The organism is Desulfomicrobium escambiense DSM 10707, assembly GCF_000428825.1.
GTDB classification, from domain to species: domain Bacteria; phylum Desulfobacterota; class Desulfovibrionia; order Desulfovibrionales; family Desulfomicrobiaceae; genus Desulfomicrobium; species Desulfomicrobium escambiense.
In genome coordinates, this window is sequence record NZ_AUAR01000003.1 from 57,672 (window position 1) to 254,755 (window position 197,084).

Sequence of the window (197,084 nt, forward strand, 5' to 3'; positions counted from 1 at the left end):
GCGCTTTGACGACGAGGTCGACCTGGCCATGCTCATGAAGGAGAGCTCCCACTATTACCACAACATCATCCTGCCGTACTCCCAGCGGGTCACGGCAGTGCTCGACGACGTGGCCAAGATGGGCCTCGAGATCGACATGATCGCCCCGGACCACGGCATCATCTGGCGCTCCAACGTGCCGCTCATCCTGCAGGCCTACCGCGAGTACGCCGAGCAGCGGCCCAACACGAAGGCCGTCATCGTCTACGACACCATGTGGCACTCCACGGAGAAGATGGCCAAGGCCATCGCCGAAGGGATCATGGAGGAGGGCGTGTCCGTCAAGATCATGGCCCTCAAGCAGTACCACCACAGCGACGTCATGGGTGAACTGGCCGACGCCACGGGCATCGTCTGCGGCTCGCCGACCCACAACAACGGCATCATGCCGCTGATGGCGGACTTTCTGACCTACATGAAGGGCCTGCGCCCCGTGGGCCGCGTTGGAGCCGCCTTCGCCTCCTTCGGCTGGAGCGGCGAGTCCCTCAACATCCTGACGGATTGGCTCAAGTCGGCCAAGGTCGAGGTCGTAGAGCCGGGCGTGAAGGGCAAGAACGTGCCCGATCACGCCAAGCTGGCCGAGTGCAAGGAACTCGGGCGTCAGGTGGCCAGGGCCATCAAGGCCAAGGTCGCCGAGGCCGAAGCCTAGGAATGGATATGGCACGGGGCAGGGAACTCAAACGGCGCATCCATGACCTCCTGGCCGGCGACGGCTGGGAGGACGGGCTGTCCGGACTGGCCGAACTGGGCCAGCAGGCCGTGGCACCGCTGTTCTCGGCCCTGTGCAGCTCCTCGCCCCTGCTGCGCTGGCGGGCCGTGACCGCCTTCGGGACGGTCGTCGCCGCGCTGGCCGCACGCACGCCGGAAAAGGCGCGCGTGGTCATGCGGCGCTTCATCTGGAGCCTCAACGACGAGTCCGGCGGCATCGGCTGGGGCGCGCCTGAAGCCATGGCCGAGATCACGACCCAGAGCCCCCTCGTGGCCGCCGAGTACCACAACCACGTCCTGGCCTACATCCACGAAGACCACTGCCGGCCCGACTGCTACCTGGAACACGCCCCACTGCGCCGCGGGGCGGTGTGGGGCGTGGGCCGGCTGGCCCAAGTCCGGCCGGACCTGGCCGGTTCGGCCGAACCGGATCTGCTCTGCGCCCTGGGCGACTGCGACGCGGGCATCCGCGGCCTGGCGGCGTGGGCCTGCGGCCTCCTGGGCCTCACCTCGGCCCTGCCGCGACTGGAGGCCATGACCGCAGACGCCTCCGCTCTCGAAATCTATCGCGACCGGGCCCTGGCGGAGACCTCCGTCGGGGCGCTGGCCACCGAAGCCATCACGCGGATCACGGGTTCATCACCCGCACACAACTAAAGGAGACTCACTATGGATGTGCTCATGTTATCCAGGCTTCAATTCGCCATGGCCACCATGTTCCACTTCATCTTCGTGCCCCTGACCCTCGGTCTCTCCATTCTGGTGGCCATCATGGAGACCAAGTACGTCCGCACCGGCGACGAGATGTACAAGCGCATGACCAAGTTCTGGGGCAAGCTCTTCGTCATCAACTTCGTCTTGGGCGTGGTCACGGGCATCACCCTGGAGTTCCAGTTCGGCACCAACTGGTCGCGCTACTCCGAATACGTGGGCGACATCTTCGGGTCGCTTTTGGCCATCGAGGCCACAGTGGCATTCTTCCTCGAATCCACGTTCCTGGGGGCCTGGATCTTCGGCTGGAACGTGCTCTCGCCCAAGATGCACGCCCTGTGCATCTGGCTGGTGGCCGGCGCGTCCAACCTCTCTGCCCTGTGGATCCTCATCGCCAACGGCTTCATGCAGAACCCCCTGGGTTACGTCATCCGCAACGGCCGGGCCGAACTGGCCGACTTCTTCGCAGTGGTCGGCAACCCCTTTGCCTGGCAGCAGTACGTGCACGTCCTGAGCGGCGCCTTCGCCCTGGCCGGCTTCTTCGTCATGGGCGTCTCGTCCTGGCATCTGCTCAAAAAACAGAACGTCGACTTCTTCACCCGCTCCTTCAAGCTGGGCATGGTCTTCGGCCTGGTCTTCTCCGTTCTCGTCGCGGTCCAGGGCCATCACCACGCCCAGGAAGTGACCAAGATCCAGCCCGCCAAGCTGGCGGCCATGGAATCCCTGTGGGAAACCCATGAGGACGGAGCGCCCATGTACCTGCTGGTCGTGCCCGACGAAAAGAACGAGAAGAACGCCGTCGAACTTTTCGGCATCCCCGGCGGCCTGTCCTTCCTGGCCCACAACGACTTCAAGGCCCCGGTCCAGGGACTCAAGGACTGGCCGGCCGACGAACGCCCGCCCGTCATGCTGACCTTCCTGTCCTTCCGGGCCATGGTGGGCCTGGGCACCCTCATGCCGCTCCTGTGCATTTGGGCCTTCCTGCGCCGCAACAAGCTGACCGAGACGCCCAAGCTCCTCAAGGCCATGCTCTTCGCCATCCCCGTGCCCTACCTGGCCATCGAGGCGGGCTGGGTCGTGGCCGAGGTGGGCCGGCAGCCGTGGATCGTCAACGGCCTCATGAAGACGGCCGACGCAGTCTCGCCCATCGTCACATCCCAGGTTGCCTTCTCCCTGGTGGCTCTGACCCTGCTCTACGCCCTGCTGGGGGCCGTGGACATCTACCTCTTGTTCAAATTCGCCAAGAAAGGCCCGGCCGAGGCGTAACCGTTCGGATCACAAGGAGGATTGACTCATGCTCGAAACCATCTGGTTCCTACTCTGGGGTGTGCTCTGGGCCATCTACTTCATTCTTGACGGCTACGACTTGGGCATCGGGACCCTGCTTCCGTTCCTCGGCAAGTCCGACACGGACCGCCGCATCATGCTCAACTCCATGGGCCCCTTCTGGGACGGCAACGAGGTCTGGCTGATCACCGCCGGCGGCGTGACCTTCGCCGCCTTCCCCAAGGCCTACGCGGTCATGTTCAGCGGGCTCTACACCCCGCTCATGCTCCTGCTCTTCGCCCTCATCATCCGCGGCGTGTCCCTCGAATTCCGCCACCAGGTCGACAGCCCGGCCTGGCGCAGGGTCTGGGACTGGGGCGCGACCATCGGCAGCTTCCTGCCCGCCCTGCTTCTGGGCGTGGCCTTCGCCAACATCTTCATGGGCCTGCCCCTGGACGAGAAGGGCGTGTTCCAGGGTAACCTGCTGACCCTCCTGAACCCCTACGGCCTGGCCGGCGGCGTTCTCTTCGTGCTGCTCTTCGCCATGCACGGGGCCCTGTGGCTGACCATCAAGAGCGAAGGGGATCTGCAGCGCCGCGCGGCAAACCTGGCCCGCAAGCTGTGGCCCGTGCTCGTGGTCCTCATCGGGGCCTTCGTGGTCCTGACGGTGATCTACACCAACCTGCTGGCCAACTACCTGACCAACCCGCTGCTCCTGGTGCTGCTGGTCGCTCCCGTCCTGGCCCTGCTGCTGCTGCGCCAGCAGATCGGCAAGGAGGACTGGTGGTTCGCCTGGGGCCTGTCCGCGGCCATGATCACCGGCCTGACCCTCTTCGGCGTGGTCGGACTGTACCCGGCCCTGCTGCCTTCGAGCATCAACCCGGACTACTCCATCACCATCGCCAACGCCGCCTCCAGCACCCTGACCCTGTCCATCATGCTGGGCGTGGCACTGGTCTTCGTGCCCATCGTGGCCGCCTACCAGTTCTGGCTGTACCGCACCTTCTCCCACAAGGTGACCGAGAAGGAACTGGGGCACGACGGCGCGTACTAAGGCCGCAACCTGTCCAGACCAACAAGAAAAGGGTGGCCTCGCAAGAGGTCACCCTTTTTCGTTGCCGCCGAATCGGACGGACGGGACGAACGGAGCCGGCGGCCGGAACCCGGCGTCAGAACACCCTGGCCGCGATGAGGCTGCCGGAAATGAAGACTCCGATGGTCGCGCCCAGGTTGGCGAAGATGACCACCAGCAGGATGCGGCTGACCGGGTTGGCCCAGAAACCCCTGACAGTCATGACGCTCGAGGGCAGCTCTTCGAGGTCCGAGACCGTGGGCTTCTTGACCCAGGCCTGGACCAAACCGGCCACCCAACCCGCAGCGATGAGGGGGTGCAGAGTGGTCACGGGCGCGGCCAGGAAGCTCGAAAGGATGGTCAGCGGATGGCCCAGGGCCGCCAGGGACCCGAGGGCCGCGCCGACGCCGGTCACCAGCACCCAGATGGAGAGGGCGTCCACGGAGGTGTCAGCGCCGCCGCGGAAAAACCCGATGACCAGCAATGCGACGAAAAAACCGGGCAGCCCCCATTTCCAGAAGACGCCCCACCTCGACGGCGGCGGCAGTTCCTCCAGCGGGGCCAGGTCGACGTCGTGTCCGAAGTGGAGCTGCATGCCCGGCACGTGCCCGGCGCCGACCACGGCCACGACGTTCTCGCCCGGGGCCTTGCGGATCTTCTGGGCCAGATAGATGTCGCGCTCGTCGATGAGACGCTCCTTGATCTGGGGGAAGTTCTCGGCGAAGGCGCCCATGATGGCGGCCAGCTGGTCCTTCTTCTTCATGTCCTCGATGAGGGTCTTGTCCACGTCGTCATCGACGAAGATGCTGGTCAGCATCTGGGTCAGGAGCTGGCACTTTTTCCAGAAGCCCAGGAACCCCCAGACCCGCTTCAAGGTGACCTGCACGTCGCGGTCGGCCAGGACCAGGATCGCCCCGGTCTCCTCGGCCAGACGCACGCCCTCCATCATCTCGGCGCCGGGCTGCACGCCCAGCTTGTCGCCGATCTTGCGGTAGAAGGCCTGCAGCACGAGCTGGATCATCAGGAAGACGGCCTTGCCTTCCTTGATGACCTTGTAGATATCCATGCGCTTCCAGTCGTCGCGGCGGGTCATGGCCTGATGGCGGGCCGGGCAGAGTTCGACGCAGATGGAATCGGGCCGGACGATCTCCACCGTCCGCCGCACATCCTCGACGCTTTCCTGGGAAACGTGGGCCGTGCCGACGAGGAAGAAGCGCTTTCCCCCCTCCTCGACCACGGTCACGCTTTCGGGCAGATTTTCAAATTCCACGGAATACCTCATGGGCCAAGCCCCGGACAACGTCCCGGCCAGAGCCCTGTTGCGTGATCAGGATGGGTTCCGTTATCCGGCAGTCCGGGGGAATGCAAGCCCGCCGGGGGCCCGTTGCAGGTCCGCAACATTTTTCCTTGTCAAATCGCGCACCCTGAAGCATGCGGTCACATGCAGCACCCGGAGAAGACATGACCACGAGCGATTTCGACCGGCGCATGGAGCGCGCCCCCTACTCGACCATCTGGAACCTGGCCTGGCCCCAGGTGGTCATGATGTTCTTCCACTTCCTCATCGGCTTCGTGGACGTCTGGGTGGCCGGCCGCATCGGCCGCGAGACCCAGGCCTGCATGGGCGTCATGAGCCAGGCCATGTTCTTCTTCATGGTCGTGGCCATCGCCCTGGCCAACGGCAGCGTGGCCGCCATCAGCCAGAGCTCCGGAGCCGGGCTGCCGCGGCGCATCCAGCGCTTCGTCGGCCTGGGCGTGGGCCTGGGCGTGGTCACGGGCCTGGCCATCCTGATCTTCGGACTGTGGTTCGACGAGCGCTTCCTGAACCTGCTACAGATCCCGCCGGAGCTCATGCCCATCGCAGGGTACCTGCTGGAGGTCAGCCTGTACCTCATGCCGGCCTACTACGTCTTCACCATCACCAACGCCTTCTTCCGGGCCCAGAAGATCGTGACCCTGCCCCTGTATTCCATGATCCTGGTCACGGGCGTGAACACCCTGGGCGACCTGGGGCTGGGCCTGGGACTGTGGGGGCTGCCCGAACTCGGCTACAAGGGCATCGCCTGGGCCACCTTCGGCTCCGTCGTCTGCGGCACAATCTACAACGTCGTCATGCTGCACCGCTGCGGCCTGCTCTGCGCACAGTGTTTCGCCCCGTGGCGCTGGACGCGCCTGGCCCTGCCCTACCTGATCAAGGTCGCCTGGCCGGCCGGGCTCATGCAGCTGGTCTGGCATTCGGCCTACATGGTCCTCTATGCCATCACCGCGAGCCTGCCCGAGGGCAGCGTCGTGGCCATGGCCGGCATGAGCGCCGGCGTCCGCGTCGAGGCCGTGCTCTTCCTCCCGGCCATGGCCTTCAACTTCACGGCCTCCATCCTCGTCGGCCACTACCTGGGCCAGGACCGCCGGGCCGAGGCCAAGCGCGTGGGCTACCGCATCATGGCCGTCGGCGTGGCGGCCATCAGCGTCTTCACGGCGCTCCTGTGGACGGTCGTCGGGCCGGTCACGGCCTTCATCGCCCCCGACCCCGAGGTGCAGGCCGAGGCCGTGAACTACCTGGCCTGGAACATGACAGCCCAGCCGCCCATGCTGGCCGCCATGATCCTGGGCGGGGCCTTCACCGGCGCCGGCGCAACCATGTACCAGGCGATCATCTTCGGCACTTCGGCGTGGCTTGTGCGCCTGCCTCTGGCCTACGTGCTGGGGCACGTCGTGCTGCGCTCGTCCGACGGCGTGTGGATGGCCATGTTCGCCTCGGTGCTGGTGCAATGCGGCACCATGTTCTACTTCTACCAGTTCAAGGACTGGTTCCGCTTCACCCTGCGCAAGAACAGGAGGCCCGCGTGAGCGAATTGCCCGGACACTACCTCGGCTCCGTAGCCAACTACGCAGCCGACACGCCCTGGGACCTGGAGTATTCCCTGACCCTCGACGCCCACGGCCACTACCAATTCTATTCGCGCAATTCCGAAGGCCTAGTCCGCCTGCGCCATGCCGGGACATCGGGGCGCGCCTTCGCGCAGTTCGCCGTGCAGAACGGCTTCGACGTCGACGATCTCCAGCGGGACCTGCGCTACATCGACAGCGGTTTCGCCGCAGACTTCTCGTCCTTCATGGATCAGCGCAACGCCAGGGCCTGAAGCCATGACTGAAGCCATCGAAAGGACGCCCCCGACCGTCCCCGCCGTCAGGAACGAAGCTCCCCGCCGCGACCAGGACCGCTCGTCCCCGACCCCGGCCGAACCCAGCCGCCCGACCCAAGATCCGCACAAGGGCTCCCTCGTAGACGTCTTCGTCTGACCCGCCCACGGCCAAGAAAGAATTGACGCTCCAGACAGCCCTGTATATTTGAAAAAACTCCCTGCCCGGGTGGTGGAATTGGTAGACGCCAGGGATTTAAAATCCCTTGTTCCTTGCGAGCGTGCGGGTTCGAGTCCCGCCCTGGGCACCATGACAATTCATAAAAAAAACGGATGGTTACCAAATGGTAAGCATCCGTTTTGTTTTTTCACCAGAAAAAACAACCATCCTAAAATACCCTATTTAGGCACTATGGCCTGCCGAGCCGTTTCGAACCACTCAATCTCTTAGGATTACACGGCAGGACATGAGGAACAATAAAGCCATCCCTGAAGCGTACACTGTCCTCAGGGTACTGATCATACGAAAACTGGAACGTTATGCGGTGACCAAAAAATCGCCGTTTCGGGGCGTCAGGCTAACGCCAACGCATGCACATCACTCCGCCGCTGTAAAGGATGAGGGAACCTCCCAGGCCCATGCTGGACGCCGTGCCTGCGCAACAGCCAATCAATCCGATGGTTGCAATGACAAGGGGAAATGGCTTGTAGATGAAATCCGGCAACCAGACTCGCATCGAAGACCTCACTGATTCGTTTCGCCCGGTTTGGACATGACGTTTTCCACTCTCCGTCATCATGTTATGATCGATTCAGGCATTCATTCCGACAAGCACGACAAAACCATCACGGAATCCCATACAGAACAACAGGCTATTTTATCAAGCATAAAATAATATTTTCGAATGTTTTTTCGCGGAACATTTATACAGATCAGAATTGTTTGATTACTGATTCCGGTGACAGAAAATTTCTCGATAATCAAATCGGTCACGCCGGGGTACACCGTGGACTCGAAGACCACCACGGCCCCCGGCTTCAGGTTGCGCCCCACGATCCTGCTCGCGCTCTCCACCGGCGAAAGGTCGGGCCGCCTGTTCCGGCCGATGGGAGTCGGCACGGCCACGATGACGAAATCCGCATCCTTCAGGCGCGAGGCATCCGTAGTCGGCTCGAAATGCACGGCCGCCGCAAACCCGGCGGCGTCCACTTCGCCCATGGTGTCGATATGCTTTGTGTAATTGGCGACCTTCTGCTCGGACAGGTCGAAGCCGATGGTCTTGAATTTCTTGCCAAACTCGATGGCCAGAGGCAGGCCGACGTATCCTAGGCCGATGACGGCGATGGTTTCTTTCATATGTGCGCGTGGTGAAGCGTGAATGATATGAGGGGTAAAGGCGGGATGCTTTCGTGAACCCTTTCGCCCGCCGGCCGTGCGTCCGGCAAAAACCGACGCTCCCCCGATTTCCAATCAAACCGCCGGGATAATACAAATCCCGTGCCAGCAACTCCCAGCCTCCAGGCAGCCGGAAAGCCGCGCCACGAGCGGGTTTTGCGCTTCATTTCGGCCGGGCGCGAGACGCTCGGCCAGTCTGATTTGATTGGACTGGGCGAGAAAGGCAGTGGCGGGAAGGCGGAGGCGGCGGGGAAGGCAGCGACTCGATGACGTCTTCACGCATCGCTGCCGCTGCATCTGTCGATGGTCCGCGCTCCCCTGGAGCGGTTTCGTCGCGGCCTTCGATGTTTGTGTCCTGAGGCGGGGCCGTGGTCAGCGGCGAATTTTTCTCCCGAAACCCAGCAAACCGAGCAGTCCGATGCCGAGCAGAAACACGGAGGACGGCTCCGGGACGGCGTTCACAGGCGGCGCCGACGATATGGCCCCGATCGCATCTATGTCGGCCCCGACCGTCTCGCCGGTCTGAGCGCCTTCATTGCCGTCATCCGTCAGTCGAACGTATGAGAAATAGTCCGTCTGATCCCATCCGAAAAAATCGATGTCGATTCCTGAAATGCTGCCGAATACCTTGCCGACGTCATACCACATAATGCTGTCTTTGCTGATTGCGACGAACGTATCCTCCACGTCCGGCCCGATTTCGAATATCCACAAATCCAGGTTCGCGTCTCCGCTCCCGGTCAGGGAATTGTCCGTGAATCGAAGCGTTATGCTCCCCCCGTCACCGAGCGAGACATAACCGAGCGTGGGGCCTTCCGGATAGTCCGGAATGCCTACGGCTTCCAACGGTTCGAGATAGGCCGCCCCCGGTTGCCCGCTATTCACGACGGGATCGAAGGAGAACACCGCGTCCGCGAATGATGCCGCACCGTCGGGGAACTCTACCCCGTGATAGAGCGCTGACCACGCGACACCCGTGACACCGAGCACGAATATGAGTGTCGCCAGAAAAAACGATACCTTTTTCATGGCCCCCTCCTTTGAGGAAAATGGAAACATGCCGGGAAATTCCACCCTCTGCGCATCAATAACCATACCGATTTGCAACGCACCGACATGATTCACAATTATAAGAACAGCGCAGAACGCGCATCGAGCATCTGTAAAAATTCACGACCGACGGCCATGCGCGCTTTCACGGCCATGTTCTGTAACCGCTCAAGAGATACAGCGTGTTAGGATATGCGGGACGGGAAATGGCCCTGGATATGCCTGAAAAAGAGGCCCCGACCGATTGTAAGATTTTCGATACGGATTCTTGGAAGATATGCCTATGCGCCTCTCCCGCGCCTTTGGCACTTCTCCCGACCTGTGGATGAACATGCAAAAGACTCGGGATCTATGGGAAGCAGAACACGAGCGCACCGTCCGGGAGACCTTGAAGCCTTTGCCCGGAGTGCACGGTGTCAGCGCCGAGACTGTTATAACGTAGCCAGAGGGTCTTCCTATCGGCGCAACGGTCTGAAGGGGATGGGAGAGTGACATATCTCAACCGTTATCCTCGCCTCCATCCCAAATACGTACCAAGCCGAATTTCCTCACATTGCGGACTGTGGCAACTCCCGAATCTGGCCTGAGCACATTGACACGCACTAAAAAAAAGTACAGAGAGGGCTACATGGCATGGTCGGTTACCTTTACCGCGAAGGTGGCAAAAAAATGCAGGACGTTGCCTTTAGGAGTCAGGAAATCCCTAGTGCTGCTGGCGGCAGAGATCGAAGAGCGCGGCCCTGTCCGCGGCGATTGGCCCAATTATTCAAAACTCGGTCCCAGACGCCACCATTGCCACATAAGAAGAGGACGACCAACTTACGTTGCGGTGTGGGAAGAGTGTGACGGAAGCGTTAACCTTATCGAGATCACTTATGTTGGCACACACGAAAAAGCCCCTTACTGAAAGCATCACGATCTGCCTGACCGGCCCTGTACGTAGAAAAGAAGAACTCCTGAACAAAATTGCGGACACGGGATTTTCGGTTCGAGAGGATTCCGCATCCGTCCCCTGGCGCGAAGCCCTGAACGTATCGCAGCAGGATCTCCCGGGCGCATTTCTTGCCGGGGCCAGGTTCAGGGAAGGGTTGACCCAGGAGCAACTGGCCGCCGCAACGGGAATCCCCAGACGGCATATTTCGGAAATGGAGAACAACAAGCGCCCCATCGGAAAGAAGAACGCCCGCAAGCTGGCCGAAGCGCTCCATGTCGATCCGAGGGTCTTCCTGTCTGCGTAACGGAGGAGAGGGGATGGAGGCAGAGTCTAAGCGCGAGGGAGTCTACTATCATTGCTGTCGTTGTCTCTCTCGAGGAAGAGGTAGGCAGGTCAGTTGTTCCTTGCCGACAATCAGCCCGGGTCTCTGAGACCAAAAACCAACCAATTATTATATTCAATAGCATGACATCTTTAACAAAAAAATCATACTGAGATCCCTCGAAATCCCCAATCCGCCATATTCCCGGCATCCTGCAGTCCGTACCTGGCCGGCTCTTCGGCGAGCGCATGGCTTGCCGGCCTTACCACTGGGGCATACCCGCCGCCTGAACAGCCCTGATAGATGCACTGTCATGTAATGACCCGCCTTCGCTATGGCAGCCCCCACAGCGAACTTCAGTCCGTCAACCCGCGGGAGCCGCAGGGGGAGCCCCGCCGCGGTCATTCCCGCCCGGTGTTTTCCCCCGTGTCCCCGAGCGGCTCGGCAGGGACTTTCGAAACCAGGATCTTGTCGATCCGCTGCCCGTCCATGTCCACGATCTCGAAGCGGAAGCCCTTGTGGATGAAGGAATCGGCTTCGACCGGGACCCCGTCGAGGTGGTGGAGCATGAAGCCGCTGACGGTGTTGAAGGACTGAACTGCCCGGTCCCCGTGCACGTCGAGGCCGAGCCTGTCGAAGACGTCGTAGAGCGGCGCGTGGGCATCGACGAGATATGAGCCGTCCTCGCGCTCCAGGATTTCGGGGTGATCCAGGGGGTCGTCCCGGATCTCTCCCACCAGGGATTCGAGGATGTCCGTGGGCGTGACGAGCCCCTGGATGTCCCCGTACTCGTCGATGACGATGGCGATCCTGTTGCCGGTTTCCTTGAAGCTCCGGAGGAGGGACAGGGCCGGGAATGACTCCTGGATGAAGATCGGCTCCTGCAATGCGCTGCGCAGGCCCTCCGCGTCGGCTCCGCACCCGTAGAGATCCTTCACGGCGACGAAACCGGCCAAATTGTCCGGGGAGCCGTCGACCACAGGGTAGTACGAGTGGTTGGCCTCGCGCATGACATCCCCGTTCTTCTCCGTCCCGTCGTTCAGGTCGAGGTGCACGATGCGCGAGCGGTGGGTCATGACGGCCGACACCCGCAGGTCCGCGAAGCGCATGACGCGGTGGAGCATGTCCTTCTCCTGCGCCTCGATGACGCCGCGCACCCGCGCCTCGTCGATGACGGAGCGGACGTCGTCGTCCGTGAACGCGTGCCCGTCGTCGCGAATCCCGAACAGCCGGCTCAGGGCCCGGACATTGTGCGAGATGACGGCCACGACGGGCCTGGCCGCAATCTGCACGACCCTGATGACCGGGGCGATGGCCTTGGCCGACGCGTTCGGGGAAAAGAGGGCGATCCGCTTGGGCAGAAGCTCCCCGAAGATGAGCGTCAGATAGGTGATGGCCGAAACCGTGACGAAAACGGCCACGCCTTCGGCCATTTCCGTGGACAGGCCGGCGGCCCCGGCGATGCGCGCCGCGAGAAGCTCCGAAATCGTCGCGCCGCTGAACACGCCCGTCAGAATGCCGATAAGCGTGATGCCCACCTGGACCGCCGACATGAAGCCCTCGGGGTGTCCGGCCAGTTCGAGGACCATGGCCGCCCTGGCGCTTCCCCTCCTGGCCTCCTTCTTGAGCTGGTGCCGCCGGGCCGTCAGCACGGCGATCTCGGACATGGAGAAGACCCCGTTGATCCCGATCAGCAGGACGATAAAGCATATTTCGAAAACGAGAACGGACATTCGTCAGCCTCACTGTTGCAGTGCTTGAACCGCCCCTCGTGGGCGCCGCAACCCTACATATGACCTCTCCCGGATTTCGAGGCAAGACGCACCCCACCGCACGGACGGCATTGCCGGGCCGCGACGGCGCTCACGGGCCCGCATCCGGCGAAACGTCTCACACGGGCCCCGGCGTCACAGCACCTCGGCCCGGTTCACGCGATGCGACGTCGCGAACGACGCTCGCACACCGCATGCAATACAGCGGGCATTTCTCAACAAATCTCTTGTGTGCGGATTTTCGCTCGTGTACACATCGCAAAATTAATTTCCCATATCGATCATCATGCAGCGCTGAACGATAACGCATCACATTTTACGTCATTGCGCCGCAAAACGATCATCATTACCAATACACAACCAGCGAAAATGCTCCCGGCGAAAACAACACCTCTTTCAGCAACATCATTCAGCGCACAACCGGCAAACTCATGAACATGAAAATCAGAACCAAACTCATCCTTGTTGTGTTCCTTCTGTGGCTCTTCGGGTCGGCGCTTCTTGTCCTACTGTCATACGACACCGCCAGGAAACAGCAGATAGAAAGCATACGGACCCGTGTCCGCGACTATGCCGCCCTGGGCGCCATGAGCATCCCGGCCGAAGAGCACGCCCGGCTTCTCGCGCCGGAGGACGAACAGGGCGAGGCCTACGCCCGGATCGCCGATACGCTCCGCGGCATCAAGGCCAACAGCTCGGACATCCAGTTCGTCTACACGTTCAGGCGCAGCGCCGACGGGTCCATCGTCTTCGTCGTCGATGCCGACGAGGAGGAAAAATCCCACCTGGGCGACGTCTACGACGACCCCACCCCCCTCATGGAGCAGGCGGCCCAGAGCCTTGCCGCGCCGGAGGTGGAAAAGGACTTCTACGAAGACCAGTGGGGGACGTTCCTGAGCGCCTACGCGCCCATCAAGACCCCGGACGGCAGGCTGGACGCCGTCCTCGGCGTGGACATCTCCGCCGGGAGCGTCCGGGCCATGTCCATGACCCTGCTTTGGCACATGGCCCTGTGTTTCGCCATCATCACGGCAGCCATGATCCCCGGCATCATCTTTTTCGCCAGGAGAATGGTCCGGCCCATCGCCGACTGCGTGGATTTCACGGGCCACCTCGCCCAGGGGGATTTTTCCCGGGACGTCCCGGACACGCTCCTGGCACGCATGGACGAGATCGGCGACTTGGGGCGGGCCTACGGGTCCATGATAGCCAATACCCGGGGTCTGCTGCGCAACATGCAGGAAGGGATGCAGACCCTCGCCGCCTCCGTGGAGAACTTCTCCGCCTTTGCCGCCCAGACCACCTCCGGCATCCACGTTCTGTCCGACAATACGACGGCCGTGACGGCCGCGGCCCGTGAAATGAACGCCGGCACCGTGTCCGTGGCCGCGAGCATGGAACAGACATCGACCAACCTAGCCTCCGTGGCCGGCGCCACCGAAGAGATGACCTCGACCATCGCCGAGATCGCGGCAAACTCCGAACGGGCCCGCGTGACGACCGATAGCGCCTCCGCCCAGGTCGAAAGTTTCGCCAGGGTGCTGCGGGAGCTCGGCGCTTCGGCCGACGAAATCGGCAAGGTCACGGCGACCATCGCCGACATCTCCAGCCAGACCAACCTGCTGGCGCTGAACGCCACCATCGAGGCGGCCCGGGCCGGCGACGCCGGCAAAGGTTTTGCCGTGGTCGCCAACGAGATCAAGGAACTGGCCCGCCAGGCCGCGCAGGCCACGGACGACATCAGGGCCAAGATCGAGTCGATCCAGGGCGCGACGGGCAGCGCCGTGGCCAACATCGAGGGCATCGTGCGGATCATCGACGACGTGAACAGCTTCGTGGTGTCCATCGCGGCGTCCATCGACGAACAGTCGGCCGTGACCCGCGAACTGGCCACGAACATCGCCGAGGCAACGGGCGGGGTCCGGGACGCCAACAAGCGCACGGCGAACATGTCGGCCGCCTCGGGCGAGATCGCCGCGGACATTGCCGCGGTGGACGCCGTCGCCTCCGACATCCGCTGCGGCTGCTCGCAGGTCCAGGACAACCTGGCGAATCTGACCAGGCTGGCGGCGCAATTGCGCGAAATGGTCGCACGCTTCACCATCTAGGCAGCGGGCTCAAAAAACGTACGCCGCGTCCGGTCATACAATGACTGGACGCGGCGTCATGCGTGTCCGCAACAAGAAATTCCTGTCGAGCGAGACCCAAGCGGGATCAGACGGCCGTTTCCTGGGGCTTGTCCTGCGGCTGGGGCTTCGGGGTGGGCCCGGTCCCGTTGTGCGGCTCGACCATTTCGAGCCATTCCAGAAACGGCATGAGAAAGCGCATGAACTCCCCGACAGGCACGCCCTTGTCCTGCAGCCAGCGAAAGAAGGCTTCGGGGATACCGGTCAGCTCGGCAGCCATGCGGATACCGTCCTCGCGCCAGCCTTCGAGCTTCGCATCCTTTTCCGGGTCGGCTGCGGCCAGGACGATCAAGCCGTCCAGGCCTGTCCGGCTCGCCCCGGAGGCACGTTCACCCCAAGACCAGGACTCGGACACGGCCTGCGAAAAAGCGCCCAGCGCAGCTTCAGGCACGATGCGTGGAACGGGTTGACCGCGTTCCGCCTGGCCGCCTGAAGCAGCCATCGGCTCCCCGGAATCGTCCCAAGACACGGCCGCAACGCCCACGCAGGCGACGATGAGCGCGCCGGCGAGCAGACGTCTCGGCCAGCCCGCACCGCCATGTCGGTGGGAGATGTTGTATTCCTGCAACGGGCCGCCTTGGCGGGGTGTCTCCTTCATGCTTCCTCCGGTGTTGAACGATGCTCAGCTCCGCATGCGGCGCTCCCACTGGAAATCGCGGCTGGTGACCACGTCTTCCATGCGCCGAAGCCTCCGGTCCAGGCTCTCGAACTTGCGTTTGATGCGCTCCAGGGCGCCGGTTCTGGAGGTGGAATAGGAATCGTAGAATTCCTGCTCGTCGGTGTTGCGGATGGGCACCACGGGCTCCATCTTCATAACCAGGGCCGCGATGAGGTACAAGAGCCCGACGGGCCAGATGCCCGTGATGAGGAACAGGACGACCACGATGGCGCGCAGGAGTCCCACCGACAGGTCGAACTGCCTGGCAAGCCCCGAACACACGCCCAAAAACATCCCGTCGCGCGCGCGGTACAGCCTGCGCCGTTCCTCGATGGGCCGACGCCAGCGCGAGCCGAAGCCCCTCTCGCGGCCCATGCGGCGGCCTCCGTATCCGTATGCCTTCATGACTGCTTCTCCTTCTCCAGCAGGATCGTCTCAAGGGTCTCGATGCGCTCTTCCATGCGCGCCAGGCCCTGATACATCTCCTGGATCATCTGCGCCTCGCTTTCGCCCCCTTCGCGGCCAGTGCGCGTGAACAGACGGATGATCCCGAAGATCACCGCGCCGATCAGCAGCAGGCCAGCCGCCATGAGGATGACGAAAAAGCTCAAGAGATGTTCCATGCGCGTACTCCTTGGGTGTTCGTTCATGCGTAGCCGAAGCCGCCGCCCGAGCCAAACACATTTTCACGAACCGTCATTTCTGTCTGGAGGAGCGCATGGCCGCCAGCTGCTCCTCGATCTCGTCCCCGCCTTCGAGCAGCGCGAACGCCTGTTCCAGATCGCGCCCGCGGCGCGGCGCCGCCAGCTCGGCCTCGGCCTCCATGCGCTCGATGCGCTGCTCGAACTGGTCGAAGCGCATGAGCACCCCGGCGGACTGCGCGCGGGTGGCGTTGGCGCGGGCCTTCAGGCGCTGATCGGCGCGGACCACGCGCTTGGCCAGGCTGCGCTGCCGCTCCTTGGCCGATTCGAGCTTGGCCTCCAGAAGATCGATATCCTCGCGGGCCTGCTCGATGAGCACGGAAAAGCGTTCCACTTCGCGCTCCAAGCCGTCGCAGGCGCGCTCGGCCGCGAGCTTTTCGGCCAGGGCCTCGCGGGCCAGATCCTCGCGGCCCCGGTCCATGGCCAGGCGGGCCCGCCCATCCCAGAGACCGACGCCGGTGCGAGCCTGATCCTGCTCGCGCACGATGCGCTTCTGATCGGCCATGAGGCCGGCGCAGGAGGCCTTCAAATCCACAAGGGTTTCCTCCATCTCCTGGATCATCAGCCGGATCATCTTTTCGGGCTCTTCGGCCCTGTCCAGCATGGAATTGATGTTCGCGCTGACGATATCCTTGAACCGGGTGAAAATGCTCATCTCGTCCTCCCATGATGCCAGTTGCTGTCTTCGATCGCATCTGACTGAGCATGGCTCGTGCCATGGCCGGCTTATTCGCAACACCCTGGAATCACGTTACTCCGGAGAATCATCCGCAAGGACGAGCGGCGATTTATTGCAAAATTTGGCTAAATAAGCCATCATATGGTCATGAGTACCATATTGAGACATCCGCCTCTGGAAGCCCTCGGACAATCCGACGCGTTCCTGCACTTCCAGGAACGCCTGTCCAAGGTCGCGCGCGTGGACCGGCCCGTTCTCATCATCGGGGAGCGCGGGACCGGCAAGGAACTCGCCGCGGCGCGGCTGCACTACCTGTCGCCGCGCTGGCAGGCCCCCCTCGTGACGCTCAACTGCGCGGCCCTGGCCGGCTCGCTCCTGGACTCCGAACTGTTTGGGCACGAGGCCGGGGCCTTCACAGGCGCCGTGTCCAGGCGCAAGGGACGCTTCGAGAACGCCGACGGCGGCACCCTCTTTCTGGACGAGATCGCCAACCTGTCCATGGAGGCCCAGGAAAAGATACTGCGCGTAGCGGAATACGGAACCTTCGACCGCGTGGGCGGCGGCGCGCCCGTCGAGGTCAGCGTCCGCCTGATCGGCGCGACCAACGCCGACCTGCCGGCGTTGGCCAGGGAGGGGAAATTCAAGGAGGACCTGCTGGACCGGCTGAGCTTCGAGGTCCTGACCATCCCGCCCCTGCGCGAGCGCGAGGGGGACGTGGAACTGCTGGCCGGACACTTCGCCACGCGCATGGCCGTGAACCTGGGCCTGCCGGAGCGCCCCGTCTTCTCGGACGAGGCCATGGCGGCGCTGCTGCGCCATGCCTGGCCGGGAAATGTGCGGGAGTTGCGCAACGTGGTGGAGCGGGCCGTCTACCGGGCCGAAGACATGGCAGTGACCGATGTGGACTTCAACCCGTTCGGTTCGGGCACCAGGGCAACGGCGCACAGGCCGTTGCCGACGCCCCCGGATCACGCCGCCGGCAACGAGCCGCGCCTTGCAGACCTTGGCCTGCCGTTGCCGGAGGCCCTGCGCGAGGTCGAGGCATCCTACCTACGCACCGCGCTGGAACGCAGCCGTCACAACCAGAAACGCGCCGCGGAACTTCTCGGGCTGACCTACCACCAGTTCCGGGGCTTGTTCCGCAGACTCAGGGATACGCTGTGACCGCCCGCGCCGCCGGACCCAAAATGCTCATCAGGCGAGAGCGCACAGGCTATCACCCGAGCACACTGACGTCGCTGACCGTTGAGCACGGGACATCCCCACAGGAGTCCCGTCACCGTCATCGCGAGCGCAGCGCGGCCTGGTCGGGCAACGCGCGAGATCCATCTTCGGCTTGCAGCGAAATTTCAACCAAAAAACAGTGAAAAACTGGATTGCCGCGTCGACGACTTCTCGCAATGACTGGCGTCCACGATGAGCCATCCCAACTGAACGAGTCCAAAAGCCGACCTGTCGCGACGCACAAGCCCATGGACGCGCGACCCGGTTGCCAAAAAAAAACCGCCCCCATGAGGGGGCGGTTTGAAACTCGTCCTGGCATTCCGGCCGGGATCGAAGAACCTGGCCGGAAACAGCGGGAACTAGTTGGCGGTAGCCTTGAACTCGCAGCGTCTGTTCTTGGCCCAGGCTTCTTCGTTGGCACCGGCGACAGCGGGACGCTCTTCGCCGAAGCTCATGATGGTCAGCCTGGTGGGCTCGATGCCCATCATGACCAGGTAGTCATAGGCAGCGCGGGCGCGGCGCTCGCCGAGAGCCATGTTGTATTCGTTGGTGCCGCGCTCGTCGCAGTGGCCTTCGACCAGCAGGGACAGGGCCGGGAAAGACTTCAGCAGTTCGGACTTCTCGGTCAGGATCTGGCGGGATTCCTCGGTCAGATCGCTCTTGTCGAAGGCGAAATAGATGCGGTCGGCGCCGATCTTGTCGATGGCCTTGAGCTGGGCGTCATTCACGCCGCTCGGAGCGGCGGCGGAACCTTCGCCGGCGCCGGAGGCGGTGGTGCCCGCCGGGGTGGAGGCAACTTTCTTCGCACAACCGCCGGCCATGGCCAGCGCAAACACCAGCATCAACAGTACAGTCAACTTCCTCATGAGATTCCCCTTTTTGCAAAAACAGTTTAAATTGTGAGAATGGAATAAATCGATGCGTGGGAAAGTACACTATTTCTTTTTCGTTGAATAGATGGAATCTGCATGGTTGCCGCATTTTTTTGTCCGGGATGGCCCGCAGGCGCACGACCCGGGCCAGTCGGGCGGGGGAGATGGACAAACTGCCCGGCAATGAGGGCTCGCCGTGTTTTCGGCAGCTCATCCTTGCAATGATTTTCAGCTGTGGTAATTTCTGTGCATGGAACAGACCATACACACAAATGAAATAATTACCGGGAGGTAGAGCCATGAGCATGTTCAAGAGAATTCTCTGCCCTGTGGATTTTTCGGACGCCAGCGCGGCCATCGCCAGGACGGCCCGCGAGTTCGCCCTCAAGTTCGGCGCCGACGTCCTCGTGGTCTACGTGGCGCCGTCCATGATCCAGTACGAGATCTTCGACCTGCCCGCGGCGTCCCTGCCGCAGCTCGTCGGCGACATCGTCAGCGGCGCGGAGAAGACCATGGGGGACTTCGTGGCCAAGCACTTCGAGGGCGTCAGCGCCACGGGCAAGGTCGTCAGCGGCGACGCGGCCGAGGCCATCGTCAACCTTGCGGAAGCGGACAAGGCGGACATCATCATCATGGCCACCCATGGCCGGCAGGGCCTGAACCGTCTCCTTTTCGGCTCCGTGGCCGAGAAGGTGGTCAAGACATCCCCCGTGCCGGTCATGACCCTGCGCCCCGAATGATTTCCACCCTGCGGCCTTCGGGCCGCAGGGCCCCTTTTCCATGGACACCGGCTCTCCGCTCTCCCGCCTGCGCTGCCGCTGCGGCACGCCCTGCGCCGTCTGCGCGTATGTCCTGACCATGCTCGGCGTGGCCTGGGCCGTACTCGGCGGCGCGGAAACCATGGGCTATAACTGGCAGTGGTACCGTGTCCCGCGGTTCATCCTGCTGCCCGACGGGAGCCCCGGACCGCTGCTGCAGGGGGCGGGCGTCACGCTGCTGGTCTCGGGCCTGGGCCTAGCCGGCGCCGCGGTCCTCGCCCTGGGCACGGCGCTGCTGCGCCTGTCCGGCTCCCTGGTCGGCCGGGCCCTGGCCCGCGTCTACCTGGAACTGATCCGCAACACGCCCCTGCTGGTCCAGATCTTCTTCATCTACTTCGTCCTCGCCCCGGCCGTGGGCCTCGGTCGCATGGCCTCGGCGGTGCTGGCCCTGTCGCTGTTCGAGGGGGCCTACGCCTCCGAGATCATCCGCGCCGGCATCCTCGCCATCCCGCGCGGGCAGTGGGAAGGCGCCCTGAGCCTGGGCATGACCAGGGGCGCCATCTACCGCCAGGTCATCCTGCCCCAGGCCCTGCGCAACATCCTGCCGCCGCTGACCAGCCAGGGCGTGTCCCTGATCAAAGACTCCGCCCTGGTCTCGACCATCGCCATCTACGACCTGACCATGCAAGGCCAGGCCATTGTGGCCGAAACCTTTCTCAGCTTTGAGATCTGGTTCGTCGTTGCCGCCATTTACCTGCTTTTCACCGGCATCCTGTCGTCGCTGGCCAGACTTCTGGAAAGGCAGTCACCTACACCCCATCTGGAGGACTCATGTACAGAATGATCCTTATACTGCTGTGCAGCCTGATTCTCGGAACGTTTCCCGCAGACGGGCGGGCCGCAGAAAAAAGCGTACTCGACCAGGCCCTTGAGCGCGGGGTACTGCGCGTGGGCTTCGACACCTTCGTGCCCTGGGCCATGAAGGACAAGAACGGCGAGTACATCGGCTTCGAGATCGACGTCGCCCGGCGCCTGGCCGCGGACATGGGCGTGCAGGTCGAGTTCGTGCCCACCAAGTGGTCGGGCATCATCCCGTCGCTGCTGACCGGAAAGTTCGACATCATCATCGGCGGCATGGGCATCCAGCCGGCCCGCAACCTCAAGGTCAACTTCAGCAACCCCTACGAGTTTTCGGGCATGTCCATGGTCGCCAGCACGGCGGCCGCGCCGGGGCTGTCCGCCCTGGCCGACTTCGATAAGCCCGAGATCGTCCTGGCCGCCAAGACCGGCGCCACGTCCGTAGCCGCGGCCAAGAAGCACATGCCCAGGGCTACGGTACGCATGTTCGACGACGAGGCCCAGGCCCTGCAGGAGGTCCTGAACGGCCGGGCCCACGCCATGGTCGCCTCGGCCCCCTTCCCGGAACAGCAGGCCATCCGCAACAAGGACAAGCTCTACCTGCCCCTGGCCGGGGATACGTTCACCAAGGAACCCATCGGCTTCGCCGTGCGCAAGGGCGACGCCGACTTCCTGAACTTCCTGAACAACTGGATTCTGGTGGCCGAGTCCGAGGGCTGGCTGGCCGAACGCTATGACTACTGGTTCAAGACCGTGGACTGGGAAGCGCAGATCAAGTGAGGCCAGCAACGCGCCCGGATTCCGCAGGCGCGCCCCGCTCGGGGGGGCGCCGCCGGCCGGGCCTGAACCGGCTTGATTTCGTTTTGCTGGGGCTGCTGACGGCAGGTCTGGCGTTTGTAGTCTGGCGGGTGCAGGCCCTCGGCGGCGCGGCCTGGGAATGGCACGTGCTCGGGCACTACCTGCTGCGGGAGGACGGACGTCCGGGCCTGCTGCTCCAAGGCGTGTTCACGACCATCCGTCTGACATGCTGGTCCGCCGTCATCGCCCTGTTCCTGGGCGTGTGGGCCGGCATGGCCCGAACAAGCCCCAGCCTGTACCTGCGTCTGGTGGGCGGCACCTATGTCGAACTGTGCCGCAACCTGCCGCCCCTGGTGCTCGTCTTCCTGTGCTATTTCTTCCTGGCCGACCGGATCGCCCCGGCCATCGGCTTGCAGGACGCCCTGCGCACGGCCCCGGAGTGGGTCAAGGCCATCGCCGGCGTGCTCGTCGGGCGCATCGATCAGGTCGACGCGTTCGTCACGGCGGCGTTCACCCTGGGGCTCTACGAAGGCGCCTACGTCGCGGAAATCGTGCGCGGCGGCGTGTCCTCGGTCGGCGCGGGACAGTGGGAGGCGGGGCGCGCCCTGGGTTTCCCGCGCCCGCAACTGCTGCTGTTCATCATCATGCCCCAGGCCGTGCGGAACATGATCCCGCCCCTGGCCGGCCAGATCATCTCCACCATCAAGGACTCGGCCATCGTCTCGGTCATCTCCATCCAGGAACTGACCTTCCAGGGCATGCAGCTCATGGCCACGACCTACCTGACCATGGAGGTCTGGACCTGCGTGGCCCTGCTGTACTTCGCCCTGACCTTCTCCTGCTCCCTGGCCGCAACCCGTCTGGAACAGCGCCTGCAAAGAAGATACACGGTCTGATCGCCACCCCTCGCTCATGGGTTGGCGAAGAACGGCGGCAGTCCAAAACCCGCCCGGATGTAAGGCAAGCGATCAAAGCCCCTCTGCTGCCCATGAGGATGAACCGACCGGCGGCCGTCCAGAACGCGTTCTGAACGGCCGCCTAGAATTCGCAGCGGACGCCGGCGTAGTACCCGCGCCCGCTCACGAACCCCTGCAGGCCCGCCGCATCGGCGACACCCGTGTGCGGATCCGCACTGAAGACGTTGTACACATCAAGCAGTAAGCTCACGGTCAGGAGCTCTTCCTTGAGGACATCGAACTCCAGGGAGACATCCGTGATAAGTCCGCCGGATATGACGCCCCCCCTGTAGGCCTGGTTGTAACCGCCATCGGCGTTGAGCCACTGGGAACTCTCGGTCGTCGGCTTGGACGCCGTGGTCCCGTAGGGCGTGTCTGCCGCGACGCGCTTGTCGGCCACCAACCCGGTTGTGGAATCCCGCCACCGGGAAACGCAGTTGAGGCGCAGGCGCTCGTCGTAGAAGCTGCCGAGCCAGTCCAGCGTCACGACCAGCGGCGCATTGAAATCATCCGCCGGCAGGTCGCTACGGGCGATAAGCTGGCCTTCGTAGTAGACCCTGTCGTAATCGTACGGATAGCCGCCAGAGATCAGATTGACATTCGTGTCGCCGTCGTACGCGCCATCGAACGTCTTCAACCGTGACTTTGTGGCGCCGAGTGTCACCGTATGCGTGCCAAAGCGCTCCGTTTCGAACGCCCGGGACAGGCTGGCGGTTATGCCGTCATACGTGCTCTTGCCGTCATTGGTCAGCTGGTAGGTCTCCTTGTCTTCTGTCTTACTGACCAGCTGATCCCGGTGATCGCGGTGCACCAGTTCAAGCGAGTAGTCGAATCCTGCCGCCATGCCGCCGAATCCGCCCATGAGCTCATCCGAATGGGGGGTATCCAGCCCCCTGGCCTCGTAGTTCCGGTCATTGCCGACGACAAGGCGCTGGATGCCCGTAACGCGGTTGGTCGACGTGGTGTAGTTCGGCCTGTAGCGGTCAAATGCGTAGGCCCTCAACTGGCCGCCGTAATAGCGGCTGGCTCCGGCCACCAGGGTCAGGGTCCCGTCGCCCATCGTGTCGAGTTCCGCCTTGAAACGGGGAGCGAAGTTCCTGTTGAACGAGAAATCGTCGTAGTCGAGCCGCAGGCCAGGAGTGAGGGTCAGCCGCCCCCATTCAACTTCGGCCTGGAGATAGCACCCGACGGTGTTGAGCGTATTTTCTTGGTTATACTCGAAATAGTCGATGACCGTCGCGGTCTTCGCGGTCAATCCTTCGACTCGGGCGGCCTCGTTCCACAGGTTCGTCGTCACGTTGGCGACGTCAACTCCTGTCGATAGGCGCCAAAAAACATCGCCAGTGGCCAGTTCCGGCAGTTCGAGTTCCAGGCCCGCATCCAGATTGCGGTCCCGGGAGGTGCCATCCCCCACCCCTCCGCGCTTCTCGTTCGTCAGCCCGTCGCTGTACCAGACGTTGCTCTTGGAGTCGCGGCTGAACCCGCTCTGCGCATATGCGACCCGCCCGGTCAGGGTGCCCCAGTCCGCACGCACCTTGGCCGAGCCGCCCAGACGCAAGGCTTCGTTCCCCATCGCCCAGTCGCTGTCGAGCCATGACGGTCTCCACCGGGCCTCGGAATACGGGGCGTAGGTTGCGTCCAGCGTGATCGTCAGATCCGACGCGGGCTCCAGGAGCGCCTTGGCGAAAAAATTCTCGCTCGTGCGATGCTGGGAGCGTTCGCTGTACCCGTCAGCCTCTTCGTATCGCAACGGGATGTCCGACCATCTTCTGGCATAGGCGAACAAAAGGGACAAACTGTCCGTCACCGGCCCGTCGGCCGACGTCTGCAAACTGTGGATACGGAACTTGGGCTGATTCTCCGCCGAATCCGAATCCTCATCCACCCCCCTGAGATCGAACCATTCACTGCGCGTATGGCGTCCCTCGACAAGAGCGTGCCACCTGTCCGTACGAGGCCGTCTGGTTTCGGCGTCCACGACTCCGCCGATGAAATTGCCGTATTTTACCGGCACGTTGCTCGTGTACACCGTCACGGAATCAAGCAGGAGTTCGTCATGAAAAAACGTCTGGTCCGCGCCGCCCACGTCCAGGTTCGTCCAGCTCGGGACATCACCGTACTTGTCGATCCCGGACGGATCGAACGTGTTGCTGACGCTCATGCCATCGACACGAAAGTTGTTCTCATAGGGTTTGGCGCCGGAAATGGAGACTCGCGGCGGCCTGACCTCACCCATGGTCAAGGAACCGGATTCCTCGTTGGAAAACTGCACGTTCGGCAGGACCTTGAGGGCTTCCGTGATGGTGCCCGTTCTCGAGGGCATGGACTGCAGTTCAACCCCCTCGATGGTCGATTTGCCGACCACGGGCCTGTCCGCGACGACATTGACCGCATCGAGCCTGTACACAATGCCCACATCACCTGTTCGATTCTGCCCCCCCTCCGTGTCGGGGTCTTCCACGTTGTCCGCTCCGGTCCCCCCCCCCTGAACCGGGAGGGGCGACTCTTCGGAAAATGCGGTTGCAACAGGTCCGGCCACGGCAAGCAGCCAAAGCGCCAGAAGTGCCGCACCGAATTTTTTACGCACGTTTTTCTCCACGAGGCCGGGGGGGCCTGGATTTGGCCACTCGACACGCCCTGTTGCTTGAGGCATGAGTAGAAAATTCACAATTACGAATGTCATACAAAATATCAATAGCAATGCGCACCCTGATTTTTGCCCTCGTCCTGATCATTTCGCCCATCGCCGCAGGCGCGTTTGAGGACATACCCTTAGGCGTGGACCAAATCGATGTGTCCGCGAAACGCGCCAGTTTCAACACCGTCATTGGCGCCGCGCAGGATTCCGACGGCTATGTCTGGCTCGCGGCCCTTCCCGGATTGTACGTGTATGACGGCAATCTCGTGCGTCCCGTCCTGGAGGACATTCTCGGGGGCACCCGCATCCGATCCCTGCATATCGACTCCGGCGACACGCTCTGGCTGGGCACCAACTCAGGGGTTCTCGCGTATTCGCTGAAGACACAGACCGCCCGTTGGCATCGCGCGACGAACTCGACCTACGGCCTCACCTCGGACATCGCCCACACCATGTACGAGGACTCGAGGGGGACACTGTGGGTCGGAACCGCTGACCGGCTCGCCAAAGCCGGCCAGCAGGGGGCGGAGGCGCCCTCTACACTCCACCGCTACGAGCCGTCCTTCGGCAGGTTTGAACGTGTCCAGGGCCTTGGCTTTTCCGCGGACACCAGCCCGGCCATCCTGGATATAGCCGAAGACGCCCACCGCAACATGTGGCTGGCCACGGACCGGGGACTCTTCCGACTCAACGGGAACCAGGGACCGGCCACGTTCGTGCCCCTGTCTTCACACGAAGAGTATTCCGCAAAAAAGATCGGCTTCGATTACGCCGGCAACCTCTGGGTCAGCGTCTCGAAACGCGGCCTGTGGACGCTTCCGGCCGATGCGCCCATGACGGAACTCCACAGGGAGACCGAAATCCCGGCGGATCATATCCAGGATCTTCTCGTCGATTCGGACGGCGACGTCCTGATTTGCAGCAACAAGGGGCTGTTCCGCTATGCGGCCAAGGAAAGGAGTTTTTACCGGCATCCATTCGTTTTTCCGGGACAACCGCGCCAGAATCCCGAATACATCATGTCCATCCTGGAAACGTCGTCCGGCAACCTCTGGATCGGGACCATCAACCAGGGCGTCCTGCGTCACACGGCGCATCCCGGCGCCAGGATCACAAAGCTGACCGCGCAGGCCCGGGGTGCAGGACAACCCCCCGCAGAGCTTTCCGACATCATTCATGTCACCTCCGCTCGGGACGCCAGGATGTATGTCAGCCCCAAGAGCGGAGGCATTTTCAGGTCGAGTGGCCCCGTCACGCTCAACAGGCTGAACTATTCATCGAAGATCGAATTCGAAACGGTCCTGGCAAAGTCCAGGGTCAAGTCCATGGACTGGGCCCCGGACGGCTCGCTTGTTTGCGGGCTGCACAACGCCGTGCTGCGCATAGCGCCGGATGGCGCCAGGGAAAACCTCCAGGTCGAGCCCAACCCCGAAGCCAGCTTCTCCGACAAGGATATCGAACACCTGGCCTGCATGGGCGACGGACGCGTCTGGTTCGCCACGAAATTCAAGCTTTTTTCTTGGAAACCAGGCACTTCTGAAGAAAATCCAGAGGACCTGGATCTTGAAGGCGGGTCGATCACCTGCCTGCAACGCTTCCAGGACAGCGTCTGGATTGGCCACGGCCGAAACGTCACCGTCATCGACACGGTGTCCGGAAAGCGGACCAGGCTTGACGTCCCCCCGGCAGCCTGGGCCGACAATGCCACCATCAAGGGCATCCTGGTCGAAAACCCTGCAACGGTCTGGCTCGCCACGACAAAGAACGTCATGCGTTTCGACATGCGCACCGGCAGTCTGACGCCCATACTTACGGCAGCCCAGCAACGGATCCCCATGGCCCTGTCCCTGTGGCGAAACCCCGATGGCGCCATCTGGCTGCATACCCAGGAAAAAGTATACAGGATTTCGCCGGGCTCGGAACGGGGCGAAGAAGTGCTGCTCGGCGCGGACCACCCGTCCGTCAGCATTTCCGCCGGCCCGGCGCTCGTGGCCGGACAGGTCCTCGCCTACGGGCACTCCGACGGGCTGCTGCTCATCGACCCCCAAAGAATCGACAGGAGCGCGCGAATCGCCCCGAAAATATCCGATGTCCGCATTTTCGGCACGTCGCTGCCGGCGACGCGGCTCGGCAGAATACCCGAGCACCTCGATGTCGACCATTACCAGAACTATCTGACCTTCACCTTCACGCTGCCCGAAGCGAGCGCGTTCCGGCCTCCCCGCTTCTTCTACTTCCTGGAGGGCGTGGATTCCGCCTGGAACGACGCCGGCTCCCAGACAACCGTCAGCTACGCCCACCTCAAGCCCGGCCGCTACACCCTGCATGTCAAAGACGGATTCGACGGTGAGCACATCTCTTCCCTAGGCATCGACATCCGAGCGCCGTGGTGGATGACCACCTGGGCCAAGGCAGGGTACGCCCTGGCCTTCGTCCTGGCCCTGCTCACGGCCTCGCGCGTGTTCACCCACGTGCAGACAACGCGGATCCGCAAGGAGATGCTCGAAACCCTCGTCATGCAGGACCCCCTGACCGAGGTGCCCAACAGGCGCAAGTTCAAGGAGGTGCTGGCCGCGGAAAAGAGCCGCTGCAAGCGCAGCAACCATCAGATCTCCGTGCTCATGATCGACATCGACTTCTTCAAGGGGTTCAACGACCGTTTCGGTCATCAGGCGGGGGACAAGGCTCTGAAACGGGTGGCGCAGACCGTGAGTTCGACCCTCAGGCGGCCAGAGGATTTCGTGGCCAGGTTCGGCGGTGAGGAGTTCGTGGTGGTGCTGCCGAGTACGAACAGGACGGGGGCGGAGCGCGTGGCCCAGAAAATTCAGGACGCCATCTTCATGGCCGACATCCCCTACCCCGGATCACCGCTCTCGGACAGGATCACCCTGAGCATCGGAATTTCGACCTTCAGTCCGCAAAGCGACCTGCACATCGACTCGGGGCTCTTCTCGGCCGACCAGGCCCTCTACCAGGCCAAGCGCAACGGCCGCAACTGCGTCTTCTACAAGGACCACTGCCTGGCCCTAACGCCCGTGCGGCAGTGACAGGAAGTCGTCCATGCCGCACAGCCCGCAGGCCTGACAGCCGTCCTGCGGGCATGGCGGCGTGACCATGCCGCGCCGGTACTTGACCCACTCCGAATACAGAAACTTCCGCGACACCCCGATCTCCAGCCGGTCCCACGGGAAAACCGCATCGCGGTCGACGTGGCGGCTCAAAACGTCGTGGACCAGGGCATCGTGTTCCCGCATGGCCGCTGGCAAGCCGATTTCCGCAGCGCGTTCCAGGCAGGGGAAGATTTCCTCCCCGCCGCGGGCCAGAAACATCTGCACCCGGGCCTGGGCCGGATTTTCCCCGGCAAAGCGCATGCCCTTGTGCCGCCCCACGATCGCCTTGAAGCGCTTCATGGCGGCCTTGAGCCGGTCTTCGTCGGGCGTGTCGGCCCACTGCAGGGGAGTCCAGGCCTTGGGCACCAGGCAGCTGACCGAAAGGGAGACAAGCTCCACACCCTTCTTGCGCGCGCCCTGGCCGGCCTTCCGCGCCGCGTCTATGCAGGACATGAACTCCTCGAACTCGGCCCAGTCCTCCTCGCCCTCGTCGGGCCAGCCCGTGATCATGTAGAGTTTCAGCGTCCCGAACTGCAGGCGGCTGATGCGGGCCACGGCCTCCAGGAAGGCCTCCTCGGAAAAGTGCTTGTTCATGGCCCGACGCAGACGGCGGCTCGCGCCCTCCAGGGCCAGGGTCACGGAGCGGGTCCCGGTGTGCCGCAGGAAACCGAGCAGCTCGTCCGTAAGGCCATCGGCCCGCAAGGAGGACAGGGAGAATTTGACCTTGCGCTCCGCCAGCCAGCGCAGGAAGGGGAGCAGGTCCGGCCAGTCCGTGAGCGCCGTGCCCACGAGGCCGACCTTGTGCGGTTCGCAGCGTTCGACAATGTCCTGCAGCACGGCCATCTCGGCGTGTCGGGGCGGCTTGTAGATGCTCCCGGCCGCGCAGAAGCGGCACCCGTACGGGCACCCGCGGTTGACCTCCAAGAGCAGCATGTCCCTGAACTGGGCTTCGGAACTGATGAAACAGGAAAAGGCCGGACGGCCCAGCACGTTCGATGAGCCGACGACGGCCCGCCGCACGGGCTCCGGGCTTTTGCCCGGAACCAGGACTCCCGGCAGGGGCGCGATGGCATCCAGGACGGAATCCTTCCCGCCGCCGTCGATCCATGTCCTGGCGATGCGCTCCACGACATCGTCAAGGCCGGCTTCGGCTTCGCCGACAAAAAGTCCATCCAGGGCGGGCAGCATGGGAAATGGGTTCAGAAAGGCCACGGGGCCGCCCGCCAGGACCACCGGCCAGGACGGGCGCTGCGCCGCGCGGACGGGGATGTCCGCATCCAGCAGCAGCTTGAGCGCATTGGGGAAGTCGCCTTCGAAATTGAGGCTGAAGAGAACAAGGGGGAAGAGGCCCAGATCGCGTCCGGAGTCGACGGACCTGGGCCTCGGGGAAGTGGAATCCCAGAAGAAACGCTCAACGGCCAACCGCTCGTTTGCCGCGAGCAGCCTGTAGACAACCTGCCACCCCAGGGTGGAGAGGCCGTGCTCCGCGGCCTCGGGGAACACGAGGGCCACGGGCAGCCGCCCGCCCCAATCCCTGAGCGGAGGGGACGAACGACCGCAGTACAGCTCGGACACACTCACCTCCTGGCGCGCAGGCGTCTCGGGTCGGGGAGGACCCTAGTCGGCCTGCATGCGGATGAAGGAGGGAATCTCGAATTCCTCCTCCTCGAACAGGAACTCGGCGTCATCGCCGCCGTTGACGATCTTGCGCGGCTCGTGGCGGCGATCTTCGACACCGGGCTGGCTTCTGGCCGCGCGGATGTAGGTCGGGACGCTCAGGTCGGCGGCGTCGTTGACCGAGATCTTGCGGGTGCGCGGGCGGATGATCAGGCCCTCGCTTTCGGCGGACTGCCGCCCTCCGGCGGGCGCGGGACTGATGACCGAAATCTTGCCACCCTTCTCCACCGGCACGTTGCCGTCCTGGATGCCGGTGGCGATGACGGTGATGCGCATCTCGTCCACGCAGTCCATGTCGAAGACCGTGCCGAAGTAGATCTTGGCGTCCTCGTGGGCGGCTTCATGCACGATGCTGGCCGCCTCGCTGACTTCCTCGATGGTCAGGTCCGGGCCGCAGGTGATGTTCATCAGCACGCCGCGGGCGCCGTCGATGGTCACGTCCTCCAGCAGCGGGCTGGTGATGGCCTTCAATGCGGCCTCGCGGGCGCGTCCGTCGCCCGAGGCGATGCCCGTGCCCATCATGGCCAGGCCCATCTCTTCCATGACGGCCTTGACGTCGGCGAAGTCGAGGTTGATGAGGCCGGGCACCATGATCAGGTCGGAGATGCCCTTTACGGCGTGAAAGAGGACCTCGTCGGCCTTGCCCAGCATGTCGACGAAGGAGGCCTTCTTGGAGGCCAGGGTCAGCAGGCGGTCGTTGGGGATGGTGATGATGCTGTCGACGATGTCGCGCAGTTCCTTGATGCCCCGCTCGGCCTGCTGCTGGCGGCGCTTGCCTTCAAAAAAGAACGGTTTGGTCACGACCGCCACGGTCAGGGCGCCCATGTCCTTGGCCACCTGGGCGATGACCGGGGCCGCGCCGGTACCCGTGCCGCCACCCATGCCGGCGGTGACGAAGACCATGTCGCAATCGCCCAGCACGTCGCGGATCTGGGACTGGCTCTCCAGCGCCGCGTCGCGCCCCATGTCGGGGTTGGCGCCCGCGCCCAGGCCCTTGGTCAGCTTGTCGCCGAGCTGGATCTTGAACTCGGCCTTGGAGTGCTTCAGTGCCTGCATGTCCGTGTTGGCCGCGATGAAGGTCACGCCCTGCATGGCGGCCTTGATCATGTTGTTGACCGCGTTGCCGCCGCCTCCGCCCACGCCGATGACCTTGATCAAAGCATTGTCTTCGCGTTCGATTTCCAGGAAATCCATACTTCCCCCTAAAACGTTGACGTTGTTCCCTGTCTCCGATTTCCCCTTGTCCCCGATGCCACTCAACTGATGTCGGCGAACCACTTCTTCATGCGCGCCAGAATGGAGTGGAAGATGTTCTTGTCGCGGATGCGGATCTTGTTGTCCCGCCCGTGCTTCTCCGCGCCGTAGAGCAGGAGTCCCACCGCCGTCGCGTACATGGGACTGTCCACCACGTCCTTGAGCCCGCCGACTCCGGCAGGCGAGCCCGTTCTGGTCGGCAGGTTGAAGACCTGCTCCGCCAGTTCCTGTATCCCTTCGATGCGCGACGCGCCGCCCGTCAGGACAACGCCCGCGCCGATGAGCTTCTTGTACCCGGACCGGATCAGCTCCTGGTCCACCAGCGCCAGGAGCTCCTCCATGCGCGGCTCGCAGATCTCGGCCAGGACCTGCCTGGTGAGTTTGCGCGGCTCGCGCCCTCCGACGCTGGGTACTTCGATGATCTCGTCCTTCCTGACCAGCTCGGCCAGGGCGCACCCGTACTTGATCTTGATCTTTTCCGCCGCCTGGGTCGGCGTGCGCAGACCGAAGGCGATGTCGTTGGTCAGGTTGGTCCCGCCCAAGGCGATGACCCCCGTGTGCTTGATTGAATTGCCGTGAAAGATGGCGATGTCCGACGTGCCGCCGCCGATGTCGACCAGGGCCACGCCGATCTCGCGCTCCTCGTCCGTCAGCACGGCCTTGGAGGAAGCGAAGGCCTCCAGCACGATGTCTTCGACGTCGAGACCCGACTTGTGGCAGGACTTGACGATGTTCTGGGCGCTGGTCACCGCACCGGTCACGATGTGCACCTTCACCTCCAGGCGCACTCCGGCCATGCCCAGAGGATCGGCGATGCCCGACTGGTCGTCGACGATGTACTCCTGGGGCAGGATGTGGATGACCTCGCGGTCCAGGGGGATGGCCACGGCCTTGGCCGCGTCGATGACGCGCTCGATGTCGCGCGCCGTGACCTCGCCGCCCTTGACCGCGATGACGCCGTGGCTGTTGAAGCCCTTGATGTGGCTGCCGGCGATGCCGGCGTACACGGCCCTGATCTCGCAACCGGCCATGAGCTCGGCTTCTTCGAGGGCCTTCTTGATGGACTGCACGGTCTGCTCGATGTTGACCACCACGCCCTTGCGCAGGCCCGTGGACGGGCTGGTGCCGATGCCGATGATGTCCACCACCCCGTCGGTGCCCACTTCGCCCACGACGGTGCATATCTTGGTCGTTCCGATGTCCAGACCGACGATCAATTCAGACTTGCCCATACTTTCCCTCGTCTCCCGGCGCAGGGCCGGCATGAAATCCTAGAGTGTTTGATCCGCGTTCAACCTGACCCAGGCCCGTTCCGGCGTGACGAACATCAGGGCCGCGCGGCCGAGCTCGCCCCGACCGTCCAGGTCGGTCCACAGTTTTCCCAGGCACGCCAGGGTGGCGCGCAGATCCGTCCCATCCAACTGTACGAGAACCCTCGGTCTTTCCAGAAAAATGCTGAACTGTTCGTCGCTGTCCTGACGAAGCCAGGCGATCTGGCTCATGCCGAAGGGCAGCGCGTTCCGCGAAACTTCCTCCACCAGCCGGCGCACGCCCGGCCCCACCGGGACGCCTTCCTCCTTCTCCAGAAGGGGCAGGGAGATGAACTTCTCCACGCCCACGGCCACGAAGGGCTGCCCGCTCGCGTCGGCGTAATAGAGCTGCTCGTCGCGGCGGACCAGGAAGGCCGGTTCGTGCTCCCTGATCTCGATGGTCAGGCCGTCGGGCAGGATCCGCGTCACGGACACGCTCTCCACCCACTCGCTGGCTGCAATGCGGCGCTGCACCTCGGCGATGTTGATGCCGAGCACGTTCTGTCCAGCGCTTACGCCGCCCAGGGCGGCGATTTCATCGGAACTCAGACGCCGGCCGCCCTCGATGTGCAGGTTGGCAAGGGCAAAGAACTCATGGGCCGTGACCCAGCGGTAGGACAGCAGGATGGCGAAGCTGACCGCCAGGACAAGGGAAATGCCCAGCGACCACTGAATCAGCGCGAACACGGTGCGTCCCAGGCCCAGGAATACGCCGCCGACCACCGCGCCCGTCTGCACGGGTTTGCGACGCTCGGTCCTGCGGTGTACGTTCCTGCGTACTTTCTTGCCCAGTACGGCCGTGCTCATGTCCTTATGCCTTGTCCTCAAGATAGTTCTGCCCCACGGTCCAGATGCTGCCTGCGCCCAACGTCAGAAAAAGGTCGCCCTCGCGCAAAATCCCGCCAAGGGCGGCCTGCATGCTCGCGAAGTCCTCGAAAAACTGCACCGGCGTGGAGGTCACCTGCCTGATGGCCTGCGCCAGGCTCTGGCCGCTGACCCCGGGGATGGGCGATTCGCTGGCCGGGTAGATCTCCGTCAGCAGCAGCTGGTCCACGCCTTCAAACACCTTGGAGAACTCGCCGAACAGGGCCTTGGTCCGGGTGAAGCGGTGGGGCTGGAAGGCCACCACGAGCCGCTTGTGCGGATAGCACAGCCGCGCCGTCTCCAGGGTGGCGGCGATCTCCGTGGGGTGGTGCCCGTAGTCGTCGACCACGAGTACGCCGCCGCGCTCGCCCTTGTGCTCGAAGCGCCGCCCGACACCGCCGAAGGCGCCAAGGCCCCGGATGATGTCTTTTTTGGGCACTCCCGCCTCCATGGCCACCCCGATGGCGGCCAGGGCGTTCAGCACGTTGTGCCGCCCGGGGTGGGTCAGGGAGACCTCGCCCCAGAGGTCACCTCGATTGTAGACCCTGAAGCGCGACCCCGCCTCGCAGGTGATGATCTCGGCCCGCAGAGCGTTGCCCTCCTCGAACCCGTAGGTCAGCACCGGCCGGCGCACGCGCGGCAGGACGGACTGCACGCCCGGGTCGTCGCCGCAGACCACGTTCAGCCCGTAGAAGGGGACGCTGTTCATGAAGTCGACGAAGCTGTCGCGTATCTCATCGAGATCCTTGTAGTAGTCGAGATGGTCCGCATCGATGTTGGTGACGATGGACATGCGCGGCAGCAGGCACAGGAAGGACCCGTCGGATTCGTCGGCCTCGGCGATGAGGTAGCGGCCCTGGCCGAGCATGGCGTTGGTGCCGTAGGCGTTGAGGCGGCCGCCGATGATGACCGTGGGGTCAAGGCCGGCCTCCATGAAGATGGTGGCCAGAAGCGACGTGGTCGTGGTCTTGCCGTGTGTGCCGGCCACGGCCACGCCTGTCTTGAGGCGCATGAGCTCGGCCAGCATCTCGGCCCGCGGGATGATGGGCACGCCTTTGGACCGGGCCTCGACCAGTTCGGGGTTGTCGTCGCGCACCGCCGTGGAGCGGACCACGACCTGCGCGTCGCGCACGTTCTCACGGGCGTGGCCGGCGTGCACCGTCGCGCCTAGGGATTCGAGCCGCTGGGCCGCCGGACCCTTGACCAGGTCGGAGCCCGAAACCTCGTAACCCAGGGTCAGGAGCACCTCGGCGATGCCACACATGCCCGCGCCGCCGATCCCCACCATATGTATTCTCTTGATCTTCGATTTCATGCTCACCTGTGTCCGCCTCTCTGCCCGGCAAGTTCCAGGAGCTGCTTCACCACTCGCTCGCCGGCGTCGGGGATGCCCATGTCGCGCGCGGCCCGGGCCATTCTGGCCAGGGTTTCGGGCATCTGGAAGAGATCGCCCACCGCCGCGGAAAGATTCAGTTCGTCCAGCTGCCGCTGCTGAAAGACCAGGGCCGCGCCCGCCTTCTCCAGCGACCTGGCGTTGTTGAGCTGATGGTCGTGGGTGGCGTAGGGGAACGGCACCAGGATGCTCGGTTTGCCCGCGGCCGTCAGCTCGGCGATGGTCGTGGCCCCGGCCCGGCAGATGACGAGGTCGGCGAACCGGTAGGCCTCGTGCATGTCGGAGATGAAGGGCTCCACCCGCGCCTGCGGGTACTTCTGCGCGTAGGCCGCCTTCACGGTCTCGAATTCGTCCTTGCCGGTCTGGTGCCAGATGCCCAGTCCCAGGTTCTTCAGCCCGTCGAGCTCCCGCAGCATGAAGCTGTTCAGGGCCGATGCGCCCTGGCTCCCGCCGACGACCAGGATGTTGCGGCCGAGCACCCGCGGTTCGTCCCGCAGACGGCGGATCTCCGCACGCACGGGGTTGCCCGTCAGCACGGCCGGGGGCGTCGAAAAAGCGGGGGCGTCCATGTCCTTGAAGCTGACCAGGACGCGACCCACCCTCTTGGCCAGCACCCGGTTGGTCACGCCCGGCACGCTGTTCTGCTCGTGGATGGCCGCGGGGATGCCCATGAGGGAGGCGGCCAGCGTGCAGGAGAAACCGGCGTACCCGCCAAGCCCCAGCACGACGTCGGGCCGGAAGGACCGCAGAAGCTTCCAGGAACGCAGCAGGCTGCGGCCCAGCCACCAGGCCGTGGACACGCTCTTCAGGCCCCTACCCACGACGCCTTGGGCCGGCAGGGCCACGAACTCGATGCCCGCCCTGCGCACCCACTGTCCCTCGGGACCCTTGGTGCCGCCGACGAACAGCACTTCGCAGCCCGGGACCATCTCGCGCACGGTTTCGGCCACGGCCAGGGCCGGAAAGATGTGGCCGCCCGTGCCGCCGGTTGTCAGGATGAGCCGCTTCATGCCTTCACCTTTCGCGACAGGTTGAGCAGCACGCCCGCGCAGAAGAAACCCGCGACCAGGTGACTGCCGCCGTAGCTGACGAAAGGCATGGGCACGCCCTTGGGCGGAATGGCGCCCATGACCACGCCCATGTTCAGGATGCTGCCGATGACCAGGATCGCGCCCATGCCGAAGGCCGTGATGCGGTCGTGCATGGACTCCTGCCGGATGCTGATCAGGATCGCCCGCCACAGGATCACCCCGACGAGGATGATGACCAGGGAGATGCCCACGAAGCCCAGTTCCTCTCCGATGACCGACATGATGAAATCGTTGTGCGCCTCGGGCAGGAAGAAGAGCTTCTGCTTGCCTTCGCCCAGACCCTGGCCAAGCCAGCCGCCCGAACCCAGGCCGTAGAGGGACTGCACGAGCTGGTAGCCGGAGTTCTGCGCGTCCTTGAACGGGTCGAGGAATGAGAAGACGCGCCGGAAGCGGTACGGAGAGTTGACCACCAGCAGCGCGGCCGACACGAGCCCGAGCATACCGGCCGAGGCCAGGAAGATGATCCGCGTTCCGCCCACCAGGCACATCAGGAAAAGCAGGGCCGACAGGAACACCGCGCCGCCGAAATCAGGCTGCAGGAGGAGCAGGAAGCACAGGCCGCCGGTCATGATGATGGGCGGCAGGAATCCCACGCTGAAGGTTTTGACCAGCTCCTGCTTATTGGCGAAGAAATAGGACAGGTAGAAGACGAGCGCGATCTTGGCCGCCTCAAGGGGCTGAATGGAGAACGGCCCGAGCCTGAGCCACCGGCTTGCGCCGCCCGCCGTGGTCGAGAAGGGCGAGAAGATCGTCAGGATCAGCAGGCCTGCGGCCAACAGCAGCCAGATGTACGTGTTGCGGTAGAAGAACGCCATGTTCGAGCGCGCGGCGAAAATCAGCACCGAGAACCCGGCGCTCATGAACAGGACCTGCTTCCAGAACAGGGCGTACTTGTCGCCATAGACCTTCTCGGCCATGATCCCGCTGGCGCTCAGGACCATGATCAGGCCCAGGGACGCCAGGCTGATGACCGCGCCCAGCAGGACGATGTCGTAACTCATGAGCTGCTTCGCCGCTTCGCGTTGGGTGATCTTCATGCCGTTCCCTCCACCCATTCGCGCACGGCGCGCTGGAAGGCCTTGCCCCGCTCCTTGTAGTTGGCGAAGAGGTCGAAGCTGGCCGTGGCCGGGGACAGGAGCACGCACTCGCCCGGCCTTGACTCTGAAGCGGCCCGGAACACCGCCTCTTCCAGCGTCGGATCCCAATGAATCTCCAACCCGCAGCCGGACCAGGCTTTTTCGAAAATTTCCCGCGACTTCCCGAACAGGTAGATGCCGCGCACGCGCTCGCGGATATGCGGCAGCACCGCGCCCAGGTCCCCGCCCTTGAACACCCCTCCGGCCAGCAGGCGCACGGGGCGGTCCTGGCTCTTCAGGGCGGCGATCATGGAATCGATGGTCGTGGACTTGGAGTCGTCGACGAACGTGACATCGCGATGCTCGGCCACGGCTTCCAAACGGTGCGGCAGGGACGCGAAGCCCTCGATGCCGTGGCGCACGTCGTCCTCCCTGAGGCCCAGGTGACGGCAGGCCAGGTATGCGGCCGCCATGTTCTCGCGGTTGTGCTCGCCGGGCAGGCCGGGGCAATCGAACCTCCGGCTGGCCACGAAATAGACCCGGTTCGCCTTGGTGAAGGAGCGCCCTTCCAGCTCGTCCTTCATGGACAGAGGCGCCACGGCCAGGTCCCGCGCGTCCATGTGCCCGAACATGCTGAGCTTGGCGTCGAGGTACTCCTCCATGGTCTCGTGGTAGTCCAGGTGGTTGGCCGAAAAATTGAGCAGCACGGCGACATGGGGGTGGAAGGATGGGGAGTTCTGGAGCTGGAAGCTCGACACCTCGAGCACCAGGACATCGGCCCGATCCCCACCCATGACATAGTCGCTGAGCGGAGTGCCGATGTTCCCGCCGACGAAGACGCTGCGGCCGTTTTGTTCCAGAATGCGGCCGATGAGCGTGGTCGTGGTGGTCTTGCCGTTGGTTCCGGTCACGGCGACGATGGGCTCGGACACGAACCAGCTGGCCAGTTCCAGTTCAGACACCACCTGCGCGCCCTCGGGCAACAGGGGGGCGACCTTGGTCCGGGGGATGCCGGGGCTCAGCACGACGAGGGTCGCGCCCTGGAAATCTTCGGGCCTGTGCTGCCCGCCGCGGACTTCGAAACCCTGGTCCGCCGGGACGGAGGCGGCCACGGACTCGCTGCGCTCAAGCAGCCGCACCGTGGCGCCGAGGCGGACCAGCAGGCGCGCGGCCGCGATCCCGGACGAACCCGCGCCAAGCACCACTGCCGTGTGCCCGCGAAGCTGATCGCCGTGAATGAACTCGCGCATGACCGTCCTACCTCAGCTTGAGCGTTCCCAGAGCCATGACCGCCAGGAGCAGCGACAGGATCCAGAAACGGATGATGATTTTCGACTCGTGCACACCCTTCTTCTCGAAATGGTGGTGCAAGGGGGCCATGCGGAAAATGCGTTTGCCGCCGCTGACCTTGAAATAGCCGACCTGCAGGATAACCGACAGGGTCTCGACCACGAACAGACCGCCCACGACGACCAGCAGCAGTTCCTGCTTGCACAGCACGGCGATGAACCCGAGGGTGCCGCCGATGCTCAGGCTGCCCACGTCGCCCATGAAGACCTGGGCCGGGAACGCGTTGAACCACAGGAACCCGAGGCCCGCCCCGACCATGGCCCCGCACAGGACCGCCACCTCGCCCACGCCGGCGATGTAGGCCACCTGCAGGTAGTTGGCCATGTTCACATGCCCGGCCACGTATACGAAGACGGCGAAGCACCCGGCCGAGACCACGGCGGGTCCGATGGCCAGACCGTCCAGGCCGTCGGTCAGGTTCACGCCGTTGGAGGCGCCGATCATGACGAACACGCCGAAGGGCACGTAGAACCAGGACAGGTCGGGGTTCACGTTCTTGAAGAACGGCACCATCAGCTTGGCGGAATATTCCGGGAAGGAGACCAGGAGCGTCACCGCGCCGATGCTGACCACGAGCTGGCCCAGCAGTTTGGCCCGCGCCGAGAGGCCGTCGTTGTGCTTGCGCACGACCTTCAGGTAGTCGTCGGCGAAACCAACGGCCCCGAAGCCCACGAAGACCAGGATCGTCAGCCAGACGTACTTGTTGGTCAGGTCGCTCCACAGCAGCACGCTCAGCAGCATGCAGAACCCGAAGAGCAGCCCGCCCATGGTCGGGGTGCCGCTCTTGGCCTGATGGTCCGGCCCTCCCTCCTTGATGTACTGCCCGAACTTCAGGCGGCGCAGCCAGCGGATGCACAGGGGGCCGATGATGATCGACAGGATGAGCGCCGTCAGCATGGCGTAGATGGAGCGGAACGTGATGTAGCGGAACACGTTCAGCATGCTGATCTGGTCGCTCAAGGGGTACAGCAGATGGTAGATCACGCCCAGGCCCTCTCCATGAAAGAATAGTATTGCTCCATCCTGCACCCGCGCGAACCCTTGAAGAGCATCACGCCGCCCTCGCCGCGCAGAGACGCGACGGCCTGCAGCAGTTCCTCTCCGGAGTTCACGGCCGAAAACACGCCATGATGCTCACCCAGGCCGGACTGCACGTCCGACACGTGGCGGCCATGAAAAAAACAGTGCGTGGCCGAGGTGGAAGCCACGAGGGCGCCCAGTTCGCGGTGGGCCCTGGCGCTGTCTTCGCCGAGTTCGCGCATCTCGCCCAGGACCAGGACCAGCCGCTGCCCCTGGGCGATCCGCTCGGCCTCGCGGATGGATTGCGCCATGGAAACGGGGTTGGCGTTGTAGGTGTCATCAATAAACAGCCACGCACCCACCCGATTCTGCACGAAACGCTGCGCCACAGGGCTGAAGGCAGCCAGGCCGGCCTCGATGGTCCGCGTCGGGACGCCGAGTTCCAGAGCCATGGCCGTGACCGCGGCCACGTTCTCGGGCACGTGCACCGTGGCCGAGACGTGCAGGCGGATATCCCGGCCCTTGGCCCGCAGGGCGTAGAGAATGCCGTCCGGGGTGTTCTCCTGACCGGTGCAGGAATAGTCGGCATCCGCGCCGCAGCCCGAGAATGTGAACTGCCGCAGGGAACGTTTCGCGCACTCCGTGGCCAGGAGGGGGTAGTCGGCGCTGACGCAGGCGAACCCGCCGGGCCTGACGTGGTCCAGCAGAACGCTTTTCTGTTCGGCCACGCCGTGAAGACTCCCCAGACCCTCCAGGTGACACCCGCCGATGTTGATCAAGAGCGCTGCGTCCGGGGCAAGGATGTAGCCGAGTTCATCCATGTCGCCGGGACGGCTGATGCCAAGCTCCAGAACCCAGAAATCTTCCTCGCCAGACATTTCGAGGATGGACAGGGGCAGGCCGATCTGGTTGTTCAGGTTGCGGAAATTCTTGGACGCCGAGCTGTGCAGGGACAGGACCTGCGCCAGCATCTCCTTGACCGTGGTCTTGCCGGCCGAACCGCTCACGCCCACGACCCGGGCCGCGGTGCGCTCGCGCCAGCTGCGGGCGAGGCGCCCAAGGGCCAGTGTCGTGTCCCGCACCAGGAGTACCGGCACGGGCAGTTCCAATGGTGTGCTGGCAACCACGGCGACAGCGCCGTTGTCCACGGCCTGGCGGGCGAACTCGTGCCCGTCGAGCTTCTGGCCGACGATGCAGAAAAAGAGGTCGTCCGGCTGCACGGCGCGGCTGTCGATGCTGACCCGCCGGATCACGCGCTCGTGATCCTGGTCGATGCTCGCGCCCATGGCGGCGGAGATATCCTGCAGGGTCATATTCATGCCAGGTGCTCCAGAACTGCTTCGAAATCCGAAAAATGCCGCTTCTCCGTGCCCACGATCTGATAGTCCTCGTGACCCTTGCCGGCGATGAGCAGCGCGTCGCCGGGCCGCATGGTGTCGATGGCCAGCCCGATGGCCTTGCGGCGGTCGGCCTCGCGCAGGACCTGTCCGGCGCCGTTCAGCCCCGGTTCGATCTGGTCGAGAATGGACTCCGGGTCTTCGGTCCTCGGGTTGTCCGAGGTCACGACCACCACGTCGGCGTGACACGCCACGGCCCGGCCCATGAGAGGACGCTTGGTGGCGTCGCGGTCCCCGCCGCAGCCGAAGACCGTGATGAGACGAGCGAAGCCCATGGCCTTCAGGGCCACGGACACCTTTTCCAGCGCGTCGGGCGTGTGGGCGTAATCGACGAAAATATCGAGGCCGCGATCGTTGGGCACCCGCTCCAGCCGCCCGGGAGCGCCGACGGCGTGAGCCAGGCATTGCAGCGCTTCGACGTCCAATCCCAGCAGGAGCCCTGCACCCATGGCCGAGAGCAGGTTGTAGGCGTTGTGCCGGCCGACTAGGGGAGTCTTCAGCTCGAACCCCGCATCGCCGTGGCTCACGGCCAGCTGCATGCCCCACGAGCCGAAAGACCTGATCTCGGCCCGCAGCTGCGCGTCAGCGGCCTCGATGCCGAACCCGAGCAGGTCGGGACGCGCAGCCTTGAGGCGTCGGCCGTACTCGTCGTCCATGTTGACCAGCCCCGTGGCGCAGCGTTCCTCGCCCAGGAACAGGCGGGCCTTGGCCTCGAAATACCGCTCCATGTCGCCGTGGTAGTCCAGATGGTCCTGGGTCAGGTTGGTGAAAATGCCGACTTCCACGGGCAAACCCGCCAGGCGCTGCTGATCCAGAGCATGGGAGGACACCTCCATGACCAGGCACTCGACGCCGTCGCGCGTCATGCGGCCGACCAGTTCGTGCAGGTTCAGACAGTCCGGGGTGGTCATGGACGCCGCAATGTCCGTGCCCGGCCAGGAACAGCGCACCGTGCCGATGAGGCCTGCGGGGATGTTGTTTTCCCCCAGCAGGTGATGCACCAGATGGGCTGTAGTCGTCTTGCCGTTGGTGCCGGTCACGCCGATGACCCGCGGCAGGCGGTCTTCCGTACCGAAAGCCGCGCGCGCCAGCAGGCCGAGGGCCTTGGCCGGGTCGGCCACAGGCACAAAGGCCACGCCCTCGCGCGGCGCCACTGCGGCGGCCGGGCCGTGCACCACGACGCGCGCGCCGCGGGCCACGGCGTCGTCGATGAAGCGCGCGCCGTCAACCTTCGTGCCGGAAAGCGCGACAAAGACGTCGCCGGCCTGCACCCTGGCCGAGTGGGTGCGCAGGCCGGTTCCGTTTCTGAGCTTGTCCAGCACGTCTTCAAAATTCATGTCGATGTCCTAACCTGGTTGATAGGCCAGCCAGAGCTGACACTGCTTGTCCGCCGGCCATTTCTCGCCGGGGAGGGGTTTCTGTTTGCCGACGATGACGCCCTGTCCGCTGATCCTGGGCACGATCCCGTGCCCCACCAAAATTTCCAGCGCTTCGCGCACGGTGGCGCCCTGCAGGTCGGGCATGGCTTCGGCGTCGGCCGCGATGATCGGCTGGCGCTCCACTGGGGCCGCGAAACGCTGCGACTGGGCGTGCGCCTGGGCGACCTGTACCGCCGGCGGTTCCGCCGGGGCCGTCAGCATGCCCGTCGCGGTCAGGAGCTGCACGCCGACGTTGCGCACCTCCGGGGCCACCAGCACGCCGCCGTAGTGCCCGGCCTGCGGCTCGTCAACGAGCATGTAGACCAGGTAGCGTGGCTTCTCGGCCGGAAACACCGCGACGAAGGAGGCCACGTACTCCCCGCCGTAACCGCCCGTGGGGCTCGCCTTCTGGGCCGTGCCCGTCTTGCCGGCCATGCGCACGCCATCGATGCGCGCCTGGGTGCCGGTTCCATCCATCTGCACCACCTCTTCGAGCATGGCCATGACCTGGGAGGTCACTTCCCGATCAAAAACGCGCACGCCCTCGACGGGGCGGTCGGGCTCGTACAGCAGGCGCAGCGGGATGCGCACGCCGCCGTTGGCGATGCACAGGTAGGCCCCAGCCATCTGCAGCATGGTCACGCCAAGCCCCTGCCCGAAGGCCATGTTCGCCAGTTCGACTTCGCGCCACTGACGGGCAGGCCTGAGCAGTCCCGCCGACTCCCCGGCCAGGGGCAGGCCCATGGGCCGACCGAAACCAAGCGCCTGCAGGTACCGGCTGTATTTCTCCGCCCCCATGGCCAGGCCGATCTTGGCCGACCCGATGTTGCTGGAGTAGCGGACGATCTCGTTCACGGTCAGGTTTTCGTACTTGTGCGTGTCCTTGATGCGGCGGCCCTTGAGGCTCCACTTTCCGTTCTCGCAGTAGAACCTGGTGGTGGGCTGGCAGACCTTTTCCTGCAGCGCCGCCGCGACCATGATGGGCTTCATGGTCGACCCGGGCTCGAAGATGTCCACGGCGATGCGGTTCTTCCACTCCCCGCTGGCCTTCTGCACCGAGTTGGGATTGAAGAGCGGGTAGTGCACCCAGGCCAAAATCTCTCCCGTGGGCACGTTGACCACCAGGGCCATGCCGGTCTTGCCCTTGGCCCTGGCCACGCTGCGGGCCAGGGCGTCCTCGGTGGCCAGCTGCACCTGGCTGTCGATGGTCAGCCGCAGGTCCTGGCCGTCGAAAGATGCCCTGTCCTCCCCTTCGATCGAGGACAGGCGGTTGCCGGCGGCGTCGCGCTGGACCGTGTACTTGGTCGAGGACGGGGTGAGATGGTCGTTGAAGGCCTTCTCCAGACCCTCGATGCCCTTGCCGTCCATGTTCACGAAACCGAGCAGCTGCCCGGCCATGTGCCCCTGCGGGTACTGGCGGGAATTCTCGGCCTCGAGGTACACGCCGGGCAGGCCTTCCTCGCGCACGGCCGAGGCCTGCGCGTCGCTGATCTTCCTGGCCACCCACACGAAGCGCTTCTTGGTCTTGAGCTGTCCGGCCACGTCGCCGGGGTTCAGGCCGAGAATCTTGCCCAGTCGCTGGGACACCGCCCAGACGTCGCCGACCTCGTTCGGCCGCACGTAGACCGACGGACTGGCGATGGACTTGGCCAGCAGCAGGCCGTTGCGGTCGAAGATCTCGCCGCGCTTGCCCGACACCGTCTCCGAGGCCCAGTACTGCCGGTTGGCCATCTTGGCATATTCAGGCCCCTTGATCACCTGCACGTGGTAGGCGCGCGCCCAGAGTCCCATGAGGGCCAAAGCGAAAAGGACCCCGGCAAAGATGATCTTGCCGCGGCTCCAGTCCCTGGGTGGTTTGCTACCTGTCTTGGCCACGATTGCCTCGCCTATTCCTGCAGAGTGCGGATCTGGTCGCGGTGCGGCGGACGCAGCCCGGCCCCTTCGGCCCTGGCGCGCAGCGTCGGCGGCGCCAGCAGATACTGGCGCTCCACCTGCAACTTCGAATGCTGATCCCGCTTTTCCTGAAGTTCGCGCTCCAGGGTCTTGAGCTCATAGGCCAGGTCGACCCTCTCGATGTTGACCCAGACAAGCCCCAACCCCAGAACGATGGTCATCACGAACACGAGTCCCAGGCCCAGATACCCCGAGCCCAAGCCCTTCACTCTCCACCCCCTGCGATACGCTCGGCCACGCGCAGCTTGGCGCTGCGGCTGCGGCTGTTGGCCCGCATCTCCTCGTCTCCCGGCAGCTGGGGCTTGCGGAAAGGCAGGCGGAGCCTCTTCTCGTGGCCGCACGTGCAGACGGGATACTCCCGCGGACACAGGCAGCCGGTGCTCTCCGTACGGAAGGCGCGCTTCACGATGCGGTCCTCCAGGGAGTGGAAGGAAATGACGCAGATGCGCGCGCCCGGGCGCAGGTAATCGACGACGCGCGCCAGAAAATTCTCGACCTCTCTCAGTTCCTGGTTGACTTCCAGGCGCAGGGCCTGGAACGTCTTGGTCGCGGGGTGGTTGCGGGCCAGGGCGCGGCGCTTGGCCGGGTAGGCCGCGGCCACGATGCGGGCAAGCTCCAGGGTTGTCTCGATGGGGGCCTTTTCCCTGATCTCGACGATGGCGCGTGCGATGCGCCCGGCCATGGGCTCCTCGCCGTAGTCCCACAGGAGCTGGCGCAGACGTTCGAAGGAGGCGCCGTTGACGATGTTCGACGCGGGCTCACCGCCTGACCCCGGATCCATGCGCATGTCAAGGGGCCCGTCGTGCAGGAAGGAAAACCCCCGTTCGGGGCTGTCGAGTTGCAGGGACGAAACCCCGAGATCGGCCACGACGCCGTCCAGGAAGTCCCAGCCGACCTCCCGCAACGCGCCGGAAAAATTCTGAAACGAGGTGTGCGCCAGATGCACGTTCTCCCCGTAGCGGGAGAGCCGCTCGCCCGCCTTCTGCAGGGCCTGCCTGTCGCGGTCCAGGCCCAGAAGGTGCGCCTGGCCGCCGGTCATTTCCATGAGCCGCGACGCATGGCCGCCAAGGCCAAGGGTGGCGTCCATGTAGAAGCCGCCCGGCTTGGGGTCGAGCCAGTGCATGACCTCGTCGATCATGACCGGGATGTGTTCGGAGTATGCGTCCATGGGCCCCTTCGGATCAGAACCGGAGTTCAAAGCCGTTGCCGGCCAGATCGTCCATGACCTGGTCGAAATTCTCCTGCATGGCCGTGCGCTGCGCCTCGAACCGCCCCAGGTCCCAGATCTCGAACTTGCGGCCCACGCCGGCCAGGACGATGTCCTTCTGCAGTCCGGCGTAGCTGCGCAGATGGGGCGGGATGAGGACGCGGCCCTGCTTGTCCAGGGTCACCTCGACGGCTCCGGAGATGAAGAACCGGTGGAAGTCCCGCACGCGACGGTCGGCCATGTTCAGCTTGGAAAAACTCTGCTCGATCTGCTCCCACTCGGGCAGGGGGTAGGCGGCCACGCAGTCGTCGAAATTCGTCAGGATGAGCTTGCCCTCGGGCGACTGGGCGAACACCTCGTCGCGAAACTCCGGGGGCAGCATGAGCCGCCCCTTCGGGTCCTGCGTACGATGTGAATGCCCTCTGAACATGCCCAGCCCTCACCTTTTTCCACTTTTTACCACTTTTTACCACCCTTACTCACGCACCTCCCGGAGAGTCAAGCCATTCCACCACTTTTTGCTCAAGTCGGGAGCGAAAAAATGCGGCCATCTCCCTGCGCCGATGCGGCGCGCTTTCGCGGGCTAAGCGGGATACGCCGCACCGCGCCCCTTCGCCGCGCCCAGCCTTCGGCGAGGCGCGCCTGACACTTGCGTCGGGATGCGACCGTTCGTGACGGTCGACGCAAAAATTTCCGCCGCTCCCACTCAATTCCTTGACTCGCAATTTTGAGAGGCATATCCACTGGAGTGGAAAAGATAACCTATGCTCTGCGGTCAGAAATACCAGATCCATCGCAGTTCATGATTTTCGACATGCACGAATGCAGATTCGGACATGCCGAGAGGATGCAATGCGTCACATGATGGACTCTTCCACAAGCCATCCTGAAATGACGCAACGCAATTCTTCGAATAAATAGAACAAACAGGACATTGTTCCCGACGTACACGAATGGACATCGCTGTTCTTCTCTCTTGCGCAGCAGCAGGGATGCTTGCAGGAATCGGTGCAAGTCATTCCTTTCCACGCGGGTGGCTGACCGCCACTCTCGGAGGCACAGTGTGCGCCCTCCTTGCCGCGGGTCTGGTCCTGTCCGGACAACCCGTTTGGGAGTGGCGCAGCGCATGGGCGGTCGGGGGCGAGCGTCTGCTCGTGCGACTCGACGAAATCAGCGCCTTTTTTCTGCTCCTGCTCGGCGTCGTCGGATTTGCGGGCGCAATCTACAGCCGTGGATACTGGAACGAAGGCCGTCACCCGCGCTCGGCCCGCTCCGGGCGGCTGTGGTGGAACGCGATGCTCATGAGCATGGGGCTGGTGCTGACGGCCGGCAACGGCCTGCACTTCCTCCTGGCCTGGGAATGCTTCGCCGTGAGCGCCTATTTCCTCGTCACCCTGGACCGCGCGAATCCCGAGGTCCGCGCCGCAGGCTGGATCTACCTGGCCGCCTCCCACGCCGGTACCCTGGCGCTCTTCGCCCTTTTCTCCACCCTGGCCGCGCGCACGGGGACCTGGGAACTGGGGCCCGTCCGCCATCTCGCGGACCTTGCCCATCTCTTCTGGCTTGCGCTGCTGGGTTTCGGCATCAAGGCCGGCGTCTTCCCCCTGCACATCTGGCTTCCCTCGGCCCACGCCAACGCCCCCAGCCACGTTTCCGCCCTCATGTCCGGCATGGCCCTCAAGATGGGCGTGTTCGGCCTGGTCCGCTTCGGGTCCTGGCTGCCCATGCCCATGGGCGCGGGCTGGGTCGTGGCCGGACTGGGCTGCGCCAGCGCCGTCCTCGGGGTCGCCTTCGCCCTGGGGCAGCACGACCTCAAACGACTGCTGGCCTACCACAGCGTGGAGAACATCGGCATCATCCTCATGGGCCTGGGCTTCGCCATGATCGCCGCATCCCAGGGCCGACCGGAGTGGGGCGTCCTGGCCCTGGCCGGCGGCCTGCTCCACGTCTGGAATCACGGACTCTTCAAGGCCCTGCTCTTCCTGGGGGCCGGCTCGGTGCTCCATGCCGTGGGGACGCGCGAAATGAGCCGTCTGGGGGGCCTGTGGAAGGCTATGCCCTGGACGGCAGGATTTTTCACCCTCGGGGCCATGGCCATCTGCGGCCTGCCGCCCCTGAACGGCTTCGTCAGCGAATGGCTGGTCTTTTCGGGCCTGTTCGACGCAAGCCGGCATCAGACCGGGGCGATCCTGGGCGCGGTGCCCGCGGCCATCCTGCTGGGGGCCACCGGCGCCCTGGCCCTGGCCTGCTTCATCAAAGTCTGCGGGGTCGTCTTCCTTGGCGCGCCCCGGACCGAGGCCGCCGGAAAGGCGCACGAATGCGGTCCCGGCATGCGCGGGGCCATGGCCGTCCTGGCGGGCGGGTGCCTGGTCATCGGCCTCGCACCGGCCCTCCTCTGGCCGACGCTCATGCGCGTGGCCACGGCCTGGTTCGGACTCGCGGCGCCCCTGGACATCCCCAACCGTCTGACGCCGCTGGGCACGGCCCATGTCCTGATCGCCCTGCCCGCCCTGGCTGCCGGGGCCCTGGCCTACCGGCTCCTGCGGCAACGCACGGCCCGGGCCCTGACCTGGGATTGCGGCTACGCCGAACCCACGCCGCGCATGCAGTACACCGCCGGGTCCTTCGCCGGCATCATCACCGGCTGGTTCGACTGGATTCTACGGCCCATGGTCCACGAGGACCCGCCCGCGGATTTCTTTCCGGCCCATGCGTCCCGGACCTCGCACACGCCCGAGACGGTCCTCGAACGGGTCGTCAGCCCCTTCGGGCTGGCCATCCTCAGGCTTTCGGATCTGGTCAGGGGCTTCCAGCACGGCAGGACCCAGGCCTACATTCTCTACCTGTGTGCGGCCATCCTCGCGCTGGCCCTGGCCATCCCCTTCAGCGGCGGGACGGCGCCCTGATCCATCAACCTCCACGCATCGATAACAGACATGTATCTCAACCTCATTCAGATCGCCGAGTCCTTTGGGGTCTCGGAACAGCTCGTCCTCGAGTGGGTCAGAAACGAAGGCATGCCCCACGTGCATGACCGCGACCGCATCCTCTTCGAGCAGGACCAGGTCATGACCTGGGCAGCCCGCAACGGGCTGGCGGCCAACACGGGCTTCCTCGCCCAGCCGACGCCCGCTCTGGCCTCGAACCTGGACCTCGCCGCATTGGCGCGGCGCGGCGGAATCTGGCGCGACGTTGCGCCGGACGGCCTCACAGGCGTGCTCAAACGCATCGTCCGCAGCCTGCCGGGCGTCCAGCCCGCAGTCCTCGACATGCTCGCCCACCGCATCTGCACCCCGGAAGGGCTGACCATGGCCCCGACCGGCGGGGGCTTCGCCCTGCCCCACCCGGCCCGCGGCGTCTTCCTCGGCGAAGCCTGCGCCCTGGTCGCGGTCATCCTGCTGAACGCCCCTCTCGAAGGGACCAAGGGACCGGACAAAATCCCCGTCACCCGGCTGCTCTTCTTCATCTCGCCCACGCCGCGCCTGCATGTGGACATGCTCGGCCTGCTGGCCCGCAGCATCGCCTCGGGCGTGTTGAGCGCGGCGCTGGACCAGGCTGCCGACGACGAGGCCCTGCAGCAGGCCCTCATCGAAGGCAGCGGACACGCCGTGCCCTTGAGATCCGGAGGGAGACGATGATCTCCGCATTGCTCGGAACGGCCGCCCTGGCCCTGGTCCTGGCCTGCGCCCTGGGGGCGCGTCCGCGCCTCTGGCTTGCGCTCAACAGCCTCGGCGCCCTGGCCGGCCTGGGCTCGGCGGCAACGGTCCTGACAGGCGGCCGGGGATGGGCCTTGAGGAGTGCCCTGACCCTGGGCGGGGAAAACGTCTTCTTGACCCTCGACGCCTTGAGCGCCCTCTTCCTGACGCTGGTCTGCCTGGTGGGCGGACTCGGGGCGCTCTATGCCTCGGAATACTGGCCCGACGAACACTTTCCGCGCTCCGCACCCCGGGGGCGGTCGTGGTGGAGCGCCCTCGTGCTGTCCATGGGCCTGGTCCTGACCTGCGCCAACGGGCTGCACTTCCTCTTCGCCTGGGAAGCCTTCGCGCTGAGCGCCTACTTCCTCATCACCCTGGACCGGGAGCGCTCCGAAGTGCGCCGGGCCGGCTGGCTCTATCTGGCCGCCTCCCACGCCGGGACCATGGCCCTCTTCGCGTTTTTCTCGGCCCTGGCCGCTGGCGTCGGGACCTGGGACCTGGGACCCCTGCGCGACCGGCCCGACCTGGCCCCGCTCTTCTGGCTGGCGCTGGTGGGCTTCGGGGTCAAGGCGGGCATGTTCCCCCTGCATATTTGGCTGCCCTCGGCCCACGCGGGCGCGCCGAGCCACGTCTCGGCCATCATGTCCGCCGTGGCCGTCAAGATGGGCGTGTACGGCATCGTCCGCTTCTCCGGCTGGCTGCCCGTGCCCGACGACGCGGGTTGGGCGGTGCTCGGCATCGGCTGCGCAAGCGCCCTGATGGGCATCGTCTTCGCCATGGCCCAGAACGACATCAAGCGCCTGCTGGCCTACTGCACCGTGGAAAACGTCGGCATCATCCTCATCGGCCTGGGCCTGGCCCTGCTGGCCGCTGCCCACGGACACCCCGCCTGGGGGCATGTCGCCCTGGCCGGGTCCCTGCTGCACGTCTTCAACCACTGTCTGTTCAAGACCCTGCTCTTCTTCGGCGCAGGCTCGGTCCTCCATGCCACGGGCACCCGCGACATGAGCCGCCTGGGCGGGCTGTGGCGAACCATGCCGTGGACTGCGGCCCTCTTCGCCGTCGGCGCGGCCGCCGTGTCCGGCCTGCCGCCGCTCAACGGCTTCGTCAGCGAGTGGGCCATCTACCAGGGCTTGCTCAAAGCCGTGGCCCAGAAGGGCGAGACCTTCGGCGTGCTGCCGGCCGTCATCGTCCTGGCCGGGACCGGCGCCCTGGCCCTGGGCGCGTTCGCCAAGGCTTCAGCCATCGTCTTTCTCGGCGCGCCCCGCGGCAAGACCTCGGGACACGCTGCCGAATTCGGCTTCGCCATGCGCGCGGCCATGGTCGTACCGGCAGCCATCATGCTCTGCGTCGGCCTCATGCCCGGCTATTTTTTTAATATGGTGCAAGCATGCATCGCGGCCTGGACGCCGCAGTGGGCCCCTGCCGCGCCCCCCATCCCGGTCCGGGCCATCGGCGGGGCGCACACGGCCCTGGCCTGCGCCCTGGCCGCCGCCGCGATCATCGCCCTGCGCAAGGTGCGGGCGGGCGGCATCCGCCGGGGACCGACCTGGGACTGCGGCTACGCAGCTCCGAGTGCGCACATGCAGTACACCGGCGGGTCCTTCGCCGGCATCGTGACCGGCTGGTTCCGGTGGGCCCTGCGCCCCGAAAGGCGCATCCGCCGGGTCCGCGGCTATTTCCCGGAATCGGCCCTGGCCCTGGAGAGGGTCCCGGAAACCGTTCTGGAAAAGGGGATCGAACCCGCCGCCAGAACCGTCATGCTTCTGGCCGACGCGGCGCGGAGCCTGCAGCACGGACGACTGCACCTTTATATTCTGTATGTATTCCTCGGGGTCACGGCGCTGGGGATGCTGGTCTTCCAGGGAGGGATGTGATGTCCGCGATCATGGATATTTTGCTGCGCCTGCTGGCCTGGCTGGTCCTGGCGCCGCTCGTTCCCGGCGTCATCAACAAGGTCAAGGCCTGGGTGGCCTGCAGGCAGGGACCGCCCGTGCTCCAGCTCTACTACGACCTGGCGCGCCTGTGGCGCAAAGGCGTGGTCGTCAGCACCCTGGCCTCGCCCGGCTTCGTCATCGCACCGGCCGTGGCCTGGGTGGCGGTGGTCGGCGCAGCCCTGCTGCTGCCCCTGGCCGGGGCCGGGACGCCCGTATCCTTCGACGGCGACGTGCTGCTCCTGATCTACCTCTTGGCCCTGGCCCGCTTCTGCACGGCCTGGGGCGCCATGGAAACGGGATCGGCCTTCGAGGGCATGGGCGCGGCCCGCGAGGTCAGCTACGCCGTGCTGGCCGAGGTCGGCATCATCACCGCCGTCCTGACCCTGGTGGTGCAGTCGGGCAGCATCTCCCTGTCGTCCATGTTCGCGCCGCTGCCCGGCCCCAGCGCGGCCCTGCTGGCCGTGGGGCTCTTCATCATCCTGCTGGCCGAAAACTGCCGCGTGCCCTTCGACGACCCCAATACGCACCTGGAGTTGACCATGATCCACGAGGTCATGGTCCTGGACCACAGCGGGCCGCCCCTGGCCATGATCCTGCACGGCGCGTCGATCAAGCTGATGCTCTTCGCCGCCCTCCTGGCCCAGACCGTGCTGCCCCTGGCGGAACTGCCCCTGGCTGCGTCCGTCGCCGTCCTGGCCCTGGCCGTCCTGCTGACGGCCGTGGCCGTGGGTCTGGTGGAGTCCCTGACGGCTCGCCTGGCCTTCCGCCGGGTGCCGCTCCTGCTGACCATCGGTTTCCTGTTCTGCCTCTTTCCGCTGCTGCTGACATGGATGGGTGACATATGAACGATTCCCTCAATCTCCTCATCGGCCTGGCCATGGGCCTCAACCTCCTGGCCCTGGGCACCAGCCGGCTGCCCGTGCTGATCCGCGCCGTGGGCGCCCAGGGCGTGCTCTTGGGGCTGGTGCCGCTGGTCCTCGAAGCCCACGAACTGGACTGGCGCCTGGTGCTCATCACCCTGGCCACCGTGGCCGGCAAGGGCTTCCTCATCCCGGGGCTGCTGCACCGCGCCATGCGCACGGCCAACATCGCCCGCGAACTGGAACCCTACATCGCCTACATCCCGTCCCTGCTGCTGGGGGCCGGGGCGACCATCGCGGCCGTGTCCCTGGCCCGCCACCTGCCGCTCCTGCCAGAGCACGCCGGGACCCTGCACGTGCCCGGGGCCATCGCCCTGATCCTGACCGGCTTCATCCTGCTCATCGGCCGGACCAAGGCCATCTCGCAGGTCTGCGGCTACCTGATCCTGGAAAACGGCATCTACCTCGCCGGCCTCCTGCTCATCCGCTCGACCCCGATCCTGGTGGAGTTCGGCATCCTGCTCGACGTCACCGTCGGCATCTTCGTCATCGGCATCATCGTCGACCGCATCCAGCGGGCCTTCGATTCCCTGGACACACGCAAACTCACGGCGCTGCACGAATGAACTCCATGCTCCTGATCCTCATCCCCGTGGTCGGCGCGGCCCTGGCGGCCATCTGGCCCGACAGGCGCACGCGCCCCCTGCTGCTGCCCGCGGTCGGCGCCGCGCACTTCGCCCTGTGCCTGTGGCTCATGGCCGCACCGGCGGCCGTGGACCCGGCCGCGTGGCTGGCCTTCGACCCCCTGGCCCGGGCCATCCTGCCCGGCGTGTCCCTGCTCTTCCTGGTCTGCGCCTGCTACGCGGCCAGCTACCTCCGGCTCAAGGAGCAGGGAAACAGGGTCTTCGTCGCGGCCCTGCTCCTGGTCCTGGGCCTGCTGAGCGCGGGGCACCAGGCCCGGCACCTGGGCATCCTGTGGATCGCCACCGAGGCCGTGACCCTGGCCTGCGTGCCCCTGATCCATTTCACGGGCACGCCGCGCGCCTTCGAGGCGACCTGGAAATACCTGCTGGTGGGCGGAACGGGCATCGCCCTGTCCCTGCTCGGATCCATCTGCCTGGGCTACGCCTCCCTGCACGGCGGCGGGTCCGGCGACATCACCTTCACGGCCCTGCTGGCCCACGGCCCGAGCCTGTCCAAAACCTGGGTCCTGACGGCCTGGGTCCTGCTGCTGGTCGGGTACGGCACCAAGATGGGCCTGGCCCCCATGCACACCTGGAAGCCCGACACCTACGGCGAGAGCCCCGGCCTGGTCGGCGCGCTGCTGGCGGGCGGGGTCACGTCCGTGGCCTTCACGGCCATCCTGCGCGTCAAGTCGGTCATCGACGCGGCCGGGGAAGGGGCCATGGCCGACCGCAGCCTTCTGGCCCTGGGCCTCTTCTCGACCCTGACCGCGGCCCTCTTCCTGCTGCGCACACGGGATTTCAAGCGCATGCTCGCCTATTCGAGCATCGAGCACATGGGCATCCTGTGCATCGCCTCGTCCTTCGGCAGCGCCGGGGTCTGGGCGGCCCTCTTCCATGTCTGGAGCAATGGCCTGACCAAGGGCACCCTCTTCCTGAGCGCCGGCAACCTGCAACGGGCCGCGGGGTCGGCCTCCATGGACGACGCGCGGGGCATGTCCAAAATCCTGCCGCACAACTCCAGGCTCTTCGTCGCGGGCATGTTCGCCATCACGGCCTGCCCGCCCTTCGGCCCCTTCTTCAGCGAACTGCTCATCGTCCGCACCGGCCTGGCGGGCGACCACCCATGGGCCATCGGCCTTTTCCTGGTCTGCCTGCTGCTGGCCTTCTTCGGGCTGTCCCACGTGGTTTTCGCCATCGTCGACGGCCGGCCGCGCCTGAAGAAGCCCGACCCGGCCCACATCCGGGAGACCGCAGGCCTCGTCCTGCCGCCGCTGGCGCTGCTTGCCGCATCGCTCTGGCTCGGCCTCTTCACCCCGGCCATCCTCAAGGATGCCTGGTCCGCAGCAGTCCTTCAACTCTTCCCACTGCCATGAACACACTCGCACCGTTTTTCTCCTTCGCCAACGCATCCAGAGTCTCCTGGGCCTCGGTCCCGGTCTTTTCGGTGACCAAGCTCGTCCGCCTGACCGGCGAACTGATCCGGGGCGGCGCGCGCCTCGTGGCCTGGTTCGGGGTCCCGGACCATGACGAGACGACCCTGGTCGCCATCCTGGCCATGGACGACGACAGCATCCTCGGCGTGGCCCGCAGCGAACCCGTCAGCGGCTCGTACCCGTCCCTTACGCCCAAATACCCCCAGGCCCATCTTTTCGAGCGCGAGGCCTGGGAACAGCACGGGCTGGTCCCCGTCGGCCACCCGTGGCTCAAGCCCGTGCGGCACACCAACGGCGACGCGCCGGCCAACGCGCCCTTCTTCCGCGTGGAAGGCGGCGAGGTGCACGAGGTGGCCGTGGGGCCGGTCCACGCCGGAGTCATCGAACCCGGGCACTTCCGCTTCCAGTGCGCCGGCGAGGAGGTCATGCATCTGGAGATCGCCCTGGGTTACCAGCACCGCGGCGTGGAGGATGCCCTGGCCGGCGGTCCCCACCGCGGCACCGTGTTCCAGATGGAGGCCGTGGCCGGAGATTCGACCATCGCCCATGCCACGGCTCACGCCATGGTCATGGAGGCCCTGGCCGGCGTCGAGGCACCCCTGCGCGCCCAGTGGCTAAGAGCCGTGGCCCTGGAACTCGAACGACTGGCCAACCACACCGGCGACATGGGCGCCCTGGCCATGGACGTGGCCTTTCTGCCGACCTCATCCGCCTGCGGCAAGATCAGGGGCGACTTCCTGAACCTCACGGCGCTGCTGTGCGGCAACCGCTTCGGCCGCGGCCTGGTCCGTCCCGGCGGGTGCATGCACGACCTGGAGCCGGAGCGCCTGGCCACCCTAGTCGAACGGCTGAAAACCCACATGGCGGATGTCGAGCAGGCCATGGCCTGGTTCTGGGACGCGGCCTCGGTGCGCGTACGCTTCCGTAACGTCGGCGTCGTGCACCCGCCCCAGGCCGTAAACATAGGGCTGGTCGGCCCCGCGGCGCGGGCCTGCGGGCTGGTCCGGGACGTGCGCTTCGACCACCCGGCGGGTTGGCACCGCTTCTCCCAGGCCCCTGTGGCGGTCTGGCCCAGCGGCGATATCTTCGCCCGGGCCCGCGTGAGGTCCCTGGAAGTGCAGCGTTCGGGCCGCTATCTTTTCGAACAGCTGGCCGAACCCGTGGACGGCGAACTGCGCACCGCACTTGGAGCACCCCAGCCCGAAGCCCTGGCCGTGGCCCTGGTGGAGGGATGGCGCGGCGAGGTCTGCCACGTGGCCCTGACGGGCCATGACGGACGCTTCCGGCGCTACAAGATCAAGGACCCGTCCTTCCACAACTGGTCCGGCCTGGCCCTGGCCCTGCGCGGCACGGCCGTCTCGGACTTTCCCATCTGCAACAAGAGCTTCAACCTGTCCTACTGCGGGTTCGATCTGTAAGGGGAGCGCTCATGTACATTTTCGACACCCTCATGAACCGCATGCGCCGCGGCTGCCAGACCATGGCCTACCCCCACGGCCCGGCCCCGGCCCTGCCCGACCGCCACGGCGGCGCCCTGCGCCTGGATGCCTCGGCCTGCCCGGCAGGCTGCGACGCATGCGCCGAAGTCTGCCCCACGGGCGCCATCTCGCGGCAACCCGGATCGAGCACGACATTGGACCTCGGCCGCTGCCTGTTTTGCGGGGCCTGCACCAAGACCTGTCCCCACGGCGCCGTGACGCGCACAAGCGACCACCGCCTGGCGGTGCGTCGCCGGGACGACCTGCTCCTGGGCAAGCCCGGCGAGGAGGAGCTGCGCCTGGCCGAAGCCCTGGACAAAAAGATGAAGAGCCTCCTGGGACGCTCCCTGCGCCTGCGGCAGGTCAGCGCCGGCGGGTGCTGCGCCTGCGAGGCGGACATCAACGTGCTCGGGACCATCGGCTGGGACCTGGGCCGCTTCGGCATCCAGTACGTGGCCTCGCCGCGCCACGCCGACGGCGTGCTCATCACCGGCCCCGTGACCAAGGGCATGGAGCTGGCCCTGCGCAAGACCTGGGAGGCCGTACCCGAGCCGCGCATCGCCATCGCCCTGGGCGCCTGCGCCATCAGCGGCGGGCCCTTTATCGGCCACCCGCAGCACAACGGCGGGGCCGACCCGGTGGTGCCCATCGACCTCTACATTCCCGGCTGCCCGCCTCACCCCCTGACCATCCTCGACGGGTTCCTGCGCCTGCTGGGGCGCCTCGAAGAACAGAAAGGCTGATCTTTCGGGACGCAACTCCCTGGAAAAAGGGCGCAAAAAAGGGCCGGGATCGCTCCCGGCCCTTTTTTGGGCTATGGCAAATCTGCTTAGTACATGCCGCCCATGCCGCCCATGCCGCCGCCGGGCATGGCCGGAGCAGCCTCTTCCTTGGGCTTCTCGGCGATGGCGCACTCGGTGGTCAGCAGCAGGGAGGCCACGGAAGCGGCGTTCTGCAGGGCGATGCGGGTCACCTTCTTGGGGTCGATGACGCCGGACTTGAGCAGGTCTTCGTACTCGCCGGTGGCGGCGTTGTAACCGAAGTCTTCCTTGCCGTGGCGGACCTTGTCGATGACCACGGCGCCTTCGACGCCGGCATTACCGCAGATCATGCGGATGGGCTCCTCGATGGCGCGGCGGATGACCTGCACGCCGGCGGCCTCGTCGTCATCGGCGGGCTTCACGGAATCCAGGACGGCCTGGCAGCGCACCAGGGCGACACCGCCGCCGGGCACGATACCCTCTTCAACGGCGGCGCGGGTGGCGTTCAGGGCGTCTTCCACGCGGGCCTTCTTTTCCTTCATCTCGGTCTCGGTGGCGGCACCGACGTTGATCACGGCCACACCGCCGACGATCTTGGCCAGGCGCTCCTGCAGCTTCTCACGGTCGTAATCGGAGGTGGTCTCCTCGATCTCGTTGCGGATCTGCTTCACGCGGGCCTTGATGGCTTCGGCTTCGCCGGCGCCGTCGACGATGGTGGTGTTTTCCTTGTCGATGACCACGCGCTTGGCGGAACCGAGCTGGTTCAGGGCGATGCTTTCGAGCTTGACGCCCAGGTCATCGGACACGACTTCGCCGCCGGTCAGGATGGCGATGTCCTGCAGCATGGCCTTGCGGCGCTCGCCGAAGCCGGGGGCCTTGACGGCCACGACCTGCAGGGTGCCGCGCAGCTTGTTGACGACAAGCGTGGCCAGGGCTTCGCCTTCGATGTCCTCGGCGATGATGACCAGGGGCTTGCCCATCTTGGCGGCCTGCTCCAGAACGGGGAGCAGTTCCTTCATGTTGGAGATCTTCTTCTCGTTGATGAGGATCAGCGGGTTGTCCATTTCGCAGACCATCTTGTCGGGGTTGGTCACGAAGTAGGGGGACAGGTAGCCGCGGTCGAACTGCATGCCTTCGACGACGTCAAGGGTGGTTTCCAGGCCCTTGGCCTCTTCAACGGTGATGACGCCTTCCTTGCCGACCTTGCTCATGGCCTCGGCAATGATGTTGCCGATGGTGGAGTCGTTGTTGGCGGAAATGGTGCCGACCTGGGCGATTTCCTTCTGGTCGCGGGTGGGCTTGGCCAGCTTGTCCAGGCTCGCGATGACGGCCTCGACGGCCTTGTCGATGCCGCGCTTGATGGACATGGGGTTGCGGCCGGCGGCGACCAGCTTGATGCCCTCGTGGAAGATGGCCTGGGCCAGGATGGTGGCGGTGGTGGTGCCGTCACCGGCGATGTCGGAAGTCTTGGAGGCAACTTCCTTGACCATCTGGGCGCCCATGTTCTCGAACTTGTCTTCCAGTTCGATCTCCTTGGCCACGGTCACGCCGTCCTTGGTGATGATGGGGGAGCCGAAGGACTTTTCGATGACGACGTTGCGGCCCTTGGGTCCGAGGGTGACCTTGACGGCATCGGCCAGGGTGTCCACGCCCTTCTTCAGTCTTTCACGGGCCTTGGCGTCGAACTTGATAACTTTAGCAGCCATGTGTGCGTCTCCTTATGTAATGAAAGATTAGGCTTCGATAACGGCGAGGATGTCGTCCTCGCGCATGATGAGCAGTTCTTCGCCGTCGATCTTGACTTCGGTGCCGGCGTACTTGTTGAAGATCACCTTGTCGCCGGTCTTGACGCCCATGGGGATCTGCTTTCCGTCATCGGCGACCTTGCCGGGGCCGGCGGCAACCACTTCACCCTTGATGGGCTTTTCCTTGGCGGAGTCAGGGATGATGATGCCGCCTTTGGTTACCTGTTCCTCTTCGAGACGCTTGACCAGGATACGGTCGTGCAACGGTCTGAGCTTCATGTTTTCCTCCAAGATGTTTAAGAATTGCTTCCGAATAGATAAAATTTCTGGCACTCTTCACCAACAAGTGCCAACACGCGGGCCTGTTCGTTCCTCGCCGGTCCGCGCAAGACAGAGGCCCAAATAATCCCTGCCCCGGTGAAGTCAAGGGCGACCGCGCAAAAAAATTTCATGTTCATCCGGATTTTTCCGCGGCCGGCCTGCGCGTCTTGTGATTCCGGCCGAGGCAGGCTATGGATTTCGCCTTGAAAACGCGTCCCGATTCGATCAGGGACGACACCGCAGACAAGGACACGCCCATGCTCGACATCAAATTCGTTCGCTCCAACACCGACGACGTCAAGGAAGGCCTGCGCAAGAGGCGCAGCAAGCTCGACCTCGACGAGTTCCTGGCCATCGACCAGAAGCGCCGCGACCTCCTGCTGGAGGCCGAGGAGCTCAAGGCCCGCCGCAACCAGGCCTCGGGCGACATCGCCCGCATGAAGAAAACCGGCGAGAACGCCGACGCCCTTCTGGCCGAGCTCGGGGCCATGTCCACCCGCATCAAGGCGCTGGACGAGGAACTCAAGGACATCGACGGCCAGACCGAGCAGTGGGTCATGTCCATCCCCAACGTCCCGCACCCCTCGGTCCCCGAGGGCGTGGACGACTCGGACAACGTGCAGGTCCGCACCTGGGGCGCCAAGCCCGAGCTGGACTTCGCCCCGAAGGAACACTGGGAACTGGGCACGGCCCTGGGCGGCCTGGACTTCGAGACCGCGGCCAAGATCACGGGCAGCCGCTTCGTCCTCCTGAAGGGCTGGGCCGCGCGCATGGAACGGGCGCTCATCAGCCTCATGCTCGACGTGCAGACCATGGAGAACGGCTACGACGAGGTCATGCCCCCGGTCATCGTCAACCGCGAGAGCCTCATGGGCACCGGCCAGCTCCCGAAATTCGAAGAAGACCTCTTCCGCCTGGGCGACTCCAACTACTACCTCATCCCCACGGCCGAGGTCCCGGTGACCAACATCTACCGCGACACGACCCTGGCCGAAGGCGCCCTGCCCATCGCCCACTGCGCCTACACGGCCTGCTTCCGCTCCGAAGCCGGCTCCTACGGCAAGGACACCAAGGGCATGATCCGCCAGCACCAGTTCGACAAGGTGGAGCTGGTGCGCTTCGTCCACCCCGACACTTCCTACGACGAACTGGAAAAGCTGCTGGGCCACGCCGAGAGCATCCTGCAGAGGCTGGGTCTGCACTACCGGGTGGTCACGCTGTGTGCCGGAGATTTGGGCTTTTCATCCGCGAAAACTTACGATATAGAAGTTTGGTTGCCCGGTCAGGACAAGTATCGCGAGATCTCGTCCTGCTCCAACTTCGAGGACTTCCAGGCCCGCCGGGCCGGGATCCGCTTCAAGCCGGTGGCCTCGAAGAAGAGCAGACTGGTGCACACCCTGAATGGCTCTGGTCTGGCCGTCGGCCGAACAATGGTAGCGATTCTGGAGAATTACCAGCAGGCCGACGGGTCGGTCATCGTCCCCGAAGCACTGCGTCCGTACATGAACGGACAGGAAAGGATCGAACTGAAAAAAGGATGACTTTCCGGCTTGACAAGCAGATGGCCCGACTATAGAAGCGTCTTCTCTTTCGGGCCGTTAACTCAGACGGTAGAGTATCTGCCTTTTAAGCAGAGAGTCGAAGGTTCGATCCCTTCACGGCCCACCAAAACCTTGCGTCCCCATCGTCTAGTGGCCTAGGACGGCGGCCTCTCACGCCGCTAACAGGGGTTCAAACCCCCTTGGGGACGCCACTTTTTTTTCTGACGCGGTTCGCGTCCCCATCGTCTAGCTAGGTCCAGGACACCGGCCTTTCACGCCGATAACAGGGGTTCAAATCCCCTTGGGGACGCCAAATATTTTGGGCGATCGTTCAACGGCAGGACAGCGGACTCTGACTCCGTCAATCTTAGTTCGAATCTAAGTCGCCCAGCCACGTCCCCATCGTCTAGCTAGGTCCAGGACACCGGCCTTTCACGCCGATAACAGGGGTTCAAATCCCCTTGGGGACGCCACAAGAAAGCAAGGTCTTTCAGCGCACGCTGGAAGGCCTTTTTCTTTGGCTCACATCGCAGCCACATTTTCCAAAAGTCGTCGTCGCTCGTTCCCGAAAATCCGCCAGAAGCCGTCTCGACACCGAAGCCGGACCAGGACGCCCCCCCCTTCCGGCCGGGCAAGAGCTATCGGTCTCCCTCACGGTTACGCAACAAAACCCTCCTCCCTCGTACAGCGCGGCCCTTTGGCCGGCACAGGCCTTACGCCACCTGCATTCTCCGCTCGACGCCAAGTCCCCCATGGCGTATGTAAGGAGATTCGTTTCGTTCCCGATGGTTCGCCCTGAAACTTGCCCACGAAAATCAGGCAATCTCCGGGCGTCATGGCCACACCCAAACCATGCAGGCCGCTCTGGCGGCTTTGCCCAAAACAAAGCGAGGCAACCGTGCACAACATGCCGACACATCCCGTACTGCAACACCGATGGGCGGTGCGGGATGGCCGCGAGGGAAAGGCCCTTGTCTACTATGGGCTGCGCAATCCTCCCTATCATCACGAAACGGTCTTGGTCGTGCCGGACGCTTTGGGCGACGCCCTGACAGGACTTGACGGTACAAAAACTCTGGACAGCCTACCGGGAATCGTGCGCGAGAGCGACGAATTCCGCTACCTGCTCACGCAGGGGATCGTGGTGGATAAAACGGACCAGCGACAACCATCCACGGCCGAGCGCAAACGGGTCTGCACCCGCTGCGTAACCGACGACCATCTCCTGCCAGGGCTGGAATTCGATGCCCGCGGCGTATGCGCCTTCTGCCAGTGCTATGAACAGGCCGAACGGGAAGGGGGGACCGCCGGACCTCGCAACGCGGTGGATGAGGAGACGTTGCTGTCCATCGCCGCCAAGAACAAGGACTCCCGTTTCGACGTCATGGTCCTTTGCACCGGAGGCAAGGATTCCACCTATCTGCTCTGGTATCTGGCCAAAAAGCTTGGGCTGCGCGTTTTGGCCGCATCCTGGAACATGCCCTACACCAACGACACCTGCCGCAGAAACATCCGCCGCGCCCTTGAACTGCTGCCGGATGTCGAACTGGTGGAACGGACCCTGCCCGCAAACGCCATCCGTGACGCCATGCGCTCCCAGTTCGGCCACGTGGGGGTACCGTGCCTTTGCCCGACCGTGGCCCACATCCTCTTTTTCCCTCTTGCCGCCGAAGAACGGATTCCGATGGTCATGCAGGGCGTCGAAGAAGTCCAACTGGCGGTCATGAGCTACGTCATGCGCAACCTGCAAAACGAAAACGGGCAGTCCAGTCCAACTCTGTCCATTCGCGAGCAGACCCTGCAGTTCCTGGAGATGGTGGCAAACACTCCCGAACCAACCGCGCCTTTTTCCCTGACTGCGGATTTTCTCCACTATCAGCGCGCTATCCGAAACAGCCTCGGCTCGATTTACGCTCCCCTTGATCGCCTGCTCACGCGGGCCCGGCAGGACGAATCCGCTTTTGTGCCGCAATTCCTCCGTTTAAAGACAAATGCACTGTATGGTTCATGGAGCGAGGTGGCCGCGCTCATGCACAAGGAAATGGACTGGGAAATGCCTCCGGGACAGAAAGGATTGCTGCATACCAGCTGCCGCATCGAAAAAGTCAAGGACTATTGCCAATTCATGCGTTTTCAGAACATGCGCACCACCTCGTTCCCGCAATCCATCGTGGAAGTTGGCGCAGGGGTCTATTTCGGCCTGCTCTCCCGCGAGGAGGCGCTGGGCGAGTTAAAGGAACTCGGCTACTGTCGTGAACCCCAGGTGATGACCGAACTGCTCGATGATCTGGGCATGACCGATGACGATCGTCACAATCATGGGGAAACCGTTTTCTCCCTCTGCAACTGCGTAGCGGGCCTTCGGAGTAAAGTATGACCGCGGAATTTTTAAACCGGGCCGAACCCATTTTTACCGAGGCGGGCTTGGAAATCCTGCGGAACAAAGTTGTCGCCATCGCCGGCCTGGGCGGCGTGGGGGGCGGCGCATTCCTGGCGCTGGTCCGCTGCGGGGTGACCCGCTTCAGGTTGGCGGAAAACGGCGTGTTCGACCCGCCGGACATGAATCGACAGGCCGGAGCCTTTGGCCAGACCCTCGGATGTTTCAAGCTCGATGTGTACGTGGAGCTGGCCCGATCCATCAACCCCAGCCTGGAACTGGAATGCTTTCCGGAAGGAATCACCGGAGGCAACCTCGACACATTCCTGGCCGGCGCCGACGTGTATGTCGGCGTCATCGACGTGGAAAAAGGCTCTGACGTCAAGGCGATGACCCCGCCTCTGCTGCACAAGCACGGTCTGCCCATGTTTACTTGCGGGGCCATCGGCTTTGGCGCGCTGCTGGTAGGCCACGAGCCGGGCGGCATGATGCCGGAAACCTTCTGGCAGCTCGTACAGGAACAGTCCAACGGCAGCCAGGGTTTGCTGCCGCCTTTTTTGGGACGCCTGTTCAACCGTTCGGTCATGGATCGCATCGCCGAGGGCAACGCGTCCGGCATTGTCCCCACAACGGCCATCGGAGGATTGGCGGCGAACACCCTGCTGGCCTGCGAGGTCCTCGTCTGTCTGCTGCGGGGAACCGGCCTTGTAGACCGCGAACCGGTGTTTGCCCCGCAGTTTACCATGGTGGATTTCCTCAACCAAAAACTGGTCGTGGGCGATGTGCGGCCAGGAGCATGACGCCGGCACCTTCTCGTGCCGGGACAACGGATTCCGCTGGGAGCCAAGGAGGTGCATGTGGGTCGCGAGGAGCTGATCCGAAATCTGCGCGAGTCGCACCGGATGATCGAACCCGGCCAGGACGTCACGATAGATTTTTTCCGTCCCGAGGACGCCCAGGGAGTGGCGCTGGCGTACTATGACACATATGGCGACACATTTCCGCTGGAACATGTCTACAACCCCGAGGAAATCACCCGCCGTAACGCCACGGACGACCACCACACCGTGGTCGCCCGGACACCGCGAGGAGAGATTGTCGGGCTGTTCGGGATATTTCGCCACGCCCCGAATCCCGGCGTATACGAAGCCGGGCAGCTTATGGTGCTGAAAAGTTATCGCAATAGGCACATCAGCACGCAATTCAACGCAATGGCCCTCGACACCCTGCCCAGGAAGCTGCGAATACCCGTGATCTTCCTGGAGGCAGTGAGCAACCATGTGATCTCCCAACGTTTCGCCCAAGACAGGGGCTTGGTGTTCACCGGACTCGAAGTAGAATGCCTGCCGGCCAAGGCCAACGGCGCATCGCGGAACATCTCGCTTTTCCCGATGTTCAAGGCGTTTGAAAACGCCGCCTGCGAGACGCACCTACCCGAAGCATACCACGCGTTGTGCACGGCATTGTATGCGGAGTTGGGCCTCCCCCGCACATTCGCGCCGTCGGTGGCTCTTGCGGGAGCCACGCTGGCGACTCCTTTTTGTCTCCCGGAGAGCGGCTTGCTGCGCCTGACGGTAACCCGGGCCGGCAGTGATTTTGACGAAGCCGTTCGCGCAGCAGAGGCCATCATCGATCCTCGCGGCGTGGTCCAGATCTTCGTGAACCTTGGCGACGCAGCCGCTCCCCAGGCTGTGAACGTTCTGCGACGTCGGGGGTATTTCCTTGGCGGACTGCTGCCGTACTGGTTCGGCTCAGACGGCCTGATCATGCAGAAAATCGGACAGGAACCTGACTGGGATACCATCCAATGCGCTGACCGCAACGCCACCGCCATGCGCGACATGGTCCGCAAGGATTACGAACGCGCTCAATGCCGGTGCCCCAGACAGGCCTGACCTACGGATAGGCAAGAGTTTGTGAATCATCCATCCTTCCATCACTGCAGGGAGAGATTCCAGATGAAACGATTCGTCCTGATCACAGCGTTGTTTGCGTTCAGCCTGCTCGGGACTCATACTCCGGCTGGCGCGACAGGGAATTTCAACCAGTTCATCGGATTTGGCGACAGCACACTGGACAGCGGGTATTTCCGGTATGCTTCATCGGGCAATCCGGCCGTGGATGCAGCACTTCTCTCCGCCATTGCGGCAGGAGCCCAGGGCGGATTCGCCGGGCCAGGGGTGATGACCTCCACCATGTTGGCCGGACGGTTTGGCTTGGACGCGGAGCCAATCAGCGCCGGTGGGAGCAATTACGCCAACGGGGCCACCTATACGGCGCCCCTGCGCTCCTCCGAAGGCGTCGCGTATGCTTCCGGCAGAATGTCAATTTTTGAAGACATCCCTCTTTGCCATTGAACGAGAGTAGAGCGTTCCTGGGCTCTTCGCCGTTCAAAAAGGATCCCCTGGCGAACAGCAAAAAAACGGCTTTCAAGTCCACACAAAAACCACACGTCCACAGGACTTTGGGGCGTTTTAGGACTCAAGGGTTTTTATTTTTTCAAAGTATTTGAAAGGATTATGAGAATCTGTTTCATCGGCTTGGCTTCTTTCACGCCGATAACAGGGGTTCAAATCCCCTTGGGGACGCCATCTTTTCTCTCGCAGGCCCCGGGCTACCGCCCGGGGCCTTTTGCGTTCTCCGCCCGCCCCGAACCCTTCCCGACAGGCAGCGTCCGAAATCCCGGCAACTTTTGACGCGTACCGTCAAATTGTTTATCGTCGTCAGTGCCGGCGCACCTGTCGCTGCCAGACCCGGACTTCAAACACGGAGAACAACCATGGACCCAACCCGGCTCATTCCCCAATCCCTCCCCATCCCCGTGGAGTGGGGATGGTTCTACCTCTTCCAGGTATCGACCTTCATCCTCCACATCCTGGTCATGAACGTCATGCTCGGCGGGGCCATCATCGCCCTGGTCCACCATCTGCGCGGCAAGAAAGAAACGGAACCCCTGACCAGAACCATTTCCGTGAAACTGCCCTTCACCGTCGCCTTCGCCGTCAACTTCGGCGTGGCGCCGCTGCTCTTCATGCAGGTCCTCTACGGCCAGTTCCTGTACACGAGCAGCGTGCTCATGGCCGTCTACTGGCTGGCCGTCGTCGGACTGGTCATCGCCGCGTACGGGAGCGCCTACATCTACAACTTCCGCTATGCATCGCTGGGCGGACTGAAGACGGTGTTCATCGGCCTGACGGCGCTGAGCCTGTTGGTCACGGGCTTCATTTTCACAAACAACATGACGCTCATGCTGAACCCCGAGAGCTGGACGGCGTACTTCGACAACCCCGGAGGGACGATCCTCAACCTTTCGGACCCGACGGTGCTGCCGCGCTACCTGCACATCGTAGCCTCGTCCACGGCCCTGGGCGGGCTGGCCCTGGCCCTGCTGTACCAGCGCCGCAAGGACGACCCGCAGGCCGGCCGCTGGGTGCGGCACGGCATGAACTGGTACGCGTTCTCGACGGTGGCCCAGATGGCCCTGGGCCTGTGGTTCCTCACGTCCCTGCCCCAGCGCGTCTCGCACCTTCTGCTGGGCGGGTCCCTGCCCCACACCCTCATCTTCGCGGCGGGAGCGATTCTCGGGATCTTCAGCATCAGCAACGCGCTGCGCTACAACGTCCGCACCACCGCCATCATCTCCGTGACCACCATCTCCCTCATGGTCTACCTGCGCGACATGGTCCGGGACGCCTACCTGAGCCCCTACTTTCAGGTCAGCGACCGCGTCGTGACCGGAGAATACTCGCCCTTCATCCTCTTCGTCCTGACCCTGGCGGCCGGGCTCGTCATCATCGCCTGGATGCTCAAGACGGCGTCCACCGACACGGAGGTGCGCTCATGAACTTTCCGATCTGGGACCTCCAATGGGCCGGCGGCGGCCTGCTCATCGCCATGATTTCCGTCTTCCACGTCTACATCGCACATTTCGCCGTGGGCGGCGGCCTTTTCCTCGTGCTCACGGAACTGCTGGCCTACCGGCGACAGTCTCCGGAAATCCTGGCCTACGCCAAACGGCACACCAGGTTCTTCCTGCTCGTGACCATGGTCCTGGGCGGCATCACGGGCGTAGGGATCTGGTTCATCATTTCGCTGGTCGCACCGGCAGCCACGTCGAGCCTCATCCACACCTTCGTTTTCGGGTGGGCCATCGAGTGGGTCTTCTTCCTGGGCGAAATCGTGTCCCTGCTCATCTACTACTACACCTTCGGCAGGATGGGCAGACGCAACCACCTCGCCATGGGCTGGATCTATTTCTTCTTCGGATGGATGTCGCTCTTCATGATCAACGGCATCATCGGCTTCATGCTCACTCCCGGCGACTGGCCGGCCACAAGGAGCTTCTGGGACGGCTTCTTCAACCCGACCTTCTGGCCTGCCCTGGCCTTCAGGACCTTCATCGCCGTGATGTTCGCCGGGCTTTACGGCTTCGTCACTGCCACATGGGAGAAGGACGCCCCGACCCGCGAGGCCATGGTCCGCTACAGCGCCCTGTGGCTTCTCCTGCCTTTCGCCCTGCTGCTTCTGTCGGGCTGGTGGTACATCCAGGTCCTGCCCGCAGGCCCCAAGGCCATGATCCTCGGGGCCAACCCCGAAATCGTCCCCTTCCTTGAGGGTTTCGTCCAGATCTCGGCCATCCTCTTCGTCGGCGGCCTGATCATGGCGATCAAGATGCCGGCCACTGTCAAACGGCCCATGGCCGTGGCCCTGCTCGTCGTCGGCCTCATGTACATGGGCTGCTTCGAGTGGATGCGCGAGGCCGGACGCCGCCCGTACCTCATCCACGGGCACATGTACTCCAACGCCATCCTGGCCGGGACCGAGGACGCCATCGCCGCGCAGGGCTTCCTGGCGACCTCGGGCTGGAACCGCTACCAGGAGGTCACCCCCGAGAACGCCGTGGAAGCCGGGCGGGAGATCTTCCGCGGCCAGTGCTCGTCCTGCCATTCCATCGGCGGCCCACTGAACGACATCAAGCCCCTGACGGCGGCATTCGACCAATTCGGCATGGAGTCCATGATCCGGGGCATGGGCACGGTCCACGCCTACATGCCGCGCTTCGCGGGCACGGCCCGGGAGCGGGAAGCCCTGGCGTCCTTCATCGTGCAGAAACTGAACAGCCGGACGCCCGCAGCCGATCCTCCCGCGCCGCCAGCTTTGGCAGGGCCGGAAATTCCGCCCTTTGATGCGGAAAACGGGGAATATGTGCTGCTGGCGTGGTGCACGCTTGGCGAAAAGTGCATCTCGGACTGCGACGCGCATTTCTCCTTTCTCCCGCCCGGCAGCGTCCTGACGGCCCAACTCGTGCGTCGCGACCCGCGTCCGGAGATCGTGACCCAGGGCGTGAAGATCTCCTACATCCCGCCCGCGGGCTTCGAAAACCCGAGCAAGCACGTGGACTTCTGGAAATACGCGCCGTCGCTGGTCGGCAAGGAACTCCCGGAAAACGTCAGCGCCAAGGGGCTCGGCCTGTCCGGGGACATGAAGCTCAACGAAAAGAACCTGACCTTCGTGGCCGACGGCATCCCTGTGCTGCCCTACACGGACGACGGCGGCGTCAACCCGTACCCCGTCTTCACCATCGAGGCCCGGGACGCCGCCAGCGGCGAACTCCTGGCCACGACCAGGGTCGTGGCGCCCGTGTCCACGGAGATCGGGTGCAAGCACTGCCACGGCGGCGAGTGGAGACGCGACGACGTCACGGGCATCTCCGCCGCGACCGCCTCGGACGTCCTGGCCCGCCACGACCGCCGGCACAAGACCGACCTCCAGGCCCAGGCCGCGAGCGGCCGGCCCGTGCTCTGCCAGAGCTGTCACCCCGACCCGCTGCTGAACGCCGCAGGCCGCCCGGAACTGCTCAACCTGCCGACGGCCATACACGGGTTTCACGCCAATTACATGACCGGCATGGAGGGGGCTCAGGCCTGCCGCGCCTGCCATCCGGAAAGCTTCACCCGTTGCGCCCGCGGCGTGCATGCCACGCAGGCCGGGCTGACCTGCGTCAACTGTCACGGCACCATGGAGGACCACGCCCTGTCCCTGCTCAAGGCCGAAAAAGAGGCGGGCAAGGCCAAGGCCGAACGGCTCATGCGGCACGTCAGGCCCAGACTCGTGGCCACGGTGGATGAAATCGTGCCGCGCCAACCCTGGAAGGACGAGCCCGAGTGCCTGACCTGCCACGTGGACTTCGCCCCCCCGCAGGGCGACCAGGCCTTCAACCAGTGGGTGCGCGGCCCCGAGGGGCTCTACCGTACCCGCACCGACGACGCGGGGCTGATGTGCGAGGCCTGCCACGGGCCGACCCACGCCGAATACCCGGCCGTGAACCCGTTCCACCCCGACCTCGACGCCATCCAGCCCCTGCAGTACCAGGGCGCGCCCGGCCCCATCGGCTCGGGAGGCAACTGCGCCGTGTGCCACACCGAGGAAATGCTGGACGAGTTCCACCACCCCAACATCCTGGGCGGCAACTGATGAACCCGTCTGCCCGGACCGGACACGGTCCGGGCAGACGCCTTTCCGGAAAGGTGCGACTCCAGCGCACCTGCCGCCGCGAATCAGAATTTCCTTTACCCTCCCGCGGCCTTGGGTTAGCCTTCGCGCAAGGTTCCACCGGAATCCCGTCGCGCCCGACGCTTCCCCCCACACAGGAGAACCGCCATGACGTATCTCCCCTGCGTTGGATGCGGGTGGTGCTGCATGCACGATCAGTGCACCGACTCACTGCGTCGGCACGGGTATCTGCCGCGCTGTCCCGAGCTTTTCTGGAGCGACGAGGCCGGGCGCTACCTCTGCCGGACCATGCTCGAAGGCGATACGGGAGACGCGATCAGGCGCAACCAGCATACCGGCAAAGGATGCTGCGCCCCCCTCAATTCCTGGCGCATGGACGTCCACAACCGGGACACATGAAACCGCATCGACCGGACCACGCATGAGCCACGCCTCGCCCGAGACGGACACGTCAGCCGAACCCGTCAGGAAAATCCCTTCCCCCAGAATGATGAGCGGGCAGCTCACCGTCCTGACCATCCTGGTGGCCATGGTGCCCCTGGTGTGCCTGGGCACCCTCGGCTACGTCTTTTACGACTCGGCCTACAGGACCAATGCCCGCGCCGTCCTCGGCAAACAGGCCATGAGCGCGGCCCAGAGCGTGAACGCCTTTCTCGAAGAGAAAATCTCAAACCTCCGCCAGGAGGCGGGGACAGCCGGCTTTGCCCAACTGTCCGATCCGGCCCGCCTGCGCGACAGGCTGCACATGCTGCAGGACGCCTACCAAGGGGTCTTTCTCGGTCTCGATGTCCTCGACGCCTCGGGCATGATCGTCGCCGACACCGGCCCCACCGCGGCTGCAGCCGACGCGCCGTGGTTCCAGCAGGCCATCAGCCGGCCGCAATTCATCAGCAGCCTCGGCATGAGGGACTCCCAGCTCTTCATCACCGTGCGCGTCGCCTCGGGTCAGGCGCCCTGGCTCCTGCGGGCGCACCTGGACCCGGCGCAGATCGACGACAGAATCCGGATCTTTCAGCCCGCCGGGCCGGGCGGCTCGTTCTTCCTCGACCGGCACGGCGCGCCCGACCCGTCCGCGAGCGGAACGAGCACGCGGGAAACGACGGCGATCCTCGCCGGACAGGTCTTTCCCGAAGGGCGGCCCGTGGTCATCGAAGCGCGCGACGACAGAAACGAAATGCGCATGTACGGGTGCGCCCCGGTCAAGGCCTCGGGCGGCATCCTGGTCATCCATCAGGCCATGGACGATGTCCTGCGTCCCCTGGTCAATGCCCGCATGCTGGGGCTGGCCATCGTGCTCCTCGGGGCGGCCGGCATCGTCGCCACGGCTCTGGCCCTGGCCCGCCGCACCGAGCAGCGGCTGCTCAAGGCCGAGCTCACCCAGCAACACATGCAGCGGCAGCTGGTCGAGGCCGGCAAGCTCGCAGCCATCGGCGAACTGGCCGCAGGCGTGGCCCACGAGATCAACAACCCCCTGGCCATCATGATGGAAAACGCCGGCTGGATCGAGGACCTGCTGTCCTCGGACGATCCCTACAGCGTTGAAAACGTCACGGAAATCCGTTCCTCGCTGCAGACCATCACCATTCAGGGCCACCGCTGCAGGGAGATCACGCACAAGCTCCTGAGCTTCGCCCGCAAGACCGACACCACCGTGCGGGCGGTGCGGGTCAACCCGCTGCTCGAAGACATCGCGGGCTTCGCCCGGCAGAAGGCCAAATACCGGGAGGCCGAAATCCGGCTCGCCCTGGACCCCGACGTCCAGGAGGTCTCGGGTTCCCCCACCGAGCTGCAGCAGATCCTCCTCAACCTGGTCAACAACGCCATCGACGCCATCGACAGGCCCGGCGGTCTGGTCGAACTTCGCTCCCTCCGGGAACCCGACGCGGTCTGCATCACCGTCAACGACAACGGACAGGGCATCCCCGCCGACGTCCTGCCCCGCATCTTCGACCCCTTCTTCACCACCAAGGCCGAGGGTCAGGGCACGGGCCTGGGCCTGGCCATCTGCCGAGACATCCTGTCCAAGATGAACGGCACCATCAGCGTCGAATCGACGCCCGGCAAAGGCTCCGCCTTCAGCATCCGCCTGCCCCTGCGGGACGAGGTATGACACGCGGACAAAACACCAGGGCCTTTCTCTACCCTGCCTATTTGACTCGACTTATTTCTGCGGATAATAGCCTGGCGAATCCATCAACCATCTCTGTGGAGCCCTCATGTCCGAGGCCGGCACGACACGTCAGACGTCAGCTCACGGCGAGCTCATCGACATCCTCATCAAGGAAGGCCTGCTGACGGAAAAGCAGGCCGTGCATGCCTCCAGGCTGCGCAGCAAGCTCACCCGTTCCAAGCCGCTCCTCGAAATCGTCAAGGAGCTGGGCTACGTCACCGACGAGCAGGTCACGGCCGCCATCCGCAAGAACAAGCTGTCCATGCGCATCGGCAGCCTGCTGGTGGAGCTTGGGCTCATCAGCGAGGCCGACCTGGAGTCCGCGTTCCAGATCCAGCGCGCAAGCCAGACTCCGCAGAAGCTCGGCGAGGTGCTGGTCAAGAACAACTTCATCAAGGAATTCAAGCTCCTCGAAGCGCTGTCCTTACAGCTCGGCTACCCGTTCATCGACCCACGCTTCACCAACCTGGATCTTTCCCTGCTGCATCAGGTTCCCTCGACCTACCGCGCCAAGGGTGCGTACATCCCCATCGGGCGCGTCGAGAACAGAATCGTCGTGGCCTTCGCCAACGTTCTGGACCAGGAGGAACTGGACGAGGCCCGCACCATGTTTCCCGAGGGGATCAGCCCTGCCATCGCCACCCGGGAGGCCATCGTCGAGGCTTACCAGCGCTTCGAACGCGGGGCGCAGTCGCGGGAAACGAGCGAGGAGGACTCGGCCGCGGGCATCGTCGAGCGCATCATCCTCGACGCCATCGATTTCAATGTCAGCGACATCCACATGGAGCCCCTGCCGGACCGGCTGCGCGTGCGCTTCCGGCGCGACGGCGTGCTCGAACCGTACAAGGAGTTCCCGCGCGACATCATCCCCAACATTTCGAGCCGCCTGAAGATCATGTGCAAGGCGGATATCGCCGAGAAGCGCCGCCACCAGGGCGGCCGCATTCTCTTCGAGTATCCGGGAGGCGAGCTCGACATGCGAGCCTCTTTCTACGTGACCATCCACGGCGAGGCCATCGTCCTGCGCCTGCTGAACCGCCAGGGCAACCTCATCGACATCACCGGCATCGGGATGTACCCGAAGATTCTCAAGCGCTTCATCGAAAGCGCCCTCTCGCGGCCAAGCGGCGTCGTCATCGTCACCGGCCCAACGGGCTCGGGCAAGACGACCACGGTCTACAGCTGCATCCACCACCTGAACACGCCGCTTCTGTCCATCATCACGGCCGAGGAGCCCGTGGAGTACGTCATCCCGGGCATCTCCCAGTGCTCCATCGACCCCAAGATCAACCTGACCTTCGAGGAGACCCTGCGCCACATCGTGCGCCAGGACCCGGACGTCATCCTCATCGGCGAGATCCGCGACAACTATTCGGCTGAAGTGGCCGTGCAGGCCGCCCTGACCGGGCACAAGGTCCTGACCACCTTCCACACCGAGGACTCCATCGGCGGCCTCATCCGCCTCATGAACATGGACATCGAGGCCTTCCTCATCTCCTCGACCGTGGTCAGCGTCGTGGCACAGCGCCTGCTGCGCCGCGTCTGCCCGGAGTGCTCCAAGCCCTACAAACCCACGCCGGGCGAACTGCAGATGTTCGGGTACACCCAGGCCATGGTGCAGGGCGCGAACTTCCGCAAGGGCGCCGGCTGCTCCCACTGCCGCTACACGGGCTACCGCGGACGGGTCGCGGTCTTCGAGCTGCTCATCCTCGACGAGATGGTCCGCAACGCCATCCTGGAGCGGCGCACCAGCTTCGACATCCGCAAGATCGCCCTGGAGAGCGCGGGGCTCGTCACACTGTTCGAGGAAGGCCTGGTCAAGGCTTCCGAAGGCATCACCTCCCTGGAGGAGGTCATGCGCTGCCTGCCCCTGGTCCTCAAGCCCCGCTCCCTCGAAGAAACCCGCCGCCTGCTCGGAGTCTGAACATGAACCAGGAAAAATCCTTCCTCGACAGCCTGAAGGAGCACGTGGTCTCGGGCAAGGCGCAGCTACCGGCCTTCGACCGCACGGGCCTGGCCATCCAGGAGGAGATGGCCAAGCCGGACCCGGACATGCAGGCCATCGAAAAGCACATCCTGCGCGACCCGGCCCTGACCAGTCAGCTGCTCAAAATGGCCAACTCGTCCTTCTACCGCGGCATGCTGGAGATCACCACGGTCCGCAACGCCATCGTCCGCCTGGGCCTGGCCGAGGTGTCGGGCCTCGTGACCATGCTGACCCAGAAGAAATCCTTCGCCACCCAGGACCCGTTCATCCGCGAGTACATGGACGAACTCTGGATCCACTCCGTGGCCTGCGCCCTGGGCGCCAAGTGGATCGCCAAGGAATGCCGGCTGCCGAGCAAGATGAACGAGGCCTTTTTCGCCGGTCTGCTGCACGACATCGGCAAGGCGTTTCTCCTGCTGGCCATCTCCGACATGAAGAAAAGCGGGGAGCTTGGCGAAAACGTCCCCCGCACCTTCATCGAGGAGGCCCTGGACTCCCTGCACGCGGCCCTGGGGGCGCAGCTCCTCAAGGCCTGGAACCTCCCGGACGTCTACTGCATGGTTGCCAGGCACCATCACGACGAGGACATGCAGGACCGCGACGTCGTCCTGCTCATGGTCAGCCTGGCCAACAAGGTCCTGGCCAAGGCCGGCATCGGCATCACCCGCACCCCGGACATCGACTTGGCCACCAGTCCCGAGGCCATCCAGCTCGACCTGTCGGAGATCAAGGTCGCGGAACTGGAGCTGACCATGGAGGATTACGTGGCCTTCATCCAGGAAGGGGAAGCCTAGCTCCGCCGAACTCCCCCAGCTCAAACAGATCGGGCCGGCTCCTGTCATGGAACCGGCCCGTCTCGTTTCTACCAGCCGCCGCCTCCGCCGCCGCCTCCACCGCCGCCCGAGGAGCCGCCCCCGCCCATGCCCGAAGAACTCCCCGGAGCGGAAGAGGCCGAGGACACGGCCGACGACACGCCGCTGCCCAGGCCCGTCGCGAAGCCGCCGGGGTGCAACGAATTCCAGTGGCGCCCGGCATACCACCCCGGCTCGTACCCCGCCCGGCTCAGGATGTCGGCGAACCGTTCGCCCCACTCGTTCTCCACATCCAAGGCCATGGCGTAGGGCAGGAACTTCTCGAAGAGTTCCGGCGTCTCGTCGGGCGGGTGGATGAAATTGAGGCGGTCCTCCTCGGCCACGGACAGGTAGAGCCGAAACCCCTCGATCTCGTCGAGGACGCGGCGGCCGGCCTGGGTCGGGGCCTTGAGCAGCTCGTAGAAGACGGCGTTGGTCAGGATCATCCCCAGAAAGACGGCGCCAGGCGCCAGGCCGGTCTGGCTGAGCAGGAAACTCAGGCCCATGACCTCCCCGCCCAGGAAAGGCAGGGAAAAGGCCAAAAGCGCCATGGCCCCGACCTTGCCCATGACGCCCCGCGCCTGCCAGGCGGCAAAGGCTCTGCGCAGCAGCGTGACGCAGCCGAAGGTCCAGCCCGTCAGCCAGACGCAGAGGAAAAGAACCACGGGCGGAACGTCCGCACCGAAGGCCATGGCCCCGACCGTGGCCAGGGTGATGACCACACCTGGGGCCACCCAGCCCGAATTGGCCAGGAAATACGTAGAGGACAGCTCCTTGCCGAGCTTGTCCTTCATGGCCTGCCGGGCCCGGCTCACGACCTTGTGGTTGGTGTTCTTAAGCTCCACGGAAGGGCCGGCCTTGCGCAGCTCGTCCCAGACCGCCCGCTCTCCGGCGGACAGATCGGCAGGGGCCCGCTCGGCGAGTTCGAGCCGCACGCTGGCGTTATCCGCTATCCTGAGACCGCCCTTGACCGCGATGTTCACGATGCCCGCCGTGAAGGCCGTGTTGTCGAATTTCATGCGCCACAGCATGCGCACCATGGCCGGCGAAAAACCCTTGGGCGGGGCGAAGCGAGGGATGATCACGCCCTTGGCCGGGTCCCGGCCGACCCTGAGCCAGGCCAGCAGGTAGTAGGTTAAGAGCAGGGCGGCCCCGAAGCCGACGAACGCAAGGCTTCCGCCCTCGGCCATGATCGTCTCGGCCACGCCGGGCGCAGGAGGCTCGGTCACGAAGCCCTTGGGCCAGGACACCGCGATGGTCAGGCCTTCGCCTGGAGCGTACGGCCGGGACGAGTCGAAGACGACGCGGTTCTCACCGGCCGCGAAATTCCGGCTATCCGTGCTGCCCTGGGGTCCCTCGTAGGCCACGGCCTCCAGGGACGCGGCCCCGCCCGGCAGGTGCACGACGCAGCCGACCCGGTCCAGGGGCAGCCGCCAGCCGTTGCCGTTCACGTTCCAGTAGAGCTCGTCGTGATCCCGGAAGAAGCCCAGCTGGCGGGTCGTCGAGTAAGTCAGGGTGTACGTGTAGGTACCGGGCGCAAGGATGACGTCCTTCTGCCCGATGTAGATCGCCACGCCGTTGGACCTGCTTTCCGTGTGGTAGGGCTCGGGCCGCCCGTCGCGCCGGACGTCGGCGAGGGTGAAGCCCACCCGCACGGTCTTCCCGTCCGCGCCCTGGTACGTGGTCGGAAACTCGCGCACGATGCCGCGCCTGATCTGATCCCCCGCCGCCAGGACCGTGATGTTCTCCGTAACCACGAGGGACCCGTCGGGGTCGATGACGACCGTGGAGGTGAAATCGAGGATACGCTCCGTCTGGGCGTACAGCGGACAGGCGACGACAAACGTCAGGAGAAACGCCAGAACAAGTCTGCTGCGCATGGCCGCCGCCTAGAACGCAACCGTGGGCACGGCCCGTTCCGCCGCGCTCTCCAGTTCGAAGAACTCGGCCTTGGCGAACCCAAAGTGCCCGGCGATCAGGTTGGACGGAAAGGACTCCACGGCGATGTTCAGGTTGCGCACGGCGCCGTTGTAGTAGCGGCGAGCCAGCTGGATCTGTTCCTCGATCTCGCCCAGGGAGGCCTGCAGCTGGGCGAAGTTGGCGTTGGCCTTCAGGTCCGGGTAATTCTCGGCAAGAGCGAAGAGCTTGCCCAAGGCCTGGCCAAGAAGCCCCTGGGCCTGGGCCGTCTCGCCCACGCCGTGGGCGTTCTGGGCCAGCCCCCGCAGCCGGATGACCTCCTCCAGCGTGCCCTTCTCGTGGGCCGCGTAGCCCTTGACCGTGGACACGAGGTTGGGAATCAGATCCGTGCGCCGCTTGAGCTGCACGTCGATGCCGCTCCAGGCTTCCTCCACCATGTTGCGCATCCGCACCAGGCCGTTGTAGACCGCGACGGCCCACAGAACCACTGCCGCGACCAGACCGAGCACCACGACGAGACCGATCATAAACCCTCCGAAATCATGCTGTTTATGCTGCCCTTCTAGGCCAAAGGGCCATTCTTGAAAAGCGCGGCCTTGCTTTTTGGACCGGACCTTGCCAGACCATGGACACCAGACACCCTTCAGCCGCGCGAGGTGCTCATGTCCACCGCAAAGAACTGGGTCATCGTCCTGCTCCTGCTCGTCGTCGCCGGCCAAGCCTGGCTGCTGCGGGACCGCTATTTCCCGCCCGTGCCTCAAGGGCTGGCCGTGAGCGCCGTCAGCCTGGACAGCGCCATGCGCACGGCCATCGCCGTGGAGTTCGACCGCGCGGTACCGGACGACAGGCGCGCCATGCCCGCGCCGGCCACCATCGCCCCCGCGGCCGAGGGGCAGTGGGTCTGGGCCAACCCCTTCACCCTCAAGTTCCTGGCCCAGACCCCGCTGCCCATGGACATGCAGTACACTCTGACCCTGAGTCCCGTGGTCTTCCCGGCGGACGTCCTGGGCGGCGAGCGCGACCTCGTCGTGCGCACCGGCAGCTTCGAGGTCCGCGAGCTGACCGTGAACGAGCTGGCCTCGGAGGCCGGTCCCGACATGGTCGAGCTTGAGGGCAACATCGTCTTCAACGCGCCCGTGGACCCGCAGCAGCTCCTGCCCGCCCTGCGCCTGGCCGAGGGCAACGGCACGCAGGTCGAACTCGTCCTGCAGACCCGCTGGCGCTCCACGAGCTTCGGGTTCCGCAGCGTCCCCGTGCGCAAGGCCCCCCAGGCGCGGACCCTGACCATCGGCCTCGACCCGGCCCTGACCGTGGCCGGCAAGAGCCTGACGCTGGGCCGGGAGTTCCGACGCGAGATCGTTCTGCGCCTGGACCCGGTGCTGCGCGTGGACGGCGTCTCGCCCCAGTCCGACAAGGGACAGGCGCGCATCCAGATCGAGTTTTCCGCGCCGGTCGACGCGGCCGCCCTGCGGGAACGGCTGCGCGTCGACCCGCTGGCCGAGGTTTCGGTTTCAGCCCGCGGGCGGACCGCGACCGTGAGCGGGGCCCTGGCCCCGGGCCGCCAGTACGTGCTGCGCATCGCCAAGGGTCTCAGGGCCGCGGACGGGGCGGAGCTTTCGGCCGACCACGAAACGCCAGTGCGCATGCCCGACCTGCCGCCGAGCGTGGACTTCTCGGCCACGGGCATGTTCCTGCCCCGCCAGGGCAGCGGACTCCTAGGCGTGGAACACGTCAACGCCGACAGCGCGGACCTGACCGTGAGCCGCGTCTTCCTCAACAACCTCGGCCCCCTCTTCCAGGACTACGGGTATTCGATCTTCGACGGCGGCGGGGCCAGGGACACGGTGCCCTACCACCTGGGAACGGAGATCCTGCGCGAGACCATCGCCCTCACGTCCGCGCCCAACGAGGTGCAGGAGCGGACCCTGTCCCTGTCGGAGCTCATCCCCGACGGCCGGCCCGGCCTCTACAAGCTGGGCCTGAGCCTGCCCGGCGACTACCGCGGGACCACGCGCTGGGTCCTGCGCACGGACATCGGCCTGGTGGCCAAGCAGGAGGCGGCCGGGTTTCTGGTCTGGGCCGCGTCCATCGAGGACCTGCGGCCCCTGGAGGGCGTGGAGGTGCGTCTCGTCAGCACCCGCAACCAGGTCCTGGGCACGGCCCGCACCGACGCCGCCGGCCTGGCCCACATCCCCTCCGTCGGCGATGACGAGGCCGGCTTCCCGGCCATGATCCTGGCCGCATCGGGCGAAGACTTCAGCTTCATCTTCCTGGAGCGCTTCCGCGTCGACACCACGGGCCTCGACGTCAGCGGCGCGACCATCGGCGCCGCCGACCTGCAGGCATATGTCTACGGCAAGCGCGACATCTTCCGGCCAGGCGAAACCGTCGACGGCGCGGCCCTGGTCCGCGACGGCCGCATCGGCGTCTCCCCCGACCTGCCCCTGACCATGGAGCAGCGCGACCCCGAGGGGCGCCTGCTGCGCACCCTGAACCTGGCCCCGGACCGGGGCATGGCCTCCTTCAGCCTGGACATCCCCGACTGGTCCCTGACCGGGCGTTATCTGCTGCAGGCCATGAGCGCGGGCCAGGCCATCGGGTCTTGGACCTACCAGGTCGAGGAGTTCATCCCCGACCGCATCAGCGTGGAGATCGCCACGAACAGCACCGGGGCCGCGCCCGGCCAAGTCCTGCCCTTCGAAGTGGCTTCTCGCTACCTCTTCGGCCCGCCGGCCTCCAATCTGGCCGTCAGCGCCAAGGCCCGGCTCGTGGCCGCGGGTTTCGCGCCCAAAGGCTTCGAGGCCTACTCCTTCGGCGACCCCGGCCGCGCCTTCGAACCCCTGTCCATCCTGGCCTCCGAAACCAGGCTGGACCACGAAGGACGCGCCGTCTTCACCGTCGACATCCCCAAAGATCTCACTCCGCCCCTGGCCCTCGAAGCCGAATTGACCGGACGCGTGCGCGAACAGGGCGGACGAGGGGTCACTGCCAGGCGGCGCGTGCCGGTGCATGTCTACGCCCTCTACCCCGGCCTCAAACGGCCCGACTCCATGGAACTGGAACCGCGCAAAACGGCGGTCTTCGAATTCGTGACCGTGGCCCCCGACGGTTCGCGCACGCAGCACCCGGAACTGGTCGCCACCCTCTTTCAGGACCGCTGGCAGACGATCATGCGGCGTACGGAACAGGGCTTCGCCTACGAGTCCGTGCGCAACCCCGTCGAAGTCTCGACCCAGCGCGTGGCCGCGGGCGACGGTGCGGGCTCCTTCAGCGTGGTCCCGCCGGACTACGGCTCCTACCGGGTGCGCCTGGCCGACCCGCAGGGCGGGGCCGCAGCGGAGATCGAATTCTACTGCGGCGGGTGGGGCTACTCGCCCTGGGCGGTCAAGAACCCGGCCCGCTTGGAACTGATCCCGGACAAGGACGGGTACAGGGCCGGCGAGACGGCCTCGGTCCAGATCCGCGCCCCCTTCCCCGGCAAGGCGCTGGTCACGGTCGAGGGACGCGGCGTGGAGCACCTCGAAATCGTCGAACTGACGGGCAACACGGGCCAACTGCGCATCCCCGTGCGCGAGGACTGGCAGCCCAACGTGCACCTCACGGCCACCCTGGTCCGCCGGGCCGGGGACATCCTGCCCGGCACCCCGGGCCGCGCCTTCGGCGCAATTCCGCTGTTCGTGGACAGCCTGTCCAACAGGATGGACGTGCGCGTAGACGCCCCGGCCGAAACGCGCCCCGAGACGGACCTGCGCATCACGGTCCAGGCCGAACCCGGCGCGCGCGTGACCGTGGCCGCCGTGGACGAGGGCATCATGCAGCTGGCCGGCGGCCGCAACCCCGACCCCTTCGGGCACTTCTACGCCAAGCGGGCCCTGGACGTGGCCAGCTTCGACAACTTCGCCCTGCTCTTCCCGCACCTGGCCCTGCACCGGCCCCTGGCCGGCGGCGGCGACGCCCTGGCCGCGGCCTCGTCCTTCATGCGCACCGAAGGCATCCGCAGGGTCCGTCCCGTGACCTTCTGGTCCGGCGTGCTCACGGCCGGAGCCGACGGTTCCGTAACCCACAGCCTGCGGCTGCCCGACTTCCAGGGCGCCCTGCGCATCGTGGCCGTGGCCAACCGCGACCGCTCCTTCGGCACGGGCACGGCCATGACCCGCGTGCGCGGCCCCCTGGTCCTGACCCCGACCCTGCCGCGCTTCCTGTCCCCTGGCGACACCGTCGAAATTCCCCTGACCCTGCGCAACGACACGCCGTCGGCCGGCGAGTTCCGCGTCAGCGCCACGGTTTCCGGCCCGGCCGGCCTCGGCGACATGCCCGCCCCCCTGACCCTCGATCCGGGACGCGAAGGCACCGTGTACGTGCCCCTGCGCTGCGGCGCCGAAGAAGGCAAGGTCAGCCTGGCCTTCACTGCCGCCGGGAACGGGGAGACGGCCACGGCCGGGGAGGAGCTCGACCAGCGCTCGCCCCTGCCCGTGGAGCGCCTGCTGGAGAACACGGCCCTCGGGGAGGAGTCGGGGCGGATCGCCGGGCCGGCCCCGGACAGGCTGATCCCCGGCACGGTCCGGCGCACGGTGCGCCTGTCCACGTCGCCGCTGACGCGTTTCGCGGGGCAGCTGGAGAACCTGCTGGGCTACCCGTACGGCTGCGCCGAGCAGACCGTGTCCAAGGCCTTCCCGCTGCTGCATTTCTCGGCCCTGGCCGCCGATCTTGCGCCCGGACAGTTCACCGCCTCCGGACCGGCCGGGCTGGTCCAGACGGCCATTCGCCGTCTGCAGACCATGCAGACCCCGTCCGGCGGCTACGGATTCTGGCCCGGCGACACGGAACCCAATCCCTGGGTCTCGGCCTACGTCTGCCATTTCCTGCTGGAGGCGCGTCAGGCCGGACACACCGTGCCCGGCGACATGCTGAACGGAGGCCTCGGCTACATCGCCACCCTCGCCGCCCCGGAACCCGGCAGCCCGCCGGACAAGGTCGAGCAGGCCGCCTACGCCCTCTATGTCCTGGCCCTGGGGCAAAGGCCCGACCTGGGCAGCCAGGACTACCTGCGCGCCACCTTCAGCAAATCCCTGAACGGCGTGGCCCGCACCCTCCTGGCCGGGGCTTATCTCTCCTCGGGGAACCAGGCGCCAGGCTTCGAGCTCCTGCACCTCGCGCCGACCTTCGACGACGCCCGGCGCGAGAGTGGGGCCAACCTCGGCTCGGGCCTGCGCGACAGGGCGCTGACGGCCCTGGTCCTGCTGGCGGCCATGCCCGACGACCCGCGCCTGCCGGACCTCATGAACCGGCTCGGACAGGATCTGGGCGCGAACGTCTGGTACTCGACCCAGGAAACGAGCCTGGGCTTCATGGCCCTGGGCAAGTACCTCTCCGGCCGGGACGACGACCGCCCCTTCGCCGGCTCCATGACGTGGGCCGGCGGGGCTCGGGACTTCGACGAAACGCGGCTCCTCGTGGTCCGGGACATCGCCGCGGCCGGGGCCGTCGAATTGCGCAAGACCCCGGCCGACCGCGTGGTCTACGCCAGCGTCCTGACCTCCGGCACGCCGCGCAGGGACGGCCACGCGCCACGATCCGAAGGGCTGGAGATCGAGCAGACCTTCCTGGACGAAGGCGGGCGGCCCCTGGACCTGACCGCCGTGCGCCAGGGCCAGCTCGTCGTCATGAGGACGCGGGTCCGCAGCACCACCGGCCGCGTGGACAACGTGGTCGTGCAGAGCCTGCTACCCGCGGGCCTGGAGGTGGAAAACCCGCGCCTGGCCACGACCGAGCGCCTCGACTGGATGGAGGAGGAAAAGACGCTGGAAGGCTACCAGGACCTGCGCGACGACCGCATCCTGGTCTTCACGGACCTGCGCGACGGCGACTGGCGCGTGCGTCACGCCGTGCTGCGGGCCGTGACTCCGGGGACCTTCGCCTGCCCCCCGGTCCAGGCCGAGGCCATGTACGTCCCGAGCCTGCGAGGGAGCGGCCCCGTGGGCGAAATCCGCGTCGTGCGCGACGAACCGGCTCCATGACGAAACTCTCCCGGACGGCGGCCGCCCTGCGGCGGGCGGCCGCCGTCTCGTCCCTTTGCCTCGTGCTGGCCGGTCTGTTCGGGGTCATCCTGGACCGGCTCTTCCCCTTCCCGACGGAGCGCCTCGATCCGCCCTTCTCCACGCGCGTCCTGGACCGCGACGGCCGCCCCCTGCGCTTCTTCCTGGCCGAGGACGGCATGTGGCGCTTCCCCCTGAGCCTGGACGAGATCTCGCCGGAACTGACCGCGGCCCTGATCGACTCCGAGGACCGGCATTTCTACCGCCATCCGGGCGTCAACCCCGTCGCGGCCCTGCGCGCCCTGTGGACCAACCTGCGTGCGGGCCGCATCGTCAGCGGCGCGTCGACCATCCCCATGCAGGTCGCCCGCCTGGCCGACCCGCGGCCGCGCACGGCCACGGCCAAGCTGATCGAATCCTTCCGGGCCCTGCAGCTCTGCGCCCGCCATTCCAAGGCCGAAATCCTGCGCTGGTACGTGAACATGGCGCCCTTCGGCTCCAACGTGGTCGGGGTGGGGGCCGCGTCATGGCACTATTTCGGCAAGGACCCGCGCGCCCTTTCCCTGGGCGAGATCGCGCTGCTCTCGGTCCTGCCGCGCTCCCCCGCCCGCTACAACCCACTGCGAAACCCCGAGGCCGCCCGCGCCGTGCGCGACAGGGTCTTGAGGCGGTTCGCGGCCCACGGCGTCTTCGAGCCCGGCCGGGTGGCCGGGAGCATGGCGCTGCCGCTTCTGGCCTCGCGCTCCCCGGTGCCGCAGGGCGCGCCCCACTTCAGCCGCTGGGTGCGCACGCGGCTGCCCGGCCAGAGCGTCATCCGCACGAGCCTCGACGCCCGCATGCAGGGCATCGCCGAAGCCCTCGTGGCAGGGCGGATGGAGAGCCTGCGGCGCGAGGACGTGGGCAACGCCGCCGTGGTCGTGCTGGACGTCGAAAGCCGCCGCATCCTGGCCTGGGTCGGTTCGGCCGACTTCTGGGCCCAGGGGGAGGGGCAGGTCGACAACGCCCTGTCGCGGCGCTCTCCCGGTTCGACCCTCAAGCCGTTCCTCTACGCCCTGGCCTTCGACCGTGGAACCCTTGTCCCCGGTTCCATGCTCCTCGACGTGCCGACCGACTTCGCCGGCTATGCGCCCGAAAACTACGGGCAGAACTTCCAGGGGCTGGTCAGCGCGCGCACGGCCCTGGCCGCGTCCCTGAACGTCCCGGCCGTGCGCCTCCTGCACCGCCTGGGCACGGACCCGTTCCTCGATCTGCTGCGCCGCGGGGGCCTCTCGACCCTGGAGCGGCCGTCAGGCTACTACGGCCTGCCCCTGGCCCTGGGCGGGTGCGAGGTGCGCCTGCTGGAACTGACCAACCTCTATGCGTCCCTGGCCGCGGGAGGCGTGTTCAAGCCGGTGGAGCCCCTGGCCGGACAGCCGGAAAAATCCGGGAGCGCGGAGCGGCTCTTTTCCCCTGAGGCCGCGGCCATGGTCCTGGACATCCTGGCCTCGACGAGGCGGCCCGACCTGCCCGACGCCTGGCAGTTCACCGTCGGCGCCCCGGCCGTGGCCTGGAAGACGGGGACGTCCTTCGGGCACCGCGACGCCTGGGCCGTGGGCGTGAACCGGGATCTGGCCATCGGGGTCTGGACGGGCAACCCCGACGGATCCCAGTGCGCGGGCATTTCGGGCACGCGCCACGCCGCACCGCTGCTCTTCGACCTCTTCCGGGCCCTGGCCCCGGGCGGAGGGCACCTGCCCGACTTCCCGGCCCCGGCCCTGACGCGCACGGACGTCTGCGCCGACAGCGGGGACAGGCCGGGCCCCTTCTGCCCCACGATCTTTTGTCCCGCCATCGCCGGCGTGACCCGTCTGCCGGTCTGCGCCATGCACCGGCAGATCTTCACGTCGCCGGAATCGGGCCTGCGCCTGCACGGGGACTGCCTGCTGCACCGCCCGTCGCGGGCCGAGACGGTCCTGGTCTGGCCGGCCGAACTGGTGGCCTACAGGCTGGCCCAGGGGGCGCCCCTGCCCGGTCTGCCCCGCATGGACCCGGGTTGCCCCGACGTGCCCGCGGAAGCGGGACCCATCATCGATTCGCCGGACACGGACACGCCATACCTGATCCGACCGGACGCGCCGCCCGAGTTCCAACGGCTGGCGTTGTCAGCCGTCCCCGGCGCCGGAGCGACGACGCACTTCTGGTACGTGGACGGCCGCTTCGCGGGGCAGGGTCCGCCCGACCGCCCGTGCTTCGTGCCCTTGACGCCCGGCAGGCACGAAGCGACGGTCACCGACGACCTGGGCCGCAGCGCCCGCGCCGCCTTCACCGTGCGGACCCAGGCCGGTCTTGGCAGCGCAGGCGCCCCCTGATAGGCAGGGGCACGGAGGCACCATGCCCATCAAGCTCCACCTCGTCTTCCGCGATCGCGTCGGCATCGTCGCCGACCTGTCGCGGCGCATCGCCGACCGCATGTTCAACATCGTGTCCATGGAAGTGGACCGCGTGGACGACCTGGCCCATGTCTACGTGGAGGTCGAGAACCGCGAGGCCGACGCCGCCCCGACGGACCTGGCGCAGGCCCTGGCCGACATCCCGGGGCTGACCAGCTCGCGGCCCATCGACACCCTGCCCCAGGAGGAACAGGCCCGCAGACTGCGCGTGGTCCTGGACAACATCGCCGACTGGGTCATCGCCGTGGACGCCGCGGGGCGCGTCACGACCATGAACGCCGTGGCCTGCGAGATCCTGGGCCTGGAGCAGGACGAGGTCCTGGGGGGCGACCTGCGCGAACTGGGCCTGTCCGACGCATCCATCCTCGAAGGCCTGCAGGGCCGCGAGTGGGCGGACGTGAAGAAGACCCTGGTCACGCCGTCGGGACGGTTCCAGTACTTCGCCACCTGCCGCCCCATCCGCGACGGCGACGGGCACATCATCGGCGCCGTGGAGATCGCCCGGGACATGCAGGAAATCCGCATGCTGGCCCGCAGCATCTCCGAGCCCTCCCAGATCAGTTTTTCGGACATCGTCGGCCAGGACCAGGCCATCAACAACCTCATCGGCTACGCCCAGCTCATCGCGGCCACGGACTCCATCGTCTGCATCCGCGGCGCCTCGGGCACGGGCAAGGAGCTCTTCGCCCGGGCCATGCACACGGCCAGCCGCCGCCCCGGCCCCTTCGTGCCCATCAACTGCGCGGCCCTGCCCGAGCATCTGCTGGAAAGCGAACTCTTCGGCTACGTCGGCGGCGCCTTCACGGGCGGCCTCAAGGACGGCAAGGCCGGACTCTTCGAGGTGGCCGGGGAGGGCACGGTCTTTCTCGACGAGATCGGAGACATGCCGCTGTCCTCCCAGGCCAAGCTCCTGCGCGTCATGCAGGACCACTGCGTGCGCCGCATCGGCGGGTCGAGGGAGATCCCCATCCGGGCCCGGATCATCACGGCCACCAACCGCAACCTGGAAAAGATGGTCGAGGACGGCTCCTTCCGCCAGGACCTCTACTACCGCATCAACGTCCTGCCCATCCACATCCCGCCCCTGCAGGAGCGCCCCGGCGATATCGGCCTGCTGGCCGAGCACTTCCTCTTCACCCTGGCCTCGCGCATGGGCCGGCCGGCCAAGGCCATCGGGCCCGAGGGCCTGGCCAAGCTGCGCGCCCACCACTGGCCGGGCAACGTGCGCGAGCTCAAGAACGTCATGGACCGCGCGGCCATCCTCTGCCCCGACGACGTCATCGGCGAGCGCTTCGTCATCCTGGCCCACGAACTGGGCGACCGCGTCCCCGGCCAGGCCGCGCCAGACGTGCGCCCCGAACCCGGGCAAGCCTTGAAGACGCAGTTGGACAGGCTGGAAAAGGACATTCTGGAGGTGGCCCTGAAGCGCGCCCGCAGCGTGCGCAAGGCCGCCCAAACCCTCGGCCTGTCCCACACGGCCATCCTGAACAAGATCAAGAAGCACGGCCTGCGGGTGACGCGGCCCCTGCGCGTGGAATAGGGCGCGGTGCTGCCAGGGCACTCGTGAAAACAATTATCCCCCTTTTGCGTTGAACCTATCCACATGATAACAAGCCAACTCATGAACGAAGGCGCCAAACAATCCCGACGATCCATCCTCATCATCGAAGACGAGGAGTTCATCCGCCTGACCGTCGCCGACCATCTCAAAGACAGCGGGCACGGCGTCGACGAGGCCGCAAGCGGTGAGGAAGGGCTGCGACTGCTTGATACGGATCGTCACGAAACCGTGCTTCTCGACTTGCGGCTCGGCGACATGGACGGGCACGCCATCCTGGCCGGAATCCGGGAGCGATCCGCCGAAATCCCGGTCATCATCGTTTCCGGAGCCGGCGACATGCACGATGTCATCAAGGCGCTGCGCGCGGGGGCGTCGGACTTTCTGACCAAGCCGATCCTTGATTTCGCCCTGCTCGATCTGGCCCTGGAAAAGGCCTGGGAGCGGCTCGACCTCCTGCGGGAGCGCCGCGAGTACGCCCACGAGCTGGAGAAAAGGGTTCTCGAACGGACTGCCGAGCTGGCGGAAACCAACAGCAGACTGCAGGAAAGCGAAGCGCTCTTTCGCCAACTTGTGGAAAATATAAAGGAAATATTCTGGCTCCAGCAACTTGACCCCCCTCGCATGCTCTATGTCAGCAAGGCCTGCGAAGACATTCTCGGCATAACCGAGGGCGTCATCCTGGCGGACATCAAGAACCTGGCCGACCGCATTCATCCCGACGACCATGCGCGGGCATGGGACTTCTTCCGGCTCAAGACCCTGGAAAACCCTGTCGATGAATACTTCAAGTTCATCAGGCCCGACGGGGAGATCCGTTGGCTCCGATCCAAGATTTTTCCCATCGCCAACGCCGACGGGGCGGCCACCCGCGTCGCCGGCATCACCGAAGACATCACCGAACGCATCGCCTCGGCCGAAAGGGAAAAGGCCAGCCAGCGCCAGCTCATCCAGGCGGACAAGCTGATCTCCCTCGGCACGCTCGCGGCGGGCGTGGCCCATGAAATCAACAACCCCAATCATCTCCTGCGCTTGAATGCCCGGGCAATGGACCGGATCTGGAGCCTGCTCCGCGGTCAGCTTGATGAATCGATCCCCGAAATATCCACCATCTCCATCGGCGGCATGACCATGGGAGAGCTCGATGCGGAAATCCCGCGCCTGCTGGGCGGAATGATCGGAGCCTCGGACCGCATCCGCGACATTGTCCAGCACATGAAGGATTTCGCCCGGCCGGACTCCGTGGGCACCGACCTGCCGGTCAACGTGGGAGGGGTCCTGAACGACGCCATTTCCCTGCTGCACAACAAGCTCAAGAACGCGACCGACCACCTGGAGATCGACATCGAGGAGGATCTGCCGCCAGTGCTGGGCAACTATCAACGACTGGAGCAGGTCTTCATCAATCTCATCATGAACGCCGCCGAAGCCCTCCCGGACAAGAATGCAGGCATCCATGTCCGCCTGCGCATGAAAAACCCGCGCCAAATGGAACTGACCGTCCGAGACGAAGGGACCGGCATCCCCGCGGAGGTGATGGAACACATCTTCGACCCCTTCTTCACTACCAAGCGCGACTGCGGCGGGCTCGGACTCGGCCTTGCCATCAGCAAGACCATCATCGACTCCCATGGCGGAAACCTCAGCTTCGAACCGGCGGAAAACGGCGGAACCCTGGCACGGCTGACTCTGCCGACAACGGAGAAGGACGCATGAATCTGTATCCCGCACATCCCGTCCTCCTGGTGGACGATGAAGAGGAAATCCTGACCAGCCTGAGAATCACGCTTGCCCTGGCCGGAATCACGAACACCATCCTCTGCCCCGACGGTTCGGCGGCGCTGGACATGGCCAGGGGACAGGAAATCGAGGCGGCTCTCCTGGATGTGCTCATGCCCGGACGCAAGGGCGACGAAATCCTCGAAGGGCTCCTGAACGTCCAGCCCGACCTGCCGGTGATCATGGTCACCGGCGTCGACGACGTGGATCTCGCCGTTTCCTGCATGCGCAAAGGCGCCTACGATTACATCCGCAAACCCGCCGACCCGGAGCGCATCGTTTCGGCCCTGACCAGGGCCTTCGAACTTCGCACCATGCGCCGGGAGCGCCGCAACCTTTCCGCCGGGTTCCTGAACCCGGCGCCGCCCAAGTCCGAAGCGTTCAGCGAACTCGTCACGCACAGTCCGGCCATGCTGCGCATCTTCCAGTACTGCGAGGCCATCGCCGCAAGCCCGGAACCGGTCCTCATCACGGGGGAAACCGGGGTGGGCAAGGAGCTTCTGGCCAGGGCCATCCACGTTGCCAGCGCCCGCAAGGGAGAGTTCGTGGCCGTCAATGTGGCCGGACTCGACGACCAGGCCTTCTCCGACACGCTCTTCGGCCATGTCCGGGGGGCGTTCACCGGCGCGGACCGGGCTCGAGGCGGGTTCATGGAGCGGGCTGCTGGCGGCACGCTTTTTCTCGATGAAATCGGCGACCTGCCCCTGCAGGCCCAGATCAAGCTGTTGCGCGTCCTGCAGGAACGGGAATTCTACCCCATTGGCTCGGACCGTCCCAAACCCCTGACCGCCAGAATCATTTCGGCGACCAACCGATCTGAGGGCGAGTTGAGCGACACGCAACGCTTCCGCTCGGACTTCTATTTCCGCATCGCAACCCATTCCCTGACCATCCCGCCCTTGCGGCACCGCCCCGAAGACATCGCCCTTCTGACGGATCACTTTCTGGCCCAAGCCGCCCGGACGTACGGCCACGAGATCGAAATGCCCTCCCGCTGGCTCGAACTCCTTCGGAAGTACGCATTTCCCGGCAACATCCGAGAGTTGCGCGCCATGATCCTCGACGCGGCGGGAAGGTCCCGCAATGGCCAGCTCTGCCTGGACGCCCTGGCCGAGAAATTGTCCCCAGCCCAGCCCGCACGGCGCTGCGCCATGCCGGATCAGATGTTTTCAGGCTTTCTGGAGCTGCCCACCCTGCAGGAAGGCTCGGAGGCCCTTGTCGCCGAAGCGATGAAACGCGCCGGCGGCAATCAGCGGCGGGCGGCCATGCTTCTCGGCATCACGCCGCAGGCCCTGAACTCGCGCCTCAAACGCCGGTCGTCCTCCCCGGCATAAAGATACGTTGATTCCGTTCCAAAATCTTGAGTTCCCTTTCCCGTCCCCCGTGCACAGGGCCGCCGGCCGGCGCCGACCTGGAAAAATAAACATATCTTGATCCCCTCTTCCCGACCCCTTCACGCATCTTCGCCCAACGCCTTGTTCTGATTCAGTTTTTATCTCAGGAAAATATGGCACGCCTCTTGGTTATCGGCAACCAGGAGGTGCCCTTGTGGTCACATCAATTCACACCCAAATACCTACAGTCCTGCTCATCGACGACGAGCGGATGTACCGCCTGATCGTAGGCGATTACCTCCGCGACAGCGGGTACGCAGTTCTCGAAGCGGAATCCGCGGCCGAGGGCATGCGCATCTTCGAGAACGTCCAGCCGGATATCGTCATTACCGACCTGCGCATGCCGGGAGGCAACGGGAACCAGGTCGTCACGCGCCTGCAGAATATAGCACCCGAAACTCCGGTCATCATCATTTCCGGAACAGCCAATCTGGAAGAGGCGCTCGGCACGCTACGCGAGGGAGCCTGCGATTTCATCCCCAAGCCGGTTCGGGAGATGGACCGCATCAAACAGGCCATCGACGCGGCCATGAACAAGGTGCGCCTGAACCAGGAGAGCCGGTTCATCAAGCGCGCCCTGGAAGAAGAGATCGCGCAGCGGACGTGCGAGTTGCGGGAACTCAACGCGCAGCTCAAGCACGCCCTTGAATCCACGGTCAACGCCCTTGGCGTCATCGTGGCCCAGAAGGACCCCTACACCGCCGGACACAACGAGCGCGTGGCGCGCATCGCCATGGCCCTGGGACATTCCATGGGCCTGGCCCAGAATCGCATCGAAACGCTGCGCGTTGCCGGGAACCTGCACGACATCGGCAAGATCAGCGTCCCGGAAGAAATTCTGAACAAACCGGACAGACTCACTCCGGAAGAGTACGAACAGGTCAAGATCCACCCGGAAACAGGGTTCGATATCCTCAAGGACATCCCCTTCAACGGGCCGGTGGCCGAAATCGTGCTCCAACACCATGAACGCTACAACGGCACGGGCTATCCGCGCGGACTCAAGCGCGACGAGGCCCTGCTCGAAGCGCGCATCCTCTCCGTGGCGGACATCTACGAAGCGCTCACCTCGGACCGACCCTACCGGCAAGCCATTCCCCACGATCAGGCCATGGCCCACATCATCCGCGAAGCCGGAAACCAGGTCTGCCCCCTTTGCGCATGCGCGTTCGTAGCCGCCAACAAATCCGGGGCGCTGCTCGCCATCGCCGAAAACGCCTCTCCCGGACAACGTCCTGACTGCGGAGCCAAGCTCCCGTGAACGTCAGTAGATGTATGAAAACCTCAATACGCATGACCTGTTACGGAGCATAGCCATGACCCTTCGCATCAAACTCTTATCCATCGCCATCATCGCCATCATCGGTTTTTTGTGTGTCTTCCTCGTCAACGAGTACGGGGCGCACAGAAAGGACAAGGCGGCCCTGCTGCTCGAAGAAGCCACGGACGTGCAAATCGGGATGCTGGAGGCGCGCAGATCGGAAAAGGATTTCTTGGCCCGAAAAGACATGAAATACGCGACAATCGTCTCCGAGACGACGGCAAGAATCCTGGACGAGCTTGACCATGTTAGCGCGGAACCGGCCCTGCGCGACAAGGCTGCCGTCATCAAGGGATTGATGAACGAATACCTGACCCATTTCTCAACGGTCGTCCAAAACGAACAGTTGCTGGGCCTGAACGAAAACGAAGGTCTGACCGGCGAATTGCGGTCAAGCATACACGAAGTCGAAGAACTCATATCCGAGCGCAATAATGACTCTTTGAACGCAAGAATACTCATGCTGCGTCGGATGGAAAAGGATTTCATGCTGCGAGGTGACATTGCGTATGTAAAGTCTTTCCAAAATGAAATGCTGCGCATGCGTACCCTGACAGGAGATGTCCTGGCAGATGACCCGCAAACCATGCAGATTGTCAGCGAACATTTATCGACATACGAAAAAGCATTCACGACATACGCCAAAGAAGTGGAGGCCATGAAGGAAACGCAGGAGCAGTTCCGGGATATTATCAGACAAACGGAACCGCTTATCGAGGAGCTTGCCGCGACAACGCATCAACTCATCGAAGATCAGCAAAAATCCATCCGCCGGTTCACCATTATCGGAGTGCTGATCTTTTCGACCCTGACGCTGGGAGTCATCGCTCTGGTGATGCGTTCCATCACGGCGCCCCTGAATCATCTGGCCGCCCAGAGCCTGAAAGTCGCCCAAGGGGACTACACGGTGTCCATCTCCTACAAGGTCAAGGACCCCATCGGGCATCTGGCGGATTCCATGAACACCATGATCGAGCGCACCAAGGCCATGCTCGCGGAGATTACCGCCGCCACCCAGACCTTGGCCGCATCCTCATCCGAACTCTCCACCATTTCGGGGCAGATGACGGCAGGCGCCGGCCAGACCGCTTCCATGGCCGCCACGGTCAACACATCCGCCGAAGAGGTCAGCGCAAGCATGAACTCTGTTTCCGCGGCCATGGAGCAGGCCACCAGCAATATGGGCACTGTGGCCGCGGCCGCCGAGGAAATGTCCGCCACCATCCAGGAAATCGCCCAGAACTCCGAACGCGCCAGATCCACGACATCCAGCGCCGTCGACAAGGCCCGGGAAACCTCCGGAAAAGTCAACGAACTGGGCCTGGCGGCCAAGGAAATTTCCACCGTCACCGCAACCATCGCGGCCATTTCCTCCCAGACCAATCTGCTGGCCCTGAACGCCACCATCGAGGCGGCCAGGGCGGGAGAATCAGGACGCGGATTCGCGGTTGTCGCCAACGAGATCAAGGAGTTGGCTCAGCAGACGGCCCGCGCCACTGAGGACATCCGCGAAAAGATCACGGACGTTCAAGAGGTTACCGCCGGAACCGTGCATGAAATCCAAGAGATCACAGGGCTCATCCACGAGATGAACGACATCATCGGCGCCATCGCCACGGCGGTCGAGGAGCAGTCCGTAACCACCCGCGACATCGCCGAAAATGTGGGCCAGGCCTCGGCGGGCATTACGGAAATAAATGAAAGCGTCGCGTCGAGCTCTGCCATGACCAATTCCATCAACGCCGACATCGCACAAGTCCGCATGGCATCCGACGAGATGAGCGTCAGCAGCCGCACCGTGCAGGAAAGCTCCACGGAGTTGTCGCAACTGGCGGAGCGACTGGCGGATCTTGTCTCACGATTCAAAATATAATCCAACGCATCAAAACAAAAACAGACAAACTCAAGGAGCACTACAATGCAATGGTTCATCGACATGCGCATCATGAACAAGCTTTTACTCTCGTTTGGCATCATCCTGTCCATCATGGCAGGCCTTGGATGGTTTGCAAGCATCCAAATGGCCGAGGTCAATGACAAGTCAACGGAGATAAGCCACAACTGGCTCCCCAGCGTTCAGGCCTGCGGCGAACTCAATGCGATGATCCGCGAGGTCCGCATCGCTGAATATGGGCATGTCATTTCTGAAGACGAAAAGAATATGGCTGAATTCGAAAAACGCATTGAGCAATACACAGCCACGATGCAGCATGTCAGATCCGAATACGAAAAGCTCCCCAGCCTGGAAGAGGAAAGTCGTCTTTACAAAGAATTCGAGCAGCATTGGGATCTCTACATGAAAGAACACGTCACGGTCATGGCCTTGTCCCGCGACATGCAGACCCAAGAGGCGATCAAGGCCATGCGCGGGGCATCGCGAACCGAATACTACGCGGCCAAGGAGGCTCTGGACAAGATCATCCAGATCCAGAAGAGCGCTTCCGACGCCGCCAGCGCCGAAGGCGACGCGATTTACGCCCACTCCCGCACATCCATCATCGTCGCCAATGTCGCCGCCATCATTGCCGGATTCCTGCTGGCTTTTCTCGTGGCCCGGATCATCACCCGCCAGCTGGGCACGGAACCCGGCGTCATCGCGTCCGTCGCGGACCGGGTCGCCGGCGGCGACCTGACCGTCTCCTTTGGCGACACCGCGCGCCACATCGGCGTCTACGCGGACATCAAGCGCATGTGCGAACGCCTGCGCGAAATCGTGGCCGAGGTACAGAGCGCCTCTGAAAACGTGGCCTCGGGGTCGGAGGAAATGAGCGCTTCGGCCGAGCAGCTTTCACAGGGCTCAACGGAACAGGCTGCTTCCGTCGAGGAAGTGTCCTCCAGCATGGAGCAGATGGCCTCCAATATCCGGCAAAACGCCGACAATGCCGCGCAGACGGAAAAGATCGCTCTCAAGGCGGCCCAGGACGCCGACGTGAGCGGCAGGACAGTGGTCCAGGCCGTGGACGCCATGAAGAAGATCGCTGAAAAGATCTCCATCGTCGAGGAGATTGCCCGCCAGACCAACCTTCTGGCCCTTAACGCCGCCATCGAGGCCGCCCGCGCCGGCGAGCACGGCAAGGGCTTCGCCGTGGTCGCGGCGGAAGTGCGCAAGCTGGCCGAGCGTAGCGGCTCGGCCGCGGCCGAGATCAGCGACCTGTCCTCTTCCACGGTGACCGTGGCCGACCAGGCCGGGCAGATGCTGGTCAAGCTCGTCCCGGACATCCAGCGCACGGCCGAACTCGTGCAGGAAATCTCGGCCGCCTCCAACGAGCAGAACGCGGGCGCGGAACAGATCAACAAGGCCCTGCAGCAGCTCGACCAGGTCATTCAGCAGAACGCCTCGGCCTCCGAGGAGATGGCCTCCACATCCGAAGAGCTGTCCAGCCAGGCTGAACAGCTGCAAAGCACCATCGGCTTCTTCCGGCTCGGCACGGGCAGTGCCAAGGTCGTCCGCCAGGCCCCTCGCCGGAGCACCCCTCAGACTGCCCGCAAAGCCCCCAAGGCACTGGTCGCCAGAACCCCTGCCAGCGGTCTGGCCCTGGACATGGGCCGCGATGACGAAGACGACGAATTCGAACGCTTCTAACCAGAGGACGAGACGACCGATGAACGACAACACCATTCTGCAATACCTGACCTTCGGCCTGGGTGACGAGGTTTTCGCCCTGGAAACGGGTTGTGTGCGCGAAGTCATCGAACTCGTGCCCGTGACCCGCATTCCCAAGACTCCTCCCTTCATGCGCGGGGTCATCAACCTGCGCGGCCACGCCGTGCCCGTAGTGGACCTGCGCATCAAGTTCGACCTGCCGCAGGTCGAGGACACGGTGAACACCTGCATCATCATCGTGGATGTGGAGATCGAGGGCGAGAAGTGCCACATGGGCGCCATCGTGGACTCCGTGCTCGAAGTCTTCGAGATGGCAAACGACCAGATAACCCCGCCACCGCGCATGGGCACGGCCATCCGCCCGGATTTCATCCGCGGCATGGGCAAGCAGGGCGACGAGTTCATCATGATCCTCGACATCGGCAAGGTCTTCTCCCCCGAGGAGCTTTCCCTGCTGAGCAATGCCGAGACCGATGACGCGGATGCCTGACGGGTGCGCCCTCCCGGCGCGCCCAACAGGCAATCCCCCATCGCCCCCCTCATACGAACCGCTCCCATCGGCATGGCGACCCGATGGGGCGGCCCTTGCAGCCACAAGCCAGGAGGCTTCGGTGTTTTCCTATTCTGTCGACAATGTTCAGGGCCGCCCTGTCGTAAGGCTCGTTGGAGATCTCACGCTGGAGCATTCCAGGGATATCCTTTCGGAACTGCTGGCCAGCCTGTCCGCGCACAGCGACATAACGATCGATCTGGGAGAGTCGACGAAAAGCGATCTCTCCTTTTTCCTGATTCTGTACGCCCTGCTCAAGCATCCGACCGCAAACATCAGATTTGCGCGCGTGCCCGGGCATCTTTTCGACAACGCCGAGACCATCGGGGCGGACGATCTCATGAAGGAGCTCTCGACCCGTATGGAGAATAACACATGAGCAAGACCAGAACACTGCTGCGCTAGTCCCTCGATCCCGGAGCCGTACATGCCCAGAGAAGAAATGCACCGTCAGATATTCAAGGAAGAAGCCCGGGACCTCCTGGGCGAGTTGGAGTCCTCCCTCCTCGAACTGGAGGAGGACCCGAAAGACTCGGAAGTCATCAACAGGGTCTTCCGGGCCATGCACACCATCAAGGGTTCGGGCGCCATGTTCGGCTTCGAGGACATCGCCTCCTTCACCCACGAGGTCGAGACGGTCTTCGACCTGGCCCGCAACGGGCAGATCGCCGTGTCCAAGGAACTCCTGAACCTGACCCTGCTGGCCCGTGACCACATCCTGGCCATGCTCGAAGGCGAGGACCAGGGCGGCGAGGCCAGGGCCAGGGAGGTCATCGTCGGCCTCAAGGCCCTCACCCCGGCCACGGAGGAGCTTCCGGCCGTCCCGGAAGCCGAAGAGCCCCCCTGCTGCGACAAGGCCCCGGAGCTGGCCGCCTGGCGCATCCGCTTCGTCCCGGCCCGCAACATCTTCATGACCGGCACCAACCCGGCCGCGCTGCTCGAAGAACTGTGCGAGATGGGCGAACACCACGTCATCATGCACACCCGCGACATCCCGGAGCTCCCCGCCCTGGACCCCGAGCAGTGCATGGTCTTCTGGGACGTCATCCTGACCACGACCCGCAGCGAGGACGAGATCCGCGACGTCTTCATCTTCGTCGAGGAGGACTGCGAGCTGGACATCCAGAAGGTCGGCAGCTGCCAGACCATCGACGAGGAGTCCTACCAGCTCATCGGCCAGATCCTGGTCGACAAGAACGACATCACCAAGGACGCCCTCGAACGCATCCTCCTGGAGCGCAAGCCCATCGGCCAGCTCCTGTCCGAGGCGGGCCTGGTCAGCCGCAGCCAGGTCGAGGCGGCCCTGGCCGAGCAGCAGGAGGTCAAGCGCCTCAAGCAGACGGCAGGCGCCGAAGTCCAGACTTCGAGCATCCGCGTGCCGGCCCAGAAGCTCGACTTCCTGGTGGACCTCGTGGGCGAGCTGGTCACGGCCCAGGCCCGGCTGACCCAGTTCGCCAGCGAACAGAACGACCCCAGGCTGCAGGCCATCTCCGAGGAGATCGAACGGCTGTCCGACGAACTGCGCGACAACACCCTGGGCATCCGCATGCTGCCCATCGGCACGACCTTCAGCCGCTTCAAGCGTCTGGTGCGCGACCTGTCCCAGGAGCTCGGCAAGCGCATCATCCTTGAGACCCACGGCGAGGAAACGGAACTCGACAAGACCGTCATTGAGCGTCTGAGCGACCCCCTGGTCCACCTGTTGCGCAACAGCATCGACCACGGCATCGAGAGCCCCGAGACGCGCGTCTCGCGCGGCAAGAACCCCGAAGGCCGCATCGTGCTCTCGGCCGAACACTCGGGCGGCGAGGTGCTCATCCGCATCATCGACGACGGCGCGGGCATTGACCCCGACCGCGTCCGGGCCAAGGCCGTGGAAAAGGGCCTCATCGCGCCGGACGCCCTGATCTCCGACAAGGACGCCCTCATGCTCATCTTCGCGCCGGGCTTCTCCACGGCCGAGAAGATAACGAACGTCTCGGGCCGGGGCGTGGGCATGGACGTGGTCAAGCGCAACATCGACGCCCTGCGCGGACGCATCGCCATAGAAAGCACGCCCGGGGTCGGCACCGCCATTACCGTGCGTCTCCCCCTGACCCTGGCCATCATCGACGGCCTGCAGGTCCAGGTCGAGGACAGCTCCTTCGTCCTGCCCCTGTCCGCCGTGGAGGAATGCGTGGAACTGGTCCGAAAGGACAAGGGCCGCGCCGATCTCATCAACCTGCGCGGCCAGATGGTGCCCTATGTCAGCCTGCGCAATGGCTTCGACATTCCGGGCCGGATTCCGGACATCGAGCAGGTCGTCGTCTGCAACACCCTGGGGCAGCGTATCGGCATTGTCGTGGACAGGGTCGTCGGGGAGCACCAGACCGTCATCAAGAGCCTGGGCAAGGTGTACCAGGACATTCCCGGCATTTCCGGGGCGACCATCAAGGGCGACGGGAGCATGGCCCTCATCCTCGACGTGGAGGCCCTGGCCGGGGTCCAGCCGCAAACACCGGCATCACGCATCCCGGCGTAGCGGCAGCGAGATGACGAACTTGGCCCCCCGGCCTTCGCGCGACGTCGCGGTGAGATGTCCGTGGTGGTTGTTGGTGATGATGAAGTAGGACACCGAAAGGCCGAGCCCCGTTCCCTCCCCGACCTTCTTGGTCGTGTAGAAGGGCTCGAAGATGCGTGAGAGATCGTCTTTGGGGATGCCTGGCCCGTTGTCCTCCACCTCGATCACCGCCCAACCCTGCATCTTTTTCGTGCGCAGCGTCAGGGTCGGGTTCTGCGTTCCGGCCCGGGCCATGGCCTGGGCCGCATTGCGCACGAGGTTCAGCAGAACCTGTTCGATCTCCGTGCTCACGCAGGACACGAGCGGCAAATCGGCGTCATACTCCTTGACGATGTTCAGCCGTCTGAAGTCATAATGCTTCTTCAGATCGAAATCCTTGCCCGCCAGCTCCAGTGACTTGGACACGATGGCGCTGATGTCGTTGGATGAGAATGTCCGTTCGCTGCGCCGGCTGAAGGAAAGCATGTCCGCCACGATGGCCGCTGCACGTTCGCCCGCTTCACGGATTCCCTGAAGGTAGCGGAAAATGTTCCGCTCTTCGAGGAAGCCGGCTAGGCTGTGCAAATCCAGCCCGTGCAGCCTGGCCGCCTCGATATTGGAAACCGAGGACGGATCGAGCCTGCGCCCGATGTTTTGCGCGGCCTGCACGATGATCCCCAGAGGATTGTTGATCTCATGCGCCATTCCGGCCGCCAACCCTCCCAGAGACTGCATCTTCTCCGTCTGGATCATGAGCTGCTGCATGCGCTTCATCTCCCGCAGATCCCGGATCACGGCAAAGACGCTCGGCTTGCCGTTTATGTCGATGACCTGGCATGACAGCAGGCAGACGATTTCCTCGCCGGTCTTGCGGAACGCGGCGAATTCATAGTCCCGGATCGTTTCGTTGGCATTCAGCAGTTCGTACAGGCGCTCCCGCACTTCAGGCGTCTGGTAAATCCCGAGTTCGAGGGTCGTCCTGCCCAGGACCTCTTCCCGAGCATGCCCGAAAAGGTCGACAAAGGCCTCGTTGACGTCCTGAATGCGCTGCGTGTCCAGTTCAAAGAGCACGATGGCGTCCGGGGAAAGGCGGAATATGCTCGCGAACTTCTCCTCGGACTGCCGCAGCCTGTCCTCGGCAGCCTTGCGCGTGGTGACGTCCTCGATGGTGCCGTCGAGATAGGCGGGGCGGCCTGTATCGTCGAACTGCAACGAGGCGTTGATGACGGCATAAAACGGCGAGCCATCCTTGCGCTTGAATTCGATGTCCCTGCGGATGCCCGCCGGCGAGACGAGCAACGACTCAAGCATTTCCCGGCGCGTTTCGGGATGCGGGTAGATGTCCGTCTCCAGATTCTCCACTGCCGCAAGAAGTTCCTCCCTGTCCTGGTAACCCAGCATGCGGGCGAGGGTCGGGTTGGCCTCCAGAAATCGCCCCGTGTAGCTGGTACGGAAAATCCCGATGGGCGCGTTGTTGAAGATGGCCCGATACTTCTCCTCGCTCTGCATCAAGGCCCTTTCCGTGCGTTTGGCATCGGAGACATCCTGGATGATCCCAAGCACTCGCTGCGGCGTGTCCCGAGTCTTTTCGAAGAACTGCCCATACTCGAACACATCGGCATACGAACCATCATTGCGCCGCAGACGGTACTCGATGACATACCTCTTTCGCTGCGACAGCGCCTCCGCGAAAAGAACCGTCGCCCTCTCCGCGTCCTCCGGATGGAGCAACGCCGTCCAGACGTCGAGGCCGCCCGTCATCTCCTCCGGGTCGTACCCCAGCACATCCAGCATGCTCCCGCTCCAGGTCAGGATGTCATGGTCCACATCATATTCGTAGAACGTCAGCTTGGCGGCAGCCGTGGTCAGATCGAATTTTTCCCGCCAGCGTTTGACGCTCTGTTCCGCCTCCTTGAGCGACGTGACGTCCACTGCTGTGGACAGGTTGTATGGTTGCCCCGCCACGGAAACCCGCGCGGCAGAAAACAGCAGATGCCGCGCAGTTCCGTCTGGCCTGACCATCCGCGTCTCTACGTTGCTGAGACGCCCTTCCCGCTCGAGCATGGCTCTGAAGCGTTGTATTTCATCACTTCCCGCGGCGAGGTCCGTCGCCGAAAAACCGAGCACCGCTTCCCGCGAGATGCCCCACCGGGTCAAAAATGCAGCGTTGACATCAACATACGTACCGTCGAGCCGGTTGAATGCAATGGAATACGGCGAGTTGTCGAAAATGGCTTGAAATTTCTCCTCGCTTTCGCGTCGCGCCAGCGTCTGTTCCACGCCCTCCTCATGCGCTGATTGCAGCTCGCGTCGGCATGTTTCCAACGAATCCTGAAGTGATCGAAATCGGGCACGGACACGAAAAGCCAGACAGAACAGAAGCACTCCTGCGCACAAGGCGGACAGGCTTGCAAGGAAAACAGCAGGACTCGTGTCGGAAAGCACCGCGGAAGAAAAAAACGCGTTCATCACGTCCAAGAGAGCATCCTCCACTCTCGAAGCATCATTGGCCCAGCAGACAACAAAAGCTGCAATCGCACACCATCCTGCATTTTGGCAGAGCCGGCAAAGAAATTAACAGTTTTGAGATGCCTGCCCATACACAAAGAAGCTCACGATGAAAACGATGAAATGTTGTCCGGAGGCGTGCGGCGGCAGGATGAGCCGGGAATCGGCCAACCCCGGAAACGCGCCGCTCGTTCGCCCTTGCAGGAGAACCCGATAGCGAGTCACCGGAAAAATCCGGCCCGTCCAGAAGGCGCCGGAGATCCGAGGCTTGCCAAGCCCACCCCTTCGTGGTCATAGCGACCGCATGCCCGCCAGCCACCGTTTTATCCGCTTCCGGTCCCGCCGGCACAGGCTCCTGCGCATGTACCGGACCGTGGCCGATTTCACCTACGATCTCGAAGTCTGGGTCGGCCCCGCCGGGAACCTGCTCTACATCTCGCCGTCCTGCAGTCGCGTGACGGGCTTCGAGGCCGACGACGCCCTGCGCGATCCGGGGTTCTTCGCACGCATCATCGCGGCCGACGACTTCCCGCGCTGGCGGCAGGCCATGGACGTGCGGGGGGACATCCCCTCCATGGATTTCCGCATCCGGCGCCGGGACGGCACGGAGATCTGGCTGGCGCAGGAAACGACGCGGGTCTTCGACCCCGGGGGCCGGTTCGAGGGCTGGCGCCTGTCCCTGCGCGACGTCACGGACCGGGTCAGGACCCGCATGTTCCTGGACCAGGCCAGGCTGCACCTTGAAGAGCGGGTGCGGGAGCGCACCGAGGAGCTCGAGGTGTCCCGCGAACGGTACCGGGCTCTGTCGGGCTACCTGCAGGACAGCATCGAGAAGGAGCGCGGCCGCATTTCCCGCGAGATCCACGACGTGCTCGGACAGGACCTGACCGCCCTGAACATGGGGCTGCACCGTCTGGAACGCTCATTCCCGCAAGGGGACGCCCGCCAGGGGCAGGTCGCCGAACTGCGCGGCCTGGTGGCCGGCACCCTGGAGACCGTGCGCCGCATCTCGCGCGAGCTGCGGCCGCCCATGCTCGATGAGCTGGGCTTCGCCGAGGCCGTGGCCTGGCTGACGAGAACCTTCGCCCAGAGTTCGGGCCTGCGCATCGACCTCAAGGCCGGCCCCATCCCCGACCTGTCCACGGAACAGTCCACGGCCCTGTACCGGGTCCTGCAGGAGGCCCTGACCAATGCGGCCAGGCATTCCGGCGCCTCCTGCATCGACGTGCGCGTGCAGGCATCCGACGCGGTCCTGACCCTCGACGTGTCCGACAACGGGGTCGGGATGACCGCAGGCCGGACCGAATCATCCGACTCACTGGGCATCATGGGCATGCGGGAACGGATTCGCATGGTCGGCGGAACCCTTGAAATCACAGCCCCGGCGGCGGGCGGAACAACCATTTCAGCCAGGGTTCCCCTGGCACGGGAGGCCGGGCCATGCGCATCCTGATCGTCGACGACCATGCCGTAGTCCGCCGCGGCACCATGAACATCATCGCCGACCGCTTCCCCGCGTGCGCCTTCTCCGAGGCCGGGACCCTGCACGAGGCCCGGCTCGTGCTGGAAAGCGCGGCCTTCGACCTCGTCATCCTCGACATTTCCCTGCCCGACGGCAGCGGCCTCGATTTTCTCGAACTCGTGCACCACGCGCGGCCGGGACTGCCCGTCATCGTCCTGTCCATGCACCATGAAACCGAGTACGCCCAGCGCTGCATGAGCCTCGGCGCCCGCGGCTACCTGAGCAAGAACTCGGCCCCCGAGGAATTGGAGGAGGCCATGACCTCGGTCCTGGACGGCGGAATGTTCGTCAGCCCGTCCCTGCTCGGCACGGGGGAACGGATGGACGCCCTGGACGGCCTTTCACGCCAGGAGCGCGAGGTCGCCCGCCGCCTGGGCCGGGGCGAGACCATGACCCAGATCGCAGCGGCCCTGGGCGTCAGCGTCAAGACCGCCAGCACCTACCGCACCCGCGCCATGCGCAAGCTGGGCATCGCCACCACATCCGCCCTGATCCGCTACCTCCTGGAACGCAGAATCCCCGGCCTGTAGAGCCCTGTCGGAATCGTCCGACAAGGTTGCGTCCCGCCGTCCCACGGCTATCCTCCACGCAAACAGGAAGGATGTCATGGAACAGATAGGCACGTTGCTGCTGCTGGCCGGGGCCCTGGGCCTCGTCCTGTCGATGCGTTTGCTTGGGCGCCGCAGGCCGGCCAGGCTGCTGAACCGGAATTTCGATTTCGGCGAGGCCAAACGATTCGAGAATTCGCGGTGAGCATGACTGAAGAGGAATTCGAGGTACTGGCCTTCGACCCGCCGCACCTGGGCATGCCGGGCAGGCCGTCGTCCTGCGGACGCAACGAGGACGATGGGCGGTTCGTGGAGATATTCCTGACCGTGGAAGCCGGACGGGTCATCGACGTGGGCTTTCTGACGAACATCCCGGGCGACGGACTGGTCTGCGCGTCCCTGTGCTGCGACGCGGCCCTGGGCCGCACGCCCCAGGACGCCGCCACCCTGGACACGGAGGCCTGCCTGGCCAGACTGCCCGAAAGCTGCCGGCTCAGGATGTCCGAGGCCGGCCTGCCGGACTTTTGCCTGCAGGCCATGCACCGGGCAATCCGGCCGGGCGACTGAAACGCATGCGATATTTTCCCTGGAACCGGATTCCCTGCCACGTCTCCAAAGTCTGAAAACTCGACGGCCTCACCTGCAAAGCCGCAGGAAAAACCCACGGATTCCGGCGTCAGACCTCAGCACGTTACGCGCCATGGCCATGTACTCTCAGCTCAAACCTGACCGAAATCCCAGGCGTAAAGAAAATTTGATCATTCCAAAAAGTTGATTCCCCGCCTCTGCCTCCGCCGCATCAACTCTCAGCCGCCTTCCCCTGCCGCTCACATCAAGATTGATTGATGCGCCGCCCCTGCCTCCCGCACGCCATATGACGTCAACCTGCTGAATTTTCAATTCTTGCAGCATTTCGTGTTCTGGCACTGCTCTTGATCAGGGAAACCGCCTCGGCTGGGAGCAGCCTCGAAGGACTCGCCATGTTCCTCGACATCAGCACGATCTTCCCGCCCGAAGGGCTTCAGGTAATGCCCCCGCATGGACCTGAGACACGCACCGGGCTGAAACGAGGGGAACCCGGCTGCATACCGGGCTGACCGTTCATCCGTCATTGAGCCCTTCGGCGATATGGCGGGGCGTTCCCCCCTGCCCGACAGACTCGTCGAAAGGACATAACGACCCGAATCAAGGAACACGCATGAGCAAGACAATAATGACCGTGGATGACTCGGCCAGCGTCCGGCAGATGGTCAGCCTGACCCTCAAGGACGCCGGCTACTCGGTCATCGAGGCCTGCGACGGCAAGGACGCCCTGGCCAAACTGACCGACCCCGTGGACATGATCGTCACGGACCTCAACATGCCCAACATGGACGGCATCGAATTCATCCGCAACGTGCGGGCCAAGGCCCAGTACAAGTTCGTGCCCATCGTCATGCTGACCACGGAATCCCAGGCCGACAAGAAGGAGCAGGGCAAGGCCGCCGGCGCCACGGGCTGGATCGTCAAACCCTTCAAGCCGGACCAGCTCCTGGCCGTGGCCAGGAAACTGCTGCGCTGACTGCCGATCAAGGAGCGCCTGTGCCCAGAAAAGAACTGAAACGGACACCCTGCATGACGGCGAAAAGGGCGAAAAGCCTGCGGACCACCGCGAGTCGGGATCTTGAAATGACGTGGACAGCCGCCGGGAGAACCGACAGGGCCCACGGATTTTTCCTGTGGATGCACGCAGCCAAAATCGCCTTCGCCGTGTTCGCCCTGACAATGGCGGCAGCGCCGGAGTGCGTAGCCCTGTCACCCGGCACAGGAGAGAAGGCGTGGGGTGCCGAACGTCGCGAAATGTTCGCGGCATTGTCCGAGGAACCCGGCTCTGAGGCGAAATGCCCGAAGGACGACGACCGGATTCCCCTGAAATCCGGAGCCGTCTTCCTGCCCGAGGAACAATGGTTCCTGCAGCTCACGGTGGGCGGCCTGGTGCCTGCTCTGTTCGTCCTGGCGGCGACCGCAGCCATGCTGCGCAGGCGCCTCGTGCGCAGGGAAAACGCCCTCCGCGCCGCCGCGGCCGAGCTACGGGACCAAAAGGAGCGGCTCGATTTGACCCTGAAGGGGACCCAGACGAGCATCTGGGAGTATTGCCCGCAGACCGGAAAGGCAACGTTCAGTGCAGACTGGTTCGCCAACCTCGGCTACGTTCCCGACGACGTCCCGTCCAGCTTCGCCGGATGGGCGGCTCTGACGCATCCCGACGACGCGAAGTCGGTCGTGCAGGTCATGGACGATTACATACAGGGCGGCGGGATCGGCATCGTCGAGACCCAGTTCCGCATGCGCACCAGGGCCGGGGAATGGCGATGGATCATGGGGAAAGGGCGGGCCGTGTCCTGGGATGAGGACGGCAGCCCCAACCGCATCATCGGCATGAACCTGGACATCCACCGTCAGAAAACCGTGGAGTACGAACTCCGGGAAGCCGAGGCCGTCACCTCGGCCCTGTTCAATCAGGCCTTCAACCTGTTCGCGTTGCTGGATCTGGACGGCCGCATCCTGAAGATCAACCGTTCGGCGCTGGATTCCCTGTATCATGACCCGGAGATCCTGGGACAATGCTTCTGGGAAGCACCCTGGTGGCCGGACAAGGAGGAAAGCCGGCGCATCGGGCAGACGGCCATGGCCGTCGCTACGGGGGGCGGGGTGTACTGGAGCGATGCCGTGCATGTCAGCCGGACCGGCGAAGAGCGCTATATCGACTTCGCCTGTTCCGGCCTGAAGAACGAACACGGTCAATGCACGTACATCATCGCCGAAGGCAGGGACATCACCGAGTACAGGACCATCTTGAACACAAAAGAAAAAAGCGAACGCCGGTTCAAATCCATCTTCGACCACTCCCCGTTTTCCATCGTCATCAACGACATGGAAGACGGACGCTACCTGGACGTCAACGACGCCTTCGCGAAGAGCACCGGCTTTTCCAGGGAAGAGGCGCTGCGCATGGATTCCGCGGACTTTACCGACCTCACGTCCGAACAGTGCCGGGCCATCCGGGGCACTGTGCGACAGGGCGGCGTCTTCAATCGCGAAATCGAATCACGCAGATCCGACGGAAAAACGGCCCACGTGCTCTTCTCCTCGGTTCCGGTGCCGTACGGGGACACGGACGCCATCCTGTCCATGATCCTGGACATCACCGACAAGAAGCGCGCCGAACTCGCCCTGGCCGAGAGCGAAAAAAAATACCGGGACATCTTCAACAACGCCCCCGTCGGCATCTTCCGCTCCACCCTCGACGGCTATTTCCTGGACGCCAACCCCAGGCTGGCGAGGATGTTCGGGTATGAGAGTTCCGCGCACATCATCCGGGAAGCGAGGGACATCGCCCGGGACATATATCCGCGGCCCCAGGCCCGGGAAACGTTCCTGAATGCGCTGCGCCGAAACCCAGTGGGAGCCACCATGGAAGTGGAGTTCAAGCGCAGGGACGGCACCCCTCTCTACGGGATCATGCATGCTTCGCTGCAGACGAAGGAAACAGGGGAAGCCTCATACCTCGACGGGACAATCGAGGACATCACCGAACGCAAACGCGCCGAGGAAGCCCTCAAGGCCTCGGAAAGGATATTTTCCGAACTTTTCATGCTCAGCCCCGACTGCATCGTCCTCTCCAATCTCGAAACGAGCAGGATCATCCAGGTCAACGAAGCATTCCTGGCCATGCTGGGGTACGATCGCGCGGAAGTCCTCGGCCTGACGCGCGACGAACTCGGACTGCATTCCGACCTCCGGCAGCTGGAAATGCTGACGGAACAGGTCCGACAACACGGAAAATTCCACAACGTCGAAATGCAGTTCTACCACAAGGACGGCCGCTCCTCGACCCATCTCGTTTCAGCGAAGACGATCATGATCTCAGGCCAGGCCGCGCTCATGTCCATCAGCCGGGACGTGACGGAGATGCGCAAGATCCAGGCAATGATGGTCCAGTCCGAAAAGATGGTCTCCCTCGGGGGCATCGCCGCCGGCGTCGCCCATGAGATCAACAACCCTCTGGGCATCATCGTACAGGCGGCGCAGAACCTGAAGCAACGCAGCCGGCCGGACTTCGCGAAGAACATCCAGGCCGCCGGGGAACTGGGGCTCGATATGGCGGCCGTGGACCGGTACATGCGCGCCAGAAAACTCGACGAGTTCATCGAGCATATCCAGCAAGCGGCCGTGCGGGCGTCGGAAATCATCACGCGCATGCTGCTCTTCAGCCGCAAGAGCGAATCCAGGCGGCAGGCGTGCGATGTCCGCAAGATCATCAACGAAGCGGTCGCATTGGCCAGAAACGACTACGATCTGAAAAAGGCCTACGACTTCAAGCAGATTGTCGTGAGCATCACCGTCGAGGAACCCGTCCCGGACATCCTCTGCACGGAAACGGAAATCGAGCAGGTCATCCTGAACCTCCTGCGCAACTCAGCCCAGGCCATGGCCGAAGTCTCCCCTGCGCTGCGGGAGCCGAAGATCGACATCCAAGTCAGGGTCAACGGCGAATTCCTGCGCATCGAAGTGCACGACAACGGTCCCGGCATGCCCCCGGACGTGCAGAAACGGATCATGGAGCCGTTCTTCACGACAAAGCCGCCCGGCGTCGGCACCGGGCTGGGGCTTTCGGTGTCGTACTTCATCATCACCAAGGGCCATGGCGGACATTTCTCGGTGTTTTCGGAACTCGGAAAAGGGACGGTCTTCTTCATCGATCTGCCTCTGGCGGGGTGAGCGGGGACAGAAACGCCCGGCCCGGAAAAGCGTCAACCGTCCCGGTACCGGGACGCGCTCTCCCCCATGCGGGCGAGAATCTTCTGCAAAGCCACGCGTGAAAGGCCCGAAACGCGGGCGGCCTCGGACACGTTGCCCCTGGTCTGGGCCAGCAGGTCGCGGACGTAGCCTTCGGTGAAGGCGCTGACGACCTCGGCCTTGGCGGCCTTGTACTCGCCGAGCGGGGAGTCGGGCACGCGGGTGCACCCTTCGGGCTGAGCGGACGCCCCGGCACCCTGGCAGACGAGGCGGACCAGGTTCATGTCCACCCGTTCCGACGTGGCGAAGACCGTCATGCGCCGCACGAAGTTCTGCAGCTCGCGCACGTTTCCCGGCCACGGGTTGCCGGCCAGCCAATGCATGACCTCGGGGTCGACCTCCTTCTCGGCCAGGCCCATCTCGCGACAGGCCACCCGGAAGAAGTGCGCGGCCAGCAGCGGGATGTCCTCGGTCCTGTCGCGCAACGGGGGCAACGTGATGGCCAGTACGTTCAGGCGGTAGTAGAGGTCTTCGCGAAAGGTCCGGGCCTTCATGGCCGCCTCCAGGTCCTGATTGGTGGAGGCGATGAGGCGCACGTCGACCTGCATCGTCGAATTCGACCCAACGGGGCGGACTTCGCCGTCCTGCAGGACCCGCAGCAGCTTGGTCTGCACGGAAGACGAGATGTCCCCGATCTCGTCGAGGTGCATCGTGCCCTTGTCGGCCGCGGCAAAGAGGCCCTTGTGGTCCCGGTCCGCCCCCGTGAAGGCGCCCTTGACGTACCCGAACAGCTCGCTCTCCAGCAGGTTCTCCGGGATGGAGGGGCAGTTCACGGACAGGAATGCGCGGGCCGCCCTGGATCCGAGGCGGTGGATGAGCCGCGCCACCAGTTCCTTGCCCGTGCCCGACTCCCCGCGGACGAGCACCGTGTACTCGGACTGGGCCACGGCCGCCACGGTCCGCTTGAGCTGACGCATGGCCTGGCCCTCGCCGACCAGTTCCCCGCCGGCGTCCTGCCGGGCGAGTATCTCGCGCAGGCGGTTGTTCTCCTCCAGCAGCCTGCTGCGCTCAAGCCCCTTCTCCACCACCCTGAAGAGCTGCTCCGGCTCGATGGGCTTGGTCAGAAAGTCATAGGCCCCGATCCGCAGGGCCTCCACCGCGGTCTCGATGGTCCCGTACGCCGTCAGCACGACGGTGCTCAGGCCCGGGTTGACGACCAGGGCTTCCGTCAGGAGCTGCATGCCCGTCATTTCGGGCATGCGCAGGTCCGTGATCATCAGCTGGACAGGGCCCTCGGCCATGACCCGCAGGGCTTCGCGGCCGCTTTGGACCGCGACGACATTCAATTCCGGAAAATGGCCGCCAATGAGGCGGGCCAGGCCACGGGCGAAATCCCCTTCGTCGTCGGCGACGACGACCCGGTACTCCCGGACGCGGTCCGGTACTGCAGCAACATTCATGACGTACGTCCTCGATATCCGGATTGCGTCTGCGGGGCGCCGGACTGGGCTGGCAGGGTCACGACGAACCGCGCTCCGCCCAGGGGTGAACGTTCGACGACGACCGTCCCGCCCACGTCCCGGATCATCCCGTAGACCACGGCCAACCCCAGGCCCGTGCCCGCGCCGATGGCCTTGGTGGAATAAAAGGGGTCGAAAATGTGCGGTTCATCCGCCACCGCGACGCCCGGACCGTTGTCGTCCACGACGATGTTCACGCAGTCCCCGTCTGGCGCCACGCTGATCACGATCTCGCCGCTCCCTTCATCGACGGCGTCGAGGGCGTTGATGACCAGATTGCTTACGACCTGCTCCAGTTCGCCGATTCCCAGCCGCACGAAGAGCGGCCCGGACGGGCTCTCCATCTTCAGTCCCACACGTTTCTTGGCCGCCTGCACGGAAAAGACGTCACGCACGGACGCGGCCACGGCGCAGGCGTCCGAGGTCCCAGACCCTGCGGCCTTGGGCCGGGCAAAATTGAGCAACTCCTGCAGGACCCGCTGGGCCTGGCGGGTGTGCCGCTCGATGATGTCCAGATCCGCGGCCTGCTGCGGCTCCGTGACGGTCTGGCGCAAAAGGCCCGCGTAGCAGAGGATGACGCCCAGGGGGTTGTTGATCTCGTGGGCCAGACCGGCCGTGAGCTTGCCCACGGTCGCCATCTTCTCCGAATGCCAGACCTGGGCGCGCATGCGCTTCTCCATGGTCGTCTCGCGCACGTAGACCACGACGCGGTCGGCCTGGGCCTCCTGGCTGCGCACCGGGTACATGGACAGGGAAAAGGACCTCCCGCCGGGCAGCTCCACTTCGCGCTGGTCCGGCGCGCCGCTGCGGATGGCGTCGAGCATGGGGCAATTGCCCGCTTCGGTGTCGAAGAAGATGGCCAGCATGTTCCCGTCGGTGCGTGCGCCGTCCGTCAGTTCGGATGTCAGCTGCCGGGCTGCCTGGTTCACGGTCAGCACCGCACAGCTCGAATCCATGAGGGCAAGCGGGTCGGTGATGCCCTCGACGATGGTTTCAAGGACCCGCATCTGCCGCAGAAGGCTGTCTATGGCCGTGAGGTTCTCGGCGGCCGTGCCGAGCTGTCGGCCCAGGGCCAGCATGACGCCGCGGTCGTGGCTGGCGGCCTCCTCCTCGCTGTCCCAGGTCAGGCAAAGGATGCCCTCGGCGTTGCCGGAACTCGACTCGACGGGCACGAAGATGCGCGCCCCGGTCTGAATGCAGGCGCTGCCCGTCAGCACGTCCACGAAATCGGCCGGCAGTTCGGGCGCCCCCATGCTTTCGGGCCAGACGTAGTAATTCTGGGAGGCCATGGTGCAGACATAGGCGATGCCGCGCGCGCCGAAACGCGTGCAGATCTGGGGCAGCGCGTAGTTCCACAGTTCGGCGCGGGAACTGCTCTGGCGCATGTCCTCGAGCAGGCGCACGAACAGGCGCACATCGGCCTGCCTCGCCTCCGCCTCGCGCGACAGCGCCTCGGTGCGTTCGTCGACCATCCGGCGCAGGTTTTCCGCATAATCCTGGAGCTGCCGCCGAGCCTCGAAAAGGTGGTCGCCCATCTGCTCCATGCCCTCGACGAGTTCCTCGATCTCGTCCCCCTGCTCGAGCCTGCTCAGCAGGTCCGAGCCCTCGGCATCGGCCACATTGCGGCGGAAGACGCTGCTCAGCCGCTTGAGGTTGTTGACCACGAGCACCCGGAACAGGATGTTGGTGGCAGAGAAGAAAAAGAGCGCGCCCAGGGCGAAGAAGGCGAAATACGTCAGGATGGTCTGCTGCACCCGGCCGACGCTGCTGTGCACCGAGATGCCGACGAAATCCACCCCCGCGATGGCCCCGAGCTGCTTGCCGAAGCCGCGCACCCCGTAGAGGGCGATAAGTTCCTGCGGGGCGTTTTCCGGCTGGCCGTGGCAATACATGCATGACTCCTCGAAGCGCACGGACCGCACCTTGAGGTAGTACCGTTCCCCATCAATCACCCTGTAGCCCTGCCAGAACTCTTCGTCGGGATTGGCCCGGAAATACTTGATCAGCTCGCGCTCGTGCTCGTTGGCCTCGTAGGCAGGGTTGCGGGCGTCGATGGCCACGCGGCGATAGATCGTCCCGTCCCGGTCATCGTTGACCGGAGCCATGATGGCCCGGGAGATGAAGGAGGACGACATGGCCTCAATGACGAAGGAGGACGGCAGCCGTTCGTACATCGTCGGCCGAAGCACGTCCCGCACGTAATGCTGGATGGAGTCCACATGGGTGAATATGAGCAGGGCCTTGTCCCGCACCTCCTCCTCCAGGACGTTCTTCATATGCACGTAGAACCCCACGGAAAAGGCGATGCCCAGAATGATCGAGGCCACGAGAAGCCCGGAGATGAACTTGGTCTGGATCTTTGACGGCTTGGGGATGTGCATGTCCTGGCCTGGGATGAAGCGGAGCCCGCAGCGCGGGAAAAAGGCTTCGGGATGGGGTGCCGAGGCGGACCGCCCTGACGTCGCGGCGCCCCTCCATCGAAGCGTACGGGACTGCAATAGGATGGAAGCGCCTCCCGATCAAGACGCGCGAAAAGGGCCGCCCCCGGAGCGGGGCGAGGGCCCCGCTATTTCTCTTCGAGGGCGAAGCGCAGGTATTCCTCCCCTTCCTTCACCTGCTCCACGTCGGTGTAATAGTACCGGGTCGGGTCGATGCCGTTGTTGTCCAGGTACACGGACATGCGGTGCAGCACGCCGCAGGAGTTGGTCAGCAGGGGCAGGAAGAGGTAGACGAAGGCCAGGGCCGTGCCCGTGGCCAGGATGAAATTCTTGAGCCGCACCGTCAGGCTTTTCTCGTTCATGGCAAATCCTGTGACAGGCAGGGAGGACGCGTCCTCCCTGCCTGATTGATGTTTAGATCTTGGCCGTGATCTCAGGGAAGACCACGTAGAACATGATGTAAGCCATGGTCAGAGTCAGGGCCAGGTTGAAGCTCTGGCCGCAGACGTACAGGATGAGGGGCTTGCCGCCCTTGAAGTACTTGGCCAGCTCACGGAAGTTGGTCGACAGGCCGATGGCCGCGAAGGACAGGGTGAAGAACCAGTCGCGAAGCAGCTTGGTCCCGCCGCGCACGATGCCGTACTCCATGACGGAATTGCCCAGATCCTTGCCCATGCTCTGGTCCAGGATGGAGAAGATGATGGACGCGCCGATGAAGCCCAGAACGAACTTCGGGAAGCGGTGCCAGATCTCGCCGGCGCCGACGCTGTGGCCGGAGTCGGTAGCCTCGACCTTGGTGACCCAGTAGATGGCCACGCAGAAGGCGGTCACGCCGATCATGACGTTCTGGATCATCTTGATGGTCGCGGCTACGTACATGGCCTTCTGGCCCAGGAACGCGCCGGCCGCGGCCACGGCGCCCGTGGAGTCGATGGTGCCGCCCATCCAGGCGCCGCCCAGGACCTCGGGGATGCCCACAGCCTTGATGAAGGCCGGCATGGCGATCATCATGATGGCGGTGAAGACCAGAGACAGGCCGATGGACAGGGTCAGCTCCTCCTTCTTGGCCCGGCAGGCCGCCGCCGTGGCGATGGCCGCGGAGGTGCCGCACACGGACATGTCCGCGGAGATGACGATGTTGAGGGTCTTGGAGGGCATCTTCAGGATGGTCTGGCCGAAGGTGTAGGTCACGACGATGACGATGGGTGTCACGACCCAGGCCACGAAGATGCCGGGAATGCCGATGGCCACGATCTTGTTGAAGAGGACCTCGGCGCCCAGGAGCACGAGGCCGGTCTTGATGAAGAATTCCACCTCGCAGGCCGGGAGCACCCACTTCGGCGTACCGATGGTGTTGGCGATGAGCATGCCGAGCACCACGCCCCAGGCCTCGGCGCCGAAGCCGTACTGCTTGGAGATAGACTGGCCGCCGAGCATGTAGGCCAGCACGGCCACCAGGAAGACGATGGTGAAGCCCTGCATGAAGGCGGGCATGCTCTTGCCCATCATGGCGATGCCGACGCCGAAGATGGCGGCCAGGAAAACGCACAGGCCGATCAGGGTCGGGAGGTAGTTGTAGGGCTTGTTCTCGGCCTTGGACTTGGCTTCGCCCGCGGCCTTCTGGGCCGTACGCCATTCGCCGATCTTGGCGGAGGCGTCATCATTCAGGGCCTTGTCCTGGAAGGACGCGCCGGCGGCGGCTTCCTCGGCGGCCACGGCAGCGGCCAGCGCGGCCTCGGCCTTGGCCTTGGCCTCTTCATACTTGGGCATGGCCTTCTCGTTCAGGGCCTGAGCCTGGGCCTCGCTGCGGATCAAGGCGTCCATGGGATTGGTCTTCCAGGAACCCGGAGTCTTGGTCCAGTGGGTCATGAACTTGCCGAAGGGGGTGCCGGTGCCCTTGAGCTTGCCCTTGTCGTCCTGGGCCTTGTGCCAGGCGATGGTCTTGAACGGAGCCTTGGCCAGTTCAGCTTCCTGAATCTGGTTGGCGGCGGCGATCTTTTCGGCGAACTCGGCCTTGGGGCCGAAAGTCGTGTACGCCAGGATGCTCACGACGATGATGATGAAGCCGAGCCAGATGGCCAGGTAGTCCTCTTTTTTCCACAAGTCCGACCACTGGCTCTTGCCGTGATCGATGACGACGTTGCTGTCTTGGGCCATGGGTGTTTCTTCCTCCTTGCTTGTTTCAAATACATCCCCGCTGGGGGGCACCTTTTCGAAGCGTCAGCTAACAAAAGCCATGCCACGAAACGCATCCGGCACCGCCTCGCAATTTCAGCACGTTACAAGCAAAGAGCACTCGACAAGCGCAAACACGACTTGTCACCTGCAAACTCAAGTTAGCACACCGCCTGTCATCTGAAGCGCAGAAATGGATACGGGAAGAAGGTGCCGGCCCCGACGACGGACCCGTCGGGGCCGGCCGGGAAGGCTATTTGGCGATGTCGAGTTCGCGCTTCTTGGCATAGACGAAGCGCACCAGCTGGTACTCGAAGGGGCTTCCGGTTTCGTAGTACCGGAATTTGACCTGGTGCCGAGCGTCCACGGCCTTCACGCCGTACACGCCCGTGGTCGCCGTGCCCCGGGCAGCCCACCCCATGCCGTCAAAGAGGAAGTCCGCGGGGTTGAGGGTCAGGACCGCGTCGAAGGCCGTGCCCCCGGCGTCCCGCAGGCCAGAAGGCCCAAGGACGGGCAGGACCAGATACGGGCCGGAGGGCACGCCCCAAACGCCCAGGGTCTGCCCGAAATCCTCGTTCTCCTGCGGGATGCCGCCCTTGCCCAGCACATCGACCAGACCGCCCAGTCCGATGGTCGTGTTGAAGACGAAACGCCCGAGCGAAACCGAGGCCTTCTTGGGGTTGCCCTGCAGGACCGAGTTGACAAAAATCGGTATTTCCTTGAAATTATTGAACACATTGGAAACGCCCTGCTGCACGCTGTCCGGCAGGACCGCCTCGTAGAAGCGAAGCACCGGCAGATAGACATAGCGGTCCAACTGGGCATTGAAATGATACATCGAGCGGTTGAACCCCTCCCAGGGGTCCTCGACCAGAAAGAGCCGCTCGACCTCCGGGTCTTCGGAAAGGCCGCGGTGCACGGGCGCCTGGAAAGGACCGGGCTGGTGCTCCGGAGTGGTGGCGCAGCCGCAGGCCAAGACGAGAAGAAGAAGGAGAAGAACGCGCATGGGTCGCCTCATTTGCGGAAGAAATCGAGCATGGCCGCCACATTGTCCCTGAAGCGCAGGTTGCCGCAATGGCCGCCGGCGGGAAAGACGGTCAGGCGCGACCCGAACGTGTTCTCCAGGAAGGCGAAGTTTTCCGGCGTCAGGATGGGGTCGTCGGCGTTGGTCATGACGGCGATGCCGCCAGCGCCGCGCAGAAACGGGCCGATGGCCTCCAGGCTACAGGCCGCGACGGCCTTTTCCGCGGTGATCGCCGGGTCATGGAACCGCAGAAAGGGCAGCAGGTACTCCCGAACGTAGTCCTCGAAGCTCACGCCCACGGCCGAATCGAGGTAGGGGGCCAGGGACTCGTCCTTCACGATCCGGTGCCCCCGCGGCACGATGTACCCCGCGCCCGTGCACGTGTCGCTGGTGAAAACCATGGACGCCAGCGACAGGCGGAAGGCCACGCCGATGAGGATCTTGAGTTCCTTCTCGGAGATGGAGCGGTTGCGGTGCAGGGCGAAGAGGAACTCGTCGCCGAAATTCACCTGGTCGCTGGACCGGTACGCCTCGGAAAGCTGACGCACCAGTTCGGCCACGGTGCGCGCGGCCTCGAACCGGTCGGCCACGTTGTCGGACAGCAGATGGTCGAGGCGGATGGCCGAAGTCATGAGGTTCACGGCCGGATTCAGCAGCAGCACCTTTTCAAAGCCGAAGCGCTTCTCGCGGGTGTCCAGTTCGGCCAGGAAGGCCGCCTGAGTCCCGCCGAGACTGTAGCCGGCGAGGTGGAAGGACGTGATCCTGTCCCGCCCCATCTGGGCCGCGATGGCGTCCATGGCCTGATAGAGGTCGGCCACGTCGTAGGGGATGTAGCCCGGCACTTGGGTGGTCGAGGCGCTGACCACGAAGTTGGGGTAGGTCGGTGAGGACAGCGTGACCACGTGAAAGCCGGCCCGATGGAAGACGCGCTGCAGGAAGCTGCACGTGGCCGACTCGTGGGAGGAGCCGGTGCCGGCCAGAATGAACATCAGAGGCGCGTTGCCCCGCTGCTGCGCCAGCGTGTATTGCAGGGTGTCGTCGTACCACAGGATCTCGGGCACGGGACGGTCATGCAGGAGCATTTCCCTGCCGCGCACCGCGCCGAGGTCCCGCAGGGGGTTCAGATCCGAAAAGCCGGCCGGCCGCACGGACGCCAGATCGAACTCGTCCTGCGGCAGCGTGCCGAAAACCGTGGCCTCGTAAGGGTTCGTGAACGGGTAGTCATAGGCCTGCGCGGAAAACGCCGCGGTCAGGATGAGCAGGCAGAACAGAACGACGCGGTGCATGCCGGGCCTCCACGTAAGGAAAAGGTTGCGGTCTTCTAGCCCCGGGCTTGCGACGAGGCAAGTCCGGCAGTGGACAGGCCGGCGGGGTCCGTGCACGGAGGTTCAGGATTCCCGGGCGGCGGTCCCGTCGGGCCCGATCGTGGAACGGATTTTTCCGAGGGCTGTCCGGGCCTGCTCAAATTCCGGGTCGCTTTGCAGGGCGGCCCGCATGTACCGGTCCGCATCCTCGAACCTCTTCATCTGAAGATAGACCATGCCGATATTGAACGGGATGAGCGGGGACTCCTGCAGGATTTCGGGCCTGGCGGCCACGGCCTTTTCGAACTGCTTGACGGCCTTCAGGTGCTCCTTGCCCTGGAAATAGGCCATGCCCATGTTGTAGTGGAGCCCCGGTTCGTCGGGGATGACCTGCAGGGCCTTCTGGTACGCGTCCACGGCGCCCTGCCAGTCGCCCTGCTTGCGCAGGGACAGGCCCATCTCGTTGACCATCCACAGGTCTGCGCGCGAAAAATCGCTACCCTTGCTCTCCAGGGCCTGGCGCATGAACGCGAGCCCCTGCTCCGGGTTGATCTCGCGCAGCTTCACGCCGATCTCCATGTACGTCGAGGCCAGCATGTCGTTGGCCTGAGCCCGCACGATGCCCAGGGCCTCCTGATAGTACTTCTGCGCGGCATCCTCTTGGCCGTTCTTGCTGTACTGCTCGCCGATGCTGATCTTGCGCTCGTGGTTGAGAGGGGAAATCCTGTCCATAAGAAGCAGGTATTTGAGATACTTCTCCGCGTCTTCCGTCTCCAGATAGAGGTTGGCCAGCCGTTGCAGAGGCTTCAAATTCAGGCGCGACCCTTTCGACGCCTCCTTGTAGTAGTGCTCCGCGTTGCCGAAATCCATCTTGCTCTTGAAGATGTCTCCCTTGAGCATCATGCAGATGGAACTGCTCGGCTTCTCATTGAGAAGCAACTCTATCTTCGGCATCGCCTCCTCGTACAGGCCTTGGTCGATCAGCTTCTTGATCTGCTCCACCTCGACGAAAAAGCTGTTGCTCGGCCTGATGGCGAAGGCGATCTTCTGAATGAGGTTGTTTATGGAGATGGGCTTGACGATGATCGAGTCCACATCGTTCTCCGCGATGAAGGACACATGCTCTTCGGACACCTCCGGCGTCAGGCAGATGATCTTGACCTTGTCCCCGAAGCTCTCCTTGATGCGCTTGAATTCGTAGACGTTGGACTTGCCGCTGATCTTCGACTCGATGAAGAGCACTATCTGCGCGTAGGCATTCAGCAGATCCCTGCACTTCCTCACGACATCGGCAGAAACATGCGCCACGGCGAGGGAATCATAATTGAACCCGATGAAACGCATTGCGCCGCGGACGGTCTTAACGAACATTTCATCATTTGTGACAAGAAAGAAAGATCCGTTCTGGTTCTTCAGATAGTTTGAAACCATCTGGTCATAAACGACGACCTCTTCTTTGCGGATAAGCTTATGCGACATATTTCCTCTTTCAAATCCAAGATGCATGTGCGCCCAGATCGTTGCGCGCGCAGCGGGCCAACGTATCCATGGATAGCCCACAAAGGCCACCACATCAAGGACGCACCGTCCGCCACACGCAACCATGCGGATACATGTGCTTTTTCTCGGAATAGCGACACGGACGCAGCGGAAAGCCTGCCGGCAAGGGCGCGCACTGCCCCCCAAAAAAGGCCGCGGGGATGGCGCGCCAGCCCTCTGGTCGCGCCATCCCCGCGGGGGAGTGGCAGTGCCTCCGGCGCAACGCCGGAATCAGCGTTCGTCGAAATAGACCTTGTGCTTGATGTTCACGCCCTGGGTGATGAAGACCACGGACTCGGCGATGTTCGTGGCCAAGTCCCCGATACGCTCGATGCGGCGGATGAGGATGATGGTGTGCACGGAGCGCTCGATGGCCGGGGTGTCGTGGATCATGTACTCGATGACCTCGCGCATGTTCTTGTGGTTGAGTACGTCGACCTCGTTGTCCAGCTTGCAGACCTCCAGGGCCTCTTCGACGTTGCCCGAGGAGAAGGCCTGGGCCGCGTGCCGCAGCATGGCCAGAGCCTTGCCGCCCATCTCGCGGACGTTGTCCTGGAACGGCAGCGCCGGACGGGAGCTGAGCATGATGGAACGCTCGGCGATGTTGACCGCCTCGTCGGCGATGCGCTCCAGGTCGACGCTGATGCGCATGCATCCCAGGATGAAACGCAGGTCTCCGGCCACGGGCTGCTCCAGGGCCAGAAGGCGCAACCCCAGTTCGTCGATCTCCACCTCCAGCCGGTTGACCTCGACATCCCCGTCCTGGACCTCTTCGGCCAGGTACAGGTCCTTGTTCACGTAGGCCTTGATGGACTTCTCGACGGCGTCCTCGGTCAGGGCCACCATCTTCAGGACCTTCAGCTTCAATGTCTCTATCTCTTCATGCAAATGCGTATACATACTTCACTTCCTTTGAAATTTTCGCGAATTGCCGTTTCACCGGGGCACACATCAGCCGAAACGCCCGGTGATGTAGTCTTCGGTCTGCTTGTTCTCCGGCCTGGTGAACAGCTTGTCCGTGGGACCGACCTCAACGAGGCGCCCCATGTAGAAAAAGGCGGTCCTGTCCGAGACGCGCGCGGCCTGCTGCATGGAATGCGTCACGATGACGATGGTGAACCTGCTCTTGAGCTCGTGGATGAGTTCCTCGATCTTCTGGGTCGCAATGGGGTCCAAGGCCGATGCCGGCTCGTCCATGAGCAACACCTCGGGCTCCACGGCCATGGCCCGGGCGATGCAAAGGCGCTGCTGCTGCCCGCCCGACAGGCTCAGGCCCGACTGGTCCAGGCGGTCCTTGACCTCGTCCCACAAGGCGGCGAGCTTAAGGCTCTCCTCCACGCGGGCGTCGATGAAGTCCCGGTCCCTGACACCGTTGACGCGCAGCCCGTAGGCCACGTTCTCGTAGATGCTCTTGGGAAAGGGGTTGGGCTTCTGGAAGACCATGCCCACGCGCCGGCGTAGCACCACGACGTCGTGGGACGGGTCGTTGAGGTCCTGCCCGTCCATGGCCAATGCCCCTTCGATCCGCGTGCCGTCGATGAGGTCGTTCATGCGGTTGATGCAGCGCAGGAAGGTCGACTTCCCGCAGCCGGAGGGCCCGATGAGGGCCGTGGCCTGATGCTGGTACATGTCGAAGGAGATGTCCTGCAGGGCGTGGAAGTCCGAATAGTAGAAGTTGAGATTTCTGGAAGAAATCTTGACTGTATCTGCCATGTCTATTCCTCTGATGTCCGCCCCGCGACGGGGAGTGTGATGATGAAGCGTGAACCGGTCCCGGTCTCGGGCACCGGGCTCTGGACGGTGATCCGACCGCCGTGGCTGACCATGATGTGCCGACAGATGGCCAGGCCCAGGCCCGTACCGCCGATGGAACTGTTGCGGTCCTTCTCCACTCGGTAGAACCGCTCGAAAATCCGGCTCTGGTCCTCGGCCGGGATGCCGGGGCCGTTGTCGTCGATGAACACGGACAGCTCGCGGCCGGAGGCTTCCGCGTGGACCCGAATCCGGGCCGTTTCGGCCGGCACGTACTTGAGCGCGTTCTCCAGCACGTTGCGGAAGACCTGCACCAGTTGTTCGAAATTGGCACGCACGGCGGGAATGCCCTGGGCCAGTTCGTTGGCGAAATCGACCTTCTTGCGCAGAGGATGGCAGCTCTTCCAGGCCGAATACAGGGCCGAGGCCGGATCCACGGAGACCATGTCCACCCGCTGCTTGCCGTGCTCGAGGCGGGAGAGCTGCAGCAGCTCGTCGAGCATGGTGTTCATGTGGTTGGCGTTGCGCTGGATGACCTCCAAAAAGGTGCGCGTCTGCCCGGGGTCGTAGCTGTCCAGTCCCAGCAGCGTCTCGGCGTAGCCCTTGATGGACGTCAGGGGCGTACGCAGCTCGTGCGACACGTTGGCCACGAAATCGCGCCGGATCTGTTCCACCCGCCTGATCTCCGTGATGTCGTGAAAGACCATGATGGCCCCGAGCTCGGCGTCGCCCTTGATGGGTACGATGGACACGTCGAAGCTCCGCCCGCTCTGGAGGGCGACCACGACGTTGCCCTGGGAAAAATCGCCCGCCTTGCGTTTCGCCAAGGCGATGTCGCAGGCGTCCTGCAGGCCCTGCAGGAGACAGAGTTCCATGGGCTTGCGCCCGGCGAAGGTCGAGAGACCGGGAAAAATCTCCTGGGCCGCGTAGTTGCCGCGCAGGATGTGGCCCCGCCCGTCGAGGACGATGAGGCCCGCCTTCATGCCGTTCAGCACCGCCTCGGACTCCATCTTCTGCTTGACGATGGTCTGCATGTTGGACTCGATGCGTTCCAGCATGTTGTTGAAAGCGGTGACCAGCGGCGTCATTTCCGTGCTCGGGGAGAAGCGGATGCGCTTGCCTGGCCCGCCCTGCCCGATGTCGGCCGCGGCCTGGGCAACGCTGGAGATGGCCCGCGAGACCTGCCGCGACACCAGGGAAACCAGCCCGAAGGCCAGCACGATGCTGAAGCCGTAGACCCAGCCAGTATGCCCGTAGAGGCTGTCCAGCGTCTTGCGCATCTGGCTCTGGGGCCGGGCCACGCGCACGACCCCTTCCGGGACAGCGGCGCTTCCGCCGAACCTGCGGGCGACATAGAGCAGATTCTGGCTCAAGGTGTCGCTGTAGCGCAGACTCGTGCCGATTTCGCCGTCCATGGCCTGCAGGACTTCCGGCCGGCCGGCATGGTTCTCCATGAGGCCAACCTGTTGCGCCGCCACGCCGGAGTCCGACAGCACGGAGCCGTCCAGAGCGATGTAGGTGATGCGGATCTGCATGCTCGCCGCGAGATCCCGCAGCACGCCCCCGAGCGAGGGACGCTCGGTCACGCCGGACAGCGCCCATTCGACGGTCTGCAGGTCGCGTAGCGCGCCCTCCCTGGCCTCGCGCTCGATGGTCTGGCCCAGATTCTGGCGCAGATGGTACGCCGGAAGTCCCAGGGCCAGCAGCAAAATGACCCCGAAGGCCAGAAGTAGCCGCAGCCGCAGGGAAATCGGTGGTGTGGTCATGTCTGTCCTAGTCGGTCTGATTTTCTCGTTTCATGCGGTACCCGATGCCGCGGACCGTCTCCAGCCAGTCGGCATACGGCCCGAGCTTCTTGCGCAGCCGCCGCACATGGGTATCGACGGTGCGGGAATATCCTTCGAACTCGTACCCCCAGGCATTGCTCAGGAGCTGCTCGCGCGAAAGCACCTTGCCCTCGTTGCGCACGAATTCGCCGAACAGGTTGAACTCCGTAGGGGTGAGGTGCGCGTCGGACCCGTCCACCAGAAGGGTGAAGGCCTCGAAATCGGCCACCAGGCCCTCGCGCTGCCAGTGGGCGACCTTGGGCATGATGTTCACGTTGCGGCGCAGGACCGTCTTGATGCGCAGCATCAGTTCCCTCGGGCTGAACGGCTTGATGACGTAGTCGTCGGCGCCCAACTCGAAGCCGAGGATGCGGTCGACCTCGTCCCCGCGGGCCGTGAGCATGATGATGGGTATGTGGGCGCAGTCGGAGCTGCCCTTGATGGCCTTGCACACGTCGGTGCCGCTCATGCCGGGCAGCATGAGATCCAGCAGGACCAGGTCCGGCCGTTCGCTCTGCACCAGCTGCAGACCCTTCCTGCCGTCGCGGGCCACGAAGCAGTCGTAGCCGCCCGACTTCAGATGGAAGGCCAGCAGATTCGCGATATCCGGTTCGTCTTCGATGACGACGATCTTGTGAGCCATTGTTCCCCCTTTTTTCCGCGCGGCCGCGGGTGACGCCGACCGTACTCTGGCGGGTTACCGGCCTTTCGTGACAGCATTGTGACAGCGACATGAAATTCCTGTAACATTCCCGATTTGACGACTCAACAACGTTGCCGCTGCATCGTCGCACTTTTGTCACCATATCCGGAGTTGGATGGGGCCAGGAGAACGGCGATCGGGCACGATCGCCGTTCAGGGCAGGATACGGCCGGAGCGCAGCTCGTCGATGCCGCAGAGCATGAAGCCGAGGATGGGACGGCATTTTTCCGCGCACGGCGCGAAGAACCGACCGTGGGTCCGGGTGCCCGACCGATTCTCCTGGCCGACGTAGAACTCGGCCAGGGCCAGGGGGACGAGACCGTGCAGGGCGGCGTGGTGCAGGAGCTTGGGGGCGCAGCACTCGCCGGTGCCCGTGGGCATGGCCCGGCCGAGGAAGACATCGCGCAGGGCGCGCCGCTGCCCCCGAAAATTGGCCGGGCGGTAGAGGTCGAAGATGCGTTCCATCAGGCTGGCGGACAGAGCCCGACGTTCGGCCAGGAAATCGCGGCGCAGAGGGTCGTCTGGCGAGAGGGCGGCGATGCGGGCGGTCAGGGCCTTGATGCGCGGCTCGTCGTCACGGATCGTGCTCTGGAACTGCGCGGGGTCAACGATGGGCCGCACCCAGCCCGGCACCTCCCAGACGCCGTTGTACTGTCCGGAGAAGGCCTTGAGCACCCGCTCGTTCCCCCGCCCGTCCAAGCAGACCAGCACCCCGAACATCTGGCCGCGGGCCGGCCCGAAGAGGTAGTCGAGGCCCAGGCGCGGGTCGCCGCAGGGCTGCGACGCGATGCTCCCCCGCGTCTCCATTTCCGCCATGAGGGCCAGAGCGTGCGGCTTTGCGGGGGCTGCGGGCAGGACGTGCTCCCGCCCGCAGTCCCGGCAGAACCCGACGCAGTCCTCGACGGACCGGGTCATCCGTCCGCCTGCAGCCCGAAACGCTTCATCTTCCGCCACAGGGAGGCCCGGTCGATGCCCAGGAGCCGCGCGGCCACGGTGCGGTTGCCGTCGACATGGGCCAGGGTCCACTCGATCTGCTCCCGCTCGCACTCCTCCAGGGTCATGGGCTGGCGCTCGCCGGCCCGGACCAGACGGCGCGGGGCTTCGAGCAGTTCGGGCGACAGGTGCACCGGCAGAATCTCGTCACCCGTGCAGAATACCGCCGCGCGCTCGATGATGTTCTGCAGTTCGCGCACGTTGCCCGGAAAGGCGTAGCGGGACAGGATGTCGAGCACTTCGGCCGAGACGCGCGGCGCGGGCCGCCCGCTCTCCCTGGCCGCCTTCTCGGCGAAGAAGTGGGCCAGCAGGGGCAGGTCCTCCAGGCGCTGCGCCAGGGGCGGCATGTCCAGCACCAGGACGTTGAGCCGGAAATAGAGGTCCTGGCGGAAGCGGCCGGCCTCGACCTCGGTCCGCAGGTTCTTGTTCGTCGCCGCCACCAGCCGCACGTCCACGGGGATGTCCGCCGTGCCGCCGACGCGGCGGATGGTCCTCTCCTGCACGGCCCGCAGCAGCTTGACCTGCATGGCCAGCGACATCTCCCCCACCTCGTCGAGGAAGAGCGTGCCCCCCTCGGCGGCCTCGAACAGTCCCTTCTTCTGCCGCGTGGCGCCCGAGAACGCGCCCTGCTCGTGCCCGAACAGCTCGCTCTCCAGCAGCTCCTCGTTGAAGGCGCCACAGTTGATGGCCAGGAAGCGCGCCTCGGAGCGGCGGCTGAAGAGGTGGACCATGCGCGCGGCCACTTCCTTGCCCGTGCCCGTCTCGCCGAGGATGAGCACCGTCACGTCGGACGGGGCGATGCGCGCAATGGTGCCTTTGAGCTCACGCATGCAGGGGGCCTCGCCCAGCAGCGGCACGGGCAGGGTCCGATCCTTGAGCTGCTCGCGCAGGCGCGCGACCTCGAGCCGCAGGCGGCGCTTCTCCAGGGCCTTGTGCACCAGGAGCCGGGCCTCGTCGAGGCGGTAGGGCTTGGCCAGATAGTCGTAAGCGCCTGCGCGCATGGCCTCCACGGCCGTGTCCACGGTGGGGTAGCCGGTGATGACCACGATCTCGATGTCCGGGTGCCGCTCCTTGGCCGCCTTCAGCAGGGCCAGGCCATCCATGCCTTCCATCATGAGGTCCGTCAGGATCAGGTCGAAGTCGGCGCCCTGCAGAAGCTCCAGCGCCTCCTCCCCGCCCCCGGCCGTAACGGTCTCGTGTCCCTGTCGGGCCAGGGCCAGGGCCAGGTTGTCGCGGGAGATGACCTCGTCGTCGACCACGAGGATCCTGGCGGCCCGCTCCGCCGCCACCCCGTCCCCTGCCCGCGCGGCACCGCGCGCCGGGCTCATCGCGCGCCCTCGGCGGCGCCGGCCAGAGGCAGCCGGATGGTGAAGCTCGTGCCCCGGCCCGGTTCGCTCTCCACCCCGATGGACCCGCCGTGCTTCTTGATGATGCCGAAGACCACGGCCAGGCCGAGGCCCGTGCCCGTCTCCTTGAGGGTGAAGAACGGGTCGAAGATGCGGCCCATGTGCTCGCGCGGGATGCCGGCGCCCGTGTCCCGGATCTGCAGCACAGCCAAGGGTGCGGACGGGTCCTTGTGCGCGGACAGGGTGATGGTGCCGGGCGGCGTGATGGCTTGGATGGCGTTGATCATCAGGTTGAGGAGCACTTCCTGGAAACGCTGGCCGTCCAGGGGCAGCTCGATGTCCGGCGGGATGTCGGTCACGATGTTCACACCCGACGGCACTTCGCTCGACACCAGGCTCACGGCCCGCTGCACGACCTGATGCAGGGGCGTCGCCTTCAGGCTGAAGTCCGTCTCCCGCGCGAACTCCAGCAGTCCCTTGACGATGTCCCGCGAGCGGCTGACCTCCTGGTAGATGTTGTCGAGCATGTGCCGGGTCAGGGTGGGGTCCGGCGGCTGGGGCGCGTCGAGGTCCTCCTGCAGAATCTGGCAGGACGTGGAGATGTTGTTCAGGGGGTTGTTCAGCTGGTGGGCGATCCCCGAGGTCAGCACGCCCAGGGAGGCGAGCTTCTTCTCCTGCAGGAGCTGGCTCTGCCTGCGGTCCAGTTCGACGATCATGTGGTTGAAGGCCTCGACCACGCCGCGGGTCTCGTCGCTGGTGTCGGGCAGGGGCAGGGCCTCGAAGTTGCCCTGCACGATCTGTCGTGCCGAGCGCTCGATGACGCCCAACGCCCCGAAGATGCGCCGCCCCACGAGCCAGGAGAAGAAGGCCGCCACGCCGGTGAAGGCCGCGATGGCCAGGACCAGCTGGTGCTTGAGGGTCGCTACGATGCCCAGGATCCTGGCCCGCTGCGTGGCCACGAACCTGTGGACCAAATCCACGAGGTCCTTGCCCTGATCGCGCAGGTGCGGGTCGGAAGTCGAGGACTGGACCATGGCGTGCGCATTGCCGTCCGTTTTCAGACCGGCGAAGGTTTCCTTGTAGGAGCTCAGGTCCTGCCGCAGTTCGAGCAGCGTCGCACGCCCCTCGCGGTCGGAGCTGCTCAGCCCGCCCTCGGGGTTCTCGATGCGGTCGATGATGCTCAGGGCGCTGTCGCAGTAGCGCATGGTCTCCACGTAGTCGGCCTCGCCCATGTAGAGGAGGTAGTTCTTCTCGTAGCGGCGGATTTCGAGGATGTCGCTGCTCAGGTCGTCCACGACCTCGGCCAGGGCCAGGGCCTCCTCGATCTGCAGCAGGTACTTGTAGGAGATGCCGCCCAGCACGGAAAACCCGAGGATGCTCAGAATCATCCCGAACAGGACGATGCGGCGGATCTTGCCGCTGGCGAAACGGGAGATCAGTCCGTACATGCGCCACCTCCCTTGTGGTCCAGGACCACGGCCAGGGCCTGCTCCACCCGCTCGACCAGCGTGACCGGCGGCAGCTCCCCGACGCTCTCGCGCAGGGCCTCCACATCAGCCGCGTTGGCCGCGGGCAGGACGACCATGGCGGCCCGTCCGCGCAGGGCCGCCAGAATCTTCTCGCGCACCCCGCTGACCGGCAGCACCCGGCCCACCAGGGACAGCTCGCCGGACAGGGCCACGTCGGAACGCGCCGGCCGGCCCGTGAGCAGCGACACCAGGGCCACGGCGATGGTCAGTCCGGCCGAGGGGCCGTCCTTGGCCACGCCGCCGGCCGGGATGTGGATGTGGATGTCGTGGCCCTCGAAGAAATCCTCGGCCACGCCCAGAGTCCGAGCGTTGCTGCGGATGAAGCTCAACGCGATCTGGGCCGACTCCTTGAGCACCCCGCCCAGGGAGCCCGTCAGGATGAGCTGGCCGGGCCCGGTCATGCGCGTGGCCTCGACGAAGATGATCTCGCCCCCCGTTTCGGACCAGACCAGTCCCGTGGCCGTGCCCACGATGGCCCCGGCGGCGGCCGCGTCGTGGCGGAAACGCGGCGGCCCGAGGAGCACCGCCGCGCCTTCGGCGCTCACGGGCGCGGCCACGGCCTCGGCCCCGCCGTCCAGGCGCAGACGGGCCAGCTTGCGGCACAGGCGGGCGATCTCGCGCTCCAGGCCGCGCACGCCGGACTCGTTGGTGTATTCGCGGACAATACGCACCAGGGCCTCGGGCAAGATGTCCGGGTACGGGTTGACCAGGCCGTGCTCGCGCAACTGGCGCGGCAGCAGGAAGCGGGAGGCGATGTCCATTTTCTCGGCCTCGGAGTAGCCCGAGAACTGCACGACCTCCAGCCGGTCCAGCAGAGGGCCGGCCAGGCGTTCCACGCCGTTGGCCGTGGCGATGAAGAGGACCTCGGACAGGTCGAAGGGGATTTCGAGATAGCGGTCCACGTAGCGCGCGTTCTGCTCGGGGTCGAGGATTTCGAGCATGGCCATGGCCGGGTCGCCCTTCACGTCCTGGCCGATCTTGTCCATCTCGTCGAGCATGAAGACCGGGTTGCGCACGCCCACGCCCCTGAGGGCCTGGAGGATGCGGCCGGGCATGGCCCCGACGTAGGTCCGTCGGTGGCCGCGCAGCTCGGCCTCGTCGCGCAGGTCGGCCAGGGACATGCGGTAGAAGCGCCGCCCCAACGCCTCGGCGATGGCCCGACCCACGGACGTCTTACCCACGCCGGGGGGGCCGACGAAGCACAGGATGGGCGCTCGGCTGGTGTAATGGCGCGTGCGGGACTGCAGGGCCGTGCGCACGGCCTCGCGCAGCTCGCTCAAGTCGATGGGCTTGGACAGGTAGTGCACGGCCCCGGTTTTGAGAGCGCGTACGGCCGTGTCCACCGTGGCGTAGCCCGTGACGAGAATGAACTTGGCTTCCGGGGCAACCTCCCTGGCCGCCTCCAGGAGCTGCATGCCGTCCATGCGCTCCATCTTCAGGTCCGTGACGATGCAGTCGAACTCCTTGCGCCTGAGCAGTTCCAGGGCCTCCTCGCCGTTGGCCGCGACGTCCACGTCGTAGCCCTCGCGGCCGAGCACGTGCCGCAGGTTCGAGCGGGCGATGGGCTCGTCGTCGACGACCAGCAGCGAGGCCTGGCGCTTGGTCTGCAGCACGCGGGAAGCCAGGTGCTCCAGCACCCGCTCCCGGACCTGCCCCAGGCCCGCGTGACTGCCGTCGAAGACCTTCGCCGCCTGCCCCAGGTCGAGATTGTCCTGGGTCAGGGCGCTCCACGGCAGGGCCAGAATCGTTTCCACGTAGTTCAGGGCGATGGAGTATTCCCCCACGGACGAGTCGGTCTTCTCCATCCGGCCGATCTCTGACTCCAGCACCGCCCGCACGTTCTCGGGCACATCGGCCTGCCGGCATTTTTCCCGAAGTCCCGTAGGGTCCTCGGTCTGAGCCGGCGCCTCAACTTCCTGCTTGCGAAAAAACATCGGTCAATCCCCTGCCTGGCGCCCTTTCGAGTCCCGTCGCTGCAATCTGCAACAGCGCTGCAATCTGCAGCACCTCCGGCAAACCGGGCTTGTTATAGATTTCACGTTCTCGGCGTTGTAATTTGCAACATCGCACAAAACCCCGCAATTCTTCCACTCAAAATTACAGCCCTGATTTCAGCATGTTATAAAAAAACCAACTTCTGGCACGGGCCTTGTTTAAGGCCAGACATCACTTTTAACGCGAGGTTAGCAAAATGAGCACCATCCGAGAAACGATTGAAGACACCTACGCTGCCAATGCCTTTGCCGAACGGGGCCTGACCAAGGACGCCCAGATTCTGCTCAAGGGTGAAAGCCGCCAGACGGCGGTCAAGGCCGATGCCGTCAAGCAGGTCGAAAAGCGCCCGCGTCCCACGCTCCACGCCAAATAGGCCCACCAACCGCGCAGGAGCGAACAGATGCCTCGAAACTGGTTACGAAACACGTTGCACCCGGGCACGCCCAGCCTGCGGCGTGCCAAATCCGTCGAAGACCGCCTGGCCGACTACACCGAAGCCGTGGCCCTGGCCGAGGCCGGGGAACAGATGCTCGCCTCGGACGTCATCCGGCACAGCGGCACGGGGCGCAGGCGCATTCTGGTCATCGGGCACGGCTGCACCTTCTCCTCGCACCTGGGGGAATACGCCCTGAGCGTGGCGGAGCGGATGGGCAGCGACCTGCTCTTCCTGAGCGTCGGCCTGCCCAAGAAAGACCCGAACTGGCGGGAGTCGTTCAGCCAGTTGGCGGACAACGCGGCAGGCCACTGGCGGGAAGCCGCGGAGCGGCAGAATCTGAATGTCCAGCACGAAGTGCGGTTCGGCACCGTGGACGAGGCTGTGAGCGAGCTCGTCCGCAGCTGCGGCAGGATCGAATTCATCCTGAGCGAACCAGAGGAAGGCGAACAGGTCCTGGGCCAGACGGGCCTGGCCCTGTTCACGGTCAAATGATGCCCGTTCTCACCATGCGGATGGACACCACCACTTTCGTTTCCGCCCCCTCGCGAACCCGGGGCACATCCGCCAGGGGCCGCACCCTGGCGACGCAGGAGTCACCATGGCCACGTTAGTTCTGAAAGTGATCCCGTTTTTCGGTTGGATCAGAACATATTCCGCCGCCCATCTCAAAATGGATTTCATGGCCGGACTGACCGTGGCCCTGGTGCTCATCCCCCAGAGCATGGCCTATGCCCAGCTCGCCGGGCTGCCCCCCTACTACGGGTTGTACGCCTCCTTCCTGCCGCCCCTGGTGGCGGCCCTTTTCGGCTCCAGCCGCCAGCTCTCCACCGGCCCCGTGGCCGTGGTCTCGCTCATGACGGCAGCCTGCCTCGAACCCCTGGCCACCGCGGGCGGCGAGAGCTACATCGCCTACGCCGTGCTGCTGTCCCTGGCGGTCGGCTTTTTCCAGCTGTCCCTCGGCGTGCTTCGCCTGGGCCTGGTCGTCAATTTCCTCTCCCACCCCGTGGTGGCCGGATTCACCAACGCCGCGGCCATCATCATCGCCACCAGCCAGCTGGCCAAGATGTTCGGGGTGTCCGTGGACAGCGCCGAGCACCACTACGAAACCGTGCTGCGGGTCTTCCGGGCGGCCATGAACTACACGCACTGGCCGACGCTGGCCCTGGGCGTCTTTGCCTTCGCCCTCATGTTCGCCCTGAAACGCTTCTGCCCCCGCGTCCCGAACGTGCTGGCGGCCGTTGTCCTGACCTCGGTCTTCGCCTGGGCCACGGGCTTCGAGCATAACGCATCCATCGGCATCCAGTCCCTGGAGGCCCCCCAGGCCTCCGAGGCCGTGACCGCCTACAACGCGGCCATACAGGGCCAGGCCGATCTCGCCGCCAGACGCACGGCCCTGACCTCGGCCATGGAAGAGGCCAGGGCGCACGGCGAACTCTTCGCGATCGTCGACGAGGAGCACGAACTGCGCCGCCTGTCCCTGGAAATGGAGATCACCAAGAGCAAGGCCAGAAGCCTCAGGGAAGCGTTGCGCGGCATGCTCTTCCAGGCCGTGACGGAAGCGGACGGAAGGCTGAAATTCTACCCCTTCGGCAGCCCACTCCCCAACGGAGAGGTCAACGACGGCCGGACCTGGCGCATCCGCGTCGGCAACTCCGCCCTGGACCCGGTGTCCCTGACCATGATCGGGGGCGGCGCGGTGGTGGGCGCGGTGCCCGGCGGCCTGCCCCCCTTCAGCGTGCCGCGTTTCGACGCGGGGGTCATGCTCAGACTCCTCCCCAACGCCGTCATCATCGCGCTGCTGGGGTTCATGGAGGCCATTTCCATCGCCAAGGCCATGGCCGCGAAGACAGGCCAGAGCCTGGACCCGAACCAGGAACTCATCGGACAGGGTCTGGCCAACATCTTCGGCGCTTTCAGCAGGAGCTACCCCGTCTCCGGGTCCTTCTCCCGCTCGGCGGTCAACCTGCAGGCCGGGGCCCTGACAGGGTTCTCAAGCGTGTTCACCAGCGCCATGGTGCTCGTGGCCCTGCTCTTCTGTACCCCGCTTCTCTATCACCTGCCGCAGTGCACCCTGGCCGCGGTCATCATGATGGCGGTCATCGGCCTGATCCAGCCTTCGGGGTTCGTTCACGCCTGGAAGGTCGCCAGATACGACGGCGTCATCTCGGTCATCACCTTTCTGGCCACCCTGGCCTTCGCCCCCCATCTGGACAAGGGCATCATGATCGGCGTGGTCCTGTCCCTGGGCGTCTTCCTGTACCGCAACATGCGGCCCATGGTCAGCTCCCTGGCCCGGACCGAGGAAGGCGAACTGCGCGACGCGACGCGTCACGGACTGGCCCTGTGCACGCACGTGGACCTGGTCCGCTTCAACGGACCGCTCTTTTTCGCCAACGCGAGCTTCCTGGACGAGACCATCACCCGCCGCCTGCAGTCCAAGAAGCGCCTGCGGCACATCGTGCTGGTGGCCAAGGGCATCAACGACATGGACGCCTCGGGCGAAGAGGCCCTGTCCCTGGTCGTGGACCGCTGCCGCAGCCGGGGCGTGGACATCTCCCTGGCCGGCGTCAACGACACGGTCATGGCCATCCTGGCCCGCAGCGGCCTCCTGGACAAGATCGGCCGGGACCACATCTACGCCAATATGGAAAAGGCCCTCTGCACCGTGCACGCCGGCGCCCACCACGGGAGCGACGAAGCGCGGTGCCCCCTGACCTCGGCCTGCCAACTGCACGTGCGGCCGCAGGTCGCGCAGCCCCGGCCCAGGGCCTTCGCGGCCGCCGGCGCCGCGCATGACGATCGACAGTAGCGACCAACACAACACACCCGCTGCAAGCGGTTAACACAAACACGGAGAACACAATGGCCACATCTCAATCTGACAAGAAGCCCATCGGACGGACCCTGGTTTTCGGCGCCCTGACCGCAGCCTTCTACACGGGATTTTTCGCTTACGGCGACGCCATCGCGGCCCAATTCGCGCAGGGTTCCTTCTGGGCGGCAGGACCCATCGCCACGGTTTTCGCCGTGTCCTACCTGCACGGCGAATTCGCCAGCAACCTGTGGGCGACCCTGGGCGTTTCCGCGATCCGCAAGGATACGCGCAAGACCGCCGAAGCCACCAAGCGTCCGGCCCAGCGCCCTGTCCTCAACGCCTGATCCCACGTCACGAAGGAGACATCGTAATGGATATCTTAAGCCTCGATCCCACCAAGTTCATTGACCTCAACACCATGGCCGTCATCTTCCTCTTCCTGGTCGGCTTCATCGGCGGTCTGGTCAGCGGCTTCATCGGCTCCGGCGGCGCCTTCGTGCTCACCCCGGGCATGATGAGCCTGGGCGTGCCCGGCACCGTGGCCGTGGCCAGCAACATGTGCCACAAGTTTCCCAAGGCCCTGGTCGGCGCCATCAAGCGCTACCGCTACGGCCAGGTCGACGTGAAGATGGGCCTGATCATGGCCGCTTCGGCCGGCATCGGCGTGCAGATCGGCATCAAGATCCAGCAGGTCATCCTGGCCATGTGGGGCCAGGCCGGGTCCGACCTCTACGTCAGCCTGTCCTTCGTTTTCGTGCTGGTCTTCGTGGGCGGCTACGTCATGAAGGATGCCATCAAGTGCGCCCGCTGCGGCGGCGAGGAAGAGACCACGGCCCTGGCCAAGCGCCTGCAGAAGATCGAGCTGTGGCCCATGATCAACTTCCCGCGCTCGGGCCTGCGCATCTCCCTGTGGTTCACCCTGCCCGTGGGCTTCGCCACCGGCATCCTGGCCGCCACCATCGCCGTCGGCGGATTCGTGGGCGTGCCCGGCATGATCTACGTCATGGGCGTTCCCGGCCTCATGGCCTCGGCCACGGAACTGGTCATCGCCTTCGTCATGGGCCTGGGCGGCTCCATCAACTGGGCCATGCACGGCATGGTCGACATCCGTCTCGTCCTCATCATCCTCGGCGGGTCGCTCCTGGGCGTCCAGCTCGGTGCCATCGGCACGACCTACGTCCGGCCGCACATGATCAAGATGGTCATGGCCACCATCATGCTCATCGTGGCCGTCAGCCGCGGCCTGGCCCTGCCGACCTACCTGGTCAAGCTCGGCCTGATGGAACTGCCCGAATCGACCCTGGGCCTGCTCAAGAGCGTGAGCTTTGCCTCCATGTGCCTGGCCCTTCTGATCGGCTCCGTCATCATCCTTGGCAGCATGTGGAACGGCCGCAAGGCCCAGGCCGGCGCCGCGAGCTGAGCGTCCGTCCTGTACCGAAGCCGGCAAGCGAGCCCCCCTGAACCGGGGGCTCGCTTTTTTTCGGACGACGCGACAATTTCCCGCAACCCGCTTTTCATGGCGCCAGACATGCGATATCAGTCGATCATGCGTTCGCGCCCCCCGCTGTCACATCTCCGTCACAATCGCCTCAACTTCCTGTAACATTGCGCGCCTAGTTAGTCCTCCAACGCATGATGCGAAACTTACGTTTGAAACATCGCCAAGGAGGCACCATTATGAACCGTTTTCTCAAGAAAAGCGTTCTCGCCCTGGCCCTGCTGGTCGTCGGCAGCGGCATGGCCCAAGCCCGCGACCAGGTCAAAATCACCGGCTCTTCCACCGTCTTCCCCTTCTCCAGCTACGTGGCCGAAGAACTGGGCGCCACCACCAAATTTCCCGCCCCCGTCGTCGAGTCCACGGGTTCCGGCGGAGGCCACAAGCTGTTCGGCGCCGGCATGGGCCCGAACACCCCCGACATCGCCAACTCCTCCCGCCGCATGAAGGACAGCGAATTCGAGAACGCCGCCAAGAACGGCGTCCTGGACATCACCGAAGCCAAGATCGGCTTCGACGGCATCGCCATCGCCCAGAACAAGGACAACGCTGCCATGAGCGTCACCCTGGAAGAACTGGCCTCCGCCGTCGCCGCCGACATCATCGTCGACGGCAAGCTCGTCCCGAACCCCTACAAGATGTGGAACGAGATTAATCCGAACCTCCCCGCCCGCAAGATCGTGTTCTACGGCCCGCCCACCTCTTCCGGCACCCGCGACGCCTTCGAGGAAATGGTCGTCGAGAAGGTCTTCGGCAAGAAGGAAGGCTACCCCAAGGATTACAAGAAGATCCGCCAGGACAGCGCCTATGTCCCGGCCGGCGAGAACGACAACCTGATCGTGCAGAAGCTCTCCAAGGACAAGGACGCCTTCGGCATCTTCGGCTACAGCTTCCTGGAAGAAAACGCCGACACCATCCAGGCCGCAGCCGTGAACGGCGTCGAGCCCGGCCCCGAGAGCGTCGCCTCCGGCAAGTACCCCATCTCCCGCTCCCTGTACTTCTACATCAAGAACGCCCACTACGACGCAGTTCCCGGCCTGAAGGAATACGTGGAACTGTTCATGAGCGAGAAGATGATCGGCAAGGACGGACTGCTGAATGGCATCGGTCTCATCCCGCTGCCTGACGACGTCCGCGCCAAGGTCCGCGAGGACGTGCTGGCCAAGAAGAAGCTGAACCTGGATGACCTGAAGAAGTAAGCGTCAGGCTCAACCATGTCCCCGGAGGGCCGAGCCGTTACCCGACGGACCGGCCCTTTGCCGCGACCGACACAAAGCGAGGAATCTCGTGACCACAACCTACCTGGCCCAATACCTGTTCGCCGGTCTCCTGCCCCTGGCGCTCTTCGGCTATCTCGCGGGCCGCAGGAAGATCCGCGCCCAGCAGGACCCCAGCGCCAGATACAAGGCCTCCGAAAACCTGTTCGGCTGGTACGCCGTGACAAGGATGCTCCTACCCGCGGCCGTCGTCAGCGCGGGCGCGACGATTCTGGACCTTTTCGACCTCATTGACGTTCCCTGGCCCATGGTCGCGGCCACGGCGCTGCTGCTTGGCGCCGGAGCCATGTGGATCGGCATCAAGGCCATCGACCCGGGGCTGCGGGTGCGAACGGCCCTGGAGAAGACCATCGTCCGCGTCCTGCTGCTGGCCTCGCTCATCTCCATCCTGACGACCATCGGCATCGTGCTGTCCATCGTCTTCGAGGCCGTCCACTTCTTCCGCATCGTCAATTTCTGGGACTTCCTGACGGGCACGACCTGGAATCCGGACGGGGCCATCGTCGGCGAGGGCGGCACGCAGCACCTCTTCGGCTCGGTGCCGCTCTTCGCCGGCACCTTCATGATCACGGCCATCGCCATGTGCGTAGCCATCCCGGTGGGACTCTTCTCGGCCATCTGCATGTCCGAGTACGCGTCCCTGCGCGTCCGACGCATCGCCAAACCCGCACTGGAGATCCTGGCCGGCATCCCGACCGTGGTCTACGGCTTCTTCGCGGCCATCACGGTCAGCCCATTCATCGTGCGCCTGGCCGAGAGCGTGGGACTGCAGGCGGACTACACCAACGCCCTGAGCCCCGGTCTGGTCATGGGCATCATGATCATCCCGCTGGTCTCGTCGCTGTCCGACGACGTCATCAGTTCCGTGCCCCAGAGCCTGCGCGAGGGGTCCCTGGCCCTGGGCGCCTATCCTTCCGAAACCATCAAGCGGGTCGTGCTGCCGGCCGCACTACCGGGCATCGTCTCGGCCTGCCTGCTGGCCATCTCCCGCGCCGTGGGCGAGACGATGATCGTGGTCATGGCCGCCGGCCTGCAGCCCAACCTGACGTGGAACCCCCTCGCAGGGATGACCACGGTCAACGTGCGCATCGTCGACGCCCTGACGGGCGACCAGGCCTTCGACAGCCCCGAGACCCTGGCGGCATTCGGCCTGGGCCTGGTCCTCTTGGTCCTGACCCTGTGCCTGAACATCGTGTCCCTGACCGTCATCCGCAAATTCCGCCAGAAATACGAGTAGGAAAGACCATGAGCATCCACATCGACCCGCGCAGCCTGCGCAAGCGCAAGAACCGCGAGGCCCGGTTCAAGGCCCTCTCCTACATGGCCATCTCCGTGGCCGGCATCTTCCTGGTCATCTTCTTCGCCGACATCGTGCGGCAGGGCTACACGGCCTTCCAGCAGACCGAAATCGCCGTCGAGGTGAGCTACACCCAGGAGGTCTACGACAACCCGCGCTCGGCCATCGACGCAAAGATCGCGCCCCTGGTCAGCCGGGGCGTTACCCGCATCCTGCCCATGCACCTGCGCGAAAACCCGCAACTCATGGGCAAGACGGAAAAGCTCTGGGTCCTGGCCAACGCAGAGGTGGACCAGCACGTCAAGGGCAAGGCCAACCGGCTCAAGCCGCGGGAAGTCACCCTGGTCGACGAAATGCGCGCGGCCGGGGAAATCAGGAAGGCCTTCAACACCGGCTTCTTCACCAACGGCGACTCCAAGCTGCCGGAAATGGCGGGCATCCTGTCCGCGGCCGTGGGCACCCTCTACCTTCTGGCCATCACCTTCGCCTTCAGCTTCCCGGCCGGAGTCATGGCCGCCATCTACCTGGAGGAATTCGCGCCGGACAACCGGCTGATGCACATCGTCGAGGTCAACATCAACAATCTCGCGGCGATACCTTCCATACTCTTCGGTCTCCTGGGCCTGGCAATATTCATCAACTTCATGGGCTTCCCCCGCTCTTCGGCCCTGGTGGGCGGCCTGACGCTGGCGCTCATGACCCTGCCGGTCATCATCATCGCCACCCGCGCGGCCATCCGAGCCATCCCGGACTCCATCCGCGAGGGAGCCCTGGCCTTGGGCGCGACCCACTGGCAGGTGGTCTGGGATCACGTCCTGCCCCTGTCCCTGCCGGGCATCCTGACGGGCACCATCATCGGCCTGGCCCGGGCCATCGGCGAGACCGCGCCGCTGCTGATCATCGGCATGGTGGCCTACATCCAGGACATGCCCCGCGGCGTGACCAGCGCGGCCACGGTCCTGCCGGCCCAGATCTACGTCTGGTCGTCGGAGTCCCTGCGCGCCTTCACCGAGCGCACCTCTGCCGGCATCATCGTGCTGCTGGCGGTACTCCTGTCCATGAACGCCGTGGCCATCCTGCTGCGCAACAAATACGAACGGAAATGGTAGCCGCGACCTGACCTCAACGGTTCTCGCCATCTCCGCCATGCCGGGGCCGCTCCTTGACGATGTCCGCCCGTCAAGATAGCGGCCTTCGGTGTCTTTGCCCCCTTCCGAAACGTCATCGAGGCCGACATGTCGCAGCGCAGCACCATCAGCTACTTTCTCGAATCCATCATCCTTTCCGTCCTCGGTCTGGCGGTCGCCTTCTTTCTCGGCTTCCAGTCCGGGGGCATGTCCGGCGCCCTGGCCTTCCTGCTGACCACGACCCTGCTGGCCTGCCTTGAAACGTCCGTCTCCCTCGACAACGCCGTGGTCAACGCGACCGTGCTGCGGGTCATGACGCCGTTCTGGCGCATCATGTTCCTGACGGTCGGCATCGCCATCGCAGTCTTCGGCATGCGCATCCTCTTCCCCATCCTGATCATCTCCGTGGCCGGGAACATGGAGTTCAGCCAAGCCTGGCTCATCGCCACCACCCGACCCGAAGAGTACCGGCACATCATGGAAGGCAGCCACCTCGGCATCATGGGCTTTGGCGGCACGTTCCTGCTCATGGTCGCCCTGACCTACTTCCTGAACAAGGAGAAGGAGACTCACTGGCTGCCCGTGGTCGAGAAGATGCTGATCAAGGTCGGGGGTGTGGACAACGCCGCGGCCAGCATGACCATCGGCCTGGTCATGGCCACGACCATGTTCATCCCGTCCACGGAAAAATACGTCTTTCTGATCAGTTCCCTGAGTGGGTTCGCGGTCCACGCCCTCATCGACGTGCTCAAGCATGTGGTGGGCGGCGGCGACATCGCCACCGTGGCGGGCAGGAACGGGCTGGTGGGCTTTCTGTACCTGGAGGTGCTGGACAGCAGCTTTTCCTTCGACGGCGTGGTGGCGGCCTTCGCCATCACCAACAAGTTCTGGCTCATCGCCATCGGTCTAGGCATCGGCGCTCTCTTCGTGCGCTCCATGACCGTGTACCTGGTGGAAAAGGGCACCCTGGAGCAATACAAGTACCTGGAGCCGGCCGCCTTCTGGGCCATCGGCTTCCTGGTCCTGGTCATGTTCATGTCGGCCGCGGGGCACCATCTGCCCGGCGGCGAGGTGACCACGGGCCTGGCCAGCATGGTCATCCTTGGGGCGGGCGTGCTGACGAGCATCGTCCAGAAACGGATCGAGGACCGGCTGCGCGAATGCAGACAGGATCGGGACTGATTCCCGAAGATCGCAGCGGAAAGAAGTGGAGCCCATGATGCCGATGCTTCCCGAAGACGAACAGGTCCGGGGCGGAGTGTACCTCTGCCAGACCGGCCAATGCGTGTCCTGCGGCAGCTGCTGCGGGCTCTACAACGTCCGTGGCCTGTCCCGCGAAGGCCTGCGGGCCGTACTCGATGAGCGCACCCGCGCGTTCGCGTCGGTCCCGCGCACCATCGACGCCATCCTGGCCTTCGAACAGGAGCGCCTGACCCTCGAAGGTTGCGACTACCCAATCCCGGATTTCCACCACTGCGTCTTCGTCGGCCTGATCCGCGACGGCGGCGAGCGCGTGGGCTGCCTGCTCCACCCCCTGGCCGACGGCAACGCCGGCGTGGACTGGCGGGGCCTGAGCTTCTACGGCGGGGCGGCCTGCAAGCTTTTCTTCTGCCCGACCTACGACCGGCTGGAAGCGAGATGGAAGCGCCTGGTCCGCCGCGTCATCGACGACTGGTTCGCCTACGGCCTGATCATCCCCGAACACCGCCTCCTGGCCGCCCTGCTCGGCGCCGTCGAGGCCCGCCTGGGCCGCGAGTTGGACCCGGACGCCCTCTCCCCTGACGGCCGGGCCGCCCTGGCGGAACTGCTGCGCGTCAAGCTCGACTGGCCGCTGCGCGGACCCGACACGCCCCTGGCCTGGAACTTCTTCAGCACCCGCCGGACCGAACGGCCGGGACTCGACGCCGTCCAGCCCGGCGACCCGCTGCTGCAGGCCCTGTGCGAGCTGGACACCCTGCCGGAACACGCCGTGCCGGCCCTGGCGCGCCTCGACGAACTGCTCAACCGCACAGTCTCCGCCCTCTCCCGGAAATGAAAGGACCGGCTCGAAGCCGGTCCTTGGGGTGAGGGGCGGGTCATCCGCCGACGGTCAATCGACGTGGATGTCTATGGCCTTGGGCCGCGCCTTCTCGGTCTTGGGCAGGTGCAGGTGCAGCATGCCGTCCTTGAAGACCGCCTTGATGCCGTCCGGGTCCACGTTGTCCGGCACCGTGAAGCGCCGCACGAAGGTGCCCGTGAACCGCTCCACGCGGTGATACTTCTTGTCCTTCTCTTCCTTCTCGGTCTTGCGCTCACCCTGGATCGTCAGCACGCCGTTCTCCACGGACACCTTGACATGGTCCTTCTCCACACCGGGAATATCGGCCTTGATCAGAAACTCCGTTTCGGTCTCGGCAATATCCACCCGCGGAGTCCAGTCGCTGGAGGCCAACGCCTCCTGCCCGCCGCGCGGCCATCCCACGGCCTTGGTGTACCGATCGAACATGTCCTCGATTTCCCGCCAAGGATCCCATTTCATCAGTGTCATGGCCAACCTCCTTCCGTGACCTGTCTTGAATGTGCTCCACGGTCCCGGACCGCTTCCGGGTCATTCCACAGATAAGACCGCATGACGGTCAGTCAAGGCCGACCGGCCCGGCCAAAACAGGATTTACATTCATTATTTCAGGATATTGAATGAAAAAAGCGGCCCGGCGGCCGCTTAAAGGAAGAAGAAACAGCCGAACCGAGCGCTCACGCATCCGCGCCGGCCAGATAGGCGGACAGGGCCAGGGCGTAGAACTTGGAGCGGTCGGAGTCGCCGCGCGAGGGGACGACCAGCGGGCAGCCGGCGCCGACGACGATGCCGGCCATGGGCAGGTCCATGAGGCTCGTCACCGCCTTGTAGAGCACGTTGCCGGTGACGATGTTGGGCGCGCAGAGGATGTCGGCCCGGCCGGCCACGGGGTGGTCGACGCCCTTGGCACGGGCCTTCTCCTCCGAGACGGCGATGTCCAGGGCAAAGGGACCGCCGACCACTGCGTCGCCGAAGATGCCCATGCGGCAAAGCCTGGCCAGGATGTCGGCGTCCTTGCTGGAAACCATGTCGTTGTAGGAAACCTTTTCCGTGGCCGAGAGCACGGCCACCTTGGGCGGGTCCATGCCGAGGCGCTTGGCCACGTCCACGGCGTTCTTGATGATGTCGATCTTGCGCGTCAGGGTCGGGGAGATGTTCACGCCCGCGTCGGTCACGATGAGAAGCCGCTCCTGGCGCGGGTGGGGGAAGACGCCGATGTGGCTCAGCAGGCCCTCGCCGCGCTTGCGGCCGAGCACGGCGCGCAGGAGCACGTCGGTCTTGACCCCGCCCTTCATCAGGAACCCTGCACGTCCCTCCTGCAGGAGGTCGAGGGAGAGCTTGAGGGCTGCGGCCGTGTCGGGCTCGTGCAGGCACTCGAAGCCGGAAAAATCCGTTCCCACGAGCTCCGGCAGGGCCTTCATGCACTCGACATCGCCGACGAAAACCGGCTCGGCCAGGCCCTGGCGATGGGCCTCCAGGCCAGCCAGGACGGCGTTGGCCTCGGCGCAGGCCGCGATGACCACGCGCGCGGCCGTGCTGCGGGCGCGGACCAGTTCGACCATGCGTTCGAGGGAGGTCACGGCGGCCATCAGCCGTCTCCCCGAGACAGGGCGATGAGGCCCGTGCGGCTCAGGGACTGGATGCCGTGGGGCGCCAGGGTACGGATGAGGCCGGCGACCTTGCCCTGGGGCGCGGCGAGCTCGGCCGAGATGGTCTCGTTGCCCATGTCGATGACGTTGGCGCGGAAGACCTCGAAGATCTGCAGGATCTGGCTGACGGACGCCGGGGTGATGCGGACCTTGATCATGACCAGCTCGCGGTCCATGAGGTCACGGTCCGAGAGGTCCTCCAGTCCCAGGACAAAGCCCAGGGACTCGATTTCCCGTGTCACGTCGCCGACCTTCTCGTCACCCGCCTCGACGCAGATGATCATGCGCGAGACGTCCTCGCGCTCGGTCTCGCCGCAGGAGATGGAGCGGATGTTGATGTCGTGGCGCTCGAAAACGTGGGCCATGGCGGCCAGGACGCCGGGCTTGTTCTGGACCAGGGCGGAAATGGTGTGGCGCATGGGGGCTCCTTGGAAACGTTGAGTACGTACCTGCCGCATATGTCAGGGCCTGACCGCCGAGGCAAGGCGGCCACGGACGCTTCGGGCCTGGACGGAAAGGCATGGATTCCCGCCTTCGCGGGAATGACACCGGGGCGAGGTGGCCAACCTTTGCGGGTAAGGCACCAAGGGCTTCAGATTCTGCTCCGGCCTCCCGCACAGCCGACACGTCATCCCCGCGAAGGCGGGGATCCATGCCTTTGTATCCTTTCCGTCAACAACCCCGCATCAGGCGTTCCAGTCCAGGATGACCTTGCCGGACTTGCCCGAGCGCATGACGTCGAAGCCCTTCTGGAAGTCCTCGGCCGCGAAGTTGTGGGTGATGACCGGGGCCATGTTCAGGCCGCTCTGCAGCATGGCCGTCATTTTGTACCAGGTCTCGAACATCTCACGCCCGTAGATGCCTTTGAGCTTCAGGCCCTTGAAGACGACTTGGCCCCAGTCGATGGCCGTGTCGCCGGGCATGATGCCGAGCAGGGCCACGTGACCGCCGTGGTTCATCTGGGCGAGCATCTCGCGGAAGGCGGCGGGGCTGCCGGACATCTCCAGGCCCACGTCGAAGCCCTCGGCCATGTGCAGGTCGGCCATGACCTCGGACAGGGATTCGCTCCCTACGTTGACGGCGCGGCTGACGCCCATCTTGCGGGCCAGGTCCAGGCGGTAGTCGTTGACGTCGGTGATGACCACGTGGCGCGCCCCGCAGAAGCGGGCGATGCCGGCGGCCATGACGCCGATGGGGCCGGCGCCGGTGATGAGCACGTCCTCGCCGACCAGATCGAAGGACAGGGCCGTGTGCGTGGCGTTGCCCAGGGGGTCGAGCATGGCTGCCACGTCGCCGGAGATGGTGTCGGGCACCTTGAAGGCGTTGACGGCCGGCACGCAGAGGTATTCGGCGAAGCAGCCGGGGCGATTGACGCCCACGCCGATGGCGTTGCGGCAGAGGTGGCGCTTGCCGGCCTTGCAGTTGCGGCAGTGGCCGCAGGTGATGTGCCCCTCGGCCGAGACGCGGTCGCCGACCTTGAGGCCGCGCACCTCGGAACCGATCTCAACGATGCGGCCGACGAACTCGTGCCCCACGGCCATGGGCACCGGAATGGTCTTCTCGGCCCAGGCGTCCCAGTTGTAGATGTGGATGTCGGTGCCGCAGATGGCGGTCTTGCCGACCTTGATCAGAATATCGTTGTGGCCGACCTCGGGCACCGGGATCTCTTCCATCCAGATCCCGACCTCGGGCTTGGCCTTCACCAGCGCTTTCATCTTTTCCATTTCTTTATCCTCGCATCCTTCTGAAATTCCATATTTTCAACGTTACAAAAAAAATCTTGAAGATGGATTCCCGCCTTCGCGGGAATGACGGAGGGGGCAGCATCAGCGACCTCACTGACGACAACTCGGTATCTCGGGAATGACGGAAGGGACAAGACTCAAGGCTTTGCGGTTCGCCGGGATGGCGGGTCGTCGACTGTCTGACTGAGCCAGGCATCGTTTGTTGCATTGTCGCCTTTCGCTCGAAGAGCAGGCCTGCGTTCGGCAGCAGCGACAATGCAACTCTACGAGGCCGGCGAAGGAGTTTCGACGATCCGCCATCCCGGCGAACCGCAAAGCCTCCCCCGTCCTGCCCGATCCCTTCTCCCATCCCAGTCCTCCAGCTAAATCACTCCCAATTCCTTCCCAACCTTCACGAACGCCGCCACGGCCCGCTCCAGATGCTCCCGCGTATGCGCCGCGCTCATCTGCGTCCGGATCCGCGCTTGCCCCTTGGGCACCACCGGGAAGCTGAAGCCCACGACGTAGATCCCCTCCTCCAGCATGCGCGCAGCCATGCGCTGGGCCAGCACCGCGTCGCCGAGCATGACCGGGATGATGGGGTGCTCGCCCGGGACCAGGGTGAACCCGGCCTCGGTCATGGCCTTCCGAAAATACTGGCTGTTCTCCACGAGCCTCGCCCGCAACTCCGGCTCACGCCGGACCAGATCCAGCACTTCCAAAGACGTGGCCGCGATGACCGGGGCCAGGGTGTTCGAAAACAAATAAGGCCGGGAGCGCTGCCGCAACCATTCGACGATCTCCTTCCGCCCCGAGGTGTAGCCGCCCGAGGCGCCGCCAAGAGCCTTGCCCAGGGTGCCGGTGATGATGTCCACGCGGCCCATGACCCCGCAGTGCTCGTGGGTGCCGCGGCCGTTCTCGCCCATGAAGCCCACGGCGTGGGAGTCGTCGACCATGACCAGGGCGTCGTAGCGGTCGGCCAAGTCGCAGATGGCCTTCAGGTCGGCGATGCTGCCATCCATGGAAAAGACGCCGTCGGTGACGATGAGCCGGTAGCGGCAGTCGGCCGCGTCTTTCAGCTGCGCTTCCAGGTCGGCCATGTCGCCATTGGCGTAGCGGAAGCGCTTGGCCTTGCACAGGCGCACGCCGTCGATGATGGAGGCGTGGTTCAGGGCGTCGGAGATGACGGCGTCCTCGCCCCCGAGCAAGGTCTCGAAGAGGCCGCCGTTGGCGTCGAAGCAGGAGCTGTAGAGGATGGTGTCGTCGGTGCCCAGGAACTCGGACAGACGGTCCTCCAGTTCCTTGTGCACGCCCTGGGTGCCGCAGATGAAGCGCACCGAGGACAGCCCGTAGCCCCAGCGATCCAGGGCCTTGTGCGCGGCCTCGGTCAGACGCGGGTCCCCGGCCAGGCCGAGGTAGTTGTTGGCGCAGAAGTTGAGCACTTCGCGGCCGCCGGCCACGGTGATGCGCGCGCCCTGGGTCGAGGTGATGACCCGCTCCGCCTTGAACAGGCCGTTGTCCCGCAGTTCGGCCGTCTGCCGCGCCAGATCCTCAAGTATCCGTTTCATGCCTTCCCCTCCGATAAATTTCGATTTGCGTAATTTTATCGCGATAAAATTTCTTGTCAAGAAATCGAGGAACAATATATTGCTGAATGCACGAAACACGCCCTCTGTCCAGGCCACCGCAATAACTTGCCGGCCGGGAAAGGGTCACGTAAGAGCGTCGCGGGAGAAAAACGTGAGCGAAAAGGACTTGAATCTCGACCAGATGGACCGGCAGATCATCGACGCCCTGCAGAAGAACGGGCGCGAATCCTACAAGAGCATCGCCCAGAAGCTGGGCGTGTCCGACGGGACGGTGCGGCTGCGCACGGAGCGCATGATCAGAAGCGGGTACCTGCGCATCTCGGCCTCGGTGAACCCCATGTTCTTCGAGGACGGCCTCACGGCCACGGTAGGCGTGAGCCTGGAGGGCCGTGCCAACGCCGAGATCATGCGCGCCATCGCCACCTTGGAAGGGGTGCAGTCCGTGGCCAACGTCTCGGGGCGCTTCGACCTGCTGGTGGAGATCCACGTCTCCTCGCGCAACGACCTGCGCCGCTTCCTGGTCGACGACCTGTCGGCCGTGGGCGGCATCCAGAACACCGAAACGTTTCTTTACCTCGAAACCATCGACAAGTGGGTGCGCCAGCGCTCCGAAGGAACCGAATGAGCCATATCCTGCACGGGTTCACGGACCCGAAATATCTCGACGTCATGATCGCCAAGGCCGAGACGCAGCTGAAAGAGGCGGAAAACGAAGAAGACCGCCAGCGTTTCGCCGCCTACCTGGAAGTCCTCAAAGGATGGAAGGGCAAGCTCGCGACGAGCCGCGACGTCTGCACGCCCGAAACCCCGGAATAACGCAACTCTTCGTACGCCCCAGGGGTGGCCATGCGGGAAGATCCGAGCGCTCCTGAAAAAGCGTTCACGCCGATCTGCCCAAACATGGCCCGACTGCGCTCCACACACAAAAAGACAGCCTGAAATGCGCCGTAAAAACCCTGTCCACGGGGCGTACCCGCCGACTTATTTGTAGCGGGCGTGACACGCCTTCTTGGCCCGGGCCATCTCTTCCGCCACTGCTGCGATCTCCGTCGGGCTCCCGGCGTCGAAGGCCTCGCGCAGGCGGCAGCAGAGCGCGGACCAGGCGAGGTAGGATTCCTCCCCGTCCCCCTGGAGTGACACCATCTTTTCGGAGTCGGCGAGGAACACGGACACGATCTCCTGCGACGGCATCTCAGCCTTGGCCACGCTGTCGCGCAGGGCCTTGAAGAAGGCCTGCATCCGCTTCTTCACCCCGGAGAGGCTTTCGCACACGACCCCCGACCCGCAAGGCTCCTGCGCCCCTTCGCAGACCGTGAACCCCGTGCCGGTGAACTTCACCTCCAGAATATCGTCCTGGCCCAGATCGATCCGGATCTTGAACTTGGCCAGTTCCGCCAGGCTGACCCCGAGCGTGGCCACTTCGTCGCATCCCGCCTCAAGGGTGTCGGCCAGCCTGCGCAGCAGGTCAGCGGCCTCGGGGCGGGAAAGATGCAGATTGTATTTCTTTTTCGATGGCATGCGGTTCCTCGAAAACCGTTGGTGTTCAACGACATTTGACCGCCCGAGGCACCTCGTCCCGGCCTGGCCCGACAGGCGGATCCGGCCGGATTTGGCCGCACCGGGCCGGGAAGGCTCAAAGCCCGGTCTTGATGACCATGTCCGTGATGGGCCCGCGCGAGCGCTCGCCCTTGAGCACGATGTGGCCGTAGCCGGGCAGGCCTTTGAGCATCTTCACGGTCCAGTTCAGGCCGTTGTTGGATTCGTTCAGGTAGGGGTTGTCCACCTGGCGCGTGTCGCCCAGGCAGATGCACTTCACGTTCTCGCCCATGCGGGTCAGCAGGGCGCGGGTTTCGGCGCGGGAGAGATTCTGCATCTCGTCGACGATGACCACGGCGTTCTCCAGGTTCATGCCGCGGATGAAGGCGATGGGCAGGATCTCGAAGCGCTTGGGGTTGAAGCGGAAATTGCCGCCCTCGCTGTCCATGAAGATGCGGTTGGCCGGGCGCAGGTCGTGCAGCTTCATGATCAGGTCGCCGACGTAGCGCACGTAGGGGGCCATCTTCTCTTCCAGGTCGCCGGGCAGGTAGCCGAGCTTGGCGCCGATCTCGATGACGGGCTTGACGAGGTAGACCTTGCGGTAGGGGTTGTCCTTCTGCTCCAGGGCCAGGAACAGGGCCGCGGCCAGGGCCAGGAAGGTCTTTCCGTAGCCTGCCTCCGACTGCAGGGTGACCAGGTTCACGGCGTGGTCGAGCATCAGCTCCAGGGCCAGGTTCTGGTAGACGTTGCGCGGCTTCACGTTCCAGACGCTGTGCTGGTAGTCGATGAAGCGCGGGCCCGAGGCGGCGTGCATGTAGGGCTGGCCGCCGACCCAGGCGAAGCTGTTGGGGATGGGCTCCTCGCCCTCGCGCACGAAGCCCGTGTAGGACTGGGACTCGGAGCGGAAGGGGTTGGAGTCGCGGAAACCTTCGCTGGCGATGGCGTGGATGCGGGCCTTGAGCTGCAGGATGCGGTCGTTGGTGACCAGGATGGGGGCCTCCACCCCGCTGTCTTTGAGCTCTTCGAGGATCAGGTCGTCGCCGGCCTTGCTTTCGGCGTCGTCAAAGGCCCGCGGCGGCAGGAAGAGGATGTCGGGGTCGTCCTGCAGGACGGCGATGGCCTGGGCCACGATGTGGGACACCCGCGGCTCGCGCTTGAGCTTGTCCAGCTCGCGCAGGACCGTGTACGGCAGGATGACGCGGTTCTCCTGGCCGTTGCGCAGGGTGCGGATGCAGGAAGGGTTGTCGAGGAGCACATTGGTGTCGAGGACGAAATTCTTCTGCATGGACGGGAGCAATCCTTAGGGGCTGCATGCCCCGGTCAGGACCGTTGAGGGAAAGGCGGCCGGCCTCAGACCGCTGCCAGCACCCCGTCCCCTATCCCGGTGCGTCCGAACTCGCCGGGGTGCGCGTCGATCATCTCCTGGCACTCGATGCAGTAGCGCGCGCTCGGGATGGCCAGCAGCCTGCGGCCGGAAATGTCGTCCCCGCAGAGCTCGCACACCCCGTAGGAATCGTTGTCGATGGCCTTGAGGACGACGGCGATGTCTTTGAGCAGCTTCACGTTGCGATTGAAGCGTATCATGTTCCAGTCCAGGGAGGAAGCAGTGCAGGCCTGGTCGGCCGGATCGGGCTCCAGGGCGCGGTCCTGACGCATAACTTCCCGAAGATCTTCGATTTCACGCTCGATTGTGACGTACTTTTCTCGCAACTGACGTTCGATGCCCTGGTGCATGTTCCTGCTCTGCGACATGGGGGAGCCTCCTGGATTGTGGTCGCCAGGACCCTCCGGCCCGCCCGGAGGAAACCTTCCAACCGTTGACTCACCCTATGCCCCGCATGTTGCGGATCGGCGACGACGGCGAGGAGGCTCCATGACAACCCTAGGGGGCCGAGGAAAGAAGGCGGTCCGCGATGAGCCGCTCCATGGCCGGGTCGTCCTGGAGGGTCGGCTGCACGACGAACTCGATGCCCGGCATCTCCCTGCGCAGTTCGGCAATCATTTCGGGGATGTCCTGCTCGATGTGCACGCCGTTGTAGAGAAAGTACTGCATGATGACGATCCGCGAGCAGCCGCCCGAGGCCAGCCTGCGCACCTGGTCGGCCAGGGTCGGCTCGCCCAGGGAGAAGAAGGCCGGCAGCACCGTCATGCCCGGCAGTTGCCGCGCCACCCGCCCGACCATGGCGGTAAAGGCCTCGCCCACTTCCCTGCGCCGGCTACCGTGGCCGAGGACGATCATTCCCGTCGTGTCCATGCGTCTCTCCTTGGAAAAAGGAAGGGCCGCCCTCCCGTGGTCAGGCGGCCCGGTTTCTCGCCGTTGCCCCTAGTGCTTGTGGTCCTCGTGGACCGGAGCGTCCTTCTCGTCATGGGTGTGGTCGTGAGCGTGGTCGTGAGGGTGACTGTGGGTCAGGTCACCGTGGGAATGTTCGTGATCGTGCTTGACCACCGTTGTGGTGGCCTTGCCGCGCAGGCATCCGCATCCTTTGCACATATGAGCCTCCTTGCACCTGTTTCCAGGCAAATTGCTGTGTGATGACGCCATGATCGTAATCCTTTCCCGCACGAAGGCAAGACCGGGAAGACGGCGGCCTGTTTGCACAATGCGACAACTTGTGCAACAAGATGCACAAAAACCACACTCCAAGGCTACCCTCTTTTTGCAAGCATTTGAATTTACGAAATATTCGACAATGGCACACACGATGCTATACGCAGTCCAACATCACACCACTACCTCCACAGTGTGACAGGAGCATTCATGTACGCAAGACACCTCATCCTCTCCCTCCTTCTGGTCCTCATTCTCGCTGCCGGGGCCCAGGCCTACAAAGGCGGCTGTCCGGGACAGGGACACTACCAGGACTTCATGTCCGGCCTGACCCCAGAGCAGCAGGAAAAGGTCCAGAAACTGACCGACGTGCATCACGAACAGCTCTTTGCCCTCCACAAGGAGCTTGGGGCCAAGCACGAAGCCATGGAAGCCCTGTTCGCCGCAGTACCGGTGGACAAGGCGGCCGTGGACAAGGCCATGGCCGAAGTGAACGAACTGCAGGCGAAGAAGGCCAAGCTCAATGCCGACTACCGCATCGAGCTGACCGAAATCACCGGCAAGCCCGTTCCCTTGGAATCCCAGAGAGGCTGCGTAGGCGCAGCCGGGTGCGGAGCATACTCCAGCGGCGCCGGGACCGGCGCCGGCGACGCACCCGCCTCTCCAGCCCAAACCCTGTAACCGCTCATCCCCTCCCCGTACCTGGCAAAGGCCGCACCCCCTGCGGCCTTTGCCTTTTCAAGCCAGGAGCCGGCCATGGACATCGCCCTCCCACCCCGCAGCAGCCGCACCGTCACGCTCATGGCCACCATGGCCGTGTTCGTCCTCGGCCTGGCCCTGAGCTTCTCCACCTGGCGCAACCTGCGGCAGCAGCAGGAATCCTTCCGCGAGCATGCCGTGGTCACGGCCAGGGCCATCGCCGCCGGCATCGAGATCAACCTGCGCCGTGAACTGCGCCTGCCGCCCTCGCCCGAGCACACCACCGCCCTGCTCAATCTCCAGCGCGCTCTGGCCAAGGACCTCCTCAAGGACTACATCACCCGCTCCGACGCCCGTTTCATCGGCCTCTACAACCCCATGGGGCATATCCTCTTCTCCTCCCACGACGACCCCAAGGCCATCAACGAGCAACTGCCGACCATCGCCTGGGCGAACATGGGCAATGCGGGGGAATGGAGCGGCGAGATGAATTTCGAGGGCCGCCCCATCATGGTCCTGGGCCGGATCAGCCACCTGAGCGCGGACCTGGACTGTCTGGACGACCAGTGTCCGCCCGAGCGCAAACCGCCGATGCTCCTCATCGGCGTGGACATGACCCAACATCTCGAAGCCTTCGGCAAGTACAGGCGCACGGCCATCCTGCAGACCGGCTACATCCTGGCCGTGACCATCGTCTTCTGGCTGCTGCTCATGGGCGTCCTGCAGCGCAAGGAGCAGGGACGGCGGCTGGCGCGATTGGAATCCTTCAACGCACGCCTCCTGGACAACATGCCCGACGGCCTGCTGACCCTGTCGGCCGAGGGGACCATCGTGGCCGCCAACCCCGCGGCCCAGAGCCTCATGGACGGCTTCAGGCTCATGGGCGAACCCCTCGCGACGATACTCGACAGCCTCGGACTGCCGCCCGAAAAGATCGGCTCCCAGGAATGGACGACCCTGACGACGGGCGACAAACACCTCGAAATCCGGCAGCTGCCCCTGCGGGACGGCTCGGGCCAGAGCCTCGTGCTGCTGCGCGACCGCACCGAGCTGGCCGGCCTGGAACGTGAACTGCACCTGAACGAGAAGCTGGCCGCCATCGGCCGCATGGCCGCGGGCGTGGCTCACGAGATCCGCAACCCCCTCTCTGCCCTGCGCGGCTTCGCCCAGTTCTTCGCCAAGAAGCTGGCCGGCAAGGACCCCGAAGAACTCTACGCGCGCACCATGGTCCAGGAGGCCGACCGCCTGAACCGCGTCATCACGGACCTCCTCTTCCTGGCCCGGCCCCGACGGCTGACCTTCGACCAGGTCCCCCTTGCGGAGGTCTTCGGGGAGGTGCATACTCTCTTGTCCATGGACGCCCAGGCGAAAAACGGCAGGCTGGAACAGGATCCTGCGGCCGGGACCGTCACGGCGGACCGCGACGCGCTCAAGCAGGCCCTCATCAACCTGACCATGAACGGCATCGAGGCCCTGCCCGAGAACGAAGGCCTCATTCGGCTCCAAAGCCGCGAGGACGACAAGGGCACGTGGGTCCTGGTCCGGGACAACGGCCGCGGCATGACGGCCGAGGAGCGCGAGCACGCCCTGGAACCGTTCTTCACCACGCGGGACAAGGGAACGGGGCTGGGCCTGGCCATCGTGCACACCATCATGCAGGAACACGGGGGCACCATCGACATCGAAACCGCCCCGGACGGCGGCACCACCGTGGTCCTCTTCTTCCCCCGCAACCACAGCCAATCGGAGAGCCCGTCATGACCCCCACCGTGCTCATCATCGACGACGAACCCGCGCACCGGCTCATGGTCCGCGTCGTCCTGGGCGATGCCGGCTTCAAGGTCCTGGAGGCCGACAACGGCCCGGCCGGGCTGGCCGCAGTGCGCACCCGGCCCGTGGACGTGATCCTGCTGGACATGCGCATGCCCGGCATGAGCGGCCAGGAGGTGCTGCAGCGTCTGCAGGAAAGCGGCAGCTGCCCGCCGGTCATCATGCTCACGGCCTTCGGCAGCGTGGGCAACGCCGTGGAGGCCATGAAAGCCGGGGCCTGGGACTACCTGACCAAGCCCACGGACAACGACGAGCTTCTGGCCGTGGTGCAGAAGGCCTACGACCATGTGCGCCTGACGCGTGAAAACAGCGATCTGAAGAAGCAGATCGGCCAGCTGCGGGACACCCGTCTCATCGGTGACAGTCCGGCCATGCGCCGGGTCGTGGAGCTCATCGAGCAGGTGGGGCCCAGCGAGGCCAACGTGCTCATTCTCGGCGAGTCCGGCACCGGCAAGGAGCTGGTGGCCCAACTGCTGCACGAGCACAGCCTGCGCAAGGACGGGGCGCTGGTGAAGGTCAACTGCGCGGCCCTGCCCGAGACGCTGCTCGAAAGCGAACTCTTCGGCTACGTGCGCGGCGCATTCACCGGCGCCACCCAGGACAAGCCCGGTCGCTTTCAGCTCGCCGCCGGAGGCACCCTTTTCCTGGACGAGATCGGCGAGCTGCCCATGACCCTGCAGGCCAAGATCCTGCGCGCGCTGCAGGAGCGCATCGTCGAGCCTCTGGGCGGCGTGAGCCCGGTCAGCGTGGATGTGCGCTTCATCGCCGCCACCAACCGCGACCTGCCGGCCATGATCGCCGACGGCAAATTCCGCGAGGACCTCTACTACCGCCTCAACGTCCTCGAAATCCGCATCCCGCCCCTGCGCGAACGGACCGAGGACATCGCGCTGCTGACGGACCACCTGCTGGCAAAGCTCTGCCGCAAGAACAACCGCCCCGTGCGTTCCGTGAGCCGGGACTTCCTCGACGCCCTCTCGCGCCACGAGTGGCGGGGAAACGTGCGCGAGTTGGAGAACGTGCTCGAACGCTGCCTCATCCTCTGCCGCGGCGACGTCCTCGACGTGCGGGACCTGCCGGAGCACCTGCTCTCCCCCGCCCGCACGACCGCCATGTCCGCCGCGACAACGCCGACCGAAAACCCTCTGGAAGCCGCCGAGCGGCACGCCCTGGAAGAGACCCTGCGCAGGTATGCCGGGCACCGGGAGCGCACGGCCCAGGCCCTGGGCATCAGCCGCCGCACCCTGCAATACCGTCTGAAGAAATACGGCCTGACCACCAGATGAAAGAAGCCGGCCCCCGAGGGAGCCGGCTTCATCATTTCATACGTCCGTCGGGATTCAGATCCCGCAGGCGTCCCGCAGGTACTTGTAGCGCAGGTTTCGCGTGACCAGCACCGGGCAGTTGGCCCCTTCCAGCACGCGCGTGACCACGCTGCCCATGATCACGTTCTCCAGGACCGAGAGGCCGCGGGAGCCGATGACGATGAGGTCGCAGTCCAACTCGTCCTGGACGTTCAGGATGACATAGTCCGGGCGGCCGCTGCGGGAAATGAGTTCGACCTCCATGCCGCAGGGCTCGAGCATCTTCCTGTATTCCTCAAGCATGGCCATGGACGAGGCCTGGGCGCTCTGGCGCAGCTTCTCGGCCATCTCTCCGCCGATGGTCATGTTGACGGGTTCCCAGACGTTCAGCAGGTATATCTTGGGGTTGCGGGCATTAACCAGCATGGTCCCGTACTTGGCCGCGTTCCTGGAGGAATCCGACCCGTCAACCGGGATGAGCACTTTTTCAACTTTGATCATCTTCTTGTCTCCAGTGTGGTTGCAGCGGCGTTAGAAGAAAAGGACGGTCATGAGCACGAAGCTCGGGATCAGGATGCCCACGGACCAGGCCATGTAGCCGAAGAAGCTGGGCATCTTGATCCCGGACGATTCCGCGATGGACCGGACCATGAAGTTCGGGGCGTTGCCGATGTACGTGTTGGCGCCCATGAACACCGCGCCCGCCGAGATGGCCATGAGGGTGTGCACATGCTCCATGAGGAAGGACGCGTCGCCGCCGGCGGTGTTGAAGAAGACCAGATAGGTCGGGGCGTTGTCCAGGAAGCTCGAAAGCGCTCCGGTCAGCCAGAAGTACATGGCGTTGTTGGCCACGCCGTCGGTGGAGACCAGGGCGATGATGCCCGACAGGGCGCCGTCCATGCCCGCGCGCAGGATGGCGATGGCCGGGATCATGGTCAGGAAGATGCCGGCGAAGAGCTTGGCCACCTCGATGATGGGCTCCCAGTTGAACTCGTTGCGGCGGCGGATGTCCAGGGCCGTGGTCTTGAGGCTGACGCCGGCGAGGATCAGGAGCAGGACGTCGCGGGCGACGTTCTGCAGCTCCACGTGCACGTGGTAGAGGGTGAACCCGCCTTCGGGCTTCCACATGCCGCTCATGAGCACGCCGGCGACCACGCCGCCCAGCAGGAGCAGGTTCAGGGAGCCTTCGAGGCGCAACTTGCCGTCCTGGCCCGCGTCAGGAGACTGGGGACGGCCTTCCTTGCCGAACAGCACCGTGTCGATGATGAAGTACAGGGTCAGCAGGATGGCCGACATGGCCGCAAAGGGCATGAACAGGTGGACCGTGGTCCAGAAGAAGGACACGCCCTTCAGAAAGCCCAGAAACAGCGGCGGGTCGCCCAGGGGCGTCAGGCTGCCGCCGATGTTGGCCACCAGGAAGATGAAGAAGACGATGGTGTGGACCTTGTACTTGCGGTGCGAGATGGCCCGCATGAGGGGACGGATGAGCAGCATGGCCGCGCCGGTGGTTCCCATCCAGCTCGCCAGCAGGGTGCCGATGAGCAGGATGACCGTGTTGACCTGCGGCGTGCCCACCAGGGAGCCGCGCAGGCACACGCCGCCGGCGATGGTGAAAAGGGAGAAAAGCAGTATCAGGAACGACACGTATTCCAGGGCGATGGTGTGGACCACGGAATACGTCGCCAGCTCGAAGCCGTGAAACAGGGCGAAAGGCACCAGAAATGCGACGCTCCAGAAAGCGGCCACCTTGCCGTAGTGGTGGTGCCAGAAGTGCGGGACGGCCAACGGCATGACTGCGATGGACAGGAGCATGCAGGCGAAGGGCACGACCCACAGGACGCCCAGGTGCTTGCCGATCTCCTCGGCCTCATGATGCAGGTCGCCGCCGGAAGCCCACACGTCCGGCAACACTCCAAGAACTGCCAGGGCGACGACCGCCAGGCAAAAAAACCAGACAGAACTCTTGCGCATCCCTTGTTCTCCTTTTGGGCCGCCGCCGAAAACGGCGTCCCGTTCGCGTGAACGTTCAGGGCATCGTGACCAATGCCCAGCCTCTCCTCTCCCTTCTCCAAAAAAACAGGCCCCTGGTCGCCCAATCATGGACTCCAACGGCCGAAGGGCGAAACCCGGCAACGCATCCTGCGCCTCCCATCCGGCTTTCGTCCGTGCGCAAGGCCTCCTGCGTCAACGCGCGTTCACGGACCTTCTTCACGCACGGCGGGTGCATATGCCATATCGGCCGCTGGAGCAATCCCCCCCGCCGGTCGGCGGTCTGTCTGGCTCGCCGGGCGCGGACGGCGAAAATCGTCCCGGGACGGAGGGAATTGTTTGCGCCCAATCTTCTCAAAGCCATGTGGCCGGAATCATTCCGAGCTTGCCGGTCAGAAAAAAGGCCGTCCCCCTTGCGGGAGACGGCCTCGGATCGGCGCGACGCGAAAGGCGCCTACAGTCCGCAGGCGTCCTGCAGGTACTTGAGGCGCAGGTTGCGCGTGACCAGCACCGGGCAGGTCGCGCCCTCCAGCACGCGCGTGACCACGCTGCCCATGATCACGTTCTCCAGGACCGAAAGGCCGCGAGAGCCGATGACGATGAGGTCGCAGTCCAGTTCTTCCTGGACGTTCAGGATGACATAGTCCGGACGGCCGCTGCGGGAGATGAGTTCGACGTCCATGCCGCAGGGTTCGAGCAGCTTTTTGTACTCCTCCAAAAGCGCCATGGACTTCTCGTGGGCATTCTGACGAAGCCGTTCGGCCATCTCGCCGCCGATGGTCATATTGACCGGCTCCCAGATGTTCAGCAGGTATATCTTGGGGTTGCGGGAATTGACCAGATGCGCGCCGTACTTGGCCGCGTTCCTCGACGAATCCGACCCGTCCACCGGGATGAGCACTTTTTCGACTTTGATCATGATTCTCTCTCCATGGCGATCATCACGCCTTTGATTCTTCTGATTAATGGAAGAACAGGAAGTTCATCAAAAGGAAACAGGGGACGAGGATGCCCATGGACCAGGCCATATAGCCGAAGAAACTGGGCATCTTGATGCCGCCGGACTCGGCGATGGACCGGACCATGAAGTTGGGGGCATTGCCGATGTACGTGTTGGCGCCCATGAACACCGCGCCCGCCGAGATGGCCAGCAGGGTGCCCACCTCCGACATGAGGCGCTGCGGGTCGCCGCCCGCCGTGTTGAAGAAGACCAGGTAGGTCGGGGCGTTGTCCAGGAAGCTCGACAGCACGCCCGTCAGCCAGAAGAACATGGTGTGGTTGTCCAGGCCGTCGGCCGTCTTGACCATGGAAATGAGGCCCTGCAGGGCGCCGTCCATGCCCGAGCGGAGGATGGAGATGGCCGGGATCATGGAGATGAAAATACCGGCGAAGAGCTTGGCCACCTCGCGGATGGGCTCCCAGTCAAACTCGTTGCGGCGCCGGATTTCGGGGGCCGTGACCTTGAGGCTCACGCCGGCCAGGACCAGGAGCAGGACGTCGCGCACGATGTTCTGCAGCTCGATGTGCACATGGTAGACCGTCACGCCGCCTTCGGGCTTCCATATGCCGCTCATGAGCACGCCGGCGACCACGCCGCCCAGTAGCAACAGGTTGAAGGTGCCTTCGAGGCGCAATTTGCCATCCTGGCCCGCGTCTGGGGATTCGGGGCGGCCCTCCTTGTTGAAGAGGAAGGTGTCGATGGCAAAGTACAGCACCAGCAGGATGGCCGACAGGACCGCGAAGGGCACGAACATGTGGACCGTGGTCCAGAAGAAGGACACGCCCTTCAGAAAGCCCAGGAACAGCGGCGGGTCGCCGAGCGGCGTGAGGCTGCCGCCGATGTTGGCCACCAGGAAGATGAAAAAGACGATGGTGTGGACCTTGTACCTGCGGTGCGCGATGGCCCGCATGAGGGGCCGGATGAGCAGCATGGCCGCGCCGGTGGTTCCCATCCAGCTCGCCAGCAGCGTGCCGATCAGGAGGATGACCGTGTTGACCTGCGGCTTGCCCACCAGGGAGCCGCGCAGGCACACGCCGCCGGCGATGGTGAAGAGGGAGAAGAGCAGGACGATGAAGGAGATGTATTCGAGAAACAGGGTGTGGGCCACGGAGTACGCGGCCAGTTCGAACCCGTGCACGATGGCGAAGGGCACCAGGAAGGCCAGCCCCCAGAAGGCGGACACCTTGCCGTAGTTGTGGTGCCAGAAATGCGGCACGGCCAGGGGCATGACGGCGATGGACAGGAGCATGCAGGCGAAGGGCACGACCCACACGACGCTCAGCTCCTTGCCGATCTCCTCGGCGGCGTGGTGCAGGTCGCCGCCCGCGGCCAAGGCTTCGGGCAGAATGCCGAGCGTTCCCAGGCCGAGAACGGCCAGGAAGAAAAACCACACTGAACTTTGTCGCATCCGATGTTCTCCTTTTCGGGCCGCCGTAGCGACCCGGGTCGTTTGCGGCGGAGAGCGGAGAGCATCACCTGCGATGCCCTGCCACCACCCTCACCAAGGAAGTGGTCAATACGGCCAGGTCCTGGTCGTCCATGATGAATGGGGGCATCACGTACACCAAACGGCCAAAGGGACGAACCCAGACGCCTTCTTCGACAAAAGCGGTCTGAATTTCGGCCATGCGCACCGGCTCCTTGAGCTCCACCACCCCGATGGCGCCCAGGGTGCGCACGTCCACAGTGTAGGACAAATCGGCGCACGGGGCAAGGCCGTCCGCCAACAAACGCCCGATCCGCGCCACTTGCGCGGCCCAGTCGTTATTTTCCAGCAGGTTGAGGGACGCCCGCGCCACGGCGCAGGCCAGGGGATTGCCCATGAACGTGGGGCCGTGCATGAACACGCCGGGCGAGCCCTCGCACACGCCCTCGGCCACGCGCTCCGTGGCCAGGGCCGCGGCCAGGGTCATGTATCCGCCGGTCAGGGCCTTGCCCAGGCACATGATGTCGGGGCTCACCCCGGCGTGTTCGCAGGCGAAGAGCCTGCCCGTGCGCCCGAAGCCCGTGGCGATCTCGTCGGCGATGAGCAGCACGTCGAAGGCGTCGCACAGCTCGCGCACGCGCCGCAGGTACATGGGATGGTAGAAATGCATGCCGCCCGCGCCCTGAACCACGGGTTCGAGGATGACGGCCGCGATCTCCCGGTGGTGACGCTCCAGGGCCTCGCGCATGGGCCGAATGTCCTCCTCGTCCCACTCGCCGCCGAAACGGCAGCGCGGGCGGGGCACGAACAGGTGGTGCGGCAGGACCTTCGAGAATATCTCATGCATCCCGTTGACAGGATCACACACGCTCATGGCTGCGAAGGTGTCGCCGTGGTATCCGCCGCGGATGGTCAGTAGTCGGCATTTCTCGCTTCGGCCGCGGCAGATCCAGTACTGGAAGGCCATCTTGATGGCCACCTCCACGGCCACGGAGCCCGAATCCGCGAGAAAGACCCGGGTCAGGGGCTCCGGGGTCATCCCGACCAGCTTGCGGCACAACTCCACGGCCGGCTTGTGGGTCAGGCCGCCGAACATGACGTGGGCCATGCGCGTGAGCTGGTCCGTGACGGCCGCGTTGAGCACGGGATGGTTGTAGCCGTGCACGGCCGCCCACCACGAGGACATGCCGTCGATGAGCTCCCGGCCGTCGGCCAGCTTCAGCCGCACGCCCGAGGCCGAGACGACCTGGCGCACGGGCAGGGGCGCTGTCGTGGAGGTGTAGGGGTGCCAGATGTGCCGGCGGTCGAAGTCGAGTATGTCATTGTTCATGGGCGAACCCTGTTTTGGGCTGTTGGCGGGAATTGCGCTTCCGGTCCGCTTGGACTAGCAGCACGTGGACACGAGGAAAAACATGACGACTATCCCCGAGGAATTCAATCTTCAATCCTACGATTTCGACCTGCCCGAGTCCCAGATAGCCCAGGACCCGGCCGAGCGGCGCGGGGCGTCGCGGCTGCTGGTGCTCGACCGCGCCAGCGGCGAGGTGCGCGACTGCATGTTCGCGGACATCGCGCAACTGCTACCCAGGGACGCGCTGCTGGTGGTCAACAACACCAAGGTCCTCCCGGCCCGGCTCATCGGACGCAAGGAGTCGGGCGGCAAGGCGGAGTTCCTGCTTCTCACGCCCCTGTCCCTGATCGAGCCCGAAGCCCGCACCGACGGTTGGAGCACGGCCGAAGTCGAAGGCCTGCTCAAGGCCTCCAAGGGCCCCAGGCCGGGCGAGCGCCTGCATTTCGACGGGCTGGAGCTCCTGGTGCTGGAGAAGGGCGAATTCGGCCGCAGCCGCGTCCGGCTGAACTGGCGCGGCGAACTGGCCGACCATTTCCTGAAGCAGGGGCACATCCCCCTGCCCCCCTACATCCGCCGCGAGGACAAGGGCGAAGACCGCGACCGTTACCAGACCGTCTATTCCCGCGAGGACAAGCTCGGTTCCGTGGCCGCGCCCACGGCCGGGCTGCACTTCACGCCGGAGATCATGGCCGCCCTGGAAGCGCGCGGCATCCGCACGGCCGAAGTCACGCTCTACGTGGGCTACGGCACCTTCAGCCCCGTGCGCTGCGACGACATCCGCGAGCACGTCATGCACGCCGAGTACGCAGAGGTCCCTGAGGAAACCGCAGGGGCCATCGCCAGGGCCAGGGCCGAGGGGAGGCCCGTGGTGGCCGTGGGCACGACCACCACCCGCACCCTCGAGAGCATGGCCTCGCACCTCGGGGGGATCGGTCCCTTCCGGGGCTGGACGGACATATTCATCCGCCCCGGGTACAGCTTCAAGGTGGTGGACCAGCTCATCACCAACTTCCACTTGCCCCGCTCATCCCTAATCATTATGGTCAGCACACTCGCGGGCAGGCGACAGATTATCGATGCCTACAACCACGCGGTGCGGCAGGGCTTCCGCTTTTTTTCCTACGGCGACGCCATGCTCATCCGCTGAACCCGCCAGTCCCGTTCACCATCATCCCCCCGTGGAGGTATTCCATGCCTAGCAGAGTCGAGTTCCGGGAGGACCGCTGCAAGGGCTGCCTGCTCTGCACCGAGGTCTGCCCGACCGGCATCATCCAGCAATCGAGTCGGTTCAACCAGAAGGGGTACAAGGTCGTGGAGATCACCCCCGAAAGGATGAACGAATGCAAGGGCTGCGCGTTCTGCGCCATGATGTGCCCTGATTTCTGCATCAACGTCTTCACGACGAAGCAGGCCAAAGGAGGAAAGAAATGAGCACTCCCAAGCGCATCTTCGTCAAGGGCAACGAGGCCATCTCCCGCGGCGCCCTGGCCGCCGGGATGAAGTGCTTTTTCGGCTACCCCATCACGCCCCAGAACGACATCCCCGAGTTCCTGTCCCAGGCCCTGCCCGAAGCCGGCGGCGAATTCGTGCAGGCCGAGAGCGAAGTGGCCGCGGCCAACATGCTCATGGGCGCGGCGGCCTGCGGCATCCGCTCCATGACCTCCTCGTCGAGCCCGGGCGTGTCCCTCAAGCAGGAGGCCATCTCCTACATGGCCGGCAGCGAGATCCCCGGCGTCATCGTCAACGTCAGCCGCGGCGGACCGGGCCTGGGCGACATCGGCCCGTCCCAGGGCGACTACTTCCAGGCCGTCAAGGGCGGCGGGCACGGCGACTACAAGCTCCTGGTCCTGGCCCCCGGCACGGTGCAGGAAGCCTACGACCTGACCATCAAGGCCTTCGACCTGGCCTTCAAGTACAGAAACCCGGTCATGGTCCTGGCCGACGCCATCATCGGACAGATGAAGGAGCCGGTGGTACCGTGGGTGCCGGAAAACATCGATCCGGCCGAAGGGCAGGACTGGGGCCTGCAGGGCGCCGTGAACCGTCCCCCGCGGCTCATCAAGTCCCTCTTCCTCGACGACGGGGCCCTGGCCGGCCAAAACCTGAAGCTCCAGGCCAAATACCAGACCATGCAGGCCGAGGCGGACCAGGAACTGTTCCTGACCGAGGACGCCGAACTCATCGTCGTGGCCTTCGGCTCCATCGGCCGCATCGCCAAGAGCACCGTGCGCAAGCTGCGCGCCCAGGGCAAGAAGGTCGGCCTGGTGCGGCCCATCACCCTGTTCCCGTTCCCGTCGGACGTGCTGCTTGGCCTGGCCAAGCAGGGCAAGCGCTTCCTGACCATCGAGCACAACATGGGTCAGATGGTCGAGGACGTGCGACTGGCCATTCGCACCGTGGCGGACTCGGCGTTCCACGCCCAGCTTCCGGGCAACCTGCCGACGCCGGACGATTTCGAAGAACCCATCTTGAAGGCGCTGGAGGGCTGAGCATGACCCAGGAAATTCGCGTCACCAACTACCCCGAGGTCCTCACCGACCGGCCGACCCACTACTGCCCCGGCTGTCACCACGGCACGGCGCACCGCCTGGTGGCCGAGGCCATCACCGATCTGGGCCTGGTGGACAAAAGCATCCTCATCGGCTCCATCGGCTGTTCGGTCTTCATCTACAACTACCTGTCGCTGGACGCCATCGAGTCGCCCCACGGCCGCGCCCCGGCGGTGGCCACAGGCGTCAAGCGCGCCCGGCCGGACAAGATCGTCTTCACCTACCAGGGCGACGGCGACCTGGCCTCCATCGGCATGGCCGAGATCATGCACTGCGCCAACCGCGGCGAGAACATCACCACGATCTTCGTCAACAACACGGTCTACGGCATGACCGGCGGCCAGATGGCCCCGACCACCCTGGTCGGCCAGAAGACCACCACCTGCCCCGGCGGCCGCTGCCGCGAGAACGAGGGCATGCCCATCCGCATGACCGAGATCATCGCCTCCCTGGGCGGCGTGGCCTACGCCGAACGCGTGGCCGTGAACAACGTCAAGAACATCATGAAGGCCAAGAAGGCCGTGGCCAAGGCCTTCGAGTACCAGACGAAGGAAATCGGCTTCTCCTTCGTGGAGATCCTGGCCACCTGCCCGACCAACTGGCACATGACGCCGCTGCAGGCCAACAAGCGCGTGGAAACGGAAATGATCCCCTACTTCCCCCTGGGCAACTTCAAGGACGTGCTGGCAAAGGAGGAGAAATGAGCATTTACCAGGATGCAATCATCGCCGGGTTCGGCGGCCAGGGCGTCATGCTCATCGGCAATCTCCTGGCCTACGCGGGCATGGATGCGGGCCTCAACGTGACCTACATCCCGGTCTACGGCCCCGAGATGCGCGGCGGCACGGCCAACTGCACCGTCGTTGTCTCCGACGACGTCATCGGTTCGCCCATCATCCGCTCGCCCGTGAGCCTCATCATCATGAACGGCCCGTCCCTGGACAAGTTCCAGCCGAGGCTGCAGGACGGCGGGACGCTCATTCTCAACTCGTCCCTCATCGACCCGGCCAAGACCGAAAAGGACAGGGTCAAGGTCTACGCCGTGCCCGTCAACGAGATCGCCGACGGCCTGGGCAACGCCCGCATGGCCAACATGGTGGCCATCGGGGCCTACGTGCAGGCCACGGGCGTCCTGCCGGTCAAGCAGGTTCAGGACAGCCTCGAGTCGGTCATCTCGGCCCACTACAGCCACATGATCCCCAAGAACGCGGCGGCCATCCAGGCCGGCGCGGACTACGTCATCGCCAACGGCCAGTACAAGTAGCACCCCCGGGGCCCTCGCGGCCCCGGCTTTTTTGTCCTCGCGGCCCCGTCTCTCCACCCGAACCGCCCGAGGTGCGACATGCTTCTTCTCGGCATCATCGGCCACCCCCTCTCCCATACCCTGAGCCCCGTCCTGCACAACTGGGCCTTTCGCGAACTGGGCATCCAGGCCTCCTACCACGTCTGGGACACCCCCCCGGAAAAGCTCCCGGCCTTCATGGCCGCCCTGCGCACCCTGCCCATCCACGGGGCGAGCGTGACCATCCCCCACAAGGAACCGGTCATGCCCCTCGTGGACAGGCTGACGGCCAACGCGCGGGAGATCGGCGCCGTCAACACCCTGTACTGGGAGGACGGGAAGCTGTGGGGCGAAAACACCGACGTCACGGGCTTCATGGCCCCGCTTCTGGAGCGCGGCACGCCTCCCGGCACGGTCCTGGTCCTGGGTGCGGGCGGTGCGGCCCGTGCGGCGGTCTGCGGCCTGCACCGGGCAGGGTGGAAGGTCCTGCTCTCGGCCCGCACGGGCACCAGGGCCGACAGGCTGGCCAACTCCTTCCAGGCCGAACACGTGCCGTGGAGCGAACGACACGAGGTGCGGCCGGACCTGCTGGTCAACACCACGCCCCTGGGCATGTCGGGCCCCTTCCAGGGCCTCTCGCCGTGGAAAGGCCCCCTTGCCGGCGTGTCCCTGGTCTACGACCTGGTCTACAACCCGCGGGAGACCCCGCTGCTGCTCCAGGCCGCGCGCGAAGGCGTGGACGTCGTGCACGGCCTGCCCATGTTCGTGCACCAGGCCCTGGCCCAGTTCGAGCTCTGGACCGGCCGGCGCTTTCCGCTGCCGCAGGCCATGGTCCTCTTGGAGGAAACCCTGGCGGCCAGGGGCAAGGCGTGATCCGCTGCCCCTGGGTCGACCCGGCCAAGCCCGACTACGTCCGCTACCACGACGAGGAGTGGGGCGTCCCGGTCCGCGACGACCGCACGCTGTTTGAATACTTGGTCCTCGAGTCCGCCCAGGCCGGGCTTTCCTGGTACACGGTGCTGCGCAAGCGCGAGGGCTACCGGGCGGCCTTCGCCGGATTCGACCCGCAGGCCGTGGCCGGCTTCACGCCGGCCGAGGTGGAGCGGCTCATGACGGACCCCGGCATCATCCGCAACCGCCGCAAGATCGAGGCCGCCATCGGCAACGCCCGCGCCTTCCTGCGGGTGCGGGAGAGCTTCGGTTCCTTCGCCGAGTACCTGTGGCGGTTCGTGGACGGACGTCCCATTGTTCACACCCTGCGCACCCTGACCGACTATCCCGTGACCATCGCCCAGTCCGACGCCCTGGCCAGGGACCTCAAATCCAGGGGCTTCGCCTTTCTCGGCCCCACGACCTGCTACGCCTTCATGCAGGCCACCGGCCTGGTCAACGACCACAGCCTCGACTGCTTCCGCCGGAGCGAACTGCTGGAAACTTCCGCAGGATCGTGAGGCCTCAGGCGGCGATCAAGCGCTCGCCACGCGCGGCGAATCAAAGTTATGTCTGGCTTTGCCGGGAAAAATCGTATAATTTCCACACAGTTTCTTTTCCCCCGAGCCGGCGGGACAGTGCCGGCAAACTCCATGGAGGGATGCGGCATGAGCTTCACCGAACTGCGCAAATTCGTCGCCCCTGAAACGATCTTCGGCGTCGGCGCCCTGCTCGTAGCCGGGCAGTACGCCAGCAAGTTCGGCATGATGCGGCCGCTCGTGGTGACCGACCCCGGGATTGTTGAGGCGGGCTGGGCCGGCAAGGTCATAGAGAGCCTGGCTGCCTTCGATATCGAAGGGGTCCTGTTCTCCGCGGTCTCGCCGAACCCCAGGGCCGAGGAAGTCATGGCTGGGGCCATGACGTACATGGAGCACGGCTGCGACGGCCTGGTGGCCGTGGGCGGCGGCAGCCCCATGGACTGCGCCAAGGGCATCGGCATCGTGGTCTCCAACGGCGGCCACATCCTGGATTACGAGGGCGTGGACAAGATCATCGTGCCCATGCCGCCGCTCATCGGCATCCCGACCACGGCCGGCACCTCGGCCGACGTGTCGCAGTTCGCCATCATCAACGACACCGAGCGCAAGACCAAGATCGCCATCATCAGCAAGACCATCATCCCCGATGTGGCGCTCATCGATCCTCAGACCCTGACCACCAAGAGCCCCTACCTCGTGGCCTGCACCGGCATGGACGCCCTGGTCCACGCCATCGAGGCCTTCGTCTCCAGCGCCCATTCGCCCATGAGCGACCTGCACGCCCTGGAGGCCATCCGGCTTGTGACGAGCAGCCTCCTGGCATCCCTGCAGAACCCCGGCGACATGGAACTGCGCGCCAAGACCATGCTCGGCAGCATGCAGGCCGGCCTGGCCTTCTCCAATGCCAGCCTCGGAGCGGTCCACGCCATGGCCCACAGTCTGGGCGGCTACAAGGACCTGCCCCACGGCGAATGCAACGCCATGCTCCTGCCCCACGTCATCGACTTCAACTTCCCGGCGGCGCCCGAGCGCTTCAGAATCATCGCAGAGGCTATGGGCATCGACTGCCGCGGGCTGAACAACAAGGAGGTCAGAACGCGCCTCCTCCACGCCATGATCGAGCTGCGCAACGCCGTCGGCATCCGCCAGCATCTTGGGCAGAAGGGAATCCGCACCGGCGACATCCCCGTGCTCTCCGCCAAAGCCGTGCTCGACCCGTGCCTGGTCACCAACCCCAAGACAGCCACCACCCGCGACATCCAAGTCATCTATGAAGAAGCGACCTGACGAGCCGGCGAGCGACACGACGTCCCTGCGCGACAAGATAGTCGGCCTGAGCGAGTCCTCGGGCCGAAAGAGCTATTATCCCATGCTGCAGCAGAAGATCCGGGAGCTGCAGAACGAGATCTCCGAAAGGTGGCGCGCTGAAAACACCCTGCGGCAGACTCTGGCGCGCATCAGCCGCCAGCAGGCCGTCATGGCCGAGATTTCTACGGACCCCAACGTGTTCCACGGGCGGTTGCGGGACGCGGCCCCCATGATCACCGTCAAGATGAGCCATGCCCTGGAGGTCAGCCGGACGGCACTCTGGATCAGGCAGGGAGAACGGTTCATCTGCCTGGACAAATTCGATGCCCGCTACGACGCCCACAGTTCCGGCCAGATCCTCAGGCTCGAGGAGTTCCCGACGTACCATGCGGCCATAGTCCGGGAAGTCGTAGCCGTGGACAACGTGCACACGGATCCCCGGACCATGGCCTTCGCCTCGTCCTACCTCGCTCCCCACGGCATCGAGTCCATGCTCGACGTGCCCGTGCAGATCGAAGGCGAAATCGCCGGCATCATCTCCTTCGAACACACCGCAAGTCCCCGCGCCTGGCAGCCCGACGAGATCACCTTCGCCGGCCGCGTCGCCGACCAGGTGGCGCTGATCATGGAGAACAAACGCAGGCGCATGGCCGAGGAGCGGCTCAGGGAGGCCCACGCCGAACTGACCAGGAACTTCCGTTTCACGGAAGTTCTCCTCGACGCCATCCCCATCCCCCTGTTCTACAAGGACTCGAGCCTGCGCTATCTCGGCTGCAACCGCGCCTTCACCGAGGTCATGGGCATAAGCCGCGAGGAGCTGCAAGGAAAGACCACACGGGACCTATGGCCGGACCTTTCACCCACATATGAGGAAAACGACCACTCCCTGCTGCGCGGCGCGCCCAGAAGCACATACGAGGCCAAGGTCCGCGGCAAGGACGGACAGCTGCGCGAGGTCATCTTCGCCAAGCAGGTCTTTTTCGACGAGCGCAACCGCACGGACGGCATCATCGGCTCCTTCGTGGACATCACGGAGCGCATCCGCTCGGAAAAGGAATCGCAGCGTCTGCGGACACTGCTGTCGAACATCATCAACTCCATGCCGTCCATGCTCATCGGCGTGGACGCCGACGGCCGCATCGCACAATGGAACCAGCAGGCAGCCAGCGTGACGGGCGTCTCCGAAGAAGAGGCCCGCGGCAAGCCCCTCGGGGAGATCGTGCCGTGGCTCGAACCGGAGATGCGCAGAATCCGTCAGTCCATCGCCGACAAGAAGCCCTTTTTCGAGGGGAAACTGCGCAGAATCGTGGACGGGGAGACGCATTTCGAGGACGTGACCATCTATCCCCTCATCAGCAACGGCGTGGAGGGCGCGGTCATCCGCATCGACGACGTGACGGACAAAGTCCGCATCGAGGACGTGCTGGTCCAGTCGGAAAAGATGCTCTCCGTCGGCGGGCTTGCCGCCGGCATGGCGCACGAGATCAACAATCCGCTGGCATCCATCATGGGCAACGCGCAGGTCCTGGAGACGCGCCTGACCCATCCCCTGCCGCAGAACGCTGCCGCGGCCCAGGAAGCAGGCATCTCAATGGAGGCCCTGCGCACCTACCTGGAGTTGCGGGGAATTCCGAAAATGCTCCTGTCCATCCGCAGCTCCGGGGCCCAGGCGGCGCAGATCGTCAGCAACATGCTCAGCTTCAGCCGCAAGAGCGACGCGACCCTTGTCCCGGAGGACATCACCGCCATCGTGGACAAGACCCTGGAACTGGCCAGTACGGACTATAACCTGAAAAAGAACTACGACTTCAAGAAAATACAGATCATCAGAGAGTACGAACCGGACCTGCCCAGAATTCTGGGTTCCGTGAGCAAGCTGCAGCAGGTCTTCCTGAATCTGTTCCGGAACGGAGCCGAGGCCATGGGGGAGAAGAGATATCCCGGAGGGCAGGGACCACGCTTCACCCTGCGGGCGCGGAACAACCCGCCCTGGGTGCGGATCGAACTGGAGGACAACGGACCGGGACTCGAAGAACCGGTACGCAAGCGCATCTTCGAGCCGTTCTTCACCACCAAGCCCGTGGACAAGGGCACAGGCCTCGGCCTGTCCGTGTCCTATTTCATCGTCACCGAGGACCACGCCGGCGTGATGAGCGTGCAGACGGCCCTGGGCGAATGGACACGCTTCATCATCGACCTGCCCGTCGCACCACCCGCGAAATAAAAACGGCAGGCCCGAGGGTCTGCCGCAATCTGACGCATGAACGACCGCAGAGATTAGCGGGAATAGACCTTGAGCTGGTCGCCGGGCCGGATATGGGTGTTGGCCGCCAGCTTGTTCCAGCTGAGCAGATCCTGCGCGCTCACGCCGAAACGCTTGGCGATGGACCACAAGGTATCGCCCTGCCGAACCTGGTAGCTGACGAGATCCTTGCGCACGGTATCCGCCTGGGCCTGGGCCTTTTTGGTCTCCGCGCGGCCCGCATCGGGTACGAACAGCTTCTGGCCGACCTTGAGGGTCGTTGAGCCGCGCAACCCGTTGGCCTGCAGCAGGGTCGAGGGATCCGCCTCGAACTGCTTGGCGATGGACCATACCGTATCGCCCTGGCGGACCACATAGTTGGCCCGCTTCGAAGCCCACATCTTCGTCTCCGCCACGGCAGGAGCCTCTTCGCCCGACGACTGGCCGGGCACGCGCAACACCTGCCCCACGCTCAGTTTCCTGACCGTGTTGGCCTTCTGCAGATCCTTGACCGGCACGTTGAACTTCTTGGCCACACCCCACCAAGTATCGCCGGGCTGCACCCTGTGGCTGGCGTACTCCGTGCGTTTGACGATGACCGGCTTCTTCAGGAACTCCTGGGCCTGGGCCACGAGATGGCCGGGCACCGCGATCTGTATGGTCCGCGTGGGCGGAGCCTCCTGCTTGCGCAGGGCGGGGTTCAGCTCCCGGAAGGACTTCCAGTCTACGCCGATGCTTCGGGCCATGGCCTGTAGATCCGTACCCGGCGCGGCCTTCAGCTTTGAGGGCGTCGCGGTCCGCCTGTCGAGATCGAGGGGCTCAAAGCCCAGCTTCTCCAGGTTCCTGGCCACTTTGACTAGGGCGAGAAACTTGGGAACGTACAGTTTCGTTTCCTGCTTCAGGTCGTCGGAGGCCTCGCACAGGGAAAAGTAGTCCTCGCTTCCGGTCTTCTTCAAGGCCCGACCGACCGCACCCTCGCCGGCATTGTACGCCGCCAGGGCCAAAGGCCAGTCCCCGAACTCCGCATACAGCTTCTTCAGGTACGCGATGGCCGCCTCGGTGGCCATGTACGGGTCGCGCCGCTCGTCCACCCAACTGTCCACGGTCAGCCCGTATATCCGGCCGGTCTGGGGCATGAACTGCCAGATGCCGCCGGCGCCGGCCGAAGAGACGGCAAAGGGGTTGAACCCGCTCTCGGCGAAGGGCAGGTAGATGAGGTCCTCGGGGAGGCCTTCGGCCAGAAAACGCGCCCTGATGTGCGGCAGGTAGTTCTGGGCCCGCTTGAGCCACCCCTCCATGGTCCCCCGGTGGGTGTGGGCGTAGTAGTGAAAATAGCGCTGGACTTCCGCATTATCATCGGTATCCAAGGCGACAGGAAAGGACATCTGCGCATCGAGGATGCTTTTTTCCTCGGCGGACAGCACGCTGTCCGCGGGGAGGTCCTCCCGGCCCTGCAGAACATCGACGTACTCGGAGTCCTCGTCCTGGGCGGAAGCTTCCTGGGTTGCGTTGCCGGAGTCGGCGGATGCGTCCGCTCCCTCTCCGGCGTCCTGCGCCGTCACGTCCACACCCGGTCCGACAGAGGCCGGGTTCTGGGCCTGCTTGGCGGGCATACACCCGGCAAGAGCCAGCAGGACGGCGAGCAGGATCACTCGTATATCGACTGTCAAAACAATCTCCTGGTCAAATGTTGGCCCCTGGGACGCGAAAAATCCGTCCCAGCGAGATCGAGCATTTTGCCCTGCTACAGAAAAAAACCCGAAATTGCAAACCCGCCAGCCCGGCTCATCACGGATCAGCACATGAACGACAATCCCGACCTCAGAAGCCACCTGACCCCCGGCCGCAAGCCGGTTCTCGAACTTCTCCGCTCACGGCCCGAGGCCCTCGACACGGTCTTTCTGGACGAGGACGCACCGGGACTCGGCGACGTCCTCGGTCAATGCAGGGAGGCCGGCGTGCGCTTCCGCAAGGTCCGGCGCGCCGAACTGGACCGCATGTTCCCCGGCAACCACCAGGGCGTGGTCGGCCGCCTGCGAGGACGGCAGCTCGTGGATCTGGACGCCCTCATCGCCGAAACCGGCCGCTGCCCCTTTCCCCTCATCCTGGCTCTCGATCAGGTCCAGGACCCCGGCAACGTCGGCACTCTTGCCCGCACCCTGCTCGCCCTGGGCGGAGCCGGCCTTCTTTTTCCGCGCGACCGCACGGCCTTCATCGGCCCGGCCGCGGCCAAGGCGGCGGCAGGAGCCCTGGACCGGCTGCCCCTGTGCCAGGTGGTCAACCTGGCCCGAGCCCTGGACGCCTGCGCCGAGGCGGGGCTGACGATCTACGGCTCCGCCGCCGGACCGGCGAGTACGGACCTCTTCACGGCCAGGCTCGATTTCCCGGCAGTGCTGGTGCTCGGCAACGAGGACAAGGGAATGCGCCCGAACGTGGGCAAGCGCTGCGCGGCCATGCTCTCCATCCCCATGCGGGGCGGGTTCGATTCCCTGAACGTGGCCCAGGCGGGGGCCATGATCATGACGGAGATGCTGCGCCGCAGAAGCTGAATGCGGGAGACTACTTGATGTACTGCGGGAAGTTCAGGAACACGTCCTGGGTGAAGGTGATCATCTTGTCCATGATCCAGGGGAAGGAGATGAGCAGCGCCACGAAGACGGCGATGATCTTGGGCACGAAGGTCAGCGTCATCTCCTGAATCTGGGTCGCGGCCTGCAGGATGCTGACCAGCACGCCGACCCCCAGGCCCACGCCCAGCATGGGCAGGGAGATGGCCAGGGTCAATTCGATGGACTGCCGCGCGAAACCTATCACGAATTCGGGGGTCATGGGTTCACTCCTTGACTCGGGCTAGACGAAACTGTTGACGAGGGAGCCGACGAGCAGGTTCCAGCCGTCGACCATGACGAAGAGCAGGATCTTGAACGGCAGGGACACCATGACCGGCGGCAGCATCATCATGCCCATGGACAGCAGGATGCTCGCCACGACCATGTCGAGGATCAGGAACGGGATGTAGATCAGAAACCCGATCTGGAAGCCCGTCTTGAGCTCGCTGATGACGTAGGCCGGAACGAGGACCATGGTCGGGACGTCTTCCTTGCTCTTGGGCCGCTCCAGGCCCGTGATGGAAAAGAACACGGACAGGTCCTTCTCGCGTGTATGCTTGAACAGGAACGTCCTGAGGGGCGTCTCGGCTCGGCCGATGGCCACGTCGTACCCGATCTCCTCCTTCAGGTAGGGTTGCAGGGCCGTATCGTTGATGGTCCTTCCCGTGGGCATCATGATGACCACGGTCATGAAGATGGCCAGGGAGGCCAGAACCTGGTTCGGCGGCATCTGCTGCGTGCCCATGGCCTGCCGCAGGAAATGGAAGACGATGATGATGCGGGTGAAGGACGTGACCGTCAGCACGATGGCCGGGGCCAGGGACAGGACCGTCAGCAGGGCCATGACCTCCAGGGCCACAGCCACCTTCTGGGGCTCGGCCTGGGCGCTGGACAGGGACAGGGACAGGGACGGGACGCTCGGGACCTGCTGGGCCAGGGCCGCCAGGGGGAAAAGCAGAAAAAGACTAGGAAGAAGGATCCTGGCCGCTTTCACGCTCCAGTGCTGTCTGAAAATCCGGGGTGGGGTCATGGTCTGCCTTGTGCTCCGCGATCAGGTTGATGCCGGCGTCGGTCACGCCCAGCACCAGAAGCCTATTCAAGAAGCGGACCACCACCAGCTGTTTGCGCGGACCAAGGGCCACGCGTTCCTCGACCCGCAGGGAGCCCGCCCCGCGGCCCTGCAGGCGTGAGGCCAGCCCGAAGCGCTTGAGGAGCGCAAAAGCCAGAAAAATGAGCCCGAGGATGAGCAGCAGCGCCGCGGCCATCTTCACGGCGGCCAGCCCCAGCCCGGCGCCCGCGCCTGTCAGGGTTGCGTTATCCAAGCTGCTTCACCCGCTCGATGGGACTGATGATGTCCGTAAGGCGCACGCCGAACTTCTCGTTGATGACCACGGCCTCGCCGCGCGCCACGAGCTTGCCGTTGACCAGGATCTCCAGGGGTTCGCCGGCCAGCTTGTTCAGTTCGATGACCGATCCCTGCCCGAGCTGCAGCAGTTCGTTGATGAGGAGCTTGGTACTGCCGAGCTGGGCCGAAACCTCCAGCGGGATGTCGAGGATGAAGTCCAGATCCTTGCGCAGGTTGTCGGGTTTGGGCGCTTTGGCCTCGGCCGTCAAATCTTTGTATTCAAAATCCCGACTCTGGGCGGAAAGCTGCTTCTGCTTCTTCTCGCGCTGGATCTTGCCCTCCTCCTCGTCGGCCAAAGCCTTGGCCCACTCCTCGGCCAGGGCTTGGTCCGAGCCGCCCGGCTCCTGCTCCTTGAGGGCCGCGCTCCAGGCGTCGGCAAGATCCTGCTCGCCTCCGCCGGCGGACTCCGCGGTGCTCTGCTCTTCAAGGGCTGCGGCCCACTCCGCCGCCAGTTTGTCCTGATCTTCGACCATACCGTACCCCTAGTAATTGAGTTCCTGTTCCTTGATGACCTTGAAGGCCTTGTTTCCCTTGACAAACCCCGGATGGCCCAAAAATTTGAGCACGCCCTGGATGCGGGCCGTGAGAAGATCGTCCTCGTCCTGATCCAGGAGCAGGATGTCCCCGACCTTGAGATCGAGAAGCTGGCGGCCGGTCATCTGCGTCGTGCCGAAAGTCACGCCCACGTCCACGGGTGTCTCCATGAGCCGGTCCCGGAAGCGGGAAATCCAGGCGTGGTCGATCTCCAGGCGCTCTGTCTGGAAGGCGGCATAGAGCTTGGACCGGAAGCGGGAAATCCAGGCGTGGTCGATCTCCAGGCGCTCTGTCTGGAAGGCGGCATAGAGCTTGGAGCGGATGGGTTCGATGGTCGCGTAGGGCAGGGCCAGGACCATGGAGCCCAGGGCGTTCTCCAGCTCCACCTCGAAGGAGATGACCACGACCACGTCGCTGGGCGGGACGATGGTCGCGAACTGCGGATTGATCTCCGAGCGCAGGAGTTCGATGCTGACCTCATGCACCGGCCGCCAGGCGTCCTCCAGGTTGGCCAGGATGATCTTGACCACCTTGACGATGATGGACTGCTCGATGGGCGTGAAGTCGCGCCCCTCGATCTTGGGCTGGCTGCCCGCCCCGCCGAAGAAGTTCTCGACCAGGGAGAAGACCAGGCGCGTGTCGACCACCAGCAGGGCGTTGCCGCGCAGGGGGTCGATCTTGAAGATGTTGATGCTCGTTGGCACGGGCAGGGAACGCATGAAGTCCCCGAACTTGGACATGTCGATGGAGATGGGGTTCACGTCCACCCGCTTGCGCATGGTGTTGGCCAGGGCGCTGGTGCACAGGCGCGAGAAGCGGTCGTTGATGATCTCGAGCACCGGCATGCGGCCGCGGATGATGCGGTCCTGGTTGGCCAGGTCGAAGGACACGACGCCGCTCTGATCCTCGACGACCTCCTCCTCGGTCTCGATCTCCCCGCCCGAGATGCCCCGCAACAGGGCATCGACCTCGTCCTGGTTCAGGATCTTGCTCATAGACTTCCCGCAGGCCCTACTGGACCACGAATTCCGTGAAATAGACGTTGCGCACCTTGCCCTTGCCCAGAATCTGGTTCAGGCGCTCAACGATCTGGTTCTTGAGTTCGATCTTGCGATCCATGCTGCTGATCTCCTCGAAGGTCTTGCTCGACAGCAGGAGCAACAGTGTGTCCTTGACCTTGGGCATGGCCGCGGTCAGTGCGGCCGCGGCCGCGGCATCGGCCACTTCCACGTCCATGGTGGTCTTCAGGTAGCGCCGCCCCATGGGATCGGACAGGTTGACCACGAAGGCGTCGAGAGTGACCAGCTGGCCGCCTGTTGCGGGCGCCGCGGCTTCCTTCTTCTCCCCTTCGGCCTTGCCTGCCGCGGCCGTCTCACCTTCGGCCGACGCTTCGTGCCCGGCCGCCGCGTCTCCCGCCAGCTTGGGCTGCAGATAGAACTTCCAGGCCGCAAACCCGCCGCCGCCCAGCACGCCCAGCACCAGAACCAGGATGATGATCAGCTTGAGCTTTCCGCCCTTTTTCTTGGCTTCCTTTTCCGGGGCCTGCGCTTTTTTGTCGGCCATTTGTTCCTCCTTCGTCGTTCATGCGAAAACCGGGCCTAAAGATACGTTCTGCCTGTGGTTTTCAGCAATATTTCCACGCGTCTGTTCCTGGCCCGGCCTTCGGGCGTGGCGTTGTCGCCCAAAGGAAAGGCCTCGCCATAGGCGGAAACCGAAAACCGTCCGGGATCGAAACCCGTCTGCAGAAAGACGCCGAGCACGGCCATGGCCCTTTCCGCAGACAAGGTGTAGTTGTCCTTGGTTGTTCCGGGCACGTTGTCCGTATACCCGGCCACGTTGACCGGCATGGTCGTCGTGGCCAGAAATCTGGCGAACTCGGCCAGCAGCTTGCGGCTGCCTTCGCTGAGTTCGCTCCCGCCGGTTTCAAAGAGCAGCCCGTCGGACAGCACCAGGGCCAGCCCTTCGGGCCTCGCCAGGATCTGAAGATTGGCGTTCAGGGTGCTTCTGGACATGCCCTCGGGCAGGACCTCATCGGGAAAAAGCAGGTCCTTGATACGCTGCGGATTCTCCAGCACGTCGGCCGGATTCTCGATGGCCATCTGCACGAGGGTGAAGCGCGTCGGAATCCTGCCTGCGCCCTTCTTCGGGGCCAGGCCCATGTCGCCCGCGAAATTCGAGACCACGTCGCGTAGCACTGACCTGTCCATGGAGGACATGGACAGGAGCAGCACGAAGAAGGCCAGCAGGAGGGTGACCATGTCCGCGAAGGTGACCATCCAGGCCGCTCCCGGCGCCAGGCTCCGGTAGGGTTTGCGCTTGAGGGCCATCTCAGGGCTTCCCCGGCAGGTCGAAGCGGAAGAGGAAATCGTCCACGCTGAAGCTGTCCTTCACGCGCGCCTTCTCTTCCTCCAGCGCCTTCTGCGCGGCCAGTTCGGCGCTCCAACTGCCGATGCGGTGATCCAGCGTGAGCTCCACCCTCCGGTTGGCCTGCCTGCCTTCACGGCTGTCCCCGCCGACACGCGGCCGAAAGCGCCCGTAGGCTTCCAGGCGCAGCTTGTCCTGCGGGATGCCGGCTTCGAGGAAATAGCGGTACACGGCCACAACCCGGGCCAGAGAGAGTTCCCAGGAGAAATCGACCTTGACCCACGGTTTGGGCAGATAATCCGGCCCGTATTCGTCCATGCCTTCGGCGGTGTGCCCCGACAGCCCCATGGGGTACGCGCTCGCGGCCACCACGGGCAGGACCTTGGCCAGCAGGGCGCGCCCATGCTCGGTCAATTCGGCCGTCCCGGGCGCGAACAGGGCCGCGGCGTCCATGGACAGGCGCTGGATGAACCGGTTGGACTCGAAGCGCAGATCCTTGTCCGGGTCTTCCTGCAGCCGCTCCTTGACCGGCGAAAGGTCGTGAAAAACATTGATCGGACCGGGATCGACGCGCGTACGGGTGTCGGAGATGGTCAGGTCGTCCAGGCTGGGGGCGCCCGTCCCGAAGGTGCCGGAAACCGAGCCAAGCGCCACCTTGCGCTTGTAGACGTCCGTCATGGAGGCCATGGACACCAGCACGATGAAAAACGTCATCATCAGGGTGACCATGTCCGAAAAGGTGATCATCCAGGACGGGAGCCCGGAGTCGGGTTCCTGGCGCTTTTCCCTGCGTTTGAGCATGGCGTTCCCCGGCCGTCCTTCAGGGTCTGAACCTGCGCTCCTTGGGCGGCAGGTAGCTGTTCATCTTCTCTTCGAGGATGCGCGGGTTCTCGCCCCGCGAGATGGACATGATCCCCTCGACGATCATGGTCCGCACCAGGACTTCTTCCCGGCTGCGGGCCCGGAGCTTGCCGGCCATGGGGTTGAAGACGAGATTGGCCAGAATCGCCCCGTAGAACGTGGTCAGCAGGGCCACGGCCATGGCCGGCCCGATGGTGCTGGGGTCGTTCATGCGCTTGAGCATGAGCACCAGGCCAATGATGGTGCCGACCATGCCCATGCCCGGGGCCAGGCTCCCGAACGTCTGCAGGATCTCCGCGCCCTTGAGGTGGCGCTCTTCCAGGCAGGCGATCTCGGTCTCCAGAATCTCCTGGATGAGCTGGGGGTCGAGACCGTCGACGGTCAGCTGCAGGCCCTTGCGCAGAAAGTCGTCGGGAATGCTCTTGAGATGCGCCTCCAGGGACAGAATGCCCTCGCGCCGCACGCGCGTGGCGTAGTCCGTGAACTGGGCGATGAGCTCCCCGGGCTCCTGGGCCTTGGAGGTGAAGGTCTTGCCCATGATGCGCGCCACGCCGAGCACGCTCTCCAGCGGGTACGTCACCAGCACCGCGCCGAGGGTGCCGCCGAAGACGATGAGGACCGAGGAGAAATCGAAGAAGAGCATGAAGTCCCGGCCCAAGGCGGCGATGACCAGCCCGAAGGCAACCAGGATTCCGATGATGGTGGCCAGATCCATAAGACAAGCTTCCCCTTTGGCCGTTAGTTCGTGTCGCGTTCCCCGAATATCCGCGTGCCGATGCGCACCAGCGTGGCCCCTTCCTCGATTGCGGCCTCGAAATCTCCGGTCATGCCCATGGACAAGTCCGGGAGCGGGAGCCCGAAGCCTGCGCGCAGGGACTCGGCCAGGCCGCGCAGGCGCGCGAACCAGGGGCGCGCCCGCTCCGGGTCGTCGAAGAACGGAGGCATGAGCATGAGCCCACGCCACTGCAGATGCGCCGAGCCCGCCAGGAACTCCGCCAGCGGCGGCAAATCCCCTTCGAGGATGCCGCTCTTCCGGCTCTCGCCGGCCAGATTGACCTGCACGAGCACGTCCTGGACCAGGTCCATGGCCCGGGCCCTGTCATGCAACGAACGAGCCAGCTTCAGGGAATCTACGCCGTGGATCAGACTGAAACGCCCCACCACGTTCCTGGCCTTGTTCGTCTGCAGATGACCGATGAAGTGCCATGAAATTTCCGGGGGCAGGACGGCCATCTTGGCCTCGGCCTCCTGCACGTAGTTCTCCCCGAACTCACGCTGGCCCGCCTCGTACAGGGCCCTCACGGCATCGGCGGGATGCAGCTTGGACACGGCCACGAGGCGCACGTCACCCGCCTCGCGCCCGGCCGTACGGGCCGCCGCGGCCATGCGCTCCAGCACTTCGCACCACCTCTGCCTCATCTCCGCCGCTTCCATGCCCGCCCTCCTCAGGACCCCAGGCCCAGGGAGATCATGAACTGGCCGTCCTCGGTCCAGCCCTCGCGGACCTTGACCCACAGTTCCAGGTGGACCTTGCCGCCCAGCAGACCCTTGATCTCCTGACGGGCCAGCTGGCCGACCTTCTTGAGGTTCTGCCCCTGCCGACCGACGATCATGCCCTTGTGACTGTTTTTTGACGTATAGATCGTGGCCGAGATCATGGTCATGTTCTCTTCAGGGATTTCCTCCCAACTCTCGATCTCCACGGCCACGTTGTAGGGCAATTCCTGTTCGAGGCCCAGAAAAAGCTTCTCGCGAATGATCTCCGAAGCCAGGAAGCGCACCGAGGCCGTGCTCAGCTGGTCCTCGGGGAAGAGCGGCGGACTGAACGGCAGGAACTCGCGGATGATCTTCAGCAGCGTCTCCAGGCCCTCGCCGGTCCTGGCCGAGACGGGGACGAGTTCGACGCCCGGCCAAAGGGCGGCGCAGTCGGCCAGCAGGCCCAGCAGGCGTTCCTTTGGCTTGATCTGGTCGACCTTGTTCAGGGCCACGGCCATGGGCACGCCCAGGGTACCGAGCTTGGCGGCCATGGGCCGCAGGTCGCGTTCGAGGGCCTTTGCGTTGCCCGCGTACTTGGAGCCGTCGAGGAACAGCACCACGCCGTTGGCCTCCTGCACCGCGCCCCAGGCCGCGTCGACCAGGAAGCGGTTCAGCTTGCCACGGGCGGCGTGGATGCCGGGCGTGTCCAGAAAGACGATCTGCTCCTCGGCCGTGGTGCGGATGCCGGTGATGCTCGTGCGGGTGGTCTGGGGCTTGGGCGAGACGATGGCGATCTTCTCTCCCAGGACGGCGTTCAGAAAGGTGGACTTCCCGGCGTTGGGGGGCCCGATGAGGGCGATGAAGCCGGCTTTGTATGTGCTTTGCGTCATTTCCATGCAATCTTTGTAAAAGGATATTGCCGGGTTGAAAACCCGTCACGGGAATAAGCACGGGAATGGCGGGAAATACCCCTTGCCCTGCGCTTCGGAATCTGGATATAGGCCCCAAACATTATGGGCAAGGACTTAATCATCGTCGAATCACCCGCCAAAATCAAAACCATCAAGAAGTTTTTGGGCAGCGGTTACGAAGTGGAAGCGTCCGTGGGTCACGTACGGGATCTCCCGGCCAAGACCCTCGGCGTGGACGAGGAACACGACTTCACGCCGGAGTATCAGATCATCCCCGGCAAGGCCAAGGTCGTCAGCAAGCTCAAATCCGCAGCCAAGGCAGCCGACACGGTCTACCTGGCCCCGGACCCCGACCGCGAGGGCGAGGCCATCGCCTGGCACGTGGCCGAGATCATCAAAGGCTCCAACACCAATCTCAAGCGCATCCAGTTCAACGAGATCACGGCCAAGGCTGTCAAAGAGGCCCTGGCCCACCCGACCGAACTGCGCAAGCCCCTCTTCGACTCCCAGCAGGCCAGGCGCATCCTGGACCGACTCGTGGGCTACAAGATTTCTCCGCTCCTCTGGAAGAAGGTCAAGCGCGGACTGTCCGCCGGCCGGGTCCAGTCCGTGGCCCTGCGCCTCATCGTGGACCGCGAGCGCGAACGCCAGGCCTTCGTCTCCGAGGAGTACTGGCTCTTCAAGGTCACGCTGGAAGGCGCCACGCCCCCGCCCTTCGAGGCCGACCTGTGGAAGGTCGACGGCGCCAAGCCCGTCATCGGCGACGAAGGCGCGGCCCTGGCCCTGGAGGGACGCATCGCGGGACAGTCGTTCCTGGTGGAGGACGTGGTCGAGAAGGAGCGCCAGCGCCAGCCGCGCCCGCCCTTCATCACCTCCACCCTGCAGCAGGACGCCAGCAACAAGCTCGGCTTCAACGCCAAGCGGACCATGTCCGTGGCCCAGCGCCTCTACGAAGGCGTGGAACTGGGCGAACGCGGTACCACGGCGCTCATCACCTACATGCGTACCGACTCGGTGCGCGTCTCCGACGAGGCCCGCGACGCGGCCCGCGAATGGATCACGGCCAACCTCGGCCCGGATTTCTACCCCAAGACGGCCAGGGTCTACAAAAGCAAGGGCTCGGCCCAGGACGCCCACGAGGCCATCCGTCCCGTGGACCCGTCCCTGACCCCGGACTCCATCAAGAACGCCCTGCCCCCGGAGCAGTACAAGCTCTACCGCCTCATCTGGGAGCGCTTCATGGCCTCGCAGATGGCCTCGGCCCGCTTCTGGGACACGGTCGTGACCGTGGCCAGCGGCCCGGCCCAATGGCGGGCCAAGGGCGAACGCCTCATCTTCCCGGGCTTCCTGCGCGTCTGGCCCCAGGTTGAGGACTCGGCCACGGCGACCCTGCCGGGCCTGGAAAAGGGCCAGGAACTGCGCCTGGACAAGCTGCACAAGGAGCAGAAGTTCACCCAGCCTCCGGCCAGATTCTCCGAAGCTTCCCTTGTTCACAGGCTGGAAGAACTGGGCATCGGCCGCCCGTCCACCTACGCCGCCATCATCTCGACCCTGACCGAACGCGACTATGTGCGGATGGCCGAAAAGCATTTCGAGCCCACGGACCTGGGCGTCATCGTCTGCGACCTGCTGGTGGAGCATTTCGGACAGCTCATGGACGCCGGTTTCACGGCGCGCATGGAAGAGGGCCTGGACCACGTGGCCGAGGGCGACACGGACTGGGTGGAACTGCTGAAGGATTTCGCGAAGGATTTCTACCCCACCCTGGACAAGGCCCGCGAGACCATGGCCCAGGTCAAGGCCGGCATGGACACGGGGCTTTCGTGCCCGCAGTGCGAGGACGGCCGGCTTGTCGTCAAATTCGGCAAGAACGGCACGTTCCTGGGCTGCACCAACTATCCCGCCTGCGCCTTCACCAGCAACTACACGCGCGACGCCGCCGGACAGATCCAGCTGGTCAAGGAGGAGCCCCCCGAGGAACTCGGCCTGTGCCCCAAGTGCAAGACCGGCCGCCTCGTGGTCAAGAAGACCAAGACCGGCGGGCGCTTCGTGGCCTGCTCCAACTACCCGGAATGCCGGCACGCCGAATCCGTCGGCACCGGCGTGGCCTGCCCCCGCGAAGGGTGCGACGGGGAACTGGTGGAAAAGACCAGTCGCCGCGGCAAGCCCTTCTACTCCTGCAGCAAGTACCCTAAATGCGACTACGCGGTCTGGGACTACCCCGTGGCCAAGCCGTGCCCCCTCTGCGGGTCCAAGATCCTCGTGCGCAAGGAGTCCAAGGCCAAGGGCCCCCACCTGGCCTGCCCGAAGAAGGAATGCGGCTACTGGGAGAAGATCGAGCAGCCGGCTTAGCCGCGCAGACAGACCGAATACTTCTTCAAAAAGTCCACCGGGTTGTAGCTCATCTTCGCCTTGCGCAGACCCTCGTCGCCCAGATCCTGTTCCCTGTTGACGACCCGGAACCCCTGGCAGCACCGCTCCAGGAACATCTGGTTGATGGCCTGGTACACCCCCTTGAAATTGGGACACCCCTTTTCGAAGTGGATGACGACGCTCGTCTCGTCCAGTGCCTCGGCGATGGTGTAGGCGATCATCTTGTCGTCGACCACCAGGCCGGCGCCGATGAGGCCGTGCAGGCGCGACCAGTCGTGCATGACCTTGACGATGGCCAGGTTTTCGGCCTCCAGAGTCCGGTCGTTCTCGGTGTTGCGCCACAGGAACCAGTCCGTCTGCAGGGCCAGGGCGCACTCCACGGTCTTCTCGTCCAGCAGCACGAAGCGGGCGTCATAATCGCGCAGGAACTGGTTCAGCAGGTTCTTCTTCTTGTGGAACTTGCGCCCCTTGAGCTCGACGAGTTCGGCCACGTCGTAGAGATAGTCCCAATGGTCGCGGCACTCCTCGACCCGGATGCCGGACATCGTCGTCTCCCAGATGATCTTGAGCTGCTCGGGGATGCGGATGAAGCAGGCGTCGCCGGGCAGGGCCTCGCGCAGCGACACCCAGTCCACGCCCGTCCAATCCCCGACCGGCGCCCAATAAAGGGTCTGGGGAAAGGTCTGCCGGATGAGCACGCACCCTTCGAGGAAAGCCCATTCCAGTCCGTATTCCCGGCCCCATCCCCACAGGTTGACGAAACTGTAGTCAGACGCCTTCTGACCGCACAACGCCAGATGCCGGTTGTATTCTGTCTGCCCCTCCAGGGAGATGGGGCTGAATGTGATGTCCATGAAACCTCGCAGGTCAAGATAGGCAACAATTACGGCCGGTTTGAGACGGATCAAAAATTCAAGAAATCAAAGCTCTTGCAGTCGAGCCAAAAACAATTATACTTTGTGGCCCTTGACTGTCAAAGCGTCAATCACCGTTTTTCTGGATAGGCCATGTCGGAAAACCAGCCCACCTGGAGGCTCAAGACCCCACCGCCCGAGGCGGCCCTGCCCCGGGCCGAGCAGGAGCGGATTGCCCGGCGCCTCGAGGTCAGCCCGTTGCTCGTCCACCTGCTGTCCCTGCGCGGTCTGGCTTCCGAAGGGGACATGGACAAGTTCCTGAGCCCCGGCCTGCGCTATCTGCACCCCCTGGACAGATGGCCCGGCGTCGAGGCGGGCGCGGAACTCATGCGCCAGGCCGTCGAGGAAGGACGCAGGATCGCCGTGTGGGGCGACTACGACGTGGACGGCATCACTGCCACGGCCCTGGTCAAGGATTTCATGGCCGCCCGGGGCGTCGACATCCTGCACTTCATCCCCGACAGGCTCGACTTCGGTTACGGTCTGCACCTGGACGGCATCCGGGATCTGGCCGACAAGGGCGTCGGGCTACTGCTGACCGTGGATTGCGGCATCGCCAGCACGGAAGAGATCCGCGCGGCCAAGGATCTGGGCATGCAGGTCATCGTCACCGACCATCATCTGCCCGGGCAGGAGCTCCCTGGCGCCGACATCATCATCAATCCCAAGCTTGGCGGCTGGCCCTCCCCCAATCTCTCCGGCGTGGGCGTGAGTTTTCTGCTCATGGGCGCCCTGAACCGCATCCTGCCCGGCCCCCAGGTCGACATCCGGGATTTCCTGGACCTTGTCGCTCTCGGCACCGTGGCCGACGTGGTCCCGCTTGACGACCAGAACAGGATCCTGGTCAAGAACGGTCTGCTCCTCATCAAGGAAGGCCGCCGCTTTGGCATCCAGGCCCTCAAGGAAATCAGCGGCCTGACGCCGGAGGAGAGCGTCGGCACCGGGGCCATCGGCTTCGCCCTGGCCCCGCGCATCAATGCCGCCGGGCGCATCGGCGACCCGGACCTGGCCGTGCGCCTGCTTCTGGAGAAAAACCGCGACGAAGCCCGCATCATGGCCGAGCAGCTCGACCGGCTCAACACCAAGCGCAAGGTCGAGGAGCAGCGCATCCTCGAGGAGGCCATCATCCAGGCCGAATCACAGCTCCATCTGCCGGGACTGGTCCTGCACTCGGAGCACTGGCACTCCGGCATCATCGGCATCGTCGCCTCGCGTATCGTGGAGCGCTTCCACCGCCCCTGCCTCATCCTGACCAAGGAAAACGGCATCTTCAAGGGGTCCGGCCGCTCCACGCCGACCTTCGACCTCTACCAGGCCCTGCTGTCCTGCAAGCAGTGCCTCTACAAATTTGGAGGACACCGCCAGGCTGCGGGCCTCAAGCTCGAGCCGTTCCAGCTGGCCAACCTCAAGAATCTCTTCGCCTGGGCCGTGGAGGAGCAGCTCGGGGCGAATCCGGCGCCGCCCATACTGGAGCTGGACGCCGAACTGCCCTTCTCGTTCATCGACCATACCTTTCTCAAGGAGCTGGAGCTGCTGCAGCCCTACGGACAGGGCAATCCGAGACCCATCTTTCTCTCGCCGCCCCTGAACATCCTGCGCCACCGCTTTTTCAGCCAGAAGAAGCATCTGGAACTCCACCTCTCCGACACCACCGACCAAACGAGCATGCGCGCCGTTGCCTGGCGCCAGGGCGAACGCTGGCAGGACACATCACTTGAAGGCCGAAGGGTCAAGATCGCCTACACCCCCCGCCTGTCAAAGTTCAACGGTCTGATGCAGATCGAGCTGTCCGTCCAGGAGATCCTGACCGTCGAGTGAACGCCCTTTCCTTTGGGCCTGAAAACACGTAGAAGACGGAAAAAACGGAGGAATGACCTATGAAAGCCATACGGAATATGGCCATTCTCCTCGTGCTGCTGTGCACGGGATGTGCGGCCGTCGTGGTCGGCGGCGCGGCTGCGGTGGGGACATACACGTATGTCGCAGGCCAGTTGAAAAAAACCTACAACGTGAATCTCGACGGGGCATATCGGGCGTCCATCGCAGGCTGCGAATCCCTGGGACTCCCTGTGCTCGAACGCGAAATGCAGTTGAGCCAGGCGACGGTCAAGACCAGGGACGGAGAGCGCGAGGTGTGGATCAATCTCAAGACGCAGAGTTCGACAACCACCGAGATTTCCATCCGCGTGGGGTACCTGGGAGACGAACAGGCGTCACGGCGCATTCACGACGCCATCGGCGCCAAGCTGTAGCCCGACGGCACCCGCGGCTCGCCGCTACGTCCATGCAAAGCGCATGGCCTTCATGAACGCGGGGCCGAAATCATCCCTTTCCACCAACGACTCCACCCTGACCAACGGGGGCAACCCGGCGAGCCACCGCCGGGTTCCCTCATCGCGCAAGGCCAGCATGGTCCCCGCCAACGACGTGTTGCCGGCCATCGTGACCCGATCTTTCCACACCTCCGGCAGAAAGCCCAGGGCGACCAGATCCTCGGTCTGCGAGTGCTCCCCGAGGGCGCCGGCCAGATAGACCGCCGCCACGTCCCCCTCGGCCAAGCCCGCAAGCCCGATCAAAGTCCTGAGACCGACGTTGACCCCGGCCTTGGCCTTCAAAAACTCCTCGACATCCCGTTCCGCCAGGAAAACATCTCCATCCAGCTCGAAGATCCTGCCCAAGGGATGTGCGCACAGTCGTGTCCCGACCTTGCGCGCCAGGGGCATGGATCCCGCCCGGAAATGCCCGTCCGTGCCGACAAGCCCCAGCCGGAGCAGCAGAGCCAACAGCGACATGTAACCCGTCCCGGAGATGCCCGTCATGTTCCACGTGTCCCATCGCAGACCGGCCGGTGTCAGCTCGGCCCTGCTCAGGACGCCCTCCCCGGCGGCGGCGCCGCAGCACAGCCCGACGCCCTCAATGGCCGGCCCCATGGGCACGCTGCACGCGAAATACCGTCGTTCATCCACGGCGAGGACGAATTCCCCGTTTGTCCCGAGATCGGAGAGGATATAGGGGTAGCGGGGGCGTTGCGCGGTAATGCAGGCCAGGCCGGCGCTGACGTCGGCCCCGATGAACGGCCCCAGCAGGGGCGGAATGTACGCCGGCGGCAAGCCCGGACCGAGATCGACGACCTCGCCGCCCCGCCATGGCAGGCTGTACGGCGCGTAGGCCAGGCCAGTCAGGGGGACGTCGAGCAGGAGGGAGACCATGGCGCTGTTCGCGGAAAGGGCCATGGCCGTAGCGCCGCTTGCACCAGCCACATCCCGCAGCACCCGCAGTACGGATTCCCGGAGATGACTGCGGCCGGCCGGGGACGAAAGAGCGTAGCGCAGCCTGGACATGATTTCGCTGCCAACGGCCATCTGCGGATTGAACACCGCATATTCGCGGCCATGCTCATCGCCTCGCCGGAGAGCCCATTTGATGCGCGTGGTCCCGACATCGATCGCCACCCCGTCGGCACGGCCAAACTTCGGCATGGCCGGCGGCGGGCCGGGATCCTCTATCCGGCAGGAAACTGTCGCCTCATGCCGGCAGGACAGGCGCCATCCGGCAGCCACCTCGTCCGCCCCAAGGCGCAGAAAGTCCTCGGGACACGGCGGCGGCGCAGACGTCAAAAAGCGGATTCTGCATTTGCCGCACAGCCCGCTTCCACCACACACGAGTCGGCCACGGCCGACGCCGGCCTCGAACAACGCGTTCAGGAAGGAACGGCCCGGCGCGACGCTAATGGATTCAACTTCGCCGGAATGCTGTCGTATTTCAATCGTCAGCACAGGACAAGGCGCCTGCCGTCGCTTCTCTGTCGCTCGACGCCACCGATGATCGCGGCCATTTCGCCCTGCGCCGTAAGCCATGCGCGCACCTCGTCGACCAGTTCCTCTGGCACGGCCAGCACCATACCGCCCGAGGTCTGCGCGTCGAACATGAGGTCCACCGTGATCGGGTCAAGCCCAGGAAGCTGCATGACGGTCTTGTCACAATAATGCCTGTTGGCATGGCTGCCGACCGGCAAGAGGCCGATTCCGGCCAGTTCCGCCGCGCGTCCCATGATGGGCACGGCACCGGTTTGCAGACGGACGGTACATCCCGAGGCCGTGGCCATCTCAAGCAGGTGCCCGCCCAGCCCGAACCCGGTTACGTCCGTTGCCGCGCGCAGACCGAATGCGGCGATCGCCGCCCCCGCGGTCCGGTTCAACCGCGCCGCCCACGTGAAGAGCTCCTCTTCGTCGGCTTCCGCACCGTCCCAGCCGGCCTTGATGGCCGTCGCCAGGACTCCCGAACCGATGGGCTTCGTCAGGATCAGGGTATCGCCGGGACGCAGCCCGGCATTGGTCGCGTACCGCTCCGGGTCGATGATCCCGGACACCGAGAGGCCGTATTTGAGTTCCTTGTCCTGGACGCTGTGCCCACCGACGAGCATCGCGCCCGCCTCGCGGATCTTGACCAGGCCGCCGCGCAGAATCTCGCGTAGCACCGAAATTTCCATCGACGACGACGGGAAGCACACAATGTTCATGACCGCATAGGCTTCCCCCCCCATGGCGTAGACATCCGACAGGGAGTTGGCCGCGGCGATCTGACCGAACCGGAATGGATCGTTGACGATGGGCGTGAAGAAATCGAGAGTCTGGACCAAGGCCTTGCCGGAAGGGAAAAGGACGACGGCCGCGTCCTCGCTGTTGCCCAGCCCAGTAAGGATTCGGTCGTCCGGACTCACGTCGAGCCCGCTAAGCGCCTGCTCCAGGTCCCCTGGAGAGAGCTTGGAGGCTCAACCGGCGGCAGTGACTGTCTGTACAAGAGGCGTCTTGTTCACGACTGTGTCCTCACCTGATTTTCAGCGTTGTTTTTGAGATATTCTATCAGCTTCAGGGCTGCCGGGAAGAGGGAACGCTTCGTGTTGAACACGACGTAAAACGAGCGTTCCATCTGCAGACCGGGCAAATCCAAGGCGACCAGGCGCCCTGTTCGCAATTCGGGGCCAACGGTGATCGCGGAGGTTATTGCAGCGCCCATCCCGGCCGAGAGACAGCGCGCCATGGCGCCGGCATTGCGGACCATCATGACGGTGCGCAGCGAATTCACGTCGATGGAGAAGCCGGCCAGACTCGCCGCCATTGCCATCCGCGTGCCGGAGCCCTCCTCGCGCATGACCCACGGCAGGCTGCGCAGCAACTCCTCAGGGGGGAGATGCGCGGTGCGATCTCTCAGGGCTGGTGTCATGACAAGCACGAGGGAGTCCGTGGCGATAGGCTCGAAATGGAGGTCGGGAGACTCGAAATGGCCGCCGACCACCCCGAGCATCAACGCGTTGTCGCGAACCCGGCTGACGATGTCTTCGGAGTCTGCGATGTGCAGGTCCATGATGACCTCTGGGTAGGTCTGCCAGAATCCGGCCAGAAGAGGCGGCAGGATGTAATTGGCCGGAATGGTGCTTCCGCCGAGGTCGAGCTTGCCGGTGATGCGATCCTGCAGCTTCCGGATTTCGGAAATGGCAAGTTCAGATGCTTCGAATATGCGCTTGGCATGCTGATAGAGCACGTCTCCGGCCTTGGTTGGCACCACGGTCCGGCCGATGCGGTCGAAAAGCTGCACTTCGAGTTCCTGCTCAAGCGATGCGACATGCGCGCTGATGGTCGGCTGGGAAAGATACAGCTCCTTCCCGGCCCGAGAAAAACTCCGGTTTTCGTACACCTTGGAAAACGCTTCAATCTTCCGTATATCCATAATGAGCAATCCTTGGCATAGATAAAAACGATAGATATAGTTAAAAAATAAGGCAGCCGTGCTGCCTTATTTTTGCTCAACTATTCTTCGCTCTTCCCAGTTTCCTCAGCAGGTGCGGATTCGGCCAGTCGCGTGAATTCGATCATGGCCATGGGTGCACTGTCACCGACGCGCGGGATGCCGAACTTGACGACACGCGTGTAACCGCCGGGGATTTCCTTGAAGCGCGGGCCGATCTCATTGAAGAGCTTCTGCACGCTGTGATGGCTGCCCAGTATCGCATAGGCTTGACGACGGGCGTGCAGGCTATCCACGAGAGCCATGGTGACCAGCTTGTCGGCCAGGATGCGCAGTTCCTTGGCCTTGGCTTCCGTGGTCCGGATGCGCTCGTGCTCGACCAGGGAACGGGCCATATTCTTCATCAGGGCCTTGCGGTGTTCCCACGTGCGCCCCAGTTTTCGACCAGAGTTTCTATGCCTCATCTTCTTCGTTCCTCTTTAACCAATCCTGGTACAATTCATCGAAATTATCGACTCTGATGCCAAAATCCAGGCCCATGCTCTCCAGCACCCGGCGGATGTCCTCAAGGGACTTGCGGCCGAAGTTCTTGGTCTTGAGCAGGTCGGCCTCGGTCTTCTGAACCAGTTCACCGACGATATGGATGCCAGCGCTCTTGAGGCAGTTGCTTGCCCGCACGGGCAACTCCAGATCCTCGATATTCTTGAACAAGTTCTCGTTGACCTTGTCCTGAGGCTTGGTCTTGGCCTTCTCGATGTCGGCCGACCCTTCGTCAAAATTGATGAAGACGGTCAGCTGTTCCTTCAGAATCTTGGCGCTGTAGGCAAGTGCGTCGTCAGGCGTGATGGAGCCGTCCGTCCACACTTCCATGATCAGCTTGTCGTAGTTGGTCATCTGACCGACACGCGCCTGCTCCACGGCATACGCTACCTTGCGGATGGGGGAGAAGCTCGAGTCAAGAGTGATCACGCCGATTTCGTTGTCCAGATCCTCATGCATTTCGGCAGGCACGTATCCCTTCCCCATGCGAATCTCCAGATCCATGACGAGGTCGATGTCCTCGGACAGGGTGGCGATGTGCAGTTCGGGGTTGAGGATTTTGATGTGCTGGTTCTCTACAATGGCCGAGGCCTTGACCTCGCCCTTTGCGTTGGCGATGAGCTGAACCCGCTGGGGTTCAGGGGTGTTCATGGCCACGCGCAACTGCTTGAGGTTAAGGACGATGTCCGTGACATCTTCATTCACGCCCGGGATGGTCGTGAATTCGTGCTGAATGCCCTGAATCTTGACCGATACGGGCGCAGCGCCCTGCAAGGAGGACAGGAGCACCCGACGCAATGCGTTTCCGATGGTGGTCCCGAACCCCCGTTCAAGGGGTTCGCAGACGAACCGCCCGTACATGGCGTCGCTCTTCGAATCCTTTTCCAGCTGTTCGGGCCTGACAAGCTCTGCCCAATTCCGGACGTAAACCTTTTTGTCTCCGCTATACGTAGAACTCATGTTTACCGCCTGCTATTTGGAGTAGAGTTCAACAATCAACTGCTCCGTCATCGGGAAAGTGATATCTTCTCTGGTCGGGAAAGCCTTGACGGATCCCTTCAGGGCAGGAGCATCGATCTCGAGCCATGCAGGCACGCCACGACGGGCGACAACTTCCAAAGCTTCGTTAATGACGAGATTCTTCTTGGTGCGATCGCGCACTTCAAGAACGTCACCCGGCTTCATCTGAATCGACGGCACGCTGACGCGACGACCGTTCAGAAGGAAAATCCCATGACGAACCATCTGACGGGCCTGGCTGCGCGAATTGGCGAAACCGAGCTTGTACGCGACGTTGTCGATGCGCGTTTCAAGCAGGGTCAGCAGATTCGTACCGGTGACGCCCTTGCGGCGTTCGGCTTCCTCGAAATAACGGCGGAACTGGCCCTCGAGAATGCCGTACATCTTTCTCACCTTCTGCTTCTCGCGCAGCTGGAGAGCGTAATCACTGGGTTTCTTGCGTGCTTTGCCGTGATCGCCGGGCGCATAGGCGCGACGCTCGAAAGCACACTTGTCCGTGTAACATCTATCGCCTTTCAGAAAAAGCTTTCCGCCTTCTCTACGGCAAATCCTGCATTTTGGGCCTGTATATCTAGCCAAGGTAAAACCCCCTATACTCTACGACGTTTGGGCGGACGACAACCATTGTGCGGAATCGGCGTGACGTCGCGGATAAAGGCGACGCGCAGGCCGACGGCGTTGATGGCGCGCATGGCGGACTCACGTCCGGAACCGGGTCCCTTCACGAGAATGCCGACGGTGCGCATGCCGCAGTCCATGGCTTTGCGGGCAGCGGTCTCCGCTGCTTTCTGAGCCGCGAAGGGGGTGTTCTTGCGGGACCCCTTAAACCCGGATGCACCGGAACTCGCCCAGCTGATGACGTTCCCTGTGGGATCGGTGAACGTGATGATCGTATTATTGAACGTGCTGTTCACATGAGCGATACCCGTGGGGATATTTCTCTTTTCCTTTTTCTTGATGACTCTCTGAGGTCTTGCCATGTGTCTGTCTCCACCCAGTTACTTTTTCTTCTTACCAACAATGGCTCTGCGTGGACCCTTGCGTGTGCGCGCGTTGGTATGCGTGCGCTGTCCGCGACAAGGCAAGCCGCGTCGATGTCTCAGTCCTCTGTAGCAACCAATGTCCATGAGGCGCTTGATGTTGGCAACGACTTCGCGACGCAGATCACCCTCGACCTTGTAATTGGCCTCAAGTTCTTTGCGCAGGATGTTGACGTCGTCCGCAGTGAGGTCATCACTGTTCTTGGTCCAATCAATGCCCGTAGAATCAAGGATTTTGAGAGCTGTAGCCCGGCCGATCCCGTAAATATATGTCAATGCAATATCGAGCCTTTTATTTCTCGGCAAATCTACACCAACTAATCTTGCCACAATATCCCCCTATCCTTAACCCTGTCTTTGTTTATGCCGCGTATTGTCGCAGATCACACGAAGCACGCCTTTGCGCTTGATGATCTTGCATTTGGGACAAATCTTGCGAACTGAAGGTCTAACTTTCATTGAATCCCCCGAAGCTTTTCAATTGGATCCCAGTCGGCTTACAGCTGGCTGAGAATGATTGGTCCGTCCTTGGTAATCGCCACAGAATGTTCAAAATGAGCTGACAGGCTTCTATCTTTGGTTACAGCGGTCCACCCGTCGGAGAGGATTTCGACCTGGTCGGACCCCATGGCAACCATTGGCTCAATGGCGAGCACCATACCCGGCTTCAAAGGCAGTCTCGAGCTGTCCCGCGGCACGAAATTGGGGATTTCCGGCTTCTCATGAAGCATCCGGCCAATTCCATGCCCTACGAAACGCTTGACTACGGAGTACCCTTGAGCTTCGACACATTCCTGTACAGCCCGTGAAATATCGTAAAGGTCGTTTCCTGGCTTGGCCCGGGCAATCCCTCTATACAGGGAGTCCCGGGTGACTTCCAGCAAACGGGCCGCGCCCTCACTGATATTTCCTACAGGAAAGGTCCTTGCGGTATCACCGTAAAAACCCTGAAACTTCACACCAAAATCTATGGACAGAATGTCTCCGTCCCGCAAAGGCGTCTTGGTGGGAAAACCGTGCACGACCACTTCGTTGAGCGAGCAGCAGAGCGCGTACGGAAAACCAAGATACCCCTTGAACGCCGGAACAACCCCGTAGTGAGCACAGAGGTCGTTCGCCTTTTCCTCAAGGTCCCAGGATGAAACTCCGGGAGCCACCATCTGCCCGAGTGCATCGAGAATAAGAGCACCGATGCGGTTGGCTTCCCGGAGTAGAGCTATCTCCTGATCATTTTTCAGGAAGATGCCTCTATGCTTTTTCAACCCTGTCTGCCCTTGATCTTTGCCTTGGCCAGCAGGCCGTCATAACGCCCCGAAATGAGATGGGACTGGACCTGGGCCATGGTGTCCATGGCTACGCCCACGACAATGAGTAGCGACGTGCCGCCATAATAGAAGGGCACATTGAACTGCTTCATGAGCACCATGGGCAAAACGCAGACGGTGGAGATATACAAAGCGCCCCACAAAGTCAAACGCGTCAGAACCTTGTCGATATACTCGTTCGTCTTGAAACCAGGACGGATGCCTGGAACGAAAGCCCCTTGTTTCTTGAGGTTTTCGGAGATTTCCTTGGGATCGAAGACGATGGCGGTATAGAAGAAGCAAAAAAAGACGATGAAGCCGACAAAACAAATGTTGTAGAGCAACGAATCGGGCCGGAAATAATCGGACATGCGATTCAGGAACTCGACATGGGAGAAGTTAGCGATCGTCGCAGGAAACATCAGAATCGAAGAGGCAAAGATCGGCGGAATGACACCGGCGGTATTGATTCGCAGAGGAAGGTGACTCGTCTGCCCACCGTACATTTTCCGCCCGACCATCCGTTTTGCGTAATGGATGGGGATTCTGCGCTGCGCACGCTCCATGAACGTAATGCCCACGAGCACTCCGGCCATGACGACCAGAACGAGCAGCACGGTGAACAGGGATACGTCGCCCGCGGTAAACAGGCGGAACGACTTTCCGATCCCGCTGGGCAGACCTGCGATGATGCCAGCGCAGATGATGAGGCTGATGCCGTTGCCGATCCCTTTTTCCGTGATCTTCTCGCCGAGCCACATAATGAATATCGTCCCGGCCGTAAGGGTCAGGACGGTGATCAGACGGAATCCCCAGCCGGGCATATACACGATGGCAGCCCCGGTGGGGCTGGTCATGCTTTCGACGCCGACGGCGATTCCAAGACCCTGGATGACGGAAATGAGAACGGTTCCGTATCTGGTGTACTGAGTGATCTTCTTCCGTCCGGCAGCTCCCTCCTCCTTGCTCAGTCTCTTGAGTTCGGGACTGACAACGGTCAGGAGCTGCAGGATGATGGAAGCGGAGATGTACGGCATGATGCCCAAGGCGAAAATGGACAGATTCTTGAGACCGCCGCCCGAGAACATGTCAAAGAGACCGAAGAGCGTGTTCTGGGCGTTGGCAAAGAAGTCCGCCAGGGCGTTACCGTCAACACCGGGTATCGGCAGATGCACACCGACACGGTATACGGCCAGAAGAAGAAAAGTCCAGATGAACTTGCTTTTCAGCTCCGACGTGCCAGTGTTTGCGCCTTTGGATATACTCACAATAGTTATCCTTCGATGGAGATTGCTTCACCACCAGCGGCAGTGATCTTCTCGACGGCCTGCTTGCTGAACTTGTGTGCAGTGATCTTCAGCACCTTGCCGGCCTCACCGTCGCCGAGGATCTTGACGGGCATGTTGCGATCGACGAGACCGGCAGCATACAGATCCTCGATGGTCACTTCGCTCTTGTCGGCGAAAGCGGCGTACACGGTAGACAGGTTCAGGCCCTGGTACACGACACGGAAGGGATTCTTGAACCCACGCTTGGGCAATCGGCGATAAAGGCGCATCTGGCCGCCTTCAAACCACGGAGCCACGCCGCCGCCGGCGCGGGCGTTCTGACCCTTATGGCCCTTGCCGGAGGTTCCGCCCTGGCCGGACGCGGTGCCGCGGCCAATTCTCTTCACCTTGGCGCGTTCCTCGGGAAACGGATAGAGTTCGTGCAGGTTCATTATTGAATAACCTCGACAAGATGCTTGACTTTATTGATCATCCCGCGAACGCATTCGTTATCGGGAAGCGTACGGACCTGGTTGAGCTTGGTGAAACCGAGAGCCTTCACGGTGCGCTTCTGAGCGGGATTCTGCGTGATCAGGCTCTTTGTCAGTTTAATCGTGATCATAACTGCACCTATTTTCTCTTGATGGTGAGGGACTTGCCCCTCATCCGTCCGACGTGTTCGGCGCTACGAAGCGAGCGCAATCCGGCAAACGTGGCGCGAAGAACATTGTGCGGATTGTTCGTGCCAATGGCCTTGGTCAGGATGTCATGGACGCCGACGGCCTCCATGACAGCACGAACCGGTCCGCCGGCGATGATGCCGGTACCTGCGGACGCGGGCTTGAGGAGCACGTGCCCGGCGCCGAAGTTCCCAACGATCTCGTAGGGAATGGTGCCATCCAGAAGTTCGACCTTCTGCATGCTTTTCCTGGCCCGGTCGGTAGCTTTCTTGATGGCGTCCGGCACCTGGTTGGCCTTACCCAGGCCGAATCCGACGGTACCCTTGCCATCGCCTACGACGACCAGAGCGCTGAAACTGAATCGGCGGCCACCCTTAACAACTTTGGCGACGCGATTGAGATAGACTATTTTCTCAATGAGTTCAAATTCGTTCTGTTGCATGGATGTCCTCTATTAAAAATTTAAGCCGCCTTCTCTGGCTCCATCGGCAACGGCCTTGATCCGGCCATGGTACACGAAGCCGTTGCGATCAAAGACCACGGAAGTGATGCTCTTCTTGATCGCCTCTTCGGCAACTTTCTTTCCCACCAACTTCGCGTTCTCGACAGTCAGGCGAGTGTTGTCGCCTTCCAGGCTCAGCGTGGAAGCAGAAGCCAGGGTCGCGCCGGCAAGATCGTCGATGATCTGGGCGTAAATGTGCTTGTTAGACCGGTAAACAACAAGACGCGGACGGTCGGGCGAGCCGTTGACCTTTTTGCGAATCCGGGTCTTGCGGTTCTTACGGGCTTCTTCACGTGATAATTTCATGGCGTATCCTATTTCTTGCCGCCGGATTTGCCGGCCTTGCGACGGATAGTCTCATCAGAGTACTTAATGCCCTTGCCCTTGTACGGTTCCGGCGGACGCACACGACGGATCTGAGCGGCCACTTCGCCGACAACCTGCTTGTCGCACCCGGAAATGGTGATCTTGGTGTTGTCCACCTTGGCCTGTACGCCGGCGGGGAGCACGAAGTTGACCGGATGCGAAAAGCCGACATTAAGAACGACCGTGTTACCCTGGACGTTGACCTTGTAGCCGACACCAATGACGTCGAGAGTCTTCTCGAAGCCTTTGGTCACGCCGGTGACGGCGTTGGCCAGCAAGGTTCTCCGCAGCCCGTGCTGCTGACGGGCGATGCGGGTATCTTCCGCAGGGGTCACGAAAATCGTATTGTTTTCGACCTTAACTTCAATGGCGGGGTGCGTGGCCAGGGAAAGAGCGCCCTTGGGCCCCTTCACTTCGATCACGCCCTCCGCGATTTTGAAATCAACACCGCTGGGGATGCTGATGGGCTGTTTTCCTACACGAGACATAGCGATCTCCTACCAAATCTCACAAAGAAGTTCGCCGCCAACGCCGATTTCGGCAGCCTTTTTGCCTTCAAGGATGCCCTTGGAGGTCGACAAGATGCAGATGCCGAGGCCATTCTGGACAGAAGGAATCGACTTAGCACCGACATAAATTCGGCGGCCGGGCTTGCTGATTCTCTTCAGACCAGCGACGACGGGCTTGTTCTCGTGGTATTTCAGATCGACCAGGAGAGCTTCGTTCTCCTTGGCATACCCGTTGATATAGCCTTCTTCGTTCAATATTTTAAGCAGCGCCTCGCGGGTGCGACTGGGCGGAACGGAGACACTGGAATGCATCGCCTTGTATGCATTACGAATTCGAGTCAACAAATCTGCGATAGGATCTATGACAGACATGAGCGTACCTCATTTACCAACTAGATTTTCTTACGCCTGGCAATTCACCGGCAAGGGCCATATTCCTGAAGCAGATTCTGCAAATGCCAAACTTGCGCATAAAGGCCCTGGGACGGCCGCAAATAGGACACCTGTTGTACTGGCGTGTGGAAAATTTGGGCTTCCGCTGCGCCTTGACCATGAGTGATGTGCGAGTCAAGTTACACTCCTCCTTACTTCTTGAAGGGCATTCCAAGAAGCTTCAACAGCGTCTTGCCTTCTTTGTCAGTCTGGGCAGTAGTTACGACTGTAATATTCATACCCACAGGCTTCTCGATCTTGTCCATTTCAATTTCCGGAAAGATCGTATGTTCCTTGATGCCCAGGGTATAATTTCCACGTCCGTCAAAGCCTCTGTCCGGAACACCGCGGAAGTCGCGGACTCGGGGAAGGGCGATGACAATGAGCTTTTCGAGGAAAGCCCACATTGCGTCTCCGCGAAGCGATACACGGCAGCCTACAGGCATTCCCTCGCGCAGTTTGAAAGCGGCGATGGACTTCTTTGCCCGCGTTACAACAGCCCGCTGACCAGCAATCAGAGACAAATCGCGTACAGAATCCTGAATGATTTTGTTATTCTGGCTACCCTCACCAAGTCCCATGTTCAATGAGACGCACTTGATCGAAGGAATCTGCATTACAGACTTGTAATTGAATTCCTTCGCGAGTTCGGGAGCGACTTTATCTTTGTAGATCGTTTCGAAACTACTCATTGCTGCACCTTAGCTGATCGTTTCATTGCATTTTTTGCAATAACGAACTTTCTTGTTATCGTCGGTAATCTTGTAGCCGAGGCGAGTCGGCTTGGAGCAGGCGTTGCAAATCACCTGAACATTGGAAATATCCAGGGGCATTTCCTTCTCGACAATCCCACCCGGCTGGTTGTTGTAGGGATTGGGCTTGGTGTGCTTCTTCACCATGTTAGCCTTCTCGACAATAACCTGCTTCTTGCTGCGCAGAATCTTGACAACCTTACCGATCTTGCCCTTGTCTTTTCCGGCAAGAATAATGACGTTGTCATCTTTGTGAATTTTCCAAACCTTGGTAGACATAACTTACAACACCTCGGGGGCTAAAGATACGATCTTCATAAAGTTCTTCGCCCGCAATTCACGCGCAACAGGTCCAAAAATACGAGTACCCATAGGCTCAAGGTTCTTATTCAGCAGCACTGCCGAATTGTTGTCGAAGCGGATGAAGGTTCCGTCGGGGCGTCCGATCTCCTTTGTTGTTCTGACAACTACTGCCTGGAGAACATCGCCCTTCTTGACCTTGCCATGAGGGATGGCTTCTTTGACGGAGACCATGATAATGTCGCCGACACGAGCATAGCGCCTCTTGCTACCGCCTAGCACCTTGATGCAGGCAACCTTTTTGGCTCCGGAATTGTCTGCGACATCCAAAGTCGTCTGCATTTGAATCATTTTGCAATCCCCTACAAAGCTCTTTCAATGATTTTGACCAGATGCCAATTCTTCCGCGCGCTCAAGGGGCGGTGTTCGACGATCTGAACCTTATCCCCAATGTGACATTCATTGTTGGGGTCATGAGCCATGAATTTCTTTCTGCGGCGGATATATTTTTTAAGAACAGGATGTTTGACCAGAGTCTCGACACGGACGACTATAGTCTTGTCGTTCTTATCGCTCACTACGAAGCCAACAAGAGTTCTCTTGTTTGATGTCTTTCCGCTGTTACTCATCACCTGTCTCCATGTCCTTCGCTTTCATAATCGTCAAAATCCGAGCAATGGATTTCTTAACAAGCGGTATTCTCTGACTATTTTCAAGCTGCGCCGTCGCGTGCTGAAAACGAAGATTCATCAATTCCTTGCGAAATTCACCAAGCTTTTCCTGGAGTTTCACAGAATCCAATTCACGTAACTGTTGAGCATTCATCCTGTCTTACTCCTTTTCGACTATGAGAGTCTTGATAGGCAGCTTGTAGGCAGCTCTTTGCAATGCTTCTTTGGCCAGCTCAACATCCACGCCTTTAATTTCGTAAATAATGCGACCTCTCTGCACAGGAGCGCACCAGCCTACCGGAGAACCTTTACCTTTACCCTGACGTACTTCCAGGGGCTTGGCAGTGATCGTCTTGTCGGGGAAGATTCGAATGAAGACCTTACCGCCTCTCTTGATATGTCGCATCATAGCGATACGAGCGGCTTCGATCTGCTGGCTCGTGATCTTTCCACACTCCATAGCCTTCAAACCGATATCACCAAAAGCAACCGTGGTCGCACGCTGCGCTAAGCCGCGAATACGACCCTTCTGCTGCTTCCGAAATTTGACTTTCTTGGGACTCAGCATCAGTTATCCACCTCGCTCAGGATCTCTCCCTTGAACACCCACACCTTGATGCCAATGACGCCGTAGGTGGTCTTGGCCAACGCTACGCCGTAATCGATGTCGGCACGAAGGGTGTGCAAAGGCACCCGGCCTTCTCTCGCCCACTCGGTGCGAGCGATTTCCGCACCACCCAGACGACCGCCACACTGCACCTTGATGCCCTGGGCGCCGAACTTCTGGGCCATGCCCAAAGTTTTCTTGATGGCGCGGCGGAAAGCCACGCGGCGCTCAAGCTGCTGGGCAATGGACTCGGCGACGAGCTGGGCGTCGGTTTCGGGGCGGCGGATTTCATTGACTTCGATCACGAACTCGCGACCGAACTTACCTTTCAGTTCAGCCCGCAGCTTTTCAATTTCGACGCCTTTCCGTCCGATAACAATACCGGGGCGCGCAGTGAAAAGAATCAAACGAACCTTGTCGGCAGCTCTTTCGATTTCGATCTTCGCAATGCCGGCGTGAAAGAGCTTTTCCTTCACGTATTTCCGAAGCTTGCTGTCCTCGAAAACATACTCGGCATACTTCTTGTCGCTGAACCAACGGGACTTCCAGTTTTTGTTGTACCCTAAACGGAATCCGTAAGGATGAACTTTATGACCCAAAGCACTGCCCTCCTAGAGTTCATCGACAACCACAGTAATGTGGCTGGTGCGCTTGATAATTCTGTAAGCCCGGCCCATCGCTCGCGACTGTATGCGTTTCCAGCTCGGGCCGCCGTCGATGCGAACTTCCTTTACATAGAGGTTGTCGACGTTCAGCTTGTAGTTGTGCTCGGCATCGGCAATCGCAGTCGTCAGGACCTTCTCGATCAGACGGGCAGCTTTCTTCGGGGTGAATTTCAGGACATTCAACGCATCCTCGACAGGCTTGCCGGTCACGTTACGTGCGACCAACCTGGCTTTCTGCGGAGAAACGCGTATAAACTTGGCAACCGATCTTGCTTCCATGTGAAACTTCCTGCCTATTTCTTCTTCTTATCAGCAGCGTGGCCAAAATATGTCCGGGTGGGTGCGAATTCACCAAGTTTGTGTCCGACCATATTTTCGGACACAAACACCGGGATAAACTTCTTACCGTTATGCACAGCAAAGGTAAGACCGACCATCTCGGGAATAATCGTGGACCGGCGGGACCAGGTCTTGATCACCTGACGGCTTCTTTCAGCGTTGGACTTCTCCACCTTAGCGATAAGATGGCCGTCCACAAAGGGGCCTTTTTTCAGAGACCTTGGCATATCAACTCCTACTTAGTTCCGCGGCGTTTGACGATAAGCTTGGAAGAACTCTTCTTGGGCGAACGGGTCTTGTAACCCTTCGTGGGCTTGCCCCAAGGAGTCACGGGGTGACGTCCGCCGGAGCTTCTGCCCTCGCCGCCGCCAAGCGGATGATCGACCGGGTTCATGGCCACGCCACGAACCTTGGGACGCTTTCCAAGCCATCTGTTGCGGCCGGCCTTGCCGATGGACACGTTCTCGTGTTCGATATTGCCGACCTGTCCGACAGTGGCCGAGTTCACGGCCAGCACCTTGCGGACTTCACCGGACGGCAGTCTCAAGAGGACATACTTGTCTTCCTTGGCGATGACCTGAGCGTAGGAACCGGCGGAACGGACAAGCTGTCCGCCGCGACCCGGGTAGAGTTCCACGTTGTGCACGAGGGTACCCAGGGGAATCCTGGCCAGAGGCAGGGCGTTGCCGGGCTTGATGTCAGCCTTTTCGCCGGCCAGGATCTGGTCGCCGACATTGATGCCGACAGGACAGATGATGTAACGCTTCTCGCCGTCGGCGTAATGCAGCAGGGCGATGCGAGCGCTTCTGTTCGGATCGTATTCGATGGTGGCAACCTTGGCGGGAATGTCCAACTTGTTGCGCTTGAAATCGATCAAGCGATACAGTGACTTGTTTCCACCGCCGCGACGACGCATGGTCACGCGGCCAAAATGGTTGCGACCGCTCTTCTTGGTCAAACCCTTGGTCAGGGACTTCTCAGGGGTCGTACGGGTGATCTCATCATACGTGAGCACCGTCATCGACCGGCGTCCGGCAGATGTGGGTTTAAGCTTGCGAATTGCCATGGTTATACCCCTTCAAAGAAATCGATCTTTTCGCCGGCAGCGAGAGAGACGTAAGCTTTCTTGTAACCGCTGAGCTTGCCGACCGCGCGACCGAACTTCTTTTTGGTCCGCGGACGGTAGTTAACGATGTTCACCGCAGTGACCTTCACGTTGAAGACATCTTCAACGGCCCGCTGAACGTCGATCTTGTTCGCGGCAGTATGCACATAAAAAGCAACCTGATTGCCAAGCTCCTTGAGGCCCGTGGATTTCTCCGAGATCAGCGGCCTGAGTAATACTTGCGTGCTTTCCATTATTTCAACCTCTCCTGCAACACGGCGACAGCGCCCTGGTCCAGGACCATCTGAGGATACTTGAGGATTTCGTAGACGTTGACCGATTGCGGATCCAACACGAGAATGCCAGGAACGTTCCTGGCCGAAAGAGCAAGGTTGGTATCTTTTTCGGCAACAACAATCAAGGCTTTTTTCAGACCCAAGGTATTCTTGCAGACCACGAAGTTCTTGGTCTTGATGTCGTCGAAGCGGAGCTGGTCGACAACGAGCAGGCTGTCGGTCGTGAACCTGGAGGACAGCGCCATCTTCAGGGCCAGCTTGCGGACCTGCTTGTTGATCTTGAAGCCGTAACCCCGAGCCTGCGGTCCGTGCACGATGGCACCGCTGCGCCACAGGGGGGAGCGGCTGGATCCGGCGCGGGCACGGCCAGTGCCCTTCTGGCGCCAAGGCTTCTTGCCGCCGCCGCTGACCAGGCCGCGGGTCTTCACGCCGACGGTGCCGGCGCGGAGCTTGGCCAAGTGGGAGCGCACGGCGAGGTGCAGCAATTCAGGCTTGACCTCGACCTGGAAGACATCGTCAGCCAGGGAAATCTCGCCGACTTCCTTCCTGTTCTGATCATATACTTTCGCGTTTGCCATTATCTTCACCCCTATTTCATCTTGCTGAGGACAACGATCCCCTGCTTGGGTCCCGGGACCTGGCCGCGAACCAACACGACATTGTCCTCAGGGCGGACGTCGACAATCTCGATGTTGAGCATGGTCGCCGTCTTGTTTCCGAGCTGACCCGGAAGCTTCTTGCCCTTGAATACCTTGCTCGGCCAGGCGCACTGGCCAATAGAACCGGGCTTTCTGTGAACCTGCTCATGTCCGTGCGTGGCCGGAGCGCCGGCGAAGTTCCAACGGCGGATGACGCCCGCGAAGCCGCGACCCTTGGAGGTGCCAGTCACGCGAACCTTTTCGCCGGGGGTGAACATTTCGACAGTCAGTTTCTGTCCGATTTCATATTCATCGACGTTACCGAGACGGATTTCCTTCAGCATTTTGTAAAAGCCACAATTTGCCTTCTGCTGATGGCCCTGCTCAGGTTTGTTCAGACGATGCGCAGCAACTTCTTCGAAACCTACCTGCAAAGCAGCGTAGCCGTCTTTTTCACTGACCTTTTTGTCAATAACAGGACAAGGACCGGCTTGGATGACCGTGACAGGAATGACGTTGCCGTCAGCTCCGTAAATCCTGGTCATACCGATCTTGCGCCCAACAATTCCCAAAGTCTGTTTCATGATAGCCTCTCGTTATCCCTACAGCTTGATTTCTACATCAACGCCAGCGGGAAGATTCAGCTTGCCCAGCGCATCAACTGTCTGTTGGGTGGGTTCAAGAATGTCTAAAAGGCGCTTGTGCACACGCATTTCAAACTGTTCACGAGATTTCTTGTCCACATGCACAGACTTCTGAATGGTCTGCTTATGGATGCGAGTCGGCAACGGAATCGGGCCGGCAATGGAAGCGCCGGTGTTACGTGCGGAGTCAACGATCTCGGCAACAGCCTTGTCCAAAATGCGGTAGTCGTACGCTCTCAACTTAATGCGAATTTTATCACTGTTCATGATGGCTTTGCCCCATTACTCCTGAATTTCGGAAACAACGCCGGCACCGACGGTACGGCCGCCTTCACGGATGGCGAAGCGCAGGCCCTTTTCCATGGCGATCGGGTTG

The 197,084-nt window shown here is 63.9% G+C and carries 185 protein-coding genes and 6 tRNA genes (1 of these 191 only partly in view); 85 read left to right on the plus strand and 106 right to left on the minus strand.

The features are described 5' to 3' along the window. The 4 genes in view from G394_RS0103535 to cydB are tightly spaced (at most 28 nt apart) and all read left to right on the plus strand, a layout consistent with a single transcriptional unit that may run on beyond the window. On the plus strand, nt 1-688 hold the 3' portion of the coding sequence (locus G394_RS0103535) for an FprA family A-type flavoprotein (protein WP_028576479.1). 524 nt of this gene lie to the left of the window's left edge; 688 of the gene's 1,212 nt are visible here — the last part of the coding sequence; its start codon lies beyond the left edge, outside the window; the stop codon is at nt 686-688. An 8-nt stretch (nt 689-696) separates the two neighbouring features. Continuing rightward, nucleotides 697-1,404 carry a DVU0298 family protein gene (locus G394_RS0103540; RefSeq protein WP_028576480.1) on the plus strand — a complete coding sequence of 236 codons (708 nt, stop codon included), beginning with the start codon at nt 697-699 and terminating at the stop codon, nt 1,402-1,404. A 12-nt stretch (nt 1,405-1,416) separates the two neighbouring features. Beyond that, nucleotides 1,417-2,724, plus strand: a complete 1,308-nt coding sequence (locus G394_RS0103545; RefSeq protein WP_028576481.1) for a cytochrome ubiquinol oxidase subunit I — start codon at nt 1,417-1,419, stop codon at nt 2,722-2,724. 28 nt (nt 2,725-2,752) lie between these two features. Beyond that, complete coding sequence (cydB, locus tag G394_RS0103550; RefSeq protein ID WP_028576482.1) at nt 2,753-3,778, plus strand: cytochrome d ubiquinol oxidase subunit II; 1,026 nt, start codon at nt 2,753-2,755, stop codon at nt 3,776-3,778. A gap of 115 nt (nt 3,779-3,893) precedes the next feature. Here the strand turns inward: cydB and G394_RS0103555 are convergent, their stop codons facing one another. Then, a complete protein-coding gene (locus G394_RS0103555; protein ID WP_028576483.1) occupies nt 3,894-5,066 on the minus strand; it encodes a TraB/GumN family protein in 1,173 nt (390 codons plus the stop codon). 191 nt (nt 5,067-5,257) lie between these two features. Between G394_RS0103555 and G394_RS0103560 the strand changes: the two genes are divergently transcribed. The 4 genes from G394_RS0103560 (at nt 5,258) to G394_RS0103570 (ending at nt 7,247) form a co-directional block, all read left to right on the plus strand. Next, on the plus strand, nt 5,258-6,643 hold the full coding sequence (locus G394_RS0103560) for an MATE family efflux transporter (protein ID WP_028576484.1): 1,386 nt from the start codon (nt 5,258-5,260) through the stop codon (nt 6,641-6,643). Then, nucleotides 6,640-6,936: a hypothetical protein gene (locus tag G394_RS0103565; protein ID WP_028576485.1), complete on the plus strand. Its 297-nt coding sequence runs from the start codon at nt 6,640-6,642 to the stop codon at nt 6,934-6,936. The genes G394_RS0103560 and G394_RS0103565 overlap by 4 nt, the downstream gene beginning before the upstream one ends. Before the next feature lie 4 nt (nt 6,937-6,940). Continuing rightward, the gene (locus tag G394_RS21050; RefSeq protein ID WP_156902409.1) at nt 6,941-7,096 is read left to right on the plus strand and encodes a hypothetical protein; all 156 of its coding nucleotides are present in this window, start codon (nt 6,941-6,943) and stop codon (nt 7,094-7,096) included. Between the two features lie 63 nt (nt 7,097-7,159). Next, a tRNA-Leu gene (locus G394_RS0103570) sits at nt 7,160-7,247 on the plus strand. A gap of 509 nt (nt 7,248-7,756) precedes the next feature. On the opposite strand, the gene G394_RS0103575 is transcribed toward G394_RS0103570, so the two are convergent. Together G394_RS0103575 and G394_RS0103580 are read right to left on the minus strand one after the other, a co-directional pair. Continuing rightward, the gene (locus G394_RS0103575) at nt 7,757-8,293 is read right to left on the minus strand and encodes an NAD(P)-binding domain-containing protein (RefSeq protein ID WP_028576486.1); all 537 of its coding nucleotides are present in this window, start codon (nt 8,291-8,293) and stop codon (nt 7,757-7,759) included. A gap of 411 nt (nt 8,294-8,704) precedes the next feature. Further along, entirely contained in the window at nt 8,705-9,361 is a 657-nt protein-coding gene (locus G394_RS0103580) for a PEP-CTERM sorting domain-containing protein (RefSeq protein ID WP_051306919.1), read from the minus strand. Nucleotides 9,362-10,224: 863 nt separating this feature from the next. Between G394_RS0103580 and G394_RS0103590 the strand changes: the two genes are divergently transcribed. After that, nucleotides 10,225-10,620 (plus strand): helix-turn-helix domain-containing protein, encoded by a 396-nt coding sequence (locus tag G394_RS0103590; RefSeq protein WP_245578251.1) that lies wholly within the window; start codon nt 10,225-10,227, stop codon nt 10,618-10,620. Nucleotides 10,621-11,039: 419 nt separating this feature from the next. Here the strand turns inward: G394_RS0103590 and G394_RS17815 are convergent, their stop codons facing one another. Next, entirely contained in the window at nt 11,040-12,371 is a 1,332-nt protein-coding gene (locus tag G394_RS17815; RefSeq protein ID WP_043774657.1) for a hemolysin family protein, read from the minus strand. A 470-nt stretch (nt 12,372-12,841) separates the two neighbouring features. On the opposite strand from G394_RS17815, the gene G394_RS19960 reads away from it, so the two are divergent. After that, the gene (locus G394_RS19960) at nt 12,842-14,518 is read left to right on the plus strand and encodes a methyl-accepting chemotaxis protein (RefSeq protein WP_051306920.1); all 1,677 of its coding nucleotides are present in this window, start codon (nt 12,842-12,844) and stop codon (nt 14,516-14,518) included. 106 nt (nt 14,519-14,624) lie between these two features. Here the strand turns inward: G394_RS19960 and G394_RS0103605 are convergent, their stop codons facing one another. The 4 genes from G394_RS0103605 to G394_RS0103620 form a co-directional block, all read right to left on the minus strand. Next, on the minus strand, nt 14,625-15,194 hold the full coding sequence (locus G394_RS0103605) for a hypothetical protein (RefSeq protein ID WP_028576489.1): 570 nt from the start codon (nt 15,192-15,194) through the stop codon (nt 14,625-14,627). 24 nt (nt 15,195-15,218) lie between these two features. Further along, nucleotides 15,219-15,659, minus strand: a complete 441-nt coding sequence (gene pspC, locus G394_RS0103610; protein WP_028576490.1) for an envelope stress response membrane protein PspC — start codon at nt 15,657-15,659, stop codon at nt 15,219-15,221. After that, nucleotides 15,656-15,877, minus strand: a complete 222-nt coding sequence (locus G394_RS0103615) for a hypothetical protein (RefSeq protein WP_051306921.1) — start codon at nt 15,875-15,877, stop codon at nt 15,656-15,658. Before G394_RS0103615 ends, pspC begins: the two co-directional genes overlap by 4 nt. Before the next feature lie 73 nt (nt 15,878-15,950). Further along, the gene (locus tag G394_RS0103620) at nt 15,951-16,610 is read right to left on the minus strand and encodes a PspA/IM30 family protein (RefSeq protein WP_028576492.1); all 660 of its coding nucleotides are present in this window, start codon (nt 16,608-16,610) and stop codon (nt 15,951-15,953) included. Between the two features lie 171 nt (nt 16,611-16,781). On the opposite strand from G394_RS0103620, the gene pspF reads away from it, so the two are divergent. After that, the gene (pspF, locus tag G394_RS0103625; protein ID WP_156902411.1) at nt 16,782-17,798 is read left to right on the plus strand and encodes a phage shock protein operon transcriptional activator; all 1,017 of its coding nucleotides are present in this window, start codon (nt 16,782-16,784) and stop codon (nt 17,796-17,798) included. A gap of 419 nt (nt 17,799-18,217) precedes the next feature. On the opposite strand, the gene pal is transcribed toward pspF, so the two are convergent. Then, complete coding sequence (gene pal / locus G394_RS0103630; protein ID WP_028576494.1) at nt 18,218-18,724, minus strand: peptidoglycan-associated lipoprotein Pal; 507 nt, start codon at nt 18,722-18,724, stop codon at nt 18,218-18,220. Between the two features lie 305 nt (nt 18,725-19,029). Here pal and G394_RS0103635 point away from each other — a divergent pair, with 305 nt between their 5' ends. The 4 genes from G394_RS0103635 to G394_RS0103650 are packed head-to-tail and all read left to right on the plus strand — an operon-like array spanning nt 19,030 to nt 22,040. Then, entirely contained in the window at nt 19,030-19,470 is a 441-nt protein-coding gene (locus tag G394_RS0103635; RefSeq protein WP_028576495.1) for a universal stress protein, read from the plus strand. Nucleotides 19,471-19,510: 40 nt separating this feature from the next. Beyond that, nucleotides 19,511-20,332, plus strand: coding sequence for an amino acid ABC transporter permease (locus G394_RS0103640; RefSeq protein ID WP_051306922.1), 822 nt, complete (start codon nt 19,511-19,513; stop codon nt 20,330-20,332). Then, nucleotides 20,320-21,126 carry a transporter substrate-binding domain-containing protein gene (locus tag G394_RS0103645; RefSeq protein WP_028576497.1) on the plus strand — a complete coding sequence of 269 codons (807 nt, stop codon included), beginning with the start codon at nt 20,320-20,322 and terminating at the stop codon, nt 21,124-21,126. The genes G394_RS0103640 and G394_RS0103645 overlap by 13 nt, the downstream gene beginning before the upstream one ends. Beyond that, entirely contained in the window at nt 21,123-22,040 is a 918-nt protein-coding gene (locus tag G394_RS0103650) for an amino acid ABC transporter permease (RefSeq protein ID WP_245578252.1), read from the plus strand. The genes G394_RS0103645 and G394_RS0103650 overlap by 4 nt, the downstream gene beginning before the upstream one ends. A 142-nt stretch (nt 22,041-22,182) precedes the next feature. On the opposite strand, the gene G394_RS0103655 is transcribed toward G394_RS0103650, so the two are convergent. After that, a complete protein-coding gene (locus tag G394_RS0103655; RefSeq protein ID WP_169725523.1) occupies nt 22,183-24,687 on the minus strand; it encodes a TonB-dependent receptor plug domain-containing protein in 2,505 nt (834 codons plus the stop codon). A 191-nt stretch (nt 24,688-24,878) separates the two neighbouring features. On the opposite strand from G394_RS0103655, the gene G394_RS0103660 reads away from it, so the two are divergent. Continuing rightward, nucleotides 24,879-27,785: a ligand-binding sensor domain-containing diguanylate cyclase gene (locus G394_RS0103660; RefSeq protein WP_169725524.1), complete on the plus strand. Its 2,907-nt coding sequence runs from the start codon at nt 24,879-24,881 to the stop codon at nt 27,783-27,785. Here the strand turns inward: G394_RS0103660 and G394_RS0103665 are convergent. The 15 genes from G394_RS0103665 to mraZ all read right to left on the minus strand — a co-directional run bounded on the left by G394_RS0103665 (nt 27,765) and on the right by mraZ (nt 45,288). Next, the gene (locus G394_RS0103665; protein ID WP_245578253.1) at nt 27,765-29,423 is read right to left on the minus strand and encodes a radical SAM protein; all 1,659 of its coding nucleotides are present in this window, start codon (nt 29,421-29,423) and stop codon (nt 27,765-27,767) included. The genes G394_RS0103660 and G394_RS0103665 overlap by 21 nt on opposite strands. Nucleotides 29,424-29,465: 42 nt before the next feature. Further along, on the minus strand, nt 29,466-30,719 hold the full coding sequence (gene ftsZ, locus G394_RS0103670; protein WP_028576502.1) for a cell division protein FtsZ: 1,254 nt from the start codon (nt 30,717-30,719) through the stop codon (nt 29,466-29,468). A 62-nt stretch (nt 30,720-30,781) separates the two neighbouring features. Continuing rightward, the gene (gene ftsA, locus G394_RS0103675; RefSeq protein ID WP_028576503.1) at nt 30,782-32,011 is read right to left on the minus strand and encodes a cell division protein FtsA; all 1,230 of its coding nucleotides are present in this window, start codon (nt 32,009-32,011) and stop codon (nt 30,782-30,784) included. Between the two features lie 39 nt (nt 32,012-32,050). Further along, entirely contained in the window at nt 32,051-32,896 is an 846-nt protein-coding gene (locus G394_RS0103680; protein WP_028576504.1) for a cell division protein FtsQ/DivIB, read from the minus strand. 4 nt (nt 32,897-32,900) lie between these two features. Further along, the gene (gene murC, locus G394_RS0103685) at nt 32,901-34,268 is read right to left on the minus strand and encodes a UDP-N-acetylmuramate--L-alanine ligase (RefSeq protein WP_028576505.1); all 1,368 of its coding nucleotides are present in this window, start codon (nt 34,266-34,268) and stop codon (nt 32,901-32,903) included. Between the two features lie 2 nt (nt 34,269-34,270). Continuing rightward, nucleotides 34,271-35,356 (minus strand): undecaprenyldiphospho-muramoylpentapeptide beta-N-acetylglucosaminyltransferase, encoded by a 1,086-nt coding sequence (murG, locus tag G394_RS0103690; RefSeq protein ID WP_028576506.1) that lies wholly within the window; start codon nt 35,354-35,356, stop codon nt 34,271-34,273. After that, complete coding sequence (ftsW, locus tag G394_RS0103695; protein ID WP_028576507.1) at nt 35,353-36,474, minus strand: putative lipid II flippase FtsW; 1,122 nt, start codon at nt 36,472-36,474, stop codon at nt 35,353-35,355. The genes murG and ftsW overlap by 4 nt, the downstream gene beginning before the upstream one ends. Then, entirely contained in the window at nt 36,471-37,763 is a 1,293-nt protein-coding gene (gene murD, locus G394_RS0103700) for a UDP-N-acetylmuramoyl-L-alanine--D-glutamate ligase (protein ID WP_028576508.1), read from the minus strand. The genes ftsW and murD overlap by 4 nt, the downstream gene beginning before the upstream one ends. Nucleotides 37,764-37,770: 7 nt before the next feature. Further along, the gene (mraY, locus tag G394_RS0103705; protein ID WP_028576509.1) at nt 37,771-38,847 is read right to left on the minus strand and encodes a phospho-N-acetylmuramoyl-pentapeptide-transferase; all 1,077 of its coding nucleotides are present in this window, start codon (nt 38,845-38,847) and stop codon (nt 37,771-37,773) included. Then, nucleotides 38,844-40,202, minus strand: coding sequence for a UDP-N-acetylmuramoyl-tripeptide--D-alanyl-D-alanine ligase (locus G394_RS0103710; RefSeq protein WP_028576510.1), 1,359 nt, complete (start codon nt 40,200-40,202; stop codon nt 38,844-38,846). Before G394_RS0103710 ends, mraY begins: the two co-directional genes overlap by 4 nt. Further along, complete coding sequence (locus G394_RS0103715; protein ID WP_051306923.1) at nt 40,199-41,617, minus strand: UDP-N-acetylmuramoyl-L-alanyl-D-glutamate--2,6-diaminopimelate ligase; 1,419 nt, start codon at nt 41,615-41,617, stop codon at nt 40,199-40,201. Before G394_RS0103715 ends, G394_RS0103710 begins: the two co-directional genes overlap by 4 nt. 9 nt (nt 41,618-41,626) lie before the next feature. Beyond that, entirely contained in the window at nt 41,627-43,573 is a 1,947-nt protein-coding gene (locus tag G394_RS0103720) for a penicillin-binding transpeptidase domain-containing protein (protein ID WP_028576512.1), read from the minus strand. A gap of 11 nt (nt 43,574-43,584) precedes the next feature. After that, nucleotides 43,585-43,860, minus strand: a complete 276-nt coding sequence (locus tag G394_RS0103725; protein ID WP_043774661.1) for a hypothetical protein — start codon at nt 43,858-43,860, stop codon at nt 43,585-43,587. After that, the gene (gene rsmH / locus G394_RS0103730) at nt 43,857-44,819 is read right to left on the minus strand and encodes a 16S rRNA (cytosine(1402)-N(4))-methyltransferase RsmH (RefSeq protein ID WP_028576514.1); all 963 of its coding nucleotides are present in this window, start codon (nt 44,817-44,819) and stop codon (nt 43,857-43,859) included. Before rsmH ends, G394_RS0103725 begins: the two co-directional genes overlap by 4 nt. Nucleotides 44,820-44,832: 13 nt before the next feature. Continuing rightward, a complete protein-coding gene (gene mraZ, locus G394_RS0103735; RefSeq protein WP_028576515.1) occupies nt 44,833-45,288 on the minus strand; it encodes a division/cell wall cluster transcriptional repressor MraZ in 456 nt (151 codons plus the stop codon). Between the two features lie 631 nt (nt 45,289-45,919). On the opposite strand from mraZ, the gene G394_RS0103740 reads away from it, so the two are divergent. From G394_RS0103740 to G394_RS0103775, 8 genes are read left to right on the plus strand one after another with little or no spacing between them, the layout of a single operon-like run. Then, nucleotides 45,920-47,764, plus strand: a complete 1,845-nt coding sequence (locus tag G394_RS0103740) for a proton-conducting transporter transmembrane domain-containing protein (RefSeq protein ID WP_245578254.1) — start codon at nt 45,920-45,922, stop codon at nt 47,762-47,764. Between the two features lie 30 nt (nt 47,765-47,794). Continuing rightward, nucleotides 47,795-48,496 carry a hypothetical protein gene (locus G394_RS17825; RefSeq protein ID WP_211226212.1) on the plus strand — a complete coding sequence of 234 codons (702 nt, stop codon included), beginning with the start codon at nt 47,795-47,797 and terminating at the stop codon, nt 48,494-48,496. After that, nucleotides 48,493-50,430: a proton-conducting transporter transmembrane domain-containing protein gene (locus G394_RS0103750; protein WP_028576517.1), complete on the plus strand. Its 1,938-nt coding sequence runs from the start codon at nt 48,493-48,495 to the stop codon at nt 50,428-50,430. Before G394_RS17825 ends, G394_RS0103750 begins: the two co-directional genes overlap by 4 nt. Then, entirely contained in the window at nt 50,430-51,335 is a 906-nt protein-coding gene (locus tag G394_RS0103755; protein ID WP_211226214.1) for a respiratory chain complex I subunit 1 family protein, read from the plus strand. Before G394_RS0103750 ends, G394_RS0103755 begins: the two co-directional genes overlap by 1 nt. Then, nucleotides 51,332-51,976 (plus strand): hydrogenase, encoded by a 645-nt coding sequence (locus G394_RS0103760; protein WP_028576519.1) that lies wholly within the window; start codon nt 51,332-51,334, stop codon nt 51,974-51,976. Before G394_RS0103755 ends, G394_RS0103760 begins: the two co-directional genes overlap by 4 nt. Beyond that, nucleotides 51,973-53,409, plus strand: coding sequence for a proton-conducting transporter transmembrane domain-containing protein (locus tag G394_RS0103765; protein ID WP_028576520.1), 1,437 nt, complete (start codon nt 51,973-51,975; stop codon nt 53,407-53,409). The genes G394_RS0103760 and G394_RS0103765 overlap by 4 nt, the downstream gene beginning before the upstream one ends. Continuing rightward, a complete protein-coding gene (locus tag G394_RS0103770; protein ID WP_028576521.1) occupies nt 53,406-54,887 on the plus strand; it encodes a hydrogenase large subunit in 1,482 nt (493 codons plus the stop codon). The genes G394_RS0103765 and G394_RS0103770 overlap by 4 nt, the downstream gene beginning before the upstream one ends. Before the next feature lie 11 nt (nt 54,888-54,898). Then, nucleotides 54,899-55,690 carry an NADH-quinone oxidoreductase subunit B family protein gene (locus G394_RS0103775; RefSeq protein WP_043774662.1) on the plus strand — a complete coding sequence of 264 codons (792 nt, stop codon included), beginning with the start codon at nt 54,899-54,901 and terminating at the stop codon, nt 55,688-55,690. 86 nt (nt 55,691-55,776) lie between these two features. Here G394_RS0103775 and groL read toward each other — a convergent pair whose 3' ends face one another. Both groL and groES read right to left on the minus strand, forming a co-directional pair. Then, nucleotides 55,777-57,414, minus strand: a complete 1,638-nt coding sequence (groL, locus tag G394_RS0103780) for a chaperonin GroEL (RefSeq protein ID WP_028576523.1) — start codon at nt 57,412-57,414, stop codon at nt 55,777-55,779. 27 nt (nt 57,415-57,441) lie between these two features. Beyond that, nucleotides 57,442-57,732 carry a co-chaperone GroES gene (groES, locus tag G394_RS0103785; RefSeq protein WP_028576524.1) on the minus strand — a complete coding sequence of 97 codons (291 nt, stop codon included), beginning with the start codon at nt 57,730-57,732 and terminating at the stop codon, nt 57,442-57,444. Nucleotides 57,733-58,031: 299 nt separating this feature from the next. Here groES and serS point away from each other — a divergent pair, with 299 nt between their 5' ends. The 16 genes from serS (at nt 58,032) to G394_RS0103865 (ending at nt 73,156) form a co-directional block, all read left to right on the plus strand. Beyond that, complete coding sequence (gene serS, locus G394_RS0103790) at nt 58,032-59,315, plus strand: serine--tRNA ligase (protein WP_028576525.1); 1,284 nt, start codon at nt 58,032-58,034, stop codon at nt 59,313-59,315. 51 nt (nt 59,316-59,366) lie between these two features. After that, nucleotides 59,367-59,442, plus strand: a tRNA-Lys gene (locus G394_RS0103795). Nucleotides 59,443-59,451: 9 nt separating this feature from the next. Then, nucleotides 59,452-59,527, plus strand: a tRNA-Glu gene (locus tag G394_RS0103800). Nucleotides 59,528-59,550: 23 nt separating this feature from the next. Further along, nucleotides 59,551-59,628: transfer RNA gene (locus G394_RS0103805), tRNA-Glu, on the plus strand. 7 nt (nt 59,629-59,635) lie between these two features. Next, a tRNA-Gln gene (locus tag G394_RS0103810) sits at nt 59,636-59,709 on the plus strand. Nucleotide 59,710: 1 nt separating this feature from the next. After that, nucleotides 59,711-59,788 (plus strand) — tRNA-Glu (locus G394_RS0103815). A 434-nt stretch (nt 59,789-60,222) separates the two neighbouring features. Then, nucleotides 60,223-61,692 carry an adenine nucleotide alpha hydrolase family protein gene (locus G394_RS0103820; RefSeq protein ID WP_043774723.1) on the plus strand — a complete coding sequence of 490 codons (1,470 nt, stop codon included), beginning with the start codon at nt 60,223-60,225 and terminating at the stop codon, nt 61,690-61,692. Then, nucleotides 61,689-62,492 carry a ThiF family adenylyltransferase gene (locus G394_RS0103825; RefSeq protein WP_028576527.1) on the plus strand — a complete coding sequence of 268 codons (804 nt, stop codon included), beginning with the start codon at nt 61,689-61,691 and terminating at the stop codon, nt 62,490-62,492. The genes G394_RS0103820 and G394_RS0103825 overlap by 4 nt, the downstream gene beginning before the upstream one ends. 57 nt (nt 62,493-62,549) lie before the next feature. Beyond that, a complete protein-coding gene (locus G394_RS17830) occupies nt 62,550-63,587 on the plus strand; it encodes a GNAT family N-acetyltransferase (protein WP_084435287.1) in 1,038 nt (345 codons plus the stop codon). Between the two features lie 63 nt (nt 63,588-63,650). Continuing rightward, entirely contained in the window at nt 63,651-64,049 is a 399-nt protein-coding gene (locus G394_RS0103835; RefSeq protein ID WP_028576528.1) for an SGNH/GDSL hydrolase family protein, read from the plus strand. A gap of 422 nt (nt 64,050-64,471) precedes the next feature. Next, the gene (locus G394_RS0103840) at nt 64,472-65,536 is read left to right on the plus strand and encodes a hypothetical protein (protein ID WP_028576529.1); all 1,065 of its coding nucleotides are present in this window, start codon (nt 64,472-64,474) and stop codon (nt 65,534-65,536) included. Further along, nucleotides 65,533-68,166 carry a cytochrome ubiquinol oxidase subunit I gene (locus G394_RS0103845; RefSeq protein WP_028576530.1) on the plus strand — a complete coding sequence of 878 codons (2,634 nt, stop codon included), beginning with the start codon at nt 65,533-65,535 and terminating at the stop codon, nt 68,164-68,166. Before G394_RS0103840 ends, G394_RS0103845 begins: the two co-directional genes overlap by 4 nt. Before the next feature lie 186 nt (nt 68,167-68,352). Continuing rightward, nucleotides 68,353-68,604 (plus strand): hypothetical protein, encoded by a 252-nt coding sequence (locus G394_RS0103850; protein ID WP_028576531.1) that lies wholly within the window; start codon nt 68,353-68,355, stop codon nt 68,602-68,604. 22 nt (nt 68,605-68,626) lie between these two features. Next, entirely contained in the window at nt 68,627-70,315 is a 1,689-nt protein-coding gene (locus tag G394_RS17835; protein WP_084435289.1) for an ATP-binding protein, read from the plus strand. 106 nt (nt 70,316-70,421) lie between these two features. Beyond that, nucleotides 70,422-72,299: a GspE/PulE family protein gene (locus G394_RS0103860; protein ID WP_028576532.1), complete on the plus strand. Its 1,878-nt coding sequence runs from the start codon at nt 70,422-70,424 to the stop codon at nt 72,297-72,299. Nucleotides 72,300-72,301: 2 nt separating this feature from the next. Further along, a complete protein-coding gene (locus G394_RS0103865; RefSeq protein WP_028576533.1) occupies nt 72,302-73,156 on the plus strand; it encodes an HDOD domain-containing protein in 855 nt (284 codons plus the stop codon). Nucleotides 73,157-73,224: 68 nt separating this feature from the next. Here G394_RS0103865 and G394_RS0103870 read toward each other — a convergent pair whose 3' ends face one another. Both G394_RS0103870 and G394_RS0103875 read right to left on the minus strand, forming a co-directional pair. Further along, nucleotides 73,225-75,093 (minus strand): DUF2207 domain-containing protein, encoded by a 1,869-nt coding sequence (locus tag G394_RS0103870; protein WP_028576534.1) that lies wholly within the window; start codon nt 75,091-75,093, stop codon nt 73,225-73,227. Nucleotides 75,094-75,102: 9 nt separating this feature from the next. Next, nucleotides 75,103-75,657 carry a LemA family protein gene (locus G394_RS0103875; protein WP_028576535.1) on the minus strand — a complete coding sequence of 185 codons (555 nt, stop codon included), beginning with the start codon at nt 75,655-75,657 and terminating at the stop codon, nt 75,103-75,105. A 135-nt stretch (nt 75,658-75,792) separates the two neighbouring features. Here G394_RS0103875 and G394_RS0103880 point away from each other — a divergent pair, with 135 nt between their 5' ends. The 11 genes from G394_RS0103880 (at nt 75,793) to G394_RS17860 (ending at nt 96,321) form a co-directional block, all read left to right on the plus strand. Next, a complete protein-coding gene (locus G394_RS0103880; protein WP_028576536.1) occupies nt 75,793-81,147 on the plus strand; it encodes an alpha-2-macroglobulin family protein in 5,355 nt (1,784 codons plus the stop codon). Further along, nucleotides 81,144-83,513, plus strand: a complete 2,370-nt coding sequence (pbpC, locus tag G394_RS17840; protein WP_043774664.1) for a penicillin-binding protein 1C — start codon at nt 81,144-81,146, stop codon at nt 83,511-83,513. Before G394_RS0103880 ends, pbpC begins: the two co-directional genes overlap by 4 nt. Nucleotides 83,514-83,535: 22 nt before the next feature. Beyond that, a complete protein-coding gene (locus G394_RS0103890) occupies nt 83,536-85,134 on the plus strand; it encodes a sigma 54-interacting transcriptional regulator (protein ID WP_028576537.1) in 1,599 nt (532 codons plus the stop codon). Nucleotides 85,135-85,197: 63 nt separating this feature from the next. Next, the gene (locus G394_RS19965; RefSeq protein WP_084435291.1) at nt 85,198-86,868 is read left to right on the plus strand and encodes a hybrid sensor histidine kinase/response regulator; all 1,671 of its coding nucleotides are present in this window, start codon (nt 85,198-85,200) and stop codon (nt 86,866-86,868) included. After that, nucleotides 86,865-88,265, plus strand: coding sequence for a sigma-54-dependent transcriptional regulator (locus G394_RS0103900; protein ID WP_028576538.1), 1,401 nt, complete (start codon nt 86,865-86,867; stop codon nt 88,263-88,265). Before G394_RS19965 ends, G394_RS0103900 begins: the two co-directional genes overlap by 4 nt. 214 nt (nt 88,266-88,479) lie before the next feature. Further along, a complete protein-coding gene (locus G394_RS17850) occupies nt 88,480-89,586 on the plus strand; it encodes an HD domain-containing phosphohydrolase (RefSeq protein WP_156902413.1) in 1,107 nt (368 codons plus the stop codon). Between the two features lie 55 nt (nt 89,587-89,641). Then, complete coding sequence (locus G394_RS19970) at nt 89,642-91,519, plus strand: methyl-accepting chemotaxis protein (RefSeq protein WP_051306927.1); 1,878 nt, start codon at nt 89,642-89,644, stop codon at nt 91,517-91,519. Between the two features lie 45 nt (nt 91,520-91,564). After that, a complete protein-coding gene (locus tag G394_RS0103915; RefSeq protein WP_028576539.1) occupies nt 91,565-93,229 on the plus strand; it encodes a methyl-accepting chemotaxis protein in 1,665 nt (554 codons plus the stop codon). A 19-nt stretch (nt 93,230-93,248) separates the two neighbouring features. Continuing rightward, complete coding sequence (locus G394_RS0103920; protein ID WP_028576540.1) at nt 93,249-93,740, plus strand: chemotaxis protein CheW; 492 nt, start codon at nt 93,249-93,251, stop codon at nt 93,738-93,740. A gap of 121 nt (nt 93,741-93,861) precedes the next feature. Continuing rightward, nucleotides 93,862-94,179 carry an STAS domain-containing protein gene (locus tag G394_RS0103925; protein ID WP_028576541.1) on the plus strand — a complete coding sequence of 106 codons (318 nt, stop codon included), beginning with the start codon at nt 93,862-93,864 and terminating at the stop codon, nt 94,177-94,179. Between the two features lie 48 nt (nt 94,180-94,227). After that, nucleotides 94,228-96,321 carry a chemotaxis protein CheA gene (locus G394_RS17860; RefSeq protein WP_043774666.1) on the plus strand — a complete coding sequence of 698 codons (2,094 nt, stop codon included), beginning with the start codon at nt 94,228-94,230 and terminating at the stop codon, nt 96,319-96,321. Here the strand turns inward: G394_RS17860 and G394_RS19975 are convergent. Beyond that, the gene (locus tag G394_RS19975) at nt 96,304-98,619 is read right to left on the minus strand and encodes a PAS domain-containing sensor histidine kinase (RefSeq protein ID WP_051306928.1); all 2,316 of its coding nucleotides are present in this window, start codon (nt 98,617-98,619) and stop codon (nt 96,304-96,306) included. The two genes, G394_RS17860 and G394_RS19975, sit on opposite strands and share 18 nt — an antisense overlap. 532 nt (nt 98,620-99,151) lie before the next feature. On the opposite strand from G394_RS19975, the gene G394_RS19980 reads away from it, so the two are divergent. The 6 genes from G394_RS19980 (at nt 99,152) to G394_RS19985 (ending at nt 105,678) form a co-directional block, all read left to right on the plus strand. Then, on the plus strand, nt 99,152-100,300 hold the full coding sequence (locus tag G394_RS19980; RefSeq protein WP_084435297.1) for a PAS domain-containing sensor histidine kinase: 1,149 nt from the start codon (nt 99,152-99,154) through the stop codon (nt 100,298-100,300). After that, entirely contained in the window at nt 100,288-100,899 is a 612-nt protein-coding gene (locus G394_RS0103945; protein ID WP_028576542.1) for a response regulator transcription factor, read from the plus strand. Before G394_RS19980 ends, G394_RS0103945 begins: the two co-directional genes overlap by 13 nt. 76 nt (nt 100,900-100,975) lie before the next feature. Then, on the plus strand, nt 100,976-101,122 hold the full coding sequence (locus tag G394_RS21055; RefSeq protein ID WP_156902419.1) for a hypothetical protein: 147 nt from the start codon (nt 100,976-100,978) through the stop codon (nt 101,120-101,122). After that, nucleotides 101,119-101,484: a hypothetical protein gene (locus G394_RS0103955; RefSeq protein WP_028576543.1), complete on the plus strand. Its 366-nt coding sequence runs from the start codon at nt 101,119-101,121 to the stop codon at nt 101,482-101,484. The genes G394_RS21055 and G394_RS0103955 overlap by 4 nt, the downstream gene beginning before the upstream one ends. A gap of 631 nt (nt 101,485-102,115) precedes the next feature. Continuing rightward, nucleotides 102,116-102,478 (plus strand): response regulator, encoded by a 363-nt coding sequence (locus G394_RS0103960; RefSeq protein WP_028576544.1) that lies wholly within the window; start codon nt 102,116-102,118, stop codon nt 102,476-102,478. Between the two features lie 107 nt (nt 102,479-102,585). Then, nucleotides 102,586-105,678 carry a PAS domain S-box protein gene (locus tag G394_RS19985; RefSeq protein WP_169725525.1) on the plus strand — a complete coding sequence of 1,031 codons (3,093 nt, stop codon included), beginning with the start codon at nt 102,586-102,588 and terminating at the stop codon, nt 105,676-105,678. Between the two features lie 32 nt (nt 105,679-105,710). On the opposite strand, the gene G394_RS17880 is transcribed toward G394_RS19985, so the two are convergent. The 15 genes from G394_RS17880 to G394_RS0104040 form a co-directional block, all read right to left on the minus strand. After that, the gene (locus G394_RS17880; protein WP_043774670.1) at nt 105,711-107,156 is read right to left on the minus strand and encodes a sigma-54-dependent transcriptional regulator; all 1,446 of its coding nucleotides are present in this window, start codon (nt 107,154-107,156) and stop codon (nt 105,711-105,713) included. Then, on the minus strand, nt 107,153-109,597 hold the full coding sequence (locus G394_RS0103975) for an ATP-binding protein (RefSeq protein ID WP_028576545.1): 2,445 nt from the start codon (nt 109,595-109,597) through the stop codon (nt 107,153-107,155). The genes G394_RS17880 and G394_RS0103975 overlap by 4 nt, the downstream gene beginning before the upstream one ends. 185 nt (nt 109,598-109,782) lie before the next feature. Beyond that, nucleotides 109,783-110,016, minus strand: coding sequence for a hypothetical protein (locus tag G394_RS0103980; protein ID WP_028576546.1), 234 nt, complete (start codon nt 110,014-110,016; stop codon nt 109,783-109,785). A gap of 52 nt (nt 110,017-110,068) precedes the next feature. Further along, nucleotides 110,069-111,811 carry a YeiH family protein gene (locus G394_RS0103985; protein WP_028576547.1) on the minus strand — a complete coding sequence of 581 codons (1,743 nt, stop codon included), beginning with the start codon at nt 111,809-111,811 and terminating at the stop codon, nt 110,069-110,071. Between the two features lie 271 nt (nt 111,812-112,082). Further along, entirely contained in the window at nt 112,083-112,835 is a 753-nt protein-coding gene (locus G394_RS0103990) for an MlaA family lipoprotein (RefSeq protein WP_028576548.1), read from the minus strand. Nucleotides 112,836-112,843: 8 nt separating this feature from the next. Then, the gene (locus G394_RS0103995) at nt 112,844-114,139 is read right to left on the minus strand and encodes an alpha/beta fold hydrolase family protein (RefSeq protein WP_028576549.1); all 1,296 of its coding nucleotides are present in this window, start codon (nt 114,137-114,139) and stop codon (nt 112,844-112,846) included. A 102-nt stretch (nt 114,140-114,241) separates the two neighbouring features. Next, nucleotides 114,242-115,441, minus strand: a complete 1,200-nt coding sequence (locus tag G394_RS0104000; protein WP_169725526.1) for a tetratricopeptide repeat protein — start codon at nt 115,439-115,441, stop codon at nt 114,242-114,244. 486 nt (nt 115,442-115,927) lie between these two features. Then, complete coding sequence (gene phoU, locus G394_RS0104005) at nt 115,928-116,596, minus strand: phosphate signaling complex protein PhoU (RefSeq protein ID WP_028576551.1); 669 nt, start codon at nt 116,594-116,596, stop codon at nt 115,928-115,930. 51 nt (nt 116,597-116,647) lie between these two features. Then, nucleotides 116,648-117,409 carry a phosphate ABC transporter ATP-binding protein PstB gene (gene pstB, locus G394_RS0104010; protein ID WP_028576552.1) on the minus strand — a complete coding sequence of 254 codons (762 nt, stop codon included), beginning with the start codon at nt 117,407-117,409 and terminating at the stop codon, nt 116,648-116,650. A 2-nt stretch (nt 117,410-117,411) separates the two neighbouring features. After that, entirely contained in the window at nt 117,412-119,214 is a 1,803-nt protein-coding gene (locus G394_RS0104015) for a HAMP domain-containing sensor histidine kinase (protein ID WP_028576553.1), read from the minus strand. A gap of 7 nt (nt 119,215-119,221) precedes the next feature. Further along, nucleotides 119,222-119,917, minus strand: a complete 696-nt coding sequence (locus G394_RS0104020) for a response regulator transcription factor (RefSeq protein ID WP_028576554.1) — start codon at nt 119,915-119,917, stop codon at nt 119,222-119,224. Nucleotides 119,918-120,130: 213 nt separating this feature from the next. After that, on the minus strand, nt 120,131-120,892 hold the full coding sequence (locus tag G394_RS0104025) for a hypothetical protein (RefSeq protein WP_028576555.1): 762 nt from the start codon (nt 120,890-120,892) through the stop codon (nt 120,131-120,133). After that, entirely contained in the window at nt 120,889-122,298 is a 1,410-nt protein-coding gene (locus tag G394_RS0104030; protein ID WP_051306931.1) for a sigma-54-dependent transcriptional regulator, read from the minus strand. Before G394_RS0104030 ends, G394_RS0104025 begins: the two co-directional genes overlap by 4 nt. Next, nucleotides 122,295-123,764 (minus strand): sensor histidine kinase, encoded by a 1,470-nt coding sequence (locus G394_RS0104035; RefSeq protein WP_028576557.1) that lies wholly within the window; start codon nt 123,762-123,764, stop codon nt 122,295-122,297. The genes G394_RS0104030 and G394_RS0104035 overlap by 4 nt, the downstream gene beginning before the upstream one ends. Beyond that, nucleotides 123,752-125,779 carry a S16 family serine protease gene (locus G394_RS0104040; protein ID WP_028576558.1) on the minus strand — a complete coding sequence of 676 codons (2,028 nt, stop codon included), beginning with the start codon at nt 125,777-125,779 and terminating at the stop codon, nt 123,752-123,754. Before G394_RS0104040 ends, G394_RS0104035 begins: the two co-directional genes overlap by 13 nt. 257 nt (nt 125,780-126,036) lie before the next feature. On the opposite strand from G394_RS0104040, the gene G394_RS21060 reads away from it, so the two are divergent. From G394_RS21060 to G394_RS19990, 10 genes are all read left to right on the plus strand, one after another. Next, nucleotides 126,037-126,213: a hypothetical protein gene (locus G394_RS21060; protein ID WP_156902421.1), complete on the plus strand. Its 177-nt coding sequence runs from the start codon at nt 126,037-126,039 to the stop codon at nt 126,211-126,213. 27 nt (nt 126,214-126,240) lie between these two features. Beyond that, a complete protein-coding gene (locus G394_RS17885) occupies nt 126,241-126,768 on the plus strand; it encodes a hypothetical protein (protein ID WP_156902424.1) in 528 nt (175 codons plus the stop codon). Between the two features lie 106 nt (nt 126,769-126,874). Then, entirely contained in the window at nt 126,875-129,085 is a 2,211-nt protein-coding gene (locus tag G394_RS0104055; protein WP_028576559.1) for a SulP family inorganic anion transporter, read from the plus strand. Between the two features lie 53 nt (nt 129,086-129,138). Further along, the gene (locus G394_RS0104060) at nt 129,139-129,435 is read left to right on the plus strand and encodes a hypothetical protein (protein ID WP_028576560.1); all 297 of its coding nucleotides are present in this window, start codon (nt 129,139-129,141) and stop codon (nt 129,433-129,435) included. Between the two features lie 26 nt (nt 129,436-129,461). After that, entirely contained in the window at nt 129,462-130,511 is a 1,050-nt protein-coding gene (locus tag G394_RS0104065) for a sulfite exporter TauE/SafE family protein (protein ID WP_028576561.1), read from the plus strand. 257 nt (nt 130,512-130,768) lie between these two features. Continuing rightward, on the plus strand, nt 130,769-131,785 hold the full coding sequence (locus tag G394_RS0104070) for a PstS family phosphate ABC transporter substrate-binding protein (protein WP_028576562.1): 1,017 nt from the start codon (nt 130,769-130,771) through the stop codon (nt 131,783-131,785). Between the two features lie 88 nt (nt 131,786-131,873). After that, nucleotides 131,874-133,100 (plus strand): phosphate ABC transporter permease subunit PstC, encoded by a 1,227-nt coding sequence (gene pstC / locus G394_RS0104075; RefSeq protein WP_028576563.1) that lies wholly within the window; start codon nt 131,874-131,876, stop codon nt 133,098-133,100. Nucleotides 133,101-133,108: 8 nt separating this feature from the next. Beyond that, the gene (gene pstA / locus G394_RS0104080) at nt 133,109-134,269 is read left to right on the plus strand and encodes a phosphate ABC transporter permease PstA (protein ID WP_028576564.1); all 1,161 of its coding nucleotides are present in this window, start codon (nt 133,109-133,111) and stop codon (nt 134,267-134,269) included. Between the two features lie 126 nt (nt 134,270-134,395). Beyond that, entirely contained in the window at nt 134,396-135,469 is a 1,074-nt protein-coding gene (locus G394_RS17890) for a DUF475 domain-containing protein (RefSeq protein WP_043774672.1), read from the plus strand. A 34-nt stretch (nt 135,470-135,503) separates the two neighbouring features. Then, nucleotides 135,504-136,322, plus strand: coding sequence for a hypothetical protein (locus G394_RS19990; RefSeq protein ID WP_051306933.1), 819 nt, complete (start codon nt 135,504-135,506; stop codon nt 136,320-136,322). Nucleotides 136,323-136,376: 54 nt separating this feature from the next. Here the strand turns inward: G394_RS19990 and G394_RS0104095 are convergent, their stop codons facing one another. The 5 genes from G394_RS0104095 to G394_RS0104115 form a co-directional block, all read right to left on the minus strand. Further along, nucleotides 136,377-136,814, minus strand: coding sequence for an Hsp20/alpha crystallin family protein (locus tag G394_RS0104095; protein ID WP_028576565.1), 438 nt, complete (start codon nt 136,812-136,814; stop codon nt 136,377-136,379). A 206-nt stretch (nt 136,815-137,020) separates the two neighbouring features. After that, nucleotides 137,021-137,932, minus strand: coding sequence for a phosphate acyltransferase (locus G394_RS17900; protein ID WP_043774674.1), 912 nt, complete (start codon nt 137,930-137,932; stop codon nt 137,021-137,023). After that, nucleotides 137,932-138,411: an acetolactate synthase small subunit gene (gene ilvN, locus G394_RS0104105; RefSeq protein ID WP_028576566.1), complete on the minus strand. Its 480-nt coding sequence runs from the start codon at nt 138,409-138,411 to the stop codon at nt 137,932-137,934. Before ilvN ends, G394_RS17900 begins: the two co-directional genes overlap by 1 nt. A gap of 267 nt (nt 138,412-138,678) precedes the next feature. After that, nucleotides 138,679-139,716: an L-threonine 3-dehydrogenase gene (tdh, locus tag G394_RS0104110; protein ID WP_211226215.1), complete on the minus strand. Its 1,038-nt coding sequence runs from the start codon at nt 139,714-139,716 to the stop codon at nt 138,679-138,681. Nucleotides 139,717-140,099: 383 nt separating this feature from the next. Continuing rightward, a complete protein-coding gene (locus tag G394_RS0104115; RefSeq protein ID WP_043774676.1) occupies nt 140,100-141,284 on the minus strand; it encodes a glycine C-acetyltransferase in 1,185 nt (394 codons plus the stop codon). A 172-nt stretch (nt 141,285-141,456) separates the two neighbouring features. Here G394_RS0104115 and G394_RS0104120 point away from each other — a divergent pair, with 172 nt between their 5' ends. After that, nucleotides 141,457-141,930 (plus strand): Lrp/AsnC family transcriptional regulator, encoded by a 474-nt coding sequence (locus G394_RS0104120; RefSeq protein ID WP_028576569.1) that lies wholly within the window; start codon nt 141,457-141,459, stop codon nt 141,928-141,930. After that, nucleotides 141,927-142,121: a hypothetical protein gene (locus G394_RS0104125; protein ID WP_028576570.1), complete on the plus strand. Its 195-nt coding sequence runs from the start codon at nt 141,927-141,929 to the stop codon at nt 142,119-142,121. Before G394_RS0104120 ends, G394_RS0104125 begins: the two co-directional genes overlap by 4 nt. A gap of 165 nt (nt 142,122-142,286) precedes the next feature. On the opposite strand, the gene G394_RS19995 is transcribed toward G394_RS0104125, so the two are convergent. The 5 genes from G394_RS19995 to G394_RS21065 form a co-directional block, all read right to left on the minus strand. Further along, on the minus strand, nt 142,287-142,823 hold the full coding sequence (locus tag G394_RS19995; protein WP_028576571.1) for a GAK system XXXCH domain-containing protein: 537 nt from the start codon (nt 142,821-142,823) through the stop codon (nt 142,287-142,289). A 115-nt stretch (nt 142,824-142,938) separates the two neighbouring features. After that, complete coding sequence (locus tag G394_RS0104135; RefSeq protein ID WP_028576572.1) at nt 142,939-144,126, minus strand: PhoH family protein; 1,188 nt, start codon at nt 144,124-144,126, stop codon at nt 142,939-142,941. 65 nt (nt 144,127-144,191) lie between these two features. Continuing rightward, on the minus strand, nt 144,192-144,593 hold the full coding sequence (locus G394_RS20000) for a TraR/DksA family transcriptional regulator (RefSeq protein WP_051306934.1): 402 nt from the start codon (nt 144,591-144,593) through the stop codon (nt 144,192-144,194). A gap of 130 nt (nt 144,594-144,723) precedes the next feature. After that, the gene (locus G394_RS0104145) at nt 144,724-145,095 is read right to left on the minus strand and encodes a sirohydrochlorin chelatase (protein ID WP_028576573.1); all 372 of its coding nucleotides are present in this window, start codon (nt 145,093-145,095) and stop codon (nt 144,724-144,726) included. A 69-nt stretch (nt 145,096-145,164) separates the two neighbouring features. Continuing rightward, nucleotides 145,165-145,332, minus strand: coding sequence for a hypothetical protein (locus G394_RS21065; RefSeq protein WP_156902426.1), 168 nt, complete (start codon nt 145,330-145,332; stop codon nt 145,165-145,167). A 267-nt stretch (nt 145,333-145,599) separates the two neighbouring features. On the opposite strand from G394_RS21065, the gene G394_RS0104155 reads away from it, so the two are divergent. From G394_RS0104155 to G394_RS0104165, 3 genes are all read left to right on the plus strand, one after another. Further along, nucleotides 145,600-146,070, plus strand: a complete 471-nt coding sequence (locus G394_RS0104155) for a periplasmic heavy metal sensor (protein ID WP_028576574.1) — start codon at nt 145,600-145,602, stop codon at nt 146,068-146,070. Nucleotides 146,071-146,145: 75 nt separating this feature from the next. Then, nucleotides 146,146-147,849: a two-component system sensor histidine kinase NtrB gene (locus tag G394_RS0104160; protein WP_028576575.1), complete on the plus strand. Its 1,704-nt coding sequence runs from the start codon at nt 146,146-146,148 to the stop codon at nt 147,847-147,849. After that, nucleotides 147,846-149,204, plus strand: coding sequence for a sigma-54-dependent transcriptional regulator (locus G394_RS0104165; protein WP_028576576.1), 1,359 nt, complete (start codon nt 147,846-147,848; stop codon nt 149,202-149,204). The genes G394_RS0104160 and G394_RS0104165 overlap by 4 nt, the downstream gene beginning before the upstream one ends. Nucleotides 149,205-149,258: 54 nt before the next feature. Here G394_RS0104165 and G394_RS0104170 read toward each other — a convergent pair whose 3' ends face one another. The 5 genes from G394_RS0104170 to bioA form a co-directional block, all read right to left on the minus strand. Beyond that, the gene (locus G394_RS0104170; RefSeq protein ID WP_028576577.1) at nt 149,259-149,723 is read right to left on the minus strand and encodes a universal stress protein; all 465 of its coding nucleotides are present in this window, start codon (nt 149,721-149,723) and stop codon (nt 149,259-149,261) included. Nucleotides 149,724-149,753: 30 nt separating this feature from the next. Then, the gene (locus tag G394_RS0104175; protein ID WP_028576578.1) at nt 149,754-151,193 is read right to left on the minus strand and encodes a sodium:proton antiporter; all 1,440 of its coding nucleotides are present in this window, start codon (nt 151,191-151,193) and stop codon (nt 149,754-149,756) included. Between the two features lie 472 nt (nt 151,194-151,665). Then, entirely contained in the window at nt 151,666-152,130 is a 465-nt protein-coding gene (locus G394_RS0104180) for a universal stress protein (RefSeq protein WP_028576579.1), read from the minus strand. Nucleotides 152,131-152,173: 43 nt separating this feature from the next. Beyond that, nucleotides 152,174-153,619 carry a sodium:proton antiporter gene (locus tag G394_RS0104185; RefSeq protein ID WP_043774679.1) on the minus strand — a complete coding sequence of 482 codons (1,446 nt, stop codon included), beginning with the start codon at nt 153,617-153,619 and terminating at the stop codon, nt 152,174-152,176. A gap of 64 nt (nt 153,620-153,683) precedes the next feature. Continuing rightward, on the minus strand, nt 153,684-154,967 hold the full coding sequence (bioA, locus tag G394_RS0104190; protein WP_028576581.1) for an adenosylmethionine--8-amino-7-oxononanoate transaminase: 1,284 nt from the start codon (nt 154,965-154,967) through the stop codon (nt 153,684-153,686). Between the two features lie 82 nt (nt 154,968-155,049). Between bioA and queA the strand changes: the two genes are divergently transcribed. The 9 genes from queA to G394_RS20005 all read left to right on the plus strand — a co-directional run bounded on the left by queA (nt 155,050) and on the right by G394_RS20005 (nt 163,820). Then, nucleotides 155,050-156,135, plus strand: a complete 1,086-nt coding sequence (queA, locus tag G394_RS0104195; protein ID WP_028576582.1) for a tRNA preQ1(34) S-adenosylmethionine ribosyltransferase-isomerase QueA — start codon at nt 155,050-155,052, stop codon at nt 156,133-156,135. Nucleotides 156,136-156,179: 44 nt separating this feature from the next. Further along, nucleotides 156,180-156,419 (plus strand): 4Fe-4S dicluster domain-containing protein, encoded by a 240-nt coding sequence (locus G394_RS0104200; RefSeq protein ID WP_028576583.1) that lies wholly within the window; start codon nt 156,180-156,182, stop codon nt 156,417-156,419. Beyond that, entirely contained in the window at nt 156,416-157,477 is a 1,062-nt protein-coding gene (locus G394_RS0104205; RefSeq protein ID WP_028576584.1) for a 3-methyl-2-oxobutanoate dehydrogenase subunit VorB, read from the plus strand. Before G394_RS0104200 ends, G394_RS0104205 begins: the two co-directional genes overlap by 4 nt. Before the next feature lie 2 nt (nt 157,478-157,479). After that, nucleotides 157,480-158,241 (plus strand): thiamine pyrophosphate-dependent enzyme, encoded by a 762-nt coding sequence (locus G394_RS0104210; RefSeq protein WP_028576585.1) that lies wholly within the window; start codon nt 157,480-157,482, stop codon nt 158,239-158,241. After that, nucleotides 158,238-158,801 (plus strand): 2-oxoacid:ferredoxin oxidoreductase subunit gamma family protein, encoded by a 564-nt coding sequence (locus tag G394_RS0104215; protein ID WP_028576586.1) that lies wholly within the window; start codon nt 158,238-158,240, stop codon nt 158,799-158,801. Before G394_RS0104210 ends, G394_RS0104215 begins: the two co-directional genes overlap by 4 nt. A 78-nt stretch (nt 158,802-158,879) precedes the next feature. Beyond that, nucleotides 158,880-159,692, plus strand: coding sequence for a shikimate dehydrogenase (gene aroE, locus G394_RS0104220; protein WP_028576587.1), 813 nt, complete (start codon nt 158,880-158,882; stop codon nt 159,690-159,692). Beyond that, nucleotides 159,689-160,270, plus strand: coding sequence for a DNA-3-methyladenine glycosylase I (locus tag G394_RS0104225; RefSeq protein WP_028576588.1), 582 nt, complete (start codon nt 159,689-159,691; stop codon nt 160,268-160,270). The genes aroE and G394_RS0104225 overlap by 4 nt, the downstream gene beginning before the upstream one ends. 147 nt (nt 160,271-160,417) lie before the next feature. Next, nucleotides 160,418-161,575, plus strand: coding sequence for an alcohol dehydrogenase-like regulatory protein ErcA (ercA, locus tag G394_RS0104230; RefSeq protein WP_028576589.1), 1,158 nt, complete (start codon nt 160,418-160,420; stop codon nt 161,573-161,575). Continuing rightward, the gene (locus G394_RS20005; RefSeq protein ID WP_051306935.1) at nt 161,559-163,820 is read left to right on the plus strand and encodes a PAS domain-containing protein; all 2,262 of its coding nucleotides are present in this window, start codon (nt 161,559-161,561) and stop codon (nt 163,818-163,820) included. The genes ercA and G394_RS20005 overlap by 17 nt, the downstream gene beginning before the upstream one ends. Before the next feature lie 53 nt (nt 163,821-163,873). Here the strand turns inward: G394_RS20005 and G394_RS0104240 are convergent, their stop codons facing one another. Next, nucleotides 163,874-165,508, minus strand: a complete 1,635-nt coding sequence (locus G394_RS0104240; RefSeq protein WP_156902428.1) for a LysM peptidoglycan-binding domain-containing protein — start codon at nt 165,506-165,508, stop codon at nt 163,874-163,876. Between the two features lie 132 nt (nt 165,509-165,640). On the opposite strand from G394_RS0104240, the gene G394_RS0104245 reads away from it, so the two are divergent. After that, nucleotides 165,641-166,387 carry a TrmH family RNA methyltransferase gene (locus tag G394_RS0104245; RefSeq protein WP_028576591.1) on the plus strand — a complete coding sequence of 249 codons (747 nt, stop codon included), beginning with the start codon at nt 165,641-165,643 and terminating at the stop codon, nt 166,385-166,387. 10 nt (nt 166,388-166,397) lie between these two features. Here the strand turns inward: G394_RS0104245 and fliQ are convergent, their stop codons facing one another. The 11 genes from fliQ to era are packed head-to-tail and all read right to left on the minus strand — an operon-like array spanning nt 166,398 to nt 173,977. Continuing rightward, complete coding sequence (gene fliQ / locus G394_RS0104250) at nt 166,398-166,667, minus strand: flagellar biosynthesis protein FliQ (RefSeq protein ID WP_028576592.1); 270 nt, start codon at nt 166,665-166,667, stop codon at nt 166,398-166,400. Nucleotides 166,668-166,688: 21 nt separating this feature from the next. Then, entirely contained in the window at nt 166,689-167,477 is a 789-nt protein-coding gene (gene fliP / locus G394_RS0104255) for a flagellar type III secretion system pore protein FliP (RefSeq protein ID WP_084435303.1), read from the minus strand. Further along, nucleotides 167,413-167,769 (minus strand): flagellar biosynthetic protein FliO, encoded by a 357-nt coding sequence (gene fliO / locus G394_RS0104260; RefSeq protein ID WP_156902430.1) that lies wholly within the window; start codon nt 167,767-167,769, stop codon nt 167,413-167,415. The genes fliP and fliO overlap by 65 nt, the downstream gene beginning before the upstream one ends. Continuing rightward, entirely contained in the window at nt 167,762-168,325 is a 564-nt protein-coding gene (gene fliN / locus G394_RS0104265; RefSeq protein ID WP_028576595.1) for a flagellar motor switch protein FliN, read from the minus strand. Before fliN ends, fliO begins: the two co-directional genes overlap by 8 nt. 9 nt (nt 168,326-168,334) lie before the next feature. Continuing rightward, nucleotides 168,335-169,381 carry a flagellar motor switch protein FliM gene (gene fliM, locus G394_RS0104270; RefSeq protein ID WP_028576596.1) on the minus strand — a complete coding sequence of 349 codons (1,047 nt, stop codon included), beginning with the start codon at nt 169,379-169,381 and terminating at the stop codon, nt 168,335-168,337. A 16-nt stretch (nt 169,382-169,397) separates the two neighbouring features. After that, on the minus strand, nt 169,398-169,949 hold the full coding sequence (locus G394_RS0104275; protein WP_028576597.1) for a flagellar basal body-associated FliL family protein: 552 nt from the start codon (nt 169,947-169,949) through the stop codon (nt 169,398-169,400). A 35-nt stretch (nt 169,950-169,984) separates the two neighbouring features. After that, the gene (locus G394_RS0104280) at nt 169,985-170,713 is read right to left on the minus strand and encodes an OmpA/MotB family protein (RefSeq protein ID WP_051306937.1); all 729 of its coding nucleotides are present in this window, start codon (nt 170,711-170,713) and stop codon (nt 169,985-169,987) included. Nucleotide 170,714: 1 nt separating this feature from the next. Next, nucleotides 170,715-171,551 (minus strand): OmpA/MotB family protein, encoded by an 837-nt coding sequence (locus G394_RS17920; protein ID WP_043774685.1) that lies wholly within the window; start codon nt 171,549-171,551, stop codon nt 170,715-170,717. Nucleotides 171,552-171,570: 19 nt separating this feature from the next. Then, nucleotides 171,571-172,326, minus strand: coding sequence for a motility protein A (locus tag G394_RS0104290; RefSeq protein WP_028576599.1), 756 nt, complete (start codon nt 172,324-172,326; stop codon nt 171,571-171,573). Nucleotides 172,327-172,349: 23 nt separating this feature from the next. Further along, a complete protein-coding gene (locus G394_RS0104295) occupies nt 172,350-173,045 on the minus strand; it encodes a YggS family pyridoxal phosphate-dependent enzyme (protein ID WP_028576600.1) in 696 nt (231 codons plus the stop codon). A gap of 11 nt (nt 173,046-173,056) precedes the next feature. Continuing rightward, a complete protein-coding gene (gene era / locus G394_RS0104300) occupies nt 173,057-173,977 on the minus strand; it encodes a GTPase Era (protein WP_028576601.1) in 921 nt (306 codons plus the stop codon). 123 nt (nt 173,978-174,100) lie between these two features. Between era and topA the strand changes: the two genes are divergently transcribed. Beyond that, a complete protein-coding gene (topA, locus tag G394_RS0104305; protein WP_028576602.1) occupies nt 174,101-176,350 on the plus strand; it encodes a type I DNA topoisomerase in 2,250 nt (749 codons plus the stop codon). Here the strand turns inward: topA and G394_RS0104310 are convergent. Then, nucleotides 176,347-177,225 (minus strand): DUF2156 domain-containing protein, encoded by an 879-nt coding sequence (locus G394_RS0104310; RefSeq protein WP_028576603.1) that lies wholly within the window; start codon nt 177,223-177,225, stop codon nt 176,347-176,349. The two genes, topA and G394_RS0104310, sit on opposite strands and share 4 nt — an antisense overlap. Nucleotides 177,226-177,378: 153 nt before the next feature. On the opposite strand from G394_RS0104310, the gene recJ reads away from it, so the two are divergent. Together recJ and G394_RS0104320 are read left to right on the plus strand one after the other, a co-directional pair. Further along, a complete protein-coding gene (recJ, locus tag G394_RS0104315; RefSeq protein ID WP_028576604.1) occupies nt 177,379-179,103 on the plus strand; it encodes a single-stranded-DNA-specific exonuclease RecJ in 1,725 nt (574 codons plus the stop codon). 59 nt (nt 179,104-179,162) lie between these two features. Beyond that, nucleotides 179,163-179,537, plus strand: coding sequence for a DUF3568 family protein (locus G394_RS0104320; RefSeq protein WP_028576605.1), 375 nt, complete (start codon nt 179,163-179,165; stop codon nt 179,535-179,537). Nucleotides 179,538-179,561: 24 nt separating this feature from the next. Here the strand turns inward: G394_RS0104320 and G394_RS0104325 are convergent, their stop codons facing one another. The 33 genes from G394_RS0104325 to G394_RS20620 form a co-directional block, all read right to left on the minus strand. After that, nucleotides 179,562-181,142 carry an ASKHA domain-containing protein gene (locus G394_RS0104325; RefSeq protein WP_084435305.1) on the minus strand — a complete coding sequence of 527 codons (1,581 nt, stop codon included), beginning with the start codon at nt 181,140-181,142 and terminating at the stop codon, nt 179,562-179,564. Next, a complete protein-coding gene (gene selD, locus G394_RS0104330) occupies nt 181,055-182,101 on the minus strand; it encodes a selenide, water dikinase SelD (protein ID WP_084435307.1) in 1,047 nt (348 codons plus the stop codon). The genes G394_RS0104325 and selD overlap by 88 nt, the downstream gene beginning before the upstream one ends. After that, nucleotides 182,098-183,012, minus strand: a complete 915-nt coding sequence (locus G394_RS0104335; RefSeq protein WP_028576608.1) for a selenium metabolism-associated LysR family transcriptional regulator — start codon at nt 183,010-183,012, stop codon at nt 182,098-182,100. The genes selD and G394_RS0104335 overlap by 4 nt, the downstream gene beginning before the upstream one ends. Before the next feature lie 80 nt (nt 183,013-183,092). Continuing rightward, complete coding sequence (gene rplQ, locus G394_RS0104340; protein WP_028576609.1) at nt 183,093-183,494, minus strand: 50S ribosomal protein L17; 402 nt, start codon at nt 183,492-183,494, stop codon at nt 183,093-183,095. Beyond that, entirely contained in the window at nt 183,484-184,530 is a 1,047-nt protein-coding gene (locus tag G394_RS0104345) for a DNA-directed RNA polymerase subunit alpha (protein WP_028576610.1), read from the minus strand. Before G394_RS0104345 ends, rplQ begins: the two co-directional genes overlap by 11 nt. A 12-nt stretch (nt 184,531-184,542) precedes the next feature. After that, nucleotides 184,543-185,169, minus strand: a complete 627-nt coding sequence (rpsD, locus tag G394_RS0104350) for a 30S ribosomal protein S4 (RefSeq protein WP_028576611.1) — start codon at nt 185,167-185,169, stop codon at nt 184,543-184,545. Nucleotides 185,170-185,180: 11 nt separating this feature from the next. Beyond that, nucleotides 185,181-185,570 carry a 30S ribosomal protein S11 gene (gene rpsK / locus G394_RS0104355; protein WP_028576612.1) on the minus strand — a complete coding sequence of 130 codons (390 nt, stop codon included), beginning with the start codon at nt 185,568-185,570 and terminating at the stop codon, nt 185,181-185,183. A gap of 18 nt (nt 185,571-185,588) precedes the next feature. Further along, nucleotides 185,589-185,960: a 30S ribosomal protein S13 gene (gene rpsM, locus G394_RS0104360; RefSeq protein ID WP_028576613.1), complete on the minus strand. Its 372-nt coding sequence runs from the start codon at nt 185,958-185,960 to the stop codon at nt 185,589-185,591. A 15-nt stretch (nt 185,961-185,975) separates the two neighbouring features. Beyond that, the gene (gene rpmJ, locus G394_RS20605) at nt 185,976-186,089 is read right to left on the minus strand and encodes a 50S ribosomal protein L36 (RefSeq protein WP_084435309.1); all 114 of its coding nucleotides are present in this window, start codon (nt 186,087-186,089) and stop codon (nt 185,976-185,978) included. 38 nt (nt 186,090-186,127) lie between these two features. Continuing rightward, nucleotides 186,128-186,892: a type I methionyl aminopeptidase gene (map, locus tag G394_RS0104365; protein WP_028576614.1), complete on the minus strand. Its 765-nt coding sequence runs from the start codon at nt 186,890-186,892 to the stop codon at nt 186,128-186,130. After that, nucleotides 186,889-188,202 carry a preprotein translocase subunit SecY gene (secY, locus tag G394_RS0104370; RefSeq protein ID WP_051306939.1) on the minus strand — a complete coding sequence of 438 codons (1,314 nt, stop codon included), beginning with the start codon at nt 188,200-188,202 and terminating at the stop codon, nt 186,889-186,891. Before secY ends, map begins: the two co-directional genes overlap by 4 nt. A 5-nt stretch (nt 188,203-188,207) precedes the next feature. Further along, the gene (gene rplO / locus G394_RS0104375) at nt 188,208-188,654 is read right to left on the minus strand and encodes a 50S ribosomal protein L15 (protein WP_028576616.1); all 447 of its coding nucleotides are present in this window, start codon (nt 188,652-188,654) and stop codon (nt 188,208-188,210) included. Next, nucleotides 188,654-188,824, minus strand: coding sequence for a 50S ribosomal protein L30 (gene rpmD / locus G394_RS0104380; RefSeq protein WP_028576617.1), 171 nt, complete (start codon nt 188,822-188,824; stop codon nt 188,654-188,656). Before rpmD ends, rplO begins: the two co-directional genes overlap by 1 nt. An 8-nt stretch (nt 188,825-188,832) precedes the next feature. Then, a complete protein-coding gene (gene rpsE, locus G394_RS21070) occupies nt 188,833-189,324 on the minus strand; it encodes a 30S ribosomal protein S5 (RefSeq protein ID WP_028576618.1) in 492 nt (163 codons plus the stop codon). 12 nt (nt 189,325-189,336) lie between these two features. Further along, entirely contained in the window at nt 189,337-189,690 is a 354-nt protein-coding gene (gene rplR / locus G394_RS21075; protein ID WP_028576619.1) for a 50S ribosomal protein L18, read from the minus strand. Between the two features lie 8 nt (nt 189,691-189,698). Continuing rightward, entirely contained in the window at nt 189,699-190,238 is a 540-nt protein-coding gene (rplF, locus tag G394_RS0104395) for a 50S ribosomal protein L6 (RefSeq protein ID WP_028576620.1), read from the minus strand. Between the two features lie 9 nt (nt 190,239-190,247). Beyond that, the gene (gene rpsH / locus G394_RS0104400; RefSeq protein WP_028576621.1) at nt 190,248-190,631 is read right to left on the minus strand and encodes a 30S ribosomal protein S8; all 384 of its coding nucleotides are present in this window, start codon (nt 190,629-190,631) and stop codon (nt 190,248-190,250) included. A gap of 13 nt (nt 190,632-190,644) precedes the next feature. Further along, nucleotides 190,645-190,830 (minus strand): type Z 30S ribosomal protein S14, encoded by a 186-nt coding sequence (locus tag G394_RS20615; protein WP_015774926.1) that lies wholly within the window; start codon nt 190,828-190,830, stop codon nt 190,645-190,647. A gap of 13 nt (nt 190,831-190,843) precedes the next feature. Beyond that, a complete protein-coding gene (gene rplE, locus G394_RS0104405; RefSeq protein WP_028576622.1) occupies nt 190,844-191,383 on the minus strand; it encodes a 50S ribosomal protein L5 in 540 nt (179 codons plus the stop codon). 9 nt (nt 191,384-191,392) lie between these two features. Continuing rightward, nucleotides 191,393-191,722 (minus strand): 50S ribosomal protein L24, encoded by a 330-nt coding sequence (gene rplX / locus G394_RS0104410; protein WP_028576623.1) that lies wholly within the window; start codon nt 191,720-191,722, stop codon nt 191,393-191,395. A 3-nt stretch (nt 191,723-191,725) separates the two neighbouring features. After that, a complete protein-coding gene (rplN, locus tag G394_RS0104415) occupies nt 191,726-192,094 on the minus strand; it encodes a 50S ribosomal protein L14 (RefSeq protein ID WP_028576624.1) in 369 nt (122 codons plus the stop codon). A gap of 11 nt (nt 192,095-192,105) precedes the next feature. Next, nucleotides 192,106-192,372: a 30S ribosomal protein S17 gene (gene rpsQ, locus G394_RS0104420; protein ID WP_028576625.1), complete on the minus strand. Its 267-nt coding sequence runs from the start codon at nt 192,370-192,372 to the stop codon at nt 192,106-192,108. Then, nucleotides 192,365-192,568: a 50S ribosomal protein L29 gene (rpmC, locus tag G394_RS0104425; protein WP_028576626.1), complete on the minus strand. Its 204-nt coding sequence runs from the start codon at nt 192,566-192,568 to the stop codon at nt 192,365-192,367. The genes rpsQ and rpmC overlap by 8 nt, the downstream gene beginning before the upstream one ends. 6 nt (nt 192,569-192,574) lie before the next feature. Next, on the minus strand, nt 192,575-192,982 hold the full coding sequence (gene rplP, locus G394_RS0104430) for a 50S ribosomal protein L16 (RefSeq protein WP_028576627.1): 408 nt from the start codon (nt 192,980-192,982) through the stop codon (nt 192,575-192,577). Continuing rightward, a complete protein-coding gene (gene rpsC, locus G394_RS0104435; protein ID WP_028576628.1) occupies nt 192,982-193,620 on the minus strand; it encodes a 30S ribosomal protein S3 in 639 nt (212 codons plus the stop codon). Before rpsC ends, rplP begins: the two co-directional genes overlap by 1 nt. A 12-nt stretch (nt 193,621-193,632) precedes the next feature. Further along, nucleotides 193,633-193,965, minus strand: a complete 333-nt coding sequence (gene rplV, locus G394_RS0104440; RefSeq protein WP_028576629.1) for a 50S ribosomal protein L22 — start codon at nt 193,963-193,965, stop codon at nt 193,633-193,635. A gap of 14 nt (nt 193,966-193,979) precedes the next feature. Beyond that, a complete protein-coding gene (rpsS, locus tag G394_RS0104445; protein WP_028576630.1) occupies nt 193,980-194,252 on the minus strand; it encodes a 30S ribosomal protein S19 in 273 nt (90 codons plus the stop codon). Nucleotides 194,253-194,260: 8 nt separating this feature from the next. Then, the gene (gene rplB, locus G394_RS0104450; RefSeq protein ID WP_028576631.1) at nt 194,261-195,091 is read right to left on the minus strand and encodes a 50S ribosomal protein L2; all 831 of its coding nucleotides are present in this window, start codon (nt 195,089-195,091) and stop codon (nt 194,261-194,263) included. Between the two features lie 2 nt (nt 195,092-195,093). Beyond that, complete coding sequence (rplW, locus tag G394_RS0104455) at nt 195,094-195,384, minus strand: 50S ribosomal protein L23 (protein ID WP_028576632.1); 291 nt, start codon at nt 195,382-195,384, stop codon at nt 195,094-195,096. After that, a complete protein-coding gene (gene rplD, locus G394_RS0104460) occupies nt 195,384-196,004 on the minus strand; it encodes a 50S ribosomal protein L4 (protein ID WP_028576633.1) in 621 nt (206 codons plus the stop codon). The genes rplW and rplD overlap by 1 nt, the downstream gene beginning before the upstream one ends. 11 nt (nt 196,005-196,015) lie before the next feature. Then, complete coding sequence (gene rplC / locus G394_RS0104465; RefSeq protein WP_028576634.1) at nt 196,016-196,648, minus strand: 50S ribosomal protein L3; 633 nt, start codon at nt 196,646-196,648, stop codon at nt 196,016-196,018. Between the two features lie 18 nt (nt 196,649-196,666). After that, nucleotides 196,667-196,975: a 30S ribosomal protein S10 gene (gene rpsJ / locus G394_RS0104470; RefSeq protein ID WP_028576635.1), complete on the minus strand. Its 309-nt coding sequence runs from the start codon at nt 196,973-196,975 to the stop codon at nt 196,667-196,669. Between the two features lie 15 nt (nt 196,976-196,990). Beyond that, the coding region (locus tag G394_RS20620; protein WP_483782840.1) for an EF-Tu C-terminal domain-related protein at nt 196,991-197,084 on the minus strand (94 nt) is incomplete at its 5' end.

Excerpts from the sequence above, each read along its gene's own strand:
- G394_RS0103635 (WP_028576495.1), top strand. The coding sequence starts at position 19,030 with ATGAGCATGTTCAAGAGAATTCTCTGCCCTGTGGATTTTTCGGACGCC.
- rplQ (WP_028576609.1), bottom strand. The coding sequence starts at position 183,494 with ATGAGGCATAGAAACTCTGGTCGAAAACTGGGGCGCACGTGGGAACAC.
- G394_RS17880 (WP_043774670.1), bottom strand. The coding sequence starts at position 107,156 with ATGAATGTTGCTGCAGTACCGGACCGCGTCCGGGAGTACCGGGTCGTC.
- murC (WP_028576505.1), bottom strand. The coding sequence starts at position 34,268 with ATGAAATCGAAGATCAAGAGAATACATATGGTGGGGATCGGCGGCGCG.
- rpsJ (WP_028576635.1), bottom strand. The coding sequence starts at position 196,975 with ATGAACAGTGATAAAATTCGCATTAAGTTGAGAGCGTACGACTACCGC.
- G394_RS0104295 (WP_028576600.1), bottom strand. The coding sequence starts at position 173,045 with ATGGAAGCGGCGGAGATGAGGCAGAGGTGGTGCGAAGTGCTGGAGCGC.
- tdh (WP_211226215.1), bottom strand. The coding sequence starts at position 139,716 with ATGGAAAAGATGAAAGCGCTGGTGAAGGCCAAGCCCGAGGTCGGGATC.
- G394_RS0104065 (WP_028576561.1), top strand. The coding sequence starts at position 129,462 with ATGGATATCTTAAGCCTCGATCCCACCAAGTTCATTGACCTCAACACC.
- G394_RS0103865 (WP_028576533.1), top strand. The coding sequence starts at position 72,302 with ATGAACCAGGAAAAATCCTTCCTCGACAGCCTGAAGGAGCACGTGGTC.
- rplN (WP_028576624.1), bottom strand. The coding sequence starts at position 192,094 with ATGATTCAAATGCAGACGACTTTGGATGTCGCAGACAATTCCGGAGCC.
- rplR (WP_028576619.1), bottom strand. The coding sequence starts at position 189,690 with ATGAAATTATCACGTGAAGAAGCCCGTAAGAACCGCAAGACCCGGATT.
- ftsA (WP_028576503.1), bottom strand. The coding sequence starts at position 32,011 with ATGGGCAAGTCTGAATTGATCGTCGGTCTGGACATCGGAACGACCAAG.
- G394_RS0103840 (WP_028576529.1), top strand. The coding sequence starts at position 64,472 with ATGGACCCAACCCGGCTCATTCCCCAATCCCTCCCCATCCCCGTGGAG.
- G394_RS0104015 (WP_028576553.1), bottom strand. The coding sequence starts at position 119,214 with ATGACCACACCACCGATTTCCCTGCGGCTGCGGCTACTTCTGGCCTTC.
- pal (WP_028576494.1), bottom strand. The coding sequence starts at position 18,724 with ATGAGGAAGTTGACTGTACTGTTGATGCTGGTGTTTGCGCTGGCCATG.
- pbpC (WP_043774664.1), top strand. The coding sequence starts at position 81,144 with ATGACGAAACTCTCCCGGACGGCGGCCGCCCTGCGGCGGGCGGCCGCC.
- G394_RS0103645 (WP_028576497.1), top strand. The coding sequence starts at position 20,320 with ATGTACAGAATGATCCTTATACTGCTGTGCAGCCTGATTCTCGGAACG.
- rpmD (WP_028576617.1), bottom strand. The coding sequence starts at position 188,824 with ATGATCACGATTAAACTGACAAAGAGCCTGATCACGCAGAATCCCGCT.
- G394_RS0103870 (WP_028576534.1), bottom strand. The coding sequence starts at position 75,093 with ATGCGCAGCAGACTTGTTCTGGCGTTTCTCCTGACGTTTGTCGTCGCC.
- G394_RS0103545 (WP_028576481.1), top strand. The coding sequence starts at position 1,417 with ATGGATGTGCTCATGTTATCCAGGCTTCAATTCGCCATGGCCACCATG.
- G394_RS0103605 (WP_028576489.1), bottom strand. The coding sequence starts at position 15,194 with ATGAAGGAGACACCCCGCCAAGGCGGCCCGTTGCAGGAATACAACATC.
- G394_RS0103575 (WP_028576486.1), bottom strand. The coding sequence starts at position 8,293 with ATGAAAGAAACCATCGCCGTCATCGGCCTAGGATACGTCGGCCTGCCT.
- fliP (WP_084435303.1), bottom strand. The coding sequence starts at position 167,477 with ATGACCCCACCCCGGATTTTCAGACAGCACTGGAGCGTGAAAGCGGCC.
- pspF (WP_156902411.1), top strand. The coding sequence starts at position 16,782 with ATGAGTACCATATTGAGACATCCGCCTCTGGAAGCCCTCGGACAATCC.
- G394_RS0103820 (WP_043774723.1), top strand. The coding sequence starts at position 60,223 with ATGCCGACACATCCCGTACTGCAACACCGATGGGCGGTGCGGGATGGC.
- G394_RS17885 (WP_156902424.1), top strand. The coding sequence starts at position 126,241 with ATGCCTCGAAACTGGTTACGAAACACGTTGCACCCGGGCACGCCCAGC.
- G394_RS0103560 (WP_028576484.1), top strand. The coding sequence starts at position 5,258 with ATGACCACGAGCGATTTCGACCGGCGCATGGAGCGCGCCCCCTACTCG.
- fliQ (WP_028576592.1), bottom strand. The coding sequence starts at position 166,667 with ATGACCCCCGAATTCGTGATAGGTTTCGCGCGGCAGTCCATCGAATTG.
- groES (WP_028576524.1), bottom strand. The coding sequence starts at position 57,732 with ATGAAGCTCAGACCGTTGCACGACCGTATCCTGGTCAAGCGTCTCGAA.
- queA (WP_028576582.1), top strand. The coding sequence starts at position 155,050 with ATGACGACTATCCCCGAGGAATTCAATCTTCAATCCTACGATTTCGAC.
- rsmH (WP_028576514.1), bottom strand. The coding sequence starts at position 44,819 with ATGGACGCATACTCCGAACACATCCCGGTCATGATCGACGAGGTCATG.
- G394_RS0104095 (WP_028576565.1), bottom strand. The coding sequence starts at position 136,814 with ATGACACTGATGAAATGGGATCCTTGGCGGGAAATCGAGGACATGTTC.
- groL (WP_028576523.1), bottom strand. The coding sequence starts at position 57,414 with ATGGCTGCTAAAGTTATCAAGTTCGACGCCAAGGCCCGTGAAAGACTG.
- G394_RS0104200 (WP_028576583.1), top strand. The coding sequence starts at position 156,180 with ATGCCTAGCAGAGTCGAGTTCCGGGAGGACCGCTGCAAGGGCTGCCTG.
- G394_RS0104125 (WP_028576570.1), top strand. The coding sequence starts at position 141,927 with ATGAGCCATATCCTGCACGGGTTCACGGACCCGAAATATCTCGACGTC.
- G394_RS21050 (WP_156902409.1), top strand. The coding sequence starts at position 6,941 with ATGACTGAAGCCATCGAAAGGACGCCCCCGACCGTCCCCGCCGTCAGG.
- G394_RS0103615 (WP_051306921.1), bottom strand. The coding sequence starts at position 15,877 with ATGGAACATCTCTTGAGCTTTTTCGTCATCCTCATGGCGGCTGGCCTG.
- rplC (WP_028576634.1), bottom strand. The coding sequence starts at position 196,648 with ATGAAACAGACTTTGGGAATTGTTGGGCGCAAGATCGGTATGACCAGG.
- G394_RS0104215 (WP_028576586.1), top strand. The coding sequence starts at position 158,238 with ATGAGCATTTACCAGGATGCAATCATCGCCGGGTTCGGCGGCCAGGGC.
- G394_RS0104325 (WP_084435305.1), bottom strand. The coding sequence starts at position 181,142 with ATGGCTTACGGCGCAGGGCGAAATGGCCGCGATCATCGGTGGCGTCGA.
- G394_RS0103890 (WP_028576537.1), top strand. The coding sequence starts at position 83,536 with ATGCCCATCAAGCTCCACCTCGTCTTCCGCGATCGCGTCGGCATCGTC.
- G394_RS0103770 (WP_028576521.1), top strand. The coding sequence starts at position 53,406 with ATGAACACACTCGCACCGTTTTTCTCCTTCGCCAACGCATCCAGAGTC.
- G394_RS0103710 (WP_028576510.1), bottom strand. The coding sequence starts at position 40,202 with ATGAATATGACCCTGCAGGATATCTCCGCCGCCATGGGCGCGAGCATC.
- G394_RS17900 (WP_043774674.1), bottom strand. The coding sequence starts at position 137,932 with ATGGCCGCCGTGACCTCCCTCGAACGCATGGTCGAACTGGTCCGCGCC.
- rpsH (WP_028576621.1), bottom strand. The coding sequence starts at position 190,631 with ATGTCTGTCATAGATCCTATCGCAGATTTGTTGACTCGAATTCGTAAT.
- G394_RS0103985 (WP_028576547.1), bottom strand. The coding sequence starts at position 111,811 with ATGGCCCAAGACAGCAACGTCGTCATCGATCACGGCAAGAGCCAGTGG.
- G394_RS0104135 (WP_028576572.1), bottom strand. The coding sequence starts at position 144,126 with ATGCAGAAGAATTTCGTCCTCGACACCAATGTGCTCCTCGACAACCCT.
- G394_RS19995 (WP_028576571.1), bottom strand. The coding sequence starts at position 142,823 with ATGCCATCGAAAAAGAAATACAATCTGCATCTTTCCCGCCCCGAGGCC.
- G394_RS0103960 (WP_028576544.1), top strand. The coding sequence starts at position 102,116 with ATGAGCAAGACAATAATGACCGTGGATGACTCGGCCAGCGTCCGGCAG.
- G394_RS0104180 (WP_028576579.1), bottom strand. The coding sequence starts at position 152,130 with ATGATCAAAGTCGAAAAAGTGCTCATCCCGGTGGACGGGTCGGATTCG.
- G394_RS0103880 (WP_028576536.1), top strand. The coding sequence starts at position 75,793 with ATGTCCACCGCAAAGAACTGGGTCATCGTCCTGCTCCTGCTCGTCGTC.
- G394_RS0104245 (WP_028576591.1), top strand. The coding sequence starts at position 165,641 with ATGAACGACAATCCCGACCTCAGAAGCCACCTGACCCCCGGCCGCAAG.
- rplO (WP_028576616.1), bottom strand. The coding sequence starts at position 188,654 with ATGAACCTGCACGAACTCTATCCGTTTCCCGAGGAACGCGCCAAGGTG.
- G394_RS0104320 (WP_028576605.1), top strand. The coding sequence starts at position 179,163 with ATGAAAGCCATACGGAATATGGCCATTCTCCTCGTGCTGCTGTGCACG.
- G394_RS0104025 (WP_028576555.1), bottom strand. The coding sequence starts at position 120,892 with ATGACCCGGTCCGTCGAGGACTGCGTCGGGTTCTGCCGGGACTGCGGG.
- cydB (WP_028576482.1), top strand. The coding sequence starts at position 2,753 with ATGCTCGAAACCATCTGGTTCCTACTCTGGGGTGTGCTCTGGGCCATC.
- G394_RS17860 (WP_043774666.1), top strand. The coding sequence starts at position 94,228 with ATGCCCAGAGAAGAAATGCACCGTCAGATATTCAAGGAAGAAGCCCGG.
- G394_RS0103540 (WP_028576480.1), top strand. The coding sequence starts at position 697 with ATGGCACGGGGCAGGGAACTCAAACGGCGCATCCATGACCTCCTGGCC.
- G394_RS0103680 (WP_028576504.1), bottom strand. The coding sequence starts at position 32,896 with ATGAGCACGGCCGTACTGGGCAAGAAAGTACGCAGGAACGTACACCGC.
- G394_RS0104070 (WP_028576562.1), top strand. The coding sequence starts at position 130,769 with ATGAACCGTTTTCTCAAGAAAAGCGTTCTCGCCCTGGCCCTGCTGGTC.
- G394_RS0104210 (WP_028576585.1), top strand. The coding sequence starts at position 157,480 with ATGACCCAGGAAATTCGCGTCACCAACTACCCCGAGGTCCTCACCGAC.
- phoU (WP_028576551.1), bottom strand. The coding sequence starts at position 116,596 with ATGTATACGCATTTGCATGAAGAGATAGAGACATTGAAGCTGAAGGTC.
- G394_RS0104170 (WP_028576577.1), bottom strand. The coding sequence starts at position 149,723 with ATGATCAAAGTTGAAAAAGTGCTCATCCCGGTTGACGGGTCGGATTCC.
- serS (WP_028576525.1), top strand. The coding sequence starts at position 58,032 with ATGCTCGACATCAAATTCGTTCGCTCCAACACCGACGACGTCAAGGAA.
- G394_RS0104205 (WP_028576584.1), top strand. The coding sequence starts at position 156,416 with ATGAGCACTCCCAAGCGCATCTTCGTCAAGGGCAACGAGGCCATCTCC.
- rpmC (WP_028576626.1), bottom strand. The coding sequence starts at position 192,568 with ATGAATGCTCAACAGTTACGTGAATTGGATTCTGTGAAACTCCAGGAA.
- G394_RS19990 (WP_051306933.1), top strand. The coding sequence starts at position 135,504 with ATGATGCCGATGCTTCCCGAAGACGAACAGGTCCGGGGCGGAGTGTAC.
- topA (WP_028576602.1), top strand. The coding sequence starts at position 174,101 with ATGGGCAAGGACTTAATCATCGTCGAATCACCCGCCAAAATCAAAACC.
- G394_RS0104185 (WP_043774679.1), bottom strand. The coding sequence starts at position 153,619 with ATGCGACAAAGTTCAGTGTGGTTTTTCTTCCTGGCCGTTCTCGGCCTG.
- G394_RS0103980 (WP_028576546.1), bottom strand. The coding sequence starts at position 110,016 with ATGAACGAGAAAAGCCTGACGGTGCGGCTCAAGAATTTCATCCTGGCC.
- ftsW (WP_028576507.1), bottom strand. The coding sequence starts at position 36,474 with ATGAAGATCACCCAACGCGAAGCGGCGAAGCAGCTCATGAGTTACGAC.
- G394_RS0104055 (WP_028576559.1), top strand. The coding sequence starts at position 126,875 with ATGGCCACGTTAGTTCTGAAAGTGATCCCGTTTTTCGGTTGGATCAGA.
- pspC (WP_028576490.1), bottom strand. The coding sequence starts at position 15,659 with ATGAAGGCATACGGATACGGAGGCCGCCGCATGGGCCGCGAGAGGGGC.
- rpsQ (WP_028576625.1), bottom strand. The coding sequence starts at position 192,372 with ATGAGTAACAGCGGAAAGACATCAAACAAGAGAACTCTTGTTGGCTTC.
- rpmJ (WP_084435309.1), bottom strand. The coding sequence starts at position 186,089 with ATGAAAGTTAGACCTTCAGTTCGCAAGATTTGTCCCAAATGCAAGATC.
- G394_RS0104280 (WP_051306937.1), bottom strand. The coding sequence starts at position 170,713 with ATGGCCCTCAAGCGCAAACCCTACCGGAGCCTGGCGCCGGGAGCGGCC.
- rplW (WP_028576632.1), bottom strand. The coding sequence starts at position 195,384 with ATGGAAAGCACGCAAGTATTACTCAGGCCGCTGATCTCGGAGAAATCC.
- pstA (WP_028576564.1), top strand. The coding sequence starts at position 133,109 with ATGAGCATCCACATCGACCCGCGCAGCCTGCGCAAGCGCAAGAACCGC.
- era (WP_028576601.1), bottom strand. The coding sequence starts at position 173,977 with ATGACGCAAAGCACATACAAAGCCGGCTTCATCGCCCTCATCGGGCCC.
- G394_RS0103760 (WP_028576519.1), top strand. The coding sequence starts at position 51,332 with ATGAACGATTCCCTCAATCTCCTCATCGGCCTGGCCATGGGCCTCAAC.
- rplP (WP_028576627.1), bottom strand. The coding sequence starts at position 192,982 with ATGCTGAGTCCCAAGAAAGTCAAATTTCGGAAGCAGCAGAAGGGTCGT.
- recJ (WP_028576604.1), top strand. The coding sequence starts at position 177,379 with ATGTCGGAAAACCAGCCCACCTGGAGGCTCAAGACCCCACCGCCCGAG.
- mraZ (WP_028576515.1), bottom strand. The coding sequence starts at position 45,288 with ATGTTCAGAGGGCATTCACATCGTACGCAGGACCCGAAGGGGCGGCTC.
- G394_RS0103755 (WP_211226214.1), top strand. The coding sequence starts at position 50,430 with ATGTCCGCGATCATGGATATTTTGCTGCGCCTGCTGGCCTGGCTGGTC.
- G394_RS21060 (WP_156902421.1), top strand. The coding sequence starts at position 126,037 with ATGAGCACCATCCGAGAAACGATTGAAGACACCTACGCTGCCAATGCC.
- G394_RS19980 (WP_084435297.1), top strand. The coding sequence starts at position 99,152 with ATGCCCGCCAGCCACCGTTTTATCCGCTTCCGGTCCCGCCGGCACAGG.
- G394_RS0104345 (WP_028576610.1), bottom strand. The coding sequence starts at position 184,530 with ATGAGTTCTACGTATAGCGGAGACAAAAAGGTTTACGTCCGGAATTGG.
- G394_RS0103715 (WP_051306923.1), bottom strand. The coding sequence starts at position 41,617 with ATGAATTTTGAAGACGTGCTGGACAAGCTCAGAAACGGAACCGGCCTG.
- G394_RS0103825 (WP_028576527.1), top strand. The coding sequence starts at position 61,689 with ATGACCGCGGAATTTTTAAACCGGGCCGAACCCATTTTTACCGAGGCG.
- G394_RS19985 (WP_169725525.1), top strand. The coding sequence starts at position 102,586 with ATGACGTGGACAGCCGCCGGGAGAACCGACAGGGCCCACGGATTTTTC.
- rplE (WP_028576622.1), bottom strand. The coding sequence starts at position 191,383 with ATGAGTAGTTTCGAAACGATCTACAAAGATAAAGTCGCTCCCGAACTC.
- G394_RS0104145 (WP_028576573.1), bottom strand. The coding sequence starts at position 145,095 with ATGGACACGACGGGAATGATCGTCCTCGGCCACGGTAGCCGGCGCAGG.
- G394_RS0104155 (WP_028576574.1), top strand. The coding sequence starts at position 145,600 with ATGTACGCAAGACACCTCATCCTCTCCCTCCTTCTGGTCCTCATTCTC.
- G394_RS21055 (WP_156902419.1), top strand. The coding sequence starts at position 100,976 with ATGGAACAGATAGGCACGTTGCTGCTGCTGGCCGGGGCCCTGGGCCTC.
- G394_RS0103765 (WP_028576520.1), top strand. The coding sequence starts at position 51,973 with ATGAACTCCATGCTCCTGATCCTCATCCCCGTGGTCGGCGCGGCCCTG.
- G394_RS0103990 (WP_028576548.1), bottom strand. The coding sequence starts at position 112,835 with ATGCGCGTTCTTCTCCTTCTTCTTCTCGTCTTGGCCTGCGGCTGCGCC.
- G394_RS0103920 (WP_028576540.1), top strand. The coding sequence starts at position 93,249 with ATGAACGACAACACCATTCTGCAATACCTGACCTTCGGCCTGGGTGAC.
- ftsZ (WP_028576502.1), bottom strand. The coding sequence starts at position 30,719 with ATGGATTTCCTGGAAATCGAACGCGAAGACAATGCTTTGATCAAGGTC.
- rpsE (WP_028576618.1), bottom strand. The coding sequence starts at position 189,324 with ATGCAACAGAACGAATTTGAACTCATTGAGAAAATAGTCTATCTCAAT.
- rplF (WP_028576620.1), bottom strand. The coding sequence starts at position 190,238 with ATGTCTCGTGTAGGAAAACAGCCCATCAGCATCCCCAGCGGTGTTGAT.
- G394_RS19960 (WP_051306920.1), top strand. The coding sequence starts at position 12,842 with ATGAACATGAAAATCAGAACCAAACTCATCCTTGTTGTGTTCCTTCTG.
- G394_RS0104335 (WP_028576608.1), bottom strand. The coding sequence starts at position 183,012 with ATGGATATACGGAAGATTGAAGCGTTTTCCAAGGTGTACGAAAACCGG.
- G394_RS17920 (WP_043774685.1), bottom strand. The coding sequence starts at position 171,551 with ATGCTCAAACGCAGGGAAAAGCGCCAGGAACCCGACTCCGGGCTCCCG.
- bioA (WP_028576581.1), bottom strand. The coding sequence starts at position 154,967 with ATGAACAATGACATACTCGACTTCGACCGCCGGCACATCTGGCACCCC.
- G394_RS21065 (WP_156902426.1), bottom strand. The coding sequence starts at position 145,332 with ATGTGCAAAGGATGCGGATGCCTGCGCGGCAAGGCCACCACAACGGTG.
- G394_RS0103750 (WP_028576517.1), top strand. The coding sequence starts at position 48,493 with ATGATCTCCGCATTGCTCGGAACGGCCGCCCTGGCCCTGGTCCTGGCC.
- fliN (WP_028576595.1), bottom strand. The coding sequence starts at position 168,325 with ATGGTCGAAGATCAGGACAAACTGGCGGCGGAGTGGGCCGCAGCCCTT.
- G394_RS0103620 (WP_028576492.1), bottom strand. The coding sequence starts at position 16,610 with ATGAGCATTTTCACCCGGTTCAAGGATATCGTCAGCGCGAACATCAAT.
- G394_RS0103995 (WP_028576549.1), bottom strand. The coding sequence starts at position 114,139 with ATGCACCGCGTCGTTCTGTTCTGCCTGCTCATCCTGACCGCGGCGTTT.
- G394_RS17815 (WP_043774657.1), bottom strand. The coding sequence starts at position 12,371 with ATGTCCGTTCTCGTTTTCGAAATATGCTTTATCGTCCTGCTGATCGGG.
- G394_RS17835 (WP_084435289.1), top strand. The coding sequence starts at position 68,627 with ATGAGCCACGCCTCGCCCGAGACGGACACGTCAGCCGAACCCGTCAGG.
- G394_RS20005 (WP_051306935.1), top strand. The coding sequence starts at position 161,559 with ATGAAGAAGCGACCTGACGAGCCGGCGAGCGACACGACGTCCCTGCGC.
- G394_RS0104310 (WP_028576603.1), bottom strand. The coding sequence starts at position 177,225 with ATGGACATCACATTCAGCCCCATCTCCCTGGAGGGGCAGACAGAATAC.
- G394_RS0103835 (WP_028576528.1), top strand. The coding sequence starts at position 63,651 with ATGAAACGATTCGTCCTGATCACAGCGTTGTTTGCGTTCAGCCTGCTC.
- ercA (WP_028576589.1), top strand. The coding sequence starts at position 160,418 with ATGAGCTTCACCGAACTGCGCAAATTCGTCGCCCCTGAAACGATCTTC.
- G394_RS0104060 (WP_028576560.1), top strand. The coding sequence starts at position 129,139 with ATGGCCACATCTCAATCTGACAAGAAGCCCATCGGACGGACCCTGGTT.
- G394_RS0104040 (WP_028576558.1), bottom strand. The coding sequence starts at position 125,779 with ATGTTTTTTCGCAAGCAGGAAGTTGAGGCGCCGGCTCAGACCGAGGAC.
- rpsK (WP_028576612.1), bottom strand. The coding sequence starts at position 185,570 with ATGGCAAGACCTCAGAGAGTCATCAAGAAAAAGGAAAAGAGAAATATC.
- G394_RS0103845 (WP_028576530.1), top strand. The coding sequence starts at position 65,533 with ATGAACTTTCCGATCTGGGACCTCCAATGGGCCGGCGGCGGCCTGCTC.
- G394_RS0104290 (WP_028576599.1), bottom strand. The coding sequence starts at position 172,326 with ATGGATCTGGCCACCATCATCGGAATCCTGGTTGCCTTCGGGCTGGTC.
- G394_RS0103945 (WP_028576542.1), top strand. The coding sequence starts at position 100,288 with ATGCGCATCCTGATCGTCGACGACCATGCCGTAGTCCGCCGCGGCACC.
- G394_RS0103915 (WP_028576539.1), top strand. The coding sequence starts at position 91,565 with ATGCAATGGTTCATCGACATGCGCATCATGAACAAGCTTTTACTCTCG.
- rplB (WP_028576631.1), bottom strand. The coding sequence starts at position 195,091 with ATGGCAATTCGCAAGCTTAAACCCACATCTGCCGGACGCCGGTCGATG.
- G394_RS0104020 (WP_028576554.1), bottom strand. The coding sequence starts at position 119,917 with ATGGCTCACAAGATCGTCGTCATCGAAGACGAACCGGATATCGCGAAT.
- G394_RS0104115 (WP_043774676.1), bottom strand. The coding sequence starts at position 141,284 with ATGAAACGGATACTTGAGGATCTGGCGCGGCAGACGGCCGAACTGCGG.
- G394_RS20000 (WP_051306934.1), bottom strand. The coding sequence starts at position 144,593 with ATGTCGCAGAGCAGGAACATGCACCAGGGCATCGAACGTCAGTTGCGA.
- G394_RS19970 (WP_051306927.1), top strand. The coding sequence starts at position 89,642 with ATGACCCTTCGCATCAAACTCTTATCCATCGCCATCATCGCCATCATC.
- pstB (WP_028576552.1), bottom strand. The coding sequence starts at position 117,409 with ATGGCAGATACAGTCAAGATTTCTTCCAGAAATCTCAACTTCTACTAT.
- rplX (WP_028576623.1), bottom strand. The coding sequence starts at position 191,722 with ATGTCTACCAAGGTTTGGAAAATTCACAAAGATGACAACGTCATTATT.
- G394_RS0104035 (WP_028576557.1), bottom strand. The coding sequence starts at position 123,764 with ATGTACGGACTGATCTCCCGTTTCGCCAGCGGCAAGATCCGCCGCATC.
- ilvN (WP_028576566.1), bottom strand. The coding sequence starts at position 138,411 with ATGCGCCACACCATTTCCGCCCTGGTCCAGAACAAGCCCGGCGTCCTG.
- G394_RS0103900 (WP_028576538.1), top strand. The coding sequence starts at position 86,865 with ATGAATCTGTATCCCGCACATCCCGTCCTCCTGGTGGACGATGAAGAG.
- G394_RS0104175 (WP_028576578.1), bottom strand. The coding sequence starts at position 151,193 with ATGCGCAAGAGTTCTGTCTGGTTTTTTTGCCTGGCGGTCGTCGCCCTG.
- G394_RS0103975 (WP_028576545.1), bottom strand. The coding sequence starts at position 109,597 with ATGCACATCCCCAAGCCGTCAAAGATCCAGACCAAGTTCATCTCCGGG.
- G394_RS0103580 (WP_051306919.1), bottom strand. The coding sequence starts at position 9,361 with ATGAAAAAGGTATCGTTTTTTCTGGCGACACTCATATTCGTGCTCGGT.
- G394_RS0103860 (WP_028576532.1), top strand. The coding sequence starts at position 70,422 with ATGTCCGAGGCCGGCACGACACGTCAGACGTCAGCTCACGGCGAGCTC.
- rpsS (WP_028576630.1), bottom strand. The coding sequence starts at position 194,252 with ATGCCAAGGTCTCTGAAAAAAGGCCCCTTTGTGGACGGCCATCTTATC.
- G394_RS0103640 (WP_051306922.1), top strand. The coding sequence starts at position 19,511 with ATGGACACCGGCTCTCCGCTCTCCCGCCTGCGCTGCCGCTGCGGCACG.
- murG (WP_028576506.1), bottom strand. The coding sequence starts at position 35,356 with ATGAAGCGGCTCATCCTGACAACCGGCGGCACGGGCGGCCACATCTTT.
- G394_RS0104160 (WP_028576575.1), top strand. The coding sequence starts at position 146,146 with ATGGACATCGCCCTCCCACCCCGCAGCAGCCGCACCGTCACGCTCATG.
- G394_RS19965 (WP_084435291.1), top strand. The coding sequence starts at position 85,198 with ATGATAACAAGCCAACTCATGAACGAAGGCGCCAAACAATCCCGACGA.
- G394_RS0103850 (WP_028576531.1), top strand. The coding sequence starts at position 68,353 with ATGACGTATCTCCCCTGCGTTGGATGCGGGTGGTGCTGCATGCACGAT.
- G394_RS0104165 (WP_028576576.1), top strand. The coding sequence starts at position 147,846 with ATGACCCCCACCGTGCTCATCATCGACGACGAACCCGCGCACCGGCTC.
- G394_RS0103775 (WP_043774662.1), top strand. The coding sequence starts at position 54,899 with ATGTACATTTTCGACACCCTCATGAACCGCATGCGCCGCGGCTGCCAG.
- G394_RS0104275 (WP_028576597.1), bottom strand. The coding sequence starts at position 169,949 with ATGGCCGACAAAAAAGCGCAGGCCCCGGAAAAGGAAGCCAAGAAAAAG.
- murD (WP_028576508.1), bottom strand. The coding sequence starts at position 37,763 with ATGCGCGAGTTCATTCACGGCGATCAGCTTCGCGGGCACACGGCAGTG.
- rplV (WP_028576629.1), bottom strand. The coding sequence starts at position 193,965 with ATGGAAGCAAGATCGGTTGCCAAGTTTATACGCGTTTCTCCGCAGAAA.
- G394_RS0104030 (WP_051306931.1), bottom strand. The coding sequence starts at position 122,298 with ATGAGCCCGGCGCGCGGTGCCGCGCGGGCAGGGGACGGGGTGGCGGCG.
- G394_RS0103875 (WP_028576535.1), bottom strand. The coding sequence starts at position 75,657 with ATGATCGGTCTCGTCGTGGTGCTCGGTCTGGTCGCGGCAGTGGTTCTG.
- fliM (WP_028576596.1), bottom strand. The coding sequence starts at position 169,381 with ATGAGCAAGATCCTGAACCAGGACGAGGTCGATGCCCTGTTGCGGGGC.
- G394_RS17890 (WP_043774672.1), top strand. The coding sequence starts at position 134,396 with ATGTCGCAGCGCAGCACCATCAGCTACTTTCTCGAATCCATCATCCTT.
- aroE (WP_028576587.1), top strand. The coding sequence starts at position 158,880 with ATGCTTCTTCTCGGCATCATCGGCCACCCCCTCTCCCATACCCTGAGC.
- G394_RS17825 (WP_211226212.1), top strand. The coding sequence starts at position 47,795 with ATGTATCTCAACCTCATTCAGATCGCCGAGTCCTTTGGGGTCTCGGAA.
- rplD (WP_028576633.1), bottom strand. The coding sequence starts at position 196,004 with ATGGCAAACGCGAAAGTATATGATCAGAACAGGAAGGAAGTCGGCGAG.